At 61.0% G+C, this 224,817-nt stretch carries 207 protein-coding genes and 1 pseudogene (1 of these 208 cut by a window edge); 125 read left to right on the top strand and 83 right to left on the bottom strand.

Features of this window, described 5'->3' with window-relative positions:
• The first annotated feature begins 208 nt into the window (after positions 1 to 208).
• Genes CAF90_RS11060 through CAF90_RS11030 form a run of 7 tightly spaced genes read left to right on the top strand, consistent with a single transcriptional unit; the run spans position 209 to position 9,277 of the window.
• Entirely contained in the window at positions 209 to 1,756 is a 1,548-nt protein-coding gene (locus CAF90_RS11060) for a glycosyltransferase family 4 protein (protein WP_256578434.1), read from the top strand.
• Positions 1,750 to 3,054 carry a glycosyltransferase gene (locus CAF90_RS11055; protein WP_085606289.1) on the top strand — a complete coding sequence of 435 codons (1,305 nt, stop codon included), beginning with the start codon at positions 1,750 to 1,752 and terminating at the stop codon, positions 3,052 to 3,054. Before CAF90_RS11060 ends, CAF90_RS11055 begins: the two co-directional genes overlap by 7 nt.
• Positions 3,051 to 3,947 carry a class I SAM-dependent methyltransferase gene (locus tag CAF90_RS11050; RefSeq protein WP_085606287.1) on the top strand — a complete coding sequence of 299 codons (897 nt, stop codon included), beginning with the start codon at positions 3,051 to 3,053 and terminating at the stop codon, positions 3,945 to 3,947. The genes CAF90_RS11055 and CAF90_RS11050 overlap by 4 nt, the downstream gene beginning before the upstream one ends.
• The gene (locus CAF90_RS11045) at positions 3,944 to 5,098 is read left to right on the top strand and encodes an acyltransferase (RefSeq protein WP_085606285.1); all 1,155 of its coding nucleotides are present in this window, start codon (positions 3,944 to 3,946) and stop codon (positions 5,096 to 5,098) included. The genes CAF90_RS11050 and CAF90_RS11045 overlap by 4 nt, the downstream gene beginning before the upstream one ends.
• Positions 5,092 to 5,910, top strand: coding sequence for a class I SAM-dependent methyltransferase (locus CAF90_RS11040; protein ID WP_007954201.1), 819 nt, complete (start codon positions 5,092 to 5,094; stop codon positions 5,908 to 5,910). The genes CAF90_RS11045 and CAF90_RS11040 overlap by 7 nt, the downstream gene beginning before the upstream one ends.
• 48 nt (positions 5,911 to 5,958) lie before the next feature.
• Positions 5,959 to 7,152, top strand: coding sequence for a DUF3142 domain-containing protein (locus tag CAF90_RS11035; protein WP_085606283.1), 1,194 nt, complete (start codon positions 5,959 to 5,961; stop codon positions 7,150 to 7,152).
• On the top strand, positions 7,139 to 9,277 hold the full coding sequence (locus tag CAF90_RS11030) for a hypothetical protein (protein WP_085606281.1): 2,139 nt from the start codon (positions 7,139 to 7,141) through the stop codon (positions 9,275 to 9,277). Before CAF90_RS11035 ends, CAF90_RS11030 begins: the two co-directional genes overlap by 14 nt.
• On the opposite strand, the gene CAF90_RS11025 is transcribed toward CAF90_RS11030, so the two are convergent.
• Positions 9,274 to 9,903 carry a LysE family translocator gene (locus tag CAF90_RS11025; protein ID WP_085606279.1) on the bottom strand — a complete coding sequence of 210 codons (630 nt, stop codon included), beginning with the start codon at positions 9,901 to 9,903 and terminating at the stop codon, positions 9,274 to 9,276. The two genes, CAF90_RS11030 and CAF90_RS11025, sit on opposite strands and share 4 nt — an antisense overlap.
• Before the next feature lie 144 nt (positions 9,904 to 10,047).
• On the opposite strand from CAF90_RS11025, the gene CAF90_RS11020 reads away from it, so the two are divergent.
• Positions 10,048 to 10,521, top strand: a complete 474-nt coding sequence (locus tag CAF90_RS11020) for an Lrp/AsnC family transcriptional regulator (protein WP_007954205.1) — start codon at positions 10,048 to 10,050, stop codon at positions 10,519 to 10,521.
• 37 nt (positions 10,522 to 10,558) lie between these two features.
• On the opposite strand, the gene lpdA is transcribed toward CAF90_RS11020, so the two are convergent.
• Positions 10,559 to 11,959, bottom strand: coding sequence for a dihydrolipoyl dehydrogenase (gene lpdA, locus CAF90_RS11015; protein WP_085606277.1), 1,401 nt, complete (start codon positions 11,957 to 11,959; stop codon positions 10,559 to 10,561).
• Between the two features lie 209 nt (positions 11,960 to 12,168).
• Here lpdA and hflK (CAF90_RS11010) point away from each other — a divergent pair, with 209 nt between their 5' ends.
• The 5 genes from hflK (CAF90_RS11010) to cfaB all read left to right on the top strand — a co-directional run bounded on the left by hflK (CAF90_RS11010) (position 12,169) and on the right by cfaB (position 19,482).
• Positions 12,169 to 14,115: a protease modulator HflK gene (gene hflK / locus CAF90_RS11010; RefSeq protein WP_085606275.1), complete on the top strand. Its 1,947-nt coding sequence runs from the start codon at positions 12,169 to 12,171 to the stop codon at positions 14,113 to 14,115.
• Positions 14,112 to 15,158 carry a protease modulator HflC gene (gene hflC, locus CAF90_RS11005; protein WP_085606273.1) on the top strand — a complete coding sequence of 349 codons (1,047 nt, stop codon included), beginning with the start codon at positions 14,112 to 14,114 and terminating at the stop codon, positions 15,156 to 15,158. Before hflK (CAF90_RS11010) ends, hflC begins: the two co-directional genes overlap by 4 nt.
• On the top strand, positions 15,155 to 16,213 hold the full coding sequence (gene hflK / locus CAF90_RS11000) for a protease modulator HflK (protein WP_085606271.1): 1,059 nt from the start codon (positions 15,155 to 15,157) through the stop codon (positions 16,211 to 16,213). The genes hflC and hflK (CAF90_RS11000) overlap by 4 nt, the downstream gene beginning before the upstream one ends.
• Positions 16,210 to 18,117 (top strand): heavy metal translocating P-type ATPase, encoded by a 1,908-nt coding sequence (locus CAF90_RS10995; protein WP_085606269.1) that lies wholly within the window; start codon positions 16,210 to 16,212, stop codon positions 18,115 to 18,117. Before hflK (CAF90_RS11000) ends, CAF90_RS10995 begins: the two co-directional genes overlap by 4 nt.
• A 177-nt stretch (positions 18,118 to 18,294) precedes the next feature.
• The gene (gene cfaB, locus CAF90_RS10990) at positions 18,295 to 19,482 is read left to right on the top strand and encodes a C17 cyclopropane fatty acid synthase CfaB (protein ID WP_085606267.1); all 1,188 of its coding nucleotides are present in this window, start codon (positions 18,295 to 18,297) and stop codon (positions 19,480 to 19,482) included.
• A 2-nt stretch (positions 19,483 to 19,484) separates the two neighbouring features.
• On the opposite strand, the gene cls is transcribed toward cfaB, so the two are convergent.
• Positions 19,485 to 20,924, bottom strand: coding sequence for a cardiolipin synthase (gene cls, locus CAF90_RS10985; protein WP_085606265.1), 1,440 nt, complete (start codon positions 20,922 to 20,924; stop codon positions 19,485 to 19,487).
• Between the two features lie 146 nt (positions 20,925 to 21,070).
• On the opposite strand from cls, the gene CAF90_RS10980 reads away from it, so the two are divergent.
• A complete protein-coding gene (locus CAF90_RS10980; protein WP_007954220.1) occupies positions 21,071 to 21,589 on the top strand; it encodes a DUF3617 domain-containing protein in 519 nt (172 codons plus the stop codon).
• A 46-nt stretch (positions 21,590 to 21,635) separates the two neighbouring features.
• On the opposite strand, the gene CAF90_RS10975 is transcribed toward CAF90_RS10980, so the two are convergent.
• From CAF90_RS10975 to folE2, 6 genes are read right to left on the bottom strand one after another with little or no spacing between them, the layout of a single operon-like run.
• Positions 21,636 to 22,973 carry a dihydroorotase gene (locus CAF90_RS10975; RefSeq protein WP_085606262.1) on the bottom strand — a complete coding sequence of 446 codons (1,338 nt, stop codon included), beginning with the start codon at positions 22,971 to 22,973 and terminating at the stop codon, positions 21,636 to 21,638.
• Between the two features lie 3 nt (positions 22,974 to 22,976).
• On the bottom strand, positions 22,977 to 23,537 hold the full coding sequence (locus tag CAF90_RS10970) for a carbonate dehydratase (protein ID WP_007954223.1): 561 nt from the start codon (positions 23,535 to 23,537) through the stop codon (positions 22,977 to 22,979).
• A complete protein-coding gene (locus tag CAF90_RS10965) occupies positions 23,534 to 24,409 on the bottom strand; it encodes a metal ABC transporter substrate-binding protein (protein ID WP_085606260.1) in 876 nt (291 codons plus the stop codon). Before CAF90_RS10965 ends, CAF90_RS10970 begins: the two co-directional genes overlap by 4 nt.
• Positions 24,410 to 24,420: 11 nt before the next feature.
• Positions 24,421 to 25,287, bottom strand: a complete 867-nt coding sequence (locus CAF90_RS10960; RefSeq protein ID WP_085606258.1) for a metal ABC transporter permease — start codon at positions 25,285 to 25,287, stop codon at positions 24,421 to 24,423.
• Positions 25,287 to 25,955: a metal ABC transporter ATP-binding protein gene (locus CAF90_RS10955; protein WP_085606256.1), complete on the bottom strand. Its 669-nt coding sequence runs from the start codon at positions 25,953 to 25,955 to the stop codon at positions 25,287 to 25,289. The genes CAF90_RS10960 and CAF90_RS10955 overlap by 1 nt, the downstream gene beginning before the upstream one ends.
• Positions 25,952 to 26,848, bottom strand: coding sequence for a GTP cyclohydrolase FolE2 (gene folE2 / locus CAF90_RS10950; RefSeq protein ID WP_085606254.1), 897 nt, complete (start codon positions 26,846 to 26,848; stop codon positions 25,952 to 25,954). Before folE2 ends, CAF90_RS10955 begins: the two co-directional genes overlap by 4 nt.
• Positions 26,849 to 26,932: 84 nt before the next feature.
• Here folE2 and CAF90_RS10945 point away from each other — a divergent pair, with 84 nt between their 5' ends.
• Positions 26,933 to 28,132 (top strand): N-acetylmuramoyl-L-alanine amidase, encoded by a 1,200-nt coding sequence (locus CAF90_RS10945; RefSeq protein WP_085606252.1) that lies wholly within the window; start codon positions 26,933 to 26,935, stop codon positions 28,130 to 28,132.
• On the opposite strand, the gene CAF90_RS10940 is transcribed toward CAF90_RS10945, so the two are convergent.
• Positions 28,129 to 28,503, bottom strand: coding sequence for a glutamine synthetase (locus CAF90_RS10940; RefSeq protein WP_085606250.1), 375 nt, complete (start codon positions 28,501 to 28,503; stop codon positions 28,129 to 28,131). The two genes, CAF90_RS10945 and CAF90_RS10940, sit on opposite strands and share 4 nt — an antisense overlap.
• A 223-nt stretch (positions 28,504 to 28,726) precedes the next feature.
• Here CAF90_RS10940 and zigA point away from each other — a divergent pair, with 223 nt between their 5' ends.
• Positions 28,727 to 29,932, top strand: a complete 1,206-nt coding sequence (zigA, locus tag CAF90_RS10935) for a zinc metallochaperone GTPase ZigA (protein ID WP_085606248.1) — start codon at positions 28,727 to 28,729, stop codon at positions 29,930 to 29,932.
• Positions 29,932 to 30,582 carry a DUF1826 domain-containing protein gene (locus tag CAF90_RS10930; RefSeq protein WP_085606246.1) on the top strand — a complete coding sequence of 217 codons (651 nt, stop codon included), beginning with the start codon at positions 29,932 to 29,934 and terminating at the stop codon, positions 30,580 to 30,582. Before zigA ends, CAF90_RS10930 begins: the two co-directional genes overlap by 1 nt.
• A gap of 4 nt (positions 30,583 to 30,586) precedes the next feature.
• Here the strand turns inward: CAF90_RS10930 and CAF90_RS10925 are convergent, their stop codons facing one another.
• Positions 30,587 to 30,943, bottom strand: coding sequence for an NADH:ubiquinone oxidoreductase (locus CAF90_RS10925; RefSeq protein ID WP_085606244.1), 357 nt, complete (start codon positions 30,941 to 30,943; stop codon positions 30,587 to 30,589).
• 25 nt (positions 30,944 to 30,968) lie between these two features.
• Here CAF90_RS10925 and CAF90_RS10920 point away from each other — a divergent pair, with 25 nt between their 5' ends.
• Positions 30,969 to 31,940, top strand: a complete 972-nt coding sequence (locus CAF90_RS10920; RefSeq protein WP_085606242.1) for a GTP-binding protein — start codon at positions 30,969 to 30,971, stop codon at positions 31,938 to 31,940.
• 1 nt (position 31,941) lies between these two features.
• Here CAF90_RS10920 and CAF90_RS10915 read toward each other — a convergent pair whose 3' ends face one another.
• Complete coding sequence (locus tag CAF90_RS10915; RefSeq protein ID WP_007954242.1) at positions 31,942 to 32,355, bottom strand: DUF3301 domain-containing protein; 414 nt, start codon at positions 32,353 to 32,355, stop codon at positions 31,942 to 31,944.
• A gap of 117 nt (positions 32,356 to 32,472) precedes the next feature.
• On the opposite strand from CAF90_RS10915, the gene pdxY reads away from it, so the two are divergent.
• Positions 32,473 to 33,345 carry a pyridoxal kinase PdxY gene (gene pdxY, locus CAF90_RS10910; protein ID WP_085606240.1) on the top strand — a complete coding sequence of 291 codons (873 nt, stop codon included), beginning with the start codon at positions 32,473 to 32,475 and terminating at the stop codon, positions 33,343 to 33,345.
• A gap of 116 nt (positions 33,346 to 33,461) precedes the next feature.
• Here the strand turns inward: pdxY and CAF90_RS10905 are convergent, their stop codons facing one another.
• Complete coding sequence (locus CAF90_RS10905; RefSeq protein ID WP_003229693.1) at positions 33,462 to 33,944, bottom strand: acyl-CoA thioesterase; 483 nt, start codon at positions 33,942 to 33,944, stop codon at positions 33,462 to 33,464.
• A gap of 281 nt (positions 33,945 to 34,225) precedes the next feature.
• Between CAF90_RS10905 and CAF90_RS10900 the strand changes: the two genes are divergently transcribed.
• Positions 34,226 to 35,989 carry a cation:proton antiporter gene (locus tag CAF90_RS10900; RefSeq protein WP_039765059.1) on the top strand — a complete coding sequence of 588 codons (1,764 nt, stop codon included), beginning with the start codon at positions 34,226 to 34,228 and terminating at the stop codon, positions 35,987 to 35,989.
• A 21-nt stretch (positions 35,990 to 36,010) separates the two neighbouring features.
• Here CAF90_RS10900 and CAF90_RS10895 read toward each other — a convergent pair whose 3' ends face one another.
• From CAF90_RS10895 to uvrD, 4 genes are all read right to left on the bottom strand, one after another.
• Entirely contained in the window at positions 36,011 to 36,418 is a 408-nt protein-coding gene (locus CAF90_RS10895) for an SMI1/KNR4 family protein (RefSeq protein WP_007954245.1), read from the bottom strand.
• Between the two features lie 138 nt (positions 36,419 to 36,556).
• Entirely contained in the window at positions 36,557 to 37,426 is an 870-nt protein-coding gene (locus CAF90_RS10890) for a Tim44 domain-containing protein (protein WP_085606237.1), read from the bottom strand.
• A gap of 175 nt (positions 37,427 to 37,601) precedes the next feature.
• Positions 37,602 to 38,042, bottom strand: a complete 441-nt coding sequence (locus CAF90_RS10885) for an EamA family transporter (RefSeq protein ID WP_085606235.1) — start codon at positions 38,040 to 38,042, stop codon at positions 37,602 to 37,604.
• Positions 38,043 to 38,190: 148 nt separating this feature from the next.
• Positions 38,191 to 40,374: a DNA helicase II gene (uvrD, locus tag CAF90_RS10880; protein ID WP_007954248.1), complete on the bottom strand. Its 2,184-nt coding sequence runs from the start codon at positions 40,372 to 40,374 to the stop codon at positions 38,191 to 38,193.
• Between the two features lie 259 nt (positions 40,375 to 40,633).
• Between uvrD and CAF90_RS10875 the strand changes: the two genes are divergently transcribed.
• The 3 genes from CAF90_RS10875 to CAF90_RS10865 all read left to right on the top strand — a co-directional run bounded on the left by CAF90_RS10875 (position 40,634) and on the right by CAF90_RS10865 (position 44,839).
• On the top strand, positions 40,634 to 43,507 hold the full coding sequence (locus tag CAF90_RS10875; protein ID WP_085606233.1) for a bifunctional diguanylate cyclase/phosphodiesterase: 2,874 nt from the start codon (positions 40,634 to 40,636) through the stop codon (positions 43,505 to 43,507).
• A gap of 150 nt (positions 43,508 to 43,657) precedes the next feature.
• On the top strand, positions 43,658 to 44,524 hold the full coding sequence (gene hexR / locus CAF90_RS10870) for a transcriptional regulator HexR (protein ID WP_007954250.1): 867 nt from the start codon (positions 43,658 to 43,660) through the stop codon (positions 44,522 to 44,524).
• Positions 44,525 to 44,632: 108 nt separating this feature from the next.
• Positions 44,633 to 44,839: a PA3496 family putative envelope integrity protein gene (locus tag CAF90_RS10865; RefSeq protein ID WP_007954251.1), complete on the top strand. Its 207-nt coding sequence runs from the start codon at positions 44,633 to 44,635 to the stop codon at positions 44,837 to 44,839.
• Here CAF90_RS10865 and CAF90_RS10860 read toward each other — a convergent pair.
• A complete protein-coding gene (locus tag CAF90_RS10860) occupies positions 44,781 to 45,743 on the bottom strand; it encodes a LysR family transcriptional regulator (RefSeq protein WP_007954252.1) in 963 nt (320 codons plus the stop codon). The two genes, CAF90_RS10865 and CAF90_RS10860, sit on opposite strands and share 59 nt — an antisense overlap.
• A 190-nt stretch (positions 45,744 to 45,933) precedes the next feature.
• Between CAF90_RS10860 and CAF90_RS10855 the strand changes: the two genes are divergently transcribed.
• Together CAF90_RS10855 and oadA are read left to right on the top strand one after the other, a co-directional pair.
• Positions 45,934 to 47,349, top strand: a complete 1,416-nt coding sequence (locus CAF90_RS10855; protein ID WP_007954255.1) for an acetyl-CoA carboxylase biotin carboxylase subunit — start codon at positions 45,934 to 45,936, stop codon at positions 47,347 to 47,349.
• Positions 47,350 to 47,360: 11 nt separating this feature from the next.
• A complete protein-coding gene (gene oadA / locus CAF90_RS10850) occupies positions 47,361 to 49,169 on the top strand; it encodes a sodium-extruding oxaloacetate decarboxylase subunit alpha (RefSeq protein ID WP_007954260.1) in 1,809 nt (602 codons plus the stop codon).
• Positions 49,170 to 49,273: 104 nt separating this feature from the next.
• On the opposite strand, the gene CAF90_RS10845 is transcribed toward oadA, so the two are convergent.
• A complete protein-coding gene (locus CAF90_RS10845) occupies positions 49,274 to 50,554 on the bottom strand; it encodes an autotransporter domain-containing protein (RefSeq protein ID WP_371915857.1) in 1,281 nt (426 codons plus the stop codon).
• Between the two features lie 386 nt (positions 50,555 to 50,940).
• Positions 50,941 to 53,898: an autotransporter domain-containing protein gene (locus CAF90_RS10840; protein WP_085606229.1), complete on the bottom strand. Its 2,958-nt coding sequence runs from the start codon at positions 53,896 to 53,898 to the stop codon at positions 50,941 to 50,943.
• A 240-nt stretch (positions 53,899 to 54,138) separates the two neighbouring features.
• On the opposite strand from CAF90_RS10840, the gene CAF90_RS10835 reads away from it, so the two are divergent.
• Together CAF90_RS10835 and CAF90_RS10830 are read left to right on the top strand one after the other, a co-directional pair.
• A complete protein-coding gene (locus CAF90_RS10835) occupies positions 54,139 to 55,491 on the top strand; it encodes a HipA domain-containing protein (RefSeq protein ID WP_085606227.1) in 1,353 nt (450 codons plus the stop codon).
• The gene (locus CAF90_RS10830; RefSeq protein ID WP_064379753.1) at positions 55,488 to 55,766 is read left to right on the top strand and encodes a helix-turn-helix domain-containing protein; all 279 of its coding nucleotides are present in this window, start codon (positions 55,488 to 55,490) and stop codon (positions 55,764 to 55,766) included. Before CAF90_RS10835 ends, CAF90_RS10830 begins: the two co-directional genes overlap by 4 nt.
• Positions 55,767 to 55,796: 30 nt before the next feature.
• Here CAF90_RS10830 and CAF90_RS10825 read toward each other — a convergent pair whose 3' ends face one another.
• Genes CAF90_RS10825 through CAF90_RS10815 form a run of 3 tightly spaced genes read right to left on the bottom strand, consistent with a single transcriptional unit; the run spans position 55,797 to position 57,561 of the window.
• Positions 55,797 to 56,468 carry a GNAT family N-acetyltransferase gene (locus CAF90_RS10825; protein ID WP_085606225.1) on the bottom strand — a complete coding sequence of 224 codons (672 nt, stop codon included), beginning with the start codon at positions 56,466 to 56,468 and terminating at the stop codon, positions 55,797 to 55,799.
• 12 nt (positions 56,469 to 56,480) lie between these two features.
• Positions 56,481 to 56,927, bottom strand: a complete 447-nt coding sequence (locus tag CAF90_RS10820; RefSeq protein ID WP_011336633.1) for a GNAT family N-acetyltransferase — start codon at positions 56,925 to 56,927, stop codon at positions 56,481 to 56,483.
• Positions 56,928 to 56,937: 10 nt separating this feature from the next.
• Complete coding sequence (locus CAF90_RS10815) at positions 56,938 to 57,561, bottom strand: FMN-binding negative transcriptional regulator (protein WP_085606223.1); 624 nt, start codon at positions 57,559 to 57,561, stop codon at positions 56,938 to 56,940.
• Between the two features lie 92 nt (positions 57,562 to 57,653).
• On the opposite strand from CAF90_RS10815, the gene CAF90_RS10810 reads away from it, so the two are divergent.
• The gene (locus tag CAF90_RS10810) at positions 57,654 to 59,207 is read left to right on the top strand and encodes a PLP-dependent aminotransferase family protein (protein WP_085606221.1); all 1,554 of its coding nucleotides are present in this window, start codon (positions 57,654 to 57,656) and stop codon (positions 59,205 to 59,207) included.
• On the opposite strand, the gene CAF90_RS10805 is transcribed toward CAF90_RS10810, so the two are convergent.
• The 4 genes from CAF90_RS10805 to CAF90_RS10790 all read right to left on the bottom strand — a co-directional run bounded on the left by CAF90_RS10805 (position 59,204) and on the right by CAF90_RS10790 (position 67,197).
• Positions 59,204 to 63,826 (bottom strand): dermonecrotic toxin domain-containing protein, encoded by a 4,623-nt coding sequence (locus CAF90_RS10805; RefSeq protein WP_085606467.1) that lies wholly within the window; start codon positions 63,824 to 63,826, stop codon positions 59,204 to 59,206. The genes CAF90_RS10810 and CAF90_RS10805 overlap by 4 nt on opposite strands.
• Positions 63,827 to 63,943: 117 nt before the next feature.
• Complete coding sequence (locus CAF90_RS10800; RefSeq protein WP_085606219.1) at positions 63,944 to 65,044, bottom strand: polyamine ABC transporter substrate-binding protein; 1,101 nt, start codon at positions 65,042 to 65,044, stop codon at positions 63,944 to 63,946.
• A complete protein-coding gene (locus CAF90_RS10795; protein ID WP_085606217.1) occupies positions 65,041 to 66,066 on the bottom strand; it encodes a histone deacetylase family protein in 1,026 nt (341 codons plus the stop codon). The genes CAF90_RS10800 and CAF90_RS10795 overlap by 4 nt, the downstream gene beginning before the upstream one ends.
• A gap of 132 nt (positions 66,067 to 66,198) precedes the next feature.
• Positions 66,199 to 67,197, bottom strand: coding sequence for an AraC family transcriptional regulator (locus CAF90_RS10790; RefSeq protein ID WP_085606215.1), 999 nt, complete (start codon positions 67,195 to 67,197; stop codon positions 66,199 to 66,201).
• Between the two features lie 325 nt (positions 67,198 to 67,522).
• Here CAF90_RS10790 and CAF90_RS10785 point away from each other — a divergent pair, with 325 nt between their 5' ends.
• Positions 67,523 to 67,939: a hypothetical protein gene (locus tag CAF90_RS10785; RefSeq protein ID WP_085606213.1), complete on the top strand. Its 417-nt coding sequence runs from the start codon at positions 67,523 to 67,525 to the stop codon at positions 67,937 to 67,939.
• 68 nt (positions 67,940 to 68,007) lie between these two features.
• Here CAF90_RS10785 and CAF90_RS10780 read toward each other — a convergent pair whose 3' ends face one another.
• The 3 genes from CAF90_RS10780 to aspA all read right to left on the bottom strand — a co-directional run bounded on the left by CAF90_RS10780 (position 68,008) and on the right by aspA (position 72,430).
• Entirely contained in the window at positions 68,008 to 69,018 is a 1,011-nt protein-coding gene (locus tag CAF90_RS10780) for an asparaginase (RefSeq protein ID WP_085606211.1), read from the bottom strand.
• 99 nt (positions 69,019 to 69,117) lie between these two features.
• Complete coding sequence (locus CAF90_RS10775) at positions 69,118 to 70,563, bottom strand: sodium:alanine symporter family protein (protein WP_085606209.1); 1,446 nt, start codon at positions 70,561 to 70,563, stop codon at positions 69,118 to 69,120.
• Between the two features lie 442 nt (positions 70,564 to 71,005).
• Positions 71,006 to 72,430, bottom strand: coding sequence for an aspartate ammonia-lyase (aspA, locus tag CAF90_RS10770; RefSeq protein ID WP_039765095.1), 1,425 nt, complete (start codon positions 72,428 to 72,430; stop codon positions 71,006 to 71,008).
• 180 nt (positions 72,431 to 72,610) lie between these two features.
• On the opposite strand from aspA, the gene CAF90_RS10765 reads away from it, so the two are divergent.
• From CAF90_RS10765 to CAF90_RS10745, 5 genes are all read left to right on the top strand, one after another.
• Positions 72,611 to 73,528, top strand: coding sequence for a LysR substrate-binding domain-containing protein (locus tag CAF90_RS10765; RefSeq protein WP_007954288.1), 918 nt, complete (start codon positions 72,611 to 72,613; stop codon positions 73,526 to 73,528).
• Between the two features lie 216 nt (positions 73,529 to 73,744).
• The gene (purE, locus tag CAF90_RS10760; protein ID WP_007954291.1) at positions 73,745 to 74,236 is read left to right on the top strand and encodes a 5-(carboxyamino)imidazole ribonucleotide mutase; all 492 of its coding nucleotides are present in this window, start codon (positions 73,745 to 73,747) and stop codon (positions 74,234 to 74,236) included.
• A 10-nt stretch (positions 74,237 to 74,246) separates the two neighbouring features.
• A complete protein-coding gene (locus CAF90_RS10755; RefSeq protein WP_007954299.1) occupies positions 74,247 to 75,329 on the top strand; it encodes a 5-(carboxyamino)imidazole ribonucleotide synthase in 1,083 nt (360 codons plus the stop codon).
• Positions 75,330 to 75,442: 113 nt separating this feature from the next.
• Entirely contained in the window at positions 75,443 to 75,688 is a 246-nt protein-coding gene (locus CAF90_RS10750) for a GlsB/YeaQ/YmgE family stress response membrane protein (protein WP_003229635.1), read from the top strand.
• Positions 75,689 to 75,791: 103 nt separating this feature from the next.
• Positions 75,792 to 76,328, top strand: coding sequence for a DUF3299 domain-containing protein (locus CAF90_RS10745; protein WP_085606207.1), 537 nt, complete (start codon positions 75,792 to 75,794; stop codon positions 76,326 to 76,328).
• Positions 76,329 to 76,454: 126 nt separating this feature from the next.
• On the opposite strand, the gene CAF90_RS10740 is transcribed toward CAF90_RS10745, so the two are convergent.
• The gene (locus CAF90_RS10740; RefSeq protein ID WP_085606205.1) at positions 76,455 to 77,354 is read right to left on the bottom strand and encodes a D-hexose-6-phosphate mutarotase; all 900 of its coding nucleotides are present in this window, start codon (positions 77,352 to 77,354) and stop codon (positions 76,455 to 76,457) included.
• A 57-nt stretch (positions 77,355 to 77,411) separates the two neighbouring features.
• Positions 77,412 to 77,816: an acyl-CoA thioesterase gene (locus tag CAF90_RS10735; RefSeq protein ID WP_003229628.1), complete on the bottom strand. Its 405-nt coding sequence runs from the start codon at positions 77,814 to 77,816 to the stop codon at positions 77,412 to 77,414.
• Positions 77,817 to 78,194: 378 nt separating this feature from the next.
• Here CAF90_RS10735 and CAF90_RS10730 point away from each other — a divergent pair, with 378 nt between their 5' ends.
• From CAF90_RS10730 to CAF90_RS10695, 8 genes are all read left to right on the top strand, one after another.
• Complete coding sequence (locus tag CAF90_RS10730) at positions 78,195 to 79,493, top strand: MFS transporter (protein ID WP_085606203.1); 1,299 nt, start codon at positions 78,195 to 78,197, stop codon at positions 79,491 to 79,493.
• A gap of 154 nt (positions 79,494 to 79,647) precedes the next feature.
• Positions 79,648 to 80,649: a phosphate ABC transporter substrate-binding protein PstS gene (locus tag CAF90_RS10725; RefSeq protein ID WP_007954316.1), complete on the top strand. Its 1,002-nt coding sequence runs from the start codon at positions 79,648 to 79,650 to the stop codon at positions 80,647 to 80,649.
• A gap of 424 nt (positions 80,650 to 81,073) precedes the next feature.
• Positions 81,074 to 83,107, top strand: a complete 2,034-nt coding sequence (locus tag CAF90_RS10720; protein ID WP_170929377.1) for an ABC transporter permease subunit — start codon at positions 81,074 to 81,076, stop codon at positions 83,105 to 83,107.
• A gap of 16 nt (positions 83,108 to 83,123) precedes the next feature.
• Positions 83,124 to 84,794: a phosphate ABC transporter permease PstA gene (pstA, locus tag CAF90_RS10715; RefSeq protein WP_085606198.1), complete on the top strand. Its 1,671-nt coding sequence runs from the start codon at positions 83,124 to 83,126 to the stop codon at positions 84,792 to 84,794.
• 82 nt (positions 84,795 to 84,876) lie between these two features.
• Entirely contained in the window at positions 84,877 to 85,710 is an 834-nt protein-coding gene (pstB, locus tag CAF90_RS10710) for a phosphate ABC transporter ATP-binding protein PstB (protein WP_065258233.1), read from the top strand.
• 71 nt (positions 85,711 to 85,781) lie between these two features.
• On the top strand, positions 85,782 to 86,543 hold the full coding sequence (gene phoU / locus CAF90_RS10705; protein WP_007954334.1) for a phosphate signaling complex protein PhoU: 762 nt from the start codon (positions 85,782 to 85,784) through the stop codon (positions 86,541 to 86,543).
• A 177-nt stretch (positions 86,544 to 86,720) separates the two neighbouring features.
• Entirely contained in the window at positions 86,721 to 87,677 is a 957-nt protein-coding gene (locus CAF90_RS10700) for a response regulator (RefSeq protein ID WP_085606196.1), read from the top strand.
• Between the two features lie 225 nt (positions 87,678 to 87,902).
• Positions 87,903 to 88,799, top strand: a complete 897-nt coding sequence (locus CAF90_RS10695; protein WP_007954336.1) for a M23 family metallopeptidase — start codon at positions 87,903 to 87,905, stop codon at positions 88,797 to 88,799.
• 6 nt (positions 88,800 to 88,805) lie between these two features.
• Here CAF90_RS10695 and CAF90_RS10690 read toward each other — a convergent pair whose 3' ends face one another.
• The 3 genes from CAF90_RS10690 to phoB all read right to left on the bottom strand — a co-directional run bounded on the left by CAF90_RS10690 (position 88,806) and on the right by phoB (position 92,308).
• Positions 88,806 to 90,146, bottom strand: coding sequence for a hemolysin family protein (locus tag CAF90_RS10690; protein ID WP_007954342.1), 1,341 nt, complete (start codon positions 90,144 to 90,146; stop codon positions 88,806 to 88,808).
• Between the two features lie 111 nt (positions 90,147 to 90,257).
• Positions 90,258 to 91,544, bottom strand: coding sequence for a phosphate regulon sensor histidine kinase PhoR (gene phoR / locus CAF90_RS10685; protein ID WP_218887987.1), 1,287 nt, complete (start codon positions 91,542 to 91,544; stop codon positions 90,258 to 90,260).
• 74 nt (positions 91,545 to 91,618) lie between these two features.
• Entirely contained in the window at positions 91,619 to 92,308 is a 690-nt protein-coding gene (gene phoB / locus CAF90_RS10680) for a phosphate regulon transcriptional regulator PhoB (protein ID WP_007896474.1), read from the bottom strand.
• A gap of 151 nt (positions 92,309 to 92,459) precedes the next feature.
• On the opposite strand from phoB, the gene CAF90_RS10675 reads away from it, so the two are divergent.
• Complete coding sequence (locus CAF90_RS10675; RefSeq protein ID WP_007954346.1) at positions 92,460 to 92,843, top strand: hypothetical protein; 384 nt, start codon at positions 92,460 to 92,462, stop codon at positions 92,841 to 92,843.
• Positions 92,844 to 92,956: 113 nt separating this feature from the next.
• Here CAF90_RS10675 and ubiA read toward each other — a convergent pair whose 3' ends face one another.
• Positions 92,957 to 93,847: a 4-hydroxybenzoate octaprenyltransferase gene (gene ubiA, locus CAF90_RS10670; protein ID WP_085606194.1), complete on the bottom strand. Its 891-nt coding sequence runs from the start codon at positions 93,845 to 93,847 to the stop codon at positions 92,957 to 92,959.
• Complete coding sequence (locus CAF90_RS10665; RefSeq protein WP_085606192.1) at positions 93,847 to 94,398, bottom strand: chorismate lyase; 552 nt, start codon at positions 94,396 to 94,398, stop codon at positions 93,847 to 93,849. The genes ubiA and CAF90_RS10665 overlap by 1 nt, the downstream gene beginning before the upstream one ends.
• Positions 94,399 to 94,597: 199 nt before the next feature.
• Here CAF90_RS10665 and CAF90_RS10660 point away from each other — a divergent pair, with 199 nt between their 5' ends.
• From CAF90_RS10660 to CAF90_RS10640, 5 genes are all read left to right on the top strand, one after another.
• Positions 94,598 to 94,765, top strand: coding sequence for a rubredoxin (locus CAF90_RS10660; protein WP_007954349.1), 168 nt, complete (start codon positions 94,598 to 94,600; stop codon positions 94,763 to 94,765).
• Positions 94,766 to 94,786: 21 nt separating this feature from the next.
• Positions 94,787 to 95,935 carry an NAD(P)/FAD-dependent oxidoreductase gene (locus CAF90_RS10655; RefSeq protein WP_085606190.1) on the top strand — a complete coding sequence of 383 codons (1,149 nt, stop codon included), beginning with the start codon at positions 94,787 to 94,789 and terminating at the stop codon, positions 95,933 to 95,935.
• A gap of 190 nt (positions 95,936 to 96,125) precedes the next feature.
• Positions 96,126 to 96,401, top strand: coding sequence for an HU family DNA-binding protein (locus CAF90_RS10650; protein WP_003213368.1), 276 nt, complete (start codon positions 96,126 to 96,128; stop codon positions 96,399 to 96,401).
• A 408-nt stretch (positions 96,402 to 96,809) separates the two neighbouring features.
• Positions 96,810 to 97,184: a helix-turn-helix transcriptional regulator gene (locus CAF90_RS10645; RefSeq protein WP_085606188.1), complete on the top strand. Its 375-nt coding sequence runs from the start codon at positions 96,810 to 96,812 to the stop codon at positions 97,182 to 97,184.
• On the top strand, positions 97,184 to 98,491 hold the full coding sequence (locus tag CAF90_RS10640; RefSeq protein WP_085606465.1) for a type II toxin-antitoxin system HipA family toxin: 1,308 nt from the start codon (positions 97,184 to 97,186) through the stop codon (positions 98,489 to 98,491). The genes CAF90_RS10645 and CAF90_RS10640 overlap by 1 nt, the downstream gene beginning before the upstream one ends.
• On the opposite strand, the gene CAF90_RS10635 is transcribed toward CAF90_RS10640, so the two are convergent.
• The 3 genes from CAF90_RS10635 to CAF90_RS10625 are packed head-to-tail and all read right to left on the bottom strand — an operon-like array spanning position 98,492 to position 100,651.
• Positions 98,492 to 99,436, bottom strand: coding sequence for a phosphatidate cytidylyltransferase (locus CAF90_RS10635; RefSeq protein ID WP_085606186.1), 945 nt, complete (start codon positions 99,434 to 99,436; stop codon positions 98,492 to 98,494).
• The gene (locus CAF90_RS10630; RefSeq protein WP_085606183.1) at positions 99,433 to 100,032 is read right to left on the bottom strand and encodes a 1-acyl-sn-glycerol-3-phosphate acyltransferase; all 600 of its coding nucleotides are present in this window, start codon (positions 100,030 to 100,032) and stop codon (positions 99,433 to 99,435) included. Before CAF90_RS10630 ends, CAF90_RS10635 begins: the two co-directional genes overlap by 4 nt.
• Complete coding sequence (locus CAF90_RS10625; protein ID WP_085606181.1) at positions 100,019 to 100,651, bottom strand: CDP-alcohol phosphatidyltransferase family protein; 633 nt, start codon at positions 100,649 to 100,651, stop codon at positions 100,019 to 100,021. The genes CAF90_RS10630 and CAF90_RS10625 overlap by 14 nt, the downstream gene beginning before the upstream one ends.
• A 692-nt stretch (positions 100,652 to 101,343) precedes the next feature.
• Between CAF90_RS10625 and tssA the strand changes: the two genes are divergently transcribed.
• From tssA to CAF90_RS10475, 30 genes are all read left to right on the top strand, one after another.
• Positions 101,344 to 102,906 (top strand): type VI secretion system protein TssA, encoded by a 1,563-nt coding sequence (gene tssA, locus CAF90_RS10620; protein ID WP_085606179.1) that lies wholly within the window; start codon positions 101,344 to 101,346, stop codon positions 102,904 to 102,906.
• A 32-nt stretch (positions 102,907 to 102,938) separates the two neighbouring features.
• A complete protein-coding gene (gene tssB / locus CAF90_RS10615) occupies positions 102,939 to 103,442 on the top strand; it encodes a type VI secretion system contractile sheath small subunit (RefSeq protein ID WP_003229587.1) in 504 nt (167 codons plus the stop codon).
• 28 nt (positions 103,443 to 103,470) lie between these two features.
• Positions 103,471 to 104,946, top strand: a complete 1,476-nt coding sequence (gene tssC / locus CAF90_RS10610; RefSeq protein WP_007954371.1) for a type VI secretion system contractile sheath large subunit — start codon at positions 103,471 to 103,473, stop codon at positions 104,944 to 104,946.
• Between the two features lie 9 nt (positions 104,947 to 104,955).
• On the top strand, positions 104,956 to 105,363 hold the full coding sequence (gene tssE, locus CAF90_RS10605; protein WP_007954373.1) for a type VI secretion system baseplate subunit TssE: 408 nt from the start codon (positions 104,956 to 104,958) through the stop codon (positions 105,361 to 105,363).
• 11 nt (positions 105,364 to 105,374) lie between these two features.
• Entirely contained in the window at positions 105,375 to 105,899 is a 525-nt protein-coding gene (locus CAF90_RS10600) for a PAAR domain-containing protein (protein ID WP_085606177.1), read from the top strand.
• 10 nt (positions 105,900 to 105,909) lie between these two features.
• On the top strand, positions 105,910 to 106,881 hold the full coding sequence (locus CAF90_RS10595; protein ID WP_139834481.1) for a DUF6402 family protein: 972 nt from the start codon (positions 105,910 to 105,912) through the stop codon (positions 106,879 to 106,881).
• Positions 106,882 to 106,883: 2 nt separating this feature from the next.
• Positions 106,884 to 107,279, top strand: coding sequence for a hypothetical protein (locus CAF90_RS10590; protein WP_085606173.1), 396 nt, complete (start codon positions 106,884 to 106,886; stop codon positions 107,277 to 107,279).
• Between the two features lie 354 nt (positions 107,280 to 107,633).
• On the top strand, positions 107,634 to 108,056 hold the full coding sequence (locus CAF90_RS10580) for a hypothetical protein (protein WP_085606169.1): 423 nt from the start codon (positions 107,634 to 107,636) through the stop codon (positions 108,054 to 108,056).
• A 69-nt stretch (positions 108,057 to 108,125) separates the two neighbouring features.
• Positions 108,126 to 109,913 carry a type VI secretion system baseplate subunit TssF gene (gene tssF / locus CAF90_RS10575; RefSeq protein ID WP_007954380.1) on the top strand — a complete coding sequence of 596 codons (1,788 nt, stop codon included), beginning with the start codon at positions 108,126 to 108,128 and terminating at the stop codon, positions 109,911 to 109,913.
• Positions 109,877 to 110,884 (top strand): type VI secretion system baseplate subunit TssG, encoded by a 1,008-nt coding sequence (gene tssG / locus CAF90_RS10570; protein ID WP_007954381.1) that lies wholly within the window; start codon positions 109,877 to 109,879, stop codon positions 110,882 to 110,884. The genes tssF and tssG overlap by 37 nt, the downstream gene beginning before the upstream one ends.
• An 11-nt stretch (positions 110,885 to 110,895) precedes the next feature.
• Positions 110,896 to 113,553, top strand: coding sequence for a type VI secretion system ATPase TssH (tssH, locus tag CAF90_RS10565; protein ID WP_007954382.1), 2,658 nt, complete (start codon positions 110,896 to 110,898; stop codon positions 113,551 to 113,553).
• 10 nt (positions 113,554 to 113,563) lie between these two features.
• A complete protein-coding gene (locus tag CAF90_RS10560) occupies positions 113,564 to 115,090 on the top strand; it encodes a sigma-54-dependent Fis family transcriptional regulator (protein WP_085606167.1) in 1,527 nt (508 codons plus the stop codon).
• A 93-nt stretch (positions 115,091 to 115,183) separates the two neighbouring features.
• A complete protein-coding gene (locus CAF90_RS10555) occupies positions 115,184 to 115,324 on the top strand; it encodes a hypothetical protein (RefSeq protein ID WP_003229566.1) in 141 nt (46 codons plus the stop codon).
• Positions 115,325 to 115,342: 18 nt separating this feature from the next.
• The gene (gene tagH / locus CAF90_RS10550) at positions 115,343 to 116,536 is read left to right on the top strand and encodes a type VI secretion system-associated FHA domain protein TagH (protein WP_085606165.1); all 1,194 of its coding nucleotides are present in this window, start codon (positions 115,343 to 115,345) and stop codon (positions 116,534 to 116,536) included.
• A gap of 5 nt (positions 116,537 to 116,541) precedes the next feature.
• Positions 116,542 to 117,042, top strand: a complete 501-nt coding sequence (tssJ, locus tag CAF90_RS10545; RefSeq protein WP_011336587.1) for a type VI secretion system lipoprotein TssJ — start codon at positions 116,542 to 116,544, stop codon at positions 117,040 to 117,042.
• A 2-nt stretch (positions 117,043 to 117,044) separates the two neighbouring features.
• Complete coding sequence (tssK, locus tag CAF90_RS10540; protein ID WP_085606163.1) at positions 117,045 to 118,376, top strand: type VI secretion system baseplate subunit TssK; 1,332 nt, start codon at positions 117,045 to 117,047, stop codon at positions 118,374 to 118,376.
• A gap of 5 nt (positions 118,377 to 118,381) precedes the next feature.
• Entirely contained in the window at positions 118,382 to 119,257 is an 876-nt protein-coding gene (gene icmH / locus CAF90_RS10535; protein ID WP_007954389.1) for a type IVB secretion system protein IcmH/DotU, read from the top strand.
• 13 nt (positions 119,258 to 119,270) lie between these two features.
• Entirely contained in the window at positions 119,271 to 122,810 is a 3,540-nt protein-coding gene (gene tssM, locus CAF90_RS10530) for a type VI secretion system membrane subunit TssM (RefSeq protein WP_085606161.1), read from the top strand.
• The gene (locus CAF90_RS10525) at positions 122,810 to 123,538 is read left to right on the top strand and encodes a PP2C family serine/threonine-protein phosphatase (protein ID WP_011336583.1); all 729 of its coding nucleotides are present in this window, start codon (positions 122,810 to 122,812) and stop codon (positions 123,536 to 123,538) included. Before tssM ends, CAF90_RS10525 begins: the two co-directional genes overlap by 1 nt.
• A complete protein-coding gene (locus CAF90_RS10520) occupies positions 123,535 to 124,536 on the top strand; it encodes a serine/threonine-protein kinase (protein ID WP_085606159.1) in 1,002 nt (333 codons plus the stop codon). Before CAF90_RS10525 ends, CAF90_RS10520 begins: the two co-directional genes overlap by 4 nt.
• Before the next feature lie 28 nt (positions 124,537 to 124,564).
• Positions 124,565 to 126,601 carry a type VI secretion system tip protein VgrG gene (locus CAF90_RS10515; RefSeq protein WP_085606157.1) on the top strand — a complete coding sequence of 679 codons (2,037 nt, stop codon included), beginning with the start codon at positions 124,565 to 124,567 and terminating at the stop codon, positions 126,599 to 126,601.
• 10 nt (positions 126,602 to 126,611) lie between these two features.
• Positions 126,612 to 127,622 (top strand): hypothetical protein, encoded by a 1,011-nt coding sequence (locus CAF90_RS10510; RefSeq protein WP_085606155.1) that lies wholly within the window; start codon positions 126,612 to 126,614, stop codon positions 127,620 to 127,622.
• Positions 127,622 to 130,729, top strand: coding sequence for a hypothetical protein (locus tag CAF90_RS10505; protein WP_256578432.1), 3,108 nt, complete (start codon positions 127,622 to 127,624; stop codon positions 130,727 to 130,729). The genes CAF90_RS10510 and CAF90_RS10505 overlap by 1 nt, the downstream gene beginning before the upstream one ends.
• On the top strand, positions 130,704 to 131,285 hold the full coding sequence (locus CAF90_RS10500; RefSeq protein ID WP_139834480.1) for a hypothetical protein: 582 nt from the start codon (positions 130,704 to 130,706) through the stop codon (positions 131,283 to 131,285). The genes CAF90_RS10505 and CAF90_RS10500 overlap by 26 nt, the downstream gene beginning before the upstream one ends.
• A gap of 210 nt (positions 131,286 to 131,495) precedes the next feature.
• On the top strand, positions 131,496 to 131,978 hold the full coding sequence (locus tag CAF90_RS10495) for a hypothetical protein (protein ID WP_170929369.1): 483 nt from the start codon (positions 131,496 to 131,498) through the stop codon (positions 131,976 to 131,978).
• Positions 131,979 to 132,006: 28 nt separating this feature from the next.
• Positions 132,007 to 132,180, top strand: a complete 174-nt coding sequence (locus tag CAF90_RS29725; protein WP_256578431.1) for a hypothetical protein — start codon at positions 132,007 to 132,009, stop codon at positions 132,178 to 132,180.
• A gap of 31 nt (positions 132,181 to 132,211) precedes the next feature.
• A complete protein-coding gene (locus tag CAF90_RS29720) occupies positions 132,212 to 132,382 on the top strand; it encodes a hypothetical protein (RefSeq protein ID WP_256578430.1) in 171 nt (56 codons plus the stop codon).
• 19 nt (positions 132,383 to 132,401) lie between these two features.
• Positions 132,402 to 132,950, top strand: coding sequence for a hypothetical protein (locus CAF90_RS10485; protein WP_085606151.1), 549 nt, complete (start codon positions 132,402 to 132,404; stop codon positions 132,948 to 132,950).
• Positions 132,937 to 133,785, top strand: coding sequence for a type IV pilus biogenesis/stability protein PilW (locus CAF90_RS10480; RefSeq protein WP_085606149.1), 849 nt, complete (start codon positions 132,937 to 132,939; stop codon positions 133,783 to 133,785). Before CAF90_RS10485 ends, CAF90_RS10480 begins: the two co-directional genes overlap by 14 nt.
• Positions 133,786 to 133,901: 116 nt before the next feature.
• On the top strand, positions 133,902 to 134,990 hold the full coding sequence (locus CAF90_RS10475; protein WP_256578429.1) for a hypothetical protein: 1,089 nt from the start codon (positions 133,902 to 133,904) through the stop codon (positions 134,988 to 134,990).
• A 62-nt stretch (positions 134,991 to 135,052) separates the two neighbouring features.
• On the opposite strand, the gene CAF90_RS10470 is transcribed toward CAF90_RS10475, so the two are convergent.
• The gene (locus tag CAF90_RS10470; RefSeq protein WP_085606147.1) at positions 135,053 to 135,412 is read right to left on the bottom strand and encodes a DUF6124 family protein; all 360 of its coding nucleotides are present in this window, start codon (positions 135,410 to 135,412) and stop codon (positions 135,053 to 135,055) included.
• A gap of 435 nt (positions 135,413 to 135,847) precedes the next feature.
• Here CAF90_RS10470 and CAF90_RS10465 point away from each other — a divergent pair, with 435 nt between their 5' ends.
• Positions 135,848 to 136,234, top strand: a complete 387-nt coding sequence (locus CAF90_RS10465) for an SCP2 sterol-binding domain-containing protein (RefSeq protein WP_007954413.1) — start codon at positions 135,848 to 135,850, stop codon at positions 136,232 to 136,234.
• A 120-nt stretch (positions 136,235 to 136,354) separates the two neighbouring features.
• Here CAF90_RS10465 and CAF90_RS10460 read toward each other — a convergent pair whose 3' ends face one another.
• The 6 genes from CAF90_RS10460 to exbB form a co-directional block, all read right to left on the bottom strand.
• Positions 136,355 to 137,755: an aminoacyl-tRNA deacylase and HDOD domain-containing protein gene (locus CAF90_RS10460; RefSeq protein WP_085606145.1), complete on the bottom strand. Its 1,401-nt coding sequence runs from the start codon at positions 137,753 to 137,755 to the stop codon at positions 136,355 to 136,357.
• Between the two features lie 79 nt (positions 137,756 to 137,834).
• Positions 137,835 to 139,910, bottom strand: coding sequence for an ATP-dependent DNA helicase RecG (recG, locus tag CAF90_RS10455; RefSeq protein ID WP_085606143.1), 2,076 nt, complete (start codon positions 139,908 to 139,910; stop codon positions 137,835 to 137,837).
• Between the two features lie 9 nt (positions 139,911 to 139,919).
• Positions 139,920 to 140,849 carry a hydrogen peroxide-inducible genes activator gene (locus CAF90_RS10450; RefSeq protein WP_085606141.1) on the bottom strand — a complete coding sequence of 310 codons (930 nt, stop codon included), beginning with the start codon at positions 140,847 to 140,849 and terminating at the stop codon, positions 139,920 to 139,922.
• A gap of 175 nt (positions 140,850 to 141,024) precedes the next feature.
• Positions 141,025 to 141,771 (bottom strand): energy transducer TonB, encoded by a 747-nt coding sequence (locus CAF90_RS10445; RefSeq protein ID WP_085606139.1) that lies wholly within the window; start codon positions 141,769 to 141,771, stop codon positions 141,025 to 141,027.
• Positions 141,768 to 142,196 carry a TonB system transport protein ExbD gene (gene exbD, locus CAF90_RS10440; RefSeq protein ID WP_007954431.1) on the bottom strand — a complete coding sequence of 143 codons (429 nt, stop codon included), beginning with the start codon at positions 142,194 to 142,196 and terminating at the stop codon, positions 141,768 to 141,770. Before exbD ends, CAF90_RS10445 begins: the two co-directional genes overlap by 4 nt.
• A 6-nt stretch (positions 142,197 to 142,202) precedes the next feature.
• Positions 142,203 to 143,156, bottom strand: coding sequence for a tonB-system energizer ExbB (gene exbB, locus CAF90_RS10435; RefSeq protein WP_007954433.1), 954 nt, complete (start codon positions 143,154 to 143,156; stop codon positions 142,203 to 142,205).
• Positions 143,157 to 143,344: 188 nt separating this feature from the next.
• Between exbB and CAF90_RS10430 the strand changes: the two genes are divergently transcribed.
• The gene (locus tag CAF90_RS10430; RefSeq protein ID WP_085606137.1) at positions 143,345 to 144,202 is read left to right on the top strand and encodes an SDR family oxidoreductase; all 858 of its coding nucleotides are present in this window, start codon (positions 143,345 to 143,347) and stop codon (positions 144,200 to 144,202) included.
• Between the two features lie 139 nt (positions 144,203 to 144,341).
• On the opposite strand, the gene CAF90_RS10425 is transcribed toward CAF90_RS10430, so the two are convergent.
• From CAF90_RS10425 to CAF90_RS10400, 6 genes are all read right to left on the bottom strand, one after another.
• Positions 144,342 to 145,082: a hypothetical protein gene (locus CAF90_RS10425; protein ID WP_085606135.1), complete on the bottom strand. Its 741-nt coding sequence runs from the start codon at positions 145,080 to 145,082 to the stop codon at positions 144,342 to 144,344.
• A 72-nt stretch (positions 145,083 to 145,154) separates the two neighbouring features.
• On the bottom strand, positions 145,155 to 145,535 hold the full coding sequence (locus tag CAF90_RS10420; protein WP_003229509.1) for a RidA family protein: 381 nt from the start codon (positions 145,533 to 145,535) through the stop codon (positions 145,155 to 145,157).
• A 24-nt stretch (positions 145,536 to 145,559) separates the two neighbouring features.
• Positions 145,560 to 147,665, bottom strand: coding sequence for a bifunctional GTP diphosphokinase/guanosine-3',5'-bis pyrophosphate 3'-pyrophosphohydrolase (gene spoT / locus CAF90_RS10415; protein WP_007954439.1), 2,106 nt, complete (start codon positions 147,663 to 147,665; stop codon positions 145,560 to 145,562).
• A 57-nt stretch (positions 147,666 to 147,722) separates the two neighbouring features.
• The gene (gene rpoZ, locus CAF90_RS10410) at positions 147,723 to 147,986 is read right to left on the bottom strand and encodes a DNA-directed RNA polymerase subunit omega (protein ID WP_085606133.1); all 264 of its coding nucleotides are present in this window, start codon (positions 147,984 to 147,986) and stop codon (positions 147,723 to 147,725) included.
• Between the two features lie 168 nt (positions 147,987 to 148,154).
• Positions 148,155 to 148,775 (bottom strand): guanylate kinase, encoded by a 621-nt coding sequence (gene gmk / locus CAF90_RS10405; protein WP_003229498.1) that lies wholly within the window; start codon positions 148,773 to 148,775, stop codon positions 148,155 to 148,157.
• A gap of 12 nt (positions 148,776 to 148,787) precedes the next feature.
• A complete protein-coding gene (locus CAF90_RS10400; RefSeq protein ID WP_007954440.1) occupies positions 148,788 to 149,651 on the bottom strand; it encodes a YicC/YloC family endoribonuclease in 864 nt (287 codons plus the stop codon).
• A 267-nt stretch (positions 149,652 to 149,918) separates the two neighbouring features.
• Here CAF90_RS10400 and rph point away from each other — a divergent pair, with 267 nt between their 5' ends.
• Positions 149,919 to 150,641 (top strand): ribonuclease PH, encoded by a 723-nt coding sequence (gene rph / locus CAF90_RS10395; protein WP_085606131.1) that lies wholly within the window; start codon positions 149,919 to 149,921, stop codon positions 150,639 to 150,641.
• Between the two features lie 29 nt (positions 150,642 to 150,670).
• Positions 150,671 to 151,039 (top strand): DUF4870 domain-containing protein, encoded by a 369-nt coding sequence (locus CAF90_RS10390; protein ID WP_007954441.1) that lies wholly within the window; start codon positions 150,671 to 150,673, stop codon positions 151,037 to 151,039.
• 63 nt (positions 151,040 to 151,102) lie between these two features.
• Here CAF90_RS10390 and CAF90_RS10385 read toward each other — a convergent pair whose 3' ends face one another.
• Positions 151,103 to 151,882, bottom strand: coding sequence for an exodeoxyribonuclease III (locus CAF90_RS10385; protein ID WP_007920349.1), 780 nt, complete (start codon positions 151,880 to 151,882; stop codon positions 151,103 to 151,105).
• A gap of 82 nt (positions 151,883 to 151,964) precedes the next feature.
• Here CAF90_RS10385 and pyrE point away from each other — a divergent pair, with 82 nt between their 5' ends.
• Entirely contained in the window at positions 151,965 to 152,609 is a 645-nt protein-coding gene (pyrE, locus tag CAF90_RS10380) for an orotate phosphoribosyltransferase (protein WP_007954442.1), read from the top strand.
• 69 nt (positions 152,610 to 152,678) lie between these two features.
• On the opposite strand, the gene argB is transcribed toward pyrE, so the two are convergent.
• The 4 genes and pseudogenes from argB to coaBC all read right to left on the bottom strand — a co-directional run bounded on the left by argB (position 152,679) and on the right by coaBC (position 156,912).
• Positions 152,679 to 153,584, bottom strand: coding sequence for an acetylglutamate kinase (argB, locus tag CAF90_RS10375; RefSeq protein WP_007954443.1), 906 nt, complete (start codon positions 153,582 to 153,584; stop codon positions 152,679 to 152,681).
• 24 nt (positions 153,585 to 153,608) lie between these two features.
• Positions 153,609 to 154,985 (bottom strand): annotated as a pseudogene (locus tag CAF90_RS10370) (phosphomannomutase/phosphoglucomutase); the annotation flags it as partial.
• A 257-nt stretch (positions 154,986 to 155,242) separates the two neighbouring features.
• Entirely contained in the window at positions 155,243 to 155,698 is a 456-nt protein-coding gene (gene dut / locus CAF90_RS10365) for a dUTP diphosphatase (RefSeq protein ID WP_007954445.1), read from the bottom strand.
• A gap of 5 nt (positions 155,699 to 155,703) precedes the next feature.
• Positions 155,704 to 156,912 carry a bifunctional phosphopantothenoylcysteine decarboxylase/phosphopantothenate--cysteine ligase CoaBC gene (gene coaBC, locus CAF90_RS10360; protein WP_085606127.1) on the bottom strand — a complete coding sequence of 403 codons (1,209 nt, stop codon included), beginning with the start codon at positions 156,910 to 156,912 and terminating at the stop codon, positions 155,704 to 155,706.
• A 134-nt stretch (positions 156,913 to 157,046) separates the two neighbouring features.
• On the opposite strand from coaBC, the gene radC reads away from it, so the two are divergent.
• A complete protein-coding gene (gene radC / locus CAF90_RS10355; protein WP_085606125.1) occupies positions 157,047 to 157,721 on the top strand; it encodes a DNA repair protein RadC in 675 nt (224 codons plus the stop codon).
• A 126-nt stretch (positions 157,722 to 157,847) separates the two neighbouring features.
• On the opposite strand, the gene CAF90_RS10350 is transcribed toward radC, so the two are convergent.
• On the bottom strand, positions 157,848 to 159,434 hold the full coding sequence (locus CAF90_RS10350) for an ABC transporter substrate-binding protein (RefSeq protein WP_085606123.1): 1,587 nt from the start codon (positions 159,432 to 159,434) through the stop codon (positions 157,848 to 157,850).
• Positions 159,435 to 159,880: 446 nt separating this feature from the next.
• Here CAF90_RS10350 and rpmB point away from each other — a divergent pair, with 446 nt between their 5' ends.
• On the top strand, positions 159,881 to 160,114 hold the full coding sequence (gene rpmB / locus CAF90_RS10345) for a 50S ribosomal protein L28 (RefSeq protein WP_003177273.1): 234 nt from the start codon (positions 159,881 to 159,883) through the stop codon (positions 160,112 to 160,114).
• A gap of 11 nt (positions 160,115 to 160,125) precedes the next feature.
• Positions 160,126 to 160,281 carry a 50S ribosomal protein L33 gene (gene rpmG / locus CAF90_RS10340; protein ID WP_003177274.1) on the top strand — a complete coding sequence of 52 codons (156 nt, stop codon included), beginning with the start codon at positions 160,126 to 160,128 and terminating at the stop codon, positions 160,279 to 160,281.
• A gap of 119 nt (positions 160,282 to 160,400) precedes the next feature.
• Here rpmG and CAF90_RS10335 read toward each other — a convergent pair whose 3' ends face one another.
• The 3 genes from CAF90_RS10335 to CAF90_RS10325 all read right to left on the bottom strand — a co-directional run bounded on the left by CAF90_RS10335 (position 160,401) and on the right by CAF90_RS10325 (position 161,542).
• A complete protein-coding gene (locus tag CAF90_RS10335) occupies positions 160,401 to 160,622 on the bottom strand; it encodes a hypothetical protein (protein WP_085606120.1) in 222 nt (73 codons plus the stop codon).
• A gap of 187 nt (positions 160,623 to 160,809) precedes the next feature.
• The gene (locus CAF90_RS10330) at positions 160,810 to 161,130 is read right to left on the bottom strand and encodes a hypothetical protein (protein WP_170929368.1); all 321 of its coding nucleotides are present in this window, start codon (positions 161,128 to 161,130) and stop codon (positions 160,810 to 160,812) included.
• A 49-nt stretch (positions 161,131 to 161,179) separates the two neighbouring features.
• Positions 161,180 to 161,542: a cupin domain-containing protein gene (locus CAF90_RS10325; RefSeq protein ID WP_085606116.1), complete on the bottom strand. Its 363-nt coding sequence runs from the start codon at positions 161,540 to 161,542 to the stop codon at positions 161,180 to 161,182.
• Positions 161,543 to 161,777: 235 nt separating this feature from the next.
• Between CAF90_RS10325 and CAF90_RS10320 the strand changes: the two genes are divergently transcribed.
• Together CAF90_RS10320 and CAF90_RS10315 are read left to right on the top strand one after the other, a co-directional pair.
• The gene (locus CAF90_RS10320) at positions 161,778 to 163,271 is read left to right on the top strand and encodes an aldehyde dehydrogenase (RefSeq protein WP_007954454.1); all 1,494 of its coding nucleotides are present in this window, start codon (positions 161,778 to 161,780) and stop codon (positions 163,269 to 163,271) included.
• 187 nt (positions 163,272 to 163,458) lie between these two features.
• Complete coding sequence (locus CAF90_RS10315) at positions 163,459 to 164,604, top strand: MFS transporter (RefSeq protein ID WP_007954456.1); 1,146 nt, start codon at positions 163,459 to 163,461, stop codon at positions 164,602 to 164,604.
• A 21-nt stretch (positions 164,605 to 164,625) separates the two neighbouring features.
• Here the strand turns inward: CAF90_RS10315 and CAF90_RS10310 are convergent, their stop codons facing one another.
• The gene (locus CAF90_RS10310; protein WP_139834483.1) at positions 164,626 to 166,161 is read right to left on the bottom strand and encodes a phospholipase D family protein; all 1,536 of its coding nucleotides are present in this window, start codon (positions 166,159 to 166,161) and stop codon (positions 164,626 to 164,628) included.
• A 377-nt stretch (positions 166,162 to 166,538) separates the two neighbouring features.
• Here CAF90_RS10310 and CAF90_RS10305 point away from each other — a divergent pair, with 377 nt between their 5' ends.
• The 8 genes from CAF90_RS10305 to CAF90_RS10270 all read left to right on the top strand — a co-directional run bounded on the left by CAF90_RS10305 (position 166,539) and on the right by CAF90_RS10270 (position 175,665).
• Complete coding sequence (locus CAF90_RS10305; RefSeq protein ID WP_085606112.1) at positions 166,539 to 167,201, top strand: DUF1120 domain-containing protein; 663 nt, start codon at positions 166,539 to 166,541, stop codon at positions 167,199 to 167,201.
• Positions 167,202 to 167,331: 130 nt separating this feature from the next.
• Positions 167,332 to 168,039, top strand: coding sequence for a fimbria/pilus chaperone family protein (locus CAF90_RS10300; protein WP_085606110.1), 708 nt, complete (start codon positions 167,332 to 167,334; stop codon positions 168,037 to 168,039).
• Positions 168,039 to 170,462: a fimbria/pilus outer membrane usher protein gene (locus CAF90_RS10295; protein WP_085606108.1), complete on the top strand. Its 2,424-nt coding sequence runs from the start codon at positions 168,039 to 168,041 to the stop codon at positions 170,460 to 170,462. The genes CAF90_RS10300 and CAF90_RS10295 overlap by 1 nt, the downstream gene beginning before the upstream one ends.
• 12 nt (positions 170,463 to 170,474) lie before the next feature.
• Positions 170,475 to 171,017 carry a hypothetical protein gene (locus CAF90_RS10290; RefSeq protein ID WP_085606106.1) on the top strand — a complete coding sequence of 181 codons (543 nt, stop codon included), beginning with the start codon at positions 170,475 to 170,477 and terminating at the stop codon, positions 171,015 to 171,017.
• 221 nt (positions 171,018 to 171,238) lie between these two features.
• A complete protein-coding gene (locus CAF90_RS10285) occupies positions 171,239 to 171,889 on the top strand; it encodes a DUF1120 domain-containing protein (protein WP_085606104.1) in 651 nt (216 codons plus the stop codon).
• Positions 171,890 to 171,990: 101 nt separating this feature from the next.
• Positions 171,991 to 172,701, top strand: coding sequence for a fimbria/pilus chaperone family protein (locus CAF90_RS10280; protein ID WP_085606102.1), 711 nt, complete (start codon positions 171,991 to 171,993; stop codon positions 172,699 to 172,701).
• Positions 172,701 to 175,124 (top strand): fimbria/pilus outer membrane usher protein, encoded by a 2,424-nt coding sequence (locus tag CAF90_RS10275; RefSeq protein ID WP_085606100.1) that lies wholly within the window; start codon positions 172,701 to 172,703, stop codon positions 175,122 to 175,124. The genes CAF90_RS10280 and CAF90_RS10275 overlap by 1 nt, the downstream gene beginning before the upstream one ends.
• 13 nt (positions 175,125 to 175,137) lie before the next feature.
• Positions 175,138 to 175,665, top strand: coding sequence for a hypothetical protein (locus CAF90_RS10270; RefSeq protein WP_085606098.1), 528 nt, complete (start codon positions 175,138 to 175,140; stop codon positions 175,663 to 175,665).
• Here CAF90_RS10270 and CAF90_RS10265 read toward each other — a convergent pair.
• Entirely contained in the window at positions 175,662 to 177,083 is a 1,422-nt protein-coding gene (locus CAF90_RS10265) for a PLP-dependent aminotransferase family protein (RefSeq protein WP_007954479.1), read from the bottom strand. The two genes, CAF90_RS10270 and CAF90_RS10265, sit on opposite strands and share 4 nt — an antisense overlap.
• A 179-nt stretch (positions 177,084 to 177,262) precedes the next feature.
• Between CAF90_RS10265 and CAF90_RS10260 the strand changes: the two genes are divergently transcribed.
• Positions 177,263 to 177,508 (top strand): DUF1127 domain-containing protein, encoded by a 246-nt coding sequence (locus CAF90_RS10260; protein ID WP_007954481.1) that lies wholly within the window; start codon positions 177,263 to 177,265, stop codon positions 177,506 to 177,508.
• A gap of 107 nt (positions 177,509 to 177,615) precedes the next feature.
• Here CAF90_RS10260 and CAF90_RS10255 read toward each other — a convergent pair whose 3' ends face one another.
• Positions 177,616 to 178,926: an FAD-binding oxidoreductase gene (locus tag CAF90_RS10255; protein WP_085606096.1), complete on the bottom strand. Its 1,311-nt coding sequence runs from the start codon at positions 178,924 to 178,926 to the stop codon at positions 177,616 to 177,618.
• Positions 178,927 to 179,071: 145 nt separating this feature from the next.
• On the opposite strand from CAF90_RS10255, the gene CAF90_RS10250 reads away from it, so the two are divergent.
• Complete coding sequence (locus tag CAF90_RS10250) at positions 179,072 to 179,425, top strand: YkgJ family cysteine cluster protein (RefSeq protein WP_085606094.1); 354 nt, start codon at positions 179,072 to 179,074, stop codon at positions 179,423 to 179,425.
• A 4-nt stretch (positions 179,426 to 179,429) separates the two neighbouring features.
• On the opposite strand, the gene CAF90_RS10245 is transcribed toward CAF90_RS10250, so the two are convergent.
• On the bottom strand, positions 179,430 to 179,918 hold the full coding sequence (locus CAF90_RS10245; RefSeq protein WP_003177284.1) for an Lrp/AsnC ligand binding domain-containing protein: 489 nt from the start codon (positions 179,916 to 179,918) through the stop codon (positions 179,430 to 179,432).
• Positions 179,919 to 180,072: 154 nt separating this feature from the next.
• Between CAF90_RS10245 and dadA the strand changes: the two genes are divergently transcribed.
• From dadA to CAF90_RS10215, 6 genes are all read left to right on the top strand, one after another.
• Positions 180,073 to 181,377, top strand: a complete 1,305-nt coding sequence (gene dadA, locus CAF90_RS10240) for a D-amino acid dehydrogenase (protein ID WP_007954487.1) — start codon at positions 180,073 to 180,075, stop codon at positions 181,375 to 181,377.
• The gene (locus CAF90_RS10235) at positions 181,349 to 181,702 is read left to right on the top strand and encodes a RidA family protein (protein ID WP_039765240.1); all 354 of its coding nucleotides are present in this window, start codon (positions 181,349 to 181,351) and stop codon (positions 181,700 to 181,702) included. Before dadA ends, CAF90_RS10235 begins: the two co-directional genes overlap by 29 nt.
• Before the next feature lie 95 nt (positions 181,703 to 181,797).
• A complete protein-coding gene (gene alr / locus CAF90_RS10230; protein WP_085606092.1) occupies positions 181,798 to 182,871 on the top strand; it encodes an alanine racemase in 1,074 nt (357 codons plus the stop codon).
• 88 nt (positions 182,872 to 182,959) lie between these two features.
• Entirely contained in the window at positions 182,960 to 183,508 is a 549-nt protein-coding gene (locus CAF90_RS10225; protein ID WP_003229444.1) for a cupin domain-containing protein, read from the top strand.
• A 181-nt stretch (positions 183,509 to 183,689) separates the two neighbouring features.
• Positions 183,690 to 184,106 carry a cytochrome c5 family protein gene (locus CAF90_RS10220; RefSeq protein ID WP_085606091.1) on the top strand — a complete coding sequence of 139 codons (417 nt, stop codon included), beginning with the start codon at positions 183,690 to 183,692 and terminating at the stop codon, positions 184,104 to 184,106.
• Between the two features lie 136 nt (positions 184,107 to 184,242).
• Positions 184,243 to 186,165, top strand: a complete 1,923-nt coding sequence (locus CAF90_RS10215; protein WP_085606089.1) for an acetyl-CoA hydrolase/transferase C-terminal domain-containing protein — start codon at positions 184,243 to 184,245, stop codon at positions 186,163 to 186,165.
• A 139-nt stretch (positions 186,166 to 186,304) separates the two neighbouring features.
• Here the strand turns inward: CAF90_RS10215 and CAF90_RS10210 are convergent, their stop codons facing one another.
• Positions 186,305 to 186,877, bottom strand: a complete 573-nt coding sequence (locus CAF90_RS10210) for a xanthine phosphoribosyltransferase (RefSeq protein ID WP_003229440.1) — start codon at positions 186,875 to 186,877, stop codon at positions 186,305 to 186,307.
• A gap of 57 nt (positions 186,878 to 186,934) precedes the next feature.
• On the bottom strand, positions 186,935 to 188,944 hold the full coding sequence (gene rep, locus CAF90_RS10205) for a DNA helicase Rep (protein ID WP_007954499.1): 2,010 nt from the start codon (positions 188,942 to 188,944) through the stop codon (positions 186,935 to 186,937).
• A 264-nt stretch (positions 188,945 to 189,208) separates the two neighbouring features.
• Between rep and CAF90_RS10200 the strand changes: the two genes are divergently transcribed.
• Positions 189,209 to 190,879 (top strand): bifunctional diguanylate cyclase/phosphodiesterase, encoded by a 1,671-nt coding sequence (locus CAF90_RS10200; RefSeq protein WP_085606087.1) that lies wholly within the window; start codon positions 189,209 to 189,211, stop codon positions 190,877 to 190,879.
• A gap of 107 nt (positions 190,880 to 190,986) precedes the next feature.
• On the opposite strand, the gene CAF90_RS10195 is transcribed toward CAF90_RS10200, so the two are convergent.
• A complete protein-coding gene (locus tag CAF90_RS10195; protein ID WP_085606085.1) occupies positions 190,987 to 192,381 on the bottom strand; it encodes a NorM family multidrug efflux MATE transporter in 1,395 nt (464 codons plus the stop codon).
• A 158-nt stretch (positions 192,382 to 192,539) separates the two neighbouring features.
• On the opposite strand from CAF90_RS10195, the gene CAF90_RS10190 reads away from it, so the two are divergent.
• Positions 192,540 to 193,460, top strand: a complete 921-nt coding sequence (locus tag CAF90_RS10190) for a LysR substrate-binding domain-containing protein (protein ID WP_085606083.1) — start codon at positions 192,540 to 192,542, stop codon at positions 193,458 to 193,460.
• A gap of 180 nt (positions 193,461 to 193,640) precedes the next feature.
• On the top strand, positions 193,641 to 195,617 hold the full coding sequence (locus CAF90_RS10185; RefSeq protein WP_085606081.1) for a methyl-accepting chemotaxis protein: 1,977 nt from the start codon (positions 193,641 to 193,643) through the stop codon (positions 195,615 to 195,617).
• Positions 195,618 to 195,722: 105 nt separating this feature from the next.
• On the opposite strand, the gene CAF90_RS10180 is transcribed toward CAF90_RS10185, so the two are convergent.
• Entirely contained in the window at positions 195,723 to 197,216 is a 1,494-nt protein-coding gene (locus CAF90_RS10180) for a YifB family Mg chelatase-like AAA ATPase (RefSeq protein ID WP_085606079.1), read from the bottom strand.
• Between the two features lie 487 nt (positions 197,217 to 197,703).
• Here CAF90_RS10180 and CAF90_RS10175 point away from each other — a divergent pair, with 487 nt between their 5' ends.
• On the top strand, positions 197,704 to 197,958 hold the full coding sequence (locus CAF90_RS10175) for a HigA family addiction module antitoxin (RefSeq protein WP_085606077.1): 255 nt from the start codon (positions 197,704 to 197,706) through the stop codon (positions 197,956 to 197,958).
• 759 nt (positions 197,959 to 198,717) lie between these two features.
• Here the strand turns inward: CAF90_RS10175 and CAF90_RS10170 are convergent.
• Positions 198,718 to 198,978: an accessory factor UbiK family protein gene (locus CAF90_RS10170; protein ID WP_007920416.1), complete on the bottom strand. Its 261-nt coding sequence runs from the start codon at positions 198,976 to 198,978 to the stop codon at positions 198,718 to 198,720.
• Between the two features lie 398 nt (positions 198,979 to 199,376).
• Here CAF90_RS10170 and glnK point away from each other — a divergent pair, with 398 nt between their 5' ends.
• The 4 genes from glnK (at position 199,377) to sutA (ending at position 202,160) form a co-directional block, all read left to right on the top strand.
• On the top strand, positions 199,377 to 199,715 hold the full coding sequence (gene glnK, locus CAF90_RS10165) for a P-II family nitrogen regulator (RefSeq protein ID WP_002555808.1): 339 nt from the start codon (positions 199,377 to 199,379) through the stop codon (positions 199,713 to 199,715).
• Between the two features lie 37 nt (positions 199,716 to 199,752).
• The gene (locus CAF90_RS10160; RefSeq protein WP_007951904.1) at positions 199,753 to 201,090 is read left to right on the top strand and encodes an ammonium transporter; all 1,338 of its coding nucleotides are present in this window, start codon (positions 199,753 to 199,755) and stop codon (positions 201,088 to 201,090) included.
• Between the two features lie 215 nt (positions 201,091 to 201,305).
• On the top strand, positions 201,306 to 201,731 hold the full coding sequence (locus tag CAF90_RS10155) for a secondary thiamine-phosphate synthase enzyme YjbQ (RefSeq protein WP_011336526.1): 426 nt from the start codon (positions 201,306 to 201,308) through the stop codon (positions 201,729 to 201,731).
• A 102-nt stretch (positions 201,732 to 201,833) separates the two neighbouring features.
• Positions 201,834 to 202,160 carry a transcriptional regulator SutA gene (gene sutA, locus CAF90_RS10150; RefSeq protein ID WP_007951900.1) on the top strand — a complete coding sequence of 109 codons (327 nt, stop codon included), beginning with the start codon at positions 201,834 to 201,836 and terminating at the stop codon, positions 202,158 to 202,160.
• A gap of 65 nt (positions 202,161 to 202,225) precedes the next feature.
• On the opposite strand, the gene CAF90_RS10145 is transcribed toward sutA, so the two are convergent.
• From CAF90_RS10145 to CAF90_RS10120, 6 genes are read right to left on the bottom strand one after another with little or no spacing between them, the layout of a single operon-like run.
• Entirely contained in the window at positions 202,226 to 202,930 is a 705-nt protein-coding gene (locus CAF90_RS10145; protein ID WP_085606075.1) for an HAD family hydrolase, read from the bottom strand.
• Positions 202,927 to 203,826 carry a tyrosine recombinase XerC gene (xerC, locus tag CAF90_RS10140; RefSeq protein ID WP_007951897.1) on the bottom strand — a complete coding sequence of 300 codons (900 nt, stop codon included), beginning with the start codon at positions 203,824 to 203,826 and terminating at the stop codon, positions 202,927 to 202,929. Before xerC ends, CAF90_RS10145 begins: the two co-directional genes overlap by 4 nt.
• 2 nt (positions 203,827 to 203,828) lie before the next feature.
• Positions 203,829 to 204,554, bottom strand: a complete 726-nt coding sequence (locus tag CAF90_RS10135; protein WP_007951894.1) for a DUF484 family protein — start codon at positions 204,552 to 204,554, stop codon at positions 203,829 to 203,831.
• A gap of 13 nt (positions 204,555 to 204,567) precedes the next feature.
• Positions 204,568 to 205,398 (bottom strand): diaminopimelate epimerase, encoded by an 831-nt coding sequence (gene dapF, locus CAF90_RS10130; RefSeq protein ID WP_085606073.1) that lies wholly within the window; start codon positions 205,396 to 205,398, stop codon positions 204,568 to 204,570.
• A 4-nt stretch (positions 205,399 to 205,402) separates the two neighbouring features.
• On the bottom strand, positions 205,403 to 206,650 hold the full coding sequence (gene lysA, locus CAF90_RS10125; protein ID WP_007951889.1) for a diaminopimelate decarboxylase: 1,248 nt from the start codon (positions 206,648 to 206,650) through the stop codon (positions 205,403 to 205,405).
• Between the two features lie 9 nt (positions 206,651 to 206,659).
• Entirely contained in the window at positions 206,660 to 206,833 is a 174-nt protein-coding gene (locus tag CAF90_RS10120) for a lipoprotein (RefSeq protein ID WP_007951888.1), read from the bottom strand.
• Between the two features lie 239 nt (positions 206,834 to 207,072).
• Between CAF90_RS10120 and cyaY the strand changes: the two genes are divergently transcribed.
• From cyaY to rnk, 3 genes are all read left to right on the top strand, one after another.
• On the top strand, positions 207,073 to 207,405 hold the full coding sequence (cyaY, locus tag CAF90_RS10110; RefSeq protein ID WP_007951887.1) for an iron donor protein CyaY: 333 nt from the start codon (positions 207,073 to 207,075) through the stop codon (positions 207,403 to 207,405).
• Between the two features lie 4 nt (positions 207,406 to 207,409).
• Positions 207,410 to 207,634 (top strand): DUF1289 domain-containing protein, encoded by a 225-nt coding sequence (locus CAF90_RS10105; protein WP_045121669.1) that lies wholly within the window; start codon positions 207,410 to 207,412, stop codon positions 207,632 to 207,634.
• Between the two features lie 128 nt (positions 207,635 to 207,762).
• Positions 207,763 to 208,173, top strand: a complete 411-nt coding sequence (rnk, locus tag CAF90_RS10100; protein ID WP_007951886.1) for a nucleoside diphosphate kinase regulator — start codon at positions 207,763 to 207,765, stop codon at positions 208,171 to 208,173.
• Between the two features lie 6 nt (positions 208,174 to 208,179).
• Here the strand turns inward: rnk and CAF90_RS10095 are convergent, their stop codons facing one another.
• The 3 genes from CAF90_RS10095 to CAF90_RS10085 form a co-directional block, all read right to left on the bottom strand.
• Entirely contained in the window at positions 208,180 to 211,023 is a 2,844-nt protein-coding gene (locus CAF90_RS10095; protein ID WP_085606071.1) for a class I adenylate cyclase, read from the bottom strand.
• 194 nt (positions 211,024 to 211,217) lie between these two features.
• Positions 211,218 to 211,463 carry a TIGR02647 family protein gene (locus CAF90_RS10090; protein ID WP_007951883.1) on the bottom strand — a complete coding sequence of 82 codons (246 nt, stop codon included), beginning with the start codon at positions 211,461 to 211,463 and terminating at the stop codon, positions 211,218 to 211,220.
• A gap of 192 nt (positions 211,464 to 211,655) precedes the next feature.
• The gene (locus CAF90_RS10085; RefSeq protein WP_007951881.1) at positions 211,656 to 211,940 is read right to left on the bottom strand and encodes a hypothetical protein; all 285 of its coding nucleotides are present in this window, start codon (positions 211,938 to 211,940) and stop codon (positions 211,656 to 211,658) included.
• A gap of 123 nt (positions 211,941 to 212,063) precedes the next feature.
• Between CAF90_RS10085 and CAF90_RS10080 the strand changes: the two genes are divergently transcribed.
• On the top strand, positions 212,064 to 212,723 hold the full coding sequence (locus CAF90_RS10080; protein ID WP_085606069.1) for a glutathione S-transferase family protein: 660 nt from the start codon (positions 212,064 to 212,066) through the stop codon (positions 212,721 to 212,723).
• Positions 212,724 to 212,783: 60 nt separating this feature from the next.
• Here the strand turns inward: CAF90_RS10080 and argH are convergent, their stop codons facing one another.
• On the bottom strand, positions 212,784 to 214,178 hold the full coding sequence (argH, locus tag CAF90_RS10075; RefSeq protein WP_085606067.1) for an argininosuccinate lyase: 1,395 nt from the start codon (positions 214,176 to 214,178) through the stop codon (positions 212,784 to 212,786).
• A gap of 474 nt (positions 214,179 to 214,652) precedes the next feature.
• Here argH and CAF90_RS10070 point away from each other — a divergent pair, with 474 nt between their 5' ends.
• From CAF90_RS10070 to CAF90_RS10040, 7 genes are all read left to right on the top strand, one after another.
• A complete protein-coding gene (locus tag CAF90_RS10070) occupies positions 214,653 to 215,399 on the top strand; it encodes a LytTR family DNA-binding domain-containing protein (RefSeq protein WP_085606065.1) in 747 nt (248 codons plus the stop codon).
• A 138-nt stretch (positions 215,400 to 215,537) separates the two neighbouring features.
• Positions 215,538 to 216,479 (top strand): hydroxymethylbilane synthase, encoded by a 942-nt coding sequence (gene hemC, locus CAF90_RS10065; RefSeq protein ID WP_007951874.1) that lies wholly within the window; start codon positions 215,538 to 215,540, stop codon positions 216,477 to 216,479.
• On the top strand, positions 216,476 to 217,243 hold the full coding sequence (locus tag CAF90_RS10060) for a uroporphyrinogen-III synthase (RefSeq protein WP_085606063.1): 768 nt from the start codon (positions 216,476 to 216,478) through the stop codon (positions 217,241 to 217,243). The genes hemC and CAF90_RS10060 overlap by 4 nt, the downstream gene beginning before the upstream one ends.
• 16 nt (positions 217,244 to 217,259) lie before the next feature.
• Positions 217,260 to 218,402, top strand: coding sequence for a uroporphyrinogen-III C-methyltransferase (locus CAF90_RS10055; protein ID WP_007951869.1), 1,143 nt, complete (start codon positions 217,260 to 217,262; stop codon positions 218,400 to 218,402).
• A complete protein-coding gene (locus CAF90_RS10050; RefSeq protein WP_085606061.1) occupies positions 218,399 to 219,637 on the top strand; it encodes a heme biosynthesis protein HemY in 1,239 nt (412 codons plus the stop codon). Before CAF90_RS10055 ends, CAF90_RS10050 begins: the two co-directional genes overlap by 4 nt.
• Before the next feature lie 220 nt (positions 219,638 to 219,857).
• A complete protein-coding gene (locus CAF90_RS10045) occupies positions 219,858 to 220,409 on the top strand; it encodes a disulfide bond formation protein B (protein WP_007951865.1) in 552 nt (183 codons plus the stop codon).
• A 185-nt stretch (positions 220,410 to 220,594) separates the two neighbouring features.
• Positions 220,595 to 221,053, top strand: coding sequence for an Rsd/AlgQ family anti-sigma factor (locus CAF90_RS10040; protein ID WP_007951863.1), 459 nt, complete (start codon positions 220,595 to 220,597; stop codon positions 221,051 to 221,053).
• A gap of 60 nt (positions 221,054 to 221,113) precedes the next feature.
• Here CAF90_RS10040 and CAF90_RS10035 read toward each other — a convergent pair whose 3' ends face one another.
• Positions 221,114 to 221,779, bottom strand: coding sequence for an FKBP-type peptidyl-prolyl cis-trans isomerase (locus CAF90_RS10035; protein WP_007951860.1), 666 nt, complete (start codon positions 221,777 to 221,779; stop codon positions 221,114 to 221,116).
• Between the two features lie 192 nt (positions 221,780 to 221,971).
• Here CAF90_RS10035 and CAF90_RS10025 point away from each other — a divergent pair, with 192 nt between their 5' ends.
• Positions 221,972 to 223,150, top strand: coding sequence for an AlgP family protein (locus CAF90_RS10025; RefSeq protein ID WP_085606059.1), 1,179 nt, complete (start codon positions 221,972 to 221,974; stop codon positions 223,148 to 223,150).
• Here the strand turns inward: CAF90_RS10025 and CAF90_RS10020 are convergent.
• Complete coding sequence (locus tag CAF90_RS10020; protein WP_007951857.1) at positions 223,147 to 223,608, bottom strand: TIGR02444 family protein; 462 nt, start codon at positions 223,606 to 223,608, stop codon at positions 223,147 to 223,149. The two genes, CAF90_RS10025 and CAF90_RS10020, sit on opposite strands and share 4 nt — an antisense overlap.
• Before the next feature lie 50 nt (positions 223,609 to 223,658).
• On the opposite strand from CAF90_RS10020, the gene CAF90_RS10015 reads away from it, so the two are divergent.
• A protein-coding gene (locus CAF90_RS10015) for an ATP-binding cassette domain-containing protein (protein WP_007951855.1) crosses the window boundary here: on the top strand, positions 223,659 to 224,817 show its 5' portion. Its footprint extends 752 nt past the window's final position; only the first 1,159 of its 1,911 coding nucleotides appear in the window; it begins with the start codon at positions 223,659 to 223,661; the stop codon falls past the right edge of the window.

Genomic DNA, 224,817 nt, shown 5'->3' with positions numbered 1-224,817 from the left:
AATCCTCGGCGGATGTGTTTAGAATGCCCCTCGTCGCGATCCCCGGCGGCATTTCGCAAGGATCGTGCGACAGGGTCAAACCGAACATTAAAACAAGAACAGAGACGTGCCCGATGACGCAGGACGAACACCGCTGATACCGGTTCGATCCGACGCCCGGCCGTCATAGCGTGAAGTTGCCGGGATGGCGGTTTCACCGTGGGATGCCATGAATTTCATTCTCTACTCGGACGTCAACGACCGCTCCATCAGCCAGAGTCTCGGGCGTCCCGAATACAGCTACTACTTCGTGCTCAAGGCCTATCGCCCGGTGCTGGAAAGCCTGGGTCGGGTGCATGTGGTATCCAGCCGCGCCGAAGTCGATCCACTCTATCGAGCACTGCTCGGTGCCGGTGAAAGCAGCGTTTTCCTGTCATTCACGCCGCCGCAAAATACGCCGACCGACCTTGAATGCCCGACGATCTGCGTGATCGCATGGGAGTTCGATTCGATCCCCGGCGAGTCGTGGGACGATGATCCGCGCCACGACTGGACGCAGATGCTCGCACGACAGGGACGGGTCATCACGCTCTCGAGCCACACCGCCCGCGCGATTCGCCGCGCCATGGGCGAGGACTTTCCGGTACTCGTACTGCCGACGCCCTTGTGGGAAAACTTCGCCGCCATTCGTGAGCAGCACGTCAGTGCGCCGATCAATCCAGGCGCGACCCTGGCGATCAAGGGCTGCATTTTCGACAGCCGTACGCTGGGACTGTCTGCCGACGATTTGCTGCCCAAACCGCTGACCGCCGAACAACTGGCTGAAATCGAGGCACTGCGCCCGCCACCGCTGACGGTCAAACGACGCCTGGTCATTGCCCGTCACTATCTGCGTCTGTGGAGGCTGGGCGCGGGTGAAGAACGGGTGAAATTCCTGCACCACTGGTACTGGGAAGGTGTGCAGGATCTGCTGTCGGACAGCGCACACGCCTGGCTTGAAAAACGTTTCCCGGCCATCGCCGCTCCGCATGCGGTGGCGGTGGTCGAGCCACCCCCGCTGGATCTGCCGGACACCTCTTCTGTGGTCGAGACCGCGGTGGAAGGCGTGATCTACGTCACCGTGTTCAACCCCAAAGACGGGCGCAAGAACTGGCACCACCTGATCACCGCGTTCTGCTGGGCCTTTCGCGAAACGCCTGACGCGACGCTGGTGCTGAAGATTACCCAGAACGATCTGGCGTCCTACTACAGCGAACTGATGACCCTGCTCGCGCAACTGACACCGTTCGCCTGCCGGGTGCTGGTGATGCACGGTTATCTGGACGATGCGCAATACGCGCGGCTCTACCAGGCTGCGAGTTTCTACGTAAACGCCTCACGCTGCGAAGGCCTGTGCCTGCCATTGATGGAGTTCATGTCCAGCGGCAAACCGGTGATCGCCCCGGACCACACGGCCATGGAAGATTACATCGACGACACGGTGGCTTTCGTCGTGCAATCCAGCGAAGAGCTGACGATCTGGCCCCAGGACACCCGCATCATCTACCGCACCCTGCGCTATCGGCCGGACTGGGCTTCGCTCAAAAGCGCCTATGAGCACAGCTACCGGATGGCCAAGGCACAGCCGCAGGAATACGCGCGCATGTCTGCCGCCGCTGTCGAACGCATGCACGACTACTGCGCGTTCGCTCCGGTGCAGCGGCGCATGGCGGACTTTTTCGGCCTCGTGCCGCTGGCTGCCGATGCCGCCCCTGTGACGGACAACGCCTCATGCTGATCATCATTCATTCGGAAACCAACCAGCACACCATCGCGCAGAACCTGGGGCGTTCGGAGTACAGCTATTACTTCGTGCTCAAGGAGTACCGGCCGGTGCTCGAACGTCTTGGGCGTGTGGTGGAAGTCGTCGATCCGGCGCGCGAAGTCGATGCGTTGTATCTGGAATGCCTGTCCCGTGGCGAGCCCTGCGTGTTCCTGTCGTTCTCGCCGCCGCACCGCACGCCGATCCACCTGGCATGCCCGACGTTGCCGGTGTTCGCCTGGGAATTCAGCACCATCCCCAACGAACCCTTCGACAACGAGCCGCGCAATGACTGGCGCACAGTGCTCCGGGCCTGCGGCGCGGCGATCACCCATTCCACCTACACGGTCAACGCCGTGCGCGAAGCCATGGGCGCCGATTACCCGATTGTCGCGGTGCCCGCGCCGGTGTGGGATCGCTTCGCGGCCCGGGGCGTGCAGCTTCAGGGGCAGCCCTCGACAGGTCCGGTGCGCCTGACGATCAAGGGGCTGGTCGCTGACAGTCGTCAGCTCGATCTCGACGCGTTCGGCCCGAAACACCTGCGCCGTGGCAAGGGCATCGATTTCCAGGCACCGGTGCGCGAGCAGGAGCTGCTGCTGGACGGTGTCGTCTACACATCGGTGTTCAATCCCGGTGACGGGCGCAAGAACTGGGAAGACATGCTCAGCGCTTTCTGCGTGACATTCCGCGACGTCGAAGACGCGACGCTGGTGCTCAAGCTCACGCACCACGATGCTGAAGAAGCGCTCGGCGACATTCTTCATCACCTGTACAAAAACCAGTCCTACCGCTGCCGCATCGTGCTGATTTATGGCTACCTCGCGGACGCGGACTACGAGCGTCTGGTGCAGGCCACCCGTTACGTGGTGAACACTTCCTACGGCGAAGGCCAGTGCCTGCCGCTGATGGAATTCATGTCCTGCGGCAAACCGGCCGTGGCGCCGCGCACCACGGCGATGATCGATTACCTGAACACCGACAACGCGTTCCTGGTCGAGTCCACCGATGAACTTACCGCCTGGCCTCACGACCCGCGCAAGGCGTTCCGCACATTGCGCTACATGACCAATTGGGCGTCGGTCTGTGTGGCCTATCGCGACAGCTATGCAGTGGCGAAGAACGATCCCGGGCGTTATGCGCAAATGTCGGCGCAAGCCGTTGCCAGTCTCCAGGCGTTCTGCAGTCAGGCGGTGGCCGAGCAGCGTTTGCGTGATTTCCTCGCTCAAGTGCAGGAATCTCGCGCTGTCGCTGCAACGGAAGCCACGGGCACATGATCCGCGCATTGCTGAGGCGTTTGCGTCCGGTGGCGCGATCGTTGCCGGTCTCTTTGCCGGTTGCTGCGCCTGAACCGCTGGCTGCCGGCGTGTCGCCGCGGGACGTCGGCCTGCACGACGCCATGCTCGACGGCTGGTTTCACGGCGACAGTGGCGAGTTGCTCAAGGGCTTTGCCATCGATGCGGACGACACCCTCCTCGACGTGGGTTGCGGTGAGGGCGTGGCGACATTGTTTGCCGTGCGCCAGGGCGCCTCGGTGATCTTCACCGACAGCGAACACGACAAGGTGCGCGATCTTGCCCGGCAAGTCGAAGCGCAGAGCCGCAAGGCCAGCCTCGGCCTGGTCAGCAACAGCCTGCCACTGCCGCTGAGCGACGGCTGTGCGAGCAAGGTCGTGTGCATGGAAGTGCTGGAGCACATCGATCAGCCCGAGCCGTTCATGGCCGAGCTGGTGCGCATGGGCCGTCCCGGTGCGCTGTACCTGCTCAGTGTGCCGGCGCCGGTGGGCGAGCATTTGCAGCAGGGCATTGCCCCGGCGGGTTATTACCAGTCACCCAACCATGTGCAGATCTTCACCCCGGAACGCTTCGCGGCACTGGTGGAGGATGCCGGCCTGGTGATCGAGCATCGCCAGGCCACGGGGTTTTTCTGGGTCATGGGCATGATCTTTTTCTGGGCCAGCGAACGGGCTGCCGGACGTGACCTCGGCGGGGCCGTGCGCGACCGGATCCAGGCGCCGTATCCACCATTGATGGAGAGTTGGGCCAGAACCTGGCAGGACTTGCTGGCGCAGCCCGATGGCTTGGCGATCAAACAGATGCTCGACCGTTTCATGCCCAAGAGTCAGGTGATCATCGCCCGCAAACCGCTCGATGCAGGACGTGTGTCATGAGCGGCAAGCGGATCATGGACATCGAAGTCCTGCGCGCTGTCGCGGTACTCGGCGTGCTGTTTCATCACTTGCAGGGCAGCCTGTTCACCGACCCGGTGCCGCTGCTTGAAAGGGTTCATGCCTGGGCGCAGCCGTGGTGGGGCGTCGACCTGTTTTTTGCGATCTCCGGGTTTGTCATCGCCCGCAGCCTGATCCCGGCGCTGCGCGGCTGCAGCAATCGCCAGGAGTACTGGGAGCAGACGCGCAATTTCTGGCTGCGCCGGGCGTTTCGTCTTCTGCCGTCGGCCTGGCTGTGGCTGGCGCTGATGCTGCTGGCGTGCGTGTTTCTGAATCGATCAGGCGCGTTCGGCACGTGGTCCGCCAACGTCCAGGCCACCCTGGCCGGGGTGCTGCAGTACGCCAATTTCCGCTTTGCCGATGCGTTCTTTCATTACGAATACGGCAGTAGCTTCGTCTACTGGAGCCTGGCGCTGGAGGAGCAGTTCTACCTGTTGTTCCCGCTATTGATCATGCTGTGCCGCAAGCATCTGGTGTGGGCATTGCTGGCGCTGGTGGCGGTGCAATTGTTCACCGTGCGCACGCCGCTGCTGATGGTGATTCGTACCGATGCGCTGGCGCTGGGCGTGCTGTTGGCGATGTGGAGCGTGCAGCCCGGTTATCGCCGCTGGGAGCCGGTATTTCTGCGGCGGCCATGGGCCGGAGTGTTCGCGCTGGTCAGCCTCGGAGCGCTGCTGAGTTTCATGGCCACCGACCGTTTCACTTTTGCCGGTTACCGCATCGGGTCTATCGCCGTGCTCAGCGCCGTACTGGTGTGGATTGCTTCGTACGACCGCAATTACCTGCTGCCGGCCGGGGGCCTGCAACGACTGATGGCATGGATCGGCAGCCGCTCCTACGGCATTTACCTGATCCACATCCCGGCCTATCAACTGGTGCGGGAACTGACCTTCCGTTTGCAGGGCGCCGGTCTGCCGAGCCCGGCCGGGCATCCGATCGTGACGCTGCTGATAGCCGGTGGCCTGATCGTGCTGCTCAGCGAACTCAATTACCGCTTGATCGAAATGCCCATGCGCAATCGAGGCGCCACGCTGGTGAAACGCCTCGCCACCTCGCGAACCGTCGTCTCGTCCTCTGGAGCCACCTCATGCTGAGCCTTTTGAAAAAACTCACGGCGGCTCCGGCCCCCGCACAAGCTGTCGCACCGGTCGCCGACAAGGTGGACCCTTACATGCTCGGCCTGCACGACGCGATGCTCAGCGGCTGGTTCAACCAGGAAACCGGTGAGCTGTTCAAAGGCTTCCCGGTGACCGCTGATGACACCTTGCTCGACGTTGGCTGCGGCGACGGTGGCAACGTGCATTTCTGCGGCATGCGCGGGGCGAAGATCATCATTGCCGACATCGACGGCGCCAAGGTCGAAGCGACTCGCCAGCGCTTGAGCGATACGCCGGCGCGTGGCGTCGAATGCCATGTGACCGACTGCAATCCGCTGCCGATCGCCGATGGCACCGCCACTCGCGTGGTGTCCACTGAAGTCATCGAGCACGTCGACGATCCGGCGCAGTTCCTTGCCGAACTGGTGCGTGTCGGCCAGTCGGGCGCGTTGTATTTGCTGAGCGTGCCGCACCCCAGCTCCGAAGACCTGCAAAAGGACATTGCCGCGCCGGAGTATTTCCAGAAGCCCAACCACATTCGCATCATCAGCGAAGAGCAGTTCAAGGCGATGGTCAGCGAGGCGGGACTCGAGATCATCAGCCATAGCCAGTACGGCTTTTACTGGTCGATGTGGATGATGTTGTTCTGGGAAGCCAAGGTCGAATTCAGCAACCCGGATCATCCGCTGCTCAACCATTGGGCCGATACCTGGCAAGCGGTGCTCGACTCGCCGCGCGGCGCGCAGATCAAGCAGGCGCTGGATGCGGTGGTGGCGAAAAGTCAGGTCATCATTGCCCGCAAGCCCTGAGCGCTTTTGTGTAACCTTGCAGCCTGATGTCTCAGGGATCTGCAAGGTATGCGCTTTATCATCGGGTGGTCAGCCCTGGTGGCTGTGTTGTTGCTGTGTGCTTGTGAACGACAGGACGCAGTGCCGCTCGATCAGCAGCTATATGTCTGGCAACGGCAATGGACGCCAGCCCATGTACAGGCCCTGAACGACAGTCGCAACGACTTTTCGACGTTGCGGGTCTTGGCGTTGCAGGCTTTCCCGAATGCCGGATGGAGTCGGGCACGCGTCGATTCTGCGTTGTTGAAACGCGATGCCCGGCCGCTGATCGCGGTAATTCGCCTCGACGGCCAGCTCAAGGCGCTCGACCCGCAAGCGGTCACGGCGCAAATCCTTCAAGTGCTCGATGACTGGCAAGGGCAGGGACTCACCCTGGCCGGGGTCGAGATCGACCATGACGCCGGCAGTGCCCGACTGTCGGGCTATACCGAATTCCTCGCTCATTTGCGCGGCGCATTGCCGGCCAATCTGCCCCTGAGCATCACCGCGCTGCCTGCCTGGCTCGACAGCCCGCAATTGCCGGCGCTGCTGGCGACCGTCGATAGCAGTGTATTGCAGGTGCACGCCGTCAGTGATCCGCGTCGCGGTCTGTTCGATCCCGAGCAGGCGCAGCGCTGGGCCAAGGCCTGGGGGCGGGTGACCGATAAACCGTTTTATCTGGCGCTGCCGGCCTATGGCGTGGCGTTGTTGGCGGATGCCGATGGCGCTCCGGTGGTGGAAAGCGAAGTGCCACTCGAACGGGGTGGCCAGCGACGCGAATTGCTCGCCGATCCACAACAACTGGGCCGGTTGGCCAATGAGTTACGCGAGGATCGCCCGGCGCACCTGGCCGGTCTGATCTGGTTTCGGCTGCCGTTGGCCAACGACCGCAGAGCCTGGAGCCTGAGTACGCTGCGCGCGGTCGCCCGAGGCGATGCATTGAGCAGCCAGCTTGGCCTGACGTTTACCGAACAGAACGGCCTGCAAGACATCGCCCTGCGTAACGTCGGCAACCTCGACAGCGCCTGGCCCGCCCGCATCACCCTCAAGGCCCGGGGCTGCGAAGGCGCCGATGCGCTCGCCGGTTATGCGTTGCAACAGACGGCGGATCTGCTTACCTTCACCCGCCTGCGCGACGGCCGATTGCCGGCGGGCGGGCAACGTGCGATCGGTTGGGCACGCTGCGCAAATATTGATCAAGGAGGTTCGCATGTTGACCCGTAACTGGCCCCGCCATCTGCTTTGCCTGAGCCTCAGCCTGCCGCTGGGTTCGGCGCTGGCCTGCGGCCCGGATTTCCCGATGCGTCTGCTCGACGATCGCGGGCAATCGCTGGCGGAAATGCCGGAGGGCAACTTCAGGTTCGAGATCAGTCGCCTCGGCAAAACCATTGCCGGGCTGAAGAACGTCACCGCCGCCACCCACAATCCGGATGACATCTACGCCGAGGCGCCAGAACCCGCCGAGGTGCGTGACAAGGCCGAGCAGATCGGCCTGACGCCTGAACAGCAAGCGCTGGTCAAACAACTGCGCAGCCTGACCGACGCGCATCAGGTCGACGCGCAGGGCGCGAGCCTGCCGGCGGAACTGCGTCTGTATGTGGCGGGTGCCGTAGCGTTCGGTGCCGGTGACCATCAACTGGCTGTCGAGTATTTCCGTCAGTTGCTGGCGCTGCCGGCCGATCAACGTGCGTTGCGCAGCACCTGGGCCGCTTATTCGCTGGGCCGGGCTTTCTTTGCCATGAGCAGCGAAGCGGGCGATGCACTCGAAGCCTTGGAAAACGCCATCGAAGCCTTCCACCAGACGCGGCAACTGAGCATCGACGGTTTCAGCGATCCGTTGGAACTGGGCGTGGCCAGCCTTGGCGAAGAAGCGCGCGCGCTGCGCACGGCGGGTAGTTGGGACAAGGCCATCGAACTCTACGCCACGCAAAACCTGCATGGCTCGAACGTCGGCTACACCTCGCTGAAGCTGTTGATGAACGATCTGGCCGAAGAGCCCGAGGATCGACTGGAGAAGTTGCTGCGTGGCAAAGCCGTGCAGCAACTGGTGACCGCCTCGTTGATCAGCCGGATCGGCTGGTCGTTCGGCGATGAGCCGCCGAACGAGAAGAAGCTGGTCAAGGCGCTGCAAGCGAGTACGCGCGGCAGCCTCGATAACGCTGATCGTCTGGCGGCGATGAATTACCAACAGGGCGATTACGCCAGCGCCAAGGCGTTCCTCGAACACGCTGGCGACAGCGGTCTGGCGTCGTGGCTGCGGGCGAAACTGGCGGTGCGCGATGGCGACAGGAACGCGGCGGCTGCGGCTTATGCGAAAGCCGCGCAAGCGTTCCCGCAGGACGAGTCCTGGGGCGAGCGGCGCACCGCCGACTGGAATCTCGAAAGCGTGCAGCCCAAATGCCGGGTCGAGGGTGAAAGCGCGATTCTGGCGCTGCAACGTGGCGAGTATCTGCAGGCTTTCGATCAGTTGTATCGCAGCCAAAGCATTTACTGGTTCGACGCTGCGACCGTGGCCGAGCGAGTGCTGACGGTCGAGGAACTGAAAAACTATGTTGATAACAACGTCCCGGCACCGCCCGCGCTGAGCCAGCAGGATCGCGACAATTACGTGCCGCTGCCGGTGGCCGCCAGTCTGCGTAATCTGCTGGGGCGGCGTTTGTTGCGTGAGGGGCACTACGAAGAAGCGGTTGGCTATTTCGACAGCGCGGATCTGCAGAACAAGGCGCGGCTCTATGGTGAGCAACGCCTCAAAGCCGATTCGGCATGGTGGCCGACCAAACGTGCCAGCGCACTGTTCAATGCTGCGTGGACTGCCCGTGAGTGGGGCATGGACATCCTGGGCTACGAAATGGCCCCGGATTACGCGACATTCGGTGGCAACTTCAGTCTCGAAAACACCGAGCTGAAAGTCGGGCCGCTGGTGAGCGAAGCCGAGGTGAAACGTCAGAAGGCCAGTGAAGCGCAGCCGGACGAGCGTTATCACTACCGTTTTGTCGCCACGGCGCTGGCCAGTCGTGCTGCGGATAATCTGCCGCACACCAGTCAGGCGTTTGCTGCGGTGTTGTGCTCGGCTGCCGGTTTCAATAGCAGCCTGCAAGAGCAAAGCGCGCTGTACCAGCGATATGTGAAAGAAGGTCCGTACATGGGCTGGGGCGGCTATTTCGGCCAGCAATGCCCTTATCCGGATTTCGCCAACGCAGACAAACGCTACGTCACCCAGGTTGTCGATGCTGTACGCGGAGTGTTGCGGCCCTACAAGCGTGCAGTGCAGATCGGCACCATTGTCGGGTTGACCGTCATTGCGCTGGTAATCATTACCCGCCGCCAGCGCAAGGCCCGCAAAACCTAAGCCTGCTGGACGAACGTCAGGCGCACGGCAAAGCCGATCAACAGGCTGCCGAACAACCACTGCTGCACTCGCTGGGCCGTCGGGCTGTGTTTCAGCCAGCGGCCCAGCGCGGCGCCGGTCAGGGCGTAGGCGCTGTCGAACAGCAGGCCTGCGCCCACCAGCATCGCGCCGAGCAGCGCAAACTGCGTCAGCACCGGTGCGCCATCCGTCACGATGAACTGCGGCAGCAACACCGAACAGAACAGCAGGGCTTTCGGGTTGAGCAGATTGGTCAGCAGGCCGCGACGGATGGTTGCGTACCACTGCGCATGACTGTCCGTCACGGTGCCGGCGTCCAGATCCGGCAGCAGCGTGGTGCGCAGGCATTGAATGCCGATCCACAGCAAGTACGCCGCCCCGGCGATCCGCACGCCATCGAACGTCCACGGCGCCGCCTTGAACAGCGCCGCCAACCCCAAAGCGGCTAATGCGACATGACAACCCCGGGCAATCGCAAGACCCACCGCCGTGGCCAGCGCTGCGCCGCGACCCTGGCGGGCGCCGGTTTGCAACAGCAGGATCATGTCCGGACCGGGCAGCAGATAGACCACCGCCAAAGCCAGGAAAAACAGCCAGAGACTCGCCATGTCGCACCCCTTTCGTTGTCGATTCGGTCGCCTCAGTCTAGGGCTGAAGGGCAGGGCAGGTGGTTGCGTAGTCAGCTTCTAAAGGGCGCTGAATTGGCATAATCTGCGCTCTTTCACCGCGTAAACCATCAGGATCTGCCAACCATGAAACTGGATGCCTTCGACCGCAAGATTCTCGCCGCGCTGCAACGGGACGGGCGCCTGAGCAATGTGCAGCTGGCTGACGAAATCGGTCTGTCGGCGTCGCCGTGTCTGCGCCGGGTGCGGATGCTCGAAGAGGCCGGGGTGATTCGCGGATACCAGGCCAATCTGGATCGCGATGAAGTAGGGTTGGGGCTGACGGTGTTTGTCGGGGTCAAGGTCGAGCGCCACAACGACGAACAGGCCGAGGCATTCCACCGGGCGGTGACGGCATTGCCGGAGGTGATTTCAGCGTTTCTGGTGTCAGGGGAATCGGACTTTCTGCTGCAAGTGGTGGTGCCGGATCTGCGCGCCTACGACCGCTTTCTCACCGGTTGCCTGTTGAAGCTGCCGGGAGTAAGCGATATCCGCAGCAATTTTGCGATCCACACGGTGAAAACGCCCGGCGCGTTGCCGCTGGGGCATCTGCCGTCCTGATACTTCCCGCATTGCGCGGGAAGTATTCGCACAGTGCTTACATCTGCGTCGCCATCCCCTCGACATTCATCGCCGCCTGACGCAACGCTTCGGAGCGGGTTGGGTGTGGGTGACAGGTCAGGGCGATGTCCTCGGCCGAGGCGCTGAATTCCATGGCCACGCAATACTCGCCGATCATTTCGCTGACGCTCGGACCGACCAGGTGCACACCGAGGACTTCGTCGGTGCGTTCATCGGCGATGACTTTGGCGAAGCCTTCGGTCTCGTGATTGATCTTCGCCCGGCTGTTGGCGGTGAACGGGAATTTGCCGACCTTGTATGCCCGGCCTTCAGCTTTTAGCTGCTCTTCAGTCTTGCCGACGCTGGCCAGCTCCGGGCGGGTGTAGATCACGTTGGGAATCAGGTCGTAATTGACCTCGCCGGCCTTGCCGACAATCTGTTCGATGCAGGCCATGGCTTCGTCTTCGGCCTTGTGTGCGAGCATCGGCCCGGATGTTACGTCACCGATCACCCACACGCCGGGTGCTTCGGTGCGATGCTGTTTGTTGGCGAGCATGCCGCGTTTGTCGGTGCTCAGGCCGACGTTTTCCAGGCCCAGGCCCTGGGTGTACGGACGACGTCCGATCGCCACCAGCACGTAATCGGCTTCAAGGATTTCCGCGCTGCCGCCAGCGGCAGGTTCGACGCTGAGCTGTACGCCAGTGTCGGAGGAGGTGGCGCTGGTCACTTTCGAGCTCAGCTTGAAGCTGATGCCTTGTTTGCTCAGTGAGCGTTGCAGAGTCTTGCCCGCTTCGCCGTCTACACCGGGGCAGATGCGGTCGAGGTATTCCACCACCGTCACCTGCGCGCCGAGCCGGCGCCAGACCGAACCGAGTTCGAGGCCAATTACGCCTGCGCCGATCACCACCAGATGCTTGGGCACTTCGCTCAAGGACAGCGCACCGGTTGAGTCGAGGATGCGCTTATTGTCGATTTCCACGCCGGGCAGGGGAGTGGGCTCGGAGCCGGTGGCGATGACGATGTCCTTGGCAGTCAGTTCGATCCGGCTGCCCTGATCGCCGGTCACGCTGACTTTTCCGGGGCCGTCGATGTGGCCCCAGCCCTTGATCCAGTCGATCTTGTTCTTGCGGAACAGGAATTCGATGCCTTTGGTCAGGCCGCTCACGCTTTCGTCTTTCTGCTTCATCATTTGTGCAAGGTTGAGCGTGGGTTTGACCTCGATACCGAGGTTGGCGAACTCCGCGCCCAGCGCCGCTTCGTAAAGCTCGGACGCATGCAAAAGCGCCTTGGACGGCATGCAGCCGACGTTCAGGCAGGTGCCACCCAGCGTGGCGCGGCCTTCGACACACGCGGCCTTGAGGCCCAGCTGGCCGGCGCGGATCGCTGCGTTGTAACCGCCGGGGCCACCGCCCAGAATCACCACGTCATAGTTGCTCATGCTCTTACTCCTGGCTGAAGGATGCGGATCGGTAAAAGTAGTTCGCACTGAAAATTACGAACGTAATATGTGCGTTTCCGGACATTTCGGTCAAGGCTTCAGGCAAGCGACAGGTTGCACATCTTTGAATGATGCAAATGAGTACAAATATTTCACGACTTTCGTTATATCGTAACGATATGTGCAGTGAGCCAAGGTTTTGGGGGGATATGCAAGTCGATCTGGATGAAGGCACGCCGGTGAACGGATTGCCGCGCTTTCAGCAAGCGGCGACGCAGGGCCGGCGTTTGCGTCGCCTGGCGATCGGTCTGGGCGCGTTGGCCGGGGCAGGGTGGGTACTGGCGTTTTTTGTCGGGCTGTTTGCGCCGCAATCGCTGTGGCCCGCGCTGTTGGTCAATCAGAGCGCGGCGTTGCTGGTGCTGGTGGCCGGACTGCAATCGGCGTGGTGGGTGACGCAATGGCGGGCGCGGGTGATCAATCCCGTCGTGCCGGTTACGGCTGCTGAGGAAACTGCGCCGGAAGGCTGGTACGAACGGCTGCTGGATCGGATGAGTCAGCGCAGTTTGCACCTGCTCGGGCAGATCGGCGCGGCCACATTGTGGCTGGGCGGGTGGTCGGTGCTGGTGTTGTTAAGCATCGAGCAAATGTGGAATCTGACGCTGCCGGCGGCGGGAGTGGGGTTGTCCGCCACGGTCGGCGCGGCCATCGCGTTGCTGCTGGCGTTCGCTCTGCTGGTGCTCGAGCGACAGCTGGCGCAGGAAAACCCGGCGCAATGGCCCGAGGCCGGAGCGCTGGCGCAGCTGACGCGGGTGGCAATCATCAGTCTGGTGCTGGGTGCGTTGTGCCTGTTGTTCGCCAGTGACAGTGCAATCTGGCCGGTGCGGCTGGCAGTGTTGATCGGCATTCTGCCGGGGCTGGTTGCCCTGGAATTGCTGTTGCGTGCATTGCTGTCGCTGTTCAGCCCGCGCCGCGAACAACTCGAACCGGCGTTGCTGGCGCGTAGTTTCGTTGCCGATCTGCTGCGCTGGCCGCCACAACCTCTGCTCGCGTTGCAGCACGAATTGCACAACCGCTTCGGCATCGATCTGCGCCAGATCTGGGCCTTCAGTTACATGTGCCGCGCGTTCTTGCCGGTGTTGGTGCTGGTGGCGGCGGTAGGCTGGTTGCTCACCGGCCTTCACGAAATACCGATGCAAAGCCGTGGCATTTACGAGCGCTTCGGCAAACCGGTGCAGGTGTTCGGGCCGGGTTTACACGCCGGTTTGCCTTGGCCGCTGGGGCGTGTACTGAACGTTGAAAATGGTGTGGTGCATGAACTGGCAACCAGCGTCGGTGAAAATCCGGCACCCGTGCAATTGGATCCGGCAGAAGGCCCGGCGCCATTCACCGCCAACCGTTTGTGGGATGCCAGCCACGTCAATGACAAGTCCCAGGTTATCGCCAGTAGCCGTGGCGATCAGCAGAGCTTTCAGATCGTCAACATGGACGTGCGCTTCGTCTACCGCATCGGCCTGAGCGATCAAGCCGCGCTGGCCGCCACCTACAACAGCGCCGATGTGCCCACGCTGATCCGCAGCACCGCCAGCCGGATTCTGGTGCATGACTTTGCCTCGCGCACCCTCGACGGATTGCTCGGCGAGGACAGGACCGGGCTCGCCGAAGAAATCGGCCGCGCGGTGCAAAGCGATCTGCTGAAGCTCGACAGCGGTGTAGAGATTCTCGCCACGGTGGTCGAAGCGATTCACCCGCCGGCAGGGGCGGCCAATGCCTATCACAGCGTGCAAGCCGCTCAAATCGGCGCGCAGGCGTTGATCTCCCGTGAGCGCGGTGCTGCTGCCGAAGCGAGTAACCAGGCGCAGTTGCAGGCCAGCCTCGCTCGGGATCAGGCCAGTGCCAACGCCCACGAAATCAACGCCACGGCCCGGGCGGCGGATCTGAAATTCAGCGCCGAACAAAAGGCTTACGCCAGCGCCGGCCAGGCCTTCGTGCTGGAGCAATACCTCAGCCAACTCAGCCAGGGTTTGAGCAAAGCCAAACTGCTGGTACTCGACCATCGTCTGGGCGGCAGCAGTAACGCACCGACCATCGACCTGCGTACGTTTACGCTGCCGGCAGATCCGGCGCGCACCACCGCTCAGCCAGGAGCCACCCATTGAGCCAGTCGCACACTCACGATCACCATGACCACAGCGGCCACGATCATGCTCATGGCGGCGGTCATCACCATCACGGGCATCATCACCATCACCACGGTGCGCCGGAAGAGGCGGGGCCTTTTACGTGGAAACGCATGGGCTGGGCAGCGTTACTGGTGGCGTTCGCCATCGCGGCGGCGAGCCTGGTGCAAGTGCGCTCCGGTGAGGCCACGGTCATCACCCGTTTCGGCAATCCGTCCCGCGTATTGCTGGAACCTGGCCTGAGCTGGCGCTGGCCGGCGCCGTTCGAAGCGGCGATTCCGGTGGACCTGCGTTTGCGCACGACCTCCAGCGGTTTGCAGGATGTCGGCACCCGCGACGGTTTGCGCATCATCGTCCAGGCTTACGTGGCTTGGCAGGTGCAGGGCGATCCCGACAACGTGCAGCGCTTCATGCGCGCCGTGCAGAACCAGCCGGACGAAGCGGCGCGGCAGATTCGGACGTTTGTCGGCTCGGCACTGGAAACCACGGCCAGCAGTTTCGATCTGGCCAATCTGGTGAACACCGATGCCAGCCAGGTTCGCATCGCCGATTTCGAAGCGCAGTTGCGCCAGCAAATCGATCAGCAGCTGCTCGCCACCTACGGCGTGCGCGTGGTGCAGGTGGGCATCGAACGGCTGACCTTGCCATCGGTGACCCTCACTGCAACGGTCGACCGGATGCGCGCCGAGCGTGAAACCATCGCCACCGAACGCACCGCCATCGGCAAGCGTGAAGCGGCACAAATCCGCTCCGCCGCCGAACGCGATGCGCGCATCGTGCAAGCCGATGCCACGGTGAAAGCCGCCGATATAGAAGCCCAATCGCGGGTGGAAGCGGCGCAGATTTACGGGCGCGCTTACGCAGGCTCACCGCAGCTGTACAACTTGCTACGCTCGCTGGACACCCTCGGCACCATCGTTTCGCCAGACACCAAACTGATCCTGCGCACCGACGCCGCGCCATTCCGGGTGTTGGTCGACGGACCGCCGAATCTCGACAGCAAAAGCGGATCGCAGCCATGAATGAAGTTCCACGTGGAACACATTCGCTGAACAGTCCGTGGATTCAGGCGGGACGTCTGGCGTTTTTCGCGCTGTATGCGGTAACCGTGCTCGCGGCATTGGCCTGGGCGTTTTCCAATGTCCGGCAGATCGACCCGCAAAATCGCGCGGTGGTTTTGCATTTCGGAGCGCTGGATCGGATTCAGAATGCCGGGTTGTTATTGGCCTGGCCGCAGCCGTTCGAACAGGTGGTCTTGTTGCCGGCGGCGGATCGGGTGATTGAACGCCGGGTGGAAAATCTGCTGCGCAGTGATCAGGCCTTGCAGGCGGATCGCGTCGCCACCTTCGCCACGCCGCTAAGTGATGCGCTGGCCGGCTCCGGTTATTTGCTCACCGGTGATGCCGGAGTGGTGCAACTGGATGTGCGGGTGTTCTACAAGGTCACCGATCCCTATGACTTCGTACTGCAAGGCGAGCATGTGTTGCCTGCGCTGGATCGAGTGGTGACGCGAAGCGCCGTCGCACTGACGGCGGCGCGAGATCTGGACACGATTCTGGTGGCTCGGCCGGAACTGATCGGCGCTGATAATCAGGCCGCCGAACGTCGCGAACGGCTGCGCGGTGATCTGGTGCAAGGCATCAACCGCCGTCTCGCCGAGTTGAAGGCGAGCGGGCAGGGCATCGGCATCGAAGTGGCGCGGGTCGATGTGCAATCGAGTCTGCCGGAGCCTGCGGTGAGTGCGTTCAACGCCGTCCTCACCGCCAGCCAACAAGCCGACAAGGCGGTCGCCAATGCCCGCACAGAGGCCGAAAAGCTCACCCAGTCCGCCAACGAGCAGGCCGACCGCACGCTGCAAGTCGCCCACGCCCAGGCCGGTGAGCGCTTGGCCAAAGCCTCAGCCGACACGGCGACGGTGTTGAGTCTGGCCAAGGCGCAACAGCAGGGCACTGACCCGCAAATGCTGCTGCGTCTGTACCGTGAGCGGATGCCGAAGATTCTCGGTCAGGCCGGTTCGGTCACCACGGTAGACCCGAAAGACGATTCCCGCCTGATCATTCAGGGAGCCAGCAAATGACTGCCACCACCTCATCTCCGAGCCTGTTGTCCTCGGCCGAACAACGCCGCGCCGCGCGCCAGTTGACCCTGGCGATGCTCGCCCTCGGCTTGCTTGGTCTGGGGCTGATCTGGCGCTGGTTGATGCCGGAGCAAACCGGCGTCAGTCAGTTGTTGCTCGGATTCGCTTCTTTATTAGTCGCGGTGCCGGTAATGCGTTCGGCGTGGTTCAGCCTGCGTTATCCGAGCCTGCACGGCATCACCGATCAGTTGATCGCCTTGGCGATGATCGGGGCGTGGGCCACGGGCGATCTGCTCACGGCGGCGCTTTTGCCGATCATCATGATCTTCGGCCACGTGCTGGAAGAGCGCAGCGTGATCGGCTCCCAGGAAGCGATTCATGCCCTCGGCCAACTGACGCGCAGCCATGCGCGCAAGGTGCAGGCGGACGGCTCGATCATCGAAGTCGACAACGGCACGCTCAAGGCCGGCGACAAAGTCGAAGTGCGCGCCGGCGACCGGGTGCCGGCGGACGGTCGGGTTTTATCCGGCCAGGCCAGCCTCGATACGGCGTCGATCACCGGTGAGTCGGTGCCGGTCGAGGCGGGCGTCGGCATGGCGGTGTTCGGCGGCGCGATCAACCTCGACGGGTTGCTGCGAATTGAAGTGACCCGTACCGGGGATGAATCGACCCTCGGCAAAGTCATCGCGCTGATGCAGAACGCCGAACGCTCCAAACCGCCGATCACTCGTTTGCTCGAACGTTATGCCGGCAGTTACATGGTGCTGGTGTTGTTGCTCGCGGCGGTCACCTGGTTCATCACCAACGATGCGCAGGCGATGCTCGCGGTGCTGGTGGCGGCATGCCCTTGCGCATTGGTGCTGTCGGCGCCGGCCACGGCGATTGCCGGGGTAGCGGTGGCGGCGCGGCACGGGATTCTGATCCGCAGTTCGGCGTTCCTTGAGGAATTGGCCGATCTCACTTCGCTGGTGGTCGACAAGACCGGCACCCTGACTTACGGCACGCTGCGCTTGCAGTCGATCAACAGCCCGCGAGCGGATCACGGGTCGGTGATGGCGCTGGCTGCAAGCCTGGGTGCGGCGAGCAGCCATCCGGTGAGCCGCGCGCTGGCCGGACTGGTCAGCGCGGAGGAGGTGCTGGTGCTGACCGATATTCACGAGCGACAGGGGTTGGGCGTAGTGGCCAAGACCGCGCAAGGCGAGGCCGCGCTCGGGCGTCCGGAGCTGTTTGCGCAGTTGGGCATCTCGACCACGGCGATCCCCGAACACGACGGCCCGATTGCCGGGCTGGCGTTGAACGGCGAATTCCTCGCCTGGCTGTTGCTGGCCGACACCGTCAAACCGGAAGCGCGATTTGCACTGAGTGAACTGCGTGACCTCGGGCTGGGGCGGCAACTGCTGTTGACCGGCGACCGGCAAAGCGTCGCGCAGACACTGGCCAAGGATGTCGGCCTGCACGAAGTCGAGGCCCAGGCGTTGCCCGAAGACAAGCTCAATCGAGTGCTCAAGGAAATCGACAACGGCTTCCGGCCGATGGTGGTCGGCGACGGGATCAACGATTCGCTGGCGCTCAAGGCGGGCGTCGTCGGGGTGGCGATGGGAGCGGGCGGCGCGGATATCGCGCTGGCGTCCGCCGATATCGTGCTGATCGGCAGTGACCTGCGTCGACTCGGCACCTGCGTGCGCCTCAGCCGTCAGTGCCGACGGACCTTGCAAGTGAACGTGATCATCGGTCTGGGCTGGACGCTGGCCATCGTAGTGTTCGCGGCCTTCGGCTGGCTCGGTGCAGCGGGCGCGATGATCGCTGCATTGCTGCACAACCTGAGCACGTTGCTGGTGCTGGGCAATGCCGGTCGCCTGCTGCGTTTTCAGGAACCGCTGCTGAAGCTGAAAGCGTCGGACTGATCATTTTTCGAACTGTGCGCCGCTCTCGCAGTCATTTGAGAAGGCGCACTGAAGCAAGGATGACAGCGCCATTACAGCCTCTGCGGCTGATAGTCGGCGACTATCAAATCGATAGCCTGCTAATTTTCAAGGATGGTCTACCCTCAGATCAGACGTCTGAAACCAGGGGGATATTCCATGCTCGCGCAACTTCCACCGGCCTTACAGAATCTGCAGCTTCCGCTTCGCCTGCGACTCTGGGACGGCCATGAATTCAATCTGGGCCCGACGCCCAGCGTCACCATCGTGGTCAAGGACCCGCAGATGGTCACCCAGTTCACCCATCCAAGTCTGGACGCATTGGGTGCGGCCTTCGTCGAGGGCAAGCTCGAACTGGAGGGCTCGATCAGCGAAGTCATCCGGGTGTGCGATGAGTTGAGCACGGCGCTGCTCAATGAAGACGAAGAAAGTCAGCCGGTGCGCACCGTGCACGACAAGGAAACCGACGCCAAAGCCATCTCCTACCATTACGACCTGTCCAACGCGTTCTACCAGCTGTGGCTGGACAGCGACATGGCGTATTCCTGCGCGTATTTCGAAACCGGCAGCGAATCCCTGGAGCAAGCCCAGCAAGCCAAGTTCCGGCATCTTTGTCGCAAGCTGCGTCTGCAGCCAGGCGATTATCTGTTGGACGTCGGTTGCGGTTGGGGCGGATTGGCGCGTTATGCCGCCCGCGAGTTCGGCGCCAAGGTCTTCGGTATCACCCTGAGCAAAGAGCAACTGGCCCTGGCCCGCGAGCGAGTCAAAGCCGAGGGGCTGGAAGATCAGATCGAACTGCAACTGCTCGACTACCGCGATCTGCCACAGGACGGGCGTTTCGACAAAGTGGTCAGCGTCGGCATGTTCGAACACGTTGGTCATGCCAATCTCGCCGAATACTGCAAAACCCTGTTCGGCGCGGTGAAAGAGGGCGGTCTGGTGATGAATCACGGCATCACCGCCAAGCACACCGATGGCCGTCCCGTGGGACGCGGTGCCGGGGATTTCATCGAGAAGTACGTGTTCCCCAACGGCGAGTTGCCGCATTTGGCGATGATCTCGGCCGAGATCAGCGAAGCGGGTCTGGAGATCGTCGACGTCGAGAGTCTGCGCCTGCATTACGCGCGCACCCTGGACCACTGGAGCGAACGGCTGGAAGACAATCTCGAAGCCGCCGCGAAACTCGTACCGGATCAGGCGCTGCGCATCTGGCGTCTGTACCTGGCGGGCTGTGCTTATGCATTTGCCCGCGGCTGGATCAATCTGCATCAGATCCTTGCCGTGAAGGCCCATGCCGACGGCAGCCATGAACTGCCGTGGACGAGGGACGACATCTACAACCCTTGAACTTAGAGAATCGGTGAAATAAGCCGGGCGATCCGCATGCCGACCTGTTGCAGGCGGTGGATCTCCCGGCTTTCTTCTTTGGCGACCTCGTAGGCCTGGGCGAAGTCATCGTTGAGCATCTGTTCCACGCTGGCGGCGAATTCGCTGTCAACGGTCAGCAGCATCACTTCGAAATTCAGCCGGAACGAACGGTTGTCCAGATTGGCGCTGCCGATGGCGCTGATTTCGCTGTCGATCAACACCACTTTCTGATGCAGGAAACCCGGTTCGTAGCGGAATACCCGCACGCCGGCGCGCACCGCTTCGAACGCGTAAAGGCTGGAGGCGGCGTAGACGATGCGATGGTCGGGACGCGAAGGCAGCAACAGGCGCACGTCGACTCCGCGCAAAACTGCCAGGCGCAACGCCGCGAACACGGCTTCGTCGGGAATGAAGTAGGGGCTGGTGATCCACACGCGCTCGGTGGCGGCGTGGATGGCCTCGACGAAGAACAGCGAGCAGGTTTCGTAGGCATCCGCCGGGCCGCTGGCGAGCAACTGGCAAAGCACGCCATCCTCCGGGTACGCGTCCGGCAGGATCAGCGGCGGCAATGACCGCGCGGCCCAGAACCAGTCTTCGGCAAATGACTCCTGCATGCACGCCACCACGGGACCGCGCACCTGGACGTGGGTGTCGCGCCACGGTGCCAGCGGTGGTTTTTCACCCATGTATTCGTCGCCGACGTTGTGCCCGCCGACAAACCCGATCAGCCCGTCGACCACCACGATCTTGCGGTGGTTGCGAAAATTCACTTGGAAACGATTGAGCCAGCCACTGCGGGTGGCGAACGCCTTGCCCTCGATGCCGCCATCGCGCAGCGTCTGCACGTAGCTGTGGGGCAGGGCGTGGCTGCCGATGCGGTCGTAGAGCAAATGAATCACCACGCCTTCGGCCGCTTTCTTCAGCAGCAGATCACGCAGGCGCTGACCGAGACGATCGTCGTGAATGATGAAAAACTGGATCAGCACCGCTTCCCGCGCTTGGTCGATTGCGTGGAAAATCGCCTCGAAGGTAGCGGCACCGTTGATCAGCAATCGCACTTCATTATTGGCCAGGCATGGCATGCGTCCCAGCTTCGGCATTGCGCGCAACGAGTCGTAAGCATTCGAGGCGCGGGCGGTCAGGGCTTCCTCCACCCACGGCCGCCAGTTGAGTTCGGAAATCGCCTGGCGCATCTGTTCGTTGGCCTGGCGGCGGGCCTTGATGTAGCCATCGAAGGTGCTGCGGCCGAACACCAGATAAGGGATGAGGGTGAGGTAGGGAATGAAGATCAGCGACAGCGCCCAGGCGATCGAGCCTTGGGCGGTGCGTACGGTCAATACGGCATGGATCGCGGCGATCGAGCCGAGGGTGTGTATCAGGGCGATCAGATAACCGAAAATGTGCGGTCCGAAATAATCCATGGGGCAACCTTGCTCCTGAAGATTCAATGCTTAACAGACCATGTTCCATGGCGATTGTCGCTATTTGTTTTCACGCCGCCAGCGCCCGCCATGAACCGAAACAGGCGGCCGGCGTCTAACGGCCACTACTGATCAGGAGTTTTTCAATGAACGTTCGTCTGCTGGGTTTGGCGCTGGGCCTGGGTTTGGCCTTGCCGGTGGTTGCTCAGGCGCAAATGCTGCAGCCGGGGTTGTGGGAAATGACGTCGAGCAATGTGAAGGTCGATGATCAAGTGATGGATGTGCAATCGATCCTCGGCCAGATTCAGGGCCAGATCACCCCTCAGCAACGGGCTGAACTGGAGAAGCAGGGGATCAACATCGGTGGCAAGGGCATCCGCGCCTGCCTGACGCCGCAACAGGTGGCGACCAACGATATTCCACTGGCGGATCCGCAGTCGGGCTGTAAACAGCAGATCACCGAGCGTGTCGGCAACCAGTGGAAATTCCGCTTCAGTTGCCCGAAAGCCCAAGGCACCGGCGTCGCGACGTTCCTCAGTGACCGCGAGTTCACCACCGTCGCCAACGGTACTTTCAATGCCATCGGGATCAACCAGAAGGGCAGTCTGGAAACCCGGGCAGTCTGGCTGGGTCAGGATTGCGGCACGGTCAAACCGAGAGCGTAACGTCATTATCGAAACCGCCTCCACATCGAGTGGAGGCGGTTTTTTTTCAGCGCATGAACCGCAGCGGCAATCCCTGGCAATTGTCATGGATCCGTTGGTCATGCCACGCGATCTGGCCCGACACCATCGTCGTGCTGACCCGATGCCGAAAGCTGCGCTGAGCGAACGGCGTCCAGCCGCATTGCGATAGAACGGGTTGGCGTGACACCGCGACACCCTTGGGCTCCGGTTGAATCAACACCAGATCCGCCCAATACCCCTCACGCAAATAACCGCGGTCCGGAATGGCAAACAGATCCGCCACCCGGTGGCTGGTTTTCGCCACCAGCGTGGTGATCGGCATCACGCCATCCGCCACCAGTTCCAACAACGCCGGCAGTGCGTGCTGCACCAGTGGCAGCCCGGACGGTGCCTGTTCATACGCTTGCTGTTTTTCCGCCCAGGTGTGCGGTGCGTGATCGCTGCCGATCACGTCCAGTCGATTGCTCAGCAGTGCCTGGCGCAGGGCGTCACGATCGCTCTGCGACTTGATCGCCGGGTTGCATTTGATCAGGTTGCCGAGGTTCGGATAGTCACGGTCATCGAACAGTAAATGGTGCAGGCAGACTTCGGCGGTGATGCGTTTTTGCGACAGCGGCTTGTCTTCGAACAGGGCCAGTTCGCGGGCCGTGGTCAGGTGCAGGACGTGCAGACGAGTGCCGTGACGTCGGGCCAGATCCACCGCCAGAGACGATGAGCGAATGCAGGCGTCGGCATTGCGGATCAGCGCATGGGCATCGGGTGGCAGTTGGTTGCCGAAGCGTTCGCGCAGGTTCGCGGCATTCGCTTCGATGCTCGGCGTGTCTTCACAGTGGGCCAGCAAAATCGTCGGCACTTCAGCGAACAGGCGCTCGAGGGTGTGGGGGTCGTCCACCAGCATGTTGCCGGTGGACGCGCCCATGAACACTTTGACCCCGGCCACCTCGCTCGGATTCAGCGCTGCGACCGTGTCCAGATTGTCGCGACTGACGCCAAAGTGAAAACCGTAGTTGGCCACCGAATTGATCGCTGCCCGGCGTTTTTTGTCGGCCAGCGCATCAAGGGTCAGAGTGGCAGGGTTGGTGTTGGGCATGTCCATGAAACTGGTGATACCCCCGGCCACGGCTGCACGGGATTCGGTGTGGATGCTGCCTTTGGCCGGCGCACCCGGCTCACGGAAATGCACCTGGTCGTCAATCATTCCCGGTAGCAGCCATTGGCCGTTGGCGTCGATTTCACGGGTTGCGTTTTCACCTTCGATGCTACCGGCGATCTTGACGATGCGCCCGTTGCTGACCAACAGATCGGCGTCGAACTCACGCCCCTCGTTCACCAGTCGCGCATTGCGAATCAGCACACTGCTCATGGTTCAGAACTCGTTCTGCAGGGCTTTGTAGCCGCGCACCAGATCGACGTTGGTACGCGCCACGTCTTCGGAAAACTCCGAAGCGCTGACGCTCACCGGCGGGAATTGCGAGAGGTCGGTACCCGGGCCGATGCGGGTGGTGGAGGGCACGTAGAACGCGTCCGGCAGATCCCGACCGTCGACCACCGAGTTGTGCCGCACCACGCAACCGTTGCCGACCACGCAGTTGAACAACACGCTGTTGAAACCGATAAACACCCGGTCGCCGACCGTGCACGGGCCATGCACGATCGAGCGGTGGGCGATGGAGCTGAATTCGCCGATGGTCACCGCCGCGCCGGATTTGGAGTGGATCACCACGCCGTCCTGGATGTTCGAATTGGCGCCGATGATGATCGGCTCCATCTCGCCCGTGGCGTCCACTTCATCGGCGCGGATCACCGCATACGGGCCGACGAACACGTTTTCGCCGATCACCACTTTGCCACAGATGATCGCGGTTTTATCGACGTAGGCAGACTCGGCAATCTGCGGCAAATCACCGGAAGGATTTTTACGGATCATGGTTGGCTCAGGGCTTGGTAAAGAGTGTTGAGGTTGTATTCGAACAGCCCGGTGAAGGTGCTGGCCGGGCCGCTGGCGGCGAGGGCGTCGGAGTACAGCGTGCCGCCGATGTGTGCGCCGCTTTCGTCGGCGATCTGTTTCAGCAGGCGCGCGTCCTTGATGTTTTCCATGAACACCGCTTTGACTTTGGCCTGGCGAATCTGGGTGATCAGCGCGGCGACTTCGGCAGCGGAAGGTTCGCGTTCGGTGGACAGACCTTGTGGCGCCATGAAGTCGATGCCGTAGGCCTGACCGAGATAACCGAAGGCATCGTGGCTGGTCACGATCTTGCGGTTACCCGGCGGCAGTGAACCGAGCTTGGCTTTCGCTTGGGCGAGGAGGGCGTAAATCTGTTTCAGGTAGGCCTGGCTGTTGCGCTCGTAGTCGGCTTTGTTTGCCGGGTCAGCAGCGATCAGCGCCTTGGTGATGTTGGCGACGTAGAGCTCGGCGTTCGCCAGGTTGTGCCAGGCGTGAGGATCGGGGACGGTTTCGCCGTCCTCATCCAGCGAGCGCGGAATCACGCCGCGGCTGGCGCTGATAACCGGGGCTCTGGTGTCGGTGCTGGCAACCAGCCGATCCAGCCAGGGTTCGAAACCCAGCCCGTTCTTGATGATCAGCTTCGCCTTGAGCAGGGCCTTGGCGTCATCCGGCGTCGGTTCGTAAGTATGGGCATCGGCGTCAGGGCCGACCATGTTAGTGATCTGGATATGCTCGCCGCCGACCTGATGCACTATGTCGGCAAGGATGCTGAAGCTGGTGACCACCGGCAGTTTTTCCGCCGCCGATAACGACATCGACAGCAGCAGGCTGAACAGCACGAGTAGAGCGCGCATCGGGAAACACCTCATTGGGATGTGAGCAAAGGCGGGCGGCGCAACAGACCGTGAACCGGTCCGAACACCACGGACAGCAAATAGCCGGCGCCGGCGACCAGCACGATGGCCGGGCCGCTGGGCAGCGAGTAGTAGAACGACAGCAACAGGCCGAGCCATACCGAGGCGCAACCGATGAGCGCGGCGATGGCAATCAGGATCGGCAGGCGTCGGCTCCAGAAGCGTGAAGCGGCGGCGGGCAACATCATCAGGCCGACTACCATCAAGGCGCCGATCGCCTGGAAGCCGATCACCAGATTGAGCACCACCAGCGTCAGGAACACGCCATGGGCGACGGGGCCGAGTCGGCTGACTGTGCGCAGGAAGAACGGATCGAGGGTGTCGAGCAGCAACGGTTTATAGATCAGCGCCATGGCCATCAGGCTGAGCGCCGATACCCACAACATGCCGTTGAGGGTCGGGCCGTCCACCGCCAAGGCAGAGCCGAACAGGAGGTGCAGCAAATCCAGTCGCTTGCCGGCGATTCCCAGAATCAGCACGCCGCTGGCCAGCGAGATGGGATAGATCGCGGCGAGGCTGGCGTCTTCGCGCAGGCCGGTGCGTCGGGTGATCCACGCGGCGAGTCCGGCCATGCTCAGGCCGGCACCGAGCCCGCCGAGAGTCAGCGCCGGCAGACTCAGCCCGGCGAACCAGAACCCCAACGCGGCACCGGGAAGGATGCCGTGGGCGACGGCGTCACCGATCAGACTCATTCGGCGCAGGATCAGAAACACGCCCAGTGGTGCCGTGCTGCACGCCAATACCAGACCGCCGAGCAGGGCCCGGCGCATGAAGACGAACTCGTGGAACGGTTGCCATAAATGGCTGAGCGTCAGCATCAGGCTACCTGCGTGTGAGGCGTTTGCTGAATGAGATCGACGCTGCTGCCGTATGCACAGCCGCTGGGTTTGATCAGCAAGGTCTGTGGAATGTGTTGGCGCACGGCGGCGAGGTCATGGCAAACCACGATCAGGGTTCGTCCTTGTTCGTGCCAGGCGTGCAGGTGTTGCCACAACAATGTCTGACCCAGTTCGTCGAGCGCGGCATGGGGTTCGTCGAGCAGCAGCAACGGTGTGTCGGCCAGACTCAATCGGGCGAGCAGGGCGCGTTGCAGTTCTCCGCCGGAGAGGGCCATCAGGGGACGATGTTCCAGTCCGCTCAGGTGCCAGTCTTCCAGTGCGGATTCGAGACGTTGGGCTCTCAGTTGCGATGACAGTCGGCGTCCCCAGAAACCGGCTGCCACCAACTCCTGAAGACTGATCGGGAACTGTCGATCCAGATGCTGTTGCTGAGGCAGGAAGGACAAACCGCTTTGGCGTGGAACACCCAACTCGACCTTGCCGGCCAGCGGTCGCTGTAAACCGGCGATGACTTTAAGCAGGCTGCTTTTGCCGCTGCCGTTGACGCCGATGATTGCCGTCAGGCTGCCGCTTTCCAATCTCAGGTTGAGCGGTGCAGTGAGCGGTTGGCCGGGTATCCCCCAACTCAGGTTGTGGCAGCGAATCATGGCTGCTCCCGGCGCCAATGACTTTCGGCGACAGCGTCGTGAGCATGAAGGCTTTCAGCGTGGATGACTCGTACGTGGAATTCGCTGACACCGGGTGAGCGACGCAGTGCCAGGTTCAGGCGTCGGGCAGCGTCTTCGCAGAACATCAGGTTCTGGCCATTGGCGAGGGCGAAGGCTTGTTCGTCGGCGCGTTTTACAGCGGTTTGCACGGCGGTGCCGATGGCAGCTTCGGCGTCGTTGATGATGGACGTCAGGGGTAGTTCGTCGACGAACTCATCCAGGTGCAAATGCAACTGGGCGGTACTGCGCTGGCTGTGAGGTGTGGCCACGATGCCTTGGGTCGAGCCCAACCATGCCAACACATCGGCGTGTTGCAGTGGCTTGTTGGCGAAGTCGTCGACGAATTGTTGTTGGATCAACTGCCTCGCCAATGCTGCGGAACAGGGGCAAGTTGAGGAATACGCTACGTCGATTTTCAGTTCCACGTGGAACACTTTGTTTTTTAGCTGGGCTGAAACAGTGACGGGATAGGTTTTCCATCCTGCCAAAGGACTGACCAACGCGGGCCTTCTCAGCAATAAATCAGTGTGGATATTCAGGTAGGCGGCTTCGGATAGGTCTTCGTGGCTGTCGAGAAAACGCTGCAGAACTTGACGCAAAAGGGCGGGAGAAAGGTTCTGCTGTTCCAGCGCTTCCAACCCCAGATAGAGCCGCGACATGTGAATGCCGCGTGCGTCTCCGTCATCCAGACTGACGCCTGCATCCGCTTTGGCAGCCAGCCGTTGGCCTTCGATAAACACAGGTAATGCGATGCCGCACATCCCCACCCATTCGAGAGGCAGGGCCTGGCGGGCGGCTTGAGCCGCGACATCCGGCAAAGTCAGCGCGTTCATGAGCAGTTCCATCATGGTGATTGAATTTGATGTTACATTATAACAATTCAAACCACGATGCCTTTTTCATGAACAGGCTTTCATATGCACAGACGCCACTTGCTCAACCTGATGCTGGCCAGCGCGGCCTTTGTTTTGCCTTTTTCGGTGTCAGCTACGCAGATACGCAATGCGCGGCTTTGGCGTTCGGATGACAAGCTTCGGCTGGTGTTCGATCTGAGTGGTCCCGTGAGCTACAAGACATTCACCTTGAGCACGCCGGAGCGGTTGATCATCGACTTGAGCGGTGCCAGCCTGAGTGGTGATTTCAGCCAGTTGGCGTTATCCGGCACCCCTATTCATTCGATTCGCTCCGGCCATTTTGGCCAAGGGAACACCCGGATCGTGCTGGATTTACGCAGTCCGGTTCAGCTCAATTCATTCTTGTTGGCGCCTCAGGATGGGCAAGGGCATCGCTTGGTTCTGGATCTGATGAGTGCACCAGCAGGGTTCCCGGCGAGCGTTCCACGTGAAACACCCCAGGAAAAAACTCACCTCAAGCGCGACATCATGGTGGTGGTCGACCCCGGGCATGGCGGGAAAGATCCGGGTGCAATCGGCGCCAAGGGCGAGCGGGAAAAGGATGTGGTTTTGTCCATCGCGCAATTGCTCGCGCGTCGGCTTAAACGAGAGAAAGGCTTTGATGTGAAGCTGGTTCGTAACGACGATTTCTTCGTCCCGTTACGCAAGCGTGTGGAGATCGCGCGTCAGCACAAGGCCGACATGTTTATCTCGGTGCACGCCGATGCTGCACCGCGTCTGACGGCTTCTGGGGCGTCGGTGTATTGCCTGTCCGAGGGCGGCGCTACATCCGCCACCGCGCGGTTCATGGCGCAGCGTGAGAACGGTGTGGATCTGCTTGGCGCCACCAGCCTGCTCAATCTCAAAGACAAGGATCCGATGCTCGCTGGCGTGATCCTCGACATGTCGATGAACGCAACCATCGCCGCCAGTTTGCAACTCGGAAGCACAGTGCTGGGCAGCCTGGCCGGAATCACCACGCTGCACCAAAAGCGCGTGGAACAGGCTGGATTTGCCGTTCTGAAATCGCCGGATGTGCCGTCAATCCTGGTGGAAACCGGGTTCATTTCCAACGCACGAGACAGTCAGCGCCTGGTGACGGCGCGTCATCAGCAGGCCGTGGCAGACGGTTTGTTTGAGGGCTTGCAGCGCTATTTCCAGAAGAATCCACCTGTCGACAGCTATATGGCATGGCAACAAGAGCAGAAAGGATCGCGGGTTTAGCAGCCAGTGATCCGGCTGCAGGTGAACTTCGCACTGCTGCCGCCTGAGCTGGAGAACCGATTGATCGTCGTCCAGCCTACGCGGCGATTGTAGCCAACCCAGGCTTCCCCATCGGAAGCGATGCCGGTGAAGAATGTCAGTTGGCCGTAGCGGCTGTTGGTTTGTGCCCAGTAGCGGTTGCCTGCTTTCTCGAATCCGCGCAGGTAAATCGTGCTGCCGACCGTGTTGACGCTATAGGCGTTGCCGTTGCCATCGATGCACGCCAACAGGTTCGCGCTGCGCGTGCAATTGGCGAGCCCCGGCACCTGTGCTTCGGCCTTCAGCGTCAGCAATGCAAGGCAGATAAGCGAGTATTTCAGCGCAGTTTTCATGACGTAACTCGGCGACGAACTGATTGCAGCTTCCGGCCCTTTGTCACTTTGGGCAAGAAGAGAGTGGATTGATTTTGTTGTTATACTATAACATTAATCGGACAAGGCTTTCCGTGGCTTCCTTTTCAAGCGTCCGTTTCCCTGGTGATCCCATCGAAACCCAAGAACGCTCGCCCCGAGAGCCTCCAGCGCTGTTTAGCGACCGTCTGATGAGGTTTATCCAATGTCTTCCCGACTTCCCGTGACCGTTTTGTCCGGCTTTCTCGGCGCCGGAAAAAGTACACTTTTGAATTACGTACTACGTAACAGAGATGATCTGCGCGTCGCCGTTATCGTTAACGATATGAGCGAAATCAACATCGATGGCAGCGAAGTCCAGCGTGATGTCAGCCTGAACCGTGCTGAAGAGAAGCTCGTGGAAATGAGTAACGGCTGTATCTGCTGTACGTTACGCGAAGACCTGCTTGAAGAGGTCAGCCAGCTGGCACGTGAAGGCCGCTTCGATTACCTGCTGATCGAATCCACGGGAATCTCCGAGCCGTTACCCGTGGCCGAGACATTCACTTTCCGTGATGAGCAGGGGCAAAGCCTCGCCGACATCGCTCGGCTCGACACCATGGTCACTGTAGTCGACGGCATGAACTTCCTGCCGGACTACCAGGCCGCTGAAAACCTCGCGTCCCGTGGCGAATTCCTCGGTGAAGAAGATGAGCGCTCGATCACCGATCTGCTGATCGAGCAAATCGAGTTCGCCGACGTCCTGTTGATCAGCAAGATCGACCTGATCAGCAGCCGCGAGCGGGAAGAGCTGATGGCCATTCTCAGACGCCTCAACGCTCAGGCCGAGATCATCCCGATGGTCATGGGTGAAGTGCCGCTGGAGAAAATTCTCAATACCGGTCGTTTCGACTTCGAAAAGGCCGCCCAGGCCCCGGGCTGGCTGCAGGAACTGCGTGGGGAACATGTGCCGGAAACCGAAGAGTACGGCATCGCTTCCACGGCCTATCGGGCGCGCCGGCCTTTTCATCCACAGCGCTTCTTCGACTTCATCGATCGTCCTTGGGTTAACGGCAAATTGCTGCGCTCCAAGGGCTTCTTCTGGCTGGCCAGCAAACCCACCGACGCCGGTAGCTGGTCTCAGGCAGGTGGCCTGATGCGCCACGGTTTCGCCGGGCGCTGGTGGCGCTTCGTGCCGAAAGAACAGTGGCCGCAGGATCAGGAAAGTACCGCCGCGATCATGGAAAACTGGATCGCCAGCGTAGGTGATTGTCGCCAGGAGCTGGTGTTTATCGGGCAGAACATCGATTTCGCACAGCTGTCGTCGGAACTCGATGATTGCCTGCTGACCGATGCCGAAATGGCGCTCGGTACTCAAGGCTGGTTACAGCTGCGCGATCCTTTTGGTTCCTGGCACGACGAGGTGGCCTGATGCTCGCCCTGAAACCGCTGTCAGGCAGCACGCGCCATCAGTCTTTCGGCCAGACCCCGCAGGCACTGGCGGACATTCTTGACGACGAGACCAACCTTGCGGTCTGGCAACGACAGCTTCCGCTGCACATTGCCGAATTCGCGGACTTGTTGTTGTCTCTGAACGAGCCTTACGCCGAGGCGCTGTGCCTGGAATTGCCGGACGAAGACGCAGAACCGGATCTCACGGGACTGGCCAGCGGCTTTCGCGATCTGGAAGGCTACGAAGGATTTATCGCCGATCTGAAATGGCTGGTCAGTGCCTTCGCCTGCTTGCTGGGCGCGCGGCGGATCGGCTTGCGCCTGCGGGTATTGGACAAGGCCATGTGTCCGCGTTTTCACGTCGACCATGTGCCGGTGCGGTTGATCACCACGTACGCTGGCGTCGGCAGCGAATGGCTCAGGGAAGGGGATATGGATCGTCGGCAACTGGGACAGCCGCAAGCCGAGCCGCAGGAAGCGTCACGGATTCAGCAATTGAATCGGGGCGAAGTGGCATTGCTCAAGGGCGAGAAATGGCACGGCAACGAAGGTTTCGGGCTGATCCATCGCTCGCCGCAACCGGCGCCGGGAGAGCGGCGGCTGATGCTGACCCTCGACTGGCTCGGATAGCGCCTCAGGGCTTGAGCCATTTCCCCTGGCTCTGGGCCTCGCAATAGGGCTGCAAATACGCCGCATCGGTGGCCACGCCGTAATAGTGGATATCCTGGCGATAAGGCATATTGGCGACTTGCGCGTTGCTGCACACGCCGAATGCGCCGGCGGGGCACTGGTTGACGTATTGAACCTCGACTTTCTGCCCGGCCAGGGTCGGCTGGCAGAAGCCGTCGTTGAACAGTTTTTCCGGGATGTTGCGGTTCTGCTGGCAGACCTTCACGTCGAGCCGCTCTGCCTGACTGTGCACCACGCAGGCCTGTGCCAATGCCTCGCCCGACACCAGCGTCAGCAGCAACGACCATCCCATCCACCGCATCTTCGACCTCCAGAAAACCTTGATCATGTTGCAGAACATTCCCACCCACGTCATCGCCGGCCCCTTGGGCGCGGGCAAGACCAGCCTGATCCGCCAGCTCATGGCCCAGCGACCGGCGGGCGAGCGCTGGGCGGTGCTGATCAACGAGTTCGGTCAGATCGGGCTCGACGCTGCGCTGTTGACCTGCGACGCCGATGGTATCGCACTGGGCGAAGTGGCCGGGGGCTGTTTGTGTTGCGTGAACGGTGCGCCGTTCCAGATTGGTCTGGGGCGTTTATTGCGCAAGGCGCGGCCGGATCGCCTGTTCATCGAGCCCTCGGGGCTTGGGCATCCGGCGCAGCTGCTGAAGCAACTGAAAGAGGCGCCGTGGCAAGGCGTACTCGCCGTACAACCTTGCGTGCTGGTGCTGGACGCCCACGCTCTCGCCGCAGGCAAAGCGCTGCCGGACGCGCAGCAGGAAACCTTGTCCGGCGCGGGCCTGCTGCTATTGAACAAGGCAGAAAGCCTCGACGAGCCCACGCGTGAGCGAATCACCCGACAATTGCCGCCTGTCCGACTGATCTGGACGCAGCAGGCGATGTTGCCGCTCAGCGAGTTGCCGGGTCTGGCGGTGCAGGCGCAAGCAGGTGCGGATAAGTTGGTTGTGCCTCAGGGGCTGGCGCAGATGCCGGCCATCTGGAGCGATCCGGCATTGCCGATCTGCCTGAGTCAGGCTCAGGAGGGTGGCTGGAGCATCGGTTGGCGCTGGCATCCGAGCCAAGTGTTCGACGTATCGGGGATAACCCAATGGCTGAAAAGCCTGAACTGGCGCCGGGCCAAACTGGTGATTCACAGCCCGGACGGCTGGCAGTCAGCCAATGCGCTGGACAATGCCGAGCTCAGCTGGCTGCCCAGTGAATGGCGCAAGGATTCCCGGATCGAGCTGATTTTCGACGAACCGCAGGCAGTCAGTGAATTACAGGCCGGACTGGCCCGGTGTCGGCTTCAGACGAGCTGACTCAAGGCTTCCACTTGGTATGTTCCTGACGCCACTGGCTCAGCTCGATCACTTCACCACGCGGCTTGGTCACTTCCACCACGGGCGGCGTGTCATCAAATGGCGCCGGGTAGGGCGCCAGCTCAATCTGCGCGCTGTGCGCACCGAACTGGGTGATGGTGCCGTTGTGCCGGGTTTCGCCGGTCACGGTGAATTCGAAATTGTAGACCCGGGCCAGACGTCGCCGACCGCTGGCGTCCTTGATCAAGCCGATCTTCTTCAGCGCCACGTTACCGTCGAGCAACTCGACGCCGACATTCACGCAATGCTGTTTGACCCGCTCCAGCGCCCGCTCGCGCAAGCCGTGGTTGTGCCAGAGCCACGCACCGGCGACGGCGAACAGCATCAGCACGAAAATGTTTTCCAGGGTGAGCATCAACACGAAACTCCAAATGATGGCGTCAGCTTAACTGCGTCGCCGGTCTGTCGTACAGGCTGCGTTTCGTCGCATACTGCGCGGCTTGAATTTCAATCGTTTTACGGAAAAACCCGAATGAAACGTACGCCTCATCTGCTCGCCATCCAGTCCCATGTGGTGTTCGGCCACGCCGGCAACAGCGCTGCGGTTTTTCCGATGCAGCGGGTCGGGGTGAATGTCTGGCCGCTCAATACGGTGCAGTTCTCCAACCACACGCAGTACGGCCAGTGGGCCGGCGAAGTGCTGGCGCCGCACCGGATCCCGGAACTGGTCGAAGGCATCGCCGCCATCGGTGAGCTGGGCAATTGCGATGCGGTGCTGTCCGGTTATCTCGGCAGTGCGGCGCAGGGCCGGGCGATTCTCAGTGGCATCGAGCGGATCAAGGCGGTCAACCCGAAAGCCCTTTATCTGTGCGACCCGGTAATGGGGCATCCGGAAAAGGGTTGCAGCGTTCCCGCCGAGGTCAGTGATTTCCTGCTGGAAGAGGCCGCCGCTGTTGCGGACTTCATGTGCCCGAACCAGTTGGAGCTGGACAGCTTCTCCGGGCGCAAGCCGCAGTCGCTGTTCGATTGCCTGGCGATGGCGCGGGCGCTTCTGGCACGTGGCCCGAAAGCGGTGCTGGTCAAACATCTGGATTATCCGGGCAAACCGGCGGATGGCTTTGAAATGTTGCTGGTGACGGCCGATGGCAGCTGGCATCTGCGGCGTCCGCTGCTGGCGTTTCCGCGTCAGCCGGTGGGGGTGGGCGATCTGACGTCAGGTCTGTTCCTGGCGCGCGTGCTGCTCGGGGATAGCCTGGTGGCAGCGTTTGAATTCACCGCAGCAGCGGTGCATGAAGTGCTGCTGGAAACCCAGGCTTGCGCAAGTTACGAGCTGCAGCTGGTGCGAGCGCAGGACCGGATTGCGCATCCGCGGGTGAAGTTCGAAGCCACGCCGATCAGTCTGTAAGACCGAGTTGCCCCATTCGCGAGCAAGCCCGCTCCCACAGGAGGAACGCATTCCAAATGTGGGAGCGGGCTTGCTCGCGAAAGCTATCTGCAGAGCGCCATAGATCGAAGGGCTGATCAGGCGTCGCCCTTGATTTCCTGATAGCGCTTTTCCAGCTCCTGACGGATCTGCCGGCGTTGCTGCGCCTGCATGTAGCGGCGCTTGTCTTCGCTGTTCTGCGGTTGCAGCGGCGGTACGGCGGCGGGTTTGCGCTGATCGTCCACCGCGACCATGGTGAAGAAGCAGCTGTTGGTGTGGCGCACCGAGCGCTCGCGGATGTTCTCGGTCACCACTTTGATACCGACTTCCATCGAGGTGTTGCCGGTGTAGTTCACCGACGCCAGGAAAGTCACCAGTTCGCCGACGTGGATCGGCTCGCGGAAAATTACCTGATCCACCGACAGGGTCACCACGTAGCGGCCGGCATAACGGCTGGCGCAGGCGTAGGCCACTTCGTCGAGGTATTTGAGCAGGGTGCCGCCGTGGACATTGCCAGAGAAGTTGGCCATGTCGGGGGTCATCAGTACCGTCATCGACAGCTGGGCGTTTCCGGGTTCCATAACGTTCTCACGGGTCAAGGCAGGGTTGCTGGAAGAAACACCTCTGCGGGTGCCTGGTCGCTTTTCAAAAGCACCGTTATCGGGACGCCAGGCAACTGGCCGCCGTCACGCCCGAATCGATCTGTTTCCATATATTGCACCGCCTTTCAGCCGGAAGTCGCGGTGTTACCCTGCAAAAGCCCACCCCAAGGGCGATTCCTACACCCAAAGCGGATTTTTACTCAGCTCGCCCAGACATTTCCCATGCCTGCGTGAGCCTCGTCATTCAAGGAGCCCACACCATGCATGCCATCAGCTTTATTCAGGATCTGGCGGTGATCATGTTGGTCGCAGGTGTGGTGACCGTGCTGTTTCACCGCTTCAAGCAGCCGGTAGTGCTCGGCTACATCGTCGCCGGCTTCATCATCGGCCCGCACACACCGCCCTTCGGCCTGATCCACGACGAAGAAACCATCAAGACCCTCGCCGAGCTGGGAGTGATTTTCCTGATGTTCTGCCTGGGCCTGGAGTTCAGCCTGCGCAAGTTGTTCAAGGTCGGCGCCACGGCCTTCATCGCAGCGTTCCTCGAAATCGTGCTGATGATCTGGATCGGCTACGAAATCGGCCGCTGGTTCGACTGGAACACCATGGATTCGCTGTTCCTCGGCGCGATCCTGGCGATTTCCTCGACCACCATCATCGTCAAGGCGCTCAACGACCTGAAGATGAAAAACGAGCGCTTCGCCCAGTTGATCTTCGGCGTGCTGATCGTCGAGGACATTCTCGGCATCGGCATCATCGCCTTGCTGTCGAGCATCGCTGTCAGCGGCACGGTGAGTTCCGGCGAAGTGTTTTCTACCGTCGGCAAGCTCTCACTGTTCATGATCGTCGCGCTGGTCGTAGGCATTCTGTTGGTGCCGCGACTGTTGGCTTACGTGGCGAAATTCGAAAGCAACGAGATGCTGCTGATCACCGTGCTGGGCCTGTGTTTCGGCTTCTGCCTGCTGGTGGTCAAACTCGAGTACAGCATGGTGCTCGGGGCGTTCCTGATCGGCGCGATCATGGCCGAGTCGCGGCAACTGCTGAAAATCGAGCGCCTGATCGAGCCGGTTCGCGACCTGTTCAGCGCGATCTTCTTCGTCGCCATCGGCCTGATGCTCGATCCGATGATTCTTCTGCAATACGCGTGGCCGATCGCGGTGATCACTGTCGCCGTGGTGCTGGGCAAGATGTTGTCCTGCGGCCTCGGGGCGTTTATCGCCGGTAATGACGGACGCACCTCACTGCGGGTCGGGATGGGGCTTTCGCAGATTGGCGAATTCTCTTTCATCATCGCGGCGCTGGGGATGACGCTCCAGGTCACCAGCAACTTCCTGTATCCGGTGGCTGTGGCGGTTTCGGTGATTACCACGTTGCTGACGCCGTACCTGATCCGGGCTGCCGATCCGCTGTCGATCAAACTGTCTGCCGCCATGCCGCAGCGAGTCGGTCGAGTGTTCGGAATGTACGGCGAATGGCTGCGCAGCATTCAGCCGCAGGGAGAGGGCGCGATGCTGGCCTCGATGATCCGGCGAATCCTGCTGCAGGTCGGGGTCAATCTGGCGCTGGTGATCGCGATCTTCTTTGCCGGCGCTTTTTTTGCCGGGCGTCTCTCGATCTGGATGCAGGACTGGATCAGCGATCCGAGCTGGCAGAAGGCGTTGATCTGGGGCGGGGCGTTGCTGGTGTCGTTGCCGTTCCTGATCGCGGCCTATCGCAAGCTCAAGGCGCTGTCGATGCTGCTGGCGGAGATGGGCGTGAAGCCGGAAATGGCCGGGCGTCACACACAGCGAGTGCGCCGGGTGATCGCCGAAGTGATCCCGATTATCTCGCTGCTGGTGATTTTCCTGCTGTTGGCAGCCTTGTCGGCCAGTATCTTGCCGACCAACAAGTTGCTGGTGCTGATCGCCGTAGTCGCGGCCGCCGTGGCGGCGCTGCTCTGGCGCTGGTTCATCCGGGTGCACACGCGGATGCAGGTGGCCCTGCTGGAAACCCTCGACAACCACAAGGAGCCGTCGGGGCACTGACCACCCATGGTGCGGGGCGTTTCAGCTTTCCAGCCAGACGTCCCGCGCCCAGTGCCAGACCGATTCCCAGGACTCTTCGGTGATCAGTTCTTCTTCGCCCGACCACAGCACCACGGTGCCGTCTTCTTCGACGCAGTAGTAGTCGTCACCGTCCTGGCAGATCGGGATCAGGTCGCGCGGCACGCCGGCATCCCAGGCATTGGCAGCGACGTCCGGCAGGTAGGTGTGGGATTGCGGGTCGGTGACGGTCACCGGCTCCAGACTGCCGTAAACCACGTCGCTGACGGTCAGCAGAAACTCTTTGAAGACGAACGGGATGTTGATGAAGAGCTCTTCTTCGATTTCCACCAACTGGTCTTCGTCGGGCAACTCCAGGGGAACCGGTACGGGTTCGTTGGCTTCGCGCAGTTGTTCGATGATTTCTTCCACGTCCGGGATCCTCTTGCTTGAATGGCGCGGTTTATATGGGGCGGTTTATACAGTAGCTCGCTATAGATGCAACCGCGAAATAGAAAACCCCGGCCGAGGCCGGGGTTTTCATTACTGCGGGTAAAACGTCGGAGGTGATCAGCCGTTCTGGCGGATACCGGCGACCAGCCAAGGCTGGTTGTCGCCCTGTGGACGTTCCATGTTCCAGCTTTCGCTGAACACTTCGCCCTGCTGGTCGAAACGCGAGGTCTTCGACACGCCGTTGAAGGTCAGGGTGGCGATGGTCTTGTCCGCACGATCATCCACGCCATCCAGTTGTACCTGGAGGTTGTCGATGTAGGTGGACTGGAACGCATCACCCAGTTCCGCGCGCTCGCGCTTGAGGAACTCGAACATTTGCGGGGTCACAAACTCGGCGATCTTGTCCATTTCGTTGGCGTCCCAGTGCTGCTGCAGCGCCTGGAAGTGGCTGCGGGCGGCTTCAAGGAAGCGCTGTTCGTTGAACCAGGCCGGTGCATTGATCACCGGACGGGCGGCAGCAGGTGCGGCCGAACCACCGAAGATCGAACCCATGGCTGCTGGCTTCTGTTCGAACACTTCACGCTGCATCGGCGCGCCGGCCGGAGCGAACTGCTCCTGCTGCTTGCGACGACGGGCGGCGATGAAGCGGAAGATCACGAACGCGATCACGGCCATGATCAGGATGTCGAAGAACTGCATGCCTTCGAAGCCGCCGCCCATGAACATGGAAGCGAGCAGGCCACCGGCCGCGATGCCGGCCAGAGGGCCGAGCCATTTCGAAGCACCGCCGGCCTTGGCCGCAGCGCCCGCGGCACCAGCGGTCGCCGCAGCGCCGCCCATGCCTGGGGAAGAAGGAGCCATCTGGCTGGTCTGGTGTGTCGGCGCAGCGCCGGCACTTTTGCCACCACCAAAGCGCTTGGCGTTGGCGTCGAGGCTCATCGTCAGGCCGATGCACAACGCCATGGCGATGCTAAGAAAACGTTTCATAAAGGGAATTCCCGTTTGTGGAGACACGCGCGCCATGTTGCACAGCTGAAGTGTTACTGGCTAGCGAGAGAGTGTTTCGGGCTTTTGCCTGACAGGTTACGTTCAGCTCGGTCGGGGCAATAAGGCCATGTACTTTTGTCTGTAGGAAAAGGAGATAGGTTCAGCAGGAAATGGATCAGCGCCGAAAAGCCAGCATCACCACGCCGGCAGTGATAAGGCCGATACCGCCCCACTGGCGCAGGTCGAGTTTCTCGCCCAGCAGGATCACACCGAGCACCGCCACGAAGACCACGCTGAGCTTGTCCACCGGGGCGACCAGCGATGCCGGGCCGACTTTCAACGCCCGGAAGTAGCACAGCCACGAAGCACCGGTACCCAGGCCCGACAACAGCAGAAACAGGTAGCTCTTGGCGGAGATCGATCCCAAGGACTGATATTGGCCCGTTGCGTACAAAATCAAGGCTAGACTGACCAATACGACGATTGTGCGCAGCAGGGTAGCGAAGTCGGAGTTGACGTTTTCGATGCCGATCTTGGCGAAGATGGCCGTCAGCGCGGCGAAGGTGGCCGAGAGCAGGGCCCAGAACGTCCAGGAAGAAAAGAAGCCCGAGCCCATGGATGTTGCCTCCAGTGTTCGTGTCCGATCGTTCCCACGCTCTGCGTGGTAACGCCGCCATGGACGCTCCGCGTCCACAGTGACGCAGAGCGTCACGGGATGCATTCCCACGCAGAGCGTGGGAACGATGAGCAACGACGGGCTGCGTTTAGATGGCTTCCAGCTTCGCGTACCCGAGCATCAGCCACTTGCTGCCTTCGGCGAAGTTCACCTGCACCCGGGCCTGGGCGCCGGCGCCTTCGAAGTTGAGGATCACACCGTCGCCGAAGATCGAGTGACGGACAGCCTGGCCAAGGCTCAGGCCGGTTTCCGGAATCTCGCTGCCGCTGAACAGGTTGCTGCCCCCCATCGACTGGTTGCCGCCGAACGGCCGGCTGACGCTGTTGGACAGGCGTACTTCCTGAATCAGGCCTTTCGGTACTTCCCGTACGAAACGCGACACCTTGTTGTAGGTTTCGCTGCCGTACAGGCGTCGGGTTTCAGCATAGGTCATCACCAGATTCTGCATCGCCCGGGTAATGCCGACATAGGCCAGTCGCCGCTCCTCCTCAAGGCGCCCCGGTTCTTCCAGGCTCATCTTGTGCGGGAACAGGCCTTCTTCCATGCCCACCAGGAACACGTAAGGGAATTCCAGGCCTTTGGCGCTGTGCAGGGTCATCAACTGAATGCTGTCTTCGTGCTCGTCGGCCTGGGTGTCGCCGGCCTCCAGCGAAGCGTGGCCGAGGAACGCCGCCAGTGGCGTCAGCTCTTCGTCTTCTTCGGTGTTCTCGAAGTTGCGCGCGGCGCTGACCAGTTCCTCAAGGTTTTCCACCCGGGCCTGGCCTTTCTCGCCTTTTTCCGCTTCGTGGTAGGCGATCAGCCCGGACTGCTCGATGACGGTCTGGGTCATCAGGTGCAACGGCATCTCGGCGCACTTGGCGGCGAGGTTTTCGATCAGCTCGATAAACGCGCCCAGCGCACCGGCGGCGCGACCGGTCAGGCCTTTGTTGGCCACCAGCTGGCGCATGGCTTCCCACATCGACACATCGCTGTGACGGGCATGGTCGCGAATCGCTTCGACGGTTTTCTCGCCGATGCCGCGAGCCGGGACGTTGATCACCCGCTCCAGCGCCGCATCGTTGCCACGACCTTCCAGCAAACGCAGGTAAGCCATGGCGTTCTTGATTTCCGCCCGCTCGAAGAATCGCTGGCCGCCATAGATGCGGTACGGAATGCGTTCACGCAGCAACGCTTCTTCCAGAACGCGCGATTGGGCATTGGAGCGGTAGAGAATCGCGATATCGCTGCGAGCCAGGCCGGTTTTCAGCGCGCTTTCGATGGTTTCGACAACGTAGCGTGCTTCATCGTGTTCGTTGAAGGCGGCGTAAAGGTTGATCGCTTCGCCGTCGCCGCCATCGGTCCACAGTTCTTTTCCCAGGCGCCCGGTGTTATTGGCGATCAAGGCGTTGGCGGCTTTCAGGATGCCGGCCGTGGAGCGGTAGTTCTGCTCCAGACGGATGGTCACCGAATCCGGGAAGTCGGAAGAGTATTGGTGGATGTTCTCGATTTTCGCGCCGCGCCAGCCGTAGATCGACTGGTCGTCGTCGCCGACCACCATCAGGCTGTCGCCGCCCTTGCCCAGCAGACGCAACCAGGCGTACTGCACGGCGTTGGTGTCCTGGAATTCGTCCACCAGAATGTGCCGGAAACGCTTCTGGTAGTGCGCCAGCAGGCCCGGGTGGTCGCGCCACAGGTCGAGGGCGCGCAGCAGCAGTTCGGAGAAGTCGATGACGCCGGCACGCTGGCACGCCGCCTCGTACGCTTCATAAATGCCGCGCATGGTGGCCAGGAACAGATCGCCGCTGGCTTGAATGTGTTGCGGACGCAGACCTTCGTCTTTCTGCCCGTTGATGAACCACTGGGCCTGACGGGCCGGCCAGCGTTGCTCGTCCAGCCCCAGCTCGCGGATCACCCGCTTGACCAGCCGTTGCTGGTCATCGCTGTCGAGAATCTGGAAGGTCTGGCTCAGCCCGGCTTCCTGCCAGTGCGCCCGGAGCAAGCGGTGCGCCAGGCCGTGGAAGGTACCGACCCACATGCCGGCCGGGTTGATACCCAGCAATTGCTCGATGCGGTGACGCATCTCGGCAGCGGCTTTATTGGTGAAGGTCACCGACAGGATCGAGTGGGGCGAGGCGTTCTCGACCTGGATCAACCAGGCGATACGGTGCACCAGCACTCGGGTTTTGCCGGAGCCGGCACCGGCCAGGACCAATTGACGACCAACGGGAGCCGCTACGGCCTGGCGTTGGGCATCGTTGAGGGAGTTCAGCAGAAGGGAGAGATCATCGCGCATCGGGGCATTCTAGGGTGCGCCGCAGGCCCGGGCAAACCGAGCTTTGCATTAGCCGATGAAAGTGCTGCCGATGACGACCGGTCGGTCACCGGCTACAGGCGTTGGCCCGCCTCGCTTCGGGGCTTTTGCGGGTGTCGGGAGGCTGAAAAGTTTCGGTGAAATTATGATCTGGGGCAGTTTGGCAAGTGGTTCGGCTTGTGTATGCTCCGTCCACGTTTCCGGGCGCATGCTCACACTTATAAGAACAAGAACGTTGCCTATGACCCTCAGCTTCGACCTGTCGGGCCCCTCTGTGGAACCCCGGGTAATCCGCAAGCATTACGCCACCCAGATGGCGGTCGAGCGCACGCGCCTTCTTTATCAGGGTTCGCTGTTGCCCACCCTGTTCATGTTGATCAATGGTCTGGTCTGCGCCGGTCTGCTCTGGAGCCCGCAGCGTTATTTCGTGGTCAGCGTCTGGCTGGTGTGGCTGCTGTCGCTGGTGGCGTTGCGGGTGATTCAGGTCGCGGCCTTCGATTCGGCGATTCCCGATCGCCAGGCCCAGCCGATCTGGGGGCGGATGTTCCTGCTCGGCTCGACCATGACCGGCCTGACCCTGGCCGGCGCCGGCATCGCTCTGGTCCCCGCCGACAACTTCATGCAGCAAGCCTGGGTGTTCGGCCTGATCGGCGCCGCGACCCTGTCGGCCAGCGTGGCTTACGCCGTGAGTATTCCGGCATTCCTTTCCTTTACCTTGCCATGCCTGCTGCCGGCCATCGGCTACCTGTTCTGGGGCGGTGACGAACTGGCGCGCGGCTGGGGCTGGCTCGGGCTGATCCTGCTCGGCTCCCTGAGTGTGGTGGCGTGGCAGGTCAATCGGCTGATCGATCGCGGTTTGCTGCGACGCTTCCAGAACCAGCACCTGATCGAGCACCTGCAACAAACGCAAACCCGCAGCGAACAGCTCAATCAGGAGCTGGCGAAGGAAATCGAGCACCGGCGTTGCGCCGAGGGCAAGTTGCGTGAAGCCCAGGTCGAGCTGGAAGACCGGGTCGCCCAGCGCAGCCGGGAACTGGACGTCGCCAACCAGGCCCTGAGCAAAAGCGAGGCGCGCCTGGCCCTGGCGTTGAAAGCCAGTGAGCTGGGGCTGTGGGACTGGAACCTGCAGACCGACGAAGTTCACCACACGCAGATTCAGGAACTGTTTGGCATTGACCCGGAATACGTCACCGGGCTGCTCAGGCACCTGCGGCCACGCCTGCACCCGGAAGATGTGCCGCCGCTCAAACGGGCGTTGATCGAGCACTTGAAGGGGCGCACCGAGGATTATCAGATCGAATACCGCGTGCGCCACGGCGACGGCCACTGGGTCTGGATCGAAGACCGTGGGCGAGCGGTGGAGCGCGACGAGAACGGGCGGGTCATCCGCATGGTCGGCACCCGCCGCGACATTAGCGTCAGCAAAAGCCTGGAAGCCCAGCAACAATTGGCGGCGACGGTGTTCGAGGCCGCCAGCGAAGGCATCGTGATCCTCGACCCGAATTATTCGCTGATCGCCATCAATCAGGCCTTCAGCCGGGTCACCGGGTATGACATCGACGACATGCTCGGGCGCAACGTCGTCGAATTGCCGTGCAGCCGCGACGCCCGCCGGCACTACGTCGCGATCCGCCACGCGCTGGAACAGCACGGCAGCTGGCAGGGCGAACTGGTGGAAACCCGCAAGAACGGCGAGCTGTATCCTCAGTGGCTGCAATTGAATGCCGTACGCGACAGTCGGGGAAATGTGAGCCATATCGTCGGCTTCTTCGCCGATCTGTCGGCGCGCCGCGAATCCGAAGAGCGCATGCGTTACCTGACCCACTATGACGAGCTCACCGGTCTGGCCAATCGCTCATTGTTCCGCGAACGCCTGCACGAAGCCCATCAGCGCGTGCGGCAGGGCGGGCGCCGGAGTCTGGCGCTGCTGCACATCAATCTGGATCGCTTCAAGCTGCTCAACGACAGCCTCGGCCACGAGATCGCCGACCAGTTGCTGCAAAAGATGTCTCGGCGTCTGGTCAATGCTCTGCCGGAGGCCGACACCATTGCCCGGCTGTCCGGCGACGAGTTCGCAGTGCTGTTCGACGCCTACGGCAACCTCTCGAGCCTGGCGCGGGTCGCCACGCGGCTGTCGACCAAGCTGCGACTGCCGTTGACCGTGGAAGGGCACGAATTGGTAGTAAGTGCTTCGATGGGCATCAGCATGCTGCCGGACAACGCCCGGGAGATTTCCGCGCTGGTCAGCCAGTCGAACATGGCCATGCAACATGCCAAGCACCTGGGCGGCAACAACTTCCAGTTTTATACCGACAGTCTGCAGGCCAGCACGCTGGAGCGCCTGCAACTGGAAAACCAGCTGCGCAAAGCCATCGAGGAAAAGCAGCTCAACGTCTTCTATCAACCGAAACTGTGTCTGGCGACCGGTCGTCTCAACGCGGCGGAAGCGCTGGTGCGCTGGGATCACCCGACCATGGGCCGGGTACCGCCGGGGGATTTCATCGGTCTGGCGGAGGAGACGGGGCTGATTGGGCCGATCGGCGAATTCGTCCTGCGCCAGGCCTGCTGGCAGGCGTGCGAATGGCAGCGTCAGGGGCTGGCGCCGATCCGGGTTTCGGTGAACCTGTCGGTTCATCAACTGCGCCAGGGCAAACTGGTCAGTCTGGTGCGCCAGGTGCTGGAGGAAACCGGCCTGGCGCCGCACTACCTCGAACTGGAACTGACCGAAAGCCAGCTGCTCGACAGCGTCGAACACATCATCGCCACGTTCCAGCAGTTGCGGGATCTGGGGGTGAAACTGGCGATCGACGATTTCGGCACCGGCTATTCATCGCTGAGCTATTTGAAACGGATTCCGGTGGACTACGTGAAGATCGATCAGGCCTTTATTCGCGGGTTGGGCGAGGGCAGCGAAGATGCGGCGATCACCCGGGCGATCATTGCGATGGCTCACGGGCTGTCACTGAAAGTTGTCGCCGAAGGTGTCGAGCGATCCGAGCAGCTGGCGTTTCTGAAAACTGAAGGTTGCGACGAGGTGCAGGGCTATCTGATCAGCCGTCCGGTGGAGGCGGTCGGCCTTGCCGCGTTGTTGCGTGAACAGGAAAAGCCGCTGTAAAGGGCTACATGCAGCGCATGTCGCCTGATCCGGGGGGATCGAGTTACGCATTGAGCAGGCAAAAAGCCGATTCATGTAGTATAACTACAAGCTTGCTACATCCCCGGCATCTGGCCAAAGCACATCTTTCCATAACAAGAGTCCAGCCCCTTGAATCTGCTGCAACACATCGCCCAGTCACGTCACCTGTTACGCAAGTCGGAGCTCAAGGTCGCCGACCACGTGCTGCTTGACCCTGCGGCAGTGATGCACAGTTCCATGGCCGACCTGGCCCACAGCGTCGGCATCAGCGAGCCGACCATCGTGCGCTTCTGCCGGGCCATCGGTTGTTCCGGTTTCCAGGATCTGAAACTCAAGCTCGCGCAAAGCCTCGCGGCCGGCGCCAGTTTCGGTCAGTTCGCGATCCATGAAGACGATTCCGTTGCCGACTACAGCCTGAAGATTTTCGACACCACGTTGCACACGCTGATGGAGGTTCGCGAGAAGCTCGATCCTCTGGAGCTGCAACGGGCGGTGACGCTGATGTCCCAGGCCCAGCGCGTCGAGTTCTACGGTTTTGGTGCGTCGGGCGCGGTGGCGGCGGATGCGCAGCACAAGTTCTTTCGTCTGCTGCTGACGGCCGCGGCGTATTCCGACCCGCACATGCAGGCGATGTCGGCGGTGACGCTGAAGCCGACTGACGTGGCGATCTGCATTTCCCAGTCCGGCCGCTCCAAAGACCTGCTGATCACCGCCAACCTCGTTCGCGAGAGCGGTGCGTCGCTGATCACCTTGTGCCCGAGCCAGACACCGCTGGCCGAGCTGTCGACCGTCAACCTGGCGATCGACGTTCACGAAGACACCGAAATCTACACGCCGCTGACTTCGCGTATCGCTCACCTGGTGGTGATCGACGTACTGGCGATGGGCGTGGCAATGGCGCGTGGGCCGAGCCTGGTCAACCACCTCAAGAGCGTCAAGCGCAGCCTGCGCAGCTTGCGGCTCTCGCCAAAATCGGTGAAAGCGCTGGATGACTGATCGTGATGGGGTGAAGGCAATCTTCATCTGCCTGTAACCCCGACGCAGCCAAATCGTCATCCACCATGCCTATCGTGAAACTCCCGTAAACGCCTTGGGAGACTCGAAATGGCTCAGCCTTACGAAGAACGCAACAGCGCTGCGAAAACCCGTCGTCAGCAGGAAGACCAGCGCCGCATGGAATTTCGCCGCGCTATCGAAGATCGCTTCGAACTCCGCCAGCTTCAGGCAGAAATCGGCGATTTTCCCGAGGACATCAATCACTGGCAGGCAGCACCGGCAGCTTCCCGTCGAAGCGCTCAACCAGCGCGCTGATCTGCACCCGTTCGCTGCGGATAAACGCCAGGAAGGCGTGCGCCACCGGTGACAGCCGCTTGGCTTTGGCTTGCACCAGGCACCAGCTGCGAAACAGCGGCAACTCTTCGACCGGCAGCTCGACCAGGCCACCGGTCGCCAGCTCCAGGTTCAGGGCGTGGCGCGTCAACAGCGCCAGGCCCAGACCCGCCACCACGCATTCACGCTGGGCTTCGGCCGACGCCACTTCCTGGGTCTGGGTGAAGTGCACGCGCTTCTCCTTGAAATACTCCTCGCACGCCAGCCGCGTGCCCGAACCGGGTTCGCGGATCAGCAGGGTGTAAGGTTCCAGGTCCTGCAGGCGCAGCGGGCCCATGTGCGCCAGTGGATGATCCGGCCGCGCCACGGCGACGATCGGGTTGTTGAGGAACGGCAGGAATTCCAGGCCCATGTCCTGCGGCACCATCGACATGATCACCAGATCGTCGCGGTTGTCGGAGAGCCGGCGAATCACCTGGCCACGGTTGACCACCGTCAGTTGCAGATTCACTTCCGGATGCTGGCGCTTGAACGCCGCGAACAGGTGCGGCACGAAGTATTTGGCGCTGGATTCCACCGCCAGCTTCAATTGGCCCTGCAGCGAGCCCTGCATGTCCGAGAGCTGCATGTCGAGGTTTTCCAGCCGGCCAAAAATGTCCCGGCTGGCGCGCTGAAGTGCTTCGGCGGCCTCGGTCATGTAGAGTTTTTTGCCCACGTAATCGAATAATGGCTGGCCGATCAGCTCTTCGAGCTGACGAATCTGTAGGCTGACGGCCGGTTGTGTGAGGGACATTTCTTCGGCAGCGCGGCTGTAGGAGCGCAAATCGCACACTTCGTTGAAGATCTGCAATTGACGTAATGTCATACGCATCAAGGACTTACGCATTTTCTACCGACTCTGGCCGCGGGCTGATGCGTTGACTATAAGTCTTTACTTATGCCTGACCCAATTTTTATTCATTTTTGTTAATCCCTTGTCAGCGCTAGTGTGGAGCCGAGACCAGATTGAAACATTTGGTCACGTGCCGACCTGGGTCTAGCAGGTCGTGGTGCCACCGGCTCAAGGGAACCTCCAAGTGATAACAAAGATCCTGATCGCCAACCGTGGTGAGATTGCCGTACGAATCGTGCGTGCCTGCGCCGAGATGGGCATCCGCTCGGTCGCGATCTATTCCGACGCCGACCGGCATGCCTTGCATGTGAAGCGTGCGGACGAGGCCCACAGCATTGGTGCCGAGCCGCTGGCCGGTTACCTGAACCCGCGCAAGCTGGTGAACCTGGCCGTGGAAACCGGCTGCGATGCGCTGCACCCCGGCTACGGTTTCCTATCGGAAAACGCCGAGCTGGCAGACATCTGCGCCGAACGCGGCATCAAATTCATAGGCCCGTCGGCGGAAGTCATCCGCCGCATGGGCGACAAGACCGAAGCGCGCCGCAGCATGATCAAGGCCGGCGTGCCGGTCACGCCTGGCACCGAAGGCAACGTCTCGGGCATCGAGGAAGCGTTGAGCGAGGGCGACCGCATCGGTTACCCGGTGATGCTCAAGGCCACTTCCGGTGGTGGCGGTCGCGGTATCCGTCGCTGCAACAGCCGCGAAGAACTCGAACAGAATTTCCCCCGGGTCATTTCCGAAGCCACCAAGGCCTTCGGTTCGGCGGAAGTGTTCCTGGAAAAATGCATCGTCAATCCGAAACACATCGAAGCGCAGATCCTCGGCGACAGCTTCGGCAACGTCGTGCATCTGTTCGAACGTGACTGCTCGATCCAGCGCCGTAACCAGAAGCTGATCGAAATCGCCCCGAGCCCGCAACTGACCCCGGAACAGCGCGCCTACATCGGCGACCTGTCGGTGCGCGCAGCCAAGGCCGTGGGCTACGAGAACGCCGGCACCGTGGAGTTCCTGCTCGCCGAGGGCGAGGTGTACTTCATGGAGATGAACACCCGGGTGCAGGTGGAACACACCATCACCGAAGAAATCACCGGGATCGACATCGTCCGCGAACAGATCCGCATCGCCTCCGGCCTGCCGCTGTCGGTGAAGCAGGAAGACATCCAGCATCGCGGTTTTGCCCTGCAATTCCGGATCAACGCCGAAGACCCGAAAAACAACTTCCTGCCGAGCTTCGGCAAGATCACGCGCTACTACGCCCCCGGCGGCCCCGGCGTGCGCACCGACACGGCGATCTACACCGGCTACACCATCCCGCCGTTCTACGACTCGATGTGCCTGAAACTGGTGGTCTGGGCGCTGACCTGGGAAGAGGCCATGGACCGCGGCCTGCGCGCGCTCGACGACATGCGTCTGCAAGGCGTGAAGACCACCGCCGCGTACTACCAGGAAATCCTGCGCAACCCGGAGTTCCGTAGCGGCCAGTTCAATACCAGCTTCGTTGAAAGCCACCCTGAACTGACCAACTACTCGATCAAGCGCAAACCCGAAGAGCTGGCCCTGGCCATCGCCGCCGCCATCGCCGCCCACGCAGGCCTGTGAGGAATAGAACAATGACTAAAAAGATTTTCGTAACCGACACTATCCTGCGCGACGCTCACCAATCGCTGCTCGCCACCCGCATGCGCACCGAAGACATGCTGCCGATCTGCGACAAGCTCGACAAAGTCGGCTACTGGTCGCTGGAGTGCTGGGGTGGCGCGACCTTCGACGCCTGCGTGCGTTTCCTGAAAGAAGACCCGTGGGAGCGTCTGCGCCAACTGCGCGCCGCGCTGCCCAACACCCGTCTGCAAATGCTCCTGCGCGGCCAGAACCTGCTGGGCTACCGCCACTACAGCGATGACGTGGTCAAGGCGTTCGTCGCCAAGGCTGCGGTCAACGGCATCGACGTGTTCCGCATCTTCGATGCAATGAACGACGTGCGTAACCTGCGCGTGGCGATCGAAGCGGTGAAGGCTGCCGGCAAACACGCCCAGGGCACCATCGCCTACACCACCAGCCCGGTGCACACCATCGATGCGTTCGTCGCCCAGGCCAAGCAAATGGAAGCCATGGGTTGCGACTCGGTGGCGATCAAGGACATGGCCGGTCTGCTGACCCCATACGCGACCGGTGAACTGGTACGTGCACTGAAAGCCGAGCAGTCGCTGCCAGTGTTTATCCACTCCCACGACACCGCCGGCCTGGCAACCATGTGCCAGCTCAAGGCCATTGAAAACGGTGCCGACCACATCGACACCGCGATCTCCAGCTTCGCTTCGGGCACCAGTCACCCTGGCACCGAATCGATGGTTGCTGCGCTCAAAGGCACCGAGTTCGATACCGGTCTGAACCTGGAGCTGCTGCAGGAAATCGGCCTGTACTTCTACGCCGTGCGCAAGAAGTACCACCAGTTCGAAAGCGAATTCACCGCCGTCGATACCCGTGTTCAAGTCAACCAGGTGCCTGGCGGGATGATTTCCAACCTGGCCAACCAGTTGAAAGAGCAGGGCGCTCTGAACCGCATGGGCGAAGTGCTGGCGGAGATCCCGCGCGTACGTGAAGACCTCGGCTTCCCGCCGCTGGTGACTCCGACTTCGCAGATCGTCGGCACCCAGGCGTTCTTCAACGTGCTGGCCGGCGAGCGCTACAAGACCATCACCAACGAGGTGAAGCTCTACCTGCAAGGCGGCTACGGCAAGGCGCCGGGCACCGTGAACGAGAAGCTGCGTCGTCAGGCCATCGGCAGCGAAGAGGTGATCGATGTACGTCCGGCCGATCTGCTCAAGCCGGAAATGACCAAGCTGCGTGCCGATATCGGCGCATTGGCCAAGTCCGAAGAAGACGTGCTGACCTTCGCCATGTTCCCGGACATCGGCCGCAAGTTCCTCGAAGAGCGTGCCGCCGGCACCCTCACCCCGGAAGTGCTGCTGCCGATCCCGGAAGCGGGCAAGGTGGCTTCGGCCGGCGGCGAAGGCGTACCGACCGAGTTCGTCATCGACGTCCACGGCGAAACCTACCGCGTGGACATCACCGGTGTCGGCGTCAAGGCTGAAGGCAAGCGTCACTTCTACCTGTCCATCGACGGCATGCCGGAAGAAGTGGTGTTCGAACCGCTCAACGAATTCGTCGGCGGCGGCAGCAGCAAGCGCAAGCAGGCTTCGGCGCCGGGCCACGTCAGCACCACCATGCCGGGCAACATCGTCGATGTGCTGGTCAAGGAAGGCGACACCGTCAAGGCGGGCCAGGCTGTGCTGATCACCGAAGCGATGAAGATGGAGACCGAAGTTCAGGCTGCGATTGCCGGCAAGGTCACCGCCATCCACGTTGCCAAGGGCGACCGGGTGAACCCGGGCGAAATCCTGATCGAGATCGAAGGCTGAGATAACGGCCTCGATACAACGCTTTAAACCTCGGGGGAGCATGTGCTCCCCTTTTTTTTGCTTTCAAAGTGCTGCCGCACCGTGCGGCAGCAACCCGTCTGGACTTAGAACGCCATTCGCCACTGCCCCGATACGCCGTGGTTTCGGCTGTCGGTACCGATCTCTCCGGACAGTCCGACACCCAATGTGTGACTGTTCGAGACCGCAAGATCCAGCCCTGTGTCGAGTTTCAAGCTGTCGCGATCCAGTTCGGCGCCGTAAACGGTGAAGTCTTCGGTTTCGGTGACCAAGCGTTGGCGGGTGCTGGTATAGGTCTCGCCGTAAACGTGTTTCCACCCCGCGCTGAATCGTGGCGTGAGACGCATGCCGTTATCCAGCGTGCTGACTTTCGCCATGCGCAGGCCGACGGTGGTGTTGAAGTTGCCTTGGGATTGAGCGTGAACCTTGAGCGCCGCCGCTCCGCCTTTCTCGGTGTAGCCGTCGCGCTGGTAGCGTTGGTAGCCGAGGCCGACAAACGGCTCGATGCTGACGTTGGCCCGACCCAGGTTGTATCCCGATTCGATGAACGCTTGCTGGGTGCTGGCCTGGTAGTTGCCCTTGAGTCGGTCATGGAAGCGATCGAACGCGACTTCGCGACGGGTGCTGCCTTCGTGACGGCTCCAGGTTGCGCCTGACCGAACTGACAGCGGGCCGGTCTGGCGCAAGGCGTAGGCGCCGAGGTGCCAACTGTCGAGGTCGCCGTCCAGTTCTTTGCTGTCGATGCGCGTGTCGGAGGTGCCGCCCATCAAGCCCAGGTGCCATGTTTCATCGAGGCGCCAGTCCGCGCCGAGCAGCAGTCCTTTGGTGGAGTGTTGCATCGGTTCAAATTCGCGATCGAGTTTCCCGCTGTGGCCAAGGGCTTGCAGCCAGACCCTGCCGGTGTCTGCGTTGCCGGCCGCATGGCGTGGTGAGTTGCCCGGTGAGTCGTGGGCATTGTCGAGTTGGTGCATGGCTGACAGCAGGCTGGCGCTGACCGGCGTGACACTGCTCAGGGTTGCATTGGCGAGGTTGGCATTGCTGCCGGCCGCCAGTTGATAGTAGGCGAGGGCGGCCGTGGTTTCGTCGGCAGCGAGCAGGGCTGCAATGGCTGCATTGCCTGGAGGTGGAGGGGAATCCGTTGACGGCGGCTGGTCTACCGCTTGGGTTTGTTGAGCTGCGGATGTTTCGGCCAGAACCGGTTCCGTTAAGGGCGCTGGTTTTTCCAGGCTTTCTTCGAGTGCGCTGCCGCTCTCTGTCGTGGCGACTTTCCTGGATGGAATGTCGCCGGATGTGTGAGCGGATACCGCTGGGATCTCAGTGCTGACGGGGATTGTTTCCAGTGGCGGAGCGATCCTTTCCTCACTCACTGTTTCTGCCATGAGAAGCGGAGCAGGTTTCACCTTAGGAGGTGTGCGCGGGCTCCTGGGTTTCACCTCTTTCACGACGGGCGCGTCGGGCTCCGACTGCTCCGCCAGAGAAAATTCCACGCAACCGACTGCCAGCGCAACCGCCAGGACAAGATGTTGGAGCTTGTATTTGCATTGAATGGGCATTCCGTTCGCCTCAGGTGAAATGAGGCCAAACTGTAAAAGTCGATGCCGGTCCACCGATGCCGGGCAATTCCGAGTCGGATGCAGGCGATGACGTCTGCTTTTGTAGCCCGGGCGCTGGCGGGTAATGAACCCGCCATGATTACCCGATCGCCCAGACGCCTTTACCTACAACTCCCGCTGAAATCCGGATTGGCGAAATCTCAAAAACTCATCTGCCACTGCCCGATCAATCCATGATTGCGAATGTTGCTGCCGATCTCGCCGCTGTATCCCAGCCCCAGCGTATGCCGCGCGGAAATGCCCAGATCCAGCCCTGCTTCCAGCACCAGACTGTCACGATCCAGTGAACTGCCATCGACGTTGAACGCCGTGCCACCCACGACGAAGGCCTGACGAGTCGAGCTGCTGACATCGCCGTAGGTGTGCTTCCAGCCTGCCGCCATCCGTGGGGTCAGGCTCATGCCATTGTCCAGCGAGCTGAGGTGCGCCAGGCGTACGCCGAAGGTGCTGCTGAAGTTGTCCTGGGTCTGGCTGTCGACCTGCAACGCCGCGGCGCCGCCCTTCTCCTGATAACGGTCGCGGTGATAGCGCTGGTAGCCGAGGCTGGCGAACGGTTCGGCGCTCAGCCGGCCAGTGCCCATGGCGTAGCCGAGTTCGGCGAACGCTTGCTGACTGTCGGCGTCGTAATCGCCCTTGGGGCGATCGCTGAAACCATTGAACGCGATGGTGCGCTTGCTTTCGCCCTGATGGCCGCTGTACGCCGCGCCCAGGCGCAGGGCCAGCGGGCCATTTTGATGCAGCGCATAAACACCGGCGTGCCAGCTCTCGACATTGCCGTCGACGCCGGTGGCGTCCAGGTCGGTCTTCGAATAGCCGCCGAGCACGCCCAGACGCCATTGTGGATTGAGTGCCCAGTCGGCACCAAGCACGCTGCCTTTGGTGCGTTGTTCCAGACCGCTGCTGCCGTGTTCGCCATCGAGTTTGCCGTAGCCGCCGATGGCTTGCAGCCAGAGTCGGCCTCGGGCGTTCGGATCATTCATGTTTCGCGCTTCGGACGGTACGCCGTTGGCGGCGAGGATCGGTGTGTCGCGCTGATCGAGGCCGATCATCAAGCCTGGGCTGCCACCCATTTGCTGCATCGCCGAGAGCATGCTGCTGCCGACCTGGCTGCTGGCGCCGAGGGTGGCGCTGGTCAGGTTGGCGTTGCTGGCGCCGGCCAGTTGCTCGATGGCCGCACCTGCACTGCTTTGAGTGGTGTTGAGCAAGGCGTTGTACAGCGCATTGTTTTTGCCGATCGAGGCCAGGCTGTTGGCGGCGTTGCTGCCGTTGCCGGTGGCGGCGAATTCATTGAACGCCACGTCATTGCGGGTGTAAGTCAGGTCGACCTGAGTCGGCGTGTAAGCGAGGGTCGGCGTGAGGAACGCGTAGTCGCTGGTGACCGCGCCGAACGTGCCGTTGACCCGCGCAGCCTGTAGCACCGTGTAATGGCTCTGCCACGGATAAGTGCCGCTGCCGGGATTGACCGCCAGCGTTGCGCCGTTGAGGTTGGCCGTGCCGCCGACCTGGACCGGCGCGCTGCTGCCATCGGCGTTGACGCCGTAGGCGAGGGTGGATGCGCTGCTCATGTTCAAGTCGTGCACGATGGTTGCGGTGCCGAGACGGGTGTCGGTGCGCAACGTGCCATTGACGTTGAGGTTGCCTACCGACCCGCCACCCGCATACACACCACCGACGTCCACGGTCAGGTTGCCGGCGATACCGCCCTGGTTGATCAGCGTGGCGCCGTTGCGCACGGCGCCGCCGTCGCTGAAGTCGCCGCTGCCGGTGAGCGTCCAGGCGCCTTGTTTGACTTCCAGCCATTCAAAGTTGCGGCTGGCACCGAAGCTGCCGCCGGCTGCGTCATCCATCACCACGCGGTCATAACCGCTGCCGCCATCGACCACGCCGACAAAGCGGCTGCCGTTGCGCAGGGTCAGGCTGTCATTGCCGCCGCCCAGATCCAGCGCCAGCCCGTTGCTGCCGCTGATGGTGCCGCCGTTGATCACGTTGTCGGCGAACTCACCGACGAACTTCACGCCGAAACCGTCGAGACCCTGGATGGTGCCGTAGTTCTCCAGCGTGGTGGCCGCCAGTCCTGAACCGCCGCTGCCGTCGTCCACCAGAATGGCGCTGTTGGCGCCGCTGATCAGCGCGTCCTTGGCGTTAAGAATGTACCCGCCGCCGAGCGCAATGCCTTCGCTGCCATTGGCGAAACCACCCTTGTCCACACCACCGGCGCCGACGCCCTGAATGGTGCCGTAGTTTTCGATGTGGGCAATCTTGTCGATGTCCACGCCGTCGCCGTCGCCATTCGGTTGCAAACCGGAATAGGCGCCAGTGATGGTGCCGTGGTTGATCACCGTGCCGTCGCCATCGGAACCGAAACCGGAGCCGTTGCGCCCGGTGATCTGCCCGTAGTTGACCAGCGTCGCCCCCAGGTCGGTGGTGATGCCATGGCGCCCGCCCGAAATCACGCCGTAGTTGGTCACGCTGACGCCGGTCGCGGTGTCGATATCGATGCCGTCGAATTTCTGGTCGGCGTTGTGCGAGTCACCGGTGGAGATCTCGCCGTAGTTGCTGATGGTCGCGTTGGCGCCGGTCTTCATGCCGTCGCTGGCGTCGCCACGAATCAGCCCGCCCGCGCGGTTGATGATCGTGGTTTTGACCCCGTCGCTGCGCAATGCATCGAGGTCCAGCCCCTGGCCTGTGGTCGAGCGAATGGTGCCGCTGTTGTCGATCAACAAGCTGCCGCTGACGAAGTTGCTGTCGATGCGAATCGCGTCGTTGGAGCCAAGAATCTGCCCGCCGCTGCGGTTATAGATGGTGTAGTTTCGCGCCTGGGTCAGGTCGCCGCTGCTGTCGATGGCCCGGCCGCCCGTGGAGATGATCTTGCCGGCGTTGTCGATGATTACGCCGGCACCGCTGGTGCCGTCCTTGAGGCTTACAGCCTTGCCACTGTTGGTGATGCTGCCCGGCGCCGAAATTGTCAGCGTGTCGCTGCCGCCCAATGTCTGCGACGCGGTGGTGGCGGTGTCGATCTGTACGGTCTTGCCGTGGGCGGCACTGGTGGCGAACAGCAGGGCAATGGCAAATGACAGACGCTGGGGCGGGAAGGGCATGGGGAGAACGTCCTTTTTGTTATAAGCGGGGCGTCCTGTATAGCGGAGGGTTTTTACAGAATGATGTCCGTGGCAGACTCAACGGCATCTGCATTATTTTGCGTCTATTTCGAGAGTTTATTCCTTGATCTGCACTTTATTGCAGATTAACGAGTCTCTCGAACTTCTGAAATGCACTATATTGCACTTAAAGTTCACCAAACGACCGCAGCAATGCATTTAATTGCAGATGAGAGCCTCATGCACAATCTGACTTTGCAGATATTCGACGCCGGCAAATGGCACGACGCGATGGTGTTGAGTTTCGACTCGCCCGAAAAAGGCTTCGAAAGCCGCTGCAGTTTTGGCTACGAGTCGGCGTATCTGGTCGAGAACATTGAGGCCATCGGTTCCCCTTTTTCCAAGGCCGTGAGTGCGCTGTATCCCCTGGATTGGGAAGGCCGGCGATCCATCACGCCTGCATTCGTGCATGACATCGCGCCGGCAGGCGCCGCTAAAAGATTTCTTCTTGCACGTCTGGGGCAGGAGAAACCTGCAGGCATCAGTGCCGATCTTTATCTGCTTGGTCGCTGCACTCCAGCTCCGATCGGCAACATGCGGATAAAAGAATCGGCCGAGGCTGTCGATGAGCGCAAGCCCATCGGTTTTCAGCGTCAGGAGGTCGTCAGTCGTGACCACCGCTTCCTTGAATATGCCTATGAAATGGGAGCTGCGATTGGTGGGGCGACAGGGGCCGGAGGTGAAGCGCCCAAGATTCTCCTGGCGGAGGATCGTGCCGGTCTTCTGTACCCCGATGCTGTGCTGGATGATGAAAACGTCCATCAGCACTGGTTTGTGAAGTTCGCCCGGAATAAAGGAAGTCAAACCGATCAAGACATCCTGCGCAGCGAATTCCACTACTACCAGGCGCTTCAGGCACTGGGTATCGAAACCGTCGCCGCAGAAGGTCTGGCATTAGAGGAAGCGAACAAACCCAGCTTGTGGATGCAGCGTTTTGATCGCCAGGTGACGAGCCGTGGGGTAGAGCGTTTTGCCGTGGAGTCGATTTATTCGCTGGCCGAAGTGACGACGCCGGGAAGTGCGATGAACCATATGGATGTCATTCGCATGCTCGCCGAGCTCTGGCGCAATGCGGGGCAAGCGGATCAGATTCCGGCACTGGTGGCGGACTATTTACGTCGGGACCTGATCAACAAAATTCTTGGCAACTCGGACAACCACGGTCGCAATACCGCAATCATTCGTGACGAGGGCTCGTATCGTCTGGCCCCCATTTATGATCTGGCCCCCATGGTCATGGATGACGAAGGTGTGACCCGCACCACCAAGTGGCCAAAAGAGCTGGAGAGGGCCGGTGATGTGGATTGGCGAGGGGTTTGTCGCGCATTGGCGGATATTTCCGATCCGGATGATCCATTGGCAGGGTTGTCCGACGCGCCGGAGTCTTTCGAGCGCCTTCGTGAAGATGCGCAGTGTCTGGCCGAGTTGCCGGATATTTTGAGCGCCAGCGGTTTGCCTGACCGGACAATGAATCATCCGGGCGTCCACCTGAAAAACCTGGAGCAACGATTGAAAGAGTGGGATCTGAAATGAGCATGACCGTCGCGGAGCGAACCGTGCTCATCGAAAGCATTCAAGAAGCGCTGGCTGAAGGAACCGTAGAAATCGGTGAAGCCGTTCGCCGTTTACGCGTGGAGGTGACCGGGTTGCATCAGACCCAGTTCGCGAAGATGTGCAAGATTTCGGTACGCACGCTGGTGCACATCGAACACGGCGAGGGTAATCAGACACTGAAATCCCTGAATGCCGTGTTCCGTCCGTTCGGGCTGAAAATGGGCGTGGTTCGGGTTCGGCGAAACAACAGCTGAACCCGCAACCTGTTTAGTGTCGATCGAGTTTCAAGCGCGGCACTCAACCAACCCCTTCACCTGCCCATCCGCCGTCTGATTCTCATCACTCAACCAGCGTTCGAACCCCGCCGCAATCGCCGGCCATTCCGAGTCCAGGATCGAGTACCACGCGGTGTCGCGGTTCTGGCCTTTGACCACCATGTGCTGGCGAAACACACCTTCGAAGCTGAAGCCCAACCGCTCGGCCGCATATTTGGAGCGGGCGTTGCCGTTGTTGCATTTCCATTCGAGGCGACGGTAGCCGAGGGCGAAGGATTCTTTGGCCAGCAGGTAGACCGCCTCAGTGCTTTTCGGCGAGCGCTGCATCGGGGCGCCGAAGGTGACGTGGCCGATTTCGATGCGGCCCTGAGCCGGGACGATCGACATCAGGCTGAGGATGCCTTGCACCTGGCCGCTGGCGCGGTCGATGACGCTGAAGAAATACGGATCGTTGTGGGCGGCATGGTTGTTCAGCCAGTCATTGAAGGCGCTGCGCTCCGGAAACGGGCCGTAGGGCAAGTAATCCCAGAGTTTCGGGTCGGCGCCGGGGCCTTGCAGGGCGTTGAACAGGTCGTCGCCGTGGCGCGCCGGGTCGAGCTTTTCCAAGCGGATGAAGCGGCCTTCGATCAGGGTGGTGGAGGGTGGCGGCACGCCTTTCCAGTCAGCGAGAGAAATCGTCATGCGCGTGGCTCCTTAAATGGCTTTGCGAAACTGGATGAAACCCGGGCGTTCGGCGATGCGCTCGTAGAGCTGGATCGCGGTGGCGTTGGTTTCGTGGGTCAGCCAGTGCACCTTGCAGCAACCGTCGGCCTTGGCCGTGGCGTAAACGTGTTCGATCAGCAGGCGACCGACGCCGGTGCCACGGGTTTGCGGCTCCACCAGCAGGTCTTGCAGGTAGCAGGAATTTTCGATGCTCCAGTTCGAACGATGGTAGATGAAATGCACCATGCCCACCGCTTTGCCGTCGGCCCAGGCGAGGGCGGCGTGGGTCGGTTCGTTCGGGTCGAGAAAACGCTGCCAGGTGCTCTGGCTGACGGCGTCCGGCAATTCAGTGTTGTAGAAGCGCAGGTAGGCCTGCCACAGCGGCAGCCAGGCGGCGTGATCGGCGGCGCTGACCGGACGGATGTCGATCTGACTCATGGTGATTTCCTTAACGCATCAATTGAGCGAGGGTTTGATCGTTGATGTCGGGGCTGGCGGCCAGGCCTTCGCGCACGCCGGCGATATCTTCGGCGCTGCGGTTCTGGCTGAGCTTGCGCTTGCCTTCGAGCCGGTCGATCGGAATGGCAAACCCGACGATGGCCTTGAGCATGCCGTCGATGTAATCGGGCGGAGCATCGTCGACCGACCAGGGCTGGGCGCGGCCGGCCTCATGGCGATTGGTGAGGGTGCTGACGATGTCCAGCAGACGGCCGCCATCGCTGAAGGTTTCGGCGTGTCCGTAGGCGTGTACGGCGACGTAATTCCAGGTCGGCACGACTTTGCCGTGCTCGGCCTTGCTCGGGTAAAAGCCCGGGCTGACGTAGGCATCGGCACCGGGGAAGATCAGCATGGCCTCGGCGCCGTCGCGCAGGTCTTTCCATTGCGGATTGGCCTTGGCCAGATGCCCGTACAGCGTGCCGTTCGGACCTTGTTCGCGATGCAGCAACACCGGCACATGACTGGCCTGCAAGCCTTGTTCGCCGTGGGTGACCAGGATGGCGAGGCGGGTGGCGAGGATCAGTTCGTGCAGTTGGGACAAGTCATCGATGGCAAAGGCGCGGGGCGTGTACATGGAGATAATTTCCTTGGCGAATGCCTGCATCGTAGGCAGGCTATTGGTCTGTTGTAAGAGCCATTGATGACCAATTTTATAGGTCCATTGTCATGCCCGATTCGACCACGCTGTCACTGCCGTTCAACCCTGCGGGTATCGAGCTCGACCGCCGCAAAGGTCTGAGCCGTCAGCTCTACCAGGCCTTGCGCCTGCGGGTGCTCGACGGACGTCTGGCCAGCGGCACGCGCCTGCCGGCCAGTCGCGATCTGGCGGCAGCGTTGGGGATTTCCCGCAACAGCGTGGTGCGCGCCTACGATCAGCTGTATGCCGAAGGTTTCATCGAAGGCCGGGTCGGGGACGGCACTTATGTGGCGCAGTTGCCGCAATCGGTAACGCCCGCGGAAAAATTATCCACAAAAGTATCCACAGGGTTTTCAACAGGCTTACCCACAGCCTTATCCACAATTTTGGCCAATTCCACTGGGAATTTATCCAGCAAAGTTATCCACAGCGGTGCATTGCAGCGGCTTGAGCAGAACCATTTACCGACGCCACCGAGCGGTCCGCCGCGAGCATTCCGGGTCGGTGTTCCGGCATTCGATCTGTTCCCGTTCGACGTCTGGGCCAAGCTGAACGCGGCGTTCTGGCGCAAACCCGATTTGCAGCAACTGTGCTACGGCGACCCGGCGGGCGATGCGCGCCTGCGCGGTCTGATTGCCGCTTATTTACGCAGTTCGCGCGGCATGCAGTGCTCGGCTGAGCAAATTGTGATCACCAGTGGCGCGCAACAGGGAATCAGCCTTTGTGCACAGTTGCTGGTGGAGCCGGGCGCCGGCGTGGGCATCGAGAATCCCGGCTATCGCGCAGCGGGTCATGCGTTCGCCTTGGCCGGCGGTCGATTGCGCGGCATTGCCGTGGACGAAGAGGGCATCGACTGCGCGGCACTGGCGGCCGCCGAAGATTGTCGGGTGGCTTATGTCACGCCGTCTCATCAATACCCGACCGGGGTGGTGATGAGCCTGGCGCGACGCCTCGAACTGCTGGCCTGGGCCGAGCGCACCGGCGGCTGGATCGTCGAGGACGACTACGACGGCGAGTATCGCTACACCGGCGCGCCCCTGGCTCCGCTGGCTGCGCTCGACCGCCAGGGTCGCGTGCTGTACGTCGGCACTTTCGGCAAAGTCGCGTTCCCGGCGCTGCGTCTGGGTTACCTGGTGTTGCCGCCGGGGCTGGTGGAAGCCTTTGCGCAGCGGCGCGCGGTAGATGTCCGGCATTCCGAAGTGAGCACTCAGGCGGTGATGGCCGAGTTCATGGCGGCCGGGCACTTCCAGCGACACATCCGGCGGATGCGTCGGGCAGCCCTGAGCCGGCGTAACGCCCTGATCAACGGATGGCCACACGGATTGGCGGGTGTGGGTGAACTGCCGGCGGTGTCGGCCGGACTGCATCTCACCGTGGCGGTCGACAGCGTGGCCCGTGAACAACAATTGATCGAACAGGCCGCCAGCGTGGAAGTGGAAGTCCACGGCCTGAGCAAGTATTGGCTGCCGGACTCAACGACCCCGATCGATCAGCGCGCCGGTCTGGTGCTGGGGTTTGCGGCGGTGCCGGAGCCGGCGATCAAGTCGGCTCTGGCCCGTCTGCGTGAGGTCTGGTGCCGTTAATGGTCTTTCGGTCGCTCCTCTGGCTCTGGTTTGAGGAACAGGTCGCGCACCTGCGGATCGACGATGCGCCGTAGTGCATTGTCGACGGCATCGAAGGTATTCAGTGCCTGACGGGTCTTGTCATCGAGCGTCTGCAAATAGGCATCGGAAAATTTCAGGTGGGCGATGGTGTACAGCTCATCCGCATCCTTGAGCTGGTCATAGTGAAAGTGCGCCACCCACAGCGGCTTGTCGGCGTTGGTCTTGTCGAGAATCCGGTACTCCTGAAAAAAGTCCCCGCGATGTCGGGTGCGGATACGGCCGCGCGGATCCTTGATCACCCCGACCTGCGCATTGTCGTGCAGCCAGTGGAAATAGGTTTCCCTGGGTTTGCGTTGTTTCAGCATGGCCGCGTAGGTCTCGATCCCTTCAGCGCGGGTGCGGGTTGCACCTTCGCGCAGATTGCTGCTGAGGGAGGCGACGGGCCATGGATCCTTCTTCGCGCTTTTTCTTCGGACAATCGCCTCGTCGACGTCACTGGCCGCTTGCTTGAGTCGTTCGACTTGCTGCTCGAACATGTCGCGGATGTCTGCGGGAATGCGCCCTGGCCGCTTGGCGTCCTCGCGGGTCTTTCTGTTGAAGCTGTAGATGTTCGCTTCAAGTTGCATGGCCGATGAAAGGAGGTCCTCGTCATCCGTGGGCACCTTCGGTTCGGGCCGTTGCGTGGAAAGTTTGACGAACGCGGCCTCTGTGCCGGAGTTGCTGTCCGGTGCAGTGGAAGCAGCCTGCTCATCCACCTCGGGGCGTGGACGGCTCTTGGAGACCTTCACTTTGGGCTGCGATGCAGAGGGCTGCGCCTGGGACTTGCCGGGTGCCGGTCGTTCCTCCGGTTCAGGTAGCTCCGTGGTCAGGCGTTCGCGAGCTACCGCGTGGAATTCGCCGATCAGCTCGCGCACCCTGTCGAGCCGGACCTGGACGAATTGGCCCGGATGGGCGGCAGGCAACTGTTCCACCTGTTCGCCGAGGCTGGCGAACAGGTCGTTCCACTGCGACAAACGCTCGATACGGGCCGGTTGTCCGTCGGCGGTCACCGCTGCTTTGCTCAGCTGAATCAGCTCATGACTGGCGTCGGCAGCCGTGGCCGTAATGATCCCGATAGCGACGCGAGCGGCATTCATGGCCGCCCCCGGCTGTTCCACGACACAGCGTTCGTAGGACATGCCGATTTCATTGGCTTTGAGATCGAGCGGGCTGAAGTCCGGCAGCAGCAACTCCAGCCGTGTGGCCACTTCTCTGGCCTTGGCCGAGTGGCTGTTCAGGATTTGCAGCGAGCGGTCCAGTGTCTGCAGGTTGGCAATCATCTCGTCGCTCAACGCCGTGGCAGCGGTGGCGATATCGATCTGGCGGTTGCGCGGTACCGGTGTCTGGTGAGTCGCGCTGTCGACGAATATCTGTGTGGCCTTCGCGTACATGCGCATTTTGACCCGCAGCCACGAGCCGAAGCAGCGGTGCTGACCCAGGGTCAGGCTCATCAGCTTGGCCTGGTGGACCGAGCCACCGCCCCCGGCCTCGCGCCAGATTTCCAGCTGGGCCAGAGCCTGGGTGTAGTCGTTGCCCAACTTTGTGGCTCGGTCCAGATAAGTGGCTGCGGAGACCTCGAATCCCGCTTCGCTGGTGTCCCGTGGAAGGGCTACCAGCGCACGCAGCAGTTGTGTTTTCGCTTCGGTTTCCCGTGCTTCGAATTGCTCCAGCTTCGCCCAGGCGTCGTCCATGGCCTTTTTTTTGGAACGACGGAATGCCTCGATCCGGCTTTTCGGCATGCCGCCGCGCAAGCGCAGTTTCGGATCCCAGTGCCATTTTTCGGCAGTCTCGTCGTATTTCAGTGCCATGCCGATTCGTTGTGGATCGGCCGGATCGACGATGTGAACCGGCTCGTCTGCCGGGGCGAGCACTTGAAACCAGCGCGTGCCGACTTGAGCGCAGGTCTTGCCCTTGAGGGTGTACAGGTGAGTGACCGGTGAGACTCGTTTGCCGCTCAAGTCAGGTGTGGCGATCTTGAAACGGTCGAGCATTGCGGTGAACCGTGCGCTGGAGTCCGGTCGCAGCAACGTGTCAGGTGCCAGTTGAGTGAGATGCCCGACAGGCACGTCGCCGGTGGTGGTCAGCGGATCCAGCGTGACGGACGGTGGGACCTCGGGGATGGATGGCGGGACACCGGTTGACGTCTCGTTCTCCCCCAGCCGTTCGCCAGCCTCGTACGCCCCGTTCAGGCGCGGCAGCCACGAACGTTTGCGTCGCGCCACGACGTGTTGGGTCAGGATAATGCCGAGCGTCAGCAGGACATCGGCGGTGGATTGCCAGGTCACCAGAGTGTCGTCGCGGTCATGGGCATCGAGCGCCTGCTGGATCTGTGTGATGGTCTGCCAGACCCAGACGGCGGTGCCCGCCGCTCCGCTCATGAAGTTCGCGGCAACGCTGAAGATCGCCCAGCCGCTGTCCGCGAGAAGTGCCCAGCGTCGCTCACTGTTGGACTGCGACTGGCGGTTCGCGAGCTCCACCAATGCCTGGCTGTTTGCCGCGTATAACGCGGCGAGGATGTCGCCTTCGAGGGGCGCGTTCTCCAGTTCGAGCGGACCGGTCAGGTCCAGGTGCATGAACGGTTCGGTGGCCAGTTGCGTGACAATCCATGGCGAGGGCAGGCCGACCGGAAAGGCGTACTGCGAGTATTCGAAACTCAGTGCGGCGCTGCCCAGCCAGGCCAGTACCGAGTTACGCAATTCGCCGGCCTGATACAGCGCATACATCAGGTTCTGCAAAGAGGCGAACTGCGTCAGCGGCGTGTCCAGCAGCGGCCGGTACAACAGGCAGGGACCTTGAGTATGGTCTCGCGGACAGATGATGAACATGTTGGCCACCACGTCCGAACGCCGGCTCAAGCGGCGGCGAGGGACAAACGCCAGCGGCCGGATGGTCACCGGATGTTCGCCTGTGGGCAGTTTGCGGCTGATGGCATCCATCAGTTGGCAGACGTAGGCATAACCGCGTTCATCGACGCCGCCCCGATGCTTGAGTTTGCACTCCAGCGCGAGCATCGGCAGGAGCGTCGGCAATTGGCTCAGGTAGCGGGTCTTGTGCGCAGCCGAGCGGATCGGGTCATCGATCAGCGCGCGTTTGATCAGTTGCGGGTAATGACCGCCGATATCGACCTTCTCCGCGATGGCGGTCAGGAAGTCCACGGTCAGCCAGGCCGGTACGGCTCGGCCATTGTCGAAAGCGATCGTGGCCTGATAGGGCGGGGCATTTTGCAGGGCGAATTCGCCCAGGGTCTCGGTTAACCGGTCAAATGGATTGGGCAGGGTGAAGCCACCGGTTTCGAAGCTGTTGGTCACGCTGATACGCAGGTGTTCCAACGGCAGGTCGGCAGCGCCCTCGGCACGTTTGTCGGCGATGATTGCTTCGCGCATGCGGCGTTCGGCGTAGGGCTTGAGCAGAGGGAAGTCGTCGTCCTTGAATACGCCGGTCTCGGCGTCGTTGCGCAAGTTTGCGAGCTCGGCAATGTAGCGACTGTAGTCTTGCTGGTCATGGACAGAGCCGTCTTGCAACCAGTCGGGAATGGCCTCCTCCAGCTGGTCGAGCCGGGCTCGTTCACGCGAACTGAAATGCCGGTGGCTTTGTCGCCCGGAACTGGCGTGCGCACTGATCGACTGGCTGGCGGGATCCAGTGCTTCGATGGCGCTGAGCTGGTTGCTGATCAGCGCCTGTGCGACGGCATCGAAGACGTTTCCTTCAGGCTCGATCAGGCGCCATTTCAAAGAGCGGTCGGACAACTCCGGGGCGATCCGCTGCGGGAGCGTTTCGCCCAGCCTGGTCAGCGATTCGAATGACTCATAGCCATCGGCAACGGTGTACATCAACACACGCTGCCGCTGTTTGACGGTGGCGGTCAGCACCAGCGCACCGGCAATGAGCAGGTGTGCGCTGTCCTCGTCTTCGACCAGGTCGATGTCCATCAGGCAGGCCTTGAGCCCGATGTAATCGCTATTCACGGTCGAGCGTTGTTTGCGGTCGGGATGCTGCGCGACAAATTGCGCCAATGCACATTCGTCGGCGTCCCAGCCGTTGGCCGACTGCACATTCGCAGCCGAACACAGCAGATCCGACAGCTCTTGCCAGCGTGGCTGGCGATTGGCGGATTCATTCCAGTAATCGAGTTGGCGCTGCTGATATTCGAGGAACAGAAACGGTGCGAGGTCGTTCACCAGCGAAGTGATGTCATCCATGCTTACCGGCAGCAGTATCGGCGGGATCGCTTCGGGTGTACGGGTCAGGAAGTGTTCGCCTTCGATGTAGTCGGCGGTGGTCTTGTGCAGGCAATGCTGGATAAAGGCGTGGGTCAGTGATTCGAAGGTAAAGACCCTGGCAGCGTTCCGGGCGGCGTCCGATTCACGCAGGGGCGTCGCGAGCTGGGTGCGATCCGGATCGAGGTGTTGCCCGGGATAGCTTTTGCTCAGCGCTTCGCGCAACAACGCCGAGGCGACTTGATGCATCGAGTAGCCCTGGCCGATCAGCTCGACCAGTCGACTCTGTTTCAGCAGGAGAGGGGAAACACTGGGTGCAGCAGTGGTGGCAGATTCAGTCATGGTCATGTCCACGGGGAAAACCCGGACACTAAAATCCCGGCCACGGCGCGATGCGGTACATAGATCTTGCAGGCAAAAAAAGACCCGCGAGTGCGGGTCTGTTCAGGTTGTCAGGTTTCAGGTACCGGACTTGATCTTGGTCCACGCCCGGGTCCGCGCCCGTTCCGCATCGCGCGGCAAAGGTTGCAGGGTGTAGAGCGTGTTCATCGCCGCATCGGTCGGGTACAGATTCGGGTTGTTGCGAATCGCCGGGTCGACCAGTTCGGTGGCGTCCTTGTTCGGGTTCGGGTAACCGACAAAATCGCTGACCGGCGCAATCACTTGCGGTTGCAACAGGTAGTTGATGAAGGTGTAGGCGTCCTGCGGGTTCTTCGCGCCTTTCGGGATGGCGAGCATGTCGAACCAGATCGGCGCGCCTTCCTTCGGCAGGCGCATGTCGACCACCACGCCATTCTTCGCCTCTTTGGCGCGATTGGCGGCCTGCGAGAAGCTGCCCGAATAACCGACCGCAACGCAGATGTCGCCGTTGGCGATATCGGCCATGTACTTGGACGAATGGAAGTAGGTCACGTACGGGCGAATCTTCATCAGCAGCGCTTCAGCCTTGGCGTAGTCCGCCGGGTTCTTGCTGTTGGGATCCAGGCCGAGGTGTTGCAGGGCCAGCGGCAGGATCTCCGATGGCGAGTCGAGCAGGGCCACGCCGCATTGCTTGAGCTTGCTGATGTTCTCTTCCTTGAAGATCAGGTCCCAGCTGTCCACCGGCGCATCGTCACCCAGTGCAGCCTTGACCTTGGCCGGGTTGAAGCCGATCAGGATGGTGCCGTACATGTACGGCACGGCGAACTGGTTGCCCGGATCGTTGGCCTCGATCAGCTTCATCAGTTTCGGGTCGAGGTGGTTCCAGTTCGGCAACTGGCTGCGATCCAGCGGCTGGAACACCCCGGCCTCGATCTGCTTGGCGAGGAACACGTTGGACGGCACCACCACGTCATAGCCGGAGTTGCCGGTCAGCAGCTTGGCCTCCAGTGCTTCGTTGGTGTCGAAGATGTCGTAGACCAGTCTGGTCTGGCTGTTCTGCGCCTTGAAATCTTCCAGTGCCTTGGGGGTGATGTAGTCGAACCAGTTGTAGACGCGCAGGGTGCGTTCTTCGGCGTGTGCGGCGCCGCTCAGCAGCGCCGCGCACAACGCCGGCGCGATGAAGTGCTTGAGCCTGCTCATTGTTCGAAACCTTCAAGCACGTTCACCGCGTTGATGCCGATTTCTTCCACCGCGTAGCCACCTTCCATGACGAACAGGGTCGGTTTGCCGAGGGCCGCGATGCGTTTGCCCATGGCCAGGTAGTCCGGGCTGTCGAGCTTGAACTGCGAGATCGGATCGTCCTTGAAGGTGTCGACGCCCAGCGACACGACGATGATGTCGGCACCGTAGTTGTCGATCTCCTGGCAGGCCTGATCCAGCGCCGCGCTCCAGACATCCCAACCGGAACCCGCCGGCAGCGGATAGTTGAAGTTGAAGCCTTCACCGGCACCTTCGCCGCGTTCGTCTTCGTAGCCGAGGAAGAACGGGAATTCCGCTTCCGGGTGGCCGTGGATCGAGGTGAACAGCACATCGCTGCGCTCGTAGAAAATCGATTGGGTGCCGTTGCCGTGGTGGTAGTCGACGTCGAGGATCGCGACCTTCTTGTGGCCCTGATCGAGGAACGCCTGCGCAGCGATGGCGGCGTTGTTGAGGTAGCAATAACCGCCCATCAAATCGCCGGCAGCGTGGTGTCCCGGTGGACGGCACAGAGCAAAAGCGCCACGGGCGCCACGCTGGACTTCTGCTTGTGCGGTCAGCGCCACTTGGGCTGCGCTGTACGCCGCTTGCCAGGTGCCGGCGGTGATCGGCGCGCCGCCGTCGAAGCTGTAATAGCCGAGCTGGCCGTGCAGGCTGGCCGGTTTGACCTGACGCAAGGTGCGCGCCGGCCAGGTGTAGGGCAGCAAATCGCCGTCGGTGTTGAATTCGGTCCAGCGCGCCCAGGCGCCTTTGAAAAAGTCGAGGTAGTCGCGGCTGTGGATGCGCTCGATCGGCCCGAGGCCGAAATCCTTCGGCGCCTCGACCGGGCCGAGGTTTTGGTTTTTCACCCGTTGCAGCACGTGGTCGGCGCGTGACGGCATCTCGAAGCAGGGCTTGAGTTGCCCGTCGATCAATTCGCAGCGGCCATGGTGCAGGTGGTGATCGTCAGAGTAGATCGTCAGCATTTGTTGTTCTCCGCAGGGGCTGATTCGGTTGGCTCCAGTGTTGCGGCGCGGGGCGAATCGGAGAACGGCCAGAGAGGCCAAAAGGGGATCGATGTGGCCAAAAATGCTGACCTGATATCGCCCCTCGACGGTTTAACCGTGTGGCCGGAACTGACTCGGTGCCACGCCGCTCCAGCGCACGAAGGCATGGCGGAAGCTCGCGGTCTCGCTGAAGCCGAGGGTTTCGGCGATGCGGTAGATCGGCAACTGATCCTCGCAAAGCATCTGCTTGGCCCGCTCGAAACGCAGTTCGTCGAGCAGCTCCTGATAGCTGCAACCCATGTCCTTCAGATGCCGGCGCAGCGTGCGCGGCGAGCAGTTCATCTGTTGCGCCAGGCCTTCCAGCCCCGGTGCGGCATTGAGTTGCGCACTGAGCAACTGGCGGATCCGCCCCAGCCACGCCTGACGGCCGGTGAACTCGGTGTTCTGTTTGCGGCAGCGCTCGGCCATGGCCTGGTGGGTGATGATGTCGGCCAGCGGCAGCGGCTGGTCGAGCCAGCGCCGGTCGAAGGCGAAGGCGTTGTCCTTGGCGCCGAAGTGCAGCGGCGCCTTGAAGTGTTCGGCGTAGCTGTCGCGATAGTCTGGCGCGGTGTGTTCGAAGCGGGTGGCGAGCAGAGGCAGCGGATGGCCGAGCAGGTCATCGCAGATGACTTTCAGTGACACCAGACAGAACTCGGCATTGAACACCGCCATCGCCGGGCTCTCGCGATAATCGGCGGCAACGAACCAGACGCGCTCGCCGTCGTCTTCCAGGCTCAGTTCGAAAAGTGTTCCCAGCAGCGCCGGATAACGGATCGCCAGCCGCAAAGCGTCACCGAAGGTGGCACAGGTCAGCAGCGCGTAACCGAGGATGCCGTAGCAGGAAACGTGCATGCGCCGGCCCAGTTCCAGGCCGATGTCGTGCTTGAGCGCAACCGCGTTGGCGCAGACCTGCATCTCCTGGTTGGTAGTGATGCGGGTGTCGGCCCGGCTCAGATCCGCCGCGCTGATGCCGCTGCCGGCCAGCAGTGCTTCGCTGGACAGGCCCTGATCCCGGAAGGTGTTGAGCACCAGGGAGACGGCGTTGAGGGTGGTGAGGTGGGAGTGGAGCATTGGGAACGTCCAGTCTGGATGTGATGATTTTTTAGCAAGTTATGTGCCGTAAAATATTCAAGAAGGACTTTCGATAATATGAAATTTGAATAATAGAAGTGGGTTAGTTCGAGAATTCAGGCAGGCGCCTGAATAGAATAATGTTGATATTTTAAAGCCGCCACTGTCAGAAGTTGCAGGTTTTGACAGGAGAGTTAACCGTTGGTCGTGTTTTTGTATGTGAATAAAGTTATTTGGTTTTTTCAGGGTTTTTTCTTGACTCTGAGGCTGTTTTAGCTACTTTCGAATTGCTGGCGAATTCTAAATTACGAAAAAGGTGTTTGTCATGGAAAAGTCTGGTTTTGAAAATTTGGTTCAAGAAAGCCTGAGTGTCGGAAATGGATCGAAGACGAATTTGACTGGCCGTTTGAAGGCTATGGCTGACGGCAGCCCAATTGATCTGCCTCTCTGGAAAATCATTAAGGGAGTGAGCTGGATCATTATGTTCGGAAGCGGAGATGATATTTTTGAAAGCGGTATTATTCTCGTTGTTGAAGAACGAAATTTTGGACAGGAATTGGGGCCTGACAGTGCATTGGTTAGTTATAAAGAAGAGGGGGGAGAAACATATTCGTGGGTAGAAGGGAAAATCAAGGTTTCGCACGATGCTGTAGGCAATAGATATTATGGTGGCGGCAATGCGAAAATGATGAGCGGTTCACCGGTTGTAAATATCGAAGATATTATTTTCGATTTTGTTTAATGCTGATCCAACCATAACCCATTAATGCCTAAGAGTGGGTTATGGTTTTCATGTATTTAAGAGTGGGATTAGACTTGCGTCAGTTCGCCGCACAGATCGAGTTCTATCAGACTACGGACTTCGTTTGTTTCCAGAGTTGTCCCTAATAAACCGTGCAACTTGCCGAACGCCGCCTCGCGGGTCATCCCTCCACCGGACAACACACCAACGCCACGCAAGCGGCTGCCGGCTTCATACACATCCAGCTCGACACCGCCTTCATGGCACTGCGTGACTGCAACCACAACCACGCCGTTGTCCCGCGCCCGACCAAGGCTGGCGAGAAACTCTGGATTGTCGCTCGGCCCGGTGCCGCTGCCGTAGCACTCCAGCACCAGACCCTGAATGCCGCTGTCGAGCAGGCCGTCGATGATCTCGGCGCCGATGCCCGGGAACAGTGGCAGCACGGCCACTTTGGCCAGTTGCTTGGGCTGGTTGTAGTTCAGCGCTGCCGGCAGGGAAGTGGCTTTCACGCCGCCGCCCTGACGCTCCAGACGTTTGAACGGATGACGGCCGAAGCTGCGCACTTTCGCGCAACGGGTCGGCGCCAGCAATTCGCCGTGGAAATACAGATGCACGCCCGGCGCCAGACCTTGGCCGAGAGCGACCAGCGCACCGCTGAGGTTTTCCCAGGCGTCGCTGTCGGTGACGCCGGCCGGCAGCATCGAGCCGGTGAAGCACACGCGGGCATGCAGGCCGAGCAGCTGAAAGCTCATGGCGGCGGCGCTGTAGGCCAGGGTGTCGGTGCCGTGCAGGATCAGTACGCTGTCGCAGCCTTGCACATCGACCGCGTCGACCACCGCTTCACGCAGTTGCTGCCAGTAGGCCGGGGTCATGTTGGCGCTGTCGATCAGCGGCGACATCTCGCGAAAGCGCCACTGCGGTACCACCAGCTCAGGCTGGCTGTGCAGGTAATCGCGCATCCGCGCTTCGAAACCGGACGCCGGGGCCAGGCCATTGGCGCTGGCCTGCATGCCGATGGTGCCACCGGTGTACAGCACCATGACGTGCTGGGCGGCAGGGTAGGTCGAGGAATTCATGGGGAGTTCTCCTGAACGAGGACAGCATGCGGTCGAGCATGACGCCGACCGCTGCTTGTGTCACGCCGGGCGCAAGACCTGCGCCCGGTTTTTACCCGATCAGCGTTGCGCTGCGGGGATGCCTTGCGGCTGAGCGTCAGCCTGAGTGTCGGCCGGCGGATTGGCCGGCCAGGCTTTCAGGTCCAGGTCCAGATCGCTGAACTTGCTGGAGTCGAACACCGGCTGGCTGACGCCGGCGCGGCGTTGCGCGTCGTAGTCGCGCATCACGCGCATGCCGACCTTGAACAGCATGGCCAGGGCCACCAGGTTGACGAAGGCCAGGCAGGTCATGGTGATGTCGGCGAAGGCGAACACGGTCGACAGGTCCTGCATCGAACCCCAGACCACCAGCGCCAGCACCAGGCCGCGGAACGTCATCAGCGCAGCGCGGTTGCGGGTGAGGAACTGCAGGCTGTTTTCGCCCAGGTAGTAGTTGTAGAGGATGCAAGTGAAGACGAACAGCGACAGTGCGACGCTGACGAACATGCGGCCCCAGTCACCGACCACGGCGGCCAGCGAGTTCTGGGTCAGGACGATGCCGTCACCTTCGAAGCCCGGGGTGTAGAAGCCCGACAGCAGGATCAGCAGCGCGGTGCAGGTGCAGATCACGAAGGTGTCGAGGAACACGCTGAACGCCTGAACCACGCCTTGAGCGCCCGGGTGCTTCACGGCCGCCACGGCGGCGACGTTCGGCGCACTGCCCAGGCCCGCTTCGTTGGCGAACACGCCACGTTTCACGCCCATCACGATTGCGCTGCCGAGCAGGCCGCCGAAGGCCGGGTCGAGACCGAAGGCGCTCTTGAAGATGGTTTCCAGCATGGCTGGCACGTGTTCGATCTGGGTGCCGATCACGTACAGGGTCACGCCGATGTAGGCCAGGGTCTTGATCGGAACCAGCAGGTCGGACACCGAAGCGATGCGCTTGATGCCGCCGATGAAGGTAATGGCCAGCAGCACAGCCAGGACGATACCGGTGTGTTGCGGATCAAAGGCAAAGGCGTTCTGCAGCGAGTGGGTCACGGTGTAGGACTGCAGGCCGATGAAGGCGAAGCCGTAGGTGACCAGCAGCAGGATCGAGAACACCACCGCCATGCCTTTGAGTTTCAGGCCGTGCTGGATGTAGTAAGCCGGACCGCCACGGTACAGGCCGTCGCCATCGGCGCGCTTGTAGACCTGGGCCAGCGTACATTCGAAGAAGCTGCTGGACATGCCGACCAGTGCGGTCACCCACATCCAGAACACCGCACCCGGACCACCGAGGGTCACGGCGATGCCGACACCGGCGATGTTGCCTGCACCGACGCGGCCGGCGAGGCTGAGCATCAGGGCCTGGAACGAGCTGAGTTGACCGGCGCTGCCTTTGAGGCTGTCGCGGAACACCGCGAACATGTGGAAGAAATGGCGCAATTGAACGAAACGCGAGCGAATCGTGAAGTAGCTACCGAGCCCGACAATGAGCACGATCAGTACTTTCCCTGAGAGGAAGTCGTTGATGACTTCGAGCATGGATTTTTCCTCGCTGTTTATTGTGTAAGCAAATGCTGGATGGTCGGAAACATCGCGTTACACCGGTGTGCGCGCGGCACAACAGGCGAGGCGAGGGTTTCGTCCCGGATCCATATCGCGGGTTTGTTATTAGTTCGGGTTTCGCATGGGTTATGGCCTCGTTACCGACGACCGCTCACGCGAAGAGGGGCGGCACTATACCGATCAGTGCGGCGCCCGTCTGCACGGTTGTGGTGCGAGCGACGAAACGAAGCTTTGAAACACCCGACGTTACCGGCGTCGGGTTTGTGTGAAAGCTGATTTGCGGTCAGCTTCCATACATACGGTTCTCAGGTTCAAACAGTTAAAAAAAAGGGCTCGGGGAATCATCCCCAAGCCCTCAAAAGGTGAGAGGTGTCTAGTCCCTCGACCTGGTGAGCGGTGCTACAAGTAACGCGTCGGATCAGGCCTTCAGAGGCACCAGACGCGGAGCAATCATGTTTTCCGGGCGCAGGATGTCGGCGAGCATGGCTTCGTCGAGCAGACCTTCTTCGCGCACCAGTTCCAGCACGCCGCGGCCGCTTTCAAGGGCGATACGGGCGATGCGGGTGGCGTTTTTGTAGCCGATGTACGGGTTCAGTGCGGTGACCAGACCGATCGAGTGTTCGACCAGTTCGCGGCAGCGCGCTTCGTTGGCGGTGATGCCGACGATGCAGTGCTCGCGCAGCATGTCCATGGCGCGTTGCAGCAGACGGATCGAGTCGAGGATCTTGAAAGCGATCAGTGGCTCCATCACGTTCAGTTGCAGTTGGCCGCCTTCGGCTGCCATGGTCAGCGCCAGATCGTTACCGATGACCTGGAATGCCACCTGGTTCACGGCTTCCGGGATAACCGGGTTGACCTTGCCTGGCATGATCGAGCTGCCTGGCTGACGCGCCGGCAGGTTGATTTCGTTGATGCCGGTGCGCGGGCCGCTGGACAGCAGGCGCAGGTCGTTGCAGATCTTCGACAGCTTGACCGCGGTGCGCTTGAGCATGCCGGAGAACAGCACGAAGGCGCCCATGTCGGAGGTGGCTTCGATCAGGTCGGCGGCCGGAACCAGCGGTTGACCGCTGATCAGCGCCAGGCGCTGTACGGCCAGGGCCTGATAACGCGGGTCGGCGTTGATGCCGGTACCGATCGCGGTGCCGCCCAGGTTCACTTCGGTCAGCAGCTCCGGGGCCAGCGTCTTCAGACGGGCCAGGTCTTCGCCCATGGTGGTGGCGAAAGCGCGGAATTCTTGACCCAAAGTCATCGGTACGGCGTCTTGCAGCTGGGTACGGCCCATCTTCAGGACGTGGTTGAATTCTTCACCCTTGGCCGCGAACGCCTGAATCAGGCTGTCGAGGCTGGCCAGCAGCGCGTCGTGACCCAGCAGCAGACCCAGACGGATCGCGGTCGGGTAGGCGTCGTTGGTCGACTGCGCCATGTTCACGTCGTCGTTCGGGTGCAGGTACTGGTACTCGCCTTTCTGGTGACCCATCGCTTCAAGAGCAATGTTGGCGATCACTTCGTTGGCGTTCATGTTGGTGGAAGTACCGGCGCCACCTTGAATCATGTCGACCACGAACTCTTCGTGGAAATCGCCGCGGATCAGACGTGCACAGGCTTCGCTGATGGCAGCGTGCTTGGCTTCGCTCAGGTGACCCAGCTCGCGGTTGGCGTCAGCGGCGGCCTGTTTGACCATCGCCAGACCGACAACCAGCTTCGGGTAGTGCGAAATCGGAACGCCCGAGAGGCGGAAGTTGTTCACCGCTCGCAGGGTCTGGATGCCGTAATACGCTTGAGCAGGGACTTCGAGGGTGCCAAGCAGGTCGTTTTCTGTGCGGAATGATGCAGCGGAGGACATGATAGAAATCATCTCGATATGGACCCGGTCTGTGCCGGAACGCTGCGAATGCTAGGCTTGTGGGAATTTTTGGGCCAATGCTGTTAAACACTGCCCTATGCACATTCGGCATAATGCCCGTGTGACGCCGCGTGCGCGGCAGACGTGTGACCTGTTTTGGTGCGTGTCCGGGAGGACGTGATGAATCTGGAAAGCAAATGGCTCGAGGACTTCAGTGCTCTGGCCGCCACCCGCAGCTTCTCGCAGGCGGCCGAACGGCGCTTCGTGACCCAGCCGGCGTTCAGTCGGCGGATCCGCAGCCTGGAAGCGGCGCTCGGGCTGACGCTGGTCAACCGCTCGCGCACGCCGATCGAGCTGACGGCGGCGGGGCAACTGTTCCTGGTGACCGCGCGCACGGTGGTCGAACAGCTCGGTGAAGTGCTGCGCCATCTTCATCATCTGGAAGGCGGGCAGGGCGAAGTGATCCAGGTCGCGGCGGCGCACTCGCTGGCCCTCGGCTTTTTCCCACGCTGGATCGCGCAATTGCGCAACGAAGGCCTGAACATCGCCACCCGGCTGGTGGCGACCAACGTTGGCGACGCGGTTCACGCGCTGCGTGAAGGTGGCTGCGATCTGATGCTGGCGTTCTACGACCCGGACGCGGCGATGCAGATGGACCCGGAGATCTTCCCGTCGCTGCACCTGGGCCAGACCGAAATGCTTCCGGTGTGTGCGGCAGATGCCAATGGCAAGCCGCTGTTCGATCTGGAAGGTGAGGGCAGTGTGCCGTTGCTCGCCTATAGCGCCGGGGCGTTTCTCGGGCGTTCGGTGAACGGCTTGCTGCGCCAGCGTCAGCTGCGCTTCACCACGATCTATGAAACGGCCATGGCCGACAGCCTGAAAAGCATGGCGCTGGAAGGCCTCGGCATTGCCTGGGTGCCGCAACTGAGCGTGCGGGCCGAACTGGCCCGGGGCGAGCTGGTAGTTTGTGGCGGCCCGCAATGGCATGTGCCGCTGGAGATTCGCCTGTACCGCTGTGCGCTGGTGCGCAAGGCCAATGTGCGGTTGTTGTGGCGCAAGCTGGAAGGCGGTGCGGCGCAAGGTCCGGCCGGTGCGTGAAACATGTCCCGGCCACTGACCTTCGAGTCAATAAAACCGGGCTTTTGCGGCAGATGACAGATGGTCGCAACGGGGGCTGTTTATTGCTTTCTTTGCGGTATACTGCGCGGCCTTCGGCCGGTTCGTCCGGCCATTTTTCCTACAACAAGCCACGCATCCTGCGTGGCTTGTTGTTTTTGACGCGCCTGCGGGCGCCCAGAGAGAAGAGGCGCGACGATGAGTGCACTGGTTGGCGTGATCATGGGCTCCAAGTCCGATTGGTCCACCCTTAGCCACACCGCCGATATGCTGGAAAAGCTCGGCATCCCTTACGAGGTCAAGGTGGTTTCCGCCCACCGCACCCCGGATCTGCTGTTCCAGTACGCCGAAGAGGCTGAAGGCCGCGGCATCGAGGTGATCATCGCCGGTGCCGGTGGCGCAGCCCACCTGCCAGGCATGTGTGCGGCCAAGACCCACCTGCCGGTGCTGGGCGTACCGGTGCAGTCGGCCATGCTCTCGGGCGTCGACTCGCTGCTGTCGATCGTGCAGATGCCGGCCGGTATTCCGGTTGCCACCCTGGCCATCGGCAAGGCCGGTGCGATCAACGCAGCGCTGCTGTCGGCGAGCATCCTGGGCGCCAAGCATCCACAATTCCACGCGGTACTGAAAACCTTCCGTGCCGAGCAGACAGACAGCGTCCTGGACAATCCAGACCCACGTATTGCCTGAGGTTGTTGAGATGAAGATCGGTGTAATCGGTGGCGGCCAGTTGGGCCGCATGTTGGCCCTGGCGGGCACCCCGCTGGGCATGAACTTCGCTTTCCTCGACCCTGCGCCGGACGCTTGCGCCGCTGCGTTGGGCGAACACCTGCGGGCCGATTACGGCGATCAGGATCATCTGCGCCAGTTGGCCGATGAAGTCGATCTGGTGACCTTCGAGTTCGAAAGCGTTCCGGCTGAAACCGTGGCCTTCCTTTCGCAATTCGTGCCGGTCTACCCGAGCGCCGAAGCCCTGCGCATCGCTCGCGACCGCTGGTTCGAAAAGAGCATGTTCAAGGACTTGGGGATTCCGACCCCGGCGTTCGCCGACATCCAGTCGCAAGCTGATCTGGACGCCGCCGTTGCGTCGATCGGCCTGCCGGCCGTGCTGAAGACCCGCACCCTGGGTTACGACGGCAAGGGCCAGAAAGTCCTGCGCAAGCCGGAAGACGTGGTCGGTACGTTCGCCGAGCTGGGCAGCGTGGCCTGCCTGCTGGAAGGCTTCGTGCCGTTCACCGGTGAAGTGTCGCTGATCGCCGTGCGTGCCCGTGATGGCGAGACGAAGTTCTATCCATTGGTGCACAACACCCACGACAGCGGCATCCTCAAGCTGTCCGTTGCCAGCACCGATCACCCGCTGCAGGCTCTGGCCGAAGACTATTCCAGCCGTGTGCTCAAGCAGCTGAACTACGTCGGCGTGATGGCGTTCGAGTTCTTTGAAGTCGACGGCGGCCTCAAGGCCAACGAAATCGCCCCGCGCGTGCACAACTCCGGGCACTGGACCACCGAAGGCGCCGAGTGCAGCCAGTTCGAAAACCATCTGCGGGCCGTTGCCGGTCTGCCGCTGGGTTCGACCGCCAAGGTCGGCGAGAGCGCGATGCTCAACTTCATCGGTGTGGTTCCGCCGGTCGAGAAGGTCATCGCCATCGACGATTGCCATCTGCATCACTACGGCAAGGCCTTCAAGGCCGGGCGCAAGGTCGGCCACGCCAACCTGCGCTGCAAGGACAAGGCGACCCTCGAGCAGCAGATCCTCAAGGTCGAAGCGCTGATCGCCGAGTAACGACAGTTTCATCTGGCAGCGGCGGAACCATTGCGGGGCCGCCGTTCTCTGATGGCAGGATGCGAAAGTCTGACTAGGCTTCATCGCATATCTACCATTCAGAGGGAAATGCCATGGGAATTATCGGAACCATCTTTATCGGCCTCATCGTCGGCCTGCTGGCGCGGTTCCTGAAACCGGGCGATGACAGCATGGGCTGGATCATGACCATCCTGCTCGGTATCGGCGGTTCGCTGGCAGCCACTTACGGCGGCCAGGCCCTGGGCATCTATCAGGCGGGTCAGGGCGCCGGCTTCATCGGCGCGCTGGTTGGCGCGATCGTGTTGCTGGTGATCTACGGCCTGATCAAAAAGAACTGATCCAAAGCGACAAAGCCCTCTCTGCCAATCCGGCGGGGAGGGCTAGAATGCTCGGCGATTCAGCGTTCCCTCCTTATTCGAGCATCCTTTACCGAGCACCTTCATGCGCCGTCTTCTGTTGACTCTCCTTTTGCTGGGCAGCGGTCTGGCCCACGCCGGCGATCTGCCGGAAACCGACTGGTTGGAACTGATGCCCAAGTCGGATCAGAAAGCCCTCGAGGCAATGCCTGAAATCGACCACAACTCCCCGGAAGCCACCGGCACCTTCACCCAGAAAGGCGGGATGAAGCAGGCCAAAGGTTTGCCGGCGGTGATGTATTCGACCAAGACCGTGGCGTCGATGAACGACAAACACATCCGCATCGGTGGTTATCCAGTGCCGCTGGAGTCCGACGCCAAGGGCCGCAGCACGCTGTTCTTCCTCGTGCCGTACCCGGGCGCGTGCATCCACGTGCCGCCACCGCCGCCGAATCAACTGGTGCTGGTGCGTTATCCGAAAGGCTTGAAGCTGGATGATATCTACACGCCTCTGTGGGTGACCGGCACGCTGAAGATCGAGAAGGTCAGCAATGATCTGGCCGATGCGGCGTATGCGCTGGAGGCGGACAAGGTGCGGGTGGTGCAGGAATCGGATCTCTAAAACCTGCTCATAACAAATGTCGGAGGGGGCTTGCTCCCGAAGGCGGTGGATCAGTCAATGGATTCGTCGACTGAGACACTGTCTTCGGGAGCAAGCCCCCTCCCACAATGGGTTTTGCGGTGTTGGTTAAAGCGGCTTGCTGCCGACGCTGACACCCATGGTGTGGCGGGCATCCGGTGCCAGGTTCACCACGTCGTTCATCACGTTTGCCGTCTCGATGCAGAGCATGCGCTGCCAGCCATCGTTGTCCATGTCACTAAGCGCAGCGGCGCGGTCGATCCACGGGTTCCAGATCACCGCCGTACGTGAACCGCTGGCGGTCAGCACGATGCGCCGTTCCCAGGCCGGATCGACGATGCTCAGTTGCGGCGGAGCGTCGAGATAGATGCGGTCGGTTTCCCCGGCAAAACGCAGGTCGCCTTGCTGGGTGTGAGTCTTCCAGTCGTCGAGGGTCTCGATGTAATCCAGGCCATCGACGCCTTCGACGCGCACGTTGCGCACATCGCTGACCGCGAAATAGCTGTGCAGCGCCTGGCTGATGCTGACGGTGTCGGCACCACGGTTGTGGCTGGTCAGGCTGATGTGCAACTGATCGTCGAGGCGCAGGGTCAGGGTCAGGTCGACCTGATGCGGCCAGCCCGGAAAGCCACCTTCGGGGTAGGGCAGCTTGAACTCGACCTTGAGGCTTTCACCTTCGGTTTCGATACCGCCCAGTTCCCAATCCATCGCCCGGACAAACCCGTGGGCGGCGGCCGGTTCTTCGCTGACGCGCATTGCCTGCACGCTCTGCGGGTTGCGGGCGAAGACGCCGAACCACGGCCAGCACACCGGCACGCCGGCGCGGATGCTCTTGCCGGTCTTGAACACGGCCTTGTCGTTCAGCCAGATCAGCGGCGGCTGGCCGTCCACCTGATAACTGAGGATGTGCGCGCCTTGCTGGGCCACCAGCACTTCGGCCTGACCGTGGCGGATGCGCCAGCAGTTCAGTTCATCCAGTTTCACGGCTTCAACGTTGGGCGTGTTCATGGGACAACTCTCGATCAGCAACTTGGACGACTATCGACCGTGAAACGGCCGCGAGGTTTAACGTGCGCGTGGCGGAACCGAACGGGTGCGGCCGCTGCCATCGATGGCGACGAACACGAACACCGCTTCGGTCACTTTACGCCACTCGCTGGACAGCGGATCGTCGCTCCACACCTCGACCATCATCTGGATCGAGCTGCGGCCGATTTCCAGGGTCTGGGTATAAAAGGACAATTGCGCGCCGACAGCCACCGGCACCAGAAACGCCATGCGATCAATGGCCACGGTCGCAACACGGCCACCGGCAACACGGCTGGCCATGGCAGTGCCGGCCAGGTCCATCTGCGCCACCAGCCAGCCGCCGAAAATATCGCCGAAGCCGTTGGTTTCGCGGGGAAGCGCGGTGATTTGCAAGGCCAGGTCGCCTTGCGGGATCGGATCTTCTTGTTCGAGCTCTATCATGCCGGGGGTGCCTCTGACCCGTGACTCTTCGTTGGGTATTGCTGGTGGTAGCCGTCTTCGGGAAAAACGATTCAGCACCGAACATACTACGTTCGTCACGTTTTCCATCAGGCGCCTAAGGAGAAACTCTGCGAAACCGGCTAATCCCGAGCAAGGGTCGGGCCAACGACGTTTTCGCACAGCAACCCCTTACAAACCGGAGCAAGGTTGCGAGTATATCGGTCGGTAGACTCCGCGACGACCGTCCGGTTCTGATTTCGACCGGCAAATACGCGCCTCTATGTGCTTTTTCGAACAATTTGCTATGGTGCCGAACCTGCCCGAGCCACAGCCAGCGTTGTTGTGGCGGCAGATCCGACTATAAGAGAAGACCTTGCCATGACCACAGCGCCCTCGAGCCTCGCGCAGCCCGACCAACCCGCACGACCGTTGACCCGCAATGACTACAAGACTCTGTCGCTTTCGGCCCTGGGGGGCGCGCTGGAGTTCTACGATTTCATCATCTTCGTGTTCTTCGCCACCGTGGTCGGCAAATTGTTCTTCCCGGCCGACATGCCCGAGTGGCTGCGTCTGATGCAGACCTTCGGCATCTTCGCCGCCGGCTACCTCGCACGGCCGCTGGGCGGGATCGTCATGGCGCACTTCGGCGACCTGCTGGGACGCAAGAAGATGTTTACCCTGAGCATTTTCATGATGGCCGTGCCGACCCTGATCATGGGTTTGCTGCCAACGTATGCGCAGATCGGCATGTGGGCGCCGATCCTGCTGCTGTTGATGCGCGTCATTCAGGGCGCGGCGATCGGCGGTGAGGTGCCGGGGGCGTGGGTCTTCGTTTCCGAACACGTACCCGGCAAGCACATCGGCTACGCCTGCGGCACCCTGACTAGCGGCCTGACGGCGGGCATCCTGCTCGGCTCGCTGGTCGCCACCGCGATCAACAGCATTTATACGCAAACGGAAGTTTCGGATTACGCCTGGCGGATTCCGTTCCTGCTCGGCGGCGTGTTCGGTCTGTTCTCGGTTTACCTGCGCCGCTGGCTGCACGAGACCCCGGTGTTCGCCGAACTGCAACAACGCAAGGCGCTGGCCGAAGAAGTGCCGCTGCGCGCGGTGCTGCGTGACCATCGCGGGGCGATTGCAGTCTCGATGCTGCTGACCTGGTTGCTGTCCGCCGGCATCGTCGTGGTGATCCTGATGACCCCGACCGTGCTGCAAACGGTCTATCACTTCTCGCCGACCACCGCGTTGCAATCCAATAGCCTGGCGATCGTGTTCCTGAGCTTCGGCTGCATCATTTCCGGCGCGCTGGCCGATCGCTTCGGTGCCGGTCGCGTGTTCGTGTTCGGTTGCCTGGGTTTGCTGGCCAGTTCCTGGACCTTCTATCACAGCCTCGCCGATCACCCGAACTGGCTGTTCCCGCTGTATGCGCTGACCGGTTTCCTGGTCGGCACCATCGGCGCGGTGCCTTATGTGATGGTCAAAGCGTTCCCGCCGGTGGTGCGCTTCAGCGGTCTGTCCTTCTCTTATAACGTCGCTTACGCGATCTTCGGCGGCCTGACCCCGATGGTGGTCAGCCTGTTGCTGAAAGAAAGCGCGATGGGGCCTGCCTACTATGTGGCGGTGCTGTGCGGGATGGGGATCCTGGTCGGCGCGTGGCTCTGGAGCAAAGGTCGCTAAACCACCTTCACACTTGCGGTTACAACTGAAAGGCCAGCCTTCCGACAGGGATGCTGGCCTTTCATCCAATTGTCATATTTCAGCCATAGAGTGTTCACACGGCCTGCTGATACTTGGCCCCGACTTAACACACCCTATCTGCTAGGAGTAAGGCATGAAACTGAAGCGTTTGATGGCGGCAATGACTTTTGTCGCTGCTGGCGTTGCGACTGCCAACGCGGTTGCCGCTGTTGACCCTGCTATCCCGAGCTACACCAAGACCACTGGTGTGTCGGGCAACCTGTCCAGCGTCGGCTCCGATACCCTGGCCAACCTCATGACCCTCTGGGCTGAGAACTACAAAAAAGAATACCCGAACGTAAACATCCAGATTCAGGCCGCTGGCTCCGCCACCGCGCCACCTGCGCTGACTGAAGGCACCTCCAACCTGGGCCCGATGAGCCGCAAGATGAAGGACACCGAACTGGCAGCCTTCGAACAGAAATACGGCTACAAGCCAACCGCCATCCCGGTTGCCGTGGACGCCCTGGCTGTCTTCGTACACAAGGACAACCCGATCCAGCACCTGACCATGGAACAGGTTGACGCGATCTTCTCGTCCACCCGTCTGTGCGGCGCCAAGACCGACGTGAAAACCTGGGGTGACCTGGGCGTGACCGGCGACCTGGCCAACAAGCCGGTTCAACTGTTCGGTCGCAACTCGGTATCCGGCACCTACGGCTACTTCAAGGAAGAAGCCCTGTGCAAAGGCGACTACAAGCCTAACGTCAACGAACAACCAGGCTCGGCTTCGGTCGTGCAGTCGATCAGCTCCTCGCTGAACGGCATCGGTTACTCGGGCATCGGCTACAAGACCGCCAGCGTGAAAACCGTTGCTCTGTCGAAGAAGGGCAGCACTGACTTCATCGAAGACACCGAAGAAAACGCCCTGAACGGCAAGTACCCGCTGTCGCGTTTCCTGTACGTGTACGTCAACAAAGCCCCGAACAAGCCTCTGGCCCCGCTGGAAGCCGAGTTCGTGAAACTGGTTCTGTCGAAACAGGGCCAGGAAGTGGTAGTGAAAGACGGCTACATCCCGCTGCCAGCCAAGGTTGCTGCAAAAGCACTGGCTGACCTGGGTCTGCAGGAAGGCGGCGCTGAAGTCGCAAAAAAGTAACAAACTGAGTCAGGGGTGAACCCCGCCTGACTCACGTGTGGGGCCCGGCCCGCAAGCGGCCCGGCCCCCACACTCCCCGAATTCTTCTATCCACTGCCAGTGCCCTGCTGGCGGCGGATTTGGTGCGTCACTGCATTGTCATCTTTCTGTCATACAGGATCGCTAGGGTGTGCGCATGAATGATCTGGCCAATTCCAAAATGACTACGAACCCTCCCAAGCGCATTGACTTCAATACGCCTGAGTTGCAACGCAAGCGCCGCATTCGCGCGCTCAAGGATCGCTTCACCCGCTGGTACGTCCTCGTCGGCGGTCTGGCGGTGCTGGCAGCCATCACCCTGATCTTCTTTTTCCTCGCCTACGTGGTCGCGCCGCTGTTCAAAGGTGCTGACCTGAGCGCGAAAGATGCAATCACCCCGGCCTGGATGCAGGACGCCGGCAAGCCGCTGATGATTTCGCTCGAAGAGCAGAATCAGGTGGCCATGCGCGTTTCCGACAAGGGCCAGGCGCTGTTCTTCGACATCGACAGTGGCGCTGAATTGAAGCGCGTCGATCTGCCTTTGCCGGCAGGCGCCAGTGTGACCTCCATCGGCGAAGACCAGCCGGGCCATCCGCTGGTGGCCGTGGGCCTGTCCAACGGTCAGGCGCTGGTGTTCCGTCACACTTATAAAGTCAGCTACCCGGATGGCAATAAAACCATCACCCCGGCCATCGAGTATCCGTACGGCGATGCACCGATCGCGCTGAACGAAAGCGGCGGTGCGCTGGAGCACGTCAGCCTCAACGCCACCGATTCGACCCTGATGCTGGTCGGCTCCACCGGTTCGCAACTCAATGTGCTGTCGCTGACCAGCGAAGAAAACATGATGACCGGCGAAGTCACCAACGAGCAGAAGCGTATCGATCTGCCGCAGATGACCGAGCCGGTGAAAAACATCTTCGTCGACCCGCGCCAGCAGTGGCTGTACGTGGTCAACGGGCGTGCCCAGGCCGACGTGTTCAGCCTGCGCGACAAGAGCCTCAACGGTCGCTACAAACTGCTGGAAAACGCTGACGCTGAAGTCACTGCGACCACGCAACTGGTCGGTGGCATCTCACTGATCGTCGGTGACTCCAAAGGTGGCCTGGCCCAGTGGTTCATGGCCCGCGACACCGATGGCGAGCTGCGTCTGAAGCAGATCCGCACCTTCCAGATGGGCACCACGCCGATCGTTGAAATTTCCGCCGAGGAACGTCGCAAGGGCTTCCTGGCCCTGGATGCCAGCGGCAAGCTCGGCGTGTTCCACAGCACGGCGCATCGCACCTTGCTGGTCGATCAAGTCGTCGAAGGCCAAGGACTGTTCGGCCTGTCGCCGCGCGCCAACCGCGTAATCGTCGAAGCCGGCGGCAAGCTGCAACCGCTGCTGCTCGACAACCCGCACCCGGAAGTCTCGTGGAGCGCGTTGTGGAGCAAGGTCTGGTACGAGAACTACGACGAGCCTAAATACGTCTGGCAATCGACTGCGGCCAACACCGATTTCGAACCGAAACTGAGCCTTTCGCCACTGACCTTCGGCACCCTGAAAGCCGCGTTCTACGCGATGCTGCTGGCTGCACCCCTGGCCGTCGCCGCTGCGATCTACACCGCGTACTTCATGGCCCCGGGCATGCGCCGCAAGGTCAAACCGGTGATCGAGCTGATGGAAGCGATGCCGACGGTGATCCTCGGTTTCTTCGCCGGCCTGTTCCTCGCGCCATACGTGGAAGGGCATCTGCCGGGCATCTTCAGCCTGCTGATGTTGCTGCCGATCGGCATCCTGATCGCCGGTTTCACCTTCAGCCGTCTGCCTGAATCGATCCGCCTGAAAGTCCCGGACGGCTGGGAAAGTGCACTGCTGATCCCGGTGATCCTGTTCGTGGGCTGGCTGTCGCTGTACATGAGCCCGTTCATGGAGAACTGGTTCTTTGGCGGTGACATGCGCATGTGGATCTCCCACGACCTGGGCATCACCTACGACCAGCGCAACGCTCTGGTGGTCGGTCTGGCCATGGGTTTTGCGGTGATCCCGAACATCTACTCGATCGCCGAAGACGCCGTGTTCAGCGTGCCGCGCGGCCTGACCCTGGGCTCGCTGGCCCTCGGTGCCACACCGTGGCAGACCATGACTCGCGTGGTGATCCTGACCGCCAGCCCGGGCATTTTCTCGGCGCTGATGATCGGCATGGGCCGTGCGGTCGGCGAAACCATGATCGTGCTGATGGCCACCGGCAACACCCCGGTCATGGAAATGAACCTGTTCGAAGGCCTGCGCACCCTGGCCGCCAACGTTGCGGTGGAAATGCCGGAGTCGGAAGTCGGCGGCAGCCACTACCGCGTGCTGTTCCTCTCGGCGTTGGTGCTGCTGTTGTTCACCTTCGTCATGAACACCCTCGCGGAACTGATTCGTCAGCGTCTGCGCAAGAAATACTCGTCGCTTTAAGCAAAGGTAGAAGTCTGTGAAACAGAACTCCCTGAAAGGATGGTTCAAGAGCGGCGCCCCCGGCGTCTGGATCAGCGGCGGCGCGGTGTCCATCGCGGTCATCATGACCATTGGCCTGCTGGCGGTAATCGCCGTGCGCGGTCTGGGTCACTTCTGGCCGGCGGATCTGATCCACGCCAGCTATGACGTACCGGGCCAGGGCCAGCATCTGGTCGTGGGCGAAGTGGTGCAGAAAGAAGAAGTGCCGCGCGCCCGTCTGAAGAGCGCCGGCCTGCCGGTGCCGGACGAAGGTCCGGAATTCATGACCCGCGAGCTGATCAAGGTCGGCAACCGTGACTTGAACGGCAACGACTTCACCTGGATCGTCGGCGAGTGGCTGACCAACCAGACCACGCCGGTGGAACTGATGGCGCTGGAGCGTCGTGAGTGGGGCAACTTCTACGGCTACCTGGTCAACGTCAAACAGGACGGCAAGGTGATCGCCGAAGGCGAAGCCGCCTGGCCTGAGCTGCAAGCGCGGATCAACCGTGTGAACGGCCTCGCCTCGCAGCTCAAGTCGCTGGAAAAAACCGACATCGGCGCGATCAACGCCGGCCTCGAGCGCATCCGTCTGCACGGTCGCAAGCTGGAACTGGAAGGCAAACTCGACCCGGCTGCCCAGGCGGACATGGACGCCGAGCGCGCCGAGCTGAACGCTCGCTATCAGGACATCGAAGCCCGTCTGGCCGACCTGCACGCGCAGTTCAACCGTGACGCCTTGACCGCTCGTGATGCGAACGGCAAGGAAATCGAAATCGGCCTGGGCAAAGTGGTTCACGCCTACCAGCCGAACGCGATGGGTACGTTCACCAAGATCGGTTTCTACTTCAGCAAGGTCTGGGAATTCCTGTCCGACGACCCGCGTGAAGCGAACACCGAAGGCGGGATTTTCCCGGCGATCTTCGGCACCGTGATGATGACCCTGATCATGGCGATGATCGTGACCCCGTTCGGCGTGCTGGCGGCGGTGTACCTGCGTGAATACGCCAAGCAGAACACCCTGACCCGGGTTATCCGGATCGCGGTGAACAACCTGGCGGGTGTTCCGGCGATTGTTTACGGCGTGTTCGGTCTGGGCTTCTTCGTCTACGTGCTGGGTGGCTCGCTCGACCGTCTGTTCTTCCCTGAAGCGCTGCCGGCACCGACCTTCGGTACGCCAGGTCTGCTCTGGGCGTCGTTGACTCTGGCGCTGCTGGCGGTGCCGGTGGTAATCGTGGCAACTGAAGAAGGTCTGGCGCGTATTCCTCGCACCGTGCGTGAGGGCTCGCTGGCTCTGGGCGCGACCAAGGCTGAAACCCTGTGGAAGATCGTTCTGCCGATGGCCAGTCCGGCGATGATGACCGGCATGATCCTCGCGGTGGCTCGTGCCGCCGGTGAAGTGGCGCCGCTGATGCTGGTGGGTGTGGTGAAACTGGCGCCGTCGCTGCCGGTGGACGGCAACTACCCGTATCTGCACCTGGATCAGAAGATCATGCACCTGGGCTTCCACATCTACGACGTCGGCTTCCAGAGCCCGAACGTCGAGGCCGCGCGGCCGCTGGTGTACGCCACGGCGCTGTTGCTGGTGCTGGTGATCGCCACCCTGAACCTGTCGGCGGTGTACATCCGTAACCACCTGCGCGAGAAGTACAAGGCGCTGGACAGCTGATCGCCGTCACAAGAATTGAAGGGCTGCCGGTCTAGATTCCGGCAGCCAACCGAACCGAATTTGTTAGCACAGGGGATCTCCCATGCAGCACGAAACACATACCCACGGCATCAACATGTCTGCCCTGGGCCGCGACAAGCAGAGCCTGAACCTCGAACAGGAAACCGTGGCCATCGAAGTGCCGGGCCTGAGCCTGTTCTACGGCGAGAAACAAGCGCTGTACGACGTCAGCATGAACATTCCGAAACAGCGCGTGACCGCCTTCATCGGCCCGTCCGGCTGCGGCAAGTCCACGCTGCTGCGGACCTTCAACCGTATGAACGACCTGGTGGATGGCTGCCGCGTCGAAGGCGCGATCAACCTGTACGGCAACAACATCTACCGCAAGGGCGAAGACGTGGCCGAGCTGCGCCGCCGGGTCGGTATGGTGTTCCAGAAGCCTAACCCGTTCCCGAAGACCATCTACGAAAACGTGGTCTACGGCCTGCGCATCCAGGGCATCAACAAGAAGCGCATTCTCGACGAAGCCGTCGAGTGGGCACTGAAGGGCGCGGCCCTGTGGGACGAAGTCAAAGACCGTCTGCATGACTCGGCCCTCGGTCTGTCCGGTGGTCAGCAACAGCGTCTGGTGATCGCCCGTACCATCGCCGTGGAACCGGAAGTGCTACTGCTCGACGAACCGTGCTCGGCGCTTGACCCGATCTCGACCCTGAAAGTCGAAGAGCTGATCTACGAGCTCAAATCCAAGTTCACCATCGTCATCGTGACCCACAACATGCAGCAGGCGGCGCGGGTGTCCGACTACACGGCGTTTATGTACATGGGCAAACTGGTGGAATTCGGCGACACCGATACCCTGTTCACCAATCCGGCCAAGAAGCAGACCGAAGACTACATCACCGGTCGTTACGGCTGACAGTTGCGGGTTATTCACAGAATTGACGCTGCGGCCCGCCGCACCTTACCGGACGCTCCAAGGACGCCAACATGATTAGTAAAGAAGGCCTTACCCATCACATTTCCGCGCAGTTCAACGCCGAACTGGAAGAAGTGCGCAGCCACCTGCTGGCCATGGGCGGGCTGGTCGAGAAGCAGGTCAACGACGCGGTCACCGCGCTGATCGAGGCCGACTCGGGCCTGGCCCAGCAAGTGCGCGAGATCGACGACCAGATCAACCAGATGGAACGCAACATCGACGAAGAATGCCTGCGCATTCTGGCTCGTCGTCAGCCAGCGGCCTCCGACCTGCGTCTGATCATCAGCATCTCCAAGTCGGTGATCGACCTGGAGCGCATCGGCGACGAAGCGACCAAGATCGCCCGCCGTGCAATCCAGTTGTGCGAAGAAGGCGAAGCGCCGCGCGGTTATGTCGAAGTGCGTCACATCGGCGACCAGGTGCGCAACATGGTCCGCGATGCGCTGGACGCCTTTGCCCGCTTCGATGCCGATCTGGCGTTGTCGGTAGCGCAGTACGACAAGATCATCGACCGCGAATACAAGACCGCCCTGCGTGAGCTGGCGACTTACATGATGGAAGACCCGCGCTCTATCTCGCGGGTCTTGAGCATTATCTGGGTGCTGCGTTCGCTGGAGCGGATCGGCGACCACGCGCGCAACATCTCGGAGCTTGTGATTTACCTGGTGCGCGGCACCGATGTGCGCCACATGGGCCTCAAGCGCATGAAGGAAGAAGTTGAAGGGACAAGTGGCGAAACCGCTAATGTTCCGGGCGATGCTGACGATAAGTAAGATTGCCTGAGAAAAGCGCCCGGCCCTTTGGCCGGGCGTTTTTGTTTCTGCTTTTCATGGGCAGAAGCGAATTAAAAAGCAGCACCCGCGAACGAAAAGTCCCGGCGTGACTGAAGAGTTTTGGCAATGTGCCATCAGCCAGCGTTATGCTTGCCGGGATTTTAATAGGGGTGTTGGATGAGCAAGATCAGTGTGTTGGTCGTGGACGATGCATCGTTCATTCGTGACCTGGTGAAAAAGTGCCTGCGTAATTACTTCCCGGGGATCCGCACCGAGGACGCCATCAACGGCAAGAAGGCCCAGGCCATGCTGGCCAAGGAAGCTTTCGACCTGGTGTTGTGCGACTGGGAAATGCCGGAAATGTCCGGCCTCGAACTGCTGACCTGGTGCCGTGAGCAGGACAACCTCAAGACCATGCCATTCATCATGGTCACCAGCCGTGGCGACAAGGAAAACGTCGTGCAGGCGATCCAGGCCGGCGTCACCGGTTACGTCAGCAAGCCGTTCACCAACGAGCAACTGCTGACCAAGGTCAAGCAGGCCCTGAACAAGGTCGGCAAGCTCGACACCCTGATGAACAGCGCCCCGACCAAGATGAACTCGGCGTTCGGCAACGACTCCCTGAGCGCATTGACCGGCGGCAAGGCCGCGGTGATTGGTGGTGCCCCGGCAGCCGCAGCGGTCAACCCGTTTGCCAAGCCTGCCGCTGCAGCCCCGGCACCTGCCGCCGCGCCACAGCGTGGCCTGCTCAACAGCCCGCCTGTGAAAGCTCCGGCAGCCTCCAGCGCTCCGGCCGGCGGTCGTGGCCAGGGTCAGCTGCGCCTGCCGAGCGGCACCCAGCAATGCGTGATCAAGGCCCTGAGCATCAAGGAAGCGCTGCTGGTGGTGAAACGCACCGACACCCTGCCGCAGATCCTCGACAGCGCCGTGCTCGATCTGGAGCAGGGCGACAACGCCGAAATCGCCCGCCTCAACGGCTATCTGCACGCCGTCGTCGCCCACGAGCCGAAACCCGACAGCGACTGGCTGCAACTGACCTTCCGCTTCGTCGACCAGGACGCGCAGAAACTCGACTACATCTCCCGCCTGATCGCCCGCGGCACGGCGCAGAAGCACTTCGTTCCAGGCGCGTGATCTTCGTCGCCTGACATTGATCGTTCCCACGCTCCGCGTGGGAATGCCTCAAGGGACGCTCTGCGTCCTCACGCATGGGACGCAGAGCGTCCCGGGCTGCATCCCCACGCAGAGCGTGGGGACGATCATCTCCTGCACCTGCCAATTTGAAACATCTGTCGACTAGCCTGGTCTGTCTCAGCTGCTAGGCTCATTCCCAGGCCTTACTCGACAGAACTTTTGCCCATGCCCCTGCGCCTGCTGTTTTTCTGTGGTCTGTTCATGGCCTCCACCTCGACTGTGGCCATGACGATCTACAAATCCACCGATGCCAACGGAGTGGTTTCGTACAGCGACCGTCCGAGCAAAGGCTCCCAGGTGTTCGTGTTTCAGGACCGGATGGTCGAGCGCCTCGAGCGCCAGGTCTATCTCGATATCAAGAAGCAGAAGGGCGCGGACGTGGTGTTCGTGCGCAACGACCTGTACGCGCCGGTCGAGGTTGCGCTGGCGTTTACCGGGATGAGCAACGTGCGTGGTGCGCCGGCGCAAACGATCCGCCGGGTGCTGCCGGCGCGCAGCAATACGCGGCTGGCGCTGCTGACGGCGGTGTCCGGTGGCAAGCCGCTGGTGTACACGCCGATGTTCCAGTATTCCCTCGGTGACCCCGCTGGCGCCGCACAGGGCTATCGCTATCCGTTTCCGTGGCGTGGCGGGCCGTTCCGCCTCAGCCAGGGCGCCAATGGCGATTACAGCCACTTCGGGCCGAAGAACAAATACGCGATGGACATTGCCATGCCGGTCGGTACGCCGATCATTGCGGCGCGAGCCGGGGTGGTAGTGAAGACCGAGAATTCCCAGAACGGGCGTGGCACCGATCCCTCCGGTAACTTCGTGCGGATACTGCACGACGACGGCACGATGGGCGTGTACCTGCATCTCAAGCAAGGATCGGTGAGTGTGCGCGAAGGGCAGCGAGTGGCGGTGGGCAGTCCGCTGGCGCTGTCCGGCAACACCGGCAACAGCAGCGGCCCGCACCTGCACTTTGTGGTGCAGCGCAACACCGGGATGGGGCTGGTGTCGATTCCGTATCAGTTCAACCAGCCGCTGGGGGCGTTGCCCAACTTTGCGTTGGGCAAGCAGTAAACCCCGTCAGTCGAGCATCAGCACCTTGGCCAGAATGATCTTCGGACCTTTCATCTTCTTGATGATGATCCGCAGGCCTTCGACTTCCAGCACTTCTTCCTCTTCCGGCACCCGTTTCAGGGTTTCGTAGATCAGCCCGGCGAGGGTTTCGGCTTCGATGTGATCCAGGTCGATCCCCAGCAGGCGCTCGACCTTGAACAGCGGCGTATCGCCCCGTACCAGCAACTTGCCCGGCTGGTAGGCGAGGATGCCGCGCTCGGCTTTGCGGTGTTCGTCCTGGATATCGCCGACCAGCACTTCCAGCACGTCTTCCATGGTCAGGTAGCCGATGATGTTGCCGTCGGCTTCTTCAACCACGGCGAAGTGCGAGCCGCCCTTGCGGAACTGCTCCAGCAGCTGCGACAGCGGCATGTGCCGCGACACGCGTTCCAGCGGGCGGGTCAGTTCGGCGAGGTTGAACGACTCGGGAATGTGATCCAGCGCCGCCAGTTCCAGCAGCAGGTCCTTGATGTGCAGCAGGCCGACGAATTCCTTGCGCTCGCTGTCGTACACCGGATAACGGCTGAACTTGTGGCGACGGAACATCGCCAGGATTTCTTTCAGCGGGGCGTTGAATTCGAGGGTGATCAGGTCTTCCCGGGAGTTGGCCCAGTCGACCACTTCCAGCTCGCCCATTTCCACCGCCGAGGCCAGCACGCGCATGCCCTGGTCGCTCGGGTCCTGGCCACGGCTGGAGTGCAGGATCAGTTTCAGTTCTTCGCGGCTGTAATGGTGCTCGTGATGCGGGCCGGGTTCACCTTGCCCCGCAATGCGCAGGATGGTGTTGGCGCTGGCGTTGAGCAGGTAGATCGCCGGGTACATGGCCCAGTAGAACAAGTACAGCGGCACCGCCGTCCACAGCGACAGCAGCTCGGGTTTGCGGATCGCCCAGGATTTGGGTGCGAGTTCGCCGACCACGATGTGCAGGTACGAAATGATGAAGAACGCGGTGAAGAACGAGATGCCTTTGACGACTTCGGCCGACTGCACGCCGACCGCGCTCAGCAGCGGTTCGAGAATGTGCGCGAACGCCGGCTCGCCGACCCAGCCAAGGCCCAGGGAGGCGAGGGTGATACCGAGCTGGCACGCCGAGAGGTAAGCATCGAGCTGACTGTGCACCGTGCGCAGGATGTGCCCGCGCCAGCCGTGCTGCTCAGCGATGGCTTCGACCCGGGTCGAGCGCAGTTTGACCATGGCGAATTCCGCCGCAACGAAGAAGCCGTTGAGCAAAACCAGGATCAGAGCGAAAAGAATCATGCCGAAATCGGCGAATATTGTTGCGAGGGACAAGCCAGGGGAAGGGTCCATGATGGAGTTTTGCGGGTTCCGTGTGATTCGAAAGAAAGAAAAATCCGCACCTGAAAGGCAGGCGCAAGTCAGCCAATGTAGCGGCTGACCTGGCGATTGCCTAGTCCGGCATTACTCAGCGGCGCTGATGACCCGTGCCTGAGCGACCTGCGCCGGGGCGAAATGGCAGGTGAACGTGCTGCCATGACCGGGCACGCTGCTGATCTCCATCCGTGCGCGATGGCGCAGCAGCACGTGTTTGACGATGGCCAGACCCAGGCCCGTGCCGCCGGTGTTGGAGTTGCGGCTGGAGTCGACGCGGTAGAAGCGTTCGGTCAGGCGCGGCAGGTGTTTGCTGTCGATGCCGATCCCGGAATCCTGCACGCTCAAGTGTGCGCCCTGATCGTCGCCCCACCAGCGGATGCGGATATTGCCTTCGGCCGGGGTGTATTTGACCGCGTTGAACACCAGGTTGGAAAACGCACTGCGCAGTTCCGCCTCGCTGCCCTTGAGCAGAATGCTGGTGTCGGCTTCCAGGGTGATGCGCTGATTTTTCGAACCGGACAACTGCTGCGCATCGCTCTTGATTGACTGCAACAAAGTGTCGATGTGCACCGGCTGGTTGTCCGACGGGTAATCGGTGGCTTCCAGCTTGGCCAGTAGCAGCAAGTCGTTGAGCAGGGTCTGCATGCGTCCGCCCTGTTGCTGCATCTGCTGCAGGGCACGGCTCCAGCGCGGGTTCACTTCCTCGACGTTGTCGAGCAGGGTTTCCAGGTAGCCGCAGATCACCGTCAGCGGGGTGCGCAGCTCATGGGAGACGTTGGCGATGAAGTCTTTGCGCATCTGTTCCAGCTGATGGATGCGCGTGACGTCGCGCACCAGCATCAAGTGTTCGTTGTTGCCGTAGCGCGTGAGGTACAGCTGGATGCGTACGCGATCGTTGGTCGGCGAGGGGATTTCCAGCGGTTCGGCGTAGCTTTCCTGCTCGAAGTATTCCTTGAAGCGCGGATGGCGGACCAGGTTGGTCACCGGTTGGCCGCTGTCCTGCGGGGTCTTGAGGCCGAGCAGGGTTTCGGCGGCGCGGTTCCACCATTCCAGGTTGCCGTCGCTGTCGAGCATGATCACCGCGTCTTTCAGCGCGGCGGTGGACTCCTGAACGCGGTCGATCACCGCTTGCAGGCGTCCGCGTACCCGTTGGTCGCGGCGTTGCAGGTGGTAGATGCTGTCGAACACCTCACCCCACAGGCCGTAGCCGTCGGGCGGTGCTTCATCGGGTTGGTGCAGGCGCAGCCATTCGTGCAGGCGCAGCAGTTGCTTGAGCGTCCAGGCCAGGTACAGGCCCAGTCCCGCCGCCAGACTCCAGCCGTAGTAGCCGGTGATCAGGCCGATCACCAGGCAGCCGGTGACCAGCAACAGCATGTGGCGAATCAGGGTGCCATGCCAGTTTTGGTTCACGGAAAATGCGGTCCTTGTCTACGGGGCTGGCGCTCGGCTCAGGCTTTGGTGGAGAACCGGTAGCCGGTGCCGCGCACGGTTTGTACCAGATTTTCGTAGGCATCGCCGAGGGCCTTGCGCAGGCGCCGGATGTGCACGTCGACGGTGCGCTCTTCAACATAGACGTTGCCACCCCAGACCTGGTCCAGCAATTGGCCACGGGTGTAGGCGCGCTCCTGGTGGGTCATGAAGAATTGCAGCAGACGGTATTCGGTCGGGCCCATCTCGGCAGGTTTGCCGTCGATGGTCACGCGGTGGCTGATCGGGTCGAGCAGCAGGCCGCCGACTTCGATCGGCGCTTCGCCATCGGTCGGGCCGGCGCGACGCAGCACAGCCTTGAGGCGTGCCACCAGTTCGCGTGGGGAAAACGGTTTGGTGATGTAGTCGTCGGCGCCGACTTCCAGACCCTGGATCTTGTTGTCCTCTTCGCCCTTGGCGGTGAGCATGATGATCGGGATGTCCCCGGTCAGCTCGTCACGCTTGAGGCGGCGGGCCAGCTCGATGCCGGAGGTGCCGGGCAGCATCCAGTCGAGCAGGATCAGGTCCGGCTTGCGGTCGACGATGATGGCGTGGGCCTGCTGCGAGTTCTCTGCCTCGAGGCAGTCATAGCCGGCCATTTCCAACGCAACGGCGATCATTTCGCGAATGGGCGCTTCGTCGTCGACGATCAGAATGCTCCTGCCAACCATGCCTTAATCCTCTTGTCATTTAACTGTCTTGCGCCGCATTAGATAACGGAATTATTGCAGTCGTGTGACAGTATTTTAGTCCGGCGGCGATTGTACAAATCCTGAACTAAGCTCTAAGTCCGAATCCTGACAACCACAAGAGAAGGTTTCCATGACACAAATGACTGCTTCCTTTAAGGCTTTGCTGATGGCTGCCGCCCTGACTCTGCCTGGACTGGCGATGGCGGCCGAGCCGGCCATGATGAAAGACGGAATGATGGTCGACCACAAGGGCATGACGCTTTACACGTTCGACAAGGACAGTGGCGGCAAGTCGATGTGCAACGGCGATTGCGCCAAGAACTGGCCGCCGTTGATGGCGCCGGCAGATGCCAAGGCTGAAGGTAAATGGACGGTCATCAAACGTGATGACGGCATGATGCAGTACGCCTACGACGGCAAACCGCTGTACACCTTCGTGAAAGATGCCAAGCCGGGCGATATGACCGGCGACAAGATGAAGGACGTGTGGCACGTGGTTCACGAGCACAAATAAACGCAAATCCCTTGTGGGAGCGAGCTTGCTCGCGAACGCGTCTTTTCAGTCAGCCTATGTGGCAACTGACCCAACGCTTTCGCGAGCAAGCTCGCTCCCACAGGTTTTGTGAGTCAGCGCAACGCGTAATCCAGCACGATCCCGACGAAAATCGCCAGCCCGGCCCAGTGGTTGTGCAGGAACGCCTTGAAGCAACGCATCCGGTCGCGGTCGCGGGTGTACCAGAATTCCCAGGCGTAGCACCCGGCCGCCACCAGCAGGCCGAGGTGGAACCAGATCCCCAGCTCGAATTTCGACCCCGCCAGCACCAGGCAGCCCAGCGACAGTAGCTGCAAGGTCAGGATGATCACCCGGTCCGCTTCGCCGAACAGGATCGCCGTGGATTTCACGCCGATCTTCAGGTCATCGTCGCGGTCGGTCATCGCGTAATAGGTGTCGTAGCCCACCGTCCACAACAGATTGGCGATCCACAGCAGCCAGGCGGTGGCCGGCAACTCACCGGTTTCGGCGGTGAACGCCATCGGCATCCCCCAGGAGAACGCCGCGCCCAGTACCACTTGCGGGTAGTAGGTGTAGCGCTTCATGAACGGATAGGTGAACGCCAGCGCCAGACCGCCCAGCGACAGCCAGATCGTCGCCGCATTGGTGCACAGCACCAGCAGGAAACTCACGCCCATCAGCAGCGCGAAGAACACCAGCGCCTCTTTCGAACTGATCTTGCCGGCAGCGATAGGTCGCTGCGCAGTGCGTTTGACGTGGCCGTCGACCTTGCGGTCGGCCCAGTCGTTGATCACGCAGCCGCCGGCACGGGTCAGCACCACGCCGAGGACGAAAATCACGATATTGGCCAGCGATGGCGAGCCTTTACCGGCAATCCACAGGGCCCAGAGCGTCGGCCACAGCAGCAGGTAAATGCCGATCGGCTTGTCCATCCGGGTCAGCTGGATGAAGTCCCAGGCACGCGGGTTCAAGCGATTCAGGGATTTGAGCAGGCTTTGGTACATCAGCAGTTCTCCGGACGGGCGCGGACGGCTTCCCACAGCGTAGGCAGGAAAATCTCCGCCACCAGTACGCTCAATGCGCCACGGTCGAAACGCGAACGCCGCCCCCACAGGCCAGGAGCCCGGGAATCTTCGGGCAGCCAATGTTCCGGGTAATGGCAGACTTCGATGGCGCGGCGCTGGAAGGCGTGATCGCAGAACAGCAGTTCGCCCAGCGAGCGGCTGCCCAGTTCATCCATGTGCAAGCCGTCGCCCTGCAAGGCACTGCGCGACGCCACGCTGCGGGCGAACACCCAGGCCTCGCCATGCCCGCGCAAATACACCTCACGCACCCAGCCTTCGCTGCCTTCGGCCAGGTCCAGCGCGGCGCATTCGTCGTCGCGCAGGGTCTGCCAGCCTTCGAACAGCGGCGTCACGCTGAAGCCGTCATCGGACAGGCGCGTCAGTCGGCGGGTCAGGGAGCCTTCGTCGAACAGCCAGTCGAGCGTGGATGTGTCGGGGAGGGGTGTCGGTTCGCTTTGCGGGCGCCACAGCGGAGCGTTTGTGTGTTGCACAATGAGTCATTATTGGCAGCAAATGAGGCGGCGAGCTTACCATGGCGAGCCGCGAGTTTGATTGATCCGGGTCGCCGCTGCGCCGAACAGGCTTGCATCTGCCCGGCCCGATCAGTACAAAACGCCCTGAGCCGGACGGCAGCGCTGCACCATCGACCGTCCGCGCCGGCTAAAGCCTGAATCCTGAGGAAGTACCTGAATGAAAAAGTGGCAATGTGTGGTCTGCGGCCTGATTTACAACGAAGCCGACGGCTGGCCGGATGACGGCATTGCGCCGGGCACCCTGTGGCAGGACGTGCCGGAAGACTGGCTGTGCCCGGACTGCGGCGTCGGCAAGATGGACTTCGAAATGATCGAAATCAACTGAGAAAACACTGAGGAGTAGGGCATGAGCGCACCTGTCGTAATCATTGGCACCGGGCTGGCGGGTTACAACCTGGCCCGCGAGTTTCGCAAACTCGATGGCGAAACCCCGTTGCTGCTGATTACCGCCGATGACGGTCGCTCCTACTCCAAGCCGATGCTGTCCACCGGCTTCGGCAAGAACAAGGACGCCGACGGCCTGAGCATGGCGGAGCCGGGCGCGATGGCCGAGCAGTTGAAGGCCGAAATCCGCACCCACACCCGCATCAGCGGCATTGATCCGGGCCACAAGCGGTTGTGGATCGGTGAGGAAGCAGTGAGCTATCGCGACCTGATCCTCGCCTGGGGCGCCGAAACCGTACGCGTGCCGATCGAAGGTGATGGCGGGGACCTGGTGTTCCCGATCAACGATCTCGAAGATTACGCGCGCTTTCGCGCCGCCGCGGCCGGCAAGCGTCGAGTGTTGCTGCTCGGCGCTGGGCTGATCGGCTGCGAGTTCGCCAATGACTTGATTCTGGGCGGCTACGAGGTGCAACTGGTTGCACCCTGCGAGCAGGTGATGCCGACCCTGCTGCACCCGGCCGCTGCTGCTGCGGTGCAGGCCGGGCTGGAAAGCCTCGGTGCGCGATTCCACCTCGGCCCGGTGCTGACCCGTCTGCAAAAAGTCGTGGATGGGCTGGAAGCGCACCTGTCCGACGGCCAGGTCGTCCCGTGCGATGTGGTGGTCTCGGCCATCGGCCTGCGCCCGCGGATCGATCTGGCGGCGGCAGCCGGCATCCAGACCAATCGCGGCGTAGTGGTCGACCGTCATCTGCAAACTTCTCACGCCAACATTTACGCCCTGGGCGACTGCGCCGAGGTCGACGGGCTGAATCTTCTGTACGTCATGCCCCTCATGAGTTGTGCGCGAGCGCTGGCACAAACCCTGGCCGGCAACCCGACCGTGGTGAACTACGGTCCGATGCCGATCACCGTGAAAACCCCGGTCTGCCCGCTGGTGGTTTCCCCGCTGCCACGGGGCCGCGAGGGTGTCTGGACGGTCGAAGGGCAGGGCGCGGACATCAAGGTGCTGTGCCACGACGCAGACGGGCAATTGCTCGGTTACGCCCTGACCGGCGCGGCGGTGATGGAAAAACTCGCGCTGAACAAACAGCTTCCGGCCTTGCTGGCGTAAATACCGGTCGTTCTGTCGGAATCACCCCGCTTTTGCCCCCACAAAGGTCGCGGGGAGACTGGCGCCGCCCTTATCCGCGTGCCATCCTCACTCCCGTCTGCCGCAGAGTAGAGCCTGCGGCGCCTTGGGCGCTGTTCCAACGAGAACAGCACGGACATAACAACAAAAAACCGTCAAAGGGGCTTCACTAATGCGTAAACCAGAACTCGCCGCTGCAATCGCTGAAAAAGCGGATCTGACCAAAGAGCAGGCCAACCGCGTTCTCAACGCCGTTCTCGAAGAAATCACCGGCGCCCTGCACCGCAAGGACAGCGTCACGCTGGTGGGCTTCGGCACCTTCCTGCAACGCCACCGCGGTGCCCGCACCGGCAAAAACCCGCAAACCGGTGAACCGGTGAAGATCAAGGCCAGCAACACCGTTGCGTTCAAGCCAGGCAAATCGTTGAAAGACAGCGTCAATCCATAATTGCGGTGCACTCCCTGAATAGCGGGGAGAGCCGTAGTGAAAAAATGGGCACTCCGATTGCGGTCGGGTGCCCATTTTTTGTGTCTGTAGGGTTCCCGGCTACCTCGGAGTTGTTTCTGTGCCTTTCATGATTTTCTGAATGTTTTTTGTCTTGATATTTATACCTTATCGGCCATTCTTCTATTTATTGTCTATTTATCTGGGCGTTAATCTGTCTGCATGTGTGATGAGTACTGCTGCGAGCTAATGCCTTCAAATTGAGACGTAAAGGACGATTTTTGTATTAATGCCCAGATTTCCATACGCAGTGATGGCATTGGATGTGGCTCAGGTCGATTTTTCCGCATGGCCTGGTATTGAATACACACACTTCGTCATTTGCACATTCGCTTCAGGGATTTAGACACTATGCGCCTCCAAGCAATGACCGACGATGCGATTGCCAGCGCCATTGGTGCCCGGCTCCAGGAATTGCGCCTGAAGAAGAATCTCAGCCAGGAGCATGTCGCCAGGGAAGCCGGCATCAGCCGCCAGACCTTGATCAATCTTCTCCATGGCAAAGGCACCCTGGTGAATCTGCTGGCCGTCCTGCGTGTCATTGGCGAGCTGGAAAGAGCGGCCTTACTGGTTGAGCCCGTTCGACCGAGCCCATTGCAAGTGATCAAGATGGCCGGAACGCAGCGCGTTCGGGCAACCGGCACACGAGCGGTGGGCAAGGCGTCGGCAGGGAGCGCAGGCGATTCTGTGTCCGGCAGCGAAGTCAAAAAGGAGGTTGATTGGTGATTACTGCAAAGGTGTATCTGTTCGACCGGTTTGTCGGGGGGCTGCTCTGGGATGAGGGCAGCCAGCTGGGTTTGTTCGAATACGATCCTGAATTCGTCAAAACCGGTATCGAAATCTCGCCTATCCATATGCCCTTGGCTGCGAATCAGACTTACGCCTTTCCCGGCCTGAATCGGGAAACCTATAAAGGCCTTCCGGCTATCCTGGCTGACTCTCTGCCGGATGATTTCGGTAACGCACTGATCGACGCCTGGCTCGCTAAAGAGGGCCGTGACAAAACGACATTCACTCCCGTTGAGCGAATCCTGTATCAGGGTGCACGCGGGATGGGTGGGCTCGAGTATCGGCCCGCCCTCACTGGCTCTGTAAACGCCAGTGAAAGTGTCCAGATTGATGCGCTGGTAGAGCTTGCCAGCGAAGTGCTCTCGCAACGGGAAAGCTTGGCTGATCGCCTCGCAAAACACGATTCCGATGTCGATGACGAGGCACTTCAGCGCTTGATTCAGGTCGGCACCAGCGCTGGCGGGGCGCGGGCCAAAGCCGTTATCGCGATGAACGCGGCTGGCGAGATCCGTTCAGGGCAAGTCAAGGCGCCAATGGGGTTTTCCTACTGGCTGCTGAAGTTCGACGTTGCTAAAAACACTGACTTCCTGGCCGATTCGCAGGGTTTTGGACGTGTGGAGTACGCATATTCGCTCATGGCCAAAGCCGCCGGCATCACTATGAGCCCGTGCGAATTATTGGAAGAGGGCGGGCGTGCTCACTTTCTGACCAAGCGCTTTGATCGGACCGATGACGGGGAAAAGATCCACATGGCGACCCTGTGTGCCATGGATCATGCCGACTATAAGCAGCCGGGCGGCTACTCCTATGAGCAGGCATTCGGGGTGATGCGAATGCTCGGACTCTCGCGCAGCGACGCAATAGAGTACTTTCGGCGCATGGTTTTCAATGTGGTCGGGCGTAATCAGGATGACCACACCAAGAACACCAGTTTCCTGATGGATCGAGCCGGCACCTGGTCTCTTTCCCCGGCCTATGATGTTTCGTGGTCGTATCAGCCTGGCAGTTTCTGGGTCGCGACCCACCAGATGACTATCAATGGCAAGCGCGACAGGTTTGAGCTCGCGGACCTCGAAGCCGTTGCCCGACAGATCCGGGGCATCGACGCCCCGGCCATAATTCAAGAGGTTTGCGCTGCCGTTAAGCGTTGGCGCGAGATTGCCGGATCAGTAGGCGTTGCACCGCGATTGATCGATGAGATCGAGAAGACACACCGACTCTATCTTGGTGAAGCAATCGCCTGATCAAGCCGAGAAGAAGTACCGGGTGAGGTGAAAGAAGATCGGCGCGGCGAAACAGATCGAATCCATCCGGTCGAGCATCCCGCCGTGGCCCTTGATCATCGTGCCCCAGTCCTTGGCGCTCAGGCTGCGTTTGATCGCCGACATGACCAGCCCGCCAAGGAAACCCATCACCACGATGACCAGCGACATCAGCAGCGACTGCCAGAAGCTGAACGGTGTCATCCAGAACATGCAGCCACCGATAAGCGTGGCGGACAACCCGCCGCCAACCAGCCCTTCCACGGTTTTCGATGGGCTCACCAGCGGCGCGACCTTGCGTTTGCCGAAGAGCTTGCCGAACACGTACTGCAGCACATCGCTCATCTGCACCACGAATACCAGGTAGAACAGCAGCAGGGCGTTCTGACCCTGGAAACCCTGCAGGTCCAGCAACAGCAGCGCCGGCGCATGGCTGATGCAGTAGATACAGATCATCACGCCCCACTGAATCTTCGCCGTGCGCTCCAGAAAGCCCTCGGTGTCCTGGCTCAGCACGGCAATCGCCGGCAGCAGCAGGAACGCATACACCGGCACCAGCAGGGTGAACATCGAATACCAATGGGTGCCGATCAGCAGGTATTGCAGCGGGATCAGGATGAAAAACGCCGAAAACAGCGCGTTATGGTCACCGCGTGCGGTGGGTGTCAGGGTGATGAACTCGCGCAGCGCAAACAGCGAAATGAAGCCGAACAACACTACCGTCGCGTTTGGGCCGAGCAGCCAGGACACGAAGAAAATAATGACCATCCCCCACCACGCGTTCACGCGCTGGTTGAGGTTTTCGATGGTCGCGATCGAGCTTTCGCTCTTTGCGCGTCTGGCCAGTACGCCGCCAATCAGCGAAGCCACCGCCAGCAGTGCAGCGATTGCCGCGAAGAACCACAGGAACTTGGTTTCCAGACTCATTTCGACAACCTCACGATGGCGTCACGCGCGCGATCCAGAAACGCCTGTTTCTCCTCACCGGCAATTCTCTGCAGCGGGTCGCCGATGCGGATCGTGCAGATGATCGGCAGCGGCACATGTTTGCCCTTGGGCATCGAACGATGCAGGTTTTCCAGGTAGATCGGCACCAGATCGACATCGGGAAAGGTTTCGGCCAGACGGAAGATCCCGGACTTGAACTCCCCCGGCAGCGGCTGAGTGGAGCGCGTCCCTTCAGGAAAAATGATGATCGAATGACCGGCTCGCACCACATCGAAGATCGGCTCCAGCACATTGGTACCCGGTGCCGGATTGCGCTCGATCAGCACCGCATTCAGGCCTTTCTGCGAGATGTACGACAGAAAACGGTTCTTGCCCCAGTAGTCCGCGGCCGCCACCGGTTTCACGTTCAATCGGGCTTCCGGCGGCAGTGCAGCGATGATCGCCAGGGTATCCATATGACTGGTGTGGTTGGCGTAGTAGATGCGCTGGCGCGAGAGGTCCGGCGGGCTTTCCCAGCGGGCGGTCACGCCGATCAAGAAACGCAGCACCGAAATCAGCGCATTACTGATCCACATGAGCATTCCCCTTCAGTTGTCTGGCGATGGCCAGGGTGCGCGTGACGCAGGTGGCAACGGAGCCAAGAGCGATGATCACCAGCGCGATCAGCAAAGCGTAGTGGGTCGCGTAGTAAATGGTTTCGAACGCGTTCAACAGCAGCGCCACGGTCATCACCGCCATCCGGTGCTGCTTGGCCATCGGCCCCATGAAACTCTGGGTGAGCCCTAGAGCGCCGCCGAACACCCGGACATACGCCGTCAGCGCAGCGGCCAATGCGGCAAACCAGCCGAGATCGGACTGGCCGATGGCAAAACCCAGCCCGACGATCAGCAGGCTGTCGGCAACCCGGTCCGGAAACTCGTTGTACAGACTGCCAACGGCCGACTGCTTGCCGCCTTCGATTGCCATCATCCCGTCGAACAGATTGCACAGCAGCCGCAGTTGAATGCCGACGATGCACAAGATTGAACCGGCCACGCCGTTGTCGATGTTCAGGGTCACCGCGCCGAACAGCGCGAAGAGCATGCTGATGACGGAGATCTGGTTGGGGGAGATGTCCCGCTTGACCAGTTCATCCGTGAAGCGTCTCGCCCAGCCCGCCGAGCGGGTCTTGATGGGCCGTCTGTTTTCATCCATTTGCCAATGTCCGTATCAGTGGTAAGCCGTCAATTGATGACTGAGGCTGGCAATATAAAGGCACGTTCGCAGCATGAAATATATTGATGTAAGAACAGTCCGCGACATTTGTCAGAACAATCCACATCGAAAGTGTGTGCTTAAGCAGGGCGAAGGCTTGATGGATTGACGGCGACTTGCGTGAAGTCCTGCAATTGTGCGGGTAAAGAAGTCTTGTGAAGTATGCGAAGTGTGTGATGACATCAAATTGATGGCACTTTTATTGTTACCTGTTGTCCTCCGGGATTTGTTTAAAGATGCCTATGTGTTTTCGGAAGATTCCTACTTTATTTTCTTTCCAGTGTTGTCATGCTTTCGTCCGTATTTTGGAACGCGCGTTCAAGGAGGTGTCGGCGGGTTTCAGGCAGCCGCTCTGGGACGCAGGTTACGCCGGGGTTTGAAAGGCACGGTTGATATAAGCCGATATCAGGGAAACCCCTGACACATATAGGGCGATCTCCTACAGCGCCCAATGAACAGTTCGTCTTGTTGTTTAATCAGATGCTTGCTAGTGGCCATCATAGTGATTACGATGCGCCCACTTGAAAGAGCACACACTCAATTGGATGAGTCTTCTCACTGCTCTTCGATACTGTCCCCGCGCCGCTGCAACTCCAATAGGCGCACGACCGTAATCCAAACAAAGGCCATGGATGTCCTACTCAAGCAAACTTTCCGCCCATTACCTCGAACTCGCTAAAGTCTCTGTTTCCAAAGAGAATTTTGCGGGCGAAGACGTTCGTTTCTCGAGCGAATTCGAGGCCTTGGAAAGCGAGCTGGCCAAAGCCTCTTCGATGCACGAAAGCGGGCAGATCGACTGGCTGAAAATTCGCGAAAACAGCGAAAACCTCCTGCGTACCCAATCCAAGGATTTACGTGTCGGCGCCTGGCTGACCTGGTCGCTGTACCAGCGTGAATCCTTCCCCGGCCTGCTGGCCGGCCTCGGTTTGCTGCACCACTTGTCGGAAAACAACTGGGCCGAGGTTCACCCGCTCAAACCCCGCACCCGGGCCGCCGCCATTGGCTGGCTGGTGCCGCGTATTGAGCAGGTGATCACCGAGAACATCGCGATCAAGGAACAGCTGCCGATGTTCCGGCAACTGTCCGAGCACCTGTCCGGTCTCGACGCCGCCTGCACCGAGCATCTGGGCGATGATGCGCCGCTGCTGTTGCCGCTCTCCCGCCGCCTGAAAACCATGATCCAGCGCGCCGCCGATAACCAGCCGGCACCCGGCGTGGTGGGCGCGGCGGTGGCGCAGGTCAAGCAGGCCGCCAGCCAGTTGCTGGCGCCCGGCGCGCCGATCGACAACGAGAAAGAAGCCCACAAGGCCCTGCGCGCGCAGCAGGAAAGCGCCCGCCCGTTGTGCGCCTGGTGGCTCAAGCAGAAAGCCACCGACCTGCGCGCGCTGCGCCTCAACCGCACCTTGCTGTGGATGACGATCGATGCGGTGCCCGAACGCAACGCCGAGCAGATCACCGTGCTGCGCGGGTTGCCGGTCGACAAGCTCAAGCAGTATCAGGACCGTTTCGATCAGGGCAAATACGCCGACCTGCTGGTGGAACTGGAGGCGAGCCTGGCGAAGGCGCCGTTCTGGTTCGATGGCCAGAGGATGGTCTGGGAATGTCTCCAGAACCTCAACGCCGAGCTGGCCATGCGCGAAGTGGAAATCCACTTCGCGCTTTTGATTCAGCGCCTGCCCGGCATCATCGAGCTGCGTTTCCATGACGGTGCGCCGTTCGCCGATCCGTCCACCCGGGCGTGGATCGCCGGCAACGTCATGCCGCACCTGCAAAGCGCCAGCGCGCCGCGCAAGGTCGAGACCGAGAACGTCGAAACCCAGCCAGCCTGGGAAAAGGCCTTGGAAGAAGTCCAGCCGATCCTGCGCAAGGAAGGCCTCAAACCGGCGGTGCAGATCCTCAAGCAGGGCCTGCAATCGGCGCACGGCGGGCGCGAACGCTTCTTCTGGCAGTTCGCCCTCGCGCGGCTGTGCTTCCTGGCCAAGAAATACGAACTCGCCAAGAACCAGCTCGAAACCCTCGATCAGACATTACAGGACTCAGGCCTGCACGCCTGGGAGCCCGATCTTGCATTGGAAGTGCTGCACCTGCTGCACAGTTGCTGCGAGTTGTTACCGCAGAACCATGCCGTACGTGAACGCAAGGAAGAGATTTATCGCAGGCTGTGCCACCTCGATCTCGAAGTGGTACTCGAATAGGCCCCAGGGCCACAACCGCAAGGAGAAAAGCCATGGCCAAAGAAGGCTCGGTAGCCCCCAAGGAACGCATCAACGTCACCTTCAAACCCGCCACCGGCGGTGCTCAGGAAGAGATTGAACTGCCGCTGAAGCTGCTGGCAATCGGTGACTACACCCACCGCAAGGACGATCGCAAGATCGAGGATCGCAAGCCGATCAGCATCGACAAGATGACCTTCGACGAAGTGCTGGCCAAGCAAGAGCTGGGTCTGACGCTGAGCGTGCCGAACCGTCTGCAGGAAGATGGCGAGGCCGACGAGCTGGCTGTGCAACTGCGCGTCAACTCCATGAAGGACTTCAACCCGGCCAGCCTGGTCGAGCAAGTGCCTGAGCTGAAAAAACTGATGGAACTGCGCGACGCGCTGGTGGCCCTCAAAGGCCCGCTGGGTAACGCACCTGCGTTCCGTAAAGCCATCGAAGGCGTGCTCGCCGACGACGAATCCCGCGGTCGCGTACTCGGTGAGCTGGGCCTGAACGCCGCAGCCCCGGACGCTTGAGACTCCAGCAGCCAAGGAAGCCAACACAATGAGCACTAGCGCAGCACAACAGAACGCCGCAGAAAACGGCGAGTACAGCATCCTCGACAGCATCATCGCCGAAACCCGCCTGACGCCGGACGACGAAGCCTACGACATCGCCAAGCGCGGTGTGTCGGCGTTCATCGAAGAGCTGCTCAAGCCGCAGAACAACGGTGAGCCGGTCAAGAAAGCCATGGTTGACCGCATGATCGCCGAGATCGATGCCAAGCTCAGCCGCCAGATGGACGAAATCCTGCACCACCCGGACTTCCAGGCGCTGGAATCGTCGTGGCGTGGCCTGCAACTGCTGGTCGACCGCACCAACTTCCGCGAAAACATCAAGATCGAAATCCTCAACGTCTCCAAGGACGACCTGCTGGACGACTTCGAAGATTCGCCGGAAGTGATGCAGTCGGGCCTTTACAAGCACATCTACACCGCTGAATACGGCCAGTTCGGTGGTCAGCCGGTTGGCGCGATCATCGCCAACTACTACCTGTCCCCAAGCTCGCCGGACGTGAAACTGATGCAGTACGTGTCCAGCGTAGCCTGCATGTCCCACGCGCCGTTCATCGCCGCTGCCGGCCCGAAATTCTTCGGCCTGGAAAGCTTCACCGGTCTGCCGGACCTGAAGGATCTGAAAGATCACTTCGAAGGCCCGCAATTCACCAAATGGCAGAGCTTCCGTACCTCGGAAGACTCCCGCTACGTTGGCCTGACCGTTCCGCGTTTCCTGCTGCGTAACCCGTACGACCCGGAAGAAAACCCGGTCAAATCGTTCGTGTACAAGGAAAACGTTGCCAACAGCCACGAGCACTACCTGTGGGGCAACACCGCTTACGCGTTCGGCACCAAGCTGACCGACAGCTTCGCCAAATTCCGCTGGTGCCCGAACATCATCGGCCCGCAGAGCGGCGGCGCGGTTGAAGACCTGCCTCTGCACCACTTCGAAAGCATGGGCGAAATCGAAACCAAGATTCCTACCGAAGTTCTGGTTTCCGACCGTCGTGAATACGAATTGGCCGAGGAAGGCTTCATCTCCCTGACCATGCGTAAAGGCTCCGACAACGCAGCGTTCTTCTCCGCCAGCTCGGTGCAGAAGCCGAAGTTCTTCGGCATCAGCGCAGAAGGCAAGGCTGCAGAGCTGAACTACAAGCTCGGCACCCAACTGCCGTACATGATGATCGTCAACCGCCTGGCTCACTACCTGAAAGTGCTGCAGCGCGAGCAACTCGGTTCGTGGAAAGAGCGTACCGACCTCGAGCTGGAACTGAACAAGTGGATCCGCCAGTACGTGGCCGACCAGGAAAACCCGAGCGCCGAAGTACGTGGCCGTCGTCCGCTGCGCGCTGCGCAAGTGATCGTCAGCGACGTTGAAGGCGAGCCGGGTTGGTACCGCGTTAGCCTGAACGTGCGCCCGCACTTCAAGTACATGGGTGCCGATTTCACCCTGTCGCTGGTTGGCAAGCTGGACAAAGAGTAAGAGCGACTCATGGACGGATACGGCAGCCTTTTCGAACGCCTCAACGGCGACGCGGAACTACGCAAGGGCAGGAGCCTCGAGGCTTCGGCCATGGCGTCGGTGGCTGCCCATCTGGCCAAAATGCTCAGCACCCGGGCCGGCAGCGTGCAAACGCTGTCCGACTACGGGTTGCCCGATCTCAATGACATGCGCCTGAGCCTGCACGACTCCCTGAGTCAGGCCCGCCTGGCCATCGAAAGCTTCATCGAAGCCTACGAACCGCGCCTGAGCAACGTGCGTGTCATTTCCCTGCCGCGTGACCACGATCAGCTTCGCCTGGCCTTCAGCATCGAAGGCCTGCTGGAAGTCGAGGGTTTCAAGCGTCAGGTCAGTTTCGCCGCGCGCCTGGATGGCAGCGGTCAAGTGAAGGTCAACTAAGGAGAACCCCGATGTCTGGCAAACCTGCAGCACGCGTATCCGACCCCACCGCTTGCCCGCTCCCCGGCCACGGCACCAACCCGATCGCCGCCGGTTCTGGCGACGTGTTCTTCGACGGCCTCGCGGCCGCCCGCGAAGGCGATGCCTCCGCGTGTGGTGGTGCGATGGTCGGCGATCTGGCGACCACGGTTCTGATCAACGGCAAGCCGGCCGCCACGGTCGGTTCGGTTGGATCTCATGGCAATAAAGTAACGGCTGGATCCGGGACGGTGATTATCGGCAATTCGCATTCGCCGGCGCCGTTTGTGCCGCCGTTGCCGGTGGAAATTCAGTGGCCCTTTACCGAACATTTTGTTGTGACGGACCCAGAAACGGGTGAGCCAATCGCGAATCGCGGATACACCATCCGAACTTACTCAGGAAAAGAAATAACAGGTGTTACGGATAGTGCAGGCAAAACTTCGATGATTGGTTCCTCAATTTCTGAAGGAATTACTTTGCTTTTAGAGCCTCAAGACTCAATCGCTATTTGCTGAGGTTAACTCCATGCCCGCACCGGTTAATGCCCCCCTGACCCCAGCTGAAAATAAAGAGGGTCAAAAAGTTCAAGCGAAGGTATTTCAGCTGTCTTCAATTCCAAAAGTCATGGATAAGCTGGGCTGGACGGTAGCGGCTCGCGTCATGCGAAAATGGTTCGCGGGTGCGCCTTATGAGTTGTCAAAATCTGTTAAGCAGGGTGATGTTTCTGCGAGTACGCTGACTGCGGAAAAGCTTATAACGGACATACCTTTTGAATGGTTGTTTAGCGGGTCTGATCGTGTAAAGCCGAAAGTTGATGAGTATATCGCTGGGCTCTCGGTGACCTCAGAGTTTAACGGAAGTGTCGGTAGGGTAAAGGGTTCGTTTGATGAACTTTCGAAAGGACTGATTGTATTGATGACGCGTCTCCAGCGACTCGGTTTGCTGGATGTAAAATCCAAGAGGTTGAAAAGCGCATATTTGGATTTTAGTGATAAAACCGCCATGGAGCTGGAGGATATATCGCAATTCAATTTGATTAGGTTTGGTGCCTCCGATTGGGAAAAGGCTACGGATGCGTTAGATGATGTATACGGTGCTTTAGGGACTTTTGTTGTAAAAGTTGCAGCGACCAGGTTTCGTACAATCCAAAACGATCATGGATTTCCAGCGATCGAGATTGAACAGGTTGGACTTTACGTCCGAGATACCTACGATTTTCTCAATGCAGGAGACGATCAGTTGTTGGGTTACTGGTCACCTGAGGGGGTAATCCGACCTGGCCCCATAGACTACTTTACTGAGCCGGCGGTGATTGAGAAAGGTGGAGTCGATTATTATAAAGTGACAAATGGGCACTTTAATAAGTATCGGCAGTTACACGGAAAGGGTGGAGATATGATGATTTATACGACGGTTAAATTTTATGATGTGTCGTTTATGATCCATCTCGGGCCTATCGATTTTGATGAGTACCAAAGCCGCTCTAGGTCTAAGTGAGTATGAAAAAAATATCGTTTATGCCATTGCTGGTGTTGATTGCGTTGGGAGTTCCTCTGTGCGCTTGGTTTTACATCAAGCAGGGAGCTGCTGCTGCGGCGGAAGTTTATTCCACAACCTGGAATGAATCAAAAACTTGCTATATCAATTCATATGTTCCCAAGTATGCAGATTTTGGTGTGCCTGGAAAGTTTGTTAAGCTGTTTACGAGTGAAGCGTTTTTTAGAGTCTATAACGTTAAGGGCGAGTTGCTTAAGTCGTCTGAGTGGTTGCTGTGGCAAAGCGAATTTACAACAGATGAACGGTCGCAGTGGGTTAATGGTCACGCGATTTATCCAACTTCGACTGGCTATGAAGGTTGGAATATTTTGGAGTGTTCCCCGTCAGTGGACAGCTAAAAATAAACAAAAGAAGTTGTAGGTGATAGGCAAGTGTTTGATATGGCGCCAGAAGGCGTTTTTTGAGCGCTGCCGAGATTGCCGGGTTTGATGGCGAAGGGTTTACGCACCAGCAAGGCTGAAGAGAGTGAGAGCGGTGACCATGGATGTAATGGATTTTCAGAGTTATCTGGTGCTCGTCGCTGACAGTGATCTGTTTGGCTGCCTGGCCTTGTTGAGCTTGTTATTGCTCCTGACTGCCTCACATCGGGCGACTCGAAATTCACGTCTTCACCGCGCACTAACGCTCTCGGTTTTGGCTGCTGTTGTAGCTATCCATGGCCTTGGATCGTGGTACGGAAATCTGAGACCAGCATGAGCAACTACTACCGTATCGCCATGTGCCTGTTTGTCCATGCCTTCGGATGTGTGGCCTACGTGTTTTTGAATAATGCAGTAGTACATGCCTACAAGCATCTGAACGGTGGGTTCACCACCCGTGGGGTCGCCATCGGTATTGCCAGCTACGCGATGTTTTACATTTTTCTCGGTGTCAATTTTATTGCTGCGCTGATTCCAAGCCTCGTTGCCAAACTGGTGATTCTGAGCCTTATGGTGGGCTTCATCCTGCTTTGGATGCTCCCCGACAACCCATTGAGAGCCTTGTTTTATGGAGTGGCTCAAGGTTGCGTCACCTTGCTGGCAATCCTCGCTTCTCAAGTCATCGAATTGCGCTGGGTATCAAGAAACATCGCTGGACGCATCCAGCCGAACCAGCCTGAGAGTGCCATCCAATGATCAGGTCAGGCATCGAGCGTAATCCGCAGGACAGTTATTCCATGAGTTCCACTACCAGGCAGGTAACCCGTGTCCTTTAACCACTACTACCAAAGCGAACTCACCGCACTGCGCCAACTGGGCCGCCGTTTCGCCGAGCGTAGTCCGGCGCTGGCGCCGTTCCTGGGGCAGGCCGGGCGGGATCCGGATGTGGAGCGGTTGCTGGAAGGCTTTGCGTTTCTGACCGGACGGCTGCGCCAGAAGCTCGATGACGAGCTGCCGGAGCTCAGCCATTCCCTGATGCAGCTGCTGTGGCCGAACTACATGCGCCCGCTGCCGGCGTTCAGCATTCTGCAGTTCGATCCGCTCAAGCGTTCCGGGCCGGCGCTGAAGGTCGAGCGTGATACGCCGATTGAAAGCGTTCCGATCGAAGACGTGCGTTGCCGTTTCCGCACCTGCTACCCGACCGAAGTCATGGCGCTGGATCTGGCCGCGCTGAACTACTCGGTGAAGGGTGACGGCTCGCTGCTCAGCCTGCGCCTGGAGATGAGTGCCGACGGTCACCTCGGCGAGCTGGAATTGAGCAAGCTGCGCCTGCACTTTGCCGGCGAGCGCTACATCAGCCAGATGCTCTACCTGAGCCTGCTGCGCAACCTCGACGGCATCGAACTGATCCCGCTCGACGGCGCTGGCAAGCCTATCGATGGCGTGAGCGGCAAGCCGATGGCGTTCAAGATTCCGGGCGATCGCGTGAAGCCAGTGGGCTTTGCCGAAGAAGAAGCGTTGATCCCGTATCCGCTGAACACCTTCCGCGGCTATCGCTACCTGCAGGAATACTTCGCCTTCCAAGACAAATTCCTGTTCGTCGATGTCCACGGTCTGGACATTCTCAAGGCGCTGCCGGAAGACACGCTCAAGCAGATGCGCGGCCTGGAATTGCGCTTCGATATCCGCAAGAGCGGCATCATGCGCATGCGTCCGACGACGGATAACGTGAAGCTGTTCTGCACGCCGATCGTCAACCTGTTCAAGCACGACGCACTGCCGATTCGCCTCGACGGCAAACAGGACGAATACCTGCTGCTGCCGGCGGAATTCGATCTGGAAAACTGCGGCGTGTTCTCGGTGGAAACCGTGACTGGCTGGAAGCCCGGCGGCCTCGGTTATCAGGAGTACGTGCCGTTCGAATCCTTCGAGCACGACCCGAGTTTCGACGTGCCCAACAGCCGTCCGCATTACAGCATCCGCCAGCGTTCGTCGCTGCTGCACGACGGCCTCGACACCTACCTGAGCTTCGGTATCCGCCACACCGAAGCCCACGAAACCCTGTCGATCGAACTGGTCTGCACCAACCAGAATCTGCCGCGCAAACTCAAGCTCGGGCAGATCTGCATGGCCTGCGAAGAAACCCCGGAGTTCCTGAGTTTCCGCAACATCACCCCGGCCACTTCGAGTTTTGCGCCGCCGCTGAACCGTGACTTCCTGTGGAAGCTGATCAGCAACATGTCGCTCAACTATCTGTCGCTGGCCGACGTCAATGCACTGAAGGTGATTCTCGAAACCTACGACCTGCCGCGCTACTACGACCAGCACGCGGAGAAGGTCAGCAAACGCCTGCTCGGCGGACTGAAACTGATCAAGCATCACCACGTGGACCGGTTGCACCGTGGTCTGCCGGTGCGCGGTTTGCGCACCGAACTGACCATCGACCCGGAAGGGTATATCGGTGAGGGCGACCTGTTCGTCTTCGCCTCGGTTCTCAACGAGTTTTTCGCGCTTTACGCCAGTCTCAATTCATTCCACGAGCTGCGGGTAAAAAGCACACAGGGAGAGGTGTACCAATGGACACCACGTATGGGCCTGCAGCCCCTGCTTTAAGCGGGCTGACGAAGGTAATACGCGAGTACTCGCTGTTTCAGGCCGTGCTGCTGGTGATCGACCGGCTGCGCGATGCGCACCCGTACCTGAGCGAAGACGACCTGTACGACCAGCTGGAATTCCAGGCCAACCCGAGCCTCGGTTTTCCGCGCAGCGATGTCGATCGTGTCGAGTTTTTCGAAGAGCACGGGCAGATGCGCGCGCGCCTGCGTTTCAACCTGATCGGCCTGGTCGGCTCGGGCTCGCCGCTGCCGGCGTTCTATGGCGAGCAAGCCCTGGGCGACAGCGAAGACGGCAACCCGACGCGCAACTTCCTCGACCTGTTCCACCATCGCCTGCAACGGCTGATGCTGCCGATCTGGCGCAAGTATCGCTATCGCGCGAGCTTCCAGAGCGGCGCGGTCGACCCGTTCTCGTCGCAGCTGTTTGCCCTGATCGGCCTCGGCGGCGACGAGATCCGCAAGGCCAAGGAACTGAACTGGAAACGCTTGCTGCCGTACCTCGGCCTGCTCAGTTTGCGGGCGCACTCGGCGGCGCTGATCGAAGCGGTGCTGCGTTACTACTTCAAGCACGAAGACCTGGTCATCGAGCAGTGCATCGAGCGCCGTGTGGAAATCCTCGAAGAACAGCGCAACCGCCTCGGCTTCGCCAACAGCGTGCTGGGTGAAGACCTGGTGCTGGGCGAACACGTGCGCGACCGCAGCGGCAAGTTCCGCATTCACATCACCGAACTCGACTGGGAGCGATTCCACGAATTCCTGCCCATCGGTTTCGGTTACCAGCCGCTCTGCGCGCTGGTGCGGTTCACCTTGCGTGACCCGCTCGATTACGACATTCGCCTGGTGCTGCGCCCGGAAGAAATCCGCGAACTGCGCATTGGCGAGAAGAACGACTGTCGCCTGGGGTGGACCAGTTGGCTGGGCTGCGAAAAAGCAGACGGCGTGGTGACCCTGGGCAGCAAAATTCATTAAGGACGTGAGCCATGATCAACGTAGACCTGCAACAACTCATCCAGGCGCTGGACGCCGAAACCCGTCGCGATCTGGAGCGTTCGGCCGAGCGCTGCGTGGCCCGTGGCGGCAGCAAGATTCTGGTCGAAGACTTGCTGCTCGGCCTGCTGGAGCGCCCGAACGGTCTGCTCTCCCGCGCATTGCAGGATGCCGACGTTGATGCCGGCGAGCTGAGCGCCGCGCTGCAATCGCGGGTCGAGCACAGCGCTTCGCGCAACCCGGTGTTCGCGCCGGAACTGGTGCAGTGGCTGCAAGACGCGCTGCTGGTGGCCAACCTTGAACTGGGCCAGACCTCGGTCGAAGACGCGGCGCTGATCCTCGCGCTGCTGCGCAACCCGATGCGTTACGCCGGTAGCCGCTACCAGCCGTTGCTCGCCAAACTGAACATCGATCGCCTGAAGGAATTTGCCCTGTCGCAACAGCCTCAGGCAGCGGCCAACGGCAAACCGGCCGCCCAAGGCGAATCGCTGCTGGAGCGCTTCACTCACAACCTGACCCAACAGGCCCGCGACGGCAAACTCGACCCGGTGCTGTGCCGCGATGGCGCGATCCGCCAGATGGTCGACATCCTCGCCCGTCGCCGCAAGAACAACCCGATCGTGGTCGGTGAAGCCGGTGTCGGTAAAACCGCCATCGTCGAAGGCCTGGCCTCGCGCATCGCTGCCGGTGAAGTGCCGCAAGTGCTCAAGGGCGTCGAGCTGCTGTCGTTGGACATGGGCTTGTTGCAAGCTGGCGCCAGCGTCAAAGGTGAATTCGAGCGTCGTCTGAAAGGCGTGATCGACGAGGTTAAAGCCTCGCCGAAGCCGATCATCCTGTTCATCGACGAAGCCCACACCCTGATCGGCGCGGGCGGCAATGCCGGCGGTTCCGACGCGGCCAACCTGCTGAAACCGGCACTGGCGCGCGGCGAATTACGCACCATCGCCGCGACCACCTGGGCCGAGTACAAGAAATATTTCGAGAAAGACCCGGCGCTGGCCCGTCGTTTCCAGCCGGTTCAACTGCACGAACCGACCGTGAGCGAAGCGGTGACCATTCTGCGTGGTCTGGCGCAGGTCTACGAGAAGAGCCACGGCATCTACCTGCGCGATGACGCGGTGGTTTCGGCGGCGGAACTGTCCGCCCGTTACCTGGCCGGCCGCCAACTGCCGGACAAGGCCGTCGATGTGCTCGACACCGCGTGCGCCCGCGTTCGTATCAGCCTCGCCGCCGCGCCGGAAAGCCTGGAACGCCTGCGTGGCGAACTGGCCGAAGGTGGCCGTCAGCGTCAGGCCCTGCGCCGCGATGCCGAAGCCGGTCTGCTGATCGACCACGAAGCGCTGGATGCACTGGAAGCGCGCCTGGACGAAGCCGAAGCGGAAATGGTCGCACTGGAAACCCTGTGGACCGAGCAGAAACAACTGGCCGAGCGCCTGCTGGAACTGCGTCAGCAACTGGCCAAGGCCCGTGAAGCCGCTGCGGTCGAGCCGGTGGTCACCGTTGAGGAAGACGCCGAAGGCACCGTGATCGAAACCCACGCCGCCGACGTCGACGAAGCCCTCAGCGTCGAAGCGCTGGAAGCACAACTCAACGAAACCCACAGCGCCCTGACCGCTGCTCAGGTCAAGGAGCGTCTGGTCAGCTTCGAAGTCTGCCCACGTCTGGTGGCTGAAGTGATCAGCGCCTGGACCGGCGTGCCGCTGGCGCAACTGGCCCGCGAACACAACGCCAAAGTCGCGAGCTTCGCCACCGACCTGCGCACCCGCATTCGTGGTCAGGAACAAGCCGTCCACGCACTGGATCGCTCGATGCGCGCCACCGCTGCCGGCCTGAACAAGCCTGACGCACCGGTCGGCGTGTTCCTGCTGGTCGGCCCGAGCGGCGTCGGCAAGACCGAAACCGCATTGGCACTCGCCGACCTGCTGTACGGCGGCGACCGTTTCATCACTACCATCAACATGTCCGAGTTCCAGGAGAAGCACACCGTTTCCCGCCTGATCGGTGCACCGCCAGGTTACGTCGGTTACGGCGAGGGCGGCATGCTCACCGAAGCCGTGCGCCAGAAGCCGTATTCGGTGGTATTGCTCGATGAAGTCGAGAAGGCCGACCCGGACGTGCTCAACCTGTTCTACCAAATCTTCGACAAAGGCGTGGCCAACGACGGCGAAGGGCGCGAGATCGACTTCCGCAATACGCTGATCCTGATGACCTCGAACCTGGGCAGCGACAAGATCAGCGACCTCTGCGAAGACGGCGCGCGCCCGACCGCCGAAGTGCTGGAAGAAACCATTCGCCCGGTGCTCAGCAAACACTTCAAACCGGCGCTGCTGGCGCGGATGAAAGTGGTGCCGTACTACCCGGTCGGCGGCCCGGTGCTGCGCGAGCTGATCGAGATCAAACTCGGTCGTCTGGGCGAGCGTCTGAACCGTCGCCAGCTGGACTTCAGCTGGTGCCAGAACCTTGTCGATCACCTGTCCGAGCGCTGCACCCAGAGCGAAAGCGGTGCACGTCTGATCGACCACTTGCTCGATCAGCACGTGCTGCCGCTGGTAGCCGACCGCCTGCTCGACGCCATGGCCACCGGTGAAAGCCTCAAGCGCGTGCATGCGACGCTCGACGGTGAAGCCAGCGTGACCTGCGAGTTCGCCTGAGGTGGGTGTGATGTTCACTCAAGTGCCGCAGCCACTGCTCTATGCCGAAGCCTTGCTGGCGCAGTTCGCCAGCCTGTCGCGCGCGGCGGACGGTGCTGCGCTGCTGGGTGACTTCGTGCGCGGTCTGGCCGGGCTGAGCGGTTGCGAACTGACGCAGCTGTATTTGCTGGACGCCACGCACACGTCGCTGGGAATGAACGCCGAATGCCTCGACGGCGTGCTGCAACCGCGCAGCGCGGCGAGCCTGCCGGCGGATTACAACGGCGAGCAACTGTTGCAGTTCGCCCTGTGCCAGAACCGGGTGGTGAGCTTCGATGACCTGGGCGGCAGCCTGCACGAAACCAGTTTTCTGCCGGTGTCGTCCACGCCGTGGCAGTCGCTGTTGTGCGTGCCGCTGGTCAATCAGCAGAAGGCTGTCGAAGGCCTGTTGCTGTGCGCCAGCCGTCGACATATCAACCTGCAAGGCTTCGCCGATTCCCTCGGCCAGCTCGGCTCGTTCGTGCTCGGTCAGTTGCACTTGCTGCAACGTCTGCGCCAGCCAGTGGATGCGGCGGCGCCGGTCGTGCGCAGTCTGCCGAGTGCCAGTGGCTACGGCCTGATCGGCAAGAGCGCGGCGATGCGCCAGACCTACTCGCTGATCAGCAAAGTCCTGCACAGCCCGTACACCGTGCTGTTGCGTGGCGAGACCGGCACCGGCAAGGAAGTGGTCGCGCGGGCGATCCACGATTGCGGCCCGCGCCGGTCCCAGGCATTCATCGTGCAGAACTGCGCGGCGTTCCCGGAAAACCTGCTGGAAAGCGAGCTGTTCGGCTATCGCAAAGGTGCGTTCACCGGCGCCGATCGTGACCGCGCCGGGCTGTTCGACGCGGCCAATGGCGGCACTCTGTTGCTCGATGAAATCGGCGACATGCCGCTGTCGCTGCAAGCCAAGTTGCTGCGCGTGTTGCAGGAAGGCGAGATCCGTCCGCTGGGTTCCAACGATACCCACAAGATCGACGTGCGCATCATCGCCGCGACGCACCGCGACCTGTCGGTGCTGGTCAGCGAAGGCAAATTCCGTGAGGACCTGTACTACCGCCTCGCGCAATTCCCGATCGAATTGCCGGCCCTGCGTCAACGCGAAGGCGACATCCTCGACCTGGCCAAACACTTCGCCGACAAGGCCTGCGCATTCCTGCAACGCGATCCGGTGCGCTGGTCGGACGCTGCGCTGGATCACCTGTCCGGTTACACCTTCCCCGGCAACGTGCGCGAACTCAAAGGCCTGGTCGAGCGGGCAGTGCTGTTGTGCGAGGGCGGCGAGTTGCTGGCCGAGCATTTCTCGCTGCGCCTGGAATCGGCGCCGGCGCCGGAGGACCACTGCGGCCTCAATCTGCGCGAACGACTGGAAGCGGTCGAACGCAATCTGCTGCTCGATTGCCTGCGCAAGAACGACGGCAACCAGACGCTCGCCGCCCGTGAACTGGGCTTGCCGCGGCGCACGCTGCTGTACCGGCTCGGCCGCTTGAACATCAATCTGGGTGATTTCGATGGGTAGGCGAAAGTCCGTCGGATTCACCTCGAAAACCTATTTCAGCGCCGCCCGTGAGGGTCGGCGCTTTGTGCTTTGTCTACACCTGGAGACCCTCTGATGTCTGTTCGTCACTGGCACGCTGTCCTGCTGACCCTCGTCGTTCTATGCGGCCTCGGCGGCTGCAGCGGCAATTACAAATTCAACGATAACGATTACCGCCCGTTGGGTGATCCGCAGGCGGTCAATCGCGGCAAGTGACCGCAAGGAGCATCAAACATGGAATTGGTTTTCGAAATGCTGAACACCAAGCAGTTCGTGCCCACCGAGCTGTGCCAGCGGACCTTCAAACAGGCCGGTGGCGTGATCGGGCGGGGCGAGGACTGCGACTGGATCATCCCTGACCGCAAGCGTCACTTATCCAATCACCACGCGATTGTCAGCTATCGCGAGGGCACGTTTTTCCTGACCGACACCAGCAGCAACGGTGTTCAGGACGGCGACAGCGGCGCGCGCCTGCACAAGGGCGAACCGGTGCGCATCGAGCACGGCAGCACCTACGTGCTGGGCGACTTCGAGATTCGCGCGCGCCTGGTGCGCGACCCGGCGACGTTCGACGGTGAAGTCGGCCTGCCACGCGCCGCCGGCACCATCATTCCGGACGACGCGTTCCTCGACCTCGACCCGCTGAAGTCGCTGGAGCAGCAAGAGCGCGTGTACTCGGAATTCGAGGAAATGCTCGCGCCGGTTACCGATCCTGAAGACTCCCGTCAGCGCGCCGACTACGCGCGCATCGACATGGAAAGCCTGATGGTACCGGAGCTGATTGTCGAGCCCACGCCTGAGCCTGCACCGGCACCGAAAGCGGTCGAGCGTCAGAGCGAAACCTTCTGGGACAAATTCGGCGCGGCCCTCGGCGTGAACGTGAAGAACCTCAGCCACGACGAGCGTGAAGCCCTCGCGCTGAACGCTGCACGTCTGCTGCGCCAGAGCGTCGGCGGTCTGCAACAGAGCCTGCGCACCCGTTCGGAGCTGAAGAACGAGCTGCGTCTGGCCCAGACCACCGTGCAAGGCACCAACAAGAACCCGCTGAAATTCGCCGTCGACCCGAGCGAAGCGCTGGACATTCTGTTGCAGCCGAACAAGCCAGGCCACTTGCCGGCCGAGCAGGCGATCTCCCGCGCGTTCCGCGACTTGCAGGCGCATCAGGTGGCGCTGCTGACCGCCAGCCGCGCGGCGGTGCGCGGCACTCTGGAGCACTTCTCGCCGGAGCAGTTGACCCTGCGTTTCGAGCGTGACAACAAGCCGTTGCTGGCCACCGCTGGCGGCCGCTGGAGAGCGTTCAACCGTTACCACCATGCGCTGCGTCAGGACGACGACTGGAGCGAGCGCCTGCTGGCCCGCGACTTCGCCCAGGCCTACGAAGAACAGATCCGCCTGATCTCCACCCTCCACACCGACCACCAAGGATGATGCGCATGTCTCGCCGCTCGACCGCTTTTTTCAAGACGCTGACCGCGCTCACCCTGTTGGTGCTGCTCGCCGGTTGCTCGTCGCTGTCGCCGTATTCGAAAGTGACCAAGATCAACCTGAAGCTGACCGGTAGCGATCAACTGAACCCGGACCTTAACGGTCGTCCGTCGCCGATCGTGGTGCGCCTGTTCGAACTCAAGCACCCGGTGACGTTCGAGAACGCTGATTTCTTCAGCCTCTACGAGCGCGCCAAGGAATCCCTCAACCCGGATCTGGTGGCCAGCGAAGAACTCGAACTGCGCCCGGGTGAAACCGTGGAGCTGAAACTCAGCGTGGAGGAGGGCAGCCGCTTCATCGGCATCCTCGCTGCGTACCGCGACTTGCCGGAAACCAAGTGGCGCCACACGTTCCCGATCACGCCGCTGGAAGTCACCGAAGCCGATCTGACCCTCGATCAGGCCGGTATCCGCAAGACCAACGAAGTGCTCGCCAAGGCGGATGACTGATCATGAATACCCATAAAGTCATCTGGCAGGAAGGCATGCTGCTGCGTCCGCAGCACTTCCAGCACAACGACCGCTACTACGATCACCAGATGAAGACCCGCACTCAGTTGCTGGGCGGCTACACCTGGGGTTTCCTGAACCTTGAGATCGACTTGCAGTTCCTCAACATGGGCAAACTGGTGATCAGTGAAGCCTCGGGGATCCTGCCGGACGGCAGCCTGTTCGAGCTCGGCGGCAACACCGAACCGCTGGCGCTGGACGTGCCGCCGAACACCGGCAACATGCCGATCTACCTGGCGCTGCCACTGGTCACCGGTAACCACATCGAGTCCCGTCGCCCGGAGCAGTCCGACGTACTTGCGCGTTACACCGCGTATGACGCCGAAGTCGCCGACTCCAACGCCGGTGACGATTCCGCCAGCCAGGTCAGTTGCGGCCGGCCGGACTTCAAGCTGTTGCTCGGCGAGCAGCAGAGTGACCAGGCTTACGTGAAGCTGAAGATCTGCGACGTGCTCGACACCACGCCGGACGGCGTGATCAGCCTCGACCCGGATTTCGTGCCGACCTACATTCAGGCCCACGCCTCCAGCTACCTGCTGTCGTGCCTGAAAGAAGTGATCAGCATGCTCGGTCACCGGGGCGACACCATTGCCGAGCGTATTCGTTCGAACGGCAAGGTCGGTGGCGCGGAAATCGGCGACTTCATGATGCTGCAACTGATCAACCGCACCGAACTGCTGCTGCGCCACTACCTGGGCCTGGAACAGGTTCACCCGGAAGAGTTGTACCGCACGCTGCTGACCATGCTCGGCGATCTGGCGACGTTCTCCAGCGACAGCAAACGCCCGCGTCTGGACAGCCGCTACTCCCACGCCGACCAGGGTGCGAGCTTCCGCAAACTGATGGAGTCGATCCGTCAGGTGCTGTCGATGGTGCTGGAACAGCACGCCATCGAACTGATCCTGCAAGCGCGTCAGTACGGGATCATCGTGTCGCCGCTGCACGACCACAAACTGCTGGGCTCGGCGTCGTTCGTGCTGGCAGCCAGTGCCAACTGCGACTCCGAAGAATTGCGCAACCGCTTGCCTGCGCACCTCAAGGTCGGCCCGGTGGAGCGCATCCGCCAACTGGTCAACCTGCACCTGCCGGGGATCAAGGTCAAACCGTTGCCGGTTGCCCCACGGCAGATCGCGTTCCACTCGAACAAAACCTATTTCATCCTCGAACTCAGTTCCGAAGACCTGGCACAACTCGAGCGCTCCGGCGGCTTCGCGTTCCACGTGTCCGGCGAATTTGCCGAGCTTGAACTGAAATTCTGGGCCATCAGGAACTGACCGACATGATCAAGGACATGGAACACAACCAGGACGACAAAACCGTCCTGCTCGACCGTCAGGGCCATGGCCCGGCGGCGAGTCCGCTGACCGACTTCGCTGCGCCACCGCGCTTCGAACAACTGGAAGAACGGATGATCTACGCCGCGCGCCTGCGCCCGGCGGAAGCCTTCAACATCAGCCTCAATTCGCTGGTGGCGGCGTCGTCCGAACTGCTGTCGGAAGTGGTGCGCCTCAAGCACAGCGAAACCCGCGAAGATCTCTACGCGCTCAACGAGCGCCTGACTGCCGGGCTCAAGCTGTTTGAAGTGCGCGCCCTGCACAACGGCGCCGAAAGCAGCCAGGTGATGGCGGCCCGTTACGTGCTCTGCACCGTGGTCGACGAAGCTGTCGTGACCACGCCGTGGGGCAACGAAAGCGAGTGGTCGCAGATGAGCCTGCTCAGCAGCTTCCACAACGAAACCTTCGGTGGCGAGAAGTTCTTCCAGCTGCTCGATCGGCTGTCGAAAAACCCGGTCAAGCACCTGCCGATGCTGGAGCTGATGTACCTGTGCCTGTCCCTCGGTTTCGAGGGCAAGTACCGCGTGCAGGCGCGCGGCATGCTGGAACTCGAAGGCATCCGCGACGCCCTGTACCGGCAGATCCGTCAGTTGCGTGGCGACGTGCCGCGTGAGTTGTCGCCGCAGTGGGAAGGCCTCAACGATCAGCGCCGCAACCTGGTGCGCATCGTGCCGGCGTGGATGGTGGTGCTGTTCACCTTCGTCTGCCTGGTGATGATGTATTCGGGCTTCGCCTGGGTCTTGGGCGAGCAGCGCGACACCGTTCTGCAACCTTATCAGCCGCTTGATCCGGCCGCGGTCCAGCCGCAGTCGCAGCCGTAAACAGGGACGTGTGATGAAAAAGTTTTTCAAGAAAGTCGGCGCCTTCCTGCGCCAGACCTGGGTCTGGACCCTGCTGCTGGTGCTGTTCGTGGCGCTGCTGGTGTGGTTCGTCGGCCCGCTGTTGGCAGTGGATGACTACAAGTTCTGGGAAAGCGCGACTTCGCGCCTGCTGACCATCAGCGTGCTGTTCCTGATCTGGGGCCTGACCATGGTCTTCGTCAGCTGGCGCGCCGGTATCCGCAAGAAAGCCGTCGAAGAAACCGAAGACGGCCAGGATCGTATTCGCCGCGAAGAGTTGATCGACGAAGAGCAGAAAGAGTTGAAGGAGCGTTTCAAGGACGCCCTGAAAACCCTCAAGACTTCGAGCCTGTATCGTGGCCGCAGTGAGCGCTGGCGCAGTGACTTGCCGTGGTACTTGCTGATCGGCCCGCAGGCCAGCGGCAAGACCAGCCTGCTGGACTTCTCCGGGCTGGAATTCCCGATCAACAAGATCGACCGCAAGCTGACCCGCGACACCCACGGCACCCGTCATTGCGACTGGTACTTCGCCGATCACGGTGTGCTGATCGACACCGCCGGCCGCTACCTGACCCAACCGGATTCGGAAGTCGACGGCAGCGCCTGGACCACTCTGCTGGAACTGCTGCGCAAGCGTCGTCGTGGTCGTCCGCTGAACGGCGTGCTGGTGACCATTCCGGTGGAAACCCTGACCAGTGGCAGCGAGCAGGACATCGACACGCTGGCTCGCCAGGTGCGCGCGCGTCTGCAAGACGTCTATCAGAAACTGCACGTCGACGTGCCGGTGTATCTGGTGCTGAGCAAGGCTGACAAGCTGCTGGGCTTCGACGAGTTCTTCGACCAACTGACCCGCGAAGAAAGCGATCAGGTGCTGGGCACCAGTTTCCGCAAGGATCAGCTTGGCACCGACGTGGCTGTGCTGCGCGGCGAGTTCGAAGAGCTGCTGCGTCGCCTCAACAGCCAGGTGATCATGCGCATGCACTCCGAGCGCGACACCCAGCGCCGTGGCCGCATCCTCGACTTCCCGCACCAGATGGGCCAGATCGGCGAGCGTCTGTGCCTGTTCGTCGACATGGCGTTCACCGGCAACCGCTACCAGCGTGCGACGCTATTGCGTGGTTTCTACCTGACCAGCGCCCCGCATCTGACCCACGAAATGGATTCGACCACCGCCGGTATCGGCGCGAGTCTGGGCATGAGCGCCGGCGTGTTGCCGACTCTGCGCAGCGGTCGTTCGCGTTTCATCCACCATTTGCTCAGCCGGGTGATTTTCCCGGAGTCCGACCTTGCCGGTCTGGACAAGCGCGAGCGCAGCCGCATCCATTGGGGCCAGCGTGCGTTGTACGTTGGTGCACTGGGCGCGCTGGCGTTATTCGGCATGCTCTGGGCCGGTGGTTTCTCGGCCAACTGGGAGCGTCTGGAAAACCTGCGCAATCTGGCGCAGAACTGGACTCAGCAGCGCACTGCACTGTCGCCGCGTGATGACGCCATGGGCACGCTGAAAACCCTCGACACCAGCTACGCCGCGACTCAGGTGTTCCCGAAGAAAAGCGACGCTGCGTATCACGAACGCGTCGGTCTGTATCAAGGCCAGGACGTCAATCCGGTGGTCAAGGAGGCTTACGAGCGCGAGCTTGAAAAGCAGCTGCTGCCGCGCGTTGCAACCATGCTCGAAGGCCAGATCCGCGCCAACATGAAGGACCGCGAAAAGCTGATCAACAGCCTGCGCGCGTACCTGATGCTGAACATGAAGGATCGTCGTGATGCGGCGTGGCTCAAGGATTGGGTCGCTACCGACTGGTCCCAGCGCTACAACGGCAACACCGCGGTGCAGAACGGTTTGAACGCGCACCTTGAACGTCTGCTGAAGCTGCCGTTTATCTACCCGCTCAACGAGCAACTGGTGACTCAGGCGCGTCAGGTTCTGCGCAGTGAATCGCTGGCAAACGTGGTTTACCGCATGCTCCGCGAGCAGGCGCGCAACCTGCCGGATTACCGTTTCAGCCAACACCTCGGGCCGCAGGGCTCGCTGTTCATTGGCACCGAGTACGTGATCCCGGGCTTCTACACCCAGACCGGTTATCAGCAGTATTTCTCGGTGCAAGGTGCGTCGTTGGTGACGGACATCCTGCGCGATAACTGGGTGCTGGGCGAAGGCGCCGGCATCAGCGACATGGACTTGCGTCGCCTGATGGTCGAGCTGGAGCAACTGTACTTCCGCGACTACGCCAACTACTGGAGCGAGGCCGTTGGCCAGGTGGCATTGCCGCCGATCAGCGATGCCGGCGAAGGCGCCGAGCAACTGGCGGGCCTGACCTCGGCCAACTCGCCGGTGCTGGCGCTGTTGACCGAAGTGCGTGAAAACACCCGTTTCCCGGCGGCTCCCGAGCCGGTGGATGAAGCCGGTGACGCCGCCGATGCTTTGGCGGGGCAGAAGGGCAAACTGGGCAAGGTCGGCAAACTCGCTTCGGCGTTGACGGACAAGGCTTCGGCCATGAACGTGGCGAAGAACCTGCCGGACACCGCCAAGAAGTCCCTGCAACGTCGCTTCGAGCCGCTGCATAAACTGCTCGACGACAACAATGGCCCGGCCGCTGACCTGACCCCGGCCTTCACGGCGCTCAACGACCTGCAACTGCAACTGGCGGGTCTCGCCCGTTCCAGCACGCCGGAGCAAGCCGCATTCGAACTGGCCAAGACCCGCATGAGCGGCCAGCGTGATGCGCTGACCAACCTGCGCAATGCGTCCGGTCGTCTGCCGCGTCCGCTGAGCGTGTGGTTCAACGTGCTGGCCGAAGACTCGTGGCGCCTGGTGCTCAACGATGCCTACCAATACCTGAACGGCCGTTATCAGAACGAGCTGTACAGCGTGTATGGCAAAACCATCAGCAAGCGCTATCCGTTCAGCGCGTCGAGCACCAGCGACGTGGCGATCAGCGATTTCCGCGAGTTCTTCCGGGCTCAAGGCACCATCGACCGCTTCTTCGACAACTACATGCGTCCGTTCGTCAGCGGTGATCCGGGCAACTACCGGATGCGCAGCATCGACGGTCGCAGCCTGCCAGTGTCCAAGGTCTTCCTCGACCAGATGGCGGCTGCACTGAACATTCGTCAGAGCTTCTTCTCGATCAACCCGGCCGAGCCGACCGTGCAGTTCAAGCTTGAGCCGTACACCCTCGATCCGGCGGTCAGCCGTTCCGAGTTCAAGTTCGGCGACAAGACCATGGAATACCGCCACGGTCCGATCCTGCCCATGAACTTCAAGTGGCCGACCGATGCTGAAGACGGTCGCACCAGCCTGGTCATGGACAAGATGGCCGGCCGCCCGATCGGCATCGAAAAGAACTCCGGCCCGTGGTCGCTGTTCCGTCTGTTCGACCTGATGCAGACCGAGTACCTGACCGGTCGCGACGTGCTGGTGCTGAAAGCCGATGTGGGTGGCCTGCGCGCCAACTACCTGCTGACCAGCCAGCGCACGCCGAACCCGTTCGACATGGGCGTGATGCGCACCTTCCGTATGCCGGTGCAGCTCTGATGCTGGTGGCCAGTCCCTGGCGCAGCGCGGCGCGAACCGACCCGGGCAAGGTGCGGTCGCGCAACGAAGATGCCTTCCTCGACACCCCGCAGCATGGGCTGTGGGTGGTCGCGGACGGCATGGGCGGTCATCAGGGTGGCGACATCGCCAGTCAGTTGATCGTCGCCAGCCTGGCTGAACTGCCGCAGCACGAAGACTTCGACGAACGCCTCAAAGCCATCCGCCAGTGCCTGCACTGGCTGAACCGGCGCCTGGGGCAGGAGTTGACCGTCACCGCCGGGCGCCACGACAGCATCATGGGCAGCACCGTTGTGGCGCTGCTGGTGGACGGCAATCGCGCGGCCTGCATCTGGGCCGGCGACAGCCGTTGCTACATGTGGCGCGGGCAGCGGTTGTATCAGCTGTCGAAGGATCATTCGCTGCAGCAGCAACTGATCGACGAGCAGCAGATGAGCGTCGAACAGGCAGCGGCGCACCCGGCAGCCCAGGCCTTGACCCGGGCGGTGGGCGCGGCGGAACAACTGACCCTGGATGTGCTGGAACTCGAGGTGTATCCGGGCGATGTGTTCCTGCTGTGCAGCGATGGTTTGTATCAAGGCCTGAGCAGCGATGCCCTCGGTAACGCCCTCAGCCTGGCGGCGCCGCATGTGGCGCTGGAACGTCTGTTCGACGGCGCCCTGCGTGGCGCCGCTCGCGACAACCTGACGGCCGTGGTGATCCGCCAATGACTGAAATCGAATCCTCAGTCGATGACTTGCTGATGAGCGAAGAGCAGGCCAACAACCTGACTTACTTCGCCTTCGCCAAGCAACATAACGCCGAACCCGCGCTGGCGCCGACCAAGGCCAGCGTCGGCGAACTGCCGGATGTTCTGGCAGGCCGCTACCATCTCGAGCGTCTGCTCGGGGCCGGTGGCATGGGTGCGGTTTACCGGGCCCGGGATCTGCTGCACGAACAGTTCGGCGATCCCGATCCTTACATTGCGCTGAAAATCCTCAGCGAAGAATTTGCCGAATCGCCGGACGCCAGTGCCTTGCTCTACAGCGAGTTCGCCCTGACCCGACGCCTGCGTCACGACAACGTGCTGCGACCGCACACGTTCGAAGTCGACACCGATTGCCAGCGGGCCTTCATCACCATGGAACTCATGCGTGGCCTGACCCTGGACAAACTGCTCTGCGAGCGGCCGCTGGGCCTGCCGTGGAAAGAACTGCGCGACATCGCGCTGCCGCTGCTCGACGCGCTGGCCTACGCCCACCGTCGCGGCGTGCTGCACGGTGACATGAAACCGAGCAACGTCATGCTCAGCGAAGACGGCGTGCGCCTGTTTGACTTCGGTCTTGGGCAAGCCGAGGAGGGCATCCTGCCCGGCCTGCCGCACCTGAGCCGCGAGCGCTTCAACGCCTGGACCCCGGGCTACGCCGCCCCCGAACTGCTTGAGGGCCAACCGCTGTCGGCCAGCGCGGACGTGTACGGCGTGGCCTGCGTGATCTATGAACTAGCGGGCGGCAAACACCCGTTCCGCCGCTTGCCCTCGACCCAGGCCCGTGACGAACACCTGGATCGCGAACTGCAAGCCCCGGCACATCTGCCGACACACTGCTGGCCCGCGCTGCGCACCGCGCTGGCCTTTGACCCGGCGGAGCGCAACATTTCTGCCGCCCAATTGCGTGACGCCTTGGGCGCCACTTCGTCCTGGTTGCAGCGTTTGCGGCTGAGGGCGTAACGGATGACATTCGAACAGGGAGCACTTTATGTTCAACCCAGCTAACGAAACGCACTTCAGCCTGACCGTTGAAGACTACGTGGGCGACCTGCAAGTGCTGTCGTTCACCGGCACCGAAGGCATCAGCCAGCCGTTCCGTTTCGACCTGGAACTGGTCAGCGAAAACCCGGATCTGGACCTGGAAAAACTCCTGCACAAACAGGCGTTCCTCGCCCTCGATCCGCAGGGCTCGGGCATCCACGGCCAGATCTACCGCGTCGCCCAGGGCGATGCCGGCAAACGCCTGACCCGCTACAAAGTCTCGCTGGTGCCGCAGCTGCAATACCTGCATCACCGCACCAACCAGCGCATCTACCAGCAGATGTCGGCGCCGAAAATCATCGCGCTGATCCTCGACGAGCACGGCATCAAGGGCAACGCCTACAGCTTCCAGCTCAGCCAGCCGTGCCCGGATCGCGACTACTGCGTGCAGTACGACGAAACCGACCTGCACTTCGTCCAGCGTCTGTGTGAAGAGGAAGGCATTCACTACCACTTCCAGCACAGCAAGAAAGGTCATCTGCTGGTGTTCGGCGATGACCAGACCGTGTTCCCGAACCTCGGCCAGCCGACCGCGTATGTGCAGGGCAGCGGCATGGTCGCCGAAGAACCGGTGATCAAAGGCTTCAAGCTGCGCCTGGAAACCCGCACCAGCCGCACCACCCGCCGCGACTACGACTTCGAAAAAACACGCCTGCAAATGGAAGCCGCGTACAAACCGGACGGCGAGAGCACTGAACCGGATCTGGAAGACTACGACTACCCGGGTCGCTTCATCGACCGCGCCCGCGGCAAGTTCCTCAGCCAGCGCGCCCTCGAACGCCATCGCGCCGACTACCGCCAGGCCGAAGGTCGCGGCGACCAGACCAGACTCGTCAGCGGCCACTTCATGGAAATGTCCGACCACCCGCGCAGCGAGTGGAACGACCTGTGGCTGCTCACCGAAATCTTCCACGAAGGCAAACAGCCGCAAGTCCTCGAAGAGTCGGTGACCAGCGACACCACCGACAACAAGGACGACTTCCACCAGGGCTACCGCAACACCTTCCTCGCCACCCCGTGGGACGTGTTCTACCGCCCGGCCCTCGAACACCCGAAACCCCGCGTGCTTGGCAGCCAGACCGCCATGGTCACCGGCCCCAAAGGCGAAGAAATCCACTGCGACCAGTACGGCCGCATCAAAGTGCAATTCCACTGGGACCGCGAAGGCCTGGCCGACGACAAAACCAGCTGCTGGCTGCGCGTCTCCAGCTCCTGGGCCGGCGACCGCTACGGCGCCATCTCCATCCCGCGCATCGGCATGGAAGTCCTCGTCACCTTCCTCGAAGGCGACCCGGACCAACCGCTGGTCACCGGCTGCCTGTACCACAAGGAAAACCCGGTGCCGTACGCCCTCCCGGCGAACAAAACCCGCAGCGTCTTCAAAACCCTCAGCTCCCCGGGCGGCGGTGGCTACAACGAACTGCGCATCGAAGACAAAAAAGGCGCCGAACAAATCTTCATCCACGCCCAGCGCGACTGGGATGAAAACGTCGAGCACGATCAGAAGATTCGGGTCGGGAATGAACGTCACGACACCGTGGTGAAGAACACCTACACCGAGCTGAAGGCTGAAGAACACCGCACCACGATTTCCGACCGCAAAGTCGAAGCGCGGATGGATGACCACCTGACTATTGGTGAGAACCAGCATGTGAAGCTGGGGACTGCGCAACTGACCAGCGCCGGGAAAGAGATTCACATCAAGGCTGGGGACAAGATTGTTATTGAGGCGGGGACTGAGCTGACCATCCTGGGGGGCGGAAGCTTCATCAAGCTCGATGGTGGTGGTGTGACGGTGGTTGGGCCGGTGGTGAAGATTAATGCTGGCGGTTCGGCTGGGTCGGGGACTGGGATCGGGATTAAGCCGCCGGTGCTGCCGGGGGCGGCGGATAAGGATAAGGCGGGGAGTTTGATGGATCAGGCGTTGTTGAATGCGCCGCCTGAGAAGGTTAAGCCGAAGGCTTTTTTTGTGTTTTCTGAGTAATGAGTTAGTTATGAAAATTAAAAAGAACGCCGGGAAATTCGGCTTGAGATGGATCGTGTTGCTGGTATTGGGCCTGAGTTCAGACGTATTCGCCATTCAGTGCCCTTCTGATAATTTTCATGGTTTTGTGAAAGAGTTTTTGGCGAAGCCAGAGGTACAACGCGCGTTTACCGCTTCTCCTATCCACTTTTTGGAGGTTGTTGCCGAGGGTAGTCAACCTAAAGTGGTTGAGCGAGAAATTGAGGTACTAGGGGGGGGAGAGCTGAGCGCGGTCTCTCCCGAAGTAGTCGAAATGTCGAGTTTGGAGGTAAAGGTTCAACCTCCGAATAAGATCTTCGTACGTGATCGGGCAGGAGAGTTGCTGAAAATCCTTACATTCCAAAAAGCCGATTGCTGGTCTTTGAGTAGCCTTGAAAATTGGTCGTTAGAAACCGTGTTGGACTCTCAGGTTGATGCATCAAGTCTCCCTCCTGGGGAGCGCAGCTTGATGAGAGGGAAAAGCTATGCTGATTTGGCGATGGAAGCAGAGTTTCCAGCATCAAGTCAGCTTTATATTTCTGCACTTGATAGCTATATGAACGGCGCAGATAAGGGCTCCATAGAAGCGGGGTATCAGGCAGTCTTGCTGAGCCTGTCAGGCCAAGCGCCGCGCTTGGATGACTCCAGGATTCTTGAGCTTCTGCTCAGCGCGGCCAGCACTTCTGGAGCAGCAAATTTGGCACTAGCGAACTTCTATTGCGACGAAGGCCGTTATGACCAAGTCCGTCCCTGCGCAGATCCCCAAAAGTCTTTGAACGCCCTTGAGGCAGGTTCAAAACTGGGCTCTATGGAAGCGTTGAATCAATTGGGACTCTCATATGAAAGGGGGACCCTCGGTACTAAAAACATCAATCGTGCACTGGCGTGTTTCCAAGCTGCGGCTGCTCAAGGTTTTGAGTTATCCAAGGAAAATGCAGCGAGATTGATTGCCAAGAATGTAAAAACTGAATCCTCAAATTGCTTGAAGCAGGAAGCTAACTGATGACTACTGGAGTTCTTGAGCAGCGACCGCTCTATACCAAAGGCGATTATGTTTATGGTGGCGGCAAGGGAAAAGATACTGATGGCGACGGCAAAAAAGAGATTGATTGCTCAACTTTAGTGTGGGAAATGCTAAAGGCGGCTGGCTATAACGTTCCGTACAATAATACTGCTTTGCTCAAAACTAACGTCGACAATTACGATGTTATTGAGTGGAAAGATGTGTTGCCAGGGGATATCGCGCTTTGGCCAACCCATACGGGATTTGTCGAAGATATCGATGTCGAAAACAGAAGTGGAAACTTTTTCGGTTCACAAAATTCGACTGGTCCTGCTTCCGCTAAATTTGGGAACGGTTCAAATTATTGGCGAATGCCGATAAAGTTCTTACGAGTTAAGGAGATTTTTAAGACAGGTTCCCAACCTGCGTCTACCCCTGCGCCGACTCCCACAGCGCCGACTGCGCCAGCCGCTGCTCCTATAATGAATTTTCAATTTCCATTTAGAAAGGCTGATGGAACACAGTTCAGAGATTCTGAAGAGGTTTTTAAGGCCCTTGAGGGTGAGACTTCGGGAAATTTTTTATTAGGTAATCATGGTTTTTGGCATGGCGGAATTCATATATCACATAGGATTGCCCCGCAATGTATGCGAGACGAGCCTATTCGTTGTATTGGAGACGGTGTCGTCGTAGCCTACCGTTTGAATGAAGATTATCTAGCGACTGCATTTGAGGCATCAAATTCTACAGAAGCATTGAAATACTCAAATTCATTTTGTCTTGTTAGGCATGACTATAAGTCACCTCCAAATAAGGAAGTGACGCCTAGCACTAAGAATGAGCTCGTATTTTATAGCCTGTATATGCATCTGCTACCATATGACAGGTATGCGGATGACCCAGAGCAACCAAGTGCTCCAAAAATAAAAATGATTGCAAGTGGGTTTAAAGCGCGAAGCGATATTCTTGGCGCAACCGGCTGCGTCGAATATGGTTCGATTTCTGCTGGAACTGAAATTGAAATACTAGAAGAGCATTCTGATCACGTCCACGCCAAGGGTAAGCTGATTAAAGGCACTGTTGGAGGGCGCACTCCAGGGCAAGATTTTTGGTTCGCTTATAAACAAAACGGCATCGCCTATCCAAGAGGTGATGGAAGCGCGAGCTGGAACGCAATAACTGCACCAGAGCGAAAGAAGCCAGACTATTGGAAGGGAAAAGTTAGAGCTGTAGTTTCCGGAACGGGGCTTACTTTGCGAGCGGCTCCCTCAACGCAAAGTCACGGTGCTTTAGCTGGGGCTGCAATTAGGCAGGTAAATAGTATAGGACAGAACGAAGACTTAGTTCTTTGTACAAATAGCATAATAGAATTTGATAGCGGGAAAGTTTTTAGCCTGAAGATTGGCTCTAAGCTTTTCAAAATGGCGGAATGCTCCTTTGTACCGAGTACCTCCGGTGCCGCAACCGGTTTGAAAAGCCATTCCACTCCTGTGCCCGCCACTTTTTGGGCTTGTGTTGAAAAACCTTATGTTCAATTGCAAGGCTTGGTTCCGACTGAGTTTGATAAGATTGTGCCGATGGATACGGCAATTAAGGCAGGCGACACAATTGGTTTTCTTGGTTTAAATGAAACATTGGCAGGTCCAGATGGTGGGGTTTCGAGAAGTTATCAAGTTCACGTGGAGATTTTTTCGGCTGATCCTAAAATTGAGGATTTTCTAAAAAATAAAGCAAATGTGAAACAGGGGAAACAATACCTGCATTTGCCAGCGAATACGAACTTAAGGAGTAAGCCTCCGCAAACCGGAGTGGTGACGATTTCTAATGAAAGCTTTGTAGAGCTTGGAAAGGCCGTTCTATATAAGGACACTGAAGAATGGTATGAAATAACTATCATTGATAACGCAGAAAGCAAAACCGGTTTGCTCAAAAAAGAAGGCGCGAAGCTCCTCAGTCAACACGATTGGGAAAAGCTAGGTTTTCGTGTTGTTAAGGAGTCGAATTCAAATTCCGATGGTTTTCTGGATCCCGGAAATATGCCGGAGTTCTTTCAAGCCTTATATAACGATTTGGATAAGTTTGGTAATAAAGATCAAAAAGTCACCCCCGAAGATTTTCCAATTGCGCTTAAAAATGTAGAGTTTAGGAATCACTGGTCAAAGCTTATTGCATATCACCCAACAGAGTGGAAATCTAAATCTGATTCTGCCAAGTGGGCGCGACTGGATACGTTGCTCGAGGAGTATCCGCCTGTCCTGAAACACGAAAAAGAGCGGATTGATAGCTTAATATTTTGGGATGATCCGATTATACAATCTAAAGGTTTGGGCGACGGGGTTGTATGGCACTTTCATCCAATTGCGTTTCTTGGTAATCAGATTGGTGGGCGCGGAAAAATAAAAATTACCGTGGAGATGTTGAAGAAGGTATTTGATGGAATAAAAAATTCAACAGAGCAGGATGATCTGTTGGCAGAAGTTGCTTCCCAAATAAATGAGAACTGTGAGAGGTATAAACTAGATACCCCGTTGAGGTTGAGTCACTTTTTTGCTCAGGTAAGGCAGGAAATCGGCTCTAAGTGCGCGGTGGTAGAAGACTTTACCTATGGAGTTCCTGGTCTAAAGGGTACCTTTAAGTATTTTAGGGATCACCCCGACGAAGCAACGACTTATGGTTATCCAGGCCCTACTAAATACGTATCTCACGAAAATCAGGTTGCGATTGCCAATCGGGCATATGGCGGGAAGTTAGGGAACGGAAACATCGCCTCTGGTGAGGGTTGGAAGTATCGTGGGCGAGGTCTGAAGCACTTAACGGGTAAAGCAAACTATCAAGCCTTTGAAGACTATCATAAAACATTCTGGGGTGAGGAAGTTGACTTTGTGGGGCAGCCGGATATCTTGCATACGCAGTTTAAGTATTCTGTTCGTTCGGGTGTTTATTTCTGGCTAAAAAATGATATTTTTGTAGAGGCAGATAAAGGGGATGCGGCCGAGAATGTGGATGCCGTTACTCGGATTATTAACAGAGATACTGATAGTTATGATAAGCGTCGAGAGCATTTTAAAAGGATATATAAAATTGAAAAAATTTTTGAAAATGTCTAAGTTGCATTGTTTTTTTGCAATGGTTTTATGTTTGGTCGGGTCTAATGTGCGGGCTGATGCGGCGCCTACAATTAGTGAGTTTCATCCTACTGTCGTGGCTTCAGTTGGAGATAAAAAAATTGCGGTGTTCTTTTTAAAAAATAGTCTTAGAGAAATGGCTAAAGGAGAATATGTCGCGGATGCGGAGATATATTATGCTCCGATTGGTTCGAATAAGACTTTCTTTAAGTATGTTTGGAAGGTCGAGGGTGACCAAATTGCTTCCGTATTTTTCTATGATTGGAAATCTCCGGAGCGAGCCGGTAAATCCATGTATGTTCTGACTAAGACAAGGTTGTCTGATGCCGCGTTTGATGGGTTTACATATTCAGTTATGGAACTTCCGATAAGGCTCGAGGGTGAAAGTGCCTCTTTGCTCTATTTCACAGGTGACCCATCCGATCCGGCCTTGCAAAACTGCAAGGATGGAAAAGACCTGGTTTCTGGAGTTGGCGTGGTATGTGACTATAAGGACGCTGCGAGTATTAAGAAGTATTTTAATTTGCAGGATAAGTGAGATTGCTTTTTAAGAAATAGATAATCAAAGCGGACGGATCTAGCTTTTAGCTTGGTCCGCTCCTCTTGATTTATCTGGTTGAGATTAAGCTCTACAGTAACGGGGAAGCGCGACAAATTAGTTTCAGCGTTAAAATGCTACCCGCCTATTCACAGTATTTTAACCCTCAGAGGCTACGTTAAAAATGGCAGTCTGTTAAGGTGTTGCATTGTGAAAGAGTATTCAATTCTACTCGGCAGTCTCTTAGTCATTGCCACGTCCGTGGCTTACGCCGCCAACCCAGCCTTCAAGGATTACACCGTCACCCCAGTGTTCACCGGCATCAATCACGAACCGGTGTCGCAAGAACACAGCAACCCGATGATGGATAAGGATCGTGCGCAGGTACTTAAAGGCAAGGTCAACTTTGCCGGCCACTACATCCTGTACCAATTTGGTTGTGGCGGCAGCACCTTGTGCGGCGAAGTACTGGATGCGCGTACGGGGGAGGTTGTCGGCGGACTGCCGAATGCATACGACGGCAATGCGTTAAGCCTGTCAAACCGGCCTGATAGCCGTTTGCTCATTGTTTCCGGCATTGCGGCCGATACCGAAGAGGACGCGCAGGGTAATGAGCTGGAAAGCCGCTACAGGACCCGCTACTTCGAATTTGTGAACAACGAGTTCCGGCTGCTGACGTTCAAGGATTTGTGATCGCCGCCGTTTGATTAAGGATGATTGGATGAACCGCTTTTCCATTCGGCCCATGCTGAGTGCACTTCTACTTTTGCCCCTCATCTACGCCATTCCGGCAACTGCCGAAGCAGGGAGTTGCTACGGCTATCTCACTGAAATGGTCAGGAGCAGCAACTTCCCGTTTCGCTATGTCGGCAAGGAAGGTCAATCTCCTGATTGATGAAGACGACGGTGAAATGGTGCGAGCCCAGTTGCTCTTTGATACGGACGGCACCGGCACCATCGGCTGGATCAAATACACCCCGGCCACTCGGGTGTTGCTCAACACCTCGGCTGAACTGGAAGAGCCGGTGGAACTGTCATTCGATGCCAAATTCGCCGACGGCTACGCAAAGTGCCTGGCTGGACAACAGGCCGGTTAACGGCAAAAGGGAATTTTCCATGAATGAGTATCTTCTCGCGGGCAGCCTTTCGCTGCTGCTCTCGCTGCCAGCTTTCGCCGCTCCCCAGGACGCCTACACCCAACGCGATGCCATGCAATGTGGCGGTGTTGAAGTGGTGATGGTGTCGTCCTGCCGATCCGTGACGGTGGATGACGCAGAAACCCACCTCATCCCGGTCTGCTCCGACCAGACGATCAACATTGGCGGCAAAGTGTTGCGCCGCAACATCGACAAGGTTTCACAGCTTACGTCTGACGGTAAGAACGCGAAGATGCTGAGCAACGTTGTCGTGGCGATGGGTTGTGTGGAAGGCACCAAGGGCAGCCTTGTTTCGATTGGCGGCTACGGCGGTTGCGGTGCCTGTCCTGAATGGCGCGGCTATTACTCGACGGCGGGGCGATTGGAGCAATACAGCTTCGATAATACCCAGCGCTCATTTGGTTCGAAGGGTTCCTGGGAAGAACTGATCAAGGCTTATGGCGTGACGAAGAGGCAGCTGCAGTCGGAAAGTCCGTCAGTGAAAAGGATCGACTATGGGCAGCCTTAAGTGGGTATTGATGATCGGCAGTCTGTGCAGCGCTATGAGCGCGTTTGCCGAGGACCCGCCGATAGTCGGTGTCAACGGGAACACGGTGTCATTTCGGGCTACAGAATGGACGATGTCCGGTGTGGATTCGGCGACTGCGTGGTTCACCGCCAATGGGAAAACCTTTCCGCTCTTTGGCGCCGATATTGGCGCCGATGGGCACTCCAATATGCTCAGTCCTGACAAGAAAACCTTGCTGCTCGACCCGGTGATCTTCGGCATGTTGTCGGACGAAAACGGTGAAGAGAAGCTAGTGTCGCAACAGCATTGCACGGTGATCTCCATGGAGACCGGTTGTGTGCTGGCTGATCGTTCGGCCACTTTTTGTGTCGGTCAGTGGAAGGGCAATCAATGGGTAACCGGCGCCGGCGATGTGCTCACTCCCGCCCTGGAGACGAGGTCTCCAAAGGACTTGCTGAAACATGTCTCAAGTAACGAACTGGCGCAGTCCCGCGCAGAGTCCATCGAATGGGGTCTGGTCTTTTTAAGTCCGGAGTCTTACATGGCGTGTCACCCCCCGGCGCAAAATGTTCAGGCCTATAACGACTTGGGCTTTTACCTGGCCGAGGGCGGTAAAGATGAGGTGGCGCTGAAGTTCTATCGAGGCGTTGAAGCCGTCGGTAAACGCACCGTGCTGATGTTGAACATCGCCGATTCACTCTGGCGCCTTGATCGCAAAGACGAAGCGCAGCGCTATTACAGCCAGTACCGCGACGCGATGAGTGCGGACGGTAAGGCGCAGAAAATACCTCAACGTGTAGTTGAGCGATCCGTCTTTCAGGGAATGAAAAATTGAACATGTTTGTGCGCTTTATCGCGTTGAGTATCGGTTTGTCCGTGGGCCATGCTGGCAGCTGGAAGAAGTGATGGATTACTCGCTTTGAAACAGGTGGCAAGTTGAAAAGATTAGGCTTGATCGCGTTATTGCTGTGTTCTTTCTCTGCGGGGGCGGGGCCGATGTTCCCGTCTCTCACGTCGTGCAGGGACGCTGACAGCGACTGTGCGCTGGCGCTGAAAGACGATTTTCTGGTAGACGCACACTCCGGGCAGCGTCTCTCCGAAAGGCCGGTATCGGCCGGTGCGGCGAGTGTTTTCTGGCTGTATCGCGATGGCGAGCGCTACATCCTGGAGGAAGAAAACTCTTCACAGTCGAAGACGCGGCGTTGGCTGGTTTTCACTTATGACAGCGGCAAAGTGGTGCTCGACGGCGCTTATGTTTTCTCGATAGACATTAATATGAACACGGGCCCCTACTGGCATGGCTACGACTGCCGAGGTAATGCCAGGCCATTCGCCGTGCCCACGAAAGATCCGTTCAATGACGTCGCTTTGGAGGCGTTGTGTGGGGAGGCCGAAGGTTGGGTCGTCTCGGGCGGGGGTGCCAAGGTCCCGGTGTCGGCCAAGGGGCTGGCCGTCAGTGTCCCCGTTTATTACGCCCGCAGCCGTGAGGGTTCAGCGACGTACCTGTTCACTGAAAGCGATGTTCCGGATCTTTCGAAGCTGGTTTGCCTGTCCAACTGTGCCGATGCCGCCAAAAAGCCGGAGCGCGTTTCGCTGGAGACGGCACCATTGAAGGGCGGGCAGGATGGAACTTTGTGCTCGGATGATGAAGACATCTACTTCAGTTGCCCGTTGCGGGGCGGGAAGACGGTTTCTGTTTGTGCGACGGGTAACAGCAAGCCCACGGCCGGTTCTGTTCACTACCGCTACGGTGCGCCGGGGAACATCGAGATGGTCTACCCGAAGAATGCTATGCCACCCAAGGGAAAATTTTTTGTTGTAGATGCGTCGGAAGGCAGCGTGAACCTGAACATCATCAAGTTCAAAAGCGGTGCGTATACCTACCTCGTTAGTCAGGCCTTCGTGAGTTTTCTGACGGTGCTCAAGGAGGGCAAAGTTGTATTCAGGCAGCGATGCGACTCAGGAAGTTATTCCTTCATAAACCGGGCGGCGCTTCTTGGGTTGGAGTCGCGACCAAAAAGCGAAGAGGACTTTCGCTAGTTGCTGTTGCCGAGGCTCAGGAAAGGGGACTCAACGTCCCCTTTTTTCCGCTCGCGATTCAGCTACGGCTTGGCCTGATACTCCCGAAACTCAATGTGATCGAGCGTGCCTTCCACCATCAATCGAACGCCGTCCGCCATTCTGCTAAGGCCCAGCGCCATCGAGCGGCGGGGGCCGTCGAGGTCGTCGGCCAGGTTGGCGGCGAAGGCGCTGATGGAGAGCAGGTCTTCGGAGGCGTTGGCCATGAGGGCTTCGGCGTCGGCGTTGGGGCAGAGGGCGAACAGGCCGCCCAGGCGTTTGGGGCGTGGGGTGGTGGGTTTGAAATGGTGGTCGAGGGCGCGTTCGGCGGCTTCGTGGAGTTTCTTTGAGTCTGGGAATTCGTAAGGGGAAACTTCTTCGTCAGTGAAGGTTGGGTCGATCATCGGTGTAAATCCTTTTGAGTTGGAAAGATTTGCTCCGGTTTTCGGACTTGCACATCCGGTCACCGATTTTGCGGTGACGGACAGAGGTTATCGATGAACTCCGAACACGCCTAGTTCATGGACAGCACCGCAGTTTGAAGAACATTTCCCAAGGATTTGCGGGGTCGAGGAACAAGAAACCAAAGCTTTCGGCAGCTCCTACAGGAATGTGTTTCTTCAGGTGTAGGACGGGGGATGGTGTGACGCGGAGCGTCACGGGAGGCATTCCCACGCAGAGCGTGGGAACGAGCAAGGCTAGGGGGCTGGAAATCGTGACTTGGTAGTCATCTGGCAGGAAAAGCCCAGCATCGTCTTCTATCAGCCCAACATAGTGGCGAATCCATCCGAATCCCTTACACTCCCCCAGCCGTTCATTTTCCTTTTGAGGCTGTGCGCATGAAATTTCGTTTTCTTCTGTGGATGCTGGGTCTGTTGATGGGTAAGGCCAGTCGGACAAATCCTGCGTTCCAGCAGCAGTTGGGTGACAAGGATCTGGTGTTTCAGCTACAGACTCTGGACGGGAAGGTGGCGCGGCATTTCGTGGTGAAGGATCAGCGCATTACCAGCAAGTCCGGGGTGGTGGCGGAGCCTGCGTTTGCGATTGCCTTTAAAGACGCGGCGTTCGGGTTTGCGACGATGCAGGCGAAGAACAAGCAGCTGGCGTTCATGCAGGGGATTCAGGACAAGTCGATCCAGCTCAAGGGCAATCCGGCGCTGGTGATGTGGTTTCAGGGGTTGATGAAGTATTTGAAGCCGCGGAAGGCGAAGGCCAAGGCTGCTTGAGTATTGTGTGAGGCTGTGACGCGGAGCGTCACGGGCTGCATTCCCACGCAGAGCGTGGGAACGATCAAATACAAAGGCCCCACACTCGGTTGAGTGTGGGGCCTTTTTTATGAGCGTAAGTCAGGCCTGGCTGAACTGCGAAGCCAATTCACGCAGCAGCACTTCCGCCTCAAGCACTTTGCTGACAACGTCATTGGCCTTGTCACGAGTCAAACCAACACGCTCCAGCAGCGCATCCGGAATGTCTTCATCCGGCCCGGAGCCAATCCCGCGACTGCGCAGCAGGCGCACGGCCAGGCAGACGAGGTTCGGGTATTCGGCGTAGGCGCCGTCGTAGTTCGGGTCGTGCTGGAAGCGCAGGGCGGTGGCCAGTTCGTCCGGCATGTCCCAGTAGCGCATCAGCCAGGAGCCGATCTGTTCGCGGCTGATGCCCAGCAGGTGTTGCTCGACGTAGCTGTGGCACAGGTGCGGGTTGACCTCCAGGTGGCGGCAGATCAGCGAGAAGTGCGGCGGGAACACGTGGGCCAGCAGCAGGTAGCCGAAGTTGTGTAGCAGGCCTGCGAGGTAGGTCAGGCCGGCTTCCGGGCGCTGGGCGCGCGGCATGGCGCGGGTCAGGCCTTCGATGACGGCGGCGGTGTAGATCGACTGTTGCCAGTACGGCGTGGTGTGTTGCGGGTGATCCTTGGGCAGGCTCAGGGTCTTGCCGAGGGCCAGGCCCAGCGCCAGGTTGATCACCAGATCGAAGCCCAGCACGCGGACGATCGCGTCTTCCACCGAACGAATCTTGCCCGGCGAGGCGTAGTACGGCGACGCCGCCCAGCTCACCACTTGCGCAGCCAGCGCCGGGTCGGTTTCGACCACGCCGGTGATGTCGTCGATGGTGGCGTTCGGGTCGACGCGCAGCTTGATGATTTTTTGTGCGGTTTCGGCCAGCGGCGGAATCTCGATGGTCGCTTCCAGACGCTGCTGGATGCGCCGCGCGGTGAACGCTTGTACGGCCTGGGTGATTTCCTCGCGGTCATCGTCCGGGCGGTCGAGGTTCGGGCGGATGCTGCTCAGGGCTTCGCCGAAGTTGGCGGCGCTGGCCTTGGTCAGCATGGTCTTGAAGTCTTCGCTGGCGATTTCCAGCAGCAGGCCCGGCTCGCCGGAGTTGATCAGCAACTTCGGCTCGCGCAGCAGGCCTTCTTCGTAGAGGCACGGCGAGCTGGTCAGCGCCGGCAGGCCCGGCAGCAGGCTCAGGCTGTGTTTGCCGAGCATCTTTTCCAGGCGCTCGGTGGACACGGCGGTCAGGCGACGGCCTGTCAGTTCGGCGAGGCGGTTGAGATCCAGCAACTGGCTCTGTGGAAACAGCACCATCAGCGCACCGACCGCGTCGTCCAGCAACACCGCCTGCACTTTGCGCGAGGCGTTGAGGCCGTGATGGTCGAGCACTTCTTCGTAGGCGACGCCCAGCTTGTTGAGCAGCAGCCGAATAACAGACGGAGCGTGCGGTGATTCGGGGGCGAGAGCAGCTTCGGTCATGGTCTGTATCCGTTTTTGAAACAATTGCTGGAGTATAACCAGCTTGGTTGGAACGAGCTTTGAGAAACTGCGACGGTGCTCACACTTGGCCGTATTGCTGCCCGTGTCGCAGCCAGCGGTCGAGCAGCGGGCTGACATGGGTGGGCCAGCGTTCGAGCAAGGCCTGGGCGGCATCGCGCACGGCGGGCAGCAGATCGGCGTCGCGCATCAGGTCAGCGACCTTGAATTGCAGCAGGCCGGTCTGGCGGGTGCCGAGCATTTCGCCGGGGCCGCGCAGTTCGAGGTCTTTTTCGGCGATGACGAAACCGTCGTTGGTCTCGCGCATGATGCCCAGGCGCTGGCGGCCGATCTGCGACAGCGGCGGATGGTAGAGCAGCACGCAATGGCTGACCGCGCTGCCCCGGCCGACGCGACCGCGCAACTGGTGTAGTTGCGCGAGGCCCAGGCGCTCGGGGTTTTCGATGATCATCAGGCTGGCGTTGGGTACGTCCACGCCGACTTCAATCACGGTGGTGGCGACCAGCAGTTGCAGGTCGCCGGCCTTGAATTCGGCCATGACGGCGGCTTTCTCGGCAGGCTTCATGCGGCCGTGGATCAGCCCGACCTTCAACTCGCCGAGTGCGGCGGTCAGGTCTTCGAAAGTGGTTTCGGCGGCCTGACAGGTCAGCTCTTCGGACTCTTCGATCAGCGTGCACACCCAATAGGCCTGACGGCCCTCGGCGCAGGCGCTGCGCACCCGTTCGATGACTTCGACGCGGCGGGTGTCGGTGACCAGGACGGTGTTGACCGGGGTTCGACCGGGCGGCAGTTCGTCGAGGATTGAGGTGTCGAGGTCGGCGTAGGCGCTCATCGCCAGTGTTCGGGGAATCGGCGTGGCGGTCATGATCAGTTGATGCGGACACATGCGCCCGCCGACGCCTTTCTGCCGCAGCGCAAGACGCTGTTGCACGCCGAAGCGGTGTTGTTCGTCAATGATCACCAGCGCGAGGTTCTTGAACTGCACTTCGTCCTGGAACAGCGCGTGGGTGCCGACCACCATCGGCGTGCCGCTGGCGATCTGTTCCAGCGCGGCGACGCGGTTCTTGCCCTTGAGCTTGCCGGCCAGCCACGCCACGTCGATGCCCAGCGGTTCGAGCCAGCGCTTGAAGGTGATGAAGTGCTGCTCGGCAAGGATCTCGGTCGGCGCCATCAGTGCGACCTGATAACCCGCCTCCAGCGCTTGCAGCGCAGCGAGGGCGGCGACCACCGTTTTGCCTGCGCCAACGTCGCCCTGAATCAGCCGCAGCATCGGTTCGTGCTGACTGAGGTCGTAGGCGATTTCGTTGCCGACTCGTTGCTGAGCGCCGGTCGGATTGAAGCCGAGGTTGGCCAGGTATTTCGCCGGCAGTTTGGTGGCTTTCGGCATCGCCGGCGCACGCAGGGAGCGCATGCTTTCGCGTAGGCGCTGCTGCGATAGCTGGTGAGTCAGCAATTCTTCGAAGGCCAGGCGATGCTGGGCCCAGTGATGGCCGAGAGCGAGTTCGTCGACGTCGGCATCGGCGGGCGGGTTGTGCAGGTAGCGGATCGCGTCGGCCAGTGGCGCCAATTGGTAGTCGCGGGCCAGTTCGGTCGGCAGCCAGTCGGGCAGCGTGGCCGGTTTGAGCAGGGTCAGGGTCTGCATGCACAACTGGCGCAGGCGGGCCTGGGTCAGGCCTTCGGTCAGCGGGTAGACCGGGGTCAGGGTTTCATCCACCGGCGGCGGTTCGTCGCCGTTGATGGCGCGGTATTCCGGATGGTAGATCTCCAACCCCGAGGCGCCGGGCCGGGCTTCGCCGTAGCAGCGAATCCGCGTGCCGCGCTTGAGGCCTTCTTTCTGCGCGTTGCTGAAATGGTAGAAGCGCAGGCTCAAGCCGCCGGTGCCGTCCTGCAAGCGCACGACGAGGCTGCGGCGCCGGCCCATGACCACGTCGGCGCCGCTGACGGTGCCTTCGACCACGGCGTCCTGCCCCGGCCGCAATGCGCCGATCGGCACCACGCGGGTGCGATCCTGATAACGCAGCGGCAGGTGGAACAGCACGTCCTGGAGGTTTTCCAGACCGACCTTGGCCAGTTTCTCGGCCATGGCTTCACCGACACCCTTGAGTGCGGTGACCGACACCTGCGACAGCTCAGTCATGACGCTGGCTTAACCGGCCGTGACCGGCGCGGCAGGCTTGGCGACCGAGCACAGGCGAATGGAGTCGGCGAGGATCTCGATGGCTTTCGGTCGTGGGAAACTGGCGCGCCAGGCGATGGCCACGGTGCGGAACGGCACCGGTGCCGACAGCGGACGAACCTCGATCACGCCCGGGGCGTAGTGATGGCTGTCCACCGCCGACAGCGGCAGGATCGAGATGCCCAGGCCGGACGCGACCATGTGGCGAATGGTTTCCAGCGAGCTGGATTCGACCGTGGTGTGCTTGGCGCCGTCGTTGCCTTTGGTCAGGGTCGGGCAGGCTTCCAGCACCTGATCGCGGAAGCAGTGGCCTTCGCCGAGCAGCAGCAGGCTCTTGTCGTTGAGCAGCGCGGCGTCGATGGATTCTTTCTGGGTCCACGGGTGCTGGGCCGGCATCAGGACATAGAACGGTTCGTCGTAGAGTTGCAGGGTCAGCACGTCGGCTTCGTTGAACGGAAGGGCGATGATGATCGCGTCCAGCTCGCCGTTGCGCAGTTTGTCGCGCAGCACGTGGGTGAAGTTTTCTTCGATGTACAACGGCATCTGCGGGGCGATCCGGTGCAGTTGCGGAATCAGGTGCGGGAACAGGTACGGGCCGACGGTGTAGATCGCACCGACTTTCAGCGGGGCGGTCAGCTGGTTCTTGCCGGCCTGGGCCAGCTCGCGGATGCCTTGGGCCTGCTCCAGCACTTTCTGCGCCTGGGCGACGATGCCTTCGCCGACCGGGGTCAGGCGCACGGCGCTTTTGCTGCGCTCGAAAATCAGCACACCGAGTTCGTCTTCAAGCTTTTTCACGCCCACCGACAGGGTCGGCTGGCTGACGTGGCAACGCTCGGCCGCGTGGCCGAAATGCTGCTCTTGGGCGAGGGTAACGATGTAGCGTAATTCTGTGAGGGTCATAGCAAGCGTCCATGAAGATGCGGGCCAAGCATACCGGCTGCAATCGATAGACGCACGTTATCAGACTGAGTGATGAATGCGACACCGGGCAATGCCGGTTTGCCGTGGATGGATAAGCAAAAGGCACCTTTCGGTGCCTTTTTGGCTGGATCAGGCCGAGCTCCGCGGGTGCGGATCAGCGGCGGCGTTCCAGCGAGTACACAAACGGCGCAACGATTTCGATCGCGCCATTGGTCAGCATGTCGGCCGGTGGCTTGGGCAGCGGTTGGGCGCGGCGGATCATTTCCAGGGTGGCCCGGTCCAGATCGGCGTTGCCGGAGCGGCCCACCAGTTCGAACGAAAGCACATTGCCTTCGCCATCGACCACGAAACGCAACCGGTTCAAGCCTTCCTTGCCCCGCGCCTGAGCGCTGGCCGGGTACTTCTTGTACTTGGCCAGGTGCGCAAGCAGGGTGCCTTGCCAGCTGGCCTTGGCGGCCAATTGTGCAGGCGACGGGCCCGGTGCAGGCTGGGCGGATTTCTCCGTCGGCGCCTGAGTCGGCTGGGTGTCGGCCGGCTTCTCTTCGGACGGTTTCTCCTTCGGCGGATCGGGCAGTTTCTTCTCGATCGGCTTCGGCGGTTTGGGTTTCGGCTTGGGCTTCGGTTTCTGTACCGCGATCTCGGCTTTCGGCGCTTCGGCCAGTTTCGGGATCGGCAGTTCTTCAACCGGAGCCGGTGGCTGCGGTGGCGTGACGACTTTCGGCGGTGCGGGCGGTGGCGGGGCCGGAACCGGTGCCAGCTCGACCATCATTGCCTGCGGCGGCAATTCGATGGGCGGGCGGGCGGTCCAGTTCAGCGCCAGCGCGATGGCCAGCGCGTGAACACCCAGCACCACGGCCAGGCTACCGCTGTAACGCGTCAGCTTATGGCGCGTCGTGATCATTTCTTGACTGCGCTCTCGAGTCCGACCAGACCGACCTTCAGGTAACCGGCGGCGCGCAGGTTATCCATCACGCTCATCAGGTCGCCGTAATCCACGCCTTTGTCGGCCTGGAAGAAGATCGTCGTGTCTTTCTTGCCCTGGGTCTTGGCGTCGAGTGCGGCGCCGAGGGTTTCGGCTTTCACTTCGTCTTCGCCCAGGAACAGGCGCTGGTCAGCCTTCACGCTGAGGAACACCGGTTTCTCCGGCCGCGGCGCCGGTTTGGCGGTCGAGGCAGGCAGGTCAACCTTGATGTCCACGGTGGCCAGCGGCGCGGCCACCATGAAGATGATCAACAGCACCAGCATCACGTCGATGAACGGCGTGACGTTGATTTCGTGGTTCTCGGCCAGATCGTCGTCTGCGCCTTCTTTCAAATGCAGGCCCATGGCCGATTACCCCACTTTCACCATGTGCGGTTGCGAGCTGTTGCGCTCAGGCTGGTGGTCGAGGTCGCGGCTGACCAGCAGCAGCACCTGAGCCGACGCATCGGACACCTGAGCCTTGTAACCGGCGATGGAGCGGGCGAAGACGTTGTAGATGACCACGGCAGGAATCGCGGCAACCAGACCCAGTGCGGTAGCCAGCAGCGCTTCAGCGATACCCGGTGCTACGACGGCAAGGTTGGTGGTCTGGGTTTTGGCGATGCCGATGAAGCTGTTCATGATGCCCCACACGGTACCGAACAGACCGACGAACGGCGCGGTGGAACCGATGGTAGCGAGGACGCCGGTGCCGCTGCTCATGTTGCGGCCACAGGCGGCAACCAGGCGCTCGAGGCGGAAGCTGACGCGTTCCTTGATGCCTTCTTTCTCGCGGGCGTTGGTCGACAGGCGCATTTCTTCGAGGGCGTCGTGCACCAGCAGGTTGGCGAGGGTGCCTTCCTTCGCGGCGGTGGCGCTGGCTTCTTTGAGGGTGGCGGCTTTTTTCAGGGCGGCGATCTCGCCACGCAGGCGGCGTTTGGCGCCCATCAGCTCGAAGCCCTTGGCGATCCAGATGGTCCAGGTGATGATCGAGGCGATGGCCAGGCCGATCATCACGGCTTTAACGATCACGTCGGCGTTCTGGTACATGCCCCATGGCGACAGGTCGTGGGCCATGCCCAGGGTGTTGTCGGCTTCGAGGACTTCCGGCGCGTCGGCGGCGCTGGCCTCTACGGCCTGCACCGGGTCGGTCGCGGCAGGTGCGGCGGCCGGAGCGCTTTGCTCGGTGGCGGCTGGTGCGGCCGGGGCTTGTGCGTCAGCGAATGCGGCGACTGGCGCCAGCATCAGGCTGAGCAGCAGGGCAGCCACGGCGCTCCAGGCACGAGGTCGGTTGGTTGGCGAAGCGGAGTTTTGAATGCGTGTCATGCTGGCCGGACCTGAGATAGAAAAACGGTAATGCTCTTCCAGGCCTCGTGAGGCCGAGAACAAAAGTGGCGTGCATTATTGCAAGTAATTCTTGTTAACAGAAGTAATAGAGTTGCTTTTTTTCCTTCATTGCTAGCCGCTCGTCCCTTGCCGAGGCTAGTCTGTCGCTTTCCGATGGGAGTTTTTTGATGTCCGCGCCTACTGTTTTGATCGCCGGTTGCGGTGATGTCGGCAGCCGTCTGGCCACGCAATTGCTGGCTGCCGGCTTCCAGGTCTACGGCCTGCGCCGTGATATTTCGCGTTTGCCGGACGGCGTTATCGGCGTGGCCGGTGACTTGTTCAATGAGGATTGCCCCGAGACCTGGCCGGTGGGCGCTATCGATTACCTGGTGTATAGCGCGGCGGCCACCGATCACGATGAAGCCGGTTATCGCGCGGCGTATGTGCAGGGTTTGCAGCATGTGCTGGGTTGGCTGAACGATTACGGTCAGGAGCCGGAGCGGCTGCTGTTCGTTTCCAGCAGCAGTGTTTACGGGCAGCAGAACGGCGAATGGGTTGATGAAAAATCCGAAACCGTCGCTGCGGGTTATTCCGGTCGATTGATGCTGGAGGCCGAGCAGGTTGCGCTCAACAGCGGCATACCGGCGAGTATCGTGCGCCTGACGGGTATTTATGGCCCCGGCCGTGAATGGCTGCTGACCCAGGTGCGTCGGGGTTATCGCGTGGCGGTCGATCCGCCGCTGTATGGCAATCGCATCCATGCCGACGACGCGGCGGGGTTGATGGCGTTTCTGCTGGAAGCAGCTCGCAAAGGCGGGTCGCTGGATGACATCTATATCGGCGTTGACGATGCGCCAGCGCCGCTGGCCGAAGTGGTGGCGTGGCTGCGTGAGTATCTGGGTGTCACCGAATGGTCGGAAGACGAGAGCGTGCGTCGCACCGGCAGCAAGCGTTGCAGCAATGCCCGGGCGAAGGCGCTGGGTTGGGTGCCGAAGTATCCGAGTTATCGCGAGGGGTATGGCGCGATTCTTGAGGGGCGCTGCTGACTTTCGTCATTGCACAGTAAATGTGGGAGCGGGCTTGCTCGCGAAGGCGTCGTGTCAGGCGGCATCTTGATTGCCTGACAGACCGCATTCGCGAGCAAGCCCGCTCCCACATTCGATTTACTGTGTTTTCAAAGGTGCGTTACTGCTTCTCGAGCAACCACTTGCGTTCACCCGGGGTGAACTGCGGTTGTTCGTCCGCCAGCGCGGTGTTCACGGCCTGCAGGATTTCCAGCTCTTTGCCCTTGCGCACAAAGATCCAGTTGTTGCCCTGACCGTTCTGCTGCAGCCACATGCTGTCGTTGCCGTTGCTCATCGATGCGCAGTCGCCTGCGAGGCACAGCGCATAGCGGTCGGCACCCGGCAGGCCGGAGACTTGACCGTCCGCCTGGAATTGCACGGTGGCGCCTTCGCCCTGGCCGCTGGTGATCGTCCAGTTGCCGCCCAGATAAGCGGAATACAGTGCGCGTTCGAAGCTGGCGCCGATCGGTGCGCCTTCCGGCACCGGAATCTGTGCGCGGTCGAAGACCTGTTCCGGCTCGTTTTCGTTGGCGGCTTGTTGCAGTTGGCCGCCGTCGCGTTTCAGCTCGCTGGCGGAGCTGCCATAGAAATCGACTTTCCAGGCACCGGACTGTTCGCCGAGCAAGCGACCTTCGACGTTTTCGAAACCGTTGGTGTAGCGGGCCTGACCGGCCTTGGTGTTGACGTCCCACTCCAGGTTCGGGCCATAAGCCTGAAGCGCTTCGCGCAGGGGACCGCCCTTGGCAGCGGCATCGATGGCGACCTGATTGATCCAGGTGCCGCTGATGTCACGGTCGGCAGGGTTGCTGGCGCAACCGCCGAGGAAAATGGCGAGCAGCGAGAGAGCAAGCGCTTTGCGCATGGTGGAATCCTTTCAAAACCTTTTCTTTACCGCAGAGCAGTCGGCGCGGCGTCTGAGGCCGCGCCGTGCGCATTACTCGATGACCAGAATGGCATCCATTTCAACCTGCGAACCCTTTGGCAGGGCTGCCACGCCGATGGCGGCGCGCGCCGGGTACGGCTGGTCGAAGTACTTGCCCATGATCTCGTTGACCTTGGCGAAGTGGCTCAGGTCGGTCAGGAAGATGTTCAGCTTGACGATGTCCTTGAACGAACCGCCGGCGGCTTCGGCCACGGCTTTCAGGTTCTCGAACACCTGGACGGTCTGGGCTTCGAAGCCTTCGACCAGTTCCATGGTTTTTGGATCGAGGGGAATCTGACCCGACATGTAAACGGTGTTACCGGCCTTGATCGCCTGAGAGTAAGTACCGATGGCGGCCGGGGCCTTGTCGCTGGTGATAACGGTTTTGGTCATGAATGACTCCTTGTAATGGGGTGGTTATGCACGCATGCGGGTGATGCGGATCACCCCGGTCAGGGCGCGCAGTTTCTTGATCACGCGGGCCAGGTGCACACGGTCGTGGACGCTGACCACCAACTGGACAACGCTGATGCGGCCATCGCGTTCGTCCATGCTGATTTTCTCGATATTGCCGTCGGCTGCGTTGACGCTGCTGGCCAGCAGGGCGATCAGGCCGCGCTGGTGTTCCAGCTCGACGCGCAGTTCGACGTTGAATTCGCCGGTGACATCCTTGGCCCACGAGAGCTGGATGCATTTTTCCGGGTTATGACGGATTTCGCTGATGTTGCGGCAGTTGTCCAGGTGCACGACCATGCCTTTGCCTGCTGACAGGTGACCGACAATCGGGTCGCCCGGGATCGGCGTGCAACATTTGGCGTAGCTGAGGACCAGGCCTTCGGTGCCGCGAATCGCCAGCGGGCCTTCCGGGCTCGGCAGTTGTTCGCCTTCGCCGAGCAGGCGGCGCGCCACGACGTAGGCCATGCGGTTGCCCAGGCCGATGTCTTCCAGCAAGTCTTCGATCAGTTCGAGGCGGTACTCGGTGAGCATCGCCTTCACGCGTTCGGCCGGAATCTGTTCCAGCGCGCTGTCGAAGCCGTTGAGCACCTTGTTCAGCAGGCGTTCGCCGAGGCTGATGGATTCGGAGCGGCGCTGCAGTTTCAGCGCATGGCGGATGTGCGTGCGCGCCTTGCCGGTGACCACGAAGTTGAGCCACGCCGGGTTCGGTCGTGCGCCGGGAGCGCTGACGATCTCGACCGTGGAGCCGCTTTGCAGCGGTTCGGACAGCGGTGCGAGACGACGGTTGATCCGGCAGGCTATGCAGCTGTTGCCGACGTCGGTGTGCACCGCGTAGGCAAAGTCGACCGCCGTGGAGCCTTTGGGCAGCTCCATGATCCGGCCTTTGGGCGTGAACACGTAGACCTCGTCCGGGAACAGGTCGATCTTCACGCTCTCGATGAATTCCAGCGAGTTGCCGGCACGTTGCTGCATTTCCAGCACGCCCTTGACCCACTGACGGGCGCGGGCGTGAGTGCCTTTCGGCTGCTCGTCACCGCTGGATTTGTACAGCCAATGGGCGGCGATGCCGTTGTTGGCCATCTCTTCCATTTCACGGGTGCGGATCTGGATCTCGATCGGTACACCGTGCATGCCGAACAGCGTGGTGTGCAGTGACTGATAGCCGTTGGCCTTGGGGATCGCGATGTAATCCTTGAAGCGCCCCGGCAACGGTTTGTACAAATTATGTACAGCACCCAGCACGCGGTAGCAGGTATCGACCTTGTCGACGATGATCCGGAACGCGTAGACGTCCATGATCTCGTTGAAGGCCCGACGCTTGCCGCGCATTTTCTTGTAGATGCCGTAGAGGTGTTTCTGGCGACCGCTGACTTCGCCCTGGATGCCGTCGATGGCGAGGCAGTGACCAAGGGACTCTTCGATCTTGTTGACGATTTCCTTGCGGTTGCCCCGGGCGCGTTTGACGGCCTGGTAGATCCGCGCGGAACGCATCGGGTGCATCGCCTTGAAACCGAGGTCTTCGAACTCGATACGGATCGCGTGCATGCCCAGGCGGTTGGCGATGGGGGCGTAGATCTCGAGGGTTTCCTTGGCGATGCGCCGGCGTTTTTCGCCGGACAGCACTTCCAGCGTGCGCATGTTGTGCAGGCGGTCGGCGAGCTTGACCAGGATCACGCGAATGTCGCGCGCCATGGCCATGGCCATCTTCTGGAAGTTTTCAGCCTGGGCTTCGGCCTTGGTCTCGAAGTTCATCTGGGTCAGTTTGCTGACCCCGTCGACCAGTTCGGCCACGGTTTCACCGAACTGCGCTTGCAGCGCTTCCTTGGCGATACCGGTGTCTTCGATTACGTCATGCAGCATCGCAGCCATCAGGCTCTGATGGTCCATGTGCATGTCGGCAAGAATATTCGCCACCGCAAGAGGATGCGTGACGTACGCCTCGCCGCTGCGGCGGCGTTGGCCGTCGTGGGCTTGTTCGGCGTAGAAATACGCTCGGCGGACCAGGTTGACCTGGTCATTGCCGAGGTAGGTCGATAAGCGATCGGCGAGGGCGTCTATGCTCGGCATGATGTCTCCTGCCGTAGGCTGTGATCCCGCGCCGTGCTACGTCGACCAGGCATAGGCTTAGACGGCCTCGTTGGACTCGTCCTCGAACGCAGCGAAGACAGGGTCTTCGTGGACGATTTCCTGATCGGCGATGAACTCGTAGCTCATCAGGCCTTCAGCGATTTCACGCAGCGCAACTACGGTCGGTTTGTCGTTTTCCCACTGAACCAGGGGCTCTTTGCCGCCGGTGGCCAGTTGACGGGCACGCTTGGTAGAGAGCATGACCAGCTCAAAGCGGTTTTCCACGTGTTCTAGGCAGTCTTCAACGGTTACGCGGGCCATGGTATTCCTCGGAGCGAATGCAATATGCGCGCTGCCCGGTTGGGCGAGCGGACTCAACAGTTTAAAAAATCACCAGCGATTAGGGAAGCGCTGATTTTTTGACCAGACTCTTCAACGCGCTGCAAGTGCCAATGTAAAGCCCTTGCAGCGGTTTTGGGAAGTGCTGTTTCAGCCCAGCAATTCAGCCAGCAATTTGCCGAAACGCACCTGTTGGCGTTTCTGTTGCAGCTGATTGGCGCGGAAAATCGCCTTCAGGTCGTCCAACGCGTGGGCGAAATCGTCGTTGATGATCAGGTAGTCGTACTCGACGTAGTGGCTCATCTCGCTGACCGCTTCACGCATCCGGCCGTCGATGATCTCGTCGCTGTCCTGACCACGGTTGGTCAGGCGCTGGTGCAGGGCCTGCAGCGAAGGCGGCAGAATGAAGATCGAACGGGCCTGCGGCATCAGCTTGCGCACTTGCTCGGCGCCTTGCCAGTCGATTTCCAGAATCAGGTCGTGGCCTTCGTCCAGGGTCTGCTGCAGGCGGCTTTGCGAGGTGCCGTAGAAGTTGCCGAAGACTTCGGCGCGTTCCAGGAAGTCGCCGTGCTCGCCCATCTTCACGAACTCTTCGCGGGTCACGAAGTGATAGTTCACGCCGTCCACTTCGCCCGGGCGCATGGCGCGGGTGGTGTGGGAAATCGAGACGCGGATCTCCGGGTTGGCGTCGGTCAGGGCCTTGACCAGACTGCTCTTGCCCGCGCCCGAGGGGGCGGAAATGATGTACAGGGTGCCGGTGCTGTGGGTCATGTCGGGGTAGCCTTACTCAATATTCTGCACTTGTTCGCGCATCTGCTCGATCAACACTTTGAGGTTGACCGCCGCCTGGGTGCTGCGCGGGTCGAAGGCCTTGGAGCCCAGTGTGTTGGCTTCGCGGTTGAGTTCCTGCATCAGGAAGTCCAGGCGCCGGCCGGCGGCACCGCCGGATTTCAGCACCCGGCGAACTTCAATGATGTGGGTGCTCAAGCGATCCAGTTCTTCGGCCACGTCGCTCTTTTGCGCGAGCATGACCATTTCCTGTTCCAGGCGTTGCGGGTCCATCTCAGCCTTCATGTCGGCGAAGCGGTCGAGGACTTTCTGGCGCTGGGTGGCGAGCATCTGCGGAACCAGTTCGCGCAGGGTCACCACGTCTTCCTCGATGGAGGTCAGGCGATCGTTGATCAGGCGGGCCAGCTCCGCGCCTTCGCGCTCGCGGCCGGCCTTGAGATCTTTCAGGCCCTGATTGAACAGGGCCAGCGCTTCGGCGTTCAGCGCCTGCGGGTCGGTGGCGTCGGCGACCAGTACGCCCGGCCAGGCAAGCACTTCCAGCGGGTTCAGCGCGGCCGGGTTCTTGATCAGGCCGGCGACGGTTTCGGCCGCGGCGACCAGTTGTGCAGCGCGTTCGCGATCCACTTGCAGCGGCTTGCCGGTGCTTTCCTCGGTGAAACGCAGGGTGCATTCCAGTTTGCCGCGCGACAGGCCCTGGCGCAGGGCTTCGCGGACGGCGCCTTCGAGGTCGCGAAACGACTCCGGCAAGCGCAGGTGGGGTTCCAGGTAGCGGCTGTTGACCGAGCGCAGCTCCCAGCTCAGGGTGCCCTGAACGCCGGCTTTTTCGACGCGGGCGAAGGCGGTCATGCTGTGCACCATGGGGTGACCTCGCGATACAGATCGGCGCGAATTGAAGCTCCGCAGCTCGATATCAATGAATTTAAGCCGACTGGCAGCAAAGGCGCAGGATTGTAGCGCAGTGCGGCAGATGCGCCCAAACACACGGTGTGACAAAGGGCTGCAGGCCGTCGGCGAAGCGCGTTTCAGGGCCTTCGGTCGTCGGCCGGATTTTTTAACGAGTGCCCAGGCGCGGTGCGCGGCTCTATAATGCTCCGCAGTTTTCCGTCCCCAGTACAGGTATCTCCTATGAAACGTCCAAGTGGTCGCGCTGCCGATCAGCTCCGCTCGATCCGCATTACCCGCAACTACACCAAACACGCCGAGGGATCCGTACTGGTCGAATTCGGTGATACCAAAGTCATCTGCACCGTCAGCGTCGAAAACGGCGTGCCGCGTTTCCTCAAAGGCCAGGGCCAGGGTTGGCTGACCGCCGAATACGGCATGCTGCCGCGCGCCACCGGCGAGCGTAACCAGCGTGAAGCCAGCCGTGGCAAGCAGGGCGGTCGTACCCTGGAAATCCAGCGCCTGATCGGCCGTTCCCTGCGCGCCGCGCTGGACATGTCCAAGCTGGGCGACGTCACCCTGTACGTCGACTGCGACGTGATCCAGGCTGATGGCGGCACCCGTACCGCGTCGATCACCGGCGCCATGGTTGCGCTGGTCGATGCACTGAAAGTGATCAAGAAGCGCGGCGGCCTGAAAGGCGGCGACCCGCTCAAGCAAATGATCGGCGCCGTTTCCGTGGGCATGTACCAGGGCGAGCCGGTGCTGGATCTGGACTATCTTGAAGATTCCACCGCCGAGACCGACCTCAACGTGGTGATGACCAGCACCGGTGGCTTCATCGAAGTGCAGGGCACCGCCGAAGGCGCGCCGTTCCAGCCTGAAGAGCTGAACGCGATGCTGGAGCTGGCCAAGAAAGGCATGAACGAGATCTTCGAACTGCAAAAGGCTGCACTGGCCGACTGAGCAGGTTCGTAACCCGCAAGGAGGACGCGATGAGTGATGAGCAAGAGTTGCTGCCCAAGCCGAGCCAGGAGGTTCGCCAATGGGCGATGTTTTGTCACTTGTCCGCCTTGCTGGGAATCTGGATTCCGTTCGGCACGCTGATCGGGCCGCTGGTCCTGTGGCAGATGAAGCGCGAGACCGATCCGTTCATCGACGCCCAGGGCAAGGAAGCGCTGAATTTTCAGATCACCGTGGCGATCGCTTCGATGATCTGCTTCGTGCTGATGCTGTTGCTTATCGGGTTCGTGCTGTTTGGCCTGCTGGCCATTGCGGCGCTGGTGTTGACGATTATCGGCGGGGTGAAAGCCAACGAAGGTTTCCCGTACCGCTATCCGTTCACCTGGCGGTTGATCAAATAACGAACGATCGCCCACAAAAAAACCGACAGTGATGTCGGTTTTTTTGTGTCTGCGAAAGGCCGCCTAGATGGTCAGCGTCCAGTCGTAGTCGACGATCAGCGGCGCGTGCTGCGAGAACCGAGGCTGACGCGGCAGGCGTGCGCTGCGCACGAAGCGCCGCAGGCCCGGAGTCAGGATCTGGTAGTCGAAGCGCCAGCCCAGATTCAGCATCTCGGCCTGTTCGTTGTCCGGCCACCAGCTGTACTGGTCGCCTTCGCGGCTGACTTCGCGCAGAGCATCGACATAGCCCATGTTGCCGACAATCTCGTCCATCCAGGCGCGTTCCGGCGCGAGGAAACCCGGAGATTGCTGGCTGTCGCGCCAGTTCTTGATGTCGAGCTTCTGCTGCGCGACGTACAGCGAGCCACAATAAATGTACTCGCGACGTTTGCGCCGCTGTTTGTCCAGATACTTGCCGAAGTCGTCCATGAGCTTGAACTTCTGGTTCAAGTCCTCATCGCCGTTCATCCCCGAAGGAAGCAGCAAGGTGGCAATACTGACTTTGTCGAAATCTGCTTGCAGGTAGCGCCCGTAGCGGTCCGCCGTCTCGAATCCGAGACCGCTGATGACAGCCTTCGGTTGCAACCGCGAATACAAAGCCACGCCGCCTTGGGCAGGGACTTCAGCATCGCAGGCATAAAGGAAGTAGCCATCCAGTTGGAAGGCTGGGTCGTCCAGTTCAAAGGCGGAGGCACGGGTGTCCTGCAGGCAGATGACGTCGGCATTCTGTGCCTGCAGCCAACTGAGCAAACCGCGCTCGACTGCAGCCTGAATACCATTGACGTTCACACTGATGATCCGCATAAATGGCCCCAAAAATCGCGTGCGTGTATGATACACGGCGTCAAGCTAATTAGCTAAATCCGTGGTATTTGGGGTTTTTTTCATGCAAGCGTATCAGCGCGATTTCATTCGTTTTGCCATCGATCGCGGCGTTTTGCGCTTCGGTGAGTTCACCCTGAAGTCCGGGCGCACCAGTCCTTACTTCTTCAATGCCGGCCTGTTCAACTCGGGTTCCGCACTGGCGCAGCTGGGTCGTTTCTACGCCGCAGCCATCGCCGAGAGCGGCATTCCGTTCGACGTGCTGTTCGGCCCGGCCTACAAAGGCATCCCGCTGGCGGCAACCACTGCCGTGGCGCTGGCCGAACACCACAACCGTGATCTGCCATGGTGCTTCAACCGCAAGGAAGCCAAGGCCCACGGCGAAGGCGGCAGCCTGGTCGGCGCACCGCTGACCGGTGAAGTGCTGATCATTGACGACGTGATCACTGCCGGCACCGCGATCCGTGAAGTGATGCAGATCATCGCTTCCCAGGACGGCGCCAAGGCCGCCGGTGTGCTGATCGCCCTGAACCGTCAGGAGCGCGGCAACGGCGAGCTGTCGGCGATTCAGGAAGTCGAGCGTGATTTCGGTATCCCGGTCATCAGCATCGTGTCGCTGAACCAGGTACTGGAATTCCTGGCTGACGATCCGCAGCTCAAGCAGCACCTGCCAGCCGTTGAAGCATACCGCGCCCAGTTCGGCGTCTGATCGCAGCTTCAGGCAAAAAAAGACCCCGCTCAGCCAGGCTGAGCGGGGTCTTTTTGTTTGCGCGAGCGCTTATGGACGCTTGCGATTGCTGATCAGCGTACCCACACCGGTGTCGGTGAAGATTTCCAGCAGGATCGCGTTCGGCACGCGACCGTCGATGATCAGCGAACTGCCAACGCCGCCCTGTACCGCTTCCAGCGCGCAGCGGATCTTCGGCAGCATGCCGCCGTAGATGGTGCCGTCGGCGATCAGGTCGTCGACTTGCTGGGTGCTCAGACCGGTCAGCACGGTGCCCGACTTGTCCATCAGGCCGGCGATGTTGGTCAGCAGCATCAGCTTCTCGGCTTTCAGCGCTTCGGCAACCTTGCCGGCCACCAGGTCAGCGTTGATGTTGTACGACTCGCCGTTTTCACCCACACCGATCGGTGCGATCACCGGGATGAAGTTGCCTTTGACCAGCAGGTTCAGCAGTTCGGTGTTGATTCCGACCACTTCGCCCACATGGCCGATGTCGATGATTTCCGGCTGGGTCATCTCCGGGGTCTGGCGGGTGACGGTGAGCTTCTTCGCGCGAATCAGCCCGGCGTCTTTACCGGTCAGGCCGATGGCGCTGCCGCCGTGACGGTTGATCAGGTTGACGATGCTTTTGTTGACCTGGCCGCCGAGGACCATTTCCACCACGTCCATGGTCGCGGCGTCGGTGACGCGCATGCCGTCGACGAAATGGCTTTCGATCGACAGGCGCTTGAGCAGATCACCGATCTGCGGGCCACCGCCGTGCACGACCACCGGGTTGATACCCACGGCCTTCATCAGCACGATGTCGCGGGCGAAGCCGGTTTTCAGCTCCTCGCTTTCCATCGCGTTGCCGCCGTATTTGATCACCAGGGTCTTGCCGACGTATCGGCGGATGTAAGGCAGCGCTTCGGACAGGACCTTGGCAGTGTTGGCGGCGGCATCGCGTTCGAGGGTCATTCAGGGCTCCGGGTGAATCAGCAATCAGAACGGTAGTTGGAGATCAGGTGCAACGCGTTTCAGTTGGGCATGGAACACAGCCTTGATGCGCTGCAGTTCCGCCTCGTCATCGGCCTCGAAGCGCAGCACCAGCACCGGTGTGGTGTTGGACGCGCGCACCAGGCCCCAGCCTTTGGCGTAGTCGACCCGCACGCCGTCAATGGTGGTCAGGTCGGCGCCTGGGCCCCACTGCGCATCGTGCAGTGCATCAATGATGCTGAATTTGCTCTCTTCGGTCACATGGATATTGATTTCCGGCGTGGAAATATCGTTCGGGAAGGTCGCGAACAGCTCCTCGGCCGAAGATTTTTCCTTGCTGAGGATTTCCAGCAGCCGTGCGGCGCTGTAAATGCCGTCGTCGAAACCGAACCAGCGTTCCTTGAAGAAAATGTGCCCGCTCATTTCGCCGGCCAACAGTGCGCCGGACTGTTTCATTTTCTTTTTGATCAACGAGTGACCGGTCTTCCACATTAGCGGCCGACCGCCATATTCCTTGATCAGCGGGATCAGGCGACGGGTGCATTTGACGTCGAAGATGATCTCCGCGTCGGGGTTGCGCGCCACCACGTCACGGGCGAACAGCATCAGCAGGCGATCCGGGAACACGATGGTGCCGGTGTTGGTCACCACGCCGACGCGGTCGCCGTCGCCGTCGAAGGCCAGGCCGATGTCGGCGTTGGTTTCCTTGACCTTGGCGATCAGGTCGACGAGGTTTTCAGGCTTGCCCGGATCCGGATGGTGGTTCGGGAAGTTGCCGTCGACTTCGCAGAACAGCGGGATGACTTCGCAGTTCAGCGCTTCGATCAGTTGCGGGGCGATCACGCCGGCCGCGCCGTTGCCGCAGTCGACCACGACTTTCAGGCGCCGGGCCAGTTTGATGTCCTGGACGATTTCGGTGTTGTAGCGGTCGAGGATCTCAACCTGTGTCACGCTGCCGGTGCCGCTGCTCAGGTTACCGGTCTTGAGGCGCTCGTGCAGGGCCTGGATCTGCTCGTTGGCGAGGGTGTCGCCGGCGATCACGATCTTGAAGCCGTTGTAGTTCGACGGGTTGTGACTGCCGGTGAGCATCACGCCGGATTTGCCGGCCAGCACGTTGGCGGCGTAGTACAACGCAGGCGTCGGCACCAGGCCGACGTCGCTGACATGGCAGCCGCTTTCGGCGATGCCACGAATCAGTTCTGCAACCAGTTCGGGACCGGACAGGCGGCCATCACGGCCGACGGACACGTTCGGTTCACCCTGGGCCAGGCTCTGGGAGCCGATGGCGCGGCCGATCCAGTAGGCTGTTTCGGTATTGAGGAATTCCGGCACGGTGCCGCGAATGTCATAGGCGCGGAAGATGCTGTCGGGAAGCTTCGGGGCGACTTGGGCGGGGGTGCTCATCTGCGAAAATGCTCCATCTCGAAAGTGGCTGGACACACCGACGACTCATTCGACGGCAAGCTCAAACTGAAGGGTATGACGGCGGTTTTCACAGAGAGTTCGTGGTGTGAAAGGGCCATGACGCCTTGTGCGGCGTGGCTTTGGCTTGCCAATGCCTTGATTTTCAGCGGTAAAGCTTCCAGATGAATCTGCGTATTTTTATGGCGAGAGAGCGGGCTCCCTCGCCACAAAACCAATCACTTGGTGCCGGAATGGCCGAAACCGCCAGCGCCACGCTCGGTTTCAACGAACTCTTCGACCATTTCGAAGTGCGCCTGCACCACCGGCACCAGCACCAGCTGCGCCAGGCGCTCGCCGACCGGCATGGTGAATTCGGTCTGGCCACGGTTCCAGCAGGACACCATCAGCGGGCCCTGGTAGTCGGAGTCGATCAGACCGACGAGGTTGCCCAGCACGATGCCGTGCTTATGGCCCATGCCCGAGCGCGGCAGGATCAGCGCGGCGAGGTTCGGATCGCCGATGTAGACCGACAGACCGGTCGGGATCAGCACGGTTTCACCCGGCTTGATCACGATGTCCTCTTGCAGCATGGCGCGCAGGTCGAGGCCGGCGGAGCCCGGTGTGGCGTATTGCGGCAGCGGGAATTCGGTACCGATGCGAGGGTCGAGGATCTTGGCTTGCAAAGCGTGCATGTAAATTAAACCTGGTTCAGACGTTCGGCGATAAAAGTGACCAGCTGGCGAGCGATCTTGCTCTTGCTGGTCTGGGCGAAAACCGTGGCGTGCAGCGCACGGTCGATGACGCTGCAGGCGTTTTCTTCGCTGTTGAAACCGATGCTCGGGTTGGCGACGTCGTTGGCGACGATCAGGTCGAGATTCTTATCCTTCAGCTTGCGTGCAGCGTAGTCGAGCAGGTGTTCGGTCTCGGCGGCGAAGCCGACACTGAACGGACGGTCGGGACGGGTCGCGATGGTGGCCAGGATGTCCGGGTTGCGCACCATTTGCAGGACGAAGCCGTCGCCGCTCGTAGGGTCTTTCTTTAATTTTTGCGGGGCGACGACTTCCGGACGGTAGTCCGCCACCGCCGCCGAGGCGATAAAGATGTCGCAAGGGATCGCGGCTTCACACGCTGCGAGCATGTCGCGGGCACTGACCACATCGATCCGGGTGACGCGATCCGGCGTCGGCAGGTGCACCGGGCCGCTGATCAGCGTGACTCGGGCGCCGGCTTCCACTGCCGCTTCAGCCAGGGCGAAGCCCATTTTGCCGGAGCTGTGGTTGGTGATGTAGCGCACCGGGTCGATGTTTTCCTGGGTCGGGCCAGCAGTAATCACCACGTGCTTGCCGGTCAGTGCCTGACGCTGGAAGCAGTCCGCCGCGAGCTGGGCCAGATCGGTGGCTTCCATCATGCGGCCCATGCCGACGTCGCCGCAGGCCTGGCTGCCGGAGGCCGGGCCGAAGGTCTTCAGGCCACGGCTTTCAAGGAGTTGCAGGTTGGCCTGGGTTGCCGGGTCGCGCCACATGGCCTGGTTCATGGCTGGGGCGACCGCGACGATGGCGTCGGTGGCCAGCACTAGCGTGGTCAGCAGATCGTTGGCAATGCCTTGGGCCAGGCGGGCCAGCAGGTCGGCGGTGGCCGGGGCGATCAGCACCAGATCGGCCCATTTGGCCAGTTCGATGTGGCCCATCGCCGCTTCGGCGGCAGGGTCGAGCAAATCCAGGTGAACCGGGTGGCCGGACAGCGCCTGCATGGTCAGCGGGGTGATGAATTCGCTGCCGCCACGGGTCATGACCACGCGCACTTCGGCGCCCTGATCGATCAGGCGGCGCACAAGGTCGGCGCTCTTGTAGGCAGCAATACCGCCGCCGACGCCCAGAACGATGCGTTTCCGATACAGCCGCTGCATAGGTCTGCCTTTCATTTCGTTGGTGACATACGTGGCGAAACCCCCTCCCCAGGGTGAATTCGCCCGCAAAAAAGATGGGCACGATATCACAGCGACCGCTACGGAACAGCGGCGCCCACAGACAAGGAAGGTGTATGAGTATTCGCGATTGGCCGGCGGCGGAAAGGCCGCGGGAGAAGCTGTTGGAACAGGGCTCGGGAAGTCTTTCCGATGCCGAATTGCTGGCGATTTTTCTGCGCACCGGTGTATCCGGCAAAAGCGCGGTGGATGTCGCAAGACACCTGTTGGGTCAGTTCGGCAGCTTGCGAGCCTTGCTTGAGGCTGATCTCGCAACGTTCAGCGAACAATTGGGGCTGGGCCCGGCGAAGTTCGCCCAGCTGCAGGCCGTGCTGGAAATGGGTCGGCGACATCTGGCCGAGCGCATGCGGCAGAAAACGGCGCTGGAGAATCCGCAGGTGGTCCGTGATTACCTCAAGGCCATGTTGCGCCACGAGCCGCACGAAGTTTTCGGTTGCCTGTTTCTGGATTCCAAGCATCAAGTGCTCACCTTCGAGGCTCTGTTTCGCGGCTCGATCGACAACACCGCCGTGCATCCCCGCGAAGTGGTGAAGCGCTCGTTGGCCAATAACGCGGCGGCCGTGATCCTGTGCCACAACCATCCGTCGGGGAACAGCGATCCGAGTCAGGCTGATCGATTATTGACCAAGCGCTTGCAGAAGGCTTTGGAGCTGATCGACGTGCGGGTGCTGGATCACTTCATCGTTGGCGATGGTGAACCGTTGTCGATGGCGGAGTGTGGCTGGATGTGAGGGTGATGCCGCATCCCTGTGGGAGCGAGCTTGCTCGCGATAGCGTTGTGTCAGCCGCCTCATCCGGTAACTGACAGACTGCAATCGCGAGCAAGCTCGCTCCCACAGGTTTTGTGTTGTGGTGGGTTATTTGAGGGTAACCTTGGAGTAGTCCTGCCGCCCGAACGGGCTCACCGAGTAACCCTGTACGTCTTTGCGCGTCAGGGCGTAGGCAGTCGGATGCGCCAGCGGCAGCCACAGCGCCTGCTGCTGAATCTGCGCCTGCGCCTGTTCGTAGAGTTTGGTGCGCACACCTTGCTCGCTGGTGGTCTTGCCGGCGCTGATCAGTTTGTCCAGATCGGCGTTGCAATAGCGGGCGAAGTTGGTGCCGGACTTCACCGCCGCGCAGGAAAACTGCGGGGTCAGGAAATTGTCCGGGTCGCCGTTGTCGCCGGCCCAGCCCATGAACAGCAGGTCATGCTCGCCAGCCTTGGCGCGGCGGATCAGCTCGCCCCATTCGATCACGCGGATTTCGGCCTGAATGCCGATTTCCGCCAGATCCGATTGCAGCAATTGCGCGCCGAGGCTCGGGTTCGGGTTAAGCAGGCTGCCGGACGGGCGCGTCCAGATGGTGGTCTGGAAACCGTCCTTCAATCCGGCCTTGGCCAGCAATGCCTTGGCCTTGTTCACGTCGTGGGCGTAACCCGGCAGGTTTTTCGCGTAGCTCCAGGTATTCGGCGGATACGGACCGTTGGCGGCTTCGGCGGTGTCTTCGAATACAGCCTTGAGGTAGTTGGCCTTGTCGAAGGCGAGGTTGATCGCCTGACGCACTTCCGGTTTGTCCAGCGGCGGATGCTGGCTGTTGATGCCAACGAATGCGGTCATGAACGCGTCAGTCTTTTCGACTTTCAGCGTCGGCTCCTGCTTCGCCGCCTGTACGTCCAATGGTTTCGGTGACAGGGCGATCTGGCACTCGTTGCGCCGCAGCTTTTGCAGGCGCACGTTGGCGTCCGGGGTGATGGCGAAGATCAGCGGGTCCACCGCAGGCTTGCCGCGGAAGTAGTCCGGGTTCGCCTTGTAACGGATCGACGCGTCTTTCTGGAACCGGGTGAACACGAACGGTCCGGTGCCGACCGGCTGGCTGTTGAGCTTGTCGGTGGCATCGGCCTTCAGCAGCTTGTCGGCGTATTCAGCAGAATAAATGGAGGCGAAGCCCATGCTCAGGGTCGCGAGGAACGTCGAGTCCGGGTGATCGAGGGTGAAGCGCACGGTCAGCGGGTCCAGCGCGTCGATCTTCTTGATCAGGCTCGGCAACTGCATCGACTGGGCGTGCGGGAAGCCGCTCTGGGCGACTTTGTGCCACGGGTTGGCCGGGTCGAGCATGCGGTCGAAGCTGAACTTGACGTCTTCGGCGGTCAGTTCGCGGGTCGGCTTGAAGTAGTCGGTGGTGTGGAACTTCACCTGCGGGTGCAGCTTGAACACGTAGGTTAGGCCGTCGGTGCTGACTTCCCAGCTGTCGGCCAGGCTCGGGACGACCTTGCCGCTGGCGGTGTCAAAGTCCACCAGGCGATTCATCAGTACGTCGGCCGATGCGTTGGTGGTGGTCAGCGAGTTGTACTGCACCACGTCGAAGCCTTCGGGACTGGCCTCGGTGCAGACGCTCAGGGCGGCGGCCTGGGCCAGTGGACTCAGTAACAGCGGGGCGAAGAGCAGGGGGAGGGCAGCGAGGCGCATGGTCGGCTTCCTTTACAGATCGAAGGCCCATCTGCAAGTGCAGTCTGGAAAAGTCCTACCCTAGAGGTCGCGATTGCAAATGACTATCCCCTTTTTGCATTTTCGGGGCTGCGCGGCGGAGGATTTGTCGGAAGAGACGATGGGAAAAGTCTCGATCGCGGGTATGATCGGTTTTCTTCGACGAATGGTAAAAATTGCCGGCAGCCTTTGCCCAAAGCGCTTGCAGCCGGAAAAAGCGGCTTTTTAGCCATTCTTTGCACACGGAAAGTTGTTGCTCCGTGGTCTTTCTGGTATAAAGCAGCGCTCTTTTCTAGGGGCCCGGTTCCTTCGCTTGTAGGTGTAGCCGGTAAGACCTCTAAAGAATCGCGGCGCCTGGCGCCACAATGACTAGAGATTAAGCGGCCAACCCATGCCGGGTTGGGCATGTGGTTTTAGAGGGCTGAGGCATGTCTAGAGTATGTCAAGTTACCGGTAAGGGTCCGGTGACTGGGAACAACATTTCCCACGCAAACAACAAAACCCGTCGTCGTTTCCTGCCGAACCTGCAGCATCACCGCTTCTGGGTTGAAGAAGAGAAACGTTTCGTACGCCTGCGCGTTTCCGCCAAAGGCATGCGTATCATCGACAAGCGTGGCATCAGCGTTGTGCTGGCCGAGCTGCGTCGCGACGGCAAGGTTTAAGGGAGCTAATCATGCGTGAATTGATTCGTTTGATCTCGAGCGCCGGTACTGGTCACTTCTACACTACCGACAAGAACAAGCGTACTACCCCGGACAAAATCGAGATCAAGAAATATGATCCGGTTGTTCGCAAGCACGTGATCTACAAGGAAGGCAAAATCAAGTAATTGATTTTTCCCGACTTACGAAAAAGGCCCGTATCTCACGATACGGGCCTTTTTTGTTAGGCGTGATTCAGTGCAGTCTACTCACGCTCCAGCTGGTCTTGCCCGGTTGATCCGAGGCTTCAGGCTTTTTGTTCGTTGGAGCGATCAATTTCGATCACGTCGATGTTGCCTTGAGCATCAAGGTGAACTGTCAGGCGTCCCGGGCTGAGATCTGCGGTGAGATACCCAGTACCACCGCGTACGTCCCGGCCGGTCAGCTCGGCAAGATAAGCTTTGACGCTGGCTACGTAGCGACTGCCAATCATATGGCGTACCTGGTGAGTTACTTGTTCATTGTTCATGTTCGCATTTCCTTTGCGTGATTGAGATGTCCATTAGCTGAACTCACCAAGTGTGTGGCCGGCTTCGGCAGGGGCTGCGGTATATAGTTATTTTTTGCGCCCGCGGTGCTTCCCTGTGCGGATCACCGTGCAACCCTTGCGAAAAGGCCCGTATCTGAAAATACGGGCCTTTTTTGTTGCCAGATGATCAACCGCAGATCAGTTCATCGATCTCATTGCGTTCGTTGACCAGTACCCTGATCCGGTCAGGTTTGGGCAGGAGATTGAACAGATCTTCCGGCCGTTCCAGCCGATGCTTTTGCACCCCGGCTGCAATACGGATGGCGCTCAGGGTTTCAGGGGTTGCGACTTGGTCGACAGCGAATTGCGCGGCGTTGATATTGCAGAAATCAGGCACGGTGCCTCCTTGCGTTTCATTCGGTTGGAAGCGCTCGCCGGTCAGTCCTGCCGAGACATCCTGCCTCGGTAGGAAATTGCCCGATGTATGAGCGCTGCCGCGAAGTTTCACTCAGAAGCACTGCACGCGTCTTACTCGCGTAGTCACCACTTGTGTCGGATCAGGCCTTCTGTTCGAAGATCACATAGACCTTGCGGCAAGCCTCCAGCACTTCCCAGGTGCCACGGAAACCGGCCGGAATCACAAAGCGGTCGCCGACACGCAGGGTCTTGGCATTGCCTTCACTGTCACGCAGCACCGAAACGCCCTGCAGGATTTCGCAGTATTCGTGCTCGGTGTAGTTCACCGTCCACTGGCCCACCGCACCTTCCCACACGCCGACACCCATTTGTCCGCAAGGGCTGTCGTATTGATTGAACACCGCTTGCTCGGGATCGCCCTTGAGCACTTTGGCCGGGTCCGGGCGATAGCGTTCGGCTTCAGTTGTAGTCAGGCTGATGTCGACGACGTTCTGGATGTTCATTGTTGTTTTCTCCCGTGATGACGGCGCGATGGCGTGAAAGGGCCAAAGTCTATGTTGATTAAATTGAACGCCGCAAGGCCGTATGGCGAGCTTATGTCAAATATATTGAAACAACCCCGGCCGCTGGTTTAGGGTGGCGGATGCCTTGGGCCGAAAAGCAGGCTGGCCGGGCAGTATTCCTGAGGACGACCGCGACGATCGCGGCGCTCGTATTGAACAAGAGGAGGACACTCGAATGACCACCCTGACTCGTGCCGACTGGGAACAACGCGCCCGCGACCTGAAGATCGAAGGCCGCGCCTACCTTAATGGCGAGTACACCGATGCCGTCTCCGGCGAGACCTTCGAGTGCATCAGCCCGGTCGATGGCCGTCTGCTGGGCAAGATTGCCAGCTGTGACGCCGCCGACGCCCAGCGCGCTGTGGAAAACGCCCGCGCCACCTTCAATTCCGGCGTCTGGTCGCGCCTGGCGCCGACCAAACGCAAAGCCACCATGATCCGTTTCGCCGGCCTGCTCAAGCAGCACGCCGAAGAACTGGCCCTGCTCGAAACCCTCGACATGGGCAAGCCGATCAGCGATTCGCTGTACATCGACGTGCCGGGCGCTGCGCAGGCCCTGAGCTGGAGCGGTGAAGCGATCGACAAGATCTACGACGAAGTCGCCGCTACGCCGCACGATCAACTGGGTCTGGTGACCCGTGAGCCAGTCGGCGTGGTTGGCGCCATCGTGCCGTGGAACTTCCCGCTGATGATGGCCTGCTGGAAACTCGGCCCGGCCCTGTCGACCGGTAACTCGGTGATCCTCAAGCCGTCGGAAAAATCCCCGCTGACTGCCATCCGCATCGCCGAACTGGCGGTCGAGGCCGGTATTCCGAAAGGCGTGCTGAACGTGTTGCCGGGCTACGGCCACACCGTCGGCAAGGCGCTCGCTCTGCACAATGATGTCGACACTCTGGTGTTCACCGGTTCGACCAAGATCGCCAAGCAACTGATGATCTACTCCGGCGAATCGAACATGAAGCGCGTCTGGCTGGAAGCCGGCGGCAAGAGCCCGAACATCGTGTTTGCCGATGCACCGGACCTGCAGGCCGCCGCCGAATCCGCCGCCAGCGCCATCGCCTTCAACCAGGGCGAAGTCTGCACCGCAGGTTCCCGTCTGCTGGTCGAGCGTTCGATCAAGGACAAATTCCTGCCGATGGTGATCGAGGCGCTGAAAACCTGGAAACCCGGCAACCCGCTGGATCCGGCCACCAACGTTGGCGCGCTGGTCGATACCCAGCAGATGAACACCGTGCTGTCCTACATCGAGTCGGGCCACACCGACGGCGCCAAACTGGTGGCCGGTGGCAAGCGCATTCTTCAGGAAACCGGTGGCACCTACGTCGAGCCGACGATTTTCGACGGCGTGAGCAACGCGATGAAAATCGCTCAGGAAGAGATCTTCGGCCCGGTGCTGTCGGTCATTGCCTTCGACACTGCCGAGGAAGCGATCAACATCGCCAACGACACGCCTTACGGCCTGGCGGCAGCGGTCTGGACCCAGGACATTTCCAAGGCACACCTGACCGCCAAGGCCCTGCGTGCCGGCAGCGTGTGGGTCAACCAGTACGACGGCGGCGACATGACCGCACCGTTCGGCGGCTTCAAGCAGTCGGGCAACGGCCGCGACAAGTCGCTGCACGCGTTCGACAAATACACCGAGCTGAAGGCGACCTGGATCAAGCTGTAAATCGCTGACGGGAGCCCGGTCACTCCAGGCTTCCTGACGAAACAGAGACCCTTGTGGGAGCGGGCTTGCTCGCGAAGGCGGTGTGTCAGTCAGCAATTATGTCGACTGTCAGACTGCATTCGCGAGCAAGCCCGCTCCCACATTGGTTTTGTGGTGCATATAAAAATTATCCACAGGAGCGTGGACCATGCGTTGGGCGACGTATTTCGCCGTGTTGGCGTCTGTCTTGAGTGTTGGCCTGGCCCTCGGTGTCAGCATGCCACTGGTGTCGTTGCGCCTGGAGGGCTGGGGTTACGGCTCGTTCGCCATTGGCGTGATGGCGGCAATGCCGGCCATTGGCGTGTTGCTGGGGGCGAAGATTTCCAGTCATCTGGCCGCGCGCTTCGGCACCGCGAACCTGATGCGTCTGTGCCTGTGGGCCGGGGCGCTGTCGATCGGCCTGCTGGCGCTGCTGCCGAGTTACCCGATCTGGCTGGTGCTGCGGCTGATGATCGGGGTGATCCTGACCATCGTGTTCATCCTCGGCGAGAGCTGGATCAATCAACTGGTGGTCGAGCACTGGCGCGGGCGACTGGTGGCGCTGTATGGCAGCAGTTATGCGTTGAGCCAACTGTCTGGTCCATTGCTGTTGGGCGCACTGGGCACCGATCACGATTACGGTTTCTGGGTGGGTGTCGGTCTGCTGATCGCCTCGCCGTTTCTGCTGCTGGGTCGCAGCGGCGCGCCAAGCAGCGAGGCCAGCAGCGTGACGTTCGGTGATTTGTGGGGGTTCGCTCGTGAACTGCCGGCGATCGCCTGGGCCGTGTCGCTGTTCGCCGCTTTCGAGGCGATGATCCTGACCCTATTGCCGGTGTATTGCCTGCAACAGGGTTTCACCGCCGAAATCGCCTTGGCGATGGTCAGCACCGTGGTGGTGGGCGATGCGCTGCTGCAATTGCCCATCGGTGCACTGGCCGATTATCTGTCACGGCGGACTCTGTTCACCGGCTGCGCTGTGGTGCTGATGCTGTCGAGTCTGGCGATCCCGATGCTGCTCGACACTTTGCTGATCTGGCCGCTGTGGGTGCTGTTCGGCGCCAGTGCCGGGGGTTTGTTCACCCTGTCGCTGATCCTGATCGGCGAGCGTTACCGCGACGATGCGCTGGTGCGGGCCAACGCGCATGTCGCGCAGCTGTGGGGCGTCGGTTGTCTGATCGGGCCGTTGATGGCGGGCGCGGGCAGTCAGTGGATCAGCGGGCATGCGTTGCCGTGGCTGATGGCGGCGGGTGCCTTCGGGCTGGTGATCCTGCTGTCGCGGCAAGGGGCGTTCGGCAAGGTGCCGGAGCCCGCTTGATAAGCCGGTTGGAGCGGGCTGCTACAGCATCCGCTCCAGCCCCACGGTGGTGCTGAACCACGCATTGAAGCGACGCCACAAACTCCCCGGCTCCTTGGTCAGCGTGTGCATCTGGCCGTTGTCCTCGGTGACCCACACCACTTTTCCGTCCTGCAGTTTCGCTTCGTAGCTGAGCGCCGGCGCCATGCCTTGCAAGGCCAGTTCGCGCACGTGAGCCGCCAGTTCGGGACTGTCCACCAACACGCCGACTTCAGTATTCCAAAGCACTGAGCGCGGGTCGAAATTGAACGAGCCGATGAACGACTTCTTCCCGTCGAAGATCATCGCCTTGCTGTGCAGGCTCGAATCCGAGCCACGATAGGACCTGCTGTAAAACAGGTGCGGGCCGCTGCCGTCGTTATCCCCGGGCTGGCGCCGCAGCTCAAACAGCTTCACGCCATGTTCCAGCAACGCCTTGCGATACGGCGCATAACCGCCGTGCACCGCCGGCACGTCGGTGGCTTCCAGCGAGTTGGTCAGCAGGCTCACCGACACGCCGGCATCGGCGCGGCCGGTCAGGTAGACCAGCCCCGGTTGCCCCGGCACGAAGTAGGCAGAAATCATCACCAGCTCTTTGCTGACGCCGGTCAGCTCTGGCGCCAGTTGGGTCGTCAGCAGCAGTTGCGGATCAGGTTCGCCCTTGGCCAGCACCTTGCTCGGCGCATCCCACAGCGCCTGGTTCCAGGCCCAGATCAGCTCCTTGCGCCAGATGTCCATGCGCGGATCGGTGCGATAGGTCATCAACTGCTGATACAGCGCGTGATTCTGTTTGCGGGTTTCTTCGAGTGATTCTTCCAGGCGCGTGCGGGTGTTCTGCAGGTCTTTGGCCGAGGGTTTGCTGGAGAGGAACTCGTCGATCGGCTTGCTCAGGGCGCTGTTCCAGTACTGGTCGAAACTGTGGCCGAGCTGTTCGGCGACCGGCCCGACACTGAGCATGTCGATATCGGTGAAGTTCAGGTTGGGCTCGGCATCGAAGTACTCGTCGCCCAGATTGCGCCCGCCAACGATGGCCGCGCTGTTGTCCGCCAGCCACAACTTGTTGTGCATCCGCCGGTGTTGCAGCGACAGGTTGAACAGCCGCCCGGCCGCCCGGGTCACGCCGGTGCTGCGCCCCAAGTGCAGCGGATTGAACAGGCGGATCTGGATCTGCGGATGTGCCGCCAGGGTGGCGATGATCAGGTCGAGGCCGTCGCTGGTGGTATCGTCCAGCAGGATCCGCACCCGCACGCCACGATCGGCGGCCTTCAACACTTCTTCCACCAGCATTCGCGTACTGATGCCGTCATGGACGATGTAGTACTGCAAATCGAGGCTGCGTTGCGCGTTGCGGATCAGCTCGGCGCGAGCGGTGAAGGCTTCGGTGCTGTTGGACAGCAGGCGAAAGCCGGACTGACCCTTGTAGGGCGCCGCCTGGGCCTGGATCGAACGACCGAACGCGGAGTCGGACGCCGGCAGCGCCTGGCTCGGTTCGCGCGGGACATCCAGCGAGGCGCACCCGGCGAGCAGCAGGACGAACATCAGTGCAAATGGCAGGGAATGTCTGGGGCTCAAGTCGGGTCGTTCCGGGTGTGGGCGAGGTCAGGAGTATGGCACGGCGCACGCCGCCTGTTGCCTGTTCGAAAGAGCAGTCAATCCGATCCCTGAAGCAGAGCGGTTTGTAGCTCATGGCTGTCGGCAGGACGCAGTTTTTTAAACAAATGGCGGATTTTTCCGGCTCTCATCAGCTACGCCCCGCAGCGATTTTTCCAGCGCGCAATACACCCTCGCCTTACATCACTGCCGGGAAGCAATCGGAATAATGACAACGCTGATTCTGAAGCAGGACGTTTCCTGTTTTTCAGCAGAAGAAGCGCAGCTGGCTGTCATCTTTCGATTCTTATGGAGTGAGAATTTTCATGCGCAAGACCTTTCGTGCAATCGCTGTCGCAAGCGCCCTGTGTCCGGCACTGGCCATGGCCGATGGTGCAGACCTGACCATCACCGGCACCATCATCCCGACCTCGTGTACGCCGTCCTTTGCTGACGGTAATACGGTCGAGTTAGGGGACATCCCCGCCGGGTCACTGAATCGCGACCGGCAGACCGAGCTGCAAACCCGCAATGTAACGCTGAGCATCCGTTGTTCGGCAAATGCGCCGATGGCCATCAAAGTGCATGACAACCAGGCACATACCCAGCTGCCCGGTATCGTCGTGGATGGCACCGATTGGGCGATGTACATCTACGGAATCGGACAAGTCGCGGGCGCCAAGATCGGTGGTTACGGCCTGCGATACGGTACACCCACCGTCGATGGCAAGCCTTCGATGATCATGTACAAGCAAGGGGGCATGGCCAACTGGGACACCCCCGATACGGCCACGCTGGTCGGAAAAAATGCGGATGGCGGCAATCTTCGCTATTCGTGGGGAGGATCCCTGGCCGCAGGCCCGACGCCGGGCGTCGTGCACATCTTTCCCATGACGCTGGTGCCGGTCATCGGCCCGTCGGCGAACCTGCCGATCACCTCTGAAATCGCGCTCAACGGCTCGGCAACGTTCGAGCTGCTCTACCTCTGACAGAACGCGCAACGCGCCAATCATCGACAGGCACCGGTCGCTTCCGGGGCCTGTCTTTTCCAATCAATGTTATCGGCTGGCCTGTGGCCCGGCACGGATGCCGGCTGCGCGCTCGCCCGTGGACAACGTCATGAACGCCTTTGTACGAAAAGCCATCGCCAGTGTGCTGCTGGTTTCTTTTTGGGTGCCCGGCCCGATCCGGGCGGCGGGAATGGTTCCCGAGACGCCTGTCGTTGTGCTCGACGAAGGCGTGGGTGAGGCCGGTATCAATGTGTTCAACAGCGAGTCGCATCCCGCGCTCCTGCACACGTCTGTCGAAGACGTGCCGCAAGATACCGAGTCATTGCTGCTGCTGACACCGCCGGTGGCACGGGTCGAGCCCGGGGCAACGCAGCGCGTGCGTTTCATCCTGCGCAGTGCAGAGCCTTTGAAGACCGAACGCCTCAAGCGCGTGATCTTCGAGGGAATCGCACCGCAGGACTCGACGGGCAAGGCGCAGGTGAGTCTGAGCCTGCGCCAGAACATTCCGGCGATCCTGCGCCCGGCGAATCTGCCGGTCGACCGCGAGCCCTGGAAGCATCTGGTGTGGTCGCGACAAGGCACTGACATCCAGGTGCGCAATCCCAGCCCGTACGTGGTGCGGCTGGGCCATTCGGTGACGCTGCTGCCCGACAACAAAGAGATGGATCTGGGCCGCACGTATGTGCTGCCCGGCGAGCAACTGACCTTGAGCGGGACGCCTGATCCGAGCGGTTCGCCGCTTCAGGTGCGACTGTTTCCAGTGACCACCTACGGTTTCGCCATTGCGCACTTCGATGCTCCTTTGGTGACGGATTGATGCATCGAGGTTGTCTGGCCGGCGCGGCGTTGATCATCGTTCTCGGCACCGCCCCTGTCGCCAGAAGCGCCGAGGGGCTGTCCGTGCAGTTCAATCAGGATGTATTGAAATCACGCGGGCTGGATCCGCGCCTGGCCGAATACTTCAGTCAGGCGCCACGTTTTCGCGAGGGCGTGCAGTCAGTCTCGCTATCGGTCAACGGCGTTGCGAAGGGGCAGGTGCAGGTCGCGTTCAATGCCGAAGGCGAGTTGTGTTTCACGCCTTCACTTCCGGAGCGGGGCGGATTTCGGGCGGCGGATCACGTCGAGTCGACGGGTGATTCGGGATGCGAACTGTTCGCCCGGTACTTTCCGGGTGCGGTGGTACAAGCCGATCCGTCGCAGGAACATATCTCGCTGCTGTTGCCCACCGATGCGCTGGTGCCTGATCGCCCGGTTCGTCGCAGCTTCCTCAACGGGGGTACGGCAGGTCTGTTCAACTACGACGCCTTGCTGCTGGGCAGCCGTTTCGCCGGCCAGTCTTCGCAGTTCCGCAATCTGAATGCCGAGCTGGGCCTGAATGCGGCGGACTGGTCGTTTCGCAGTCGGCAGGTGTACAGCGAGTTCGCCGGAGAGAATCGCCTCGAGCATTTGTATGCCTACGCCTCGCACACTTCGGAACGCTATCAGGCCAACCTGCAACTCGGTCAGTTGAACATGGTCTCGCCGCTGTTTTCCGGTGAGGCCTTCAACGGCTTCCAGGTGCAACCGGAACTGGCCCTGATGGCGCTGGACGATGACAGCTCCGGTGCGCGGGTTGAAGGCATTGCCTATTCCGCCGCGCGAATCGAAGTCACCCAGAACGGTGCGCTGATATACACCACGGTGGTGCCCAGTGGGCCTTTCACGCTGGTGGGTTTGCCACTGCTCAGCCAGAGCGTGGACCTGGAAGTGACGGTGCACGAAGAGGACGGTCAGCAGCGGCGTTTCATTGTGCCGGCGACGCAGTTGCGGGGCGGGATGACGGGCCGGGCGGCAGGCTATGGGCTGGCGGTCGGTCAGGTGAGGCGCTACGCCGGTGACGAGCGTGATGCGCCGTCCTTTGCCGCTGCCAGCAAGGACTGGCGGCTGGGCTCGCGCGGGCAGGTCACGGCCGGCGCCATGTTTGGCACAGGCTATGAGTCGCTGGGCTGGGCAATGCAGGGCGGCATCGGTGATCGGCTGATACTCGGTGGGCGCCAGGTGATTTCCCGGGCACAGTATCAGGCCGTGTCCGGCACGCAATTGCAGTGGACGGCCAGCGGTCGGTTGAGTGAACGGTTGTCGACAAGTGTTGCGCTGACCCAGCAGACCCAGGGTTTCCGCACGCTGTCGGACACCACCTGGGATTCGCGCAATGATCGACCGTTCCAGCGAGTACGCAATCAACTGACGGCAAACCTCAGCACCAGCAGTCCGGTGTACGGAGGCTTTTCTGCCAGCTACTCGCGGTTTTCCCTGTTTGACGGGACGGCCACGTCCAGAGTTGCCCTGGCCTGGTCGCAGAGTATTCGGCGGGCCAATGTGACATTTACGGTTGAGCGTGATGTTGCCGGAGCCTCCGATGATGCTCGTGGCACAGCGGCTTATCTGAGTGTCAGCCTGCCGTTGGGCGCGCGCCAGACCTTGCGCGGTTACGTGCGTAACGACGACGTGAGCGGCACCCGCAGCGGTCTGCGATTCAATGAACAGTTCAGCGACACCCTCGCTTACAGCATCGGCGCCGAACGGCCGGATGACGGTAGCGCCGGGTTCAACGGACGGGTCAATCTGTTGCCCCGCTATAGCCAGCTGGATATGGGCTATTCGCGCAGTGGTGCGGATAGCCAGAACTATGACATCGGCCTGCGTGGCGGTGCGCTGGTGCACGGTGGTGGCGTCACGCTGTCGCCTTATCCGCTGCGCGAAACCTTCGCCTTGCTCAAGGCCGGCGACAGCGCCGGCGTCAGGTTGAACACCCCGCGAGGCCCGGTCTGGACTGATCATTCCGGACACGCCGTGGCAGCGAGTCTGCCGGCGTACAGCAAAGGACGGGTCGAGCTGGACACGGCCAGCCTGGGACGCAATGTCGATGTGCACAACGCTTTTCAAGAGGTCGAAGCCGGGCGTGGCGCCTTCGCGCATCTGGCGTTCGACATGGTCACCGCGCGGCGCGTGCTGTTGCAGGCGCGCACCGCCGACAACGTTCTTCTGCGCAAGGGCGGAGCCGTTTTCGACGCGCAGGGACAGTACATCACCAACGTACTGGAGGCCGGCACGATCTTCTTGCCCGATGTCCGGCCAGACACGAGTTTGCACGTGGTGCTGCCCGATGGCATTCGCTGCCGGTTGGTCTACAGCCTCGGCGAACCACCCGACACCCAATCGCTGTACGAAACAGCTCAAGCCACCTGCCACGCGGTTTAGGAGTCAGTCACCATGCATCGTTTGAATACCGGCACGATCGGTCTGGCATTGCTCAGTGCCGTATTTATCGTCGATCAGGCACAGGCGCAGTCGGGCTGTGCAGTCAGGCTGGGGCAGCCTTCCATCGACTTTGGAGCGATGACGCGCGGTCAGTTGCTGCAGCAGCCCCTGGATAATGACCAGCTGAGTTTCGGGCGCCGACGGGTGCAGATCACCGTTCAGTGTGAACGGACAGTTGCGCTGCGACTCGACCTGGCGGCGCCGGCCGCGGATACCGTGGACTATCGGTTTGGCGCAGGGGCGTTGAGGGTCCATGTGATGGCTGTCCGGGTGGATGGCAAGGCCGCGCAGTGGCTTGGATTTGAACCGGGTAGCGCATCCGGCGCGGCTGTCTGGCCCACCGGGCAAAGCCTGATTCCCGCGCGGGCGGGCGTTGCACTGGAAGGTCAGCTCATGGACGTCGAAGTGGAACTTGAAGGACGGGTAGGGTCAGCGCAGACCCGGGTTGCCGATCTGACCCGGTTCGGGATCGATCTGCGCTTTCAGGCGTACTGAATCTCGGACCCCGGAAACAGGGCGGTTCAAAGCATCGGGCCACGGCAGCGTAGGATCCCGCCACCAAGCTCAAATTACCTATTGAACCAGTCGTGATTTCGCTGTTTAAGCGCTCCCGTTTCCTACAGATTTATCTCTCATAAGCCGCAATCATCAGCCCGCTTACTTACATACCAAGTTTGTAGGGACTGAACTGTCAATCAAATGGAAGATTACGGCTTATGAAAAAGACATACCGTCTTGCAGTACTGGCGGCGGCGCTGCTGCCAACAATGGCAATGGCAGAAAGCGTTGACCTGAATGTCATCGGCACCATTATTCCGACGTCCTGCATTCCGGCCTTCGCCGGTGGCAGCACGGTGGATCTGCGCAAGATTTCGGCAGCGACTTTGAATCCGACGACCCAGACCTCGCTGGCCGGTCGCGATGTGTCTCTGCACATCAATTGCGATGCACCGGCTCCGGTGGAAGTGTCGGTGCGCGATAACCGGGCTGGCACCAAGCTGCCGGGCATCAGTGATGGTGCCGGGCAGAGTGATCCGGCGCTGTTCTACGGGTTGGGTGACATCAACGGTACCCCCATTGGGGGTTTCGCCTTGCGTCACGGCATTCCCGAGACTGACGGCAATGCGCAGACATTGCTGACCCGGACGCTGGCGGTCCCGACATGGCGTGTGCCGACCAGTACGCTGGTCAGCAATGCACCGCAGTTGTACTCGTGGGGCGCCAGCGCCGCGACCGGTCCGGTTGCCGCCCGTCACCACGGTTTCCCGATGCACCTGCTGCCGATCATCGGCCCAAGCAACGCTCTACCGATTGCCAACGAAATCCCGCTGGACGGCTCCGTGACATTCGACATGTTCTATCTCTGACGGCAGCGTCCCGGTGCCTCTCACGCACCGGGACTGACTGACGCACGCGAGCGCGGTCCGGCATCTGCCGGATCGCATCCAGGATTTCACGGATTATCCCGATGCTCATTTCTTTCAAGTCTGTTCTCAGGACGGCGCCGCTGTGCCTGTCCGCATGGTTTTCAATGCCGCTGGCCCACGCCGCCGGAATGGTTCCGCAGACGCCGGTGCTGTTGGTCGAGGAGGGCATGGGCGAGGCGGTGATGAACGTGCGCAATACCGACACGCATCCCGCACTGCTGCACACCACTGTTGAGAACATCGAGGACCGCGACGATGTACTGCTGATCTTCACCCCGCCCATTGCCCGGGTCGAACCGGGCGGCATTCAGCAAGTGCGATTCATTCTGCAAAACCGGCAACCGTTGAAAACCGAACGCCTCAAGCGGGTGATCTTTGAGGGGATCAGTCCGGCCAGTGACGCTGCCGGAGCCCGGGTTGCTCTCGGTGTACGCCAGAACCTGCCAGTGATTTTGCGCCCTGCCGGATTGCCGGTCGAACGTGAGCCCTGGAAGCGGCTGACCTGGTCAATGGATGCCAACGGTGTACAGGTCGTCAATTCGAGCCCTTACGTGGTGCGGCTGGCGAAAACGATTGTGCCTCTGCCGGGCACACGCTCGGTGAACCTGCCCAAGACTTACATCCTGCCCGGCGAGCGCCTGCACGCCGAGTTGCCCTTGCACACCTCGGCCCAGACGATGGCAGTGAGGATCTTCCCGGCCACCACCTACGGCTTCGCGGTCGACCATTACGACGCGCCGGTTACCCGCTGATGAAGGTCTGCGTTCGTTGGAGCGTGTTGCTGCTTGCGGCCAACTGCAGTGCGCTGGCGGCCGAGTCACTGGAGTTCGACGCCCGCGTGTTGAGAGACCGTGGCATCGATCCCGCGTTGGCGGCGTACTTTCGTGAAGCGCCGCGCTTCATCCAAGGCGAGCATTCCGTAGCGCTTGAGGTCAACGGACATACCCGAGGCCGTGTGCGGGTGGCGTTCAACGAGCTCGGCGAGCTGTGCCTGCACCCCCAATGGCTGAACGTTGCGGGAGTACGCCCGCCAACCTCGATGGACAAGTTGCGACCGGAGCAGTGCATGACGCTGGCGGAGGGATTTCCCGAAGCAATCGTGCGACTGGACCCAGGACGCGAACGGATTGACCTGCTGGTACCGACCGACATTCTGATGCTGGCGGAGCGTGCGCCAAACAACTTCGTCCATGGTGGTACGGCCGGCGTTTTCAACTACGACGCGTTGATGGTCGGCAGTCAGCATGAAGGCCGGCACGACAGGTTTCAAAGCCTCGGTTCGGAGGTCGGCCTGAATGCCGGGGAATGGGTGCTGCGCAGCCGACAGTCCTACACGTCGACGTCCGGCAACTCACGGTTCGAGCACCTGTATGCCTACGGTGCGCGTACCCTGGAGGACGCCGAAGCCAGCCTGCAGGTCGGGCAATTGAATCTCGCGTCGAGCTTGTTTGCCGGCGAATCCTTCAACGGCGTGCAGATCGTGCCGGAAGCGGCATTCACCCAGTTGCGCGCGGCGCAGGACGGCGCGCGCGGGCAGGTGGAAGGTGTCGCGTATTCGCCGGCCCGCATTGAAGTCCGGCAGAACGGCGTGTTGATCTACACCACCATGGTGCCGAGTGGGCCGTTCACGCTGCGAGCACTGCCGCTGCTGAGCAACCGGATTGATCTGGAGGTGACTGTCCACGAACAGGATGGGCAGGCGCGGCGCTTGCGCGTGCCGGCGGCCAGCCTCCATGAAGCTCAATGGGCCGGGCCGAGCGGGTTCAACTTTGCGCTGGGCACGGTGCGACGGCTGGGCTCGGACGACCGACAGACGCCTTCTTTCACCGCGTTCAGCAAAGATTGGGATTGGGGGCAGGCCACCCGACTGAGCGCCGGTTTGCTCGCGGCAACTGACTACCTGTCGACAGGCTGGGGCCTGCAGCGGCAGTGGGCCGGCGGCTACGCAATGGGCCTGCGACAGGTGCTGTCCGATGACCGCTCCAGTGGCGCGGGAGGCAGCCAGACGCAACTGACGCTCAGTGCGCCGCTGTCCGAGAGCCTGTCGACGAGCCTGGTCGCGGTGCGCCAGAGCCGGAATTTTCGCACGCTGTCAGACACCGGCTGGGATCAGGAGCTCCACCGGGCCGAATCCCCCGGTCGCGATCACCTGGTGTTTTCTCTCACCGGCTCGGTGGATCAATGGGGTGCATTCGGGGCGACCTGGTCGCGATATTCGACTCAGGGTGAGCCGTCGCAGTCGCGTCTTGGCCTCTCGTGGTCGCGCACATTGCCCGAGCGCATCAGCCTTTCGTTGAACCTGGAACGTGCCATCGGCGACACGGCATCTGATCGCCTGGGCAACTCCGCTTACCTGACGCTGGGAATGGCGCTCGGTGGCCAGCGAAGGCTGCGCGGCTATTTGCGCCGTGATGATCGATCCGGCCTGCGCCGGGGCGTGGCCGTCAGCGACGTACTGGGTGAAAACCTGGCCTACAGCGCCAACGCGGAGTACCGCGATGAGACTGCGGCCAGTTACGGCGTGCGTTTCAATGCGCTGCCGCGCTACACCAGCCTGGACGTCGGCGTCGGCCAGCGATCCGGCGCGACCGATTACGACGTGGGGCTGCGCGGTGGTGTGGCGCTGCATCGCGACGGCGCAACCTTGTCGCCTTATCCCCTGCGCGACACCTTCGGCGTACTCAAGGCCGGTGATCGATCAGGCGTAAAACTGAACACGCCCCAAGGACCGGTCTGGACCGATGGTTCGGGTCACGCAGTCGCGGCGAGCCTGCCCGCCTGGTCGACCGCACGGCTGGAAATCGACCCGCTCAGCCTGTCGCGCAACGTCGAAGTGCTCGACGGGGTGAAGGAAGTGCAGCCGGCCCGTGGGTCGGTGCAGCATCTGGACTTTTCCCTCGTCACCGTCCGGCGATTGTTGCTCAACGCCATGACCGTCGACCGGCAATGGCTGGCCAAGGGGTTGAGTGTTCACGATGAGCAGGGCCGCTACCTGACAACGGTCCAGGATGCCGGAACGATTTTTCTGCCCGACGCAAAAGCCGGTCAGCGTCTGCATGTGCAGCTTCCTGACAACACGCGGTGCGAGTTGCGTTTCCCGCTTTCCGAATCCCCTGACGACAGCGCGCTCATCGAGCGGGTCGATGCCACCTGCGCGCCGGCCGAGCTGTCCTGAACGAGTGCATCTGATGAAATTTCTGCTGGTCCTGGTCGTGCTGCTGTGCCTGGTATTTGAACCGGCGTCGGGCGCCGAAGCGTGTCAGTCAAGCCTGTCGCCCGCGAGCGTGAACCTGGGTAGCGCAACGCGCGCCGACCTGCTGCAACGCACGGCGCTTGATGGCCGGGGCCCGGGCTTTGGTCTGCGCAGCGTGCACTTGCGGGTGCACTGTCCCGACGTGCGCTTGATGCGCTGGGCTTTCGCCGCGCCCCCGGCTGATCCGCAACGTTTCCGTTGGGCGGCGGGCACGTTGCAACTGCGTATCGTGGCTGTGCGTCTCGACGGTGCGGCGGTGCACTGGCGGCTGGGCACCGGCCAAACGCTCGAGGGTGATTTCCTGCGACCGGGTATACACGTCGTCCCATGGCAGGCGGACGCCGGTGCCCTGGGCAGCCTGCTGGAAGTGGAGATGGAGCTGGATGCGCGGGTCGATGACGCCTCAAGCCGCCCCGTCGATCCGGAGCGGTTTGAAGGTCACGGCGCATTTACGGTGGACTAATCGACCTCGGCCAACAGCTTGATCGCAGCCGCGCCGACCTTGCGCACCGCCTCCTCAATCAGCGCTGTCGGTTTGGCCGCGTAGTTCATGCGCAGGCAATTGCGGTACTTGCCCGAGGCGGAAAAGATGCTGCCGACGGCAATCTGTACGCCCTGATCGTGCAACGCACGATTCAGTTTCAGCGTATCAAAACCTTCCGGCAGTTCGACCCAGAGCATGAAGCTGCCTTGCGGGCGGCTGGCGCGGGTCCCGGCCGGGAAATAGCGCGTTACCCAGTCGATCATCACGTCGCGATTGCGCTGGTATTGCGTGCGCATCCGCCGCAAATGCGGTTCGAAGTGCCCGGCCTTTAAGAATTCGGCGATGGCGATCTGCGGCTGTGGTGCTGTAGAGCCCGTGCTGATGTATTTCATGTGCAGCACGCGTTCGAGATAGCGACCGGGCGCGACCCAGCCGATGCGCAATCCCGGCGCGAGAGTCTTGGAAAACGAACTGCAGAGTAAGACACGGCCGTCTTCGTCGAAGGATTTGATCGTGCGCGGACGCGGGTAGGTGTAAGCCAGTTCGCCATACACATCGTCCTCGATGATTGCCACGTCGAAGCGCTGGGCCAGGTTGAGCAGGGCGCGTTTGCGCGACTCCGGCATGATGTAGCCGAGCGGGTTGTTGCAGTTGGGTGTGAGCTGGATGACCTTGATCGGCCATTGCTCCAGCGCCAGTTCCAGCGCTTCGAGGCTGATGCCGGTGAGCGGGTCGGTGGGGATTTCCAGGGCTTTCATGCCCAGGCCTTTGAGGGTCTGCATGGCGCCGTGGAAGCTCGGCGAGTCCACCGCAACGATGTCGCCGGGCTCGCAGATCGCGTGGATGCTGGTGGACAGCGCTTCGTGGCAACCGGTGGTGACCACTAGATCGCTGGCGCTCAACTGGCAGCCGGAATCGAGCATCAGCCGGGCGATCTGTTCGCGCAGTTCGAGGGTACCGTGGATGTTGTCGTAATACAGACCGGGCATGTCCTGACGGCGGCTGATACGGGCCAGCCCGCGCAGCAGCGGTTTCATCGTCGGTGACGAGATGTCCGGCATGCCGCGACCGAGTTGCACCACGTCCTTGCGCGGCACCGCGCGAATCAGCTCCAGCACCTGATCCCACTGGGAAATTTCCACCGGCCGCTGTGCCGGACGCCCGACCGCCGGCAGTTCCGGCAACTCGCGACCGACCGGCACGAAGTACCCGGACTTGGGTTTCGGCGTGGCCAGGCCGCTGTCTTCCAGCATGCGATAGGCCTGCTGCACCGTGCTCAGGCTGACCCCGTGTTCTACGCTCAAGGCGCGCACCGACGGCAGGCGATCACCAGGACGGTAGAAGCCTTGTTCGATGCGGGTGCCGAGCAGTTCGGCGAGGTTCACATAGAGCGTCATGGCACTGCCTCGATGCAGATGATTCGTTAAACCAGTACAGATGCGGCGTAAATCGACAATTCAGTCTCAGAGACAGCAAATCTGTATGGAAATAATACAGATGTGTTGAATCTGTAATGCTTTTGCTCGCCCGCGCATCATGGAATCTCTGGCTACCCAAGTAAACAGGAGCAATGAAAATGAACGGTTTGAGCGATGTGCGGCTGACGTTACACAGTCAGGAACTGGAGGCAGGGCAACAGGACAACGCGCGCAACGAGATCATGCGCAATGCGCCGTCCGGCCTGAGTCGCTGGGGCCTGTTCTGGCATCGTCTGCACACGCGCAAGGCGTTGCTGCGTCTGACGCCGGAGCAGCTCAAGGACATCGGGCTGACCCGCGAGCAGGCGCTGGAGGAGGGGTTGAAGCCGTTCTGGCGGATCTAGAAGGATCGTTCCCACGCTCTGCGTGGGAACGCCGCCCCGGACGCTCCGCGTCCGCTGTGACGCAGAGCGTCACTGGATGCATTCCCACGCAGAGCGTGGGAACGAGCTCAGACCAACTCTTTAAGTCGGTGCCACAACATCCCCAACGCCAACAGCGGCGAACGCAGATGCTTGCCGCCGGGGAAGGTGATGTGTGGCACTTTGGCGAACAGGTCGAAGCCGCCGCTGTGCTGGCCGCTGATGGCCTCGGCCAGCAGCTTGCCCGCCAGGTGCGTGGCATTCACCCCGTGACCGGAATAGGCCTGGGCGTAATACACGTTCGGCTGGTCGGTGAGCCGGCCAATCTGCGGCAGACGGTTGGCACCGATGCCGATCATCCCGCCCCACTGATAATCGATCTTCGCTGAAGCGAGCTGCGGAAACACTTCGAGCATCTTTGGCCGCATGTACGCGCCGATGTCCTTCGGATCACGCCCCGAGTAATGGCAGGCGCCGCCGAACAAAAGGCGCCGATCCGCCGAGAGCCGGTAGTAATCGAGCGCCACTCGCTGGTCGCAGACTGCCATGTTCTGCGGCAGCAGGGCGTGGGCCTGTTCTTCGCTCAGGGGTTCGGTGGCGATTATGTAGCTGCCGGCCGGCAGCACCTTGCCGCTGAGTTGCGGATTCAGATTGTTGAGATAGGCATTGCAGCCCAGCACCAGGGTCTTCGCCCGCACCGAACCTTGCGCTGTATGCACCCGGACTTCAGGACCGTAGTCGATGCGAGTGACCGCCGATTGCTCGAACAGCTTCACCCCGAGTTGCTGCGCTGCTGCGGCTTCCCCGAGTGCCAGATTCAGCGGGTGCAAATGCCCGGAACCCATGTCGATCAAACCGCCGACGTAGCGGTTGGAGCCGACCACGGTGTGCATCTCGTTGGCTTGCAGAAGACGGGTTTCGTAGCGATAACCGAGGCCGCGCAATTCTTCGGCGTCTTCGGCAAAACCTTCAAGGTCGGAAGGTTTGTTCGCGAGGTCGCAGTAACCCCAGGTCAGGTCGCAGGGGATCTGAAATTTTTCGACGCGCTGGCGGACGATTTCCACCGCTTCCAGGCCCATGAGTTTCATCTGACGCACGCCGTCGGCGCCGATCACGTTGGCGAACTGATCAAGGCCGTGACCGACCCCGCGAATCAGCTGCCCGCCGTTGCGGCCGCTGGCGCCCCAGCCGATCCGGTGCGCCTCCAGCAACACCACGCTCAAACCCCGTTCAGCCAGTTCCAGCGCGGTGTTCAGCCCGGAGAAACCGCCGCCGACTACGCACACGTCCGCGATCAGTTCACCTTGCAACACCGGATGGTCGGGTTGCGGCAGGCTGCTGGCGGCGTAATAAGAGGCAACGTGGGGTTGGCTCGCGGTGGCTTGGGCGCGGGCATTCATGGGCGTCATCCTGAGCGGGTGTCGAGAAAATTTGACGGAGCATAAGCCGCAGGCCCGAGGCCGGGCAACATTGGTCGGCCCGTGGTGTCTGGATCACGGCTTTTGCGGCACAATTGCCGCCTATTTCGCTCCGGTTACCGCTGCAATGAGCTGCAACAGTCAGAAAATCCGCACCCTGCGTCAGCAGATTCCCACGTTCGAATGCGTGCCGGGCTGTCATGACTGTTGCGGGCCGGTGACCACCTCGCCCGAGGAAATGTCCCGCCTGCCGCGCAAGACCCGCGCCGAGCAGGACGCAGCCATGGAAGAGCTCAACTGTGTGCACCTGGGGCCGAATGGCTGCACGGTGTATGACGAGCGGCCGCTGATCTGCCGTTTGTTCGGCACCACCCAGACCTTGCCGTGCCCCAACGGCCGGCGGCCGGTGGAGCTGATTCACCCACGGGTCGAGCAGCAGGTGTTCGAGTACATGGCTGAAAACCGGCAGGTGCTGGTTTGAGCGATCAGTCCGGAATCGGCAGGCTCAGGCTCTCTTTCACTTCTTCCATCACGATGTAGCTCTTGGACTCGCGCACATGCGGCAGCTTGAGCAGGATGTCGCCCAGCAGCTTGCGGTACGAGGCCATCTCGGAAATCCGCGCCTTCACCAGATAGTCGAAATCCCCTGACACCAGATGGCATTCCAGCACGTGGGGCAATTTCAGCACCGCACGTCGGAACTCTTCGAAAGTATCACCGGATTTGTAGTCGAGGCTGATCTCGACGAACACCAGGAGACTACCCTTCAAGTGCTGCGGATTCAGGCGGGCGTTGTAGCCCATGATGATCCCCTCGCGCTCCAGGCGCCGCACCCGCTCGGTACATGGCGTGGTGGAGAGCCCGACCTTCTCGCCCAGCTCGGTGAATGAAATCCGCCCGTCCGCCTGCAGGATCCGCAAGATGTTGCGGTCGATCTTGTCCAGCTCACGTTTGGTCTGAGTGTTGGTACGCATAGGGGATGCGCCTCCGTGAAAAGGGTTTTTGCCGAGAATTGTCGCCAAATATAGGCGCTTATACAGTGAAAAGCACTGGCTAATCTTTTTTACACTGCGCGCATCATTGCTCTAACAACAGACGTACGCGGCACGCCGCGATGAGGGATACAAAATGCGCGTTATGGTCTTGGGTAGCGGCGTCATCGGTACCGCCAGTGCTTACTATCTGGCCCGTGCCGGGTTTGAAGTGGTGGTGGTCGACCGGCAGCCCGCCGCGGCCATGGAGACCAGTTTCGCCAACGCCGGCCAGGTTTCGCCGGGCTACGCCTCGCCGTGGGCTGCGCCGGGCGTGCCGCTCAAGGCCATCAAGTGGCTGTTGCAACGCCACGCGCCGCTGGCGATCAAGGCTACCGCCGACATCGACCAGTACCTGTGGATGGCGCAGATGCTGCGCAACTGCACCGCCAACCGTTACGCGGTGAACAAGGAACGCATGGTGCGTCTGTCCGAGTACAGCCGCGACTGCCTCGACGAATTGCGCGCCGAAACCGGCATCGCCTACGAAGGCCGCAGCCTCGGTACGACCCAGTTGTTCCGCACCCAGGCGCAACTGGATAACGCCGCCAAGGACATCGCCGTTTTGAAAGAATCCGGCGTACCGTTCGAAGTCCTCGACCGCGCCGGCATTGCCCGCGTCGAACCGGCGCTGGCCGGTGTCACCGACATCCTCGCCGGTGCCCTGCGCCTGCCGAACGACCAGACCGGCGACTGCCAGATCTTCACCACCCGCCTCGCCGAAATGGCCACCAAGCTCGGTGTGGAGTTCCGCTTCGGCCAGGACATCCAGCGCCTCGACTTCGCCGGTGACCGCATCAACGGCGTGTGGATCGACGGCAAGCTGGAAACCGCTGACCGCTACGTGCTGGCCCTCGGCAGCTACTCGCCGCAACTGCTCAAGCCGCTGGGCATCAAGGCCCCGGTGTATCCGTTGAAGGGCTACTCGCTGACCGTGCCGATCACCAACCCGGCGATGGCACCGACTTCGACCATTCTCGACGAGACCTACAAGGTCGCGATCACCCGTTTCGACAACCGCATCCGCGTTGGCGGCATGGCGGAGATCGCCGGTTTTGACCTGTCGCTGAACCCGCGTCGGCGCGAAACCCTGGAGATGATCGTCAACGACCTTTATCCTCAGGGCGGCAATCTGGCCGAAGCGAGCTTCTGGACCGGCCTGCGCCCAACTACCCCGGATGGCACGCCGATCGTCGGCGCCACCCCGTTCAAGAATCTGTTCCTGAACACCGGTCACGGCACCCTCGGCTGGACCATGGCGTGCGGCTCCGGTCGCTTGCTGGCTGACCTGATGGCGAAGAAAAAGCCGCAGATCAGCGCCGAAGGCCTCGATATTTCCCGTTATGGCAACACCACCCAGGAGTCCGCAAAGCATGGCAATCCAGCGCCAGCTCACCAATGAGCGCATGAGTCAGATCGTCAGCCACAACGGTACGGTGTATCTGTCCGGGCAGGTCGGCGATGACTTCAACGCCGGTGTCGAACAGCAGACCCGCGACGTACTCGCCAACATCGAGCGCCTGCTCGATCTGGCCGGCACCGACAAGCAGCATCTGCTGTCGGCGACGATCTACCTGAACGACATCGAGGCGCACTTTGCCGGCATGAATTCGGTGTGGGATCAGTGGCTGCCCAAGGGCGCCGCCCCGGCCCGTGCCACCGTTGAAGCGAAGATGGCCAAGCCGAGCATCCTGGTCGAGATCTCCATCGTCGCCGCGTTGCCGTAACCCGTTGTAAAGATCCCTCTCCCGGTGCTGTTGGCGGCTCACGCCGTCAGCCAGCGCCGGTTTTTATTCCCATGACCGCCAAGAAGTCTGCTGCCATGCGTCCTGCCCGTGCCCTGATCGACCTTCAAGCCCTGCGTCACAACTACCGTATCGCCCGTGAAGTCACCGGTGCCAAGGCACTGGCAGTGATCAAGGCCGATGCCTACGGCCATGGCGCCGTGCGTTGCGCCCAGGCGCTGGAGGCTGAAGCGGACGGCTTCGCGGTGGCGTGCATCGAAGAAGCCCTGGAACTGCGTGCCGCCGGGATTCGCGCGCCGGTGCTGTTGCTCGAAGGCTTTTTCGAGGCCGATGAGCTGGCGCTTATCGTCGAGCACGATTTCTGGTGCGTGGTGCATTCGCTGTGGCAGCTCGAAGCGATCGAGCAGGCGGCGTTGAGCAAACCGATCACCGTATGGCTGAAGCTCGATTCGGGCATGCACCGCGTGGGTCTGCATCCCAAGGACTACCCGGCGGCTTACCAGCGTTTGCTGGCCAGCGGCAACGTGGCGAAAGTCGTGCTGATGAGCCACTTCGCCCGGGCCGATGAGCTGCACGAGCAGAGCAGCGCCGATCAGGTCGCGGTATTCGAAGCCGCGCGTCTGGGCCTGGCCGCTGAAGTCAGCCTGCGCAATTCGCCGGCGGTGCTGGGCTGGCCACAGATTCACAGCGACTGGGTGCGCCCGGGCATCATGCTCTACGGCGCCACCCCGTTCGAAGAAGCCAACGCCGTGGCCGAGCGCCTGCAACCGGTGATGACGCTGGAATCGAAAGTCATCAGCGTGCGTGAGCTGCCGGCCGGCGAACCGGTGGGCTACGGTGCGAAATTCATCACCGACAAACCGATGCGCATCGGCGTGGTCGCTATGGGTTATGCCGATGGTTATCCGCGTCAGGCGCCGACCGGCACACCGGTGCTGGTGGCCGGCCAGCGCAGCCGCATTCTTGGCCGGGTGTCGATGGACATGCTGTGCATCGACCTGACCGACGTGCCACAAGCCGGCCTCGGTTCGACCGTCGAGCTGTGGGGCAAGAACATCCTCGCCAGCGACGTGGCGAAGTGGGCGGACACCATTCCGTACCAGATCTTCTGCAACCTGCGCCGGGTGCCAAGGCTCTATTCCGAGGGTTGAAGCGCAAGCGGGGCCCAAGTGTTGTAAATACTGAACGCTGTCGCCATGATAACGCTCAATATTTCTACAGCATCAGGAGGCTCCAGCCTTGGACGTCGGTGAACGACTGCAATCGATCCGCAAGCTCAAAGGGCTTTCCCAGCGTGAACTCGCCAAGCGCGCGGGCGTCACCAACAGCACCATTTCGATGATCGAAAAGAACAGCGTCAGCCCTTCGATCAGTTCGCTGAGGAAAGTTCTGGGCGGGATTCCCATGTCCATGGTCGAGTTCTTTTCCGAAGAGATCCTGCAGGAAAAACCGACCCAGATCGTCTACAAGGCCAACGAGCTGATCGACATTTCCGACGGCGCCGTGACCATGAAACTGGTCGGCCGCGCGCACCCGAGCCGGGCCATCGCGTTCCTCAATGAAATCTACCCGCCGGGCGCCGACACCGGCGAAGAAATGCTCACCCACGAAGGCGAGGAAACCGGAATTCTGGTGGAAGGTCGTCTGGAGCTGGTGGTGGGTCTTGAAACTTTTATCCTCGAAGCCGGCGACAGCTACTACTTTGAAAGTACCAAGCCGCATCGTTTCCGTAATCCGTTCGATGCACCGGCGCGACTAATCAGCGCAGCCACGCCGGCGAATTTTTAAACAAAGAGGCGCCAGGCCATACGGCGAAGGCACCCGAAACGTTTTTCCACAGCGCGATATAACCCCTTCGACTTTGGGGTTGTTTCAGTGAAGCGGGCTAACCGCTATACTTGCGCCCGCCTGCGAACCGTGGCCGCAGGCGTGAATAGCCACCATTGAGGGTGAACGCGTGAACCTAATTATGAAAATGCTGGCTGCACCAGCAACCGTACTGGCCCTCTGGGCTGTCAGCGCTCAAGCTGCGACGAATGACGACATTGCCAAACGCCTCGAGCCGGTCGGCCAGGTGTGTGTTCAAGGGCAAGAGTGCAAGGGGATGGAAGTCGCTGCTTCGGCAGGCGGCGGTGGCGGCGCCAAGACGCCGGACGAAGTGATTGCCAAACATTGCAACGCTTGCCACGGCACCGGCCTGTTGGGCGCACCGAAAATCGGTGACGCCGCCGCCTGGAAAGAGCGCGCCGATCACCAGGGCGGCCTCGACGGCATCCTGGCCAAGGCCATCACCGGCATCAACGCCATGCCGCCGAAAGGCACCTGCGCTGATTGCTCGGATGACGAGCTGAAGGGCGCCATCCAGAAGATGTCCGGCCTGAAATAAGCTGCGCTTCTGACGAAAAAAACCGTCTCCGGACGGTTTTTTTGTGCCCGCGATTTGGGCCTGAGGCTGTTCTTTGCAGCAAACAACCGGCAATCTCGGTCGTACCTCTATTCACGGAACGGGCAGGAGGCTTCAGATGGTGCAGTTGTGTTCGATCGAACAGGCAGTGGACGACGTGCTGGCGCGGTTGCCGGCGCACATCCACATGGGCCTGCCGCTGGGGCTGGGCAAACCCAATCCCTTCGTCAACGCGCTGTACCGGCGGGTCGCCGGGTTGCCCGACCGGCAGCTGACGATCTACACCGCCCTGTGCTTCGGCCGTCCGGCCCTGGGCGACGGTTTGCAGAAGCGCTTCATCGAACCCTTCGTCGAGCGGGTGTTCGGTGATTACCCGGAACTGGAATTTCTCGCCGACCTGCACCGCGACAGCCTGCCGTCCAACATCCGAATCGAGCAATTTTTCATGCAGCCCGGCAGCCTGCTCAACAGCGCGCCGGCCCAGCAGGATTACGTCAGCAGCAACTACAGCCACGCCGCCCGCGACATCAACGCCGCCGGCCTGAACCTGGTGGCGCAGTTGCTCGCCAGCAGCAGCGAACATCCGGATCGCCTGAGCCTCAGTTGCAACCCGGACATCACCCTCGATCTGTTCCCGATGATCGCCAAACGCCGGGCGGCGGGGGAAACGATCCTGCTGGTCGGGCAGGTGCACACCGAGCTGCCGTACATGCCGGGCGATGCCGAAGTCGATATCGATACCTTCGACCTGCTGATCGACGAGAAAGACAGCAGCACGCTGTTTTCCACGCCAAACATGCCTGTCGGCTTTCAGGATCACTTCATCGGATTACACGCCAGTACGTTGGTACGCGATGGCGGCACCTTGCAGATCGGCATCGGTTCGATGGGCGATGCGCTGACCGCTGCGTTGCTGGCGCGTCAGGCCGACAACGCCGGATACCTGGACTTGCTGGCGGATGTGAACCTCAGCCAGTGGGCGCAGTTGATCGAACACGAGGGCGGCATCGAGCCCTTCGCCAAAGGCTTGTACGGTTGCAGCGAAATGTTCGTCAACGGCCTGCTGGTGCTGGCCGAAGCCGGGATCATCCGGCGCAAGGTCTACCCGGATGTGCAGACCCAGGAGCAGGCCAACGCCGGGACTCTCGACGAGGCGGCGCAAACCGATGGCCTGTCGATCCACGGCGGTTTCTTCCTCGGGCCGCGCAGTTTCTATGAGCGCTTGCGTGAATTACCGCTGAGCAAACGCCTTGAATTCAACATGACCCGCATCAGCTACATCAACGAGCTGTACGGTCAGGAAGAGCTCAAACGCCTGCAGCGTCTGGATGCGCGGTTCATCAATACCGTGTTCACCATGACTCTGCTGGGGGCGGGGGTGGCGGATCAACTGGAGGATGGACGTGTGCTCAGCGGCGTCGGCGGGCAATACAACTTCGTTGCCCAAGGCCATGCGCTGCACGATGCGCGCTCGATCCTGCTGCTGCGCAGCTGGCGCGAATCCGGCGGCGATGTCAGTTCAAACATCGTCTGGGAGTATGGCCACTGCACGATTCCACGGCACCTGCGCGACATCGTGGTCACCGAGTACGGCATCGCCGATCTGCGCGGCAAGTCGGATGCGATGGTGATCGAGGCGCTGTTGAACATCAGCGACTCGCGCTTCCAGCAGGGCCTGATCGAGCAGGCGCAGAAAGTCGGCAAGCTGCCGAAGGATTTCCGCCTCGATCCGCGCTTTACCGACAACACCCCGCAACGCTTGCAGGCGATTGCCGCGCGGCATCCGAACCTGTTTCCGGAGTATCCGCTGGGTTGCGATTTCACTGAGGTCGAGAAGGATCTGTTGCGGGCGCTGAACTGGCTCAAGAGCAAATTCAAGCTGACGGAGATTCTGGAACTGGGCAAGGCAGCACTGGATGCGCCTGAGGCTTCGCTGTATCCGGAGCATCTGGCACGCATGCAGCTCACCAGCCCGGAAGGTCTGAAGGAAGACCTGTTTCAGCGGTTGCTCCTCACCGGCCTCAAAGCTACCGCGCAATAACTCCCGGCACAAAACCACTGTGGGAGCGGGCTTGCTCGCGAAAGCGGTTAGTCAGACACCGAAGATGGAGACTGAACTGACGCATTCGCGAGCAAGCCCGCTCCCACAGTTATTGCGGCAAGCTTGCGCCTTTCAGCGATTACTCGATGAAAGTCACCACACCATCCTTCAGCGACTTCACGCGAGCCAGCGACTCGACGCGGTAACCCTGCGAATCCAGCTCCGCACGGCCGCCCTGGAACGACTTCTCGATCACGATGCCCAAGCCCGCGACGGTGGCGCCGGCCTGTTTGATGATCGAGATCAGCGCCTGGGATGCCTTACCGTTGGCCAGGAAGTCGTCGATGATCAGCACGCGGTCGCTGCTGGTCAGGTGACGCGGGGAGATGGCCACGGTGCTTTCGGTCTTCTTGGTGAACGAGTAGACGGTCGCCGACAGCAGGTTTTCAGTCAGGGTCAGGGACTGTTGCTTGCGGGCGAAGATCACCGGCACACCGAGGTTCAGACCGGTCATGATCGCCGGGGCGATGCCCGAGGCTTCGATGGTGACGATCTTGGTGATGCCCGAATCCTTGAACAGCGTGGCGAATTCGTCGCCGATCAGCTTCATCAGGGCCGGGTCGATCTGGTGGTTCAGGAAGGCGTCGACCTTCAGGACCTGGTCGGAAAGCACGATGCCTTGTTCGCGGATTTTCTGGTGCAATGCTTCCATGAAGCTGTCCTCATTTGACGCTTTGTGCGTCGAAGGTCTAGTAAAAAGTGGTCAATTCTAGCGCTTTAACATCGCGCGTATATCAGCCAATGCGCTGTTGCCCCGCACGGCTTTGACTTCGGTCGGTGTGTCGTCGTTGCCTTCCCAGGCCAGGTCGTCCGGCGGCAGTTCATCGAGGAAGCGGCTTGGCGCGCAGTCGATGATCTCGCCGTACTGTTTGCGCTTGGCGGCGAAGGTAAACGCGAGGGTCTGGCGCGCGCGGGTGATGCCCACGTAGGCCAGGCGGCGTTCTTCTTCGATGGTGTCGGCTTCGATACTGGAACGGTGCGGGAGGATTTCCTCTTCCATGCCCATGATGAACACGTAAGGGAATTCCAGGCCCTTGGACGCATGCAGCGTCATCATCTGCACGCCTTCGGCGCCGTCTTCCTCTTCCTGCTGACGTTCGAGCATGTCACGCAGGACCAGTTTGCCGATGGCGTCCTCGACGGTCATTTCGCCGTCTTCGTCTTTTTCCAGGGTGTTCTTCAAGGCTTCGATCAGGAACCAGACGTTGCTCATCCGGTAGTCCGCAGCCTTGTCGCTGGAGCTGTTGGTGCGCAGCCAGTTCTCGTAGTCGATGTCCATGACCATGCTGCGCAGGGCGGAGATCGGGTCTTCGCCGGCGCACTGCTCGCGCACCTTGTCCATGAAGCGCTTGAAGCGCGACAGGCGATCGGTGAAGCGGCTGTCCAGATGCTCGCCCAGGCCGAGTTCGTCGGTGGCGGCGTACATCGAGATCTTGCGTTCGGTGGCGTAGTTGCCGAGCTTTTCCAGGGTCGTCGAGCCGATCTCGCGGCGCGGCACGTTGATCACCCGCAGGAAGGCGTTGTCGTCGTCCGGGTTCACGATCAGGCGGAAGTAGGCCATCAGGTCTTTCACTTCCTGACGCCCGAAGAAGCTGTTGCCGCCGCTCAGACGGTACGGCACCTGATGGTGCTGCAGTTTCAGCTCGATCAGCTTGGCCTGGTAGTTGCCGCGATAGAGGATCGCGAAATCACTGTACGGGCGATCGGTGCGCAAGTGCAGGCTAAGGATTTCCATGGCCACGCGCTCGGCTTCGGCGTCCTCGTTGCGGCAGCGGATCACGCGGATCTCGTCGCCGTGGCCCATTTCACTCCACAGCTGCTTCTCGAATTCGTGCGGGTTGTTCGAGATCAGCACGTTGGCGCAGCGCAGGATGCGGCTGGTGGAGCGGTAGTTCTGCTCCAGCATCACCACTTTCAGGGACGGGTAGTCGTCCTTGAGCAGCATCAGGTTTTCCGGCCGCGCGCCGCGCCAGGCGTAGATCGACTGGTCGTCGTCGCCCACCACGGTGAACTGGTTACGCTTGCCGATGAGCATTTTCACCAGCAAATACTGGCTGGCGTTGGTGTCCTGGTATTCGTCGACCAGCAGGTAACGCACCTTGTTCTGCCACTTTTCGAGGATGTCGGCGTGCTCTTCGAAGAGTTTCACCGGCAGCAGGATCAGGTCGTCGAAGTCCACCGCGTTGAACGCCTTGAGCGTGCGCTGATAGTGGGTGTAGACGATGGCGGCGGTCTGTTCCTTGGGGTTGCGGGCGTTTTCCAGGGCCTGGGCCGGCAGGATCAGGTCGTTTTTCCAGGCGCCGATCATGTTCTTGATCTCGTCGACGCCGTCGTCGCCTGCATATTCCTTCTGCATGATGTCGGTCATCAGCGACTTGACGTCGGTTTCGTCGAAGATCGAGAAACCGGGTTTGTAGCCCAGCCGTTCATGTTCCTTGCGGATGATGTTCAGGCCCAGGTTGTGGAAGGTGCAGACCGTCAGGCCGCGACCTTCGCCGGCACGCAGCAGCGTGCCGACCCGTTCCTTCATCTCGCGCGCGGCCTTGTTGGTGAAGGTCATGGCGACGATGTACTGGGCACGGATGCCGCAGTTCTGGATCAGGTGCGCAATCTTGCGCGTGATCACGCTGGTCTTGCCGGAGCCAGCACCGGCGAGCACCAATAGAGGGCCGCCGACGTAGTTCACGGCTTCTTGCTGCCGGGGATTGAGTCGGGACATACGAAAATTCGGGAGTCGTTGACGAAATGGGCCGGCATTTTAACAGGCTCAGCGATTTGTGCTGCTCTCTCCGACTTGTGACGCAGCACGCGATTCAAATTTGCCGGTTTTGTTACTTTCACGCAGGATGCGCGGTGATTTTGCGGCTAATGTTCTCATTCGTGACACAAAATAACGTTTTGATAACCGTTGTCGTTTGGTCATTGGTAGCCGCAACGGCATAATGCCCGCCGCCCACATCATTGCAGAGTCTAGGGAGTCAGCTTGACTACGCCTGTCGAACCCTTGCGTTTGCTGCTACTGGCCGAAGAGCCAGCGTGGACAGCGTTATTGCGCGAGTGTCTGGCTCCGTTGGGGAGTGCGGCGGTGCTGATCAGCGCGCCGAACTGGGAGTCGGTCAGCAGCCTGTTCGAAGACAACCGCCACGCGGTGTTGTTGACCGTTCCCGCGTTGCAGCCGGCGCCCGGCCGTTGCAGTCTGCCGACGGTATTGCTTCTGGAACACGAACCGGCGACCGCGCCCGACGGCGTCAACGACTGGCTGGTATTCGATGCCCTCGATGCCGGCATGCTCCGGCGTTGCCTGCGGCATGTGCGCGAACGTGGCGTGCTGGAAAACACCCTGCAACGCCTGGCCGAACAGGATCCGCTGACCGGCATCGCCAACCGTCAGGGCTTCCAGACCCTGCTCACGGCGCGCCTCGCCGAAAACGACGGCCGCGGCCTGGCCCTCGGGCATCTTGATCTCGACAACTTCCGCCACGCCAACGACGCCCTCGGCCACCAGGCCGGCGACCGCCTGATCCTGCAAGTCGTCGCACGCCTGAAAAGTCAGCTGGAAGTCGGCGATCAACTGGCGCGCCTCGGCAGCGACGAATTCGCCTTGCTGATCGATACCCGCCGCGCCCCGCAACGGGCCGAATGGATGGCCGAACGCATCACCGAGGCTTTGGCCGAACCCTACTGGGTCGATGGCGAAAGCCTGCTGATAGGCTCCAGCCTCGGCATCGCCCATGCCCGAGCACAGGGCGGCGCCGATCCGCTGATGTGGCACGCGCACATCGCCATGCAGCAGGCCAAGAGCACTCAGGGCTGCACCTTTCACATCTTCAACGAACGAATCAACCGCAACGCGCGAAGCATGGCCGACCTCGAAAGCGAGCTGCGCCGGGCCTTGCGTCGCGATGAGCTGGAGCTGCATTACCAGCCGCGTCTGAACCTGCAGGACGGCCAGATCGTCGGCCTCGAAGCGCTGGTCCGCTGGCGTCACAGCGAACGCGGCTTGCTGCCGCCGAGCGAATTCGTGCCGCTGGCCGAGCAAAGTGGGTTGATTGTGCCGCTGGGTTACTGGGTGATTTCCCGGGCCTTGCGCGATATGCAGGCGTTGCGCGAACGCGGATTGCCGGCGCTGCATATGGCGATCAACCTGTCGTTCCGCCAGTTTCAGGACAGCCAGTTGCTGCCGACGCTCAGCCGCTTGATCGCCGAGCGCGGTGTCGAGGCGCAATGGCTGGAATTCGAACTCACCGAAACCGCCGTGATGCGCCGCAGCGATCTGGTCAAGCAGACCATGGACGCTCTCGGTCGCCTCGGCGTGCGTTTCTCGCTGGATGACTTCGGCACCGGGTTCTCGTCGTTCGTGCACCTCAACAGCCTGCCGATCACCTTGCTGAAGATCGACAAGAGTTTCGTCGGCGGCATGGAGCAGCGCGAAGAGAACCGCAAACTGGTGCACGCGATGATCAACCTCGCGCACAACCTGCATCTGGAAGTGGTGGCCGAAGGGGTGGAAACCCGCGAGCAGCTGGATCTGCTTCGCGGGTTCGGTTGCGATCAGGTGCAGGGTTACCTGATCAGCAAGCCGTTGCCGTTGGCGGAACTGATTGATTATCTGGTGGCTGATGCCAGTCAGCCACCGCTGGGAATCGTGGTTTAGCCTCAAGACCCTGTGGGAGCGAGCTTGCTCGCGATGGCGGAGTATCAGTCGAACGATTAGTCACTGACACACCCTTATCGCGAGCAAGCTCGCTCCCACAGTGAAACTCACTCGGGCTGAGCGATCTTGAAGTCTTGAGGTTGCGGCTCGAGCCGAATCATCCGCTTCATCTTCCATTCGAACGCCAGCGTCAGGCTCACCGCCGCACACGCCAGCCCCAGCGCCAGGCCCCACCAGACGCCGGTCGGCCCCCAGTGCAGATGGAACGCCATCAGCCACGCCGCCGGCGCGCCGATCAGCCAATAGCAACCGAGCCCGACCAGGAATGTGGTCTTGGCATCCTTGAGCCCGCGAATGCAGCCCATGGCAATCGTCTGCGTGCCGTCGAACAGCTCGAACCACGCTGCCACGGCCAGCAGGCTCACCGCCAGACGAATCACCTCGGCAAACGCCGGGTCGTTATGGTCGAGGAACAAACCGACCAGTTGATTCGGCAACAACCAGAACACCATCGCAAACCCCAGCATCACCACCGCACCAAAGACGATGCCGACCCGCCCGGACATCCGCGCATCGCTCAATTGCCCGGCGCCGTAGTGCTGGCCGACGCGCATGGTGATCGCATACGACATCCCCGCCGGAACCATGAACGCCACCGAGACGATTTGCAGGGCGATCTGGTGCGCCGCCAGTTGCGTGCTGCCCATGGTGCCCATGCACAGCGCCGCGAAGGCGAACAGTCCGACTTCCACCGCGTAGGTGCCGCCGATCGGCAGACCCAGGCGCCAGAGTTCTTTCAGATACTGCCGGTTCGGCCGCGACAGGCCCTCGCGCAATGGGTAGGCGTCGTAGGCCGGATGCCGACGGATATGCCATGCCAGCGCCAGTGCCATGCAGTTGGCGACAATCGCCGTGACCAGGCCGATACCGGTCAGCCCGAGTTTCGGCAGGCCGAACATGCCGGTGATCAGCGCGTAATTGAGCAGGAAGTTGGCCACCGTGCCGGCGAGGCTGATGACCATCACCGGCGTTGCCCGGCCGATGGCGCTGGTGAAACCGCGCAGGGCCATGAAGCTCAGGTAGCCGGGCAGGGCGAAGGGCAGGGCGATCAGGAACTGCCCGGCGGCGTTGACGTTGGTCTCGGTCTGGCCGAACAGCAACAGCACCGGTTTCAGATTCCACAACAACAACCCGGCACCGAGCGCCATCAGCCAAGCCAGCCACAGGCCGGCCTGAGTCAGGCGGGCGGCGCCGATGATGTCGCCGGCGCCCTGACGAATCGCCACCAGAGTGCCGACCGCCGCGATCACGCCGATGCAGAAAATCGACACGAACGAATAGCTCGCTGCGCCCAGACCGCCACCGGCCAGCGCTTCGGGACTGAGGCGCGCCATCATCAAGGTGTCGGTCAGCACCATCAACATGTGCGCCAACTGCGAGGCGATCAACGGCCCCGCCAGCCGCAGGATGGCCCAGAGTTCGGTACGCACAGGACGCTGCATGGCGTTCACATCCTTATAAAAGAGGGAGCAAGAGACCGTCGATTCTCAGGGTTTGGCGCGGGTTGCACAAAGGGATAAAAAGGATGGGTGGCATGATTAAAACTCATCCTGCCGCGATTCTGCTAAGTTGGCGCAATCCCGCCATAGGAGCGCTGTGCATGTCCCGTCGTCTTCCACCCTTGTATGCCCTGCGCGCATTCGAAGCGGCGGCCCGCCACAGTTCGTTCACCCGGGCAGCCGAAGAGTTGTCGATCACTCAAAGTGCGGTGAGCCGACATATTCGTACGCTCGAAGAGCATTTCGCCTGCCGCTTGTTCCACCGCAGCGGGCGCAACCTGCAACTGACCGAGTCGGCGCGCCTGCTGCTGCCGGGCATCCGTGATGGCTTTGCCGCGCTGGAACGGGCCTGCAATACCTTGCGCGCGGAAGATGACATCCTGCGCATGAAAGCCCCGTCGACCCTGACCATGCGCTGGTTGCTGGCGCGGCTCAGTCGTTTCCGCCATTTGCAGCCAGGCAACGAGGTGCAACTGACCAGCGCGTGGATGGACGTGGATTCGGTGGACTTCAATAACGAACCCTTCGATTGCGCGGTGTTGTTGAGTGACGGGCATTTCCCGCCAGACTGGGAAGCCAGCCTGCTGTTTCCGGAGGAGCTGATTCCGGTCGGCGCGCCGAACCTGCTCAACGATCAGCCGTGGGACGTGGCGCGGCTGGCCAGCGCCGAGCTGCTGCACCCGACGCCGGATCGCCGCGACTGGCGCAGTTGGCTGGAACACATGGGGCTGTCGGATCAGGTGTCGCTCAAGGGCGGGCAGGTGTTCGATACCCTGGAACTGGGGATGATTGCGGCGGCTCGGGGCTATGGGGTTTCCATGGGCGATCTGCTGATGGTGGCCGAGGATGTTGCGCAAGGACGCTTGAGTCTGCCGTGGCCGACGGCGGTCGCCAGCGGACTGAATTATTACCTGGTGTGGCCAAAGACCCGTCCGGGAGGTGAACGTTTGCGCCGCCTCAGCGACTTCCTGCAAGGCGAAGTCCGCGCCATGACGCTGCCGGCGGTCACGCGCTTGAGCTGAATCGTTCGAGCCTGCACAATGCCGGCCTTTCGCCATAACCCTGCTGTTCGCTCAAGTATTCGGTTTTACCGCCGAATACGTGCATGTGGAACCGTCGTGCCGGTTACCACGATTCACCCCCATTAGAAAATTACCCGAGCTGCGATCAAGGAGGATCGGAAGTTCGGCCAGGAGCTGTCCATGTCTCAACCTCGCGCTCGGATCGCCTCGCAGCTGGGCCTCGCGCTCGCCGTGATACTGGCGATTGTCATCAGCGGCAGTACCGTCTTTGCTTTGCGTTCGCTGGATACCGCCAACCTCGCCACTCGTGAGGAGCACCTCGCCAGTGAAGCGCGTCTGCTCGCCGACCAATTGAGCACCTTTCACGGCACGCTGCGCGAAAGCACCCAGCGCCTGAGCGGGTTGTTCGAGAAGCGCTTCAGCGCGGGCCTGAGCATTCATCCGAGCGAGCCGGTCAATGTCGCAGGCACCCAGACCCCGGGCCTGCACCTGGGCAGCGAAGTGTTGAACAACAACTTCAAGGAAGTCGACGAGTTCAAACAGATGACGGCGGGTGTCGCCACGCTGTTCGTGCGCAGCGGCGAAGACTTCATCCGCGTCAGCACCTCTCTGAGCAAACAGGACGGCACCCGCGCCATCGGCACCGTGCTTGACCACGCTCACCCGGCCTATGCGAAATTGATGGCGGGGCAGGGTTACGTCGGTCGCGCCTTGCTGTTCGATCGTTCCTACATGACTCAGTACACCCCGGTGCGTGACAGCAGCGGCAAGGTGATTGCCGTGTTGTTCGTCGGCTTCGATTACACCGACGCGCAGAACGCCCAGTTCGCCAATCTCAAGCGCTTCCGCATCGGCCAGACCGGCTCGCTGGCGCTGCTGGACGAGAAGAACCAGTGGCTGGTCGCGCCTGCCGGCGTGCAGGCGCTGGATCAAGCGGTTCCTGTGATCAACGGTCTGGCGAAAGCACCGGGTAAAGGACAGTTCTGGAGCGACAAGTCCGAAGACTTCTACAGCATCGCCGTGCCGTTCGAAGGCGGCCCGTGGTCGGTGGTGGCGAGCATGCCGAAAGCCGAGATCCGCGCGGTGACCTGGAGCGTCGGCACTCAGCTGGCCATCGGCAGTCTGCTGGCGATGCTGCTGGCGGTCGGTTCCGTGGTCTGGTTGCTGCGCAGCAAGCTGGCGCCGCTGGGTGATCTGGTCCGTCAGGCCGAAGCCTTGGGTGCCGGTGATCTGAGCGTACGTCTGAGCGTGTCGAGCAACGACGAAATTGGCCAGTTGGCTCGCGCGTTCAACCAGATGAGCCAGGCCCTGTCGACCATGGTCGAGCACATTCGTCGCGCCTCGGAAGAGGTCAACCGTCGGGCTCAAGCCCTGTCCGGTCTGTCTGGCGGCGCGTATGAAGGCATGGAACAACAGTCTGGCGAAATCACCAGCATGGCCGGCGCGGTAGAGGAATTCTCCGCGACCTCGCTGAACATTGCCGACAACATGGGCAACACCCAGCGTCTGGCCCAGGAAAATGCCCAGCAGACCCAGATCGGTCGCACGTCGATGGAAGAAGCGTCTTCCTCGCTGGAGCAGATTGCCGGCGCGTTGAACAGCACCGCGACAGTGATCAACACCCTCGGTCAGCGCTCGCAGGAAATCGGCGGCATTGTGGGTGTCATCACCTCGATTGCCGAACAGACCAACCTGTTGGCACTCAACGCTGCAATCGAAGCAGCCCGTGCCGGTGAACAAGGTCGCGGCTTTGCCGTGGTGGCCGACGAAGTGCGCAGCCTGGCCTCGCGTACCCGTCAGGCGACAGATGAAATTTCCAGCATGATTCACAGCATTCAGCAGGAAACCGGTAACGCCATCAGCACCATGGAACAAGGCAACGTGCTGATGCAGGAAGGCCTGTCGCGTAACGCCAATGTAGCTTCGGCGCTGGCGCGGATCGATGAGCAGAGCCGTTCGGCAGGGCAACAGTTTGCGGCGATCACCACCGCGACCCAGGAACAGAGCAGCACCGCGACGCTGTTGAGCAGCAATCTGCAGAGCATCGCGATGGCCAACAGCGAGCAGCGCGAAGTGGTGTCGAACCTGGCAATCACCGCCAAGGAGCTGGAAGGTCTGGCAGCCGACCTGCGCCAAGAGGTCGACCGCTTCCGTTGAGGCGCCTCTGAAATAGCGATCGCGAGCAGGCTCGCTCCCACAGGGTTTTTGTTGGACCTGTGAGAGCGAGCCTGCTTGCGTTTGGGCCCGCCACGACCTCGGCACTTACTGAGTCGCCGGCCGATACTGCAACGCTTCGGCCAGATGTTCGCGACTGATATCCGCGCGCTTCTCCAGATCCGCCAACGTCCGCGCGACCTTGAGCAGCCGATGCGCCGAGCGCAGCGACAAGGTCAGTCTTTCGCACGCCGTCTCCAGCCAGGTTTCATCGGCTGTGGATAACTTGCAGTGCTTCTTCAGTCCCGGCAAATCGAGAAACGCATTGGCGCAGCCCTGGCGCTTTTGCTGGCGCTCGCGGGCCTCGGCGACCAGCGTGGCCGCGCTGGCGCTGTCCTCTCCCGGTTTTACCGCAGGGTTCAGCGCTGTCGCCTCCCGCGCCACCGTCAGGTGTAAATCGATCCGGTCCAGCAACGGCCCCGACAGTTTGTTGCGATAGCGCTGCACCATGTCCGGCGTGCACGAACACTTGCCGCTCGGCTCGCCAAGATATCCACAGGGACAGGGATTCATCGCCGCCACCAACTGGAATCTTGCGGGAAACCGCACTCGCTCCTTGGCTCGGGCAATCACGATGCAGCCGGATTCCAGCGGTTCGCGCAGAACCTCCAGCACCTTGCGATCGAACTCGGGCAGCTCATCGAGAAACAGCACTCCATGATGGGCGAGGGTAATTTCGCCGGGTTGCGGTTTTGAACTGCCACCGACCAGCGCCGGCCCGGAGGCCGAGTGATGCGGTTGGCGAAACGGGCGCTGCGGCCAGTGGGTCAACGGTGCGCCATTGGCAACGGATTGAATCGCCGCCACCTCCAGCGCTTCACTCTCGGCCAGCGGTGGCAGCAACCCCGGTAATCGACTGGCCAGCAACGTCTTGCCCGTCCCCGGTGGTCCGCTGAACAGCAGGTTGTGGGCGCCGGCGGCGGCAATCAGCAGCGCCCGTTTGGCGGCCAGTTGGCCCTGTACTTCATTCAGGTCGGGATAGGGTTTGGCGGCATGGATCAGCCCATCAGAGACGTAAGGCTCGACCGGTGTATGCCCGTTGAAATGCGCCACGGCCTCCAGCAGATGATCCACCGCGATCACCCTCAGCCCCGACGCCAGACAAGCCTCCTCGGCATTTGCCCGCGGCACCACCAGCGTCCGCCCGGCCTTGCGCGCCGCCAGCGCCGCCGGCAACACCCCACGCACCGCCCGAACTGCGCCGGATAACGCCAGCTCACCCAGACATTCCACATCATCGAGGGTCAACGTCGGCACCTGCACACTCGCCGACAGAATCCCCAGCGCAATCGCCAGATCGAACCGCCCGCCATCCTTGGGCAGATCCGCCGGTGCCAGATTCAACGTGATCCGCCGCGCCGGAAACTGCAGCCCGGAATTGATGATCGCACTACGTACCCGGTCCTTGCTCTCCTTCACCGCCGCTTCGGGCAAGCCGACCATGGTCAGCGAGGGCAAACCGTTGGCCAGGTGAACTTCGACGGTGACGGCGGGAGCATCCACGCCAATCTGGGCGCGGCTATGGACGATGGCGAGGGACATGGTCGTTCCTTGAGTTGAATCGGGGGCCGCTTCCTGCGGGTTTTTGAAGGGTAGTTGAGCGGGGTTCTTGCGTTTGAGTAGAGGTTTACAAGACGTATCAGAAAGCGGTTGTGCGGGCCTATGCGTTCATCTTCTGCCCGCTAACAGACCACTTGGCTCAAGCTCAGGTCCGCACGTAACGGCAACTTCAATAAACCTCCGTTGAATGGCTGACAAATTTCCAGCCAGTCGGAGTGCTTCGAGGTGTAGTTCAACAACCTGAAGTAGTTTTTTCTTTCTCTTTTTATCCTTCACAGAGACCTCCTTCCTGATGGGTGTCGCTAATGTAATGGCAGGCGTAAGGACAACATAAATAGGCGCAGACGCTGATTTTTGTAGGGGCGTGCCCTAATAGTTGTAGGACGCCAGCGAAAGCGACTCGACGGTCTTGTATCGCAAAGTCGGATGCTCCAGTTTGGCCGCTCAATGCAGCCTCTGGAGGCGAAAAATGGACCGCAATGGTATGCGCCCGATTCATCCGGGCGAGGTGCTGAATAAGGAATTCATGGAGCCGTTGGGCATGACGGTCATGGACTTGGGCATGCCCACAAACTGGCCTGAAACCGAGATCGAGAAGCTTGTGAAATGCCAACTCAGGATCTGCGCCGATCTGGCAATCAGGCTGGCCATCCACCTCAACACCACACCTGAGTTCTGGATGAATCTTCAGTCGACTTACGATTTGCGAAAAGCTGAAGTTTAGAGAGGAGCTTCGGTCCGTGATCAACTGGAGCGGCTGGCGCATTGCGCTTGATCTGAATCCAAGGTCGTACGGCGGGGAGCTGAACAGTTGCTGTGACTACTCCTCAGAAAACCGATTGTTGCAGATATATCGAGGCGAAAAAAAACCGCCTTGAGGAGACGGTTTTTTAGTTGCAGGCTTCGGTGAGGCCAAGGCCTGCGCATCCTTAGTGGACACACTCACGTTTGCTGAGGTTATGCAGGTTTGCTCCTGGATGCAAGCGTCAGGATCACTTGGCGCCCAGCAAGGCAGGGCTGAGAGATGACGTGTCTGATATGCCGGGAATACACGCTTAACGCCTTGATACAACTTGTTTAAATGAATTTTGTAGGGGCTGCAATACCATCCGTTGCGACGATGCCCACTCATGGAGTGTTCACAGAGTGTGGCCGGGAGCGTAAAGATTTCATGTCCCCCAACACGGTGTGAGAACCGTGGCGGTGCTTTTTTGGGGGATCCACACCCGGCCGCCTTGGTGGGCACACTCACGTGTAGTCCCGAAGGTGTTCGTACGCCGGAAAGAGCATCGGAGGTTTGGCCCCACGCAAGGAGGGCCAAAATATGTCTAAGTTTCTTAAACATATGTGGCGCCTCGTCAGGATCGTGCTATGGGCTTTTCGCCTGTACGAGATTCTGCGAGACCGTTGGAATAATTCGCTGTAAGAATTGAACCGACGGAAACCGTTCCTGCCTCGGCAGGAGCGGTTTTAGCTTCTCAATTCACTCAGCCGGCGGCGTCAGCTTCGCTTCCATCTCCGCCACCTTCGCCTCAAGGCTCTCCAGCCGGGCGCGAGTGCGCGCCAGCACCACCATCTGACTGTCAAACTCTTCGCGGCTCACCAGGTCCAGTTTGCTGAAGGCGCTTTGCAGCAGCATCTTGAACTGGCTTTCGATTTCGGCTTTTGGCAAGGGCGTGTCGCCGCTGAACAGGCGGGAGGCGGTGCCGCTCAGGGCGTCGAGGAAGTCTTTGGGCGCGAGCATGGGATATGTCCTGGAAACAATGGCCGGCAGTGTATCACGCAGTGTCTATAGTCATTGGCGCAGGCACGGATGCACGCTTTTCGCGCAACTGGATGCACGGCCGCGCACCGTTGTTGTGCGTATCCGGAGTGCCATTTGGGTGATGGCATCTGCGGCAGCGGCCAAGGGATTGAAATCAGTGGTTTTTGGCGAGATGGCAAGCTTTCTGCTTAGTCACCTTCGACCCATGCACTGATGCAGTCGCTGTGACGAATGCAGTGCGGCAGACGGAGCGGGGAGTTTCGTCTGGAGCGGTTAGCTGGCGTCGACAACGAAGCGTTACAAAGCCAGGCACTGCGCTTAGACTTGAGTCGGGTTTGTTTTCCTGGGGCAAGTCCACCAATTCGGGAGAGAGTTTCATGAAGCTAGTCACTGCCATCATCAAGCCGTTCAAGTTGGACGACGTGCGCGAGTCGCTGTCCGAAATCGGCGTGCAGGGCATTACCGTTACTGAAGTCAAAGGCTTCGGTCGGCAGAAGGGTCACACCGAGCTGTATCGCGGCGCGGAGTATGTGGTCGATTTTCTGCCCAAGGTGAAAATCGACGTTGCCATCGACGACAAGGATCTGGATCGGGTTATCGAGGCGATAACCAAGGCTGCCAACACCGGCAAGATCGGTGACGGCAAGATCTTCGTGGTCAATCTGGAACAGGCGATCCGCATCCGTACCGGCGAAACCGATACCGACGCGATCTAAACGCCGCCACAAACCCAACGCCCCAGGAGAAAACAATATGACTCTGCGTAAATTCGCAGGGCTAGGAGCCCTGTTGTCTATCGTAATGCCCGGCCTGGCCATGGCGGCAGACGAAGTGGCAGCTCCAGTCCTGAACTCCGGCGACACCGCCTGGATGCTCACCTCCACCGCCCTCGTGCTGTTCATGACCATTCCCGGCCTCGCGCTGTTCTACGGCGGCATGGTCCGGTCGAAAAACATTCTTTCCGTGATGATGCAGTGCTTCGCCATTACCGGTCTGATCAGCGTCCTGTGGGTCATCTATGGCTACAGCATCGCGTTCGACACCACCGGCATGGAGCAGGGCGTCGTCAACTTCAACTCGTTCGTGGGCGGTTTCGGCAAGGCGTTCCTGGCCGGCGTCACCCCAGCGAGCCTGACCGGCCCCGCGGCGCTGTTCCCCGAGGCGGTCTTCATTACCTTCCAGATGACCTTCGCGATCATCACCCCGGCGCTGATCGTCGGTGCGTTCGCCGAGCGGATGAAGTTCTCCGCGATGCTGATCTTCATGGGCATCTGGTTCACCCTGGTCTATGCACCGATCGCGCACATGGTCTGGTCCGGCAACGGCGGCCTGATGTGGGACTGGGGCGTGCTCGACTTCGCCGGCGGCACCGTTGTGCACATCAACGCCGGTGTGGCCGGTCTGATTGCCTGCCTGGTGCTGGGTAAACGCAAAGGCTTCCCGACCACCCCGATGGCGCCACACAATCTGGGTTACACCCTGATGGGCGCGGCGATGCTGTGGGTTGGCTGGTTCGGCTTCAACGCCGGTTCCGCTGCGGCCGCCAATGGCACCGCCGGCATGGCGATGCTCGTCACTCAGATCGCGACCGCTGCGGCTGCACTGGGCTGGATGTTCGCCGAGTGGATCACCCACGGCAAACCAAGCGCACTGGGTATCGCATCCGGCGTCGTTGCAGGTCTGGTTGCGATCACTCCGGCCGCTGGCACCGTGGGCCCGATGGGCGCTCTGGTGATCGGTCTGGCTGCGGGCGTGGTCTGCTTCTTCTGCGCCACCACGCTGAAACGCAAACTCGGTTATGACGACTCCCTGGACGCCTTCGGCGTGCACGGTATCGGCGGTATCCTCGGCGCGATCCTGACCGGTGTGTTCGCTGCACCGTCGCTGGGTGGCTTCGGCACCGTCACCGACATCGCCGCACAAGTCTGGATTCAGTGCAAAGGCGTCGGCTTCACCGTGATCTACACCGCGATCGTCACCTTCATCATCCTCAAGGTGCTGGATGCCGTGATGGGTCTGCGCGTGACCGAGGAAGAAGAATCGGTCGGCCTGGATCTGGCACAACACAACGAGCGCGGCTACAACCTGTAAGCACGCGCCGCAAAAAACTTGCCCGGCTCGCCGGGCATTTTTTTGTCTGGAATTTGTCTTCCCTGATACAGCTGAAAGGATTTTTCGTACTGCTTTGGTCGTGTTTACGACGAGTGTTTTTCTGCGGCCAAAGGCTTACATCATTGAAGGAATATTAGGGCCTTTGTTTTTTTCCAGAGCGCGCTAGAATGCGCCCCGAACGTGCGGAGAACTGTATGTGGCAACAGACTCTGATAACCCTGCGGGCACGGCCCCGGGGCTTTCATCTGGTGACGGACGAGTTGCTCGCCGGCCTGCCCGAACTCAAGGCATGCCGGGTCGGTCTGTTGCATTTGTGGCTGCAGCATACCTCGGCGTCGTTGACCATCAACGAGAACGCCGATCCGGCGGTACGTCGCGACTTCGAACGATTTTTCAATCGTCTGATCCCACAAGGAGCAGACGGCTATGAGCATAACGACGAAGGCCTGGACGACCTCCCGGCGCACTTCAAGGCCAGCGTGCTGGGCTGTCAGATCAGTTTGCCGGTAACGGCGGGCCGACTGGCACTGGGCACCTGGCAAGGCGTTTACCTGGGCGAGCACCGTGATCATGGCGGTGCCCGTAAAGTCCTCGCCACCTTGCACGGTGAAGGGGCATAAACCGTTGGTCACCAATGGTTACCGATTTTTTTCCGGCGACTTTCGACAGTCGCCAAAGCTGGTCTATAACTAATCTGCTTTTCGCAAGTCATGAGGTAGAACATGAGCGACGATGATCTGGAAAACGACGACCTCGAAGTAGGCGACGAAGACGAGGCCGAAGACGGTCTGGAAGCAGCAGCGGAAGACGTTGCTGAAGACGATGGCGGTGACGATACGCCGGCCCCGGCTGCCAAAGGCAAGGCCAAGGCTGCGGTGTCGGTCGACGAGTTGCCGAGCATCGAAGCCAAGAACAAGGAGCGCGATGCCCTGGCCAAGGCCATGGAAGAGTTCCTTGCGCGCGGCGGCAAGGTGCAGGAAGTGGAGGCCAACGTGGTCGCCGATCCGCCCAAGAAGCCGGACAACAAGTACGGCAGCCGCCCTATCTGAGGCGTGTCGCTTGCTTGCTGAAAAAGCCCGCCGTCGCTGCGGGCTTTTTCATGGGCGAAAGAAAATCAGCCGCGGCTGTTCCAGCGGGCGAGCACGGCAGGCAGTTCGTTCAGGCTGCGAATCTCGGCATCCGGCAGGCGCTCCGCTTCCCAGACCTTGCCGGCCGGGTTGAACCAGATCGCACGCAATCCGGCCTGCTGCGCCCCGGCGATGTCATCCCCCGGGTGGTCGCCGATATGCACAGCGGCTTCGGCGCTCACGCCACCGCGCTGCAATGCTTCATGGAACAGTCGCGCATCCGGCTTGGCGATGCCGATGTCTTCGGCGCACAACGCAAACTTGAAGTAGTCCGCCAGCCCGAGACGACGGACATCGGCGTTGCCGTTGGTGACCACTCCGAGGGCGTAGTGTTTGGCGAGGGTTTCCAGGATCGGCTCGACCTCCGGGAACACCTCGATCTGATGCCGCGCATGCAGAAACACTTCAAAACTCTTGTCTGCCAGATCCGACGCTTCGCTGTGGGCGTATCCGGCTTCCTCCAGCGCATGGAACAGCACTCGCCGGCGAAGCGCACTGATGCGGTGTTTCAAGCCCGGCTCACTGGCCAGCACCCGTTCGCGGATCGACCACAGATGCTCCACCGGCACCGCGCCCAGATTCGGCGCATGTTCGCTCAGCCATTCGCGCAAAACCGCTTCGGCGCTGACGATCACCGGGGCGGTGTCCCACAGGGTGTCGTCGAGGTCGAAGGTGATCAACTGGATGCTCATGAATCGTCGCCTTTCATGCGTTTGGCCCGTGGATGGGCGCTGTCGTAGACCGCCGCCAGGTGCTGGAAGTCCAGGTGGGTATAGATCTGGGTGGTCTTGATGTCCGAGTGGCCGAGCAATTCCTGCACCGCGCGCAGGTCCTGGGAGGACTCGAGCAAATGGCTGGCGAAGGAGTGCCGCAGCATGTGCGGGTGCAGGTTCTGCCCCAGTTCGCGCTCGCCGGCGAGTTTGACCCGCACCTGAATCGCTCGCGGGCCAAGACGTCGGCCCTGCTGGCTGACGAATACGGCGTCGTCCGCCGGATTGGTCAGCGCCCGCAGCGGCAGCCATTGCTCCAGTGCTTCCCGGGCCTTTTTGCCGACCGGCAACAGGCGTGTCTTGCTGCCCTTGCCGAGTACCTGAACCATGCCGTCGGCCAGATCGAGCTGATCGAGATTGAGCCCGGTCAGCTCCGACAGGCGCAGGCCGGAGGAATAGAACAGCTCCAGAATCGCCTGATCGCGCCGTGCGAGAAAATCGTCCTCCACCGCACCCTCAAGCAGTTGCAGGGCGCGGTCGGTGTCGAGGGTTTTCGGCAGCCGGCGTTCGCCTTTGGGCGGTGCCAGACCCGTTGCCGGATCGTGATCGCAGAGACCTTCGCGATTCAGATAGTGATAGAGCCCGCGCACCGCCGAGAGCAGGCGCGCCAGGCTGCGCGAGGACTGGCCCTGGGCATGCAGGCGGGCGATCAGGCTGCGCAGGCGCTGGATGTCCAGCGCCTGCCAGCTGCCGATGTTCTGTTTGTTGCACCAGCCGAGGACTTTGTCGAGATCGCGTCGGTAGGCCGACAGCGTGTGCGGCGACACCTGCCGCTCACTGCGCAGGTGTTCGCAGTAAGCGTCCAGTTGCCGTTCCATGCTCAGCGTACCGAGCGCAGCGAGCTGTTGACCCGTGGCAGCACGCGACCCATGACTTCGGCGATGTAGCTGAGGAACAGTGTGCCGACCGAGCTCTTGTAGTGCTGCGGATCACGGCTGGCGATGGCCAGAATCCCGTGGATGCCCTGGTGGCTGACAGCGACCACGGCGGTGGAGCCGATCTGCTTGCGTTGTTCTTCGCCGAACAGGAAGTCCAGCTCATGCTCGCGCAGGCTGCCGCTGACGCTCTTGCCTTCGGTGAGCAGGCCGCCGATGGCGGTTTGCGCATCGGCGTGGGTCACCCAGCGGCCGACCGGGGCCGGGTTGTCGCCGAGCAGGATCAGGCTGACGAAGGGCACCTGGAAATCCTGGCGCAGGCTGTCTTCAACGCTGATCACCACGTCTTCCAGAGTGGCGGCGTCCATCAGCGCAAGGATCAGGCGACGGGTCTTGTCGAACAGGCGATCGTTGTCCCGGGCGACGTCCATCAAGTGCGAGAGGCGGTGACGCATCTCGATGTTGCGGTCGCGCAGGATGGCCATCTGGCGCTCGACCAGCGAAACGGTATCGCCGCGCTGATGAGGGATACGCAGGGACGGCAGCAGTTCTTCATGCTCGACGAAGAAGTCCGGATGAGCCTCCAGGTATGCGGCAACCGCTGCCGCCTCCAGGCTCTCGGACGCTGATTCACCGGACTGTCGGGCGGGTACCTGAGGCTTATCGGTCATGGCTTCTGCTCACTCAAAGACGCACTTGTCCTTCGTATACGCGCACTGCCGGGCCGGTCATCAACACCGGTTGGCCAGGGCCTGCCCACTCAATGGACAGGCGCCCGCCCGGCAGGTCGATCAGCAGTGGCGAATCCATCCACCCCTGACTGATCGCAGCTACAGCAGCAGCGCAGGCACCAGTGCCGCAGGCCTGGGTTTCCCCGGCGCCGCGTTCCCAGACGCGCAGTTGTGCGCGATGGCGGTCGATGACCTGGAGAAAGCCGACGTTGACCCGCGCCGGAAAGCGCGGATGGTGTTCGATTTTCGGCCCCAGTTCATGCACCGGTGCAGTGTTGATATCGCTGACCCGCAGCACCGCATGGGGGTTGCCCATCGATACCGCCGCCAGATCGATCGGCGTACCGTCGACATCGACCTGATAACTCAGGGCCTGCTCCGGCGCCTGGAACGGAATGTCCGCCGGCACCAGGCGCGGGGCGCCCATGTTCACGCCGATCTGGCCGTCGTTACGCACGTCCAGCTCGATGATGCCGCCCTTGGTCTCGACGCGGATCTGCCGTTTGGCGGTCAGGCGCTTGTCGAGCACGAAGCGGGCGAAGCAGCGCGCACCGTTGCCGCACTGCTCCACTTCGGAACCGTCGGAGTTGAAGATCCGGTAACGGAAATCCACATCCGGATTGCTCGGCGCTTCGACGATCAGCAACTGGTCGAAACCGATGCCGGTGTGCCGGTCGCCCCACATTTTTGCGTGCTTGGGCTGAATATGCGCGTGCTGGCTGACCAGGTCGAGAACCATGAAGTCGTTGCCCAGGCCGTGCATCTTGGTAAAACGCAGCAGCATGGGGTTACTCCGGCAGCAGGCTTTCGCCGGCAAACAGCTCGGCCACGGTCTCGCGGCGACGCACTTCAAATGCCTGATCACCATCCACCAGCACTTCGGCGGCACGGCCGCGAGTGTTGTAGTTGGAGCTCATCACAAAACCGTAGGCACCGGCCGAATGCACGGCCAGCAGATCGCCTTCTTCCAGCGCCAGTTCGCGTTCCTTGGCGAGGAAGTCGCCGGTTTCGCAGATCGGGCCGACGACATCGTAGGTACGCGCAGCGGTCTCGCGTGGCTTGACCGGAGTCACGTCCATCCAGGCCTGGTACAGCGCCGGGCGGATCAGGTCGTTCATGGCCGCGTCGACGATGGCGAAGTCTTTGTGCTCGGTGTGCTTGAGGTACTCGACCTGGGTCAGCAGCACGCCGGCGTTGGCGACGATGAAGCGGCCCGGTTCGAACACCAGCGCCAGATCACGCCCGACCAGACGCTCGCGCACGGCCTTGATGTAATCGGCGGCCAGCGGCGGCTCTTCATCGCGATAACGCACGCCCAGGCCGCCACCGAGATCGATGTGGCGCAGGTGGATGCCGCAATCGCCGAGGCGATCGACCAGATCCAGCAGGCGATCGAGGGCATCGAGGAATGGCGGCAGGGTGGTCAGTTGCGAGCCGATGTGGCAGTCGACGCCGACCACTTCCAGGTTCGGCAGGTGCGCGGCACGCACGTACACGTCTTCGGCGTCGGCGATGGCGATGCCGAACTTGTTCTCTTTGAGACCGGTGGAAATGTACGGGTGGGTGCCAGCATCGACGTCCGGGTTGACGCGCAGCGAGATCGGCGCACGAACGCCCAGCTCGGCGGCGACCACTTGCAGGCGCTCGAGCTCGTCGGTGGATTCGACGTTGAAGCAATGCACGCCGACTTCCAGCGCACGGCGCATGTCGTCACGGGTCTTGCCGACGCCGGAGAACACGATCTTGTCCGGGCTGCCGCCGGCGGCCAGTACGCGTTCCAGCTCGCCACGGGAGACGATGTCGAAACCGGCGCCGATGCGGGCCAGGACATTCAGGACGCCAAGGTTGGAGTTGGCCTTGACCGCAAAGCACACCAGATGCGGCATGCCGGCCAGCGCATCGGCGTAGGCCAGGTACTGGGCCTCGATGTGCGCGCGGGAGTAAACGTAGGTCGGTGTGCCGAAGCGATCGGCGATGGCGGACAGCGCCACACCTTCCGCGAACAGTTCCCCGCCACGGTAGTTAAAAGCGTCCATGGCGATCCCTTAGTAAACGTCGTGCTTGTGTGCCTTGGAGACAGGCTGCTTTTGCGAAGACTGGGCTTGCTCGGCCGGGTCCTGATCTTCATCGGGCAGGTACAGCGGGCCTTTTTGACCACAAGCCGAAACAAGGCAGGCAACCGCGACGAGCGCAGCAAGGGAAGAGATCAGGCGCTTCATGGCGAAATCCTTGAAAATGCGTTAATTGCGCCGGAGTATACCGGCCACCCGGCAGCTTGCCTATGCGACGGAACTCCCGTCCGGCGGGGCTCGGGCTGCGGCGCGGAAACTTTTCCCGCGTGGCGGGTGGATATTTCGTCGCCTGGCAGGGCGCTTGGTCGTTATCCTTTGCAATCGGCTGGCAGCGTCCGTATCTTGCGGCGCTTGAGCCTGATCAGACATTTTTTGAGGTTGCCGCAATGAGTTTGTCCGAAGCCCGTTTCCACGATCTGGTCGATGAAACCCAGGAAAAACTGGAAGACATCTTCGACGACAGCGACCTGGACATCGACATGGAGAACTCGGCCGGTGTGCTGACCGTCAAGTTCGAGAACGGCACCCAGCTGATCTTCAGTCGTCAGGAACCGTTGCGTCAGCTGTGGCTGGCCGCGGTGTCCGGCGGTTTCCACTTCGACTACGACGAAGAAAGCGAACGCTGGATGTGCGACAAGAGCGAAGAACAGCTGGGCGAAATGCTCGAGCGCATCGTCAAGCAACAGGCCGGCACCGAATTCGATTTCGAAGGCCTGTGATTTCGTGACTGATACTGCACCCGTCCGTCCGCCGAAGCCGCTTTACAGCAACGTCAGCCCGGCCGTGCCTTCGCCGTGCACCGGCGTGTGCCGGCTGGATGAACAGAAGGTCTGCCTCGGTTGCATGCGCCATGTCGAAGACATCCGCGAGTGGCGTTCGGCCGATGACGAGCGCCGCCGGGTGATTTGTGCGCAGGCCGCTCAGCGCCGGCAGCTCGCCGGAGCGTAGCTTGTATATTTTTTGAGCTGTGATAGTGTCCGGAAACGCCTCAACCCATCGAGGCCTGGTGAAAACCCCGTCTTTTTTGGCGGGGTTTTGCTTTTTTTGTGTGCAGAAGAAAGGAGTCTGCCCGGATCATGACCGCACCTTCCATCACCCTTACCCGTCTGGACGTGCAACGTCTGGAGCGCCTGATCGACAGCCTGGATGACACGCTGCCGGGCGTGATCGCGCTGCAAACCGAACTGGACCGCGCCGATACCCTGGTCGGTCACGATGAAGTGCCTGCCGATGTCGTGACGATGAATTCCCGTGTGCACTGCCGCGAAGAAAGCAGTGGCAAGGACTACCACCTGACCCTGGTCTATCCGAAGCACGCCAACGCCGACGAAGGCAAAGTCTCGATCCTCGCTCCGGTCGGCAGTGCGTTGCTGGGCCTGAAGGTTGGTCAGCACATCGACTGGCCGGCTCCGGGTGGCAAGACCCTGAAACTGACTTTGCTCGAAGTCGAATCGCAGCCGGCCAACGGCGGTGATTTCCCGGAGTAACCCGCCTCAGACCTGCTCGAGCGCCTCGTTCAGAGAGCGTTCCAGGTCGGCCTTGTAACGCAGATACAGATTGCTCGAACTCTGCCCGTCACCGATCACACCCGACAGGTCCAGGTCGGTGATGTAGCAGCGGTAGCGCTCGCTTTCCCGGCGCTGCCCGACGATCTCCCGGGCGACCACGCTGAACAGCTGGTCGCCATGTTCCAGCTCGCTGAATTCCCGTTGATTGCAATACAGCGTGACTTGCACCTCGCCGGGTGCGGCTTTGCCGACGATCGCCTGCACGTCGTAGAACGGTTTGTTGACCGGCGTCTGCGGCGCCGGGCGCATTTCGACCCGTCGCGCGCGTCCCGGCCCTGACGGCAATAACTGGTAATACAAGATTTCAAGGCTGGCGGCATGGCCCGCATCCATCGGCAGCAGCGCTTCGCGGCGGAACTGGATCGATTGCAGGAACCGCTGCAGCGGCACCAACAGGCTTTGCTCGTCGTGATAGGGCAAGTGCTGTTGCCACAACGCATTGAACTCGTCGAGCACGTACAGTTCGGCGGTTTGTTCGGTGATCCGGTAGAACACCTGAATGCATTCGGGCTGGCCCATCGGCAGGATCAGTGCCAGGTCGTGGTCTTCCAGTGCCATCGGGTCCAGGTGCAGCGGGCTGTAGCGCGGCTGTTCCTCACCCAGGTAATCGAGCAGCGCCGGCAGGGTGGCGAGGGCGACATGGCTGACCTGGCCCGGCACCAGTTCCAGCACGTGGTAATGCTGCTGCACCTGGATCAGGTAGCGGTGATTGAGATCGCTGAGCAGCAGGGTCTGCGCGGTATCGACAATTTCCTCCACCCGGCGGGCGATGAACTGCGCGCGGTTGTGACAGAAACAGCGCACTCGCAGCGATGGTTGTTGCGGTCCGCGCGGCAGGTTGTTGAGGTAGTCGCGCAGACAATCCATCAGGGCATGCGGACCGTCGAAGCGGTTGACCAGTACCTCGTTCCAGCTATTGAGCGTGACCTGATCCAGGGTCAGCACCAGGTTTTCGCGTACGCCGGCGTAGCTCAGAGAGTCCGTGCGTTCGGTGGTCATCAGAATGTTCAGGTCGCGGTGATGCTTGAGCGGGTCGACCCCGACATTCACCAGCATCAGCACTTCGCTCGGCACGGCGGCGCGCAGCAGCGGTTCTTCGGCAACGGTCGACAAGGGCAGGGCGATGCTTTGTTGCAGGCTGCCGAGCAGGTTGAACAGCTCAAACTCGCTCATATCGCTGGTGCCGGGGTGCAGGGCCAGTCGGGTGCTGCTGTCGATCACACCGTTGCGATGGCACCAGGTCAGCAGTTCCAGCAACTCGCGGCTGCGCTTGATCGGCGCGAAGTGTTCCCACTCCAGCGCCGTCAGGCTGCCGTTGTACAGGCCCCACTGGGTTTGGCCCGGTTCCTTTTTGTTCGGCGATTGCACCAGGGTCAGGGTGTCTTCGGCCAGGTCCGGGGCAATGCCGGGATTGATGAACTCGACCTTGTCGGCCTTGCGTTCGAACGCTGCATACAGCCGCCGGCCGAGAACGTTGAGGTCGCGCTTGTTGATCAGGCTGACCGTCTGTTCGGTGCGGGCGAACTGGGTCAGGAAGCGGTAGCTGTAATTCAGTTCGTTGACCAGCGCCCGGCGTTCGGCGCTGACCTGGCGGACTTTCCACTGGCTGCGGCTGTCGAGCAGCGCCAGTTGCCGCTGGTCCCAGTGCCATTCGCTGGCCAGCCTTTCCAGCAGTGAACGCTGCCAGCTCTGGGTGCGAGTGTTGCCGGTGAGCTTGCGGTTGACCTTGAGGTACAGCGCCCGTCGCACCAGCTCCAAGCGCTCCGGTTCGTTGCGCGCAGTGAGGTATTCCTCGATCCGGCGGTAAACCACCATGTACGGATCCAGCTCGTCGAGATCCAGCCGGTTGGCGAATACGGCCTGCTTGAAGCGCAGACTCAAGCACTGCACCTGCGGATGTTCGCTGGCGTAGACCTCGGTCAGCAGCAGCTTGAGCACCGATTTGTAAGGTGACTCGATACCCTTGAACAGTTGCCACAGCCCGGCGCCGACGAACTCGCCCGGCGGAATGTGCGCCATCGGCCCCAGGTCGAGGGTTTCATCGTTGCGGATGAAACGCTTGGAAATCAGGGTGTGGGTGTACGCGTCATAGGCGCGCTCTTCATAGACCGGCACCAGCCACCAGATCGGCGTGCGCCCGGCGAGCCAGATCGCGGTGCGGTAGAACTCGTCCAGCAGCAGATAGTGCTGGGTAGTGCCGCAATCTTCGGAGCTGAGCTGGGTGTCGCGTTCGCCTTTGACGAAGCGCACCGGGTCGATCAGGAAGAAGTGCGCCTCGGCCCCCTGGCTGGCCGCCCAGGCTTCGAGCAACTGGCATTTCTTGCGCAGCTCGGCCAGCTCACTATCGCTCAGGTCGGGGGCGTGACAGACCCACACATCCATGTCGCTCTGGTCCGCCTGGGCGAGTGTGCCGAGGCTGCCCATCAGGAACAGACCGTGAATCGGCCGTGGCGGGTTGCTGCCGTGACGCGGTTTGTAGGAGAACGAGCGGGTCAGGCGCTGGGCTTCGGCGAGCGCCTCGGCGTCCGGTTCGTAATTCGACAGCCCGGCCGGCGTGCTGCCCGAGACATAGCCTGGCAACAGCGGATGATTGACGTGAAAAAACAGCGGCAGCAGCGTCAGCACACTTTGCTGGCGCGTCGACAGGCCTTCCAGCGCCCGGTTCAGGCGGCCTTCATTGAGTTTGAGAAAACGTGCACGTAGCTGGCTGAGTACCTTGCGGTCGATGCCTTCGTCCAGGTCGGGGCGGATTTCATGGGTGCGGGTCATGTCGGCTCAAACCGGCGCGCAGGGCTCGGAGGCAAAGGGTCTCGGGTGTCCGGGAGTTTAGCGCCTGAACGACAGGAGTTTTAAGCTGAATTTGTTTTTTGACGTCAGATTTCTATCGCGCGGCGATGGGTGACGTTCATGGCTGGCCCGCGGAAATCCCGTGGCAGGGGTTTCCGTGGGCAAAGTCGGGAGGATCAGGCGGTTTGCTGCTCTTTGAGAATCGTCAGTACGGTTTGAACGTTCTGTGCGGCATCGCGACCGAGGCTGGTCAGGTAACCGCCATCAGGCTGGTCTGTCAGTTCTTTTTCGAACAGGCGTTGTGCGGCGGCAATGTGCTTCGGGGCAGCGGTCTGATGAATTTTCAGACCTTCCTGGGAACTGTCCAGGTTGAAGAGTGCGAGGACTTCCAGTTCGGCAACCAACTCAGGGGTAAGCGACATAAGGACTCCAGACTTTCTAGGAATTGGACGACAGCGCCCCTAAGGTGAACCTGCCGGCGCGGCCTGTCCAGTGCGCGTGTCAGGGTTTTTGTCCCGGGGTGGATTCCAGTGTAGTCAGGGGGCGGCAGAAGGCCGCGCAGATGGGTGACAAATTGTGTGGGAGCAGGCGTGCTCCCACAGGGCGGGGCCGTTTTACTGCTTTTCCGGTGGCAGTTCCGGCAGTGCGCGCAGCGCGGTTTCGTACCACTCGGTATCGAACGCGCGGTCTTCGTCGAGCATCGCGTCGATTTCACAGGCCAGCACGTGGGCCATCAGATTCAGGATGTCGTCACGCTCGTAACCGACCAGCGTCAGCTTGTTGAAGGTTGCCTTGGCCGCTGGCGGGTTGTCGCTTTCGATCTGGTTCTCGATCGCTTCGATCAGCGTCGATTCGGTGAACTCTTCTTCATCATTGTCGATGTCAGTCGGCTCGCTCATGGCAGGCTCCTCAAGGAAAGGCGCCAGTTTACCCGCATTCAGCGGCGTGATGCTGCTGGCGGGATTTCCCGGAGCGATCTATAAACAGGCACTGCCCACCCCGCACGGCCTGGAGGCTATGTGATGTTCAAGCTCTATGGATTCTCCGTCAGCAACTACTACAACATGGTCAAACTGGCGCTGCTCGAAAAAGGCCTGCCGTTCGAAGAGGTCACGTTCTACCCGACGCCTACGCCTGAGTCCCTGGCCATCAGCCCGCGCGGCAAGGTGCCGGTGCTGGGAGCTGAAGGCGGGTACATCAACGAAACGATGGTGATGCTCGAATACCTCGAAAGCAGTCAGAAGGGTGTCCCGCTGTTGCCGACCGAGCCGTTTGCCCGCGCTCAGGTGCTGGCGGTGGCCAAGGAAATCGAGCTGTATATCGAGCTGCCGGCCCGTGCCTGTTACGGCGAAGCGTTTTTCGGCACGGCGTTGCCGGAGGCGATCAAGGAGAAAACCAAGGCTGAATTACTGCTGGGCTTTGCGGCGCTGGGACGTCACGGCAAGTTCGCCCCGTACGTGGCGGGCGACACCCTGAGTATTGCGGACTTGTACTTCCTCTACAGCGTGCCGCTGGCAGCTGCGGTGGGGCACAAACTGTTCAGTCTGGATTTGCTGGCGGAGATGCCGAAGGCCAAGGCGCTGCTGGAGCGGCTTGAGCAGAATCCGCACGTGCAGAAGATTGCGGCGGACAAGGATGCGGCGATGCCGGCGTTTTTGGCGATGATCGCAGCCAAAAAGTAGAAAATCTGTTTTGAAGCCAGTTCGCGGGCAAGTCGACAACTCGACTTGCCCGCGATGCTTTTAGCGACTGGCGATCAGCGCCTGACCGCGAACCACGGCAGCCTTGACCTGCGCCGGCGCAGTGCCGCCGATGTGGTCACGGGCATTTACCGAGCCTTCAAGGGTCAGCACGGCGAACACGTCCTGCTCGATCTGGTCGCTGAACTGACGCAGTTCTTCCAGGCTCATTTCCGCCAGATCCTTGCCGGTGTCGACGCCGTACTTCACCGCGTGGCCGACGATCTCGTGGCAATCACGGAACGGCAGGCCGCGGCGTACCAGGTAGTCGGCGAGGTCAGTGGCGGTCGAGAAACCGCGCAGCGCCGCTTCACGCATGATCGCGTGCTTTGGCTTGATCGCCGGGATCATGTCGGCAAAGGCGCGCAGCGAGTCGCGCAGGGTGTCGGCGGCGTCGAACAGCGGTTCCTTGTCTTCCTGGTTGTCCTTGTTGTAGGCCAGTGGCTGGCCTTTCATCAGGGTCAGCAGGCCCATCAGGGCGCCGAACACACGGCCTGTCTTGCCGCGTACCAGCTCCGGCACGTCCGGGTTTTTCTTTTGCGGCATGATCGAGCTGCCGGTGCAGAAACGGTCCGGCAGATCGATGAACTGGAACTGCGCGCTGGTCCACAGCACCAGCTCTTCGGAGAAACGCGACAGGTGCATCATCGCGATGCTGGCGGCCGAGCAGAATTCGATGGCGAAGTCGCGGTCGGACACGTTGTCCAGCGAGTTGCCGCCGACGGCGTCGAAGCCCAGCAGTTGCGCGGTGTATTCGCGGTCGATCGGGTAAGTGGTGCCGGCCAGTGCGGCGCTGCCCAGCGGCATGCGGTTGGTGCGCTTGCGGCAGTCGACCAGGCGCTCGTAGTCGCGGCTGAGCATTTCGAACCAGGCCAGCATGTGGTGCCCGAAGGTCACCGGCTGAGCGGTCTGCAGGTGGGTGAAGCCCGGCATGATGCTGGCGGCTTCACGCTCGGCCTGCTCCAGCAGGCCTTTTTGCAGGCGGGTGATTTCGCTCAGGATCAGGTCGATCTCGTCACGCAGCCACAGGCGGATGTCGGTGGCGATCTGGTCGTTGCGGCTGCGGCCGGTGTGCAGCTTCTTGCCGGTGACGCCGATGCGGTCGGTCAGGCGTGCCTCGATGTTCATGTGCACGTCTTCGAGGTCGACGCGCCAGTCGAACTGGCCGGCCTCGATTTCGCCCTGGATGGTCTTCAGGCCATCGATGATGCTGTCGCGCTCGGCATCCGTCAGCACGCCGACCTTGGCCAGCATGGTGGCGTGGGCGATCGAGCCCATGATGTCGTGGCGATACAGGCGCTGGTCGAAAGTGACGGAGGCGGTGAAGCGGGCGACGAAGGCGTCGACGGGTTCACTGAAGCGGCCGCCCCAGGACTGATTGGTCTTGTCAGTGCTCATGAATTCGCTCGTATCGGCTTGAAGAAAGAAGGCGTGAAACGCTGGCGCGGATAATAACAGGGTTGCCAATCCTGTCGCTGACACTGGTCGATACGTTTTTTTCTCATGGCCTGATCCATAGTCGCCGGTGTCGCCGGGGGATTTGCGCAAGGATATTTTCCGATTGAGCAATATCGGCCCGACGAGCGTCTACAGTAGGACATAGGGGTCGACGTGGCGGCGGATCGCGCAAAGGTCCGGCCACCGACTATAAGAAGAGAGAGGGGTGGGTGTATTGGCCATTGGCATACCCTGCGTAAAACGCAGTCGGCGGCGGGCGTCAGGCGGTACGTTGCAGGTGTCGGCAAATATTGCCGGCCGACGTACGGCACTTTTTGGCGCTCGCGCTAGTCTTAGCGTGGATCGCGGTGACGGACGTCACTCCACTTGTCTACGCTATCCTTGTGCGAGACTCACGCAGGAATCCAGCGCAATATGAATGTCCTGATCGTTGATGACGAACCACTGGCCCGCGAGCGACTCAGCCGAATGGTGAGCGAGCTCGAGGGCTACACAGTCCTGGAGCCCAGCGCCACCAATGGCGAAGAGGCGTTGGCGCTGATCGACAGCCACAAGCCGGATATCGTACTGCTCGATATCCGCATGCCGGGCCTCGATGGCCTGCAGGTGGCTGCCCGTCTGTGCGAACGCGAAACCCCGCCAGTCGTGGTGTTTTGCGCAGGTCCCGATGAATTTGCCGTGGAAGCCCTGCAGGCCAGCGCCGTGGGCTATGTGGTGAAACCCGTGCGAACCGAACATCTGCATGACGCCCTGAAACGGGCTGAACGTCCCAACCGGGCCCAGCTCTCGGCCCTGACCCGTCCTGCCGCCGAAAGCGGTAACGGCCCGCGCAGCCACATCAGCGCCCGGACCCGCAAAGGCATCGAACTGATCCCGCTGGATCAGGTGGTGTATTTCATTGCCGACCACAAATACGTGACCTTGCGCCACGAGGGTGGCGAAGTCCTTCTGGATGAGCCGCTCAAGGCGCTGGAAGACGAATTCGGCGAGCGCTTCGTGCGGATCCACCGCAACGCGCTGGTCGCCCGCGACCGCATTGAGCGTCTGCAACGTACACCGCTGGGCCACTTCCAGTTGTTCCTCAAAGGCCTCAACGGTGACGCGCTGATCGTCAGCCGCCGGCATGTGGCGGGCGTGCGCAAAATGATGCAGGGGCTTTAGTCCGCAGGCTCCGGGCGGTTCTTCGTTCTTTTCACCAGGCATAGCAGGCCAGGGAGGCCACGCCGTTTCTGATTCAGGTCAAAGTGGATTTGGCTGAGCTGTTATTATCCGCCGTATCTATTCAGTACGGATTGATCCATGTCCTCTCGCGAAATCCGCATCGCCACCCGCAAAAGTGCTCTGGCCCTCTGGCAGGCCGAATACGTCAAAGCCCGTCTGGAAGCAGCCCACCCGGGCCTGCTGGTGACGCTGGTGCCCATGGTCAGTCGCGGCGACAAGCTGCTTGATTCGCCCCTGTCGAAAATCGGCGGCAAGGGCCTGTTCGTCAAGGAACTGGAAACCGCGCTGCTGGAAAACGAAGCCGACATCGCCGTGCATTCGATGAAAGATGTGCCGATGGATTTCCCTGAAGGCCTCGGTCTGTTCTGCATCTGCGAGCGCGAAGATCCGCGTGACGCATTCGTCTCCAATACGTATTCCAGCCTCGATGCGTTGCCAGCCGGCAGCATCGTCGGTACCTCCAGCCTGCGTCGCCAGGCACAGTTGCTGACGCGCCGTCCGGATCTCGAGATCCGTTTCCTGCGCGGTAATGTCAACACCCGTCTGGCCAAGCTCGACGCCGGCGAGTACGACGCGATCATCCTCGCGGCAGCCGGCCTGATCCGCCTCGGCTTCGAAGACCGCATCACCTCGGCCATCAGCGTCGACGACAGCCTGCCGGCCGGTGGCCAGGGCGCCGTCGGTATCGAATGCCGCAGCGCCGACACGGAAATCCATGCCTTGCTCGCGCCCCTGCATCACGCCGACACCGCTGACCGTGTCACCGCCGAGCGTGCCCTGAACAAACATCTGAATGGCGGCTGCCAGGTGCCGATCGCCTGCTACGCCGTGCTCGAAGGCGATCAGTTGTGGCTGCGCGGTCTGGTGGGCGAACCGAGTGGCGGCAAGCTGCTCAGCGCGCAAGCCCGTGCGCCGCGTGCGGCAGCCGAGACGCTGGGCGTGCAGGTGGCCGAAGACCTGCTGAGCCAGGGCGCCGACGATATTCTCAAGGCAGTCTACGGCGAGGCAGGTCACGAGTGACCGCCTGGCGCCTGCTGCTGACGCGCCCGGCGGAGGACTGTTCGGCGCTCGCCGCCGTGCTGGCCGAACAAGGGTTTTTCAGCAGCTGTCTGCCGCTTTTGGAAATCGCGCCCCTGCCGGTCTCTGACACAATGCGCCGCACGATCACGCAACTGCCGCGTTACAGCGCGGTGATCGTGGTCAGCAAACCGGCGGCGCGGATCGCGGTGGATCTGCTCGACTCTTTGGGTCTGGCGACTCCGACGATGCCGTGGTTCAGCGTGGGTGCAGCGACCGCCACTATCCTTCGGGATCGGGGGCTGGATGTGAGCTTCCCGGACGCGGGCGACGATAGCGAAGCCTTGCTGCAATTGCCGCGTCTGCTGGCGGCGGTGGCCGTGCCCGGCTCGCAGGTGTTGATCCTGCGCGGGGAGGGCGGACGCGAGCTGCTGGCCGAGCGCCTGCGCGCGCTTGGTGCTAGTGTCGAATACTTGGAGTTGTACCGTCGCGACCTGCCGGACTATCCGCCGCAGGAGCTGCCCCGCAGGATTGCAGCGGAACGCCTGAACGGACTGGTGGTCAGCAGTGGACAGGGTTTCGAGCACCTGCGCCAACTGGCCGGCGACAGCTGGCCTGCACTTGCGCAGTTGCCGTTGTTTGTTCCAAGCCCAAGGGTTGCCGAGCAGGCCAGTGCCGCCGGGGCCCGAACAGTTGTGGATTGTCGCGGCGCCAGTGCCGCGGCCTTGCTGACGGCGTTACGGGAGCATCCCGTGCCCGTTCTCTAATGCAAAGGATGGATACGTGAGCGAAACAGCCTTGCCTAAAGATGACGTTCAACCTGTGATCGATGCACCGGTTGATGCACCGCCACCGGCCGCGGAACCGCGCCGAGGCAACGGATTGGCCATTCTCGCGCTGCTGCTCGGCGCCGCCGGTGTTGCGGTGGGTGGCTGGGGTGTGTGGCAGGTACGACACCTGCAGACCAGCACTCAGAATCAGTTGAGTCAGGTTCAGGCGTTGAGTGATCAGGCTCAGACTCTGAAGCTCAACGAGCAACGACTGACCGAACGCCTCGGGCAATTACCCGGCGCCGATGAACTTGCCGATCGCCAGCGTCTGGTGTCGCAACTTCAGGGCGATCAGCAACGCCTCAATCAACGTCTGGAAACCGTCCTTGGCGCCAGCCGCAAGGACTGGCGTCTGGCCGAGGCCGAGCACTTGCTGCGTCTGGCCAGCCTGCGTCTTTCCGCCCTGCAGGACATCAGCAGCGCCCAGGCGCTGGTCCAGGGTGCCGACGAAATCCTGCGCGAGCAGAATGATCCCGGCTCGTTCGCTGCCCGCGAGCAAGTGGCGAAAACCCTGGTAGCGCTGCGCAGTACCGCGCAGCCGGATCGCACCGGGCTGTTCCTGCGACTGGGCGCCTTGCGTGATCAGGTCGTCGGCCTCACCGAGCTGGCGCCGGAATACAAGGATCGCGGTGATTCGCTGCTGGGCCTGACCTCCGATGGCGACGGCGCCAGTCGCTGGGCGCAGTGGTGGGATCAGATCTCGCGCTACATTCGCATCGATTTCAACGCTGACAAAAACGTCCGGCCGCTACTCGCCGGCCAAAGCCTGAGCCAGGTGCGTCTGGCCCTGAGCCTTGCGCTCGAACAGGCGCAATGGGCCGCGCTCAACGGTCAGGCGCCGGTGTACACCCAGGCCTTGGCGGAGGCGCGTGACGTACTTACAGGCAACTTCAATCCGGACAACCCGCAGAGCAAAATCATGCTCGAGCAGGTCGCGGAATTGAGCAAGCAACCGGTTACCGTCAATACGCCGGATCTCGCCGGGACGTTGAGCGCGGTGCAGGCTTATCTGGAGCGCCGCAACGTCAACGCCGAAGACTCGGTGAAACCCTTCGCCAAACCGGCCGCCAGCACCGCGCAGGAGGCGACACCATGAAGCGCCTGTATGTGATCGTGTTTCTGGTGATCGCGGCAACGGCGGCGCTGGGCCTGGCGATTGCCGAGCATTCCGGTTACGTGCTGGTCGCCTACAAAAGCTTTCGTTATGAATCGAGCCTGTGGGCGACCCTGGCGGTGGTCGCGGTGCTGTGGCTGCTGGTCTGGGGCATCAAGGCGCTGGTCGAACTGGTGCTGACCTCGGGCGGTGTGGTCAATCCATGGTCCCGTCGCAACCGCAGCCGTCGCGTGCAGGTAGCGATCGAGCACGGTCAGCTCGACCTGGCCGAAGGTCGCTGGGCCAGTGCTCAGCGTCACCTTTATCGGGCCGCCGAAGCCGAGCGTCAGCCGTTGCTCTATTACCTGGGCGCCGCGCGCGCCGCCAACGAACAAGGTAATTACGAGGAAAGCGATCGCCTGCTGGAGCGCGCTCTCGAGCGTCAGCCGCAGGCCGAGCTGGCGATTGCTCTCAGCCATGCGCAACTGCAAACCGATCGTGGCGATACCGATGGCGCGCTGGTCACCTTGCAGGCGATGCACGAACGCCATCCGCACAATGCCCAGACCTTGCGCCAGTTGCAGCGACTGCATCAGCAGCGCGGTGACTGGTCGTCCGTGATCCGGCTGTTGCCGGAACTGCGCAAGGATAAAGTCCTGCCTCCGGCCGAACTGATCGAACTCGAGCGTCGTGCCTGGGGAGAAAACCTGTCCCTCGCGGCCCAGCGTGAAGAGGATGGCGCAGTCGGTTTGCAGTCGCTCAACCGCGCCTGGCAGCAACTGACGTCTGCCCAGCGCCAGGAGCCTGCGCTGGTGCTGGCCTACGCCGAGCAGCTGCGCCAGCTGGGCGCCCAGGTCGAGGCGGAAGAGCTGTTGCGCACGGCGCTCAAGCGCAAGTACGACAGCCACCTGGCGCGCCTTTACGGTCTGGTGCGCGGCAGCGATCCGGCGCGTCAGTTGCAGACGGCCGAAGGTTGGCTCAAGGATCATCCGGGCGATGCCAGCCTGCTGCTGACGCTGGGGCGTTTGTGCCTGCAAGCCAGTCTGTGGGGCAAGGCGCGGGATTATCTGGAAAGCAGCCTGAGAGTGCAGCGCAATCCGGAAGCGTGCGCGGAGTTGGCGCGTCTGCTGGCTCAGCTGGGTGACACCGAGCGCAGCAACCTGCTGTTCCAGGAAGGGCTCGGTATGCTGGATGAACGCCTGCTGGCTTCGCCATTGCCCGTAGCTGTTCGAGCGTGATCAGAAAGGGGGAGCATGCTCCTCCTTTTCTTTCCCGGTGACTGAATAGTTACCGGCAAATCCCCTCCCGAGCAAAGTCCTACAGAGGCTTACACCGAATCCTTCGGTGCCTGTCGGGATTTCCCTACACTTCTGCTGAAGTGTCGCCAGTGACCTGCCTTGAAAGCCCGAGGCCCTTTCCTCTACCGTAACTGCCTGTCTTTATTGTTACGGATAAGCCATGTCGTTGGCCTGCTCACGCTCCCTGTTCTTTATGGCTTTCACTGCGGGGATTCTGGCCCTGGGAGCTTCTTATTACCTCGAATACGCGGTCGGTCTGGTGCCTTGCAGTCTGTGTCTGGTCCAGCGTCTGTTCATGAGTGTCCTTACCCTTTTTTGTGGTGTGGCTGCGATCCATGGACCGCAACGTGTCGGTCTGTCGCTGTATTGGACGATGGCGTTGTTGACCAGCCTTGGCGGAATGACGGCGGCGTGGCGGCAAGTGCTGCTGCAAAGTGATTCTCTGCAAAGGCTGGCGCATTGCGGGCCCGGGCCGGAAGAAATGTTCAGCAGCCTGCCGTGGTTATGCGCCCTGATGCGTATGTTCAATGACACGGCCGATTGCGCGGAATTGTCCTGGACGCTGTTCGACCTGAGCATTCCGGAGTGGAGTCTGCTGTTTTTCGTGGGGATGTCGATCCTGGCTGTTTACCAGTTGCTGCGACAGGTCTGGATGGCTTTGCAGCAACCGCTCAGCGGCCAACCGTCGCACCCGGTGCTGGTCAGGGATTAAACACTTGTATGAACTTTCTCTCCTGCGTACCTTGAAGCCATAGGCGTGCGGGCATAATCTGGCCCGCACGTGTCATTGGAATTGTGTTGCTCGATGACGCTCTGCCTGGCCGCCTCTCAAAGCAATATTCACAAGAAGGGGCGCGGGTGTAGAGCAGCATGACCCACAAGGGAAGAGAGATCGCCATGCTCGAAAGTTGTCAGAATGCTCAGGAACGTTGGGGTGGAGTTCATCTGCTGATCGACCGCTGGCTGCAGGAGCGTGAGGAATTGATCGCTGCCTATGACAAGCTGGGCGCCAAACCTCAGGCGCTGTCCGAGGATCGAAAGCCCTTGCAGGAATTCTGCGGCGTGCTGGTCGATTACGTCTCGGCCGGGCACTTCGAGATCTACGAACAGCTGACGGGCGAGGCCAAGGCCTTCAACGACAAGCGCGGCCTGGAACTGGCCGAGACGATCTATCCGCGGATAGATGTCATCACTGAAAAACTGCTCGCGTTCAACGACCTTTGCGATGAAGGCAAATGCGTTGCGGAGAAATTCAAGGAGCTGGGCGGCCTGCTCCACGAGCGCTTCGAACTGGAAGACTGCCTGATCGAAGTGCTGCACACCGCACACAAGGAAGAGGATTCGGTTCAGGCCTGAATCGAACCTCGCAAGAACCAGAAACGGTGCGCCCCAGGCGCACCGTTTTTTATTGGGCGATCAACTGGTCGCGCCGCGCAATTCCACTTCAAACACCAGCGGTGTGAATGGCGCGATCAAGTCGCCGGCACCGTCGGCGCCGTACGCTTGATCCGATGGAATCACCAGGCGCCACTTCGCGCCCACCGGCATGTTCTGCAACGCGGTGCGCCAACCGGCGATCACGCTGTCGAGATTGAACCACTGCGGCTGGCTGTTCTGATCGAACACGGTGCCATCCGGCAGTCGGCCGATATACAGCACCTGCACTTTTCCATCCGGGCCGGCCTTCGTGCCGTTCCCCGGCGCCAGCTCGGTCAGCAGGATGCCGTCGGCCAACTCCTTCACACCCGGTTTGGCTTTTTCGGCGGTGAGGAAACGTCGCTCGTTTTCCATCGCGGCTTCAGTCGAAGGCATGGCTGCCTGCTCGGCTGTCTGCGATTCATGATCGGCGAGGATCTGCTCGATGCGTGCCTCGCTCAATGCCAGCGGCTTGCCTTGATAGGCCTGTTGCAGGCCTTCGATCAACGCCTGGATCTGGAGCTGCGGCACTTCCTGACGCAGCCGTTCACCGAGGCTGGCGCCGAGGCTGTAAGCCAGATCATGGGCATCGTTCGCGGTGGTTTTTTCGTCGGCCTGAGCCACGGAAAAAATCATGCAGAGGGATAAAAAAAGGTAGCGCGACATGGGCACTCTCCGTCCTGAATTGCGGTGGATTATGCCAGCGCGAACGTCTGCAACGGTGAACTGCTTTTGCCAATGCGCAGAAGTTTTTCGCAAGCCTGCAACCGAGTGCTTTCGATACTGTCAACATGCCCTAGCGGCGGTAGCAGCAGAGGTCTAGTATGAGCCGCACTCACGTCAGCCAGGAGGTAAACCATGTCGGCCACCAAGAAGCCTGTAAACACTCCGTTGCATTTACTCCAACAACTCTCGGGCAGCCTGCTCGAGCATCTGGAAAACGCTTGCTCCCAAGCCTTGGCTGATGCTGAAAAACTGCTCGCCAAACTGGAAAAGCAACGCGGCAAGGCGCAAGAAAAACTGCACAAATCCCGCACCAAATTGCAGGACGCAGCAGCAGCCGGTAAAGCCAAGGCGCAGACCAAGGCCAAGGCTGCCGTGAAGGAACTCGAAGACCTGCTCGATGCGCTGAAGGATCGTCAGTCCGATACCCGCAGCTACATTCTGCAACTCAAGCGCGATGCCCAGGAAAGCCTGAAACTGGCCCAGGGTGTCGGTCGTGTTCAAGAGGCTGTCGGCAAGGCGTTGTCCCTGCGTTCGGCTAAACCTGCAGCGGCGCCTGCGAAAAAAGCGGCCGCCAAACCTGCTGCAAAAGCACCGGCCAAATCGCCTGCTAAAGCGCCAGTGAAAGCCGCTGCTAAACCAGCCGCGAAGAAACCCGCAGCCGCCAGCGCTGCCAAACCTGCGGCTAAAACCACAGCGGCCAAACCGGCTGCCGCCAAACCGGCTGCTGCAAAACCAGCCGCCAAACCTGCGGCGAAAACCGCTGCTGCGAAAGCGGCTCCGGCAAGAACTGCCGCTGCAAAACCAGCTGCCAAGCCAGCCACCAAAGTGGCCGCTAAACCGGCAGCAAAACCAGCCGTTAAAGCCGCCGCTAAACCGGCCGCCAAAACTGCTGCTGCCAAGCCTGCGGCGAAAGCCGCTGCCAAACCGGTTGCTGCCAAACCTGCAGCCAAAGCGGCGGCGAAACCAGCGGCCAAGCCTGCGGTAAAAGCTGCGGCCAAGCCTGCTGCAAAACCAGCGGCCAAACCGGCCGCCAAGCCAGCAGCGAAACCTGCTGCAAAACCAGCAGTGAAAAAACCTGCCGCTGCCAAGCCGGCTGCCGCCAAGCCAGCAGCAAAACCAGCTGCCGCCAAGCCAGCAGCAAAACCAGCTGCAGCAAAACCGGCCACTGCGCCTGCTGCCAAACCTGCAGCCCCGGCAACTCCGGCTCCGACCGCAGCACCGGCATCCGCCACCACTACCTCGACCACCACAACCACGCCATCCCCGGCGCCGGTATCGAGCGTCGCCAGCAACCCGTCCAGCGCTTCCTAAGCGCCGGTCGCCGCGACGCGCAGCACTTGCAGCGCGTCGCGGTTCAGGTTGGCCGCAGGGCCGGCCAGCACTTCCAGCCAGTCACTCGACTCCTTCGAATTACGCTTCCAGCCTTGCGCGGCGCCTTCCAGTCGTGACAGCAGCGCACGCTCCGCCTCCAGCTCCAATCCCTTGATCTGCTCGCGCATACCCTTGAGTACCGGATCGGTGTCGGCCAGGGTTTTCCACTGCATGCGCAATGCGCGTAACGGCTGCACCACTTCCCGGTCCCAGGGCTCTGTCAGTTCCAGAAGCTGTCGCGCACGCGCCTCTTCACAGGTCGCATCGCGTTGTTCCAGCCATAAACCGCACAGCATCAGGCACACGTTGGCCCCCGCCGATTGCAGGCGCAGGCAGGCATCCTCCACGCCGGGACGGGCGTAGACGGCAAGGGCAAAGCTCCACAGGTCAGAGGACATCGTGCTACTCGCGCCAGTTGCGGGGGAAGCTGGTAGACTCCGCCGCCATTATGATCCGACTTCAGAACCTGACTTTACAGCGTGGCCCGCAACGTCTGCTAGAAGACGCCGAGCTGACCCTGCACGCCGGCCACAAAGCCGGCCTCATCGGTGCCAACGGCGCCGGCAAATCCAGCCTGTTCGCCTTGCTCCGCGGTGAGCTGCACCCGGACTCGGGCGACTGCCTGCTGCCGGCCGACTGGCGTATCGCCCACATGCGCCAGGAGGTCGACACGCTCGAGCGTCTGGCGGTCGACTATGTGCTCGACGGCGACCTGCGTCTGCGCGAAGTGCAGCGTGAGCTGGCAGCGGCCGAAGAGGCCCATGACGGCACCGCACTGGCCCGCCTGCACGCCGAACTCGACAGCGCCGATGGTTACACCGCTGACGCCCGTGCGCGCAAGCTGCTCGCCGGCCTCGGTTTTACCAACGAGCAGATGGATCGTCAGGTAGGAGATTTCTCCGGTGGCTGGCGGATGCGTCTGAACCTTGCGCAGGCTTTGATGTGCCCATCAGACCTGTTGCTGCTCGACGAACCGACCAACCACCTGGATCTCGACGCCATCATCTGGCTCGAAGAGTGGCTGAAAAGTTACCCCGGCACCTTGCTGCTGATTTCCCACGACCGGGACTTCCTCGATGAAGTGGTCGATCACGTGGCCCACGTCGATCAGCGCAAGCTGACGCTCTACCGTGGCGGCTACACCGCGTTCGAACGCGCCCGTGCCGAGCGTCTGGCCCAGCAGCAACAGGCCTACGAGAAGCAGCAGGCGCAGCGTGCGCACATGGAAAGCTACATCGCCCGGTTCAAGGCCCAGGCCACCAAGGCCCGTCAGGCCCAGAGCCGGATCAAGGCCCTCGAGCGCATGGAAGAACTGTCGGCGGCCCACGTCGATTCGCCGTTCGACTTCGTGTTCCGCGAGTCGACCAAGATCTCCAGTCCGCTGATCGACCTGTCCGACGCGCGCCTGGGTTATGGCGAGAAAACCGTGCTGGAGAAGGTCAAGCTGCAACTGACCCCCGGCGCGCGGATCGGCTTGCTCGGCCCGAATGGCGCGGGTAAATCGACCCTGATCAAAAACCTCGCCGGTGAGCTCGAACCGCTGGCCGGGCGCCTGACTCGCGGTGAGAACACCGTGGTCGGCTACTTCGCCCAGCATCAGCTCGACT

The organism is Pseudomonas sp. B37(2017), assembly GCF_002112885.1.
In the GTDB taxonomy this organism is placed as follows: Bacteria; Pseudomonadota; Gammaproteobacteria; order Pseudomonadales; family Pseudomonadaceae; genus Aquipseudomonas; species Aquipseudomonas paraglycinae.
The sequence above is the reverse complement of the archived record's forward strand: the minus strand, read 5'-3'. Positions and strand labels throughout refer to the sequence as shown.

Excerpts from the sequence above, each read along its gene's own strand:
- CAF90_RS11060 (WP_256578434.1), top strand. The coding sequence starts at position 209 with ATGAATTTCATTCTCTACTCGGACGTCAACGACCGCTCCATCAGCCAG.
- CAF90_RS11055 (WP_085606289.1), top strand. The coding sequence starts at position 1,750 with ATGCTGATCATCATTCATTCGGAAACCAACCAGCACACCATCGCGCAG.
- CAF90_RS11050 (WP_085606287.1), top strand. The coding sequence starts at position 3,051 with ATGATCCGCGCATTGCTGAGGCGTTTGCGTCCGGTGGCGCGATCGTTG.
- CAF90_RS11045 (WP_085606285.1), top strand. The coding sequence starts at position 3,944 with ATGAGCGGCAAGCGGATCATGGACATCGAAGTCCTGCGCGCTGTCGCG.
- CAF90_RS11040 (WP_007954201.1), top strand. The coding sequence starts at position 5,092 with ATGCTGAGCCTTTTGAAAAAACTCACGGCGGCTCCGGCCCCCGCACAA.
- CAF90_RS11035 (WP_085606283.1), top strand. The coding sequence starts at position 5,959 with ATGCGCTTTATCATCGGGTGGTCAGCCCTGGTGGCTGTGTTGTTGCTG.
- CAF90_RS11030 (WP_085606281.1), top strand. The coding sequence starts at position 7,139 with ATGTTGACCCGTAACTGGCCCCGCCATCTGCTTTGCCTGAGCCTCAGC.
- CAF90_RS11025 (WP_085606279.1), bottom strand. The coding sequence starts at position 9,903 with ATGGCGAGTCTCTGGCTGTTTTTCCTGGCTTTGGCGGTGGTCTATCTG.
- CAF90_RS11020 (WP_007954205.1), top strand. The coding sequence starts at position 10,048 with ATGAAACTGGATGCCTTCGACCGCAAGATTCTCGCCGCGCTGCAACGG.
- lpdA (WP_085606277.1), bottom strand. The coding sequence starts at position 11,959 with ATGAGCAACTATGACGTGGTGATTCTGGGCGGTGGCCCCGGCGGTTAC.
- hflK (WP_085606275.1), top strand. The coding sequence starts at position 12,169 with ATGCAAGTCGATCTGGATGAAGGCACGCCGGTGAACGGATTGCCGCGC.
- hflK (WP_085606271.1), top strand. The coding sequence starts at position 15,155 with ATGAATGAAGTTCCACGTGGAACACATTCGCTGAACAGTCCGTGGATT.
- CAF90_RS10995 (WP_085606269.1), top strand. The coding sequence starts at position 16,210 with ATGACTGCCACCACCTCATCTCCGAGCCTGTTGTCCTCGGCCGAACAA.
- cfaB (WP_085606267.1), top strand. The coding sequence starts at position 18,295 with ATGCTCGCGCAACTTCCACCGGCCTTACAGAATCTGCAGCTTCCGCTT.
- cls (WP_085606265.1), bottom strand. The coding sequence starts at position 20,924 with ATGGATTATTTCGGACCGCACATTTTCGGTTATCTGATCGCCCTGATA.
- CAF90_RS10980 (WP_007954220.1), top strand. The coding sequence starts at position 21,071 with ATGAACGTTCGTCTGCTGGGTTTGGCGCTGGGCCTGGGTTTGGCCTTG.
- CAF90_RS10975 (WP_085606262.1), bottom strand. The coding sequence starts at position 22,973 with ATGAGCAGTGTGCTGATTCGCAATGCGCGACTGGTGAACGAGGGGCGT.
- CAF90_RS10970 (WP_007954223.1), bottom strand. The coding sequence starts at position 23,537 with ATGATCCGTAAAAATCCTTCCGGTGATTTGCCGCAGATTGCCGAGTCT.
- CAF90_RS10965 (WP_085606260.1), bottom strand. The coding sequence starts at position 24,409 with ATGCGCGCTCTACTCGTGCTGTTCAGCCTGCTGCTGTCGATGTCGTTA.
- CAF90_RS10960 (WP_085606258.1), bottom strand. The coding sequence starts at position 25,287 with ATGCTGACGCTCAGCCATTTATGGCAACCGTTCCACGAGTTCGTCTTC.
- CAF90_RS10955 (WP_085606256.1), bottom strand. The coding sequence starts at position 25,955 with ATGATTCGCTGCCACAACCTGAGTTGGGGGATACCCGGCCAACCGCTC.
- folE2 (WP_085606254.1), bottom strand. The coding sequence starts at position 26,848 with ATGAACGCGCTGACTTTGCCGGATGTCGCGGCTCAAGCCGCCCGCCAG.
- CAF90_RS10945 (WP_085606252.1), top strand. The coding sequence starts at position 26,933 with ATGCACAGACGCCACTTGCTCAACCTGATGCTGGCCAGCGCGGCCTTT.
- CAF90_RS10940 (WP_085606250.1), bottom strand. The coding sequence starts at position 28,503 with ATGAAAACTGCGCTGAAATACTCGCTTATCTGCCTTGCATTGCTGACG.
- zigA (WP_085606248.1), top strand. The coding sequence starts at position 28,727 with ATGTCTTCCCGACTTCCCGTGACCGTTTTGTCCGGCTTTCTCGGCGCC.
- CAF90_RS10930 (WP_085606246.1), top strand. The coding sequence starts at position 29,932 with ATGCTCGCCCTGAAACCGCTGTCAGGCAGCACGCGCCATCAGTCTTTC.
- CAF90_RS10925 (WP_085606244.1), bottom strand. The coding sequence starts at position 30,943 with ATGCGGTGGATGGGATGGTCGTTGCTGCTGACGCTGGTGTCGGGCGAG.
- CAF90_RS10920 (WP_085606242.1), top strand. The coding sequence starts at position 30,969 with ATGTTGCAGAACATTCCCACCCACGTCATCGCCGGCCCCTTGGGCGCG.
- CAF90_RS10915 (WP_007954242.1), bottom strand. The coding sequence starts at position 32,355 with ATGCTCACCCTGGAAAACATTTTCGTGCTGATGCTGTTCGCCGTCGCC.
- pdxY (WP_085606240.1), top strand. The coding sequence starts at position 32,473 with ATGAAACGTACGCCTCATCTGCTCGCCATCCAGTCCCATGTGGTGTTC.
- CAF90_RS10905 (WP_003229693.1), bottom strand. The coding sequence starts at position 33,944 with ATGGAACCCGGAAACGCCCAGCTGTCGATGACGGTACTGATGACCCCC.
- CAF90_RS10900 (WP_039765059.1), top strand. The coding sequence starts at position 34,226 with ATGCATGCCATCAGCTTTATTCAGGATCTGGCGGTGATCATGTTGGTC.
- CAF90_RS10890 (WP_085606237.1), bottom strand. The coding sequence starts at position 37,426 with ATGAAACGTTTTCTTAGCATCGCCATGGCGTTGTGCATCGGCCTGACG.
- CAF90_RS10885 (WP_085606235.1), bottom strand. The coding sequence starts at position 38,042 with ATGGGCTCGGGCTTCTTTTCTTCCTGGACGTTCTGGGCCCTGCTCTCG.
- uvrD (WP_007954248.1), bottom strand. The coding sequence starts at position 40,374 with ATGCGCGATGATCTCTCCCTTCTGCTGAACTCCCTCAACGATGCCCAA.
- CAF90_RS10875 (WP_085606233.1), top strand. The coding sequence starts at position 40,634 with ATGACCCTCAGCTTCGACCTGTCGGGCCCCTCTGTGGAACCCCGGGTA.
- CAF90_RS10865 (WP_007954251.1), top strand. The coding sequence starts at position 44,633 with ATGGCTCAGCCTTACGAAGAACGCAACAGCGCTGCGAAAACCCGTCGT.
- CAF90_RS10860 (WP_007954252.1), bottom strand. The coding sequence starts at position 45,743 with ATGCGTAAGTCCTTGATGCGTATGACATTACGTCAATTGCAGATCTTC.
- oadA (WP_007954260.1), top strand. The coding sequence starts at position 47,361 with ATGACTAAAAAGATTTTCGTAACCGACACTATCCTGCGCGACGCTCAC.
- CAF90_RS10840 (WP_085606229.1), bottom strand. The coding sequence starts at position 53,898 with ATGCCCTTCCCGCCCCAGCGTCTGTCATTTGCCATTGCCCTGCTGTTC.
- CAF90_RS10835 (WP_085606227.1), top strand. The coding sequence starts at position 54,139 with ATGCACAATCTGACTTTGCAGATATTCGACGCCGGCAAATGGCACGAC.
- CAF90_RS10830 (WP_064379753.1), top strand. The coding sequence starts at position 55,488 with ATGAGCATGACCGTCGCGGAGCGAACCGTGCTCATCGAAAGCATTCAA.
- CAF90_RS10825 (WP_085606225.1), bottom strand. The coding sequence starts at position 56,468 with ATGACGATTTCTCTCGCTGACTGGAAAGGCGTGCCGCCACCCTCCACC.
- CAF90_RS10820 (WP_011336633.1), bottom strand. The coding sequence starts at position 56,927 with ATGAGTCAGATCGACATCCGTCCGGTCAGCGCCGCCGATCACGCCGCC.
- CAF90_RS10815 (WP_085606223.1), bottom strand. The coding sequence starts at position 57,561 with ATGTACACGCCCCGCGCCTTTGCCATCGATGACTTGTCCCAACTGCAC.
- CAF90_RS10810 (WP_085606221.1), top strand. The coding sequence starts at position 57,654 with ATGCCCGATTCGACCACGCTGTCACTGCCGTTCAACCCTGCGGGTATC.
- CAF90_RS10805 (WP_085606467.1), bottom strand. The coding sequence starts at position 63,826 with ATGACTGAATCTGCCACCACTGCTGCACCCAGTGTTTCCCCTCTCCTG.
- CAF90_RS10800 (WP_085606219.1), bottom strand. The coding sequence starts at position 65,044 with ATGAGCAGGCTCAAGCACTTCATCGCGCCGGCGTTGTGCGCGGCGCTG.
- CAF90_RS10795 (WP_085606217.1), bottom strand. The coding sequence starts at position 66,066 with ATGCTGACGATCTACTCTGACGATCACCACCTGCACCATGGCCGCTGC.
- CAF90_RS10790 (WP_085606215.1), bottom strand. The coding sequence starts at position 67,197 with ATGCTCCACTCCCACCTCACCACCCTCAACGCCGTCTCCCTGGTGCTC.
- CAF90_RS10785 (WP_085606213.1), top strand. The coding sequence starts at position 67,523 with ATGGAAAAGTCTGGTTTTGAAAATTTGGTTCAAGAAAGCCTGAGTGTC.
- CAF90_RS10780 (WP_085606211.1), bottom strand. The coding sequence starts at position 69,018 with ATGAATTCCTCGACCTACCCTGCCGCCCAGCACGTCATGGTGCTGTAC.
- CAF90_RS10775 (WP_085606209.1), bottom strand. The coding sequence starts at position 70,563 with ATGCTCGAAGTCATCAACGACTTCCTCTCAGGGAAAGTACTGATCGTG.
- aspA (WP_039765095.1), bottom strand. The coding sequence starts at position 72,430 with ATGTCCTCCGCTGCATCATTCCGCACAGAAAACGACCTGCTTGGCACC.
- CAF90_RS10765 (WP_007954288.1), top strand. The coding sequence starts at position 72,611 with ATGAATCTGGAAAGCAAATGGCTCGAGGACTTCAGTGCTCTGGCCGCC.
- purE (WP_007954291.1), top strand. The coding sequence starts at position 73,745 with ATGAGTGCACTGGTTGGCGTGATCATGGGCTCCAAGTCCGATTGGTCC.
- CAF90_RS10755 (WP_007954299.1), top strand. The coding sequence starts at position 74,247 with ATGAAGATCGGTGTAATCGGTGGCGGCCAGTTGGGCCGCATGTTGGCC.
- CAF90_RS10750 (WP_003229635.1), top strand. The coding sequence starts at position 75,443 with ATGGGAATTATCGGAACCATCTTTATCGGCCTCATCGTCGGCCTGCTG.
- CAF90_RS10745 (WP_085606207.1), top strand. The coding sequence starts at position 75,792 with ATGCGCCGTCTTCTGTTGACTCTCCTTTTGCTGGGCAGCGGTCTGGCC.
- CAF90_RS10740 (WP_085606205.1), bottom strand. The coding sequence starts at position 77,354 with ATGAACACGCCCAACGTTGAAGCCGTGAAACTGGATGAACTGAACTGC.
- CAF90_RS10735 (WP_003229628.1), bottom strand. The coding sequence starts at position 77,816 with ATGATAGAGCTCGAACAAGAAGATCCGATCCCGCAAGGCGACCTGGCC.
- CAF90_RS10730 (WP_085606203.1), top strand. The coding sequence starts at position 78,195 with ATGACCACAGCGCCCTCGAGCCTCGCGCAGCCCGACCAACCCGCACGA.
- CAF90_RS10725 (WP_007954316.1), top strand. The coding sequence starts at position 79,648 with ATGAAACTGAAGCGTTTGATGGCGGCAATGACTTTTGTCGCTGCTGGC.
- CAF90_RS10720 (WP_170929377.1), top strand. The coding sequence starts at position 81,074 with ATGCAGGACGCCGGCAAGCCGCTGATGATTTCGCTCGAAGAGCAGAAT.
- pstB (WP_065258233.1), top strand. The coding sequence starts at position 84,877 with ATGCAGCACGAAACACATACCCACGGCATCAACATGTCTGCCCTGGGC.
- phoU (WP_007954334.1), top strand. The coding sequence starts at position 85,782 with ATGATTAGTAAAGAAGGCCTTACCCATCACATTTCCGCGCAGTTCAAC.
- CAF90_RS10700 (WP_085606196.1), top strand. The coding sequence starts at position 86,721 with ATGAGCAAGATCAGTGTGTTGGTCGTGGACGATGCATCGTTCATTCGT.
- CAF90_RS10695 (WP_007954336.1), top strand. The coding sequence starts at position 87,903 with ATGCCCCTGCGCCTGCTGTTTTTCTGTGGTCTGTTCATGGCCTCCACC.
- CAF90_RS10690 (WP_007954342.1), bottom strand. The coding sequence starts at position 90,146 with ATGGACCCTTCCCCTGGCTTGTCCCTCGCAACAATATTCGCCGATTTC.
- phoR (WP_218887987.1), bottom strand. The coding sequence starts at position 91,544 with ATGCTGTTGCTGGTCACCGGCTGCCTGGTGATCGGCCTGATCACCGGC.
- phoB (WP_007896474.1), bottom strand. The coding sequence starts at position 92,308 with ATGGTTGGCAGGAGCATTCTGATCGTCGACGACGAAGCGCCCATTCGC.
- CAF90_RS10675 (WP_007954346.1), top strand. The coding sequence starts at position 92,460 with ATGACACAAATGACTGCTTCCTTTAAGGCTTTGCTGATGGCTGCCGCC.
- ubiA (WP_085606194.1), bottom strand. The coding sequence starts at position 93,847 with ATGTACCAAAGCCTGCTCAAATCCCTGAATCGCTTGAACCCGCGTGCC.
- CAF90_RS10660 (WP_007954349.1), top strand. The coding sequence starts at position 94,598 with ATGAAAAAGTGGCAATGTGTGGTCTGCGGCCTGATTTACAACGAAGCC.
- CAF90_RS10655 (WP_085606190.1), top strand. The coding sequence starts at position 94,787 with ATGAGCGCACCTGTCGTAATCATTGGCACCGGGCTGGCGGGTTACAAC.
- CAF90_RS10650 (WP_003213368.1), top strand. The coding sequence starts at position 96,126 with ATGCGTAAACCAGAACTCGCCGCTGCAATCGCTGAAAAAGCGGATCTG.
- CAF90_RS10645 (WP_085606188.1), top strand. The coding sequence starts at position 96,810 with ATGCGCCTCCAAGCAATGACCGACGATGCGATTGCCAGCGCCATTGGT.
- CAF90_RS10635 (WP_085606186.1), bottom strand. The coding sequence starts at position 99,436 with ATGAGTCTGGAAACCAAGTTCCTGTGGTTCTTCGCGGCAATCGCTGCA.
- CAF90_RS10630 (WP_085606183.1), bottom strand. The coding sequence starts at position 100,032 with ATGTGGATCAGTAATGCGCTGATTTCGGTGCTGCGTTTCTTGATCGGC.
- CAF90_RS10625 (WP_085606181.1), bottom strand. The coding sequence starts at position 100,651 with ATGGATGAAAACAGACGGCCCATCAAGACCCGCTCGGCGGGCTGGGCG.
- tssA (WP_085606179.1), top strand. The coding sequence starts at position 101,344 with ATGTCCTACTCAAGCAAACTTTCCGCCCATTACCTCGAACTCGCTAAA.
- tssB (WP_003229587.1), top strand. The coding sequence starts at position 102,939 with ATGGCCAAAGAAGGCTCGGTAGCCCCCAAGGAACGCATCAACGTCACC.
- tssC (WP_007954371.1), top strand. The coding sequence starts at position 103,471 with ATGAGCACTAGCGCAGCACAACAGAACGCCGCAGAAAACGGCGAGTAC.
- tssE (WP_007954373.1), top strand. The coding sequence starts at position 104,956 with ATGGACGGATACGGCAGCCTTTTCGAACGCCTCAACGGCGACGCGGAA.
- CAF90_RS10600 (WP_085606177.1), top strand. The coding sequence starts at position 105,375 with ATGTCTGGCAAACCTGCAGCACGCGTATCCGACCCCACCGCTTGCCCG.
- CAF90_RS10595 (WP_139834481.1), top strand. The coding sequence starts at position 105,910 with ATGCCCGCACCGGTTAATGCCCCCCTGACCCCAGCTGAAAATAAAGAG.
- CAF90_RS10590 (WP_085606173.1), top strand. The coding sequence starts at position 106,884 with ATGAAAAAAATATCGTTTATGCCATTGCTGGTGTTGATTGCGTTGGGA.
- CAF90_RS10580 (WP_085606169.1), top strand. The coding sequence starts at position 107,634 with ATGAGCAACTACTACCGTATCGCCATGTGCCTGTTTGTCCATGCCTTC.
- tssG (WP_007954381.1), top strand. The coding sequence starts at position 109,877 with ATGGACACCACGTATGGGCCTGCAGCCCCTGCTTTAAGCGGGCTGACG.
- tssH (WP_007954382.1), top strand. The coding sequence starts at position 110,896 with ATGATCAACGTAGACCTGCAACAACTCATCCAGGCGCTGGACGCCGAA.
- CAF90_RS10560 (WP_085606167.1), top strand. The coding sequence starts at position 113,564 with ATGTTCACTCAAGTGCCGCAGCCACTGCTCTATGCCGAAGCCTTGCTG.
- CAF90_RS10555 (WP_003229566.1), top strand. The coding sequence starts at position 115,184 with ATGTCTGTTCGTCACTGGCACGCTGTCCTGCTGACCCTCGTCGTTCTA.
- tagH (WP_085606165.1), top strand. The coding sequence starts at position 115,343 with ATGGAATTGGTTTTCGAAATGCTGAACACCAAGCAGTTCGTGCCCACC.
- tssJ (WP_011336587.1), top strand. The coding sequence starts at position 116,542 with ATGTCTCGCCGCTCGACCGCTTTTTTCAAGACGCTGACCGCGCTCACC.
- tssK (WP_085606163.1), top strand. The coding sequence starts at position 117,045 with ATGAATACCCATAAAGTCATCTGGCAGGAAGGCATGCTGCTGCGTCCG.
- icmH (WP_007954389.1), top strand. The coding sequence starts at position 118,382 with ATGATCAAGGACATGGAACACAACCAGGACGACAAAACCGTCCTGCTC.
- tssM (WP_085606161.1), top strand. The coding sequence starts at position 119,271 with ATGAAAAAGTTTTTCAAGAAAGTCGGCGCCTTCCTGCGCCAGACCTGG.
- CAF90_RS10525 (WP_011336583.1), top strand. The coding sequence starts at position 122,810 with ATGCTGGTGGCCAGTCCCTGGCGCAGCGCGGCGCGAACCGACCCGGGC.
- CAF90_RS10520 (WP_085606159.1), top strand. The coding sequence starts at position 123,535 with ATGACTGAAATCGAATCCTCAGTCGATGACTTGCTGATGAGCGAAGAG.
- CAF90_RS10515 (WP_085606157.1), top strand. The coding sequence starts at position 124,565 with ATGTTCAACCCAGCTAACGAAACGCACTTCAGCCTGACCGTTGAAGAC.
- CAF90_RS10510 (WP_085606155.1), top strand. The coding sequence starts at position 126,612 with ATGAAAATTAAAAAGAACGCCGGGAAATTCGGCTTGAGATGGATCGTG.
- CAF90_RS10505 (WP_256578432.1), top strand. The coding sequence starts at position 127,622 with ATGACTACTGGAGTTCTTGAGCAGCGACCGCTCTATACCAAAGGCGAT.
- CAF90_RS29725 (WP_256578431.1), top strand. The coding sequence starts at position 132,007 with ATGAACCGCTTTTCCATTCGGCCCATGCTGAGTGCACTTCTACTTTTG.
- CAF90_RS10485 (WP_085606151.1), top strand. The coding sequence starts at position 132,402 with ATGAATGAGTATCTTCTCGCGGGCAGCCTTTCGCTGCTGCTCTCGCTG.
- CAF90_RS10480 (WP_085606149.1), top strand. The coding sequence starts at position 132,937 with ATGGGCAGCCTTAAGTGGGTATTGATGATCGGCAGTCTGTGCAGCGCT.
- CAF90_RS10470 (WP_085606147.1), bottom strand. The coding sequence starts at position 135,412 with ATGATCGACCCAACCTTCACTGACGAAGAAGTTTCCCCTTACGAATTC.
- CAF90_RS10465 (WP_007954413.1), top strand. The coding sequence starts at position 135,848 with ATGAAATTTCGTTTTCTTCTGTGGATGCTGGGTCTGTTGATGGGTAAG.
- CAF90_RS10460 (WP_085606145.1), bottom strand. The coding sequence starts at position 137,755 with ATGACCGAAGCTGCTCTCGCCCCCGAATCACCGCACGCTCCGTCTGTT.
- recG (WP_085606143.1), bottom strand. The coding sequence starts at position 139,910 with ATGACTGAGCTGTCGCAGGTGTCGGTCACCGCACTCAAGGGTGTCGGT.
- CAF90_RS10450 (WP_085606141.1), bottom strand. The coding sequence starts at position 140,849 with ATGACCCTCACAGAATTACGCTACATCGTTACCCTCGCCCAAGAGCAG.
- CAF90_RS10445 (WP_085606139.1), bottom strand. The coding sequence starts at position 141,771 with ATGATCACGACGCGCCATAAGCTGACGCGTTACAGCGGTAGCCTGGCC.
- exbD (WP_007954431.1), bottom strand. The coding sequence starts at position 142,196 with ATGGGCCTGCATTTGAAAGAAGGCGCAGACGACGATCTGGCCGAGAAC.
- exbB (WP_007954433.1), bottom strand. The coding sequence starts at position 143,156 with ATGACACGCATTCAAAACTCCGCTTCGCCAACCAACCGACCTCGTGCC.
- CAF90_RS10430 (WP_085606137.1), top strand. The coding sequence starts at position 143,345 with ATGTCCGCGCCTACTGTTTTGATCGCCGGTTGCGGTGATGTCGGCAGC.
- CAF90_RS10425 (WP_085606135.1), bottom strand. The coding sequence starts at position 145,082 with ATGCGCAAAGCGCTTGCTCTCTCGCTGCTCGCCATTTTCCTCGGCGGT.
- CAF90_RS10420 (WP_003229509.1), bottom strand. The coding sequence starts at position 145,535 with ATGACCAAAACCGTTATCACCAGCGACAAGGCCCCGGCCGCCATCGGT.
- spoT (WP_007954439.1), bottom strand. The coding sequence starts at position 147,665 with ATGCCGAGCATAGACGCCCTCGCCGATCGCTTATCGACCTACCTCGGC.
- rpoZ (WP_085606133.1), bottom strand. The coding sequence starts at position 147,986 with ATGGCCCGCGTAACCGTTGAAGACTGCCTAGAACACGTGGAAAACCGC.
- gmk (WP_003229498.1), bottom strand. The coding sequence starts at position 148,775 with ATGACCCACAGCACCGGCACCCTGTACATCATTTCCGCCCCCTCGGGC.
- CAF90_RS10400 (WP_007954440.1), bottom strand. The coding sequence starts at position 149,651 with ATGGTGCACAGCATGACCGCCTTCGCCCGCGTCGAAAAAGCCGGCGTT.
- rph (WP_085606131.1), top strand. The coding sequence starts at position 149,919 with ATGAAACGTCCAAGTGGTCGCGCTGCCGATCAGCTCCGCTCGATCCGC.
- CAF90_RS10390 (WP_007954441.1), top strand. The coding sequence starts at position 150,671 with ATGAGTGATGAGCAAGAGTTGCTGCCCAAGCCGAGCCAGGAGGTTCGC.
- CAF90_RS10385 (WP_007920349.1), bottom strand. The coding sequence starts at position 151,882 with ATGCGGATCATCAGTGTGAACGTCAATGGTATTCAGGCTGCAGTCGAG.
- pyrE (WP_007954442.1), top strand. The coding sequence starts at position 151,965 with ATGCAAGCGTATCAGCGCGATTTCATTCGTTTTGCCATCGATCGCGGC.
- argB (WP_007954443.1), bottom strand. The coding sequence starts at position 153,584 with ATGACCCTCGAACGCGATGCCGCCGCCAACACTGCCAAGGTCCTGTCC.
- dut (WP_007954445.1), bottom strand. The coding sequence starts at position 155,698 with ATGCACGCTTTGCAAGCCAAGATCCTCGACCCTCGCATCGGTACCGAA.
- coaBC (WP_085606127.1), bottom strand. The coding sequence starts at position 156,912 with ATGCAGCGGCTGTATCGGAAACGCATCGTTCTGGGCGTCGGCGGCGGT.
- radC (WP_085606125.1), top strand. The coding sequence starts at position 157,047 with ATGAGTATTCGCGATTGGCCGGCGGCGGAAAGGCCGCGGGAGAAGCTG.
- CAF90_RS10350 (WP_085606123.1), bottom strand. The coding sequence starts at position 159,434 with ATGCGCCTCGCTGCCCTCCCCCTGCTCTTCGCCCCGCTGTTACTGAGT.
- rpmB (WP_003177273.1), top strand. The coding sequence starts at position 159,881 with ATGTCTAGAGTATGTCAAGTTACCGGTAAGGGTCCGGTGACTGGGAAC.
- rpmG (WP_003177274.1), top strand. The coding sequence starts at position 160,126 with ATGCGTGAATTGATTCGTTTGATCTCGAGCGCCGGTACTGGTCACTTC.
- CAF90_RS10335 (WP_085606120.1), bottom strand. The coding sequence starts at position 160,622 with ATGAACAATGAACAAGTAACTCACCAGGTACGCCATATGATTGGCAGT.
- CAF90_RS10325 (WP_085606116.1), bottom strand. The coding sequence starts at position 161,542 with ATGAACATCCAGAACGTCGTCGACATCAGCCTGACTACAACTGAAGCC.
- CAF90_RS10320 (WP_007954454.1), top strand. The coding sequence starts at position 161,778 with ATGACCACCCTGACTCGTGCCGACTGGGAACAACGCGCCCGCGACCTG.
- CAF90_RS10315 (WP_007954456.1), top strand. The coding sequence starts at position 163,459 with ATGCGTTGGGCGACGTATTTCGCCGTGTTGGCGTCTGTCTTGAGTGTT.
- CAF90_RS10310 (WP_139834483.1), bottom strand. The coding sequence starts at position 166,161 with ATGTTCGTCCTGCTGCTCGCCGGGTGCGCCTCGCTGGATGTCCCGCGC.
- CAF90_RS10305 (WP_085606112.1), top strand. The coding sequence starts at position 166,539 with ATGCGCAAGACCTTTCGTGCAATCGCTGTCGCAAGCGCCCTGTGTCCG.
- CAF90_RS10300 (WP_085606110.1), top strand. The coding sequence starts at position 167,332 with ATGAACGCCTTTGTACGAAAAGCCATCGCCAGTGTGCTGCTGGTTTCT.
- CAF90_RS10295 (WP_085606108.1), top strand. The coding sequence starts at position 168,039 with ATGCATCGAGGTTGTCTGGCCGGCGCGGCGTTGATCATCGTTCTCGGC.
- CAF90_RS10290 (WP_085606106.1), top strand. The coding sequence starts at position 170,475 with ATGCATCGTTTGAATACCGGCACGATCGGTCTGGCATTGCTCAGTGCC.
- CAF90_RS10285 (WP_085606104.1), top strand. The coding sequence starts at position 171,239 with ATGAAAAAGACATACCGTCTTGCAGTACTGGCGGCGGCGCTGCTGCCA.
- CAF90_RS10280 (WP_085606102.1), top strand. The coding sequence starts at position 171,991 with ATGCTCATTTCTTTCAAGTCTGTTCTCAGGACGGCGCCGCTGTGCCTG.
- CAF90_RS10275 (WP_085606100.1), top strand. The coding sequence starts at position 172,701 with ATGAAGGTCTGCGTTCGTTGGAGCGTGTTGCTGCTTGCGGCCAACTGC.
- CAF90_RS10270 (WP_085606098.1), top strand. The coding sequence starts at position 175,138 with ATGAAATTTCTGCTGGTCCTGGTCGTGCTGCTGTGCCTGGTATTTGAA.
- CAF90_RS10265 (WP_007954479.1), bottom strand. The coding sequence starts at position 177,083 with ATGACGCTCTATGTGAACCTCGCCGAACTGCTCGGCACCCGCATCGAA.
- CAF90_RS10260 (WP_007954481.1), top strand. The coding sequence starts at position 177,263 with ATGAACGGTTTGAGCGATGTGCGGCTGACGTTACACAGTCAGGAACTG.
- CAF90_RS10255 (WP_085606096.1), bottom strand. The coding sequence starts at position 178,926 with ATGAATGCCCGCGCCCAAGCCACCGCGAGCCAACCCCACGTTGCCTCT.
- CAF90_RS10250 (WP_085606094.1), top strand. The coding sequence starts at position 179,072 with ATGAGCTGCAACAGTCAGAAAATCCGCACCCTGCGTCAGCAGATTCCC.
- CAF90_RS10245 (WP_003177284.1), bottom strand. The coding sequence starts at position 179,918 with ATGCGTACCAACACTCAGACCAAACGTGAGCTGGACAAGATCGACCGC.
- dadA (WP_007954487.1), top strand. The coding sequence starts at position 180,073 with ATGCGCGTTATGGTCTTGGGTAGCGGCGTCATCGGTACCGCCAGTGCT.
- CAF90_RS10235 (WP_039765240.1), top strand. The coding sequence starts at position 181,349 with ATGGCAATCCAGCGCCAGCTCACCAATGAGCGCATGAGTCAGATCGTC.
- alr (WP_085606092.1), top strand. The coding sequence starts at position 181,798 with ATGCGTCCTGCCCGTGCCCTGATCGACCTTCAAGCCCTGCGTCACAAC.
- CAF90_RS10220 (WP_085606091.1), top strand. The coding sequence starts at position 183,690 with ATGAAAATGCTGGCTGCACCAGCAACCGTACTGGCCCTCTGGGCTGTC.
- CAF90_RS10215 (WP_085606089.1), top strand. The coding sequence starts at position 184,243 with ATGGTGCAGTTGTGTTCGATCGAACAGGCAGTGGACGACGTGCTGGCG.
- CAF90_RS10210 (WP_003229440.1), bottom strand. The coding sequence starts at position 186,877 with ATGGAAGCATTGCACCAGAAAATCCGCGAACAAGGCATCGTGCTTTCC.
- rep (WP_007954499.1), bottom strand. The coding sequence starts at position 188,944 with ATGTCCCGACTCAATCCCCGGCAGCAAGAAGCCGTGAACTACGTCGGC.
- CAF90_RS10195 (WP_085606085.1), bottom strand. The coding sequence starts at position 192,381 with ATGCAGCGTCCTGTGCGTACCGAACTCTGGGCCATCCTGCGGCTGGCG.
- CAF90_RS10190 (WP_085606083.1), top strand. The coding sequence starts at position 192,540 with ATGTCCCGTCGTCTTCCACCCTTGTATGCCCTGCGCGCATTCGAAGCG.
- CAF90_RS10185 (WP_085606081.1), top strand. The coding sequence starts at position 193,641 with ATGTCTCAACCTCGCGCTCGGATCGCCTCGCAGCTGGGCCTCGCGCTC.
- CAF90_RS10180 (WP_085606079.1), bottom strand. The coding sequence starts at position 197,216 with ATGTCCCTCGCCATCGTCCATAGCCGCGCCCAGATTGGCGTGGATGCT.
- CAF90_RS10175 (WP_085606077.1), top strand. The coding sequence starts at position 197,704 with ATGGACCGCAATGGTATGCGCCCGATTCATCCGGGCGAGGTGCTGAAT.
- CAF90_RS10170 (WP_007920416.1), bottom strand. The coding sequence starts at position 198,978 with ATGCTCGCGCCCAAAGACTTCCTCGACGCCCTGAGCGGCACCGCCTCC.
- glnK (WP_002555808.1), top strand. The coding sequence starts at position 199,377 with ATGAAGCTAGTCACTGCCATCATCAAGCCGTTCAAGTTGGACGACGTG.
- CAF90_RS10160 (WP_007951904.1), top strand. The coding sequence starts at position 199,753 with ATGACTCTGCGTAAATTCGCAGGGCTAGGAGCCCTGTTGTCTATCGTA.
- CAF90_RS10155 (WP_011336526.1), top strand. The coding sequence starts at position 201,306 with ATGTGGCAACAGACTCTGATAACCCTGCGGGCACGGCCCCGGGGCTTT.
- sutA (WP_007951900.1), top strand. The coding sequence starts at position 201,834 with ATGAGCGACGATGATCTGGAAAACGACGACCTCGAAGTAGGCGACGAA.
- CAF90_RS10145 (WP_085606075.1), bottom strand. The coding sequence starts at position 202,930 with ATGAGCATCCAGTTGATCACCTTCGACCTCGACGACACCCTGTGGGAC.
- xerC (WP_007951897.1), bottom strand. The coding sequence starts at position 203,826 with ATGGAACGGCAACTGGACGCTTACTGCGAACACCTGCGCAGTGAGCGG.
- CAF90_RS10135 (WP_007951894.1), bottom strand. The coding sequence starts at position 204,554 with ATGACCGATAAGCCTCAGGTACCCGCCCGACAGTCCGGTGAATCAGCG.
- dapF (WP_085606073.1), bottom strand. The coding sequence starts at position 205,398 with ATGCTGCTGCGTTTTACCAAGATGCACGGCCTGGGCAACGACTTCATG.
- lysA (WP_007951889.1), bottom strand. The coding sequence starts at position 206,650 with ATGGACGCTTTTAACTACCGTGGCGGGGAACTGTTCGCGGAAGGTGTG.
- CAF90_RS10120 (WP_007951888.1), bottom strand. The coding sequence starts at position 206,833 with ATGAAGCGCCTGATCTCTTCCCTTGCTGCGCTCGTCGCGGTTGCCTGC.
- cyaY (WP_007951887.1), top strand. The coding sequence starts at position 207,073 with ATGAGTTTGTCCGAAGCCCGTTTCCACGATCTGGTCGATGAAACCCAG.
- rnk (WP_007951886.1), top strand. The coding sequence starts at position 207,763 with ATGACCGCACCTTCCATCACCCTTACCCGTCTGGACGTGCAACGTCTG.
- CAF90_RS10095 (WP_085606071.1), bottom strand. The coding sequence starts at position 211,023 with ATGACCCGCACCCATGAAATCCGCCCCGACCTGGACGAAGGCATCGAC.
- CAF90_RS10090 (WP_007951883.1), bottom strand. The coding sequence starts at position 211,463 with ATGTCGCTTACCCCTGAGTTGGTTGCCGAACTGGAAGTCCTCGCACTC.
- CAF90_RS10085 (WP_007951881.1), bottom strand. The coding sequence starts at position 211,940 with ATGAGCGAGCCGACTGACATCGACAATGATGAAGAAGAGTTCACCGAA.
- CAF90_RS10080 (WP_085606069.1), top strand. The coding sequence starts at position 212,064 with ATGTTCAAGCTCTATGGATTCTCCGTCAGCAACTACTACAACATGGTC.
- argH (WP_085606067.1), bottom strand. The coding sequence starts at position 214,178 with ATGAGCACTGACAAGACCAATCAGTCCTGGGGCGGCCGCTTCAGTGAA.
- CAF90_RS10070 (WP_085606065.1), top strand. The coding sequence starts at position 214,653 with ATGAATGTCCTGATCGTTGATGACGAACCACTGGCCCGCGAGCGACTC.
- hemC (WP_007951874.1), top strand. The coding sequence starts at position 215,538 with ATGTCCTCTCGCGAAATCCGCATCGCCACCCGCAAAAGTGCTCTGGCC.
- CAF90_RS10050 (WP_085606061.1), top strand. The coding sequence starts at position 218,399 with ATGAAGCGCCTGTATGTGATCGTGTTTCTGGTGATCGCGGCAACGGCG.
- CAF90_RS10045 (WP_007951865.1), top strand. The coding sequence starts at position 219,858 with ATGTCGTTGGCCTGCTCACGCTCCCTGTTCTTTATGGCTTTCACTGCG.
- CAF90_RS10040 (WP_007951863.1), top strand. The coding sequence starts at position 220,595 with ATGCTCGAAAGTTGTCAGAATGCTCAGGAACGTTGGGGTGGAGTTCAT.
- CAF90_RS10035 (WP_007951860.1), bottom strand. The coding sequence starts at position 221,779 with ATGTCGCGCTACCTTTTTTTATCCCTCTGCATGATTTTTTCCGTGGCT.
- CAF90_RS10025 (WP_085606059.1), top strand. The coding sequence starts at position 221,972 with ATGTCGGCCACCAAGAAGCCTGTAAACACTCCGTTGCATTTACTCCAA.
- CAF90_RS10020 (WP_007951857.1), bottom strand. The coding sequence starts at position 223,608 with ATGTCCTCTGACCTGTGGAGCTTTGCCCTTGCCGTCTACGCCCGTCCC.